The sequence below is a fragment of the Salmonella sp. NW177 genome, from assembly GCF_051811585.1.
Lineage (GTDB): Bacteria > Pseudomonadota > Gammaproteobacteria > Enterobacterales > Enterobacteriaceae > Salmonella > Salmonella enterica.
On the sequence record NZ_JAMMZV010000006.1, the window covers coordinates 173014 to 343572 of the forward strand.

The following is a 170559-nucleotide window of genomic DNA, read 5'->3' on the forward strand; positions in this document are numbered from 1 at the left end:
TTGGGGATTCGGCAATGTTGTCAATAACTATGCTAACCAGGGGTTAGTGGTTGTCTTCTCCTGGGTGTTTATTTTTGCGCTCTATTTTATTCCTTATGCCTTAATCGTGGGGCAACTGGGCTCAACCTTCAAAGAGGGAAAAGGGGGCGTCAGTACCTGGATTAAGCATACGATGGGGCCGGGGTTGGCTTACCTTGCGGCATGGACTTATTGGGTCGTGCATATTCCCTACCTGGCGCAAAAGCCGCAGGCAATACTCATTGCATTGGGATGGGCTTTAAAAGGCGACGGCTCGTTGATAAAAGAATATACCGTCGTTGCCTTGCAGGGGCTGACGCTGGCATTGTTTGTTTTCTTTATGTGGGTTGCTTCCCGGGGGATGAAATCGCTAAAGGTTGTTGGATCTGTGGCCGGAATTGCCATGTTTATCATGTCAATTTTATATGTTGTGATGGCAGTGACCGCGCCAGCAATTACAAACGTTGAAATTGCGACCACTAACATCACCTGGCAGTCATTTATTCCTCATATCGATTTTACCTATATCACCACCATCTCTATGTTGGTCTTTGCGGTTGGTGGGGCAGAGAAGATCTCGCCTTACGTTAACCAGACGCGGAATCCAGGAAAAGAATTTCCTAAGGGGATGCTCTTTTTAGCCGTCATGGTTGCGGTCTGCGCTATCCTCGGTTCGTTGGCGATGGGAATGATGTTTGATTCCCGGCATATACCTGACGATTTAATGACCAATGGGCAATATTATGCATTCCAGAAATTGGGTGAGTATTACCATATGGGTAATTCATTAATGGTGATTTATGCCATTGCCAATACTCTGGGGCAAATCGCCGCGCTGGTGTTTTCTATTGATGCGCCACTGAAAGTCTTACTGGGTGATGCAGACAGTAAATATATCCCGCAGCGCTTATGTCGTACTAACGCTTCAGGTACGCCTGTTAACGGTTATTTGCTGACATTAGTGTTGGTCGCTATCTTGATTATGTTGCCAACGCTTGGCATCGGCGATATGAACAACCTGTACAAATGGCTGCTTAATCTCAACTCAGTTGTTATGCCGCTGCGCTATCTGTGGGTATTTGTCGCCTTTATTGCTGTCATTCGACTGGCGCAAAAGTACAAACCCGAATATGTGTTTATTCGCAACCGGGCGTTGGCGTTAACTGTGGGAATATGGTGTTTTGCCTTCACCGCGTTTGCCTGCCTTACCGGTATTTTCCCCAAAATGGAGGCGTTCACACCGGAGTGGACATTCCAGCTGACGTTGAACATCGTGACGCCTTTTGTCCTGGTCGGGTTGGGATTAATTTTCCCACTGCTGGCGCGTAGAAACACATAACGACGCTCTTTTCCACGGCGCTCCTGCCAGGCGAGCGCCTTTTAAGGTTACAGGTGCCTGGGTTCCAGGCGAGACAACGGTATTAACAGGCGCCGGGGCAGCAATAGTTGTCAGACCTTCAACCCAGCAGCAGATAAGCGACTCTGTATTTAATACCTGGTAAGCGCAATATTGTTAACCAGGCCTGTCTGACGGCGGGGTCGGGTATTTTAGCGGTAAGAGCGTTATCCAGACAGCAAAACGGCTACCGTCATGGGCAGCCGTTTAAAAGCGGGTAAGATAGCAGGCGATTAATACATTACTTTATGACCATACTGCTCAAGAATACCCTTTACACGCTCCATAGTCTCTTTTTTAGGCGGCTTCACGCCATCCAGTTTATATTCTTCGCCCATTGCCACCCATTTATGTTTGCCCAGCTCATGATAGGGCAGCAGTTCGATTTTTTCGACATTACCCATATCGCGGGTAAACTCGCCCAGGCGATGCGCGGAATCATCGTCGTCAGACCAGCCGGGAACGACAACGTAACGGATCCAGACCTTCACATTTTTCTTTGATAAATACTGCGCGAATTCCAGCGTCCGGTGATTAGAGACACCGACCAGATTCTGGTGGATCTCATCATTCATCTGCTTGAGATCGAGCATCACCAGATCGGTAACGTCCAGCAGTTCATCAATCACCGGGTCATAACGGCGCACAAAGCCGTTGGTGTCGAGACAGGTGTGGATACCTTCTTTTTTACAGGCGCGAAACCAGTCGCGTACAAATTCTGCCTGCAAAATGGCCTCGCCGCCGGATGCCGTCACGCCGCCGCCAGAAGCATTCATAAAATGCCGATAGGTCACCACCTCTTTCATTAAGTCTTCAACGGTGATTTCTTTACCGCCATGCGTATCCCATGTGTCGCGGTTATGGCAATACAGGCAGCGCATCAGGCAGCCCTGGAAAAAGGTAATAAAGCGGATGCCTGGGCCATCAACGGTGCCACAGGACTCAAAGGAGTGAATGCGACCAATAACCGGCTTTTTATCAGCAGTTACTGCAACACTTTCATTTGTAATACAATCGGTTAAGTTACTCATATCGCTTCGGCTAGCTCTAAATAACATGGGGTTTATGGACACATTCCGGGCATGTTGAGCACCCTGGTAAGGGGGTTGCATCCTGTAAAAAAGCGGTACTGCGAGCGTAAATTTTGGACTACAGAATGTGTGGCTGTTCCAGAATGTGCTGCAATGGAGCTATTTTACCTCTATTCAGTATAAAATATACGGCAAATCTATGCTGCATAACTCGCACCGCCAGAAATTCTGGCTCATTCATCAGCCCGTAACGCCTCAACCGCAATACATACTGTAAGTGTATCATCCATAGCGTCCTGGTTTTGCTGTTTATGATCCGCCTCTTTTTTCGAATGGTTGGCGCCGTTTTGTTGTGGTCAGAACGAAAATAATTCTCAACATAATTCAGATGTGTCCAAAGAACGTTATGCGCTGTACAGCGCCTGGCGTCGCATTCAACGTGTTATCAGGTGTAAATCTGATGTCATTTCTAAACCCAGGCTGATTCAATCTCTTAAATAGAGTGTGGTTTTAATCAAAAAATGAGAGCAACGGATTAAATTTTGCTTTCGCGGTAAATAATCAAGGGAGTTATTATGCCAGTTACGTTAAGTTTTGGTAATCGTCATAACTATGAAGTTAATGCTTCACGGCTAGCCCGTTTGATGAGTCCTGATAAAGAAGAAGCGCTATACATGGGGTTATGGGATAGATTTAAGGACTACTTCAGAACACACAAAAAAAGAGAGGTGCTGGAGGTATTATACACACTCATCCATGGATGTGAACGTGAAAATCAAGCTGAACTTAATGTTGATACAATCGGCATGGAGAAGATATATGCCTTTGCACAATTAAAACAATATGCTAATCCATCTCAACAAGACCGCTTTGTTATGCGTTTTGATGTGAGTCAGACACAAGTTTTATTTGAGATTGATGACAGGGTTATTGATAAATGTAATTTGCATCGTCTCCTCAACGTTTCAGAAAACTGTATTTTTAAAGTGATGGAAGAAGATGAGGAAGAGTTGTTTTTTAAAGCATGTATTAAGTATGGAGAAAAAATTGCTTGCTATCCAGAATTATTAGAAAACTTTGCTTTTGACCTTAGGCAGAAAGTTAATGAGGATGATGAAATTAGGGATGAAGTTTATAAGCTTATGCGATCTGGAGAAAATCGAAAAATGGCATGTGTTGAATGGAATGGTACGCTTACTGAGGATGAGATGGATAAACTACGTTGTCTTCAAATGGGGTCTTTTGAGATTTCTACCCAATTTTGTAAAATAGGTTACTGGGAATTAGAGGGAGAAGTCCTGTTTGATATGGTTCATCCAACACTTATCTATCTGCTACATGGATATATACCGTCATTGTCATGTGATTTTACAGAAGCTAACACCATGCTGTTTTCTGATGCATTAAATAAGGATTATGAGGAGTATCAAAATAATAAAAGAGAAATTGATGCTATTCTGAGAAGAATATATAGATCACATAATAACACTTTATTTATAAGTAAAAATTCTGGTTGTCGAAATATGCTTTTATAAAAATTAAAAAGGCCCCACTGATATGGAGCCTTTTTTGTACGCTTTTTATGGCGTAATTTCAGTCAAACCCATTACATGGTCTGCGTGAAGGTACGAGTAATAACGTCCTGCTGCTGTTCTTTCGTCAGGGAGTTAAAACGTACTGCGTAACCAGATACACGGATGGTCAGCTGCGGATATTTTTCCGGATGTTCCATCGCGTCCAGCAACATTTCACGGTTCATGACGTTGACGTTCAGGTGCTGACCGCCTTCGATGGACGCTTCGTGGTGGAAGTAACCATCCATCAGACCTGCCAGGTTAGTCTTACGAACTTCGTCGTCTTTACCCAGTGCGTTCGGAACGATAGAGAAGGTATAAGAAATACCATCTTTCGCGTAAGCAAACGGCAGTTTAGCAACGGAGGTCAGAGAAGCGACAGCGCCTTTCTGGTCACGACCGTGCATCGGGTTAGCACCTGGTCCGAACGGCGCGCCAGCACGACGACCATCCGGGGTGTTACCAGTTTTCTTACCATACACAACGTTAGAAGTGATGGTCAGAACAGACTGCGTCGGGATAGCGCCACGGTAGGTGGTCAGTTTCTGAATTTTTTTCATGAAACGTTCTACCAGGTCAACCGCCATGTCATCTACACGAGCGTCGTTGTTACCAAACTGCGGGTATTCGCCTTCGATTTCGAAGTCGATAGCCAGACCATCTTCGTCACGAATCGGTTTAACTTTCGCATATTTGATGGCAGACAGGGAGTCAGCCGCAACGGACAGACCTGCGATACCACACGCCATGGTGCGGATAACGTCACGGTCGTGCAACGCCATCAGAGAGGCTTCGTAGCTGTACTTGTCGTGCATGTAGTGGATAACGTTCAGCGCGGTGACATACTGTTTAGCCAGCCAGTCCATGAAGTGATCCATGCGATCCATCACTTCGTCGAAGTTCAGAACATCGCCTTTGATCGGTTCGGATTTCGGACCAACCTGCATTTTCAGTTTTTCATCAACGCCGCCGTTGATAGCGTACAGCATGGTTTTCGCCAGGTTTGCACGCGCGCCGAAGAACTGCATTTGTTTACCAACGATCATCGGGCTTACGCAGCATGCGATAGCGTAGTCATCGTTGTTGAAGTCCGGACGCATCAGGTCATCGTTCTCGTACTGCAGAGAAGAGGTGTCGATGGAGACTTTAGCGGCGAATTTCTTGAAGTTCAGCGGCAGTTTTTCAGACCACAGAACGGTGATGTTCGGCTCCGGAGACGGCCCCATGGTGTACAGGGTGTTCAGGAAACGGAAGCTGTTTTTGGTGACCAGAGTACGGCCATCAACGCCCATACCGCCGATAGATTCGGTTGCCCAAATCGGGTCGCCGGAGAACAGTTCATCATATTCAGGAGTACGCAGGAAGCGAACCATACGCAGTTTCATGACCAGGTGGTCAATCATTTCCTGTGCGTCTTGCTCGGTGATTTTGCCTGCTTTCAGGTCACGTTCGATGTACGCATCCAGGAAGGTGGATACACGACCGAAGGACATTGCTGCGCCGTTCTGAGATTTAACCGCAGCCAGGTAACCGAAGTAAGTCCACTGGATTGCTTCCTGAGCGTTAGTCGCCGGACCAGAGATATCGCAGCCGTATTTAGCCGCCATTTCTTTGATCTGACCCAGAGCGCGGTGCTGTTCAGCGATTTCTTCACGCAGACGGATAGTCGCTTCCAGATTTACGCCGTTTTCCAGATCGGATTGCAGAGACGTAAACTGTGCGAATTTGTCTTTCATCAGGTAGTCGATACCGTACAGCGCTACGCGACGGTAGTCACCGATGATACGGCCACGGCCATACGCATCCGGCAGACCGGTCAGAACGCCGGATTTACGGCAACGCAGGATGTCCGGAGTATAAACGTCGAACACGCCCTGGTTGTGGGTCTTACGGTATTCGGTGAAGATTTTTTTGATCATTGGGTCCAGCTCGCGATTGTACGCTTTGCAGGAACCTTCAACCATTTTGATACCGCCGAACGGGATAATCGCACGCTTCAGCGGAGCTTCAGTCTGCAGACCAACAATTTTCTCAAGCGCTTTGTTGATGTAGCCAGCGTCGTGAGAAGTGATGGTGGAAGCAACGGAGGTGTCAAAGTCAACAGGCGCGTGAGTGCGGTTTTCCTGTTTAACGCCTTCCATTACGCTGTCCCACAGCTTGGTGGTCGCGTCAGTAGCGCCAGCCAGGAAGGACTCGTCACCCTCATACGGAGTGTAGTTTTTCTGAATGAAGTCACGGACGTTTACTTCATTCTGCCAGTCACCTTTGGTAAAACCTTCCCAGGCTGTGGCTAACTTTTCATTAAGCTCGGACATGTAACACCTACCTTCTTAAGTGGATTTTTTATTTACTGCGTGTAATGGGCATCAACAGATTAATGATGCTCGTTACCACGCAGGTAAATGACCCAGTATGTCAACCCGACCAACAAACCGCCGCCGATAATATTACCGATCGTGACCGGAATCAGGTTATCAGTGATGAAGCTCATCACGGTCAGGTGAGAAAAACTTTCCGGAGACGAACCAACCGCGGTCCAAAACTCCGGTGTAGCAAAATCGCGTATTACAATACCCATAGGAATCATAAACATGTTTGCGATACTGTGCTCAAAACCGCTGGCGACAAACATGGCGACGGGCAGTACCATGATGAACGCTTTGTCCATCAGGCTACGACCTGAGTAGCTCATCCACACGGCCAGACAAACCATCAGGTTCGCCAGAATACCGAGGCAGACAGCTTCAATAAAAGTGTGGTGCATTTTGTGGTCGGCGGTTTGCAGGACGTTAAGTCCCCATTGACCGTTGGCAGTCATATACTCGCCGGAAAGCCACATCAGTAACACGAAAAGCAGAGCGCCAATCAGGTTACCAAAATAGACGTTTAACCAGTTTTTAGCCAGTTGCCCCCAGGTGATGCGACCGCTAGCTTTAGCTACAACGATCAGAACAGTAGAGGTGAAAAGATCAGCGCCGCAAATAACACAGAGAATCAGTCCCAAAGAGAAACAGATACCCCCGATAAGTTTCGCCATGCCATAAGGCATCGCGCCAGTACCGGTTGTCGCAGTAATATAAAAAACAAAGGCAATTGAAATGAATACGCCGGCGGTAATCGCCAGATAGAAAGTCTTAAGCGGATGTTTCGTTGCTTTATAGACGCCTGCTTCTTCAGCCACTTTGGCCATTGCTGCAGGGAGTAAAAGGTCAAAAGGGTTGTCAGCTTTCACACTAACTCTCTCTTTATTAAGTCGGCGACGAGATACTAACAAAGCATTATAGATGAGAATTTGATATAGATCATATCTCGCCTGGCTTATAGGCCCGTAAGTCGCATGGCTTTTATGCAATTACGGTGTAACTTTTTGATTATCCTAATAAAAATAAATTTTAAAAATTATAAATAGAGTTGAATTTTTTCCTGGCTCCTCCTGCTGCACGGTTAATTAATATGGAGTAATCAACAAATAAAGTAACATCACTATGTCAATTAATTTAATGTCAACAACCAATATTTAACCTTGTTATTACATTTTTCGCCGTTTAGCGAAAATAAATAAAACGGGGCCGCAAAGGCGCCCCGTAATATAACGCAGCCGAGAGGGTAAACCTACCCTAAGTCACTCATATGGCCTTATTTTGACCAGTATGCCGCTTTCGCGCGCTGTAATTTATCATACGCTTTTAACAAGGACTGATGCGCCGGGAACGCTTGTAGATCGTGGTCGACAGCCGGTAGTCCATAAAAAGCCGCTTCACCGCTAAGCGCGGCGCTGGCGGCTTCTACAGCCTCTGCGCCATACATTTTTATAAAAGCATTGAGATATTGCAGTGGCTGACGCGCATCTTCTTGCGACAGGAGCAGCAGCGTTTGCAGGCAACGGTAATAGTTTGCGCGTGCCGGACTAAAGACCGACGAATTGAACTCCATCGTCCATTCTGTCCAGATTAGCGCCTGCTCCAAATCGCCGCCCGCTAACGCTAGCATTGCTTTTAATTCGCCGACGCGCAGTGTATACCAACCATTGTCCGCTCCGGTCGCCAGACCCAACAGTTCACGCACGCGGGTGAAATCGTCAAAACCTTCTTCATCCAATTGTTCAATCAGATTGAGATAGTCTTCTTTATTCCAGGCGCTACCGGGCAGCGAAAGCAGAATCTCACGAAGATGGCTACCCATATTGTTGTTGGCCAGCCACAGATCTTCGGCAGGATAAATATCAGACATTCCCGGTACGATAATACGACAGGCGTATACGCCGAGATGCTCGTAATCGGCAATGTAAACTTCTTTATCTTCAGCAGCAAAGATGGCCATCAGCGTGGCGAATTCTTCTTCGGTAGTGCCGGAAAAACTCCAGTCCGTGAACGGGTAATCGGCGTCCTGTTTGAACAGATCCCAGGAAATCAGGCCGCTGGAGTCGATGAAGTGGGTCTCCAGATTAGTGTGCTCCGCGACTTCTTCATCATCGAACGTTGGTGGCGTGAAGACATCAAGATCTTTCAGTCCGCGTCCCTGGAGTAGCTCGGTCACTGTACGTTCCAGCGCAACGCCAAAGTCAGGATGGGCGCCAAAAGAAGCAAAGCAGGTACCGTTAGCCGGGTTGAACAGCACGACGCAGATAACCGGATACTTACCGCCCAGCGAGCCGTCATAGGCGAAAATCGGGAAACCCTCGGCTTCCAGCGTGGCGATTGACTCCATTACCGCCGGATAACGCGCCATCACCTCTGCGGGAATCTCCGGCAGACTGATACTTTCCGCAATAATGCGATTTTTCACATAACGCTCGAAGACTTCCGACAGTCCCTGAACGCGGGCTTCATTACGCGTATTGCCGGCGGACATTCCGTTAGAGACGTACAGGTTGCCGATGATATTCATCGGAATATACACGGTCTGGTTATCGGACTGACGGGTAAATGGCAGGCCGCAGACGCCGCGTTCTTCATTGCCGGACTGAAGATCAATTAACTGGCTTCCGGTGAGTTCATTTTCCGGATCGTAAAACGCGCGCAGACGGGCATCAAGCAAGCCTGCCGGTACGTCGTCATTTTCAGTCAGCGGGAACCACTTTTCATTCGGATAATGCACGAATGGCCCGTTGGCAACTGTTTCGCCAAGCCAGAAATCAGCAAAAAAGTAGTTGGTTGACAGACGCTCGAAGTATTCGCCCAGCGCCGAGGCCAGCGCCGCTTTTTTGGTCGCGCCTTTTCCGTTGGTAAAGCATAACGCGCATTCTTTATCGCGAATATGCACTGACCAGACGTTTGGCACCGGGTTCAGCCAGGAGGCCTCTTCGATGTGAAAGCCGAGGTCGAGTAACTTTTGCTGGAAGCGGGCGATGGAGTCTTCCAGCGCGGCGTCTTTGCCGGGAATAAATGTTTGCGTCATGAAAATCACTTTTGTCGTACGGAAAGCGCGCAATGATACGGGTTTTATGTGACGGGCGCTATCTCGCCGGGACGTCGGCGGAAATAAAAGTATTGGCTATGCTTTTACACTGGAATTCACAGGAAGAGCATAAAAAATGAAAGCATTTGATTTGCAACGAATGGCGCTGGATAACGTGCCGGTAGCGTTTTTGGGGGAAGTGGCGCTACGTAGCTTTTACACCTTTGTTCTGGTGTTTCTTTTCTTAAAGGTGACAGGACGACGCGGCGTACGGCAAATGTCGCTTTTTGAAGTGCTGATCATTTTGACATTGGGGTCGGCGGCAGGCGACGTCGCGTTTTATGATGACGTTCCGATGCTCCCTGTTCTGGTGGTATTCATCACCCTGGCGCTGCTCTATCGCCTGGTCATGTGGCTGATGGCGCATAGTGAAAAGTTGGAAGATCTGCTGGAAGGCAAGTCGGTGGTCATTGTTGAAGACGGCGAACTGGCGTGGGAAAAACTGCAGCGCTCGAACATGACGGAGTTTGAGTTTTTTATGGAGCTTCGCTTGAATGGCGTTGAGCAACTGGGGCAGGTCAGACTGGCCATTCTGGAGACAAACGGACAAATCAGCGTCTATTTCTTTGAAAATAAAGACGTTAAGCCGGGGTTAAGCATTCTTCCTGAGCACTGTACGCCACGCTTTATCGTGGCGCCGGAGGCTGGCGACTATGCCTGCGTACGTTGCAGTGAAGTGATACGCATGAACGTCGGGGAAAAGCAATTATGTCCGCGCTGCGCAAATCCAGAATGGACGAAGGCAAGCCGGGCTAAACGCGTTGTTTAACAGCGAAAATATCGGATTTATACGGTTAATCCGGAAGATTCTGTTGTGTGACGCATGCCGCATTTTCTCCTCGCATTGTTTTACCCATTGCGGCGCGTGTCACTGAATGATAAAACCGATATTCACATGAATAACGTTTGCCTGATGTCTGTCAGGCAGGAAACAATGCAGCGTGGTGAGGGGAAATGGCTCAGGTCTTTAATTTTAGTTCAGGTCCGGCGATGCTACCGGCGGAAGTACTTAAACTGGCGCAACAGGAACTGCGTGACTGGCACGGTCTTGGTACGTCGGTAATGGAAATTAGCCATCGAGGCAAAGAGTTTATCCAGGTCGCTGAAGAGGCGGAGCAGGATTTTCGCGATCTCCTTAATATCCCCTCCAACTATAAAGTTTTATTTTGTCACGGCGGCGGTCGCGGGCAGTTTGCTGGCGTGCCGCTCAATCTGCTGGGCGATAAAACCACGGCGGATTATGTCGATGCCGGTTACTGGGCGGCGAGCGCCATCAAAGAAGCCAAAAAATACTGTGCGCCGCAGATTATCGACGCCAAAATCACCGTTGACGGCAAACGTGCCGTAAAACCGATGCGCGAGTGGCAGCTTTCCGATAACGCCGCTTATTTACACTATTGCCCGAATGAGACCATTGACGGCATCGCCATCGATGAAACGCCGGATTTTGGCCCGGAAGTGGTCGTCACGGCGGACTTTTCTTCTACCATCCTGTCTGCGCCGCTGGACGTCTCTCGCTATGGCGTAATTTATGCTGGCGCGCAGAAGAATATCGGTCCGGCAGGACTGACGCTGGTTATCGTCCGGGAGGATCTGTTAGGCAAGGCGCATGAGAGCTGCCCGTCCATCCTCGACTACACCGTCCTGAATGATAACGACTCGATGTTTAATACGCCGCCGACTTTCGCCTGGTATCTTTCCGGCCTGGTGTTCAAATGGTTGAAAGCGCAGGGCGGCGTGGCGGCGATGCACAAAATCAATCAGCAAAAAGCGGAGTTGCTGTACGGTGTGATTGATAACAGCGATTTCTACCGTAACGATGTCGCACAGGCCAACCGTTCGCGGATGAACGTTCCGTTCCAGTTAGCGGACAATGCGCTGGACAAGGTCTTTCTGGAAGAGTCTTTCGCCGCCGGTCTGCACGCCTTAAAAGGGCACCGTGTTGTTGGCGGTATGCGCGCCTCTATCTATAACGCCATGCCGATTGAAGGGGTGAAAGCGCTGACCGATTTCATGATCGATTTTGAGCGTCGCCACGGCTAATACGTTTCTTTTTTCATCCCCACGGCCAGTCTGTGGGGTTTTTATTTCTGTTTTTTGAGAGTTGAGTTTCATGGAATCCCTGACGTTACAACCCATCGCACGGGTCGATGGCGCCATTAATTTACCTGGCTCCAAAAGTGTTTCAAACCGTGCTTTGCTCCTGGCGGCTTTAGCTTGTGGTAAAACCGTTCTGACGAATCTGCTGGATAGCGATGACGTCCGCCATATGCTCAATGCTCTGAGCGCGTTGGGGATCAATTACACCCTTTCTGCCGATCGCACCTGCTGTGATATCACGGGTAATGGCGGCGCATTACGTGCGCCAGGCGCTCTGGAACTGTTTCTCGGTAATGCCGGAACCGCGATGCGTCCGTTAGCGGCAGCGCTATGTCTGGGGCAAAATGAGATAGTGTTAACCGGCGAACCGCGTATGAAAGAGCGTCCGATAGGCCATCTGGTCGATTCGCTGCGTCAGGGCGGGGCGAATATTGATTACCTGGAGCAGGAAAACTATCCGCCCCTGCGTCTGCGCGGCGGTTTTACCGGCGGCGACATTGAGGTTGATGGTAGCGTTTCCAGCCAGTTCCTGACCGCTCTGCTGATGACGGCGCCGCTGGCGCCTGAAGACACAATTATTCGCGTTAAAGGCGAACTGGTATCAAAACCTTACATCGATATCACGCTAAATTTAATGAAAACCTTTGGCGTGGAGATAACGAACCATCACTACCAACAATTTGTCGTGAAGGGCGGTCAACAGTATCACTCTCCGGGTCGCTATCTGGTCGAGGGCGATGCCTCGTCAGCGTCCTATTTTCTCGCCGCCGGGGCGATAAAAGGCGGCACGGTAAAAGTGACCGGAATTGGCCGCAAAAGTATGCAGGGCGATATTCGTTTTGCCGATGTGCTGGAGAAAATGGGCGCGACCATTACCTGGGGCGATGATTTTATTGCCTGCACGCGCGGCGAATTGCACGCCATAGATATGGATATGAACCATATTCCGGATGCGGCGATGACAATTGCCACTACGGCGCTGTTTGCGAAAGGAACCACGACGTTGCGCAATATTTATAACTGGCGAGTGAAAGAAACCGATCGCCTGTTCGCGATGGCGACCGAGCTACGTAAAGTGGGCGCTGAAGTCGAAGAAGGGCACGACTATATTCGTATCACGCCGCCGGCGAAGCTCCAACACGCGGATATTGGCACGTACAACGACCACCGTATGGCGATGTGTTTCTCACTGGTCGCACTGTCCGATACGCCAGTCACGATCCTGGACCCTAAATGTACCGCAAAAACGTTCCCTGATTATTTCGAACAACTGGCGCGAATGAGTACGCCTGCCTAAGTCTTCTGTTGCGCCAGTCGACGGGCTGGCGCGCCGAGTCCGTATTCGCACTATTTTTATAATTATGACTAATGCTAATTTGTTGATGATTTAACACATTGATTTATGTGTTTTTTATAATAGTTATCAACGGAAGATTAGTATGAAAAATAAATCATTATTACTGGCGGTGGCGATTTCCGCTACGCTACTGGCAGGATGTAAAAATGGCGTGAATGGCAATTTAATCGCCAGCTCCGGCATGTCAGCCTACAAAGCCGCCACACTGTCCGATGCGGATGTTAAGGCATTATCTAATAATGCCTGTAAACAAATGCACAGCGAGAATCAACTGGCAGGTTCGAAAAGCAAATACACCAAACGTCTGAGCAAAATCGCTAAAGCGCTGGGTAACAACATTGACGGTACGCCGGTTAGCTATAAAGTCTATATGACCAGCGATATCAACGCATGGGCGATGGCGAACGGTTGCGTTCGCGTATACTCCGGCCTGATGGATCTGATGACCGATAATGAAATTGAAGGCGTACTGGGCCATGAACTGGGCCATGTCTCTTTAGGGCACTCCCGCAAGGCAATGCAGACCGCCTATGCTACGCTGGCGGCTCGCGATGCGATTTCCGCCACCAGCGGCGTCGCAGCGCAGCTTTCCCAGTCTCAATTGGGCGATCTGGCGGAAGGCGTCATCAATTCGGCGTTTTCTCGCAGTCAGGAGTCGGATGCGGATGACTTCTCTTACGATCTGCTGAAAAAACGCGGGATTAACACCCAGGGCTTAGTCACGGCATTCGATAAATTCGCCACAATGGACGCAGGTCATGCAAAATCATTGATGGACTCCCACCCGGCCTCAGCCGATCGCGCGCAGCATATGCGCGACAGAATTGCCGAAGATAAAAAGTAAATCATTGTCATCTTTCGGGCTGGTTTCTCGCCGGCCCGCTATAATTGCGCAATTATTCCGCATCTGATTACAGACAAAACTGGTTTTTGCACGCAACGTTAACGGTCGCGAGCGTTGGCGCGTATAATGCGCGGCGTTTACGTTAACGGTACGCCTGTTTAAGGAGATAAAGATGACGGCAATTGCCCCGGTAATAACCATTGATGGCCCAAGCGGTGCAGGTAAAGGCACCTTGTGCAAAGCAATGGCGGAAGCATTGCAATGGCATCTGCTGGATTCCGGCGCGATATACCGCGTACTGGCGCTGGCGGCATTGCATCACCATGTCGATCTCGCCTCTGAAGATGCGCTGGTGCCGCTGGCGTCCCATCTGGACGTGCGTTTCGTCTCAACGGACGGCAACCTGGAAGTTATCCTGGAAGGCGAGGACGTTAGCGGCGAAATTCGTACGCAGGAAGTCGCGAACGCGGCATCCCAGGTGGCGGCATTCCCACGCGTGCGTGAAGCGCTTCTTCGCCGCCAACGCGCATTCCGCGAAGCGCCTGGTTTAATCGCCGATGGACGCGATATGGGGACCGTGGTCTTCCCGGATGCGCCGGTAAAAATTTTCCTTGACGCCTCCTCGGAGGAACGTGCGCATCGACGTATGCTACAGTTGCAGGAGAATGGCTTTAGTGTTAACTTTGAACGCCTTTTGGCCGAGATCAAGGAACGCGACGATCGCGATCGTAATCGCGCTGTAGCGCCGTTAGTTCCTGCTGCTGATGCATTAGTTTTGGATTCTACCCGATTAAGCATTGAGCAAGTGATTGAAAAAGCGTTACAATATGCGCGCCAAAAATTGGCTCTCGCTTAAATGCGACCGAATTTGTAGTACCCCCGTTGCAAAGGATTGACAGCGGGTATGTTAAACAACCCCATCCGGCACGGAGCCAGGTGGACGTTAAATATGAAACCTGAAGATTAAACATGACTGAATCTTTTGCTCAACTCTTTGAAGAATCCTTAAAAGAAATCGAAACCCGCCCGGGTTCCATCGTTCGTGGTGTTGTTGTTGCTATCGACAAAGACGTAGTACTGGTTGACGCCGGTCTGAAATCTGAGTCTGCCATTCCGGCTGAGCAGTTCAAAAACGCCCAGGGCGAACTGGAAATCCAGGTTGGTGACGAAGTTGACGTTGCTCTGGATGCAGTAGAAGACGGCTTCGGTGAAACTCTGCTCTCTCGTGAGAAAGCTAAACGTCACGAAGCATGGATCACGCTGGAAAAAGCTTACGAAGATGCTGAAACTGTTACCGGTGTTATCAACGGCAAAGTTAAGGGTGGCTTCACTGTTGAGCTGAACGGTATTCGCGCGTTCCTGCCGGGTTCTCTGGTAGACGTTCGTCCGGTGCGTGACACTCTGCACCTGGAAGGCAAAGAGCTTGAATTCAAAGTAATCAAGCTGGACCAGAAACGTAACAACGTTGTGGTTTCTCGTCGTGCCGTTATCGAATCCGAAAACAGCGCAGAACGCGATCAGCTGCTGGAAAACCTGCAGGAAGGCATGGAAGTTAAAGGTATCGTTAAGAACCTCACTGACTACGGTGCATTCGTTGATCTGGGCGGCGTTGACGGCCTGCTGCACATCACTGATATGGCCTGGAAACGCGTTAAGCATCCGAGCGAAATCGTGAACGTTGGCGACGAAATCAACGTGAAAGTGCTGAAATTCGACCGCGAGCGTACCCGTGTATCTCTGGGCCTGAAACAGCTGGGCGAAGATCCGTGGGTTGCTATCGCTAAACGTTATCCGGAAGGTACCAAACTGACCGGTCGCGTGACCAACCTGACCGACTACGGCTGCTTCGTTGAAATCGAAGAAGGCGTTGAAGGCCTGGTTCACGTTTCCGAAATGGACTGGACCAACAAAAACATCCACCCGTCCAAAGTGGTTAACGTTGGCGACGTAGTGGAAGTGATGGTTCTGGATATCGACGAAGAACGTCGTCGTATCTCCTTAGGGTTGAAGCAGTGCAAATCTAACCCGTGGCAGCAGTTCGCAGAAACCCACAACAAGGGCGACCGCGTTGAAGGTAAAATCAAGTCTATCACTGACTTCGGTATCTTCATCGGCCTGGACGGCGGCATCGACGGCCTGGTTCACCTGTCTGACATCTCCTGGAACGTTGCAGGCGAAGAAGCAGTTCGTGAATACAAAAAAGGCGACGAAATCGCTGCAGTTGTTCTGCAGGTTGACGCAGAACGTGAACGTATCTCCCTGGGCGTTAAACAGCTCGCCGAAGATCCGTTCAACAACTGGGTTGCTCTGAACAAGAAAGGCGCTATCGTAACCGGTAAAGTCACTGCAGTTGACGCGAAAGGCGCAACCGTAGAACTGGCTGACGGCGTTGAAGGTTACCTGCGTGCTTCTGAAGCATCCCGTGACCGCGTTGAAGATGCGACTCTGGTTCTGAGCGTTGGCGACGACGTTGAAGCTAAATTCACAGGCGTTGATCGTAAAAACCGCGCAATCAGCCTGTCTGTTCGTGCGAAAGACGAAGCTGACGAGAAAGATGCCATCGCAACTGTTAACAAACAGGAAGATGCAAACTTCTCTAACAACGCAATGGCTGAAGCATTCAAAGCAGCTAAAGGCGAGTAATCCTCTGAAACTTCGGGTCTTTTAGTCCGAAGTATAACGAGATTACTTGACAGATTGCAGGTTTCGGCCTGTAATCAAGCACTAAGGGCGGCTACGGCCGCCCTTAATCAATCTCACGGCTGCAGCCAATTTGCCTTTAAGGAACCGGAGGAATTATGACCAAGTCAGAATTGATTGAAAGACTTGCAACCCAGCAATCTCACATTCCCGCTAAGGCGGTTGAAGACGCGGTAAAAGAGATGCTGGAGCATATGGCCTCGACTCTTGCGCAGGGCGAGCGTATTGAAATCCGCGGTTTCGGCAGTTTTTCTTTGCATTACCGCGCGCCTCGTACCGGACGTAACCCCAAGACCGGCGATAAAGTGGAACTGGAAGGAAAATACGTTCCTCACTTTAAACCGGGTAAAGAACTGCGCGATCGCGCCAATATTTACGGTTAAGTTTTAACGCAAAACTTGAACCCGAAAAAAGCACCGTCAGGGTGCTTTTTTCATTTATACGCCGTCAGGCGCAAACGCTATTCGACCGAAAACTGGAAAACGTTTCGCATTTTTTGCTGCGTCTTACATTTATCAGTTAAAAAACCTGGAATCCGCGCCGTATAGCACAAAATCCCCTCCAGACAATGGCGTCCTGAACCTGCACACTTTCCCGCACAGGGAGGTGTCTATGAAGATAACGACAGTCAGCGTATGCGTAGTATGCGGCATACTTCCGCTCATGATATTGCCAGTATTACCTGATACGTGGATTCTCGCGGTGCTGTTTTGTCTGGCATGTTTGCTTTGCCTCATACCCTATCACTATGCGCGCTACGCGGCATTAACCTTGCTCTTTTTCATGTGGGGGATATTTGCCGCCAGGCAGGCCATTTGGGCGGGAAACGTCCTGCCCGCCGCGACGCAGGAGGCGACAGTCGTCATTACTGCCACCGATCATATGACCACTCATTATGGGCGAATCACCCATTTGCGTGGAAAGCCGCTCTTTCCTGCTGTAGGGATTGTCCTGCATGGCCAGTACTTACCCACGGAAGTGTGTGCCGGGCAACAGTGGGCGATGACGCTGAAGGTCAGAGCGGTACACGGACAGCTTAACGAAGGCGGTTTTGATAGCCAACGTTACGCGCTGGCGCAGCACCAACCGTTGACCGGGCGTTTTCTACAGGCTAAAGCGATTAACCCTGAGTGTAGCTTGCGTGGGCGCTATCTTGCTTCGCTTCGCGCTACGCTTGCGCCTTATCCGTGGCAGCAGGTTATTCTGGCGTTGGGAATGGGGGAGCGGGGAGCGGTGTCGCAGGAGGTGAAGGCCGTTATGCGCGATACGGGGACTGCCCATTTGATGGCGATTTCCGGCCTGCATATCGCTTTTGCTGCGTTATTGGCTGCCGGATTAATCCGTGGCGGACAATTCTTTTTGCCGGTCAGATGGATTCGTTGGCAGACGCCATTGCTGGGCGGCATTCTTTGCGCGATATGTTATGCCTGGCTTACCGGCTTACAACCGCCTGCGCTGCGCACGGTGGCGGCACTGAGCGTCTGGGGAGGATTAAAATTAAGCGGACGACAGTGGAGCGGCTGGCAAGTCTGGTGCTGCTGTCTGGCCGCGATTATTTTCGCCGATCCTGTGGCGGTTATATCACAAAGTCTTTGGCTGTCAGCATTTGCGGTTGCCGGCCTGTTATTCTGGTATCAGTGGTTTCCTGCGCCAAACGGAAATTTTCCACGAGGCTTACGCTGGTTGCTTAACCTGCTTCACCTACAGGCAGGCATTACACTTCTGCTTTTGCCTCTCCAGGTGGCGCTTTTTCATGGCATAAGCGTTACCGCAATGCTGGCGAATCTTTTTGCCGTACCCTGGGTCACATTTGTGACGGTTCCGCTCATCCTGGCGGGAATGATTCTGCATTTAACCGGGCCGTTTTTTCTTGAAGAGTGGGTATGGTACCTGACCGATCGCGCGTTAGCCGCGCTATTTTACCTGTTGAATACTTTACCGCAGGGCTGGGTGAATATTGATAACCGTTGGCAGTGGCTGACGTTTTTGCCCTGGCTAATGCTTATCGCGTGGCGATTAAACGTCTGGCGTACCTGGCCGGCGGTCTGTTTATGCGGGTTATTGTTGATGAGCTGGCCACTCTGGCGGCCGATAAACGCCAGTGGATGGCAGGTGCATATGCTGGATGTTGGTCAGGGGCTGGCGATAGCGATCGTCAGGGGCGATAAAGTAATACTCTACGATACCGGTCGGGCATGGCCGGAGGGCGACAGCGGGCAACAGGTTATTATTCCCTGGTTGCGCTGGCATAATCTGACGCCGGAGGGCGTTATTTTGAGTCATGAGCATCTGGATCATCGGGGCGGGCTGCGTTCGCTACAGCAGGTCTGGCCGTCAATGTGGATTCGCAGCCCGTTAGGCTGGCAGGGACATTTGCCCTGTTTTCGCGGCGAGCAGTGGCAATGGCAGGGGCTAACGTTTCAGGCGCACTGGCCGTTACGCGAAAGTGCCGATCGAGGAAATAACCGCTCCTGTGTGGTCAAAGTAGATGATGGCGTACATAGCATCCTGCTCACGGGCGATATCGAAGCGGGCGCTGAACAAAAAATGCTAAGTCGTTACTGGCGACATCTTACGGCGACGTTTATCCAGGTGCCGCATCATGGTAGTAATACGTCGTCGTCGTTACCATTTATTCAGCGCGTACATGGTGAAGCGGCGCTGGCGTCCGCATCGCGCTATAACGCATGGCGGCTGCCGTCCCGCAAGGTAAAACAGCGCTACCGACAGCAGGCGTATCAGTGGTTTGATACACCCCACCAGGGGCAAATTTCGCTGCTGTTTTCTCCGCAGGGCTGGCGCATACAAGGCTTACGGGATCAAATTTTACCTCGCTGGTATCATCAGTGGTTTGGCGTGTCCGAGGATAACGGGTAGAATATGCGGCTATTTCAACAAATGCTGGTTTTTTGAATGCATAACGATAAAGATCTCTCTACGTGGCAGACCTTCCGCCGACTGTGGCCAACCATAGCGCCTTTTAAAGCAGGTCTGATCGTGGCGGGCATAGCGTTAATTCTCAACGCAGCCAGCGATACCTTCATGCTATCGCTCCTCAAGCCATTACTGGATGATGGTTTCGGTAAAACGGATCGCTCAGTGTTGCTGTGGATGCCGCTGGTGGTTATTGGGCTGATGATATTACGAGGCATCACTAGCTATATCTCCAGCTACTGTATTTCATGGGTGTCAGGCAAGGTGGTAATGACCATGCGCCGTCGCCTGTTTGGCCATATGATGGGAATGCCCGTCGCCTTCTTTGATAAACAGTCTACCGGTACGCTGCTGTCGCGTATTACTTACGATTCAGAACAGGTTGCCTCTTCTTCATCTGGCGCGCTGATTACCGTGGTGCGTGAAGGGGCATCGATCATCGGATTGTTTATCATGATGTTCTATTACAGCTGGCAGCTGTCAATCATCCTGGTTGTTTTAGCGCCGATTGTGTCGATTGCGATTCGCGTTGTCTCAAAGCGGTTCCGCAGCATCAGTAAAAATATGCAGAACACGATGGGACAAGTGACTACCAGCGCTGAACAAATGCTGAAAGGACACAAAGAGGTACTGATTTTTGGCGGTCAGGAAGTCGAAACTAAACGCTTTGATAAAGTCAGCAATAAGATGCGACTGCAAGGCATGAAAATGGTCTCTGCCTCGTCAATTTCCGATCCTATCATTCAGCTCATTGCCTCGCTGGCGCTGGCGTTTGTCCTCTATGCTGCGAGCTTCCCAAGCGTAATGGATAGCCTGACGGCAGGGACCATCACCGTGGTGTTCTCCTCCATGATCGCGCTGATGCGTCCATTAAAATCGCTGACAAACGTTAACGCGCAGTTCCAGCGTGGGATGGCGGCTTGTCAGACGTTGTTTGCGATTCTGGACAGCGAACAGGAGAAAGATGAAGGTAAACGTGTCATTGACCGCGCGACCGGCGATCTCGAATTCCGCAATGTGACGTTTACTTACCCGGGCCGTGAAGTGCCGGCATTGCGTAACATCAATTTGAAAATTCCTGCCGGGAAAACCGTGGCGCTGGTGGGGCGTTCCGGATCGGGTAAATCAACTATCGCCAGTCTGATCACCCGTTTCTACGATATTGATGAAGGACACATCCTGATGGATGGTCACGATCTACGCGAATACACTCTGGCCTCTCTACGTAATCAGGTGGCGCTCGTTTCGCAAAACGTGCATCTGTTTAACGACACGGTCGCCAATAACATTGCTTATGCCCGGACGGAAGAATATAGCCGCGAGCAGATTGAAGAGGCGGCGCGCATGGCCTATGCCATGGACTTTATCAACAAGATGGATAATGGCCTGGATACCATCATCGGCGAAAACGGCGTACTGCTTTCCGGCGGTCAACGCCAGCGTATCGCAATTGCCCGCGCCTTACTGCGCGACAGCCCGATTCTGATCCTTGATGAAGCTACGTCCGCGCTGGATACCGAATCTGAACGTGCGATTCAGGCAGCGTTGGATGAGCTGCAGAAAAACCGTACCTCTCTGGTGATTGCGCACCGTCTCTCCACCATCGAACAGGCGGATGAGATCGTTGTAGTCGAAGACGGTATTATCGTTGAGCGCGGCACTCATAGCGAGCTGCTGGCGCAACACGGCGTTTACGCCCAGCTACATAAGATGCAATTTGGCCAATGATTGCGCGTATCTGGTCGGGTGAATCCCCGCTATGGCGGTTACTGCTGCCGCTCTCCTGGCTGTATGGCCTGGTGAGCGGGGCGATTCGTCTGAGCTATAAGCTTGGTTTGAAACGCGCCTGGCGAGCGCCGGTACCGGTGGTTGTGGTAGGGAATCTTACGGCTGGCGGTAACGGTAAAACCCCCGTAGTCATTTGGCTGGTGGAAAAGCTGCAACAGCGTGGCGTGCGCGTGGGGGTCGTTTCCCGCGGCTACGGCGGGAAAGCTGCCGCTTATCCGCTACTTCTGACGCCGGAGACGACAACCGCAGAAGCGGGAGATGAACCGGTATTGATTTATCAACGGACCGGCGCGCCTGTCGCGGTAGCGCCTGAACGCGCCGCGGCGGTGAAAGCGATTCTGGCGGCGCATAATGTGCAGATTATTATCACCGACGATGGGTTGCAGCATTACCGACTCGCGCGAGATATTGAAATTGTGGTGATTGACGGGGTGCGCCGTTTTGGCAACGGCTGGTGGCTTCCTGCCGGTCCTATGCGCGAGCGCGCCAGTCGCCTGAAAACCGTAGACGCCGCTATCGTGAATGGCGGCGTCGCCCGGGCGGGCGAAATCCCCATGCAGCTAGCGCCTGGACTGGCGGTGAACTTACGTACGGGAGCGCGTTGCGATGTGGCGCAACTGAGCAATATTGTGGCGATGGCGGGCATCGGTCATCCGCCGCGCTTTTTCGCCACGCTGGAAGCCTGTGGCGCGCATCCGCAAAAGTGCGTCCCGCTGGCCGATCATCAAACGCTCGCCCCTGCTGACGTTCAGGCGTTGGTCGGTGAAGGGCAGACCCTGGTAATGACGGAAAAAGACGCGGTGAAATGCCGTGCTTTTGCCGAAGATAACTGGTGGTTCTTACCGGTTGATGCGCGTTTGTCCGGTGAGCAGCCTGATAAGTTGCTTCAACATATCACCTCGCTGGTTCGCTAGCGTCCCCCAATGCAGCGGCAGTGATGAATTTATGGAGTCATGAATGTCATTGCCGTACCTTTCTCTTTCCCAGGCCCGTTGTCTTCACCTTGCTGCGCAGGGGCTATTGAAAAAGCCGCGCCGTAACGCGCTGCCTGGCGATGTTCTTGCCGCCATCTCACGCATGGCGTTGCTGCAAATTGATACCATCAATGTTGTCGCACGTAGCCCCTATCTGGTGCTGTTTAGCCGTCTCGGTTCGTACCCGCAGGCCTGGCTGGATGAGGCGCTGCGACGCGGCGAGTTAATGGAATACTGGGCGCATGAGGCCTGTTTCTTGCCACGCCGCGACTTTAAACTTATCCGCCATCGTATGCTGTCGCCGGAAAAGATGGGCTGGAAATATCGCGCGGCATGGATGCATGAGCACGCGGAAGAAATAGAACAGCTAGTGCGGCATATTCAGGAGCACGGTCCGGTGCGTTCTGCCGATTTTGAACATGCGCGGAAAGGCGTCAGCGGCTGGTGGGAATGGAAACCACATAAACGCCACCTTGAGGGTTTATTTACCGCCGGAAAAGTCATGGTTGTTGAGCGGCGTAATTTTCAACGTGTATATGATTTAACGCCCCGTGTGATGCCGCACTGGGATGATGAACGCGATGGACTGTCACAGCCGCAGGCGGAAAGTCTGATGCTGGATAATAGCGCGCGCAGTCTGGGGATTTTCCGTGAACAGTGGCTGGCGGATTACTACCGCCTGAAACGTCCTGACCTGAAGGGATGGCGGGAGAGCCGGGCGGAACAGCAGCAGATTATTCCGGTCGAGGTGGAAACGTTGGGGCGGATGTGGCTTCATGCCGATCTTCTTTCGCAGCTGGAACCGGCGCTGAATAACGCCTTAAAGGCGACCCATAGCGCAGTACTGTCGCCTTTCGATCCTGTGGTATGGGATCGCAAGCGGGCAGCGCAGCTTTTCGGATTTAACTATCGGCTGGAATGTTATACGCCTGCGGCGAAGCGCCAGTACGGTTATTTTGTGCTGCCGCTATTATACCAGGGCCGTTTAGTCGGGCGAATGGATGCCAAAATGCATCGTAAAACGGGGGTGCTTGAGGTTATCTCGCTGTATCTGGAGGACGATATTCGTCCTGGCGTTAATCTGCAAAAAGGAATCTGGCAGGCTATTAGCGCGTTTGCTGCCTGGCAACGGGCATCGCGCGTGACGCTGGGACAATGTCCGCCAGGCCTGTTTAGCGCCATGCGTCATGGCTGGGAAATAGACCCTGCACCCTAACCGATTATGTTAATATTGAAGGATTCACAATCCGGTCCATCTGGAGGAACTATGGATCATCGTCTGCTTGAAATCATCGCCTGCCCGGTATGTAACGGCAAACTCTGGTATAACCAGGAACAGCAAGAATTAATTTGCAAACTGGACAATCTCGCTTTCCCGTTACGCGACGGCATTCCTGTATTGCTGGAAAATGAAGCTCGCGCCCTGACATCTGATGAGAGTAAATCATGAGTTTCGTCGTCATCATTCCGGCCCGTTTTTCATCTACCCGACTGCCAGGCAAACCATTAGTGGATATTAATGGTAAGCCCATGATTGTTCATGTCCTGGAGCGGGCGCGCGAATCTGGCGCGGAACGCATTATTGTCGCGACCGATCATGAAGACGTGGCTCGTGCGGTAGAAGCGGCTGGCGGCGAAGTGTGCATGACGCGCGCCGATCACCAGTCCGGCACCGAACGGTTGGCGGAAGTGGTAGAGAAGTGCGGATTCAGCGACGATACCGTTATTGTGAACGTTCAGGGCGATGAGCCGATGATCCCGGCGGTTATTATTCGCCAGGTCGCGGAAAATCTGGCGCAGCGCCAGGTTGGCATGGCGACGCTGGCGGTGCCGATTCACAGCGCCGAAGAAGCGTTTAACCCGAATGCGGTAAAAGTCGTGCTGGATGCTGAAGGCTATGCGCTTTACTTTTCCCGGGCGACGATTCCCTGGGATCGCGATCGCTTTGCAAAAAGTCTGGAAACGGTAGGGGATACTTGCCTTCGTCACCTGGGCATTTATGGCTATCGCGCGGGGTTTATCCGCCGTTACGTGAGCTGGCAACCCAGCCCGCTTGAACATATTGAAATGCTGGAGCAACTCCGTGTGCTGTGGTACGGCGAAAAAATTCATGTCGCCGTCGCCAAAGCGGTGCCCGGTACGGGCGTAGACACCGCCGACGACCTGGAGCGCGTACGCGCTGAAATGCGTTAACATGATCCTGTTCATGATCGTCTTAGACGGTCATGAACAGCGCGGTATGGTAGCGCAAAGATGAATACTCACGTCTGCTCACTAGTGGCAGCTTTCTCGTACCGTTACGATTTTCCTCATTTTTCTTTTCTTCCCTTGATCTGATACGGGTGACATCTGTCCATACGACGCTCATTATTAAAGCAGTAGCACTAATGGGGGTAATCTGGAATGGAACAGTTGCGGGCCGAACTCAGTCATTTGTTGGGTGAAAAACTTAGCCGTATAGAGTGCGTGAATGAGAAAGCGGATTCCGCATTGTGGTCATTATATGACAGCCAGGGCATTCCGATGCCGCTGATGGCGCGAAGTTTTACCACTCCCGGCGTTGCGCAGCAACTGGCCTGGAAAACCTCAATGCTGGCGCGTAGCGGTACGGTGAGGATGCCGGTAATCTATGGCGTATTGACGCATGAAGAGCATCCTGGTCCGGATGTGCTGCTACTGGAACGACTGCGCGGTGTGCCGGTCGAGGCGCCGGCGCGCACTCCGGAACGCTGGGAACAGCTAAAAGAGCAGATTGTCGAAGGGCTGTTAGCCTGGCATCGGCAGGATAGCCGCGGTTGCGTTGGCGCCGTAGACCATACTCAGGAGAATATCTGGCCTTCCTGGTATCGTCAGCGGGTGGAGGTGCTGTGGACGACGCTAAATCAGTTCAGCAATACCGGTCTGACGATGCAGGACAGACGCATTCTGTTTCGTACCAGAGAATGTCTTCCTTCGTTATTTGAAGGGTTTAACGACAACTGCGTACTGGTGCATGGCAACTTCTGCCTGCGCAGTATGCTTAAAGACGCCCGTAGCGATCAGCTTCTGGCGATGGTCGGCCCCGGGCTGATGCTGTGGGCGCCGAGAGAGTTCGAACTGTTTCGCCTGATGGATAATCCATTGGCGGAGGGATTGCTTTGGCATTATCTGCAACGCGCGCCAGTGGCGGAGTCCTTCATCTGGCGGCGTTGGCTCTATGTGCTGTGGGACGAGGTTGCGCAATTGGTCAATACCGGACGTTTTAACCGTACCAATTTTGATCTGGCGGCGAAATCATTACTCCCCTGGCTTGCCTGATATGCCTTTCAGCCATTGCCAAAGTCGCCCTAATGTTTCATACCCAGCGCGATCGCTGTGCATCAGCCAGACCGGGGACGGAATTGCCCGCTCCCAGGGATTGAGCGGCGAATCGATCGCTAACTGATTCGCCGGCGCGGGAAGCGGATTCAGCCCGGCATGCTGAAAGAAAATCATCGCACGCGGCAAATGCGAGGCGGAGGTTACCAACAGGAAAGGGGCGTCGCCGATGGCCTGCTTAACGGCGGCGGCTTCTTCTTCCGTATCTTTTGGCTTATCCAGCGTAATAATATCGCTACGCGGTACGCCCAGCGACTGCGCCACCCGCGCACCGACTTCCGCCGTGCTTACCGTATTGGTTTTTGCTACGCCGCCGGTAAAAATCAGCCTGGCTCCCGGATTCGCGCGCCACAGCCGAATGCCTTCCGCCAGCCGCGGTAAGCTGTTGTTAATTAAATTAGAGCTCGGCGCCCACTGCGGGTTCCAGGTATAGCCGCCGCCGAGAACCACAATATATTCCACCTTTTGCGGACCCTGCCAGGTAGGGTAGCGGTTTTCTATCGGACGCAGCAAATGGTCAGAGACGGGTTGCAGGCTTAATAGCAATAGCGCCAGCCAACCTACGCTGATAAATACTTTTCCGGTTTTCTGAAAGCGGCTAAACCAGAGCAGCGCCAGGCCGACGCCAATCATCAGCAACATCAGCGGAAGCGGCAATAACATACCGCCAATCACTTTCTTTAGCGTAAAAAGCATCCTTTTTGGTTCCTTTTTTAACCATATAGCGGAGGATTAACGCTGATATTACACCAGACAGGTTCATTCTCGCCGCGGCTGTGACAAAATAGCGGTTTTATCAGATAACGCCTGAGCCAGCCTGTGGAGAGTCCGATGCAGGATCGCAATTTTGATGACATTGCTGAAAAGTTTTCCCGTAACATTTACGGCACGACCAAAGGACAACTGCGGCAAGCCATTCTGTGGCAAGACCTGGATCGCGTGCTGGAGGAGATTGGCGGGCGAAAACTGCGGGTACTGGATGCCGGCGGCGGCGAAGGGCAAACGGCGATTAAGATGGCGGAACGCGGCCATCAGGTGACGTTATGCGATCTGTCTGGCGAAATGATCGCCCGCGCGCGGCAGGCGGCCGAGGCAAAAGGTGTGAGCAAAGACATGCATTTTATACAATGCCCGGCTCAGGACGTCGCTTCGCATTTGGAAAGCCCGGTTGATCTGATATTGTTTCATGCTGTGCTGGAGTGGGTAGCCGATCCTGTCGGCGTATTAGAAACGCTCTGGTCAGTATTGCGCCCTGGCGGCGCGCTGTCGTTGATGTTCTATAACGCTAACGGTTTGCTGATGCACAATATGGTGGCGGGTAATTTTGACTACGTGCAGGCGGGGATGCCTAAACGCAAGAAGCGCACGCTGTCGCCTGACTACCCGCGCGACCCCGCGCAGGTGTACCAGTGGCTGGAGGCGATTGGCTGGCAGATTACCGGTAAAACCGGCGTGCGTGTGTTTCATGATTATCTGCGTGAAAAACACCAGCAGCGTGACTGTTATGAGACCCTGGTCGAACTGGAAACGCGTTATTGCCGCCAGGAGCCGTATATTAGCCTTGGGCGCTACATTCATGTCACCGCGATTAAAAGCCCGGCGCTAGCCGCAGATGCAAGGATAACCTATGAGTGAATTTTCCCAGACAGTCCCCGAACTGGTTGCCTGGGCCAGAAAAAACGACTTTTCCATCTCGCTGCCGGTAGACAGACTTTCCTTTCTGCTGGCGGTCGCCACGTTGAACGGCGAACGCCTTGACGGCGAGATGAGTGAAGGCGAGCTGGTGGATGCATTCCGCCATGTGAGTGATGCGTTTGAGCAAACCAGCGAAACCATCGGCGTGCGCGCTAATAACGCGATTAACGATATGGTGCGTCAACGTCTGCTGAACCGCTTTACCAGCGAGCAGGCGGAAGGCAATGCGATTTACCGATTAACCCCGCTCGGGATTGGCATCACCGATTACTACATTCGTCAACGTGAATTCTCTACGCTGCGTCTTTCTATGCAGTTGTCGATTGTGGCCGGCGAATTGAAGCGCGCGGCGGATGCGGCAGCGGAGGGTGGCGATGAGTTCCACTGGCATCGCAATGTTTACGCGCCATTGAAATATTCGGTGGCGGAGATTTTCGACAGTATCGATCTCACCCAGCGCATCATGGATGAACAGCAGCAGCAGGTGAAAGACGATATCGCACAACTGCTGAATAAAGACTGGCGGGCGGCGATTTCCAGCTGTGAACTGCTGCTTTCCGAAACGTCCGGTACGCTGCGCGAGTTGCAGGATACGCTGGAGGCGGCGGGCGATAAGCTACAGGCTAACCTGCTGCGCATTCAGGATGCCACGATGACGCACGACGATCTGCATTTTGTCGACAGGCTGGTGTTTGACTTACAAAGTAAACTCGACCGCATTATCAGTTGGGGTCAGCAGTCTATTGATTTATGGATCGGTTACGATCGTCACGTGCATAAATTTATCCGTACCGCGATCGATATGGATAAAAACCGTGTCTTCGCCCAGCGGTTGCGCCAGTCCGTACAGACTTATTTTGACGATCCGTGGGCGCTAACCTACGCGAATGCCGATCGTCTGCTGGATATGCGCGATGAAGAGATGGCGTTGCGTGACGATGAAGTCACCGGGGAGTTGCCGCCGGATCTGGAATATGAAGAGTTTAACGAGATCCGTGAGCAGTTAGCGGCCATCATTGAAGAACAGCTGGCTATCTACAAAACCAGACAAACGCCACTGGATCTTGGGCTGGTGGTGCGCGAGTATCTGGCGCAATACCCGCGCGCGCGTCATTTCGACGTGGCGCGTATTGTTATCGATCAAGCGGTACGTCTTGGCGTAGCGCAAGCAGATTTCACCGGACTGCCAGCCAAATGGCAGCCGATTAATGATTACGGAGCCAAGGTACAGGCGCATGTCATTGACAAATATTGAACAAGTGATGCCGGTTAAGCTGGCGCAGGCGCTGGCGAATCCGTTATTTCCGGCGCTGGATAGCGCATTACGTTCGGGCCGCCACATCGGGCTGGACGAACTGGATAATCATGCCTTTCTGATGGATTTTCAGGAATACCTGGAAGAGTTTTACGCGCGTTATAACGTGGAACTGATTCGCGCGCCGGAGGGGTTCTTCTACCTGCGTCCGCGTTCTACCACGCTTATCCCGCGCTCGGTGTTATCCGAACTGGATATGATGGTCGGTAAAATTCTCTGCTACCTCTATCTTAGCCCGGAGCGTCTGGCCAACGAAGGGATCTTTACTCAGCAGGAGTTGTACGACGAGCTGCTTACCCTTGCGGACGAAGCCAAACTGCTAAAGCTGGTGAATAACCGCTCGACGGGATCTGACGTTGATCGTCAGAAACTGCAGGAAAAGGTGCGTTCTTCTTTAAACCGCCTGCGTCGTTTAGGCATGGTATGGTTTATGGGCCACGACAGCAGCAAATTCCGCATTACCGAATCGGTCTTCCGCTTTGGCGCGGATGTCCGCGCCGGCGACGATCCTCGCGAGGCGCAACGTCGTCTCATCCGCGACGGGGAAGCGATGCCCATTGAAAACCATCTGCAACTTAATGATGAGACCGAAGAGAGTCAGCCGGACAGTGGAGAGGAAGAATAATGATTGAACGCGGTAAATTTCGCTCGCTAACGCTGATTAACTGGAACGGTTTTTTTGCCCGCACTTTTGACCTGGATGAACTGGTCACGACGTTATCCGGGGGCAACGGCGCCGGGAAATCCACGACGATGGCGGCGTTCGTCACGGCGCTGATCCCGGATCTCACATTACTGCACTTTCGTAACACCACGGAAGCCGGCGCCACCAGCGGTTCGCGCGATAAAGGTCTGCACGGTAAGCTGAAGGCGGGCGTCTGTTACTCCATGCTCGACACCATTAATTCCCGCCATCAGCGGGTGGTGGTCGGCGTGCGTCTGCAGCAGGTCGCTGGGCGCGATCGCAAAGTGGACATCAAACCGTTCGCTATCCAGGGGCTGCCGATGTCGGTACAGCCGACACAACTGGTGACGGAGACATTAAACGAACGTCAGGCGCGCGTACTGTCGCTTGCTGAGCTGAAAGACAAGCTTGACGAGATGGAAGGCGTGCAGTTTAAGCAGTTTAACTCCATCACCGATTATCATTCGCTGATGTTTGACTTAGGGATTATCGCCCGTCGTCTGCGCTCCGCTTCCGATCGTAGTAAATTCTATCGTTTGATAGAGGCCTCGCTGTACGGCGGGATCTCCAGCGCCATTACCCGGTCGCTACGCGATTATTTATTGCCGGAAAACAGCGGCGTGCGCAAGGCGTTCCAGGATATGGAAGCGGCGCTGCGCGAGAACCGACTCACGCTGGAAGCGATTCGTGTTACCCAATCCGATCGCGATCTGTTTAAGCATTTGATCAGCGAAGCCACCGATTATGTGGCGGCGGATTATATGCGCCACGCCAATGAGCGTCGGGTTCACCTTGATCAGGCGTTGGCGTTTCGACGCGAACTGTACACATCGCGCAAACAACTGGCGGCGGAGCAGTACAAGCACGTCGATATGGCCCGTGAGTTGGGCGAACATAACGGCGCCGAAGGTTCTCTTGAAGCGGATTACCAGGCGGCGAGCGATCACCTGAATCTGGTACAAACCGCGCTGCGCCAGCAGGAAAAAATTGAACGCTACGAAGCGGATCTTGAAGAGCTGCAGATTCGACTCGAAGAGCAAAACGAAGTGGTGGCGGAAGCCGCCGAAATGCAGGACGAAAATGAAGCGCGTGCCGAAGCCGCCGAGCTGGAAGTCGATGAACTCAAAAGCCAGCTTGCGGATTACCAGCAGGCGCTGGATGTACAGCAAACGCGCGCGATTCAGTATAATCAGGCGATATCAGCGCTTTCCCGCGCTAAAGAACTTTGCCATCTGCCTGATCTAACGCCGGAAAGCGCCGCCGAATGGCTGGATACTTTCCAGGCAAAAGAACAGGAAGCTACGGAAAAACTGCTGTCGTTGGAACAAAAAATGAGCGTGGCGCAAACCGCGCACAGTCAGTTTGAGCAGGCTTATCAGCTGGTAGCGGCGATCAACGGCCCGCTGGCGCGTAGCGAAGCCTGGGACGTGGCGCGCGAGCTGTTACGGGACGGCGTGAACCAGCGTCATCTGGCGGAACAGGTACAGCCGCTGCGGATGCGCCTGAGCGAACTGGAACAGCGGCTGCGCGAGCAGCAAGAGGCGGAACGTCTGCTGGCGGAGTTCTGTAAGCGACAGGGCAAAAATTTTGATATTGACGAACTGGAAGCGCTGCATCAGGAGCTGGAAGCCCGCATCGCGTCCTTGTCTGAGAGCGTGTCGTCAGCCAGCGAACAGCGTATGGCCTTGCGTCAGGAGCAGGAGCAGCTTCAGTCGCGTATTCAACATCTGATGCGGCGCGCGCCCGTCTGGCTGGCGGCGCAAAACAGCCTTAACCAGCTTAGCGAACAGTGCGGCGAGGAGTTTACGTCCAGCCAGGAAGTGACCGAATACCTGCAACAGCTACTGGAGCGTGAGCGCGAAGCCATTGTCGAACGCGACGAAGTGGGCGCGCGTAAAAATGCGGTTGATGAAGAGATCGAACGTTTAAGCCAGCCGGGCGGCGCGGAAGATCAGCGTTTGAATGCGCTGGCGGAGCGTTTTGGCGGGGTACTGCTGTCGGAAATCTACGACGATGTCAGTCTTGAAGATGCGCCGTACTTCTCCGCACTGTATGGCCCGTCGCGCCATGCGATCGTCGTACCGGATTTATCGCAAATAGCCGAACAGCTTGAAGGTCTGACCGACTGCCCGGAAGATCTGTACCTGATCGAAGGCGATCCGCAGTCTTTTGATGACAGCGTATTCAGCGTTGACGAGCTGGAAAAAGCGGTGGTCGTGAAAATTGCCGACCGCCAATGGCGTTATTCGCGTTTCCCGTCGCTGCCTATTTTTGGCCGCGCGGCGCGCGAGAACCGTATTGAAAGTCTCCATGCGGAACGGGAAGTGCTTTCCGAGCGCTTTGCCACGCTCTCGTTTGACGTGCAGAAAACCCAGCGTTTGCACCAGGCGTTCAGCCGTTTTATCGGTAGCCACCTTTCCGTTGCCTTTGAGGACGATCCGGAAGCGGAAATTCGCCGACTGAACGGGCGTCGCGTCGAGCTGGAGCGCGCGCTGGCGACGCATGAAAACGACAACCAGCAGCAGCGCCTTCAGTTTGAGCAGGCGAAAGAGGGCGTTTCCGCGCTTAACCGTTTGCTGCCGCGGCTGAATTTATTGGCCGATGAAACGCTGGCCGATCGGGTCGATGAAATTCAGGAACGGTTGGATGAGGCGCAGGAAGCGGCGCGATTTGTGCAGCAATATGGCAACCAGTTAGCCAAACTGGAGCCGGTGGTTTCCGTTCTGCAAAGCGATCCGGAACAGTTTGAGCAGTTAAAAGAAGACTATGCATGGTCGCAGCAAATGCAGCGCGACGCGCGCCAGCAGGCTTTTGCTCTGGCTGAAGTTGTCGAACGTCGGGCGCATTTCAGCTATTCCGACTCGGCGGAAATGCTGAGCGGCAACAGCGATCTCAACGAAAAGCTGCGCCAGCGGCTGGAGCAGGCGGAAGCCGAGCGTACCCGCGCCCGCGAAGCGCTGCGCAGCCATGCCGCGCAGTTAAGTCAGTACAGCCAGGTCCTGGCCTCGCTAAAAAGCTCTTACGACACGAAAAAAGAGCTGCTTAACGATTTGCAGCGCGAATTACAGGATATTGGCGTTCGCGCCGACAGCGGGGCGGAAGAGCGTGCCCGCCAGCGTCGCGATGAACTGCACGCCCAGTTGAGCAATAACCGTTCGCGTCGCAATCAGCTTGAGAAAGCGCTCACCTTCTGCGAAGCGGAGATGGAGAACCTGACCCGTAAGCTGCGCAAGCTGGAGCGCGATTATCATGAAATGCGCGAGCAGGTTGTGACCGCGAAAGCCGGCTGGTGCGCAGTCATGCGGATGGTGAAAGACAATGGCGTGGAACGCCGTCTGCACCGTCGTGAGCTGGCTTATCTGTCGGCGGATGAACTGCGCTCCATGTCGGATAAGGCGTTGGGCGCGCTGCGCCTGGCCGTCGCGGATAACGAACATCTGCGCGACGTATTGCGTCTGTCGGAAGATCCGAAACGCCCGGAACGTAAAATCCAGTTCTTTGTGGCCGTTTACCAGCATCTGCGCGAACGTATTCGTCAGGATATTATTCGTACCGACGATCCGGTTGAAGCCATTGAACAAATGGAGATTGAGCTGAGCCGTCTGACGGAAGAGCTGACATCGCGTGAGCAAAAGCTGGCGATCAGTTCCCGCAGCGTGGCAAACATTATCCGCAAGACTATCCAGCGTGAGCAGAACCGTATCCGTATGCTGAACCAGGGGTTGCAAAGCGTCTCGTTTGGCCAGGTGAATAGCGTGCGGTTAAACGTCAACGTGCGTGAAACGCATGCTACCTTGCTGGATGTGCTTTCAGAACAGCAGGAGCAGCACCAGGATCTGTTTAACAGCAATCGTCTGACCTTCTCTGAAGCGTTGGCGAAACTGTACCAGCGCCTGAATCCGCAGATCGATATGGGGCAACGCACGCCGCAGACCATCGGCGAGGAGTTGCTGGACTACCGTAACTATCTGGAAATGGAAGTTGAAGTTAACCGTGGGTCCGACGGCTGGCTGCGTGCGGAATCCGGCGCGCTATCAACGGGGGAAGCTATCGGGACCGGGATGTCAATTCTGGTGATGGTGGTGCAAAGCTGGGAAGACGAAGCGCGCAGACTGCGCGGGAAAGATATTTCGCCATGTCGCCTGCTGTTCCTCGATGAAGCGGCGCGTCTGGATGCGCGCTCTATCGCCACGCTGTTTGAACTATGTGAACGTTTGCAGATGCAGCTCATCATCGCTGCGCCGGAAAACATCAGTCCGGAGAAGGGCACGACGTATAAACTGGTGCGTAAAGTGTTTCAGAATACTGAGCATGTTCATGTTGTCGGGCTGCGTGGCTTTGCGCCGCAGCTTCCGGAAACGCTTCCCGGTACGCAGACGGAAGATACGCCTTCAGAAGCGAGTTAAACACGGCAGAAACGATGAAGTGCCCGATGGCGCCTCGCTTATCAGGCAAGGCCGGATAAGTCGGTTACGCCGCCATCCGGCACAACAAGTTCTGTTTTATCATTAGCCTGGGGCGGCGAAAGCCGCCTTTTTCTTTATCTGAAAAATCTCTCCGGGTAGTGCATTTTCTTTAAACTTCTTTACATTAGGTTAGGCAAAAACGTAACGAACTTTATATACTGGAGTTAAGCCTGACGAGTGAGCAGGCTGACTCGTCATACTAAACAAAAGCATTGGTTGCGGTTGACCCGCGCTGCGGGCAGCGCAGTCATGCGGAGTATGATAACGAAAACAGGGGGCAAGGGATGTTGCTTAATAAGATGTGTGGTCGTTGTCTGTCGGCAATCAGTTTATGCCTGGCCGTAACATTCGCTCCACTGTTCAATGCGCAGGCCGATGAGCCTGAAATGATACCTGGCGATAGCGCCGTTGCCGCGACGGATCAGGCTGGGCCGCAGAAGCAATCCGCCGCGACGGCGATTATGGCCGGGATTCAGCCGCTGCCGGAGGGCGTTTCAGCCGAGAAAGTCCGGGCTGATTTACAGTCGCAGCTTCCTTCCGGCTATACGCCGGTCTATATGAGCCAGCTGACATTGCTGTATGCCGCGCGCGACATGAAGCCCATGTGGGATAATCGCGATGCGGTGAAAGCCTTCCAGCAACAGTTGGCGGAGGTGGCGATCGCCGGATTCCAGCCGCAGTTTACCGCCTGGGTGGCATTGTTGACCGATCCCGCCGTAAACGGTATGGCGCGCGATGTTGTGTTGTCAGACGCCATGATGGGCTATCTCCATTTCATTGCGAATATCCCCGTCAAAGGCCAGCGCTGGTTATATAGCAACAAACCTTACGCATTGGCGACGCCGCCAGTCTCGGTGATTAACCAGTGGCAAATCGCGCTGGAAGAGGGGCAGTTGCCGATGTTTGTCGCCAGCCTGGCGCCGCAGCATCCACAGTATGCGCCCATGCATGACGCGTTGCTGAAGCTGGTGGCGGACTCTCGCCCGTGGCCGCAGTTGGCCAATACCGCGACGCTGCGCCCGGGGCAATGGAGTAACGATGTGCCTGCGCTGCGCGAAATATTACAGCGTACGGGGATGCTGGATGGCGGTCCAAAGATAGCCTTACCCGGCGATAACACTGCTGATAGTGCCGTCGTCAGCCCCTCCGCCGCGGTAGTCGAAACATCGGTGGCGCAGCCGGTCGACGAACCAACGGCCCGCCGTAGTAAGTCGGCTCCGGCGGCACGCGCCTACGATCGTGAGCTGGTCGAGGCGGTAAAGCGTTTTCAGGCATGGCAAGGGCTGGGGGCGGATGGCGTTATTGGCCCGGCGACGCGTAACTGGCTTAATATGACCCCCGCGCAACGCGCAGGCGTACTGGCACTGAATATCCAACGTTTACGCCTGCTGCCGGCGGAACTCTCTACCGGTATTATGGTAAACATTCCCGCTTATTCGCTGGTCTACTATCAGAATGGCAACCAGGTGCTGGCTTCAAGGGTGATCGTCGGGCGTCCCGATCGTAAAACGCCGATGATGAGCAGCGCGCTGAATAATGTGGTGGTGAACCCGCCGTGGAACGTTCCGCCCACGCTTGCGCGTAAAGACATTTTACCGAAGGTGTGGAATGACCCAGGCTATCTGGAGCGCCATGGCTACACCGTGATGCGCGGCTGGAACAGCAAAGAAGCGATCGATCCGTGGCAGGTTGACTGGGCCACCATTACGCCATCGAATCTTCCGTTCCGTTTCCAGCAGGCGCCAGGCGCGCACAATTCGCTGGGGCGTTATAAATTTAATATGCCGAGTTCAGATGCTATCTATCTGCACGATACGCCTAACCATACTCTCTTTCAGCGTGACGCCAGGGCGTTAAGTTCCGGCTGCGTGCGGGTCAATAAGGCCTCTGAACTGGCGAATATGCTCTTGCAGGATGCTGGCTGGAACGATGCGCGGATCTCAGGCGCCCTGAAGCAAGGCGACACGCGGTATGTCAATATCCGGCAGAACATTCCAGTAAATCTTTACTATCTGACCGCGTTTGTCGGCGCAGATGGACGTATGCAATATCGTACAGATATTTACAATTACGATCTCACAGCGCGATCCAGCGCACAAATTGTGCCAAAGGTTGAACAATTAATCAGGTAAATGAAGAAGTTCTGGTAAATATGTTGTCCTAATGTTTGGCTTCAACGGGGCGTTTCGCTGTAGACCCCCGTTGTGGCTGGGGGAGGGCCATCTTGACGCGGGCTTTATCGGCAGTTAAGGTGCCTTTCGTGCGCCAGAAGTGCATATACAATAACCTTTAAGTCGACCGGGCCGTTCAGAAGTCTGTGCCAGCCGGTATCATGTCTGCTTAAAGGTAGAAGTGTATTAACGATAACATTGACCTGTAGACCTGATTATCATGGACAAATTTGACGCTAATCGCCGCAAGCTGCTGGCGCTTGGTGGTGTCGCTCTCGGCGCCGCCATCCTGCCCGCGCCAGCGTTTGCCACACTCTCGACCCCACGCCCGCGCATTTTGACGTTAAACAATCTCCATACCGGAGAGTCAATCAAGGCGGAGTTTTTCGATGGAAGAGCCTACATTCAGGATGAATTAGCAAAGTTAAACCATTTTTTCCGTGACTATCGCGCGAATAAAGTCCGATCAATCGATCCCCGCCTGTTTGACCAACTTTACCGACTTCAGGGGCTGTTAGGGACGCGTAAACCTGTGCAGCTCATCTCAGGCTACCGTTCTCTTGATACCAATAATGAATTACGCGCCCGTAGCAGCGGCGTAGCGAAAAAAAGCTACCATACAAAAGGGCAGGCGATGGATTTTCATATTGAAGGCGTGGCGCTGAGCAATATTCGCAAAGCGGCGTTATCTATGCGCGCAGGTGGTGTAGGATATTACCCACGTAGTAACTTTGTGCATATTGATACCGGGCCGGCGCGGCACTGGTAATCAGCGAGGCTTAATCAAAGGAGCAGTATGAACTATCGTATTATTCCGGTCACCGCCTTCTCCCAGAACTGTTCATTAATCTGGTGCGAACAAACCCGGCTGGCGGCGCTGGTCGATCCGGGCGGCGACGCGGAAAAAATTAAACAGGAAGTGGACGCCAGCGGCGTGACGTTGATGCAAATTTTACTCACGCATGGGCATCTCGATCATGTCGGCGCGGCGAGTGAACTGGCGCAGCATTACGGCGTTCCTGTTATCGGTCCGGAAAAAGAAGATGAGTTCTGGCTGCAAGGACTGCCGGCGCAAAGTCGCATGTTTGGTCTGGATGAGTGTCAGCCGCTGACGCCTGATCGCTGGTTGAACGACGGCGATCGCGTCAGCGTGGGGAATGTGACGTTACAGGTGTTACATTGTCCGGGACACACGCCGGGACACGTGGTTTTCTTTGATGAACAGTCGCAACTGCTGATCTCCGGCGATGTGATTTTCAAAGGTGGCGTCGGGCGCAGCGATTTTCCTCGCGGCGATCACACCCAGTTGATTGACGCTATTAAGCGTAAATTATTGCCGCTTGGCGATGATGTGACCTTTATTCCTGGCCACGGCCCGCTCTCTACGCTCGGGTACGAGCGTCTGCATAATCCCTTCCTGCAAGATGAGATGCCGGTCTGGTAAGCAGAATGAAAAAGCCTGCAATGTGCAGGCTTTTTTATCGGTCACGCCAGTCGACAGTTTTTTACAGTACCGCAACAATGGCTTCGCATAGCGGCGCCATATTATCCGGGGTCATGCCCGCCACGTTCACGCGACCAGAAGCCACGGCATAAACGCCGAACTCTTCACGCAGACGCAGCACCTGATCTTTGGTCAGACCGCTGAATGAGAACATCCCGTTCTGCTTGATAATAAAGCTGAAGTCACGGTTCGCGCCTTTTTCCTGCAAGGTATTCACGAACAGTTGACGCATACGCTGAATACGCTGGCGCATGTCCGTCAGTTCCTGTTCCCAGATAGCGCGCAGGGCGTCATTACTCAGGATAGTCGCGACGATGGACGCGCCGTGCGCTGGTGGGTTAGAGTAGTTAGCGCGAATGGCGGATTTCATCTGGCTAAAAGCGCGATCCACGGTTTCCGCATCGGCGGCAACGAGGGTGCAGGCGCCGACGCGCTCATTATATAAGCCGAAGTTTTTGGAGTAGGAGCTGGCGACAATGAGCTCTTTATGCAGCGCGGCAAAGGCGCGCAGACCTTCCGCATCTTCTTCCAGGCCGCGGGCAAAGCCCTGGTAGGCGAAATCGAATAGCGGCAGCCACCCTTTTTCAACGGAAAGCTCAGCCAGAACCTGCCACTGTTCCAGAGTAGGGTCAATGCCGGTTGGGTTATGACAGCAACCGTGGAACAGAACCACATCGCCGGCCTGTGCTTCGCTCAGGCTGGCTTGTAGCGCTTCAAAATCCAGCGTGTGATTTTCCGCATCGTAGTAAGCGTACTCCCGAACTTCCAGGCCGGCAGCGTTAAACACGCTTTTATGGTTCGGCCAGCTGGGGTTGCTCACCCACACCCGTTTTACCGGAGTATTTTTTGCCAAAAAGTCGGCGGCAATGCGTAACGCGCCGGTACCGCCCGGCGTTTGCGCCGTGCGTGCGCGCTTATCGTTAATCAGCGCGCTGCCTTTGCCGAACAGCAGTTCCTGAGTGCAGCGAGCAAATTCTGGAATCCCGTCAATGCCGAGATAGTTTTTCGTCGTTTCATTTTCCAGTAAATACTGCTCGGCTTTTTTAACGCTGGTGAGCACCGGTGTTTTGCCGGTTTCATCTTTATATACGCCAATGCCAAGGTTAATTTTCCCTGGACGGTCATCGGCGCGAAACAGATCGGTCAGGCCCAAAATCGGGTCGGCAGGAGCGGCGGTTATGTTCTCAAACATGACGAGGTTCCATTATAGTTACAGAAGGGAAATCCGCTATCAGGTTAACGGCAGATTTACAAAATGCCAACCGTTAGCGCTAAAAAGCCCGCCTGTTTTTGAAAGACGCACATTTTCTCTAAGAGAGATAAAAAAACAGGACCGAAGTCCTGTTTTTGAGGCATAAAACAAAGGGGTCTGCTGATCAGAACTGGTAAGTAATACCGACAGCCGCCTGATCGTCGGTGCCAACGTAGCTGGAGCTGTAGTCGTTTTCGTCCAGCAGGTTGAAACGGTAGTCAACCCATACGTTCATGTTTTTGTTGAAGTAGTAAGTCGCGCCCGCCTGAATATATTTCGCCAGATCGGCCGAGCCGTCGGCGCCGTTCAACTGCTTACCTTTACTCTGCACATACGAGATTGCCGGACGCAGGCCGAAGTCAAACTGGTACTGAGCGACCACTTCCAGGTTCTGCGTTTTGTTTGCCATTTCCACGGTATCGGTAACCGTATTTTCAACAATGCTCATATTGCGGGTTTCAGCATATACGGCAGCCAGGTAGACGTTGTTTGCATCATATTTCGCGCCAACGGCCCATGACTCTGCGCGATCGCCATTACCATCGCGATCCTGCTGATCGTTAGTACGCTTGCTGTTGCTGTATGCTGCGGTGACGCCAAAGCCGTCGAACTCATATGCCATGGTGTAACCTACGCCATCGCCATTCTGAGAGTTAATGCTGTGGTTGTCCTGATTTTTACCCTGATACTGAATACCGAAAGAGAGACCGTCCACCAGACCAAAGAAGTCAGAGTTACGGTAGGTCAACAAACCGCCAGCACGGCTGGTCATGTAGTTATCGGTATAGGCGCCGCCCCAGGTTTCGCCGGAGAAGTAGGGGGCCATATCGGTATAGGATTCAACATCGTAAACGATACCGTAGTTACGACCATAATCGATTGAACCCACTTCCGCGTATTTCAAACCCGCGAAAGCCAGACGGACCAGATTCGAGTTCTGCTGTTCGCCTTCAGCGCGGTCTGCTTTAGTACGGTATTCCCACTGACCGAAACCGGTCAGATCGGTGTTAATCTGCGTTTCCCCTTTAAAACCAATCTGGGCATAAGTCTGGTCGGCATTTTTGCTATCGCCGGTCGTTGTCCATACGTGACGACCCACGGCTTTACCGTACAGATCCAGCTTATTACCATCTTTATTATAAATTTCTGCTGCGTTTGCGGTTGCAGCAGCCAGCAGGGCAGGGATCACCGCTGCCAGGATTTTGCGCTTCATCATTATTTATTACCCTCATTGGTTTTTTTATATGACACCTGCCACTGCCGTCAATAAATTCCGTCAATAAAACTTTACAGAAATATTGATGAGAGTTTGGTGTCTTTATGTGTCTGACAGGCATCTTTCCATTCAAACTAACGTTTCGCTACCGTGAAAGTGCTACAAATATAAAGATTTAGTTTCAAAAGGAAAAAATATGTAAACAAATGTTATTTTCACGGAACTTTGTGAACAACGTCAAACTTCCCCTGAGTTCTCGCTTTGATTTGATCGTTTTTATTTTATCACTATGATTTTATTGTAATTATTGGCTTGTAGAACCGTTGTGCCTGAAAAAGCAGCAGACGAGCTATTTCATAAAAATAGCCATTTAGAAGTCTTGATGTCCGAAATTGTGGTGAAAAATTGTGCTATTAGAGCAGAAAAATCTAATCCGCAATAAAATTAAGGATTAATTTTTATGTGTAAATATTTTCGTGAAATATACAGTAACAAGATGTGGTAATTCAGAGGGTTGTAATTAAATTTATTTACTTATTGATAATAAAACTGACATTCAGGCGAAAAAAAAAGGCCAGCATAGCTGGCCTTGAGTGTGACGTAAAAATCAGAAGCTGGCGTTGCGTGGGGTCCGTGGGAACGGAATAACATCGCGCACGTTTTGCACACCCGTGACGTAAGCGATAAGGCGTTCAAAGCCCAGGCCAAAGCCGGAATGCGGTACAGTACCGTAGCGACGCAAGTCGCGATACCACCAGTAATCCTCTTTATTCAGCCCCATTTCGGCCATACGGGCATCCAGCACATCCAGACGCTCTTCACGCTGGGAACCACCGATGATTTCGCCGATTCCCGGCGCCAGCACATCCATAGCCGCCACGGTTTTGCCATCTTCGTTAAGGCGCATGTAAAACGCTTTAATTTCTTTCGGATAGTTTTTCACCACTACCGGTGCTTTGAAATGCTCTTCCGCCAGATAACGTTCGTGTTCGGAAGAAAGGTCGACGCCCCAGAACACCGGGTTTTCAAATGTCTTACCACAGCGTTCCAGAATGGCGACCGCATCGGTGTAATCCACCTGAGCGAAGTCGGTGGAGACAAAACGCTCCAGACGAGCGATTGCGTCTTTATCCACGCGTTCGGCAAAGAACTTCATGTCATCCGCACGCTCTTCCAGAACCGCCTTGAAGACATATTTCAGCATGGCTTCCGCCAGACGGGCGTTGTCTTCCAGATCGGCGAACGCCACTTCCGGCTCCAGCATCCAGAACTCCGCCAGGTGGCGGCTGGTGTTGGAATTTTCCGCGCGGAAGGTCGGCCCAAAAGTATAGATTTTGGACAGCGCGCAGGCATAGGTTTCACCGTTGAGCTGGCCGGAGACGGTCAGGAATGATTCTTTGCCAAAAAAGTCTTTGTCAAAATCTACTCTGCCCTGGTCGTTACGCGGCAGGTTTTCCAGATCCAGCGTTGAAACGCGGAACATTTCGCCAGCGCCTTCGGTATCGGAAGCGGTAATCAGCGGGGTAGAGACCCAAAAGAAACCCTGCTCATCGAAGAAGCGATGCAGCGCCTGCGCCAGAGTATGGCGGACGCGCGCTACCGCGCCAATCAGGTTGGTGCGCGGGCGCAGATGCGCGACTTCACGCAGATACTCAATGCTATGGCGTTTTGCCGCCATCGGGTAGGTATCCGGATCTTCCACCCAGCCTGCGACCTCTACTTTCGTGGCCTGGATTTCGAAACTTTGCCCCTGTCCCGGCGACGCGACAACCTTACCTGTTACTACCACGGAGCAGCCTGTCGTCAGGTGTAATACTTCTTCATTATAATTGGGCAGAGAATTATTAATGACAGCCTGTACAGGATCAAAGCAGGAGCCGTCATAAACGGCGAGGAAGGAGATGCCAGCTTTTGAATCTCGGCGGGTACGCACCCATCCGCGCACGGTGACTTCTTGGTCAACGGCTACACGGCCCTGGAGTACGTCGGCTACAGGCACAACGCTCATAATATTCTCTCTAGTTAATAGTCGGAAAAAATAAACACTTGTCCACCCGAAATGGGGGTATTCCTATGTTACCTGGCATCTGCAATCAGACAAGCAGAAATCGCATCTGGAAGCAGGTTTTCAGAAAGAAACCTGTAAAAAGTTCGCATCTGCTCGCGAACCATTGAGAATTTAGGCTGGTTTTACAAGCTTTGCGCACGTTACTCGATCAGGACGCGCATCTCTTGCTTGGCGTTTTGCATCACGACAATCGTTTTAAAAGACTTAATATTGCCTGAGGAAAAGAAAAGCTCACGGGTAAGCGCTTCATATTCCGCCATGTCACGAACATTGAGCACCAGTAAAAAGTCGAAATCGCCCGTTACGTAGTAGACCTGCTGCACCTGCGGGCAACTGACAAACCGTTGACGAGCCTCTTCCAGTAAATTGAATCGCTCGTTTTCGATCACCACCTGCACCACAATCGTGACCGGGCGTCCCACTTTGCCAGCATCAATAAGGCTGACATTGCCTTTAATTATGCCCGCCTCCTCCAGTGCCGCGATACGACGATTCACTGCCGAAGGTGAAAGATTGACCTGTTCGGCGATTTCCCGCTGAGAAAGACGATTATCGCGCTGCAATAATGTCAGAATGTTTTTATCCCAGGCGTCAAGCTTCATATCGCAAATAACCTCTTTAATGTGATGACTATCACTGTGCGCAATTTTGCCGCGTCCAGGTCGTTAAAAAAAGGTGAAAATTGCACGACGATGGGCATTTTCGCGCCATTTAACAGCAATAAGCATAGTACTATCATAATCAGTGGAATAAAGAAAAGGACGTAATAGATATTGTGCGACTCTTTTATCAGTACGGTTTATTAAAGTGAGGATAACCACTACTACAGCCACAAAACGCGAGTTCTTTACTTGTTTCTACTCAATAATTGCCAAAAACATATTATTTCAATAAATAAACTTTAACAAAAGGTATCATTATGCATGAACTTATTAAATACCAGTTTAATACACGTCGGAAAAAATATGGTACAGGAGCGGCCTTAAGTTTGCTTAACGGAAATGTTGGGCGTGAGGTGTTAGCATTTCATAAAAAATTACCCAATTATGCCGTCACGCCGTTACATAATCTGGCGCATCTAAGCCGGCGGCTTGGACTAGGGTCCATCCATATTAAAGATGAGTCCTGGCGTTTTGGTCTGAATGCTTTTAAAGGTCTGGGCGGCTCTTATGCTGTAGGAAAATATCTCGCTGATAAATTGCAATGTGATATTAACTCGTTAAGTTTTGCTGCCCTTAACACTCCTGAGATTAAAGAAAAAATTAAAGATTGTGTTTTTGTTACCGCGACGGATGGCAATCATGGCCGTGGTGTAGCGTGGGCGGCGGAGCAATTAGGTCTAAAAGCCGTCGTTTATATGCCTAAGGGATCATCGTTAATCCGGGCAGAGAATATTCGCCATCATGGAGCTGAATGCACCATCACCGATCTGAACTACGATGATGCAGTGCGACTGGCCCATAGAATGGCGCAAACAAAAGGCTGGGTGCTTTTGCAGGATACAGCCTGGACAGGGTATGAAGAGATCCCAACGTGGATTATGCAAGGCTATATGACACTAGCGGTTGAAGCTTATGAGCAGCTCGCAGAAACAAACAGTCCGTTGCCAACCCACCTTATTTTACAAGCGGGGGTGGGATCATTTGCTGGCAGTGTTATGGGTTATTTTGTTGAAAAAATGCAGGAAAATATCCCTGATATTATTGTGGTTGAGCCGCATCAGGCCAACTGTCTTTATCAATCCGCAGTTATGGATGATGGTCAACCTCACTGCGTCACTGGCGATATGGCGACGATAATGGCCGGGCTTGCGTGTGGGGAGCCGAATATTATCAGTTGGCCTATTATTCGGGACAACACCAGTTGTTTTATTTCCGCTGATGATTGTCTGGCGGCTAAGGGTATGCGCATTTCTGCCGCGCCGCGTCCAGGTACGGATACGCCTTTTATTTCCGGCGAGTCCGGAGCTATTGGCGTAGGGTTACTTTATGAGTTGATGAACAATATGCATTATCAGGATCTTGCTAATCGCTTACAGCTTGATGCCAATGCTCATGTTCTGCTTATTAGCACCGAAGGCGATACGTCCCCAGATATTTATGAAGATATAGTCTGGAACGGACGCAGTGCTTAAACATTACGACTAAAAAATTAGATAACAAAGGCAGCATGTAAAAAACGCGTTTTTTATACGCATAATAAACCTAATGCAGGAAGCAAAACTTCATAACAATATACCATTAAAACGGCATTTAGTGAGTAAGGGATGCTCCTACCCGCTGACTTTCCAGTTTAGTGTTGTTGGCAAAATTCGGGATTACGCTGAACTGGAAAGATTATTTCTGAGACTGAACGAATTAATTTAAATCCGAGGTCATTATGTTAGAGCAACTTTCACAACTCTTTGAATTTCTATGGGGTGGCCCATTATTTTTGTGTGTCATCGGCATTGGCTTTTATTTTACAGTACGCCTCAAATTTTTCCAGATTATCAATTTAAAAGAAATTTACCGTAATACAATTGGTACACTTGCCGGAAAAAATAAACAAAACACTACTGGCGAGGCAGCGTCTAAAAAATCCTTAAAATCAATAGAGGTGGCTGCCACTGTGCTATCCGGCTCATTAGGCGCGGGAACGATCGCAGGTGTTGCTGCGGCTATTGCGGTTGGCGGACCTGGGGCAATTTTCTGGATGTGGATCATTGCGGTCGTGGGTATGATGACCAAAATGGTTGAAGTGACGCTGGCGGTGAAATACCGAAGTAAAGGTGAGAATGGCGAATATTATGGCGGCCCAATGCATTATATTAAGAAAGGGCTCAATAAAAAATGGCATCCCCTGGCAGGATTATATGCGTTTGCATTAATGATTCTGGTTATTACGGATGCCTGTTTTGTGCAAACTAATACGATGGCGGCGGTCATTCACTATACGTTTGACATCCCAACAAGCGTCATTGGGGGATTTATTGTCATCGTAGGCGCATTGGTTATTTTAAAAGGACTCGCCAGTCTTGGTAAATTCTGTACGATTGCACTTCCACCGATCACCATTGCCTATTTCATTGGTGCCGCTGGTGTAGTGGTATTGAATATCGAGGCTATCCCACAGGTTATAAAAAGTATTTTCTATTATGCCTTTGCCCCTGCGCCAGCAGCCGGTGGCTTTGTCGGGTCAACCATCATGATGGCCATCAGTAAAGGAGCCAGTCGCGGAATATTCACTAACGAAGCCGGCATGGGTACCTCGGCCACAGTACATGCTACTGCCAACGTGGATTACGCTTTCCGTCAGGGAATGTGGGGGGCAGTGGAAGTATTTTTTGTCTCAATGATTACCTGTAACTTTACCGCATTTGCTGTACTTGCTTCTGGTATGTGGACAGACGCCAGTTATCAAGGTATTCAGATTATCTTTGCCGCCTTAAAAGAAACATGGCATCCGATTATTGTTCAGGTTCTCTGTCTCGGTGTGGCGTTGATTCTGTTTACTTCTTATCTTGGTTCATATATTAAATTTCGCACTTCGATAAACTATATTTTTGGCGATAAGCTAGAACGCATTATTAAATGGCTATATTTTTTGCCGCCACTGATTGCCGTTAATATGGAAATCCCGGTAATCTGGTTAATGGCTGATATTGCTGTCGGTTTTCTGGTTATCCCCAACGTAATTGCTCTGTTCTTGCTGCGTAAAGAATTTATTAGCGAATTCAATATATTCAGAACGCGTACACAGCGGGATACTAATTCTGTAAAAACAACGCAAATCACGCACGTAAATATGTCGAAGAGTGAAAGGAAAGAAGAGTAACCATCGCGGCCAGAACAGGTAAGATGGTCAGAAGAGTAACAAAGCGCCCACTTTCCGGGCGCTTCGCACAGGTATGGTTAACTTGCTTTACGCACCTGCGGGAGATCGAACGCTTTACGCAGCGCGCGCACAAACGCTTTATCATGACAGATCGTTTTACCGGGGCTATCGGAAAGTTTAGCCACCGGCTTTCCGTTACATTCCACGAGCTTAATCACGATATTGAGCGGTTTTACCTGAGGGATATCGCAGGTCAGGCGGGTACCGATGCCGAAGCTTAACTGCACGCGAGAGGCGAAATGGCGATAGAGCTCGACCGCCTTTTGCAGATCAAGGTTATCTGAAAAGACCAGCGTTTTTGTCAGCGGATCAATCCCCAGCTTTTCATAATGGGCAATCGCCTTTTCGCCCCATGCGACAGGGTCTCCTGAGTCGTGGCGTAACCCCTGATAACGGCTGGCGAATTCAATGCCGAAATCGCGTAAAAACGCATCCATTGTAATGCAATCTGTCAATGCGATACCAAGCTGGTCCGGATATTCGTTAAGCCAGGCGGCCAACGCGGCACGCTGACTGGTCGCCAGGTCCGGACTGATTTGTTGATGCGCCTGGAACCATTCGTGCGCCTGAGTGCCCATCGGCGTCAGCGCCAGGCGACGCGCGAGATCATAGTTGCTGGTGCCGACGAACCATGACTCCTGCTGGAGACGTTTAACTATCGCCTGCTGCACTTCACGAGAGAAACGGCGGCGGGTGCCGAAGTCCATCAGGTGGAAGCGGGACATATCGAGATTGGCGGTTAACGCAGTGAAATCAACCAGCTTACTTTCCAGCGCGTCGAGCGCCTGATCAACGCCCGCGTTTGGCGAGCGGTAGTGATGAACCAGCTCACTGATCACGGCCAGCAGCGGCACTTCCCACATAATGACTTCACGCCACGGGCCGGTTAAGCGAATATTCAGCTTGCCGTTATCGTTGGTGACACAGACTTGAGCTGGGTTATAGCGAAACTCGCGTAACCAGTTCAGATAATCCGGTTTAAAAAAGGGCAGGCCGGAGAGCCACTGGAACTCGTCCTCCTGGAGGCGCAGGTGCTGCATCGCGTCCACCTGCTCGCGAATAGCATCGGCATAAATACCCAGCAGGTCGTCGCCACGGCAACGAAACTCAGCCGCTACCTGCACATCATAGTAGTGGTGAAAAACGGCTTGCTGCATATGCAACTTATAAGCATCTGTATCCAGCAACGAGTGCAGAACAGGAGAAGCGAATTGTGTCATAGGTGCGCTGTTGCGTCCTCTCACGGGAGCGTTTAGTACAATAAACAACTAAGAAAACCGCTGGAGTATACCTTGTTTAGCGATTTATTGAACCCCGATCACACCATAAGCTGTCTTTAGGGTCGAGCGCATTTCGTGCCCCATGTTATAAAAATGTAGCAAAGAGGCCGTTTGTGCCTGAAAAGATGAACATTCTGCGTAGCGCGATTTGCGCAACAGGAATAGACTGGAGTCGACACTCTACACAAAGATGCGAAAGGTTTTTTATGACACAACAGCCACAAGCCAAATACCGCCATGACTATCGCGCGCCGGATTACCAGATTACTGATATTGACTTGACCTTTGACCTCGATGCCGAAAAAACCGTGGTCACCGCAATAAGCCAGGCTGTTCGTCATGGCGCGCCTGATGCGCCTCTTCGCCTTGATGGGGAAGATTTAACGCTGGTATCTATCCACGTCAACGATGCGCCGTGGACAGCATATAAGGAAGAAGAGGGCGCGCTTATCATCAGCGACCTGCCAGAGCGTTTTACGTTACGCATTGTCAACGAGATAAGTCCGGCGGCGAATACGGCGCTGGAAGGATTGTACCAGTCCGGCGATGCGCTCTGTACCCAGTGTGAAGCGGAGGGCTTCCGCCATATTACCTGGTATCTTGACCGCCCGGACGTACTGGCGCGATTTACCACCAAAATTATTGCGGATAAAAGCAAATATCCGTTCCTGCTTTCCAATGGCAACCGTGTTGCGCAGGGTGAACTGGAGAATGGCCGTCACTGGGTTCAGTGGCAAGATCCGTTCCCGAAACCGTGTTATCTGTTTGCGCTGGTGGCCGGTGATTTTGACGTGCTGCGCGATACCTTTACCACCCGCTCCGGGCGTGAAGTCGCATTAGAACTGTACGTTGACCGTGGCAATCTGGATCGCGCGCCGTGGGCAATGACCTCGCTGAAAAATTCCATGAAATGGGATGAAACGCGTTTTGGGCTCGAATATGACCTCGACATCTATATGATTGTCGCGGTGGATTTCTTTAATATGGGCGCGATGGAGAATAAAGGTCTCAATATCTTTAACTCCAAATACGTGCTGGCGCGAACCGATACCGCGACGGATAAAGATTATCTCGATATTGAGCGCGTGATAGGCCATGAGTATTTCCACAACTGGACCGGCAACCGCGTCACCTGCCGCGACTGGTTCCAGTTGAGCCTGAAAGAGGGGCTAACCGTGTTCCGCGATCAGGAGTTTAGCTCTGATTTGGGGTCACGCGCGGTGAACCGCATCAGTAACGTGCGTACCATGCGCGGTTTACAATTCGCGGAAGACGCCAGCCCGATGGCGCATCCTATCCGCCCGGATAAAGTAATCGAAATGAATAACTTCTACACCCTCACCGTTTATGAAAAGGGTGCGGAAGTCATTCGCATGATCCACACGTTGCTGGGTGAGGAAAATTTCCAGAAGGGGATGCAGCTTTATTTTGAGCGCCATGACGGCAGCGCCGCGACGTGTGATGACTTCGTACAGGCGATGGAAGATGCTTCTAATGTCGATTTGTCCCATTTCCGCCGCTGGTACAGTCAGTCCGGCACGCCGATTGTAACGGTAAAAGATGATTATAATCCGGAAACCGAGCAGTACACGTTGACCATCAGCCAGCGCACTCCGGCGACGGCGGATCAGGCGGAGAAGCAGCCGCTGCATATTCCATTCGCCATCGAACTGTACGATAACGAAGGCAACGTCATTCCGTTGCAAAAAGGTGGTCATCCGGTCAATGCCGTGCTGAACGTCACGCAGGCGGAGCAGACATTTACCTTCGATAATGTCTACTTCCAGCCTGTTCCGGCCTTGCTGTGCGAGTTTTCAGCGCCGGTGAAACTGGAATATAAATGGAGCGATCAGCAGTTGACGTTCCTGATGCGCCATGCGCGCAATGATTTCTCCCGTTGGGATGCGGCGCAAAGTCTGCTGGCCACATACATTAAACTGAATGTGGCGCGTCATCAGCAGGGGCAACCGCTATCGCTTCCGGTGCATGTCGCTGATGCGTTCCGCGCAGTACTGTTGGATGAGAAAATCGATCCGGCGTTGGCCGCAGAAATTTTAACGCTGCCTTCGGCCAATGAAATTGCGGAGCTGTTTGAGGTCATTGACCCGATCGCCATTGCGCAAGTTCGTGAAGCGCTAACGCGTACGCTGGCGGCAGAACTGGCGGATGAGTTCCTGGCTATCTATAACGCCAATCATCTGGATGAGTATCGTGTTGATCACGGCGATATCGGTAAGCGCACGCTGCGCAATGCTTGCCTGCGCTTCCTGGCGTTCGGCGAGACGGAGCTGGCTAATACGCTGGTCAGCAAACAGTATCGCGACGCCAATAATATGACCGATGCGCTGGCGGCCCTGTCTGCTGCGGTGGCGGCGCAGTTGCCGTGCCGCGATATGCTGATGCAGGAGTATGACGATAAGTGGCATCAGGACGGCCTGGTAATGGATAAATGGTTTATCCTGCAATCCACAAGCCCGGCGGAAAATGTACTGGAAACCGTACGCGGCCTGCTCAAACACCGTTCTTTCAGTATGAGCAACCCGAACCGCATCCGTTCATTAATTGGCGCGTTTGCTGGCAGCAACCCGGCGGCGTTCCATGCGCAAGACGGTAGCGGATACCAGTTCCTGGTCGAGATGCTGACCGATCTGAATAGCCGTAACCCGCAGGTAGCATCTCGCCTCATTGAACCGCTGATTCGTCTGAAACGTTATGATGATAAGCGTCAGGAGAAAATGCGCGCGGCGCTGGAGCAGTTAAAAGGACTGGAGAATCTTTCCGGCGATCTGTACGAGAAGATAACTAAAGCGTTAGACTGACAGTATCCGTTATAAAGAGGTAAGACATGCCCGGTAAGCGTTAGCGCTGCCGGGTATTTTTTTGCCGGACGATGACGCTCGCTGGCGAAACGTGAAGTGAGAATGAAGGAAAACGATTGCTATTTATTGCCGTAGGTCAATTCCCTTTTGCCTTGTTATCGCCCATAATACGCCCCCGGTTTGCACACCGGGAATCCAGGAGAGTTCATGTACTATCCCTTCGTTCGTAAAGCCCTTTTCCAGCTCGATCCAGAGCGCGCTCATGAATTTACATTTCAACAATTACGCCGCATTACAGGTACGCCGCTGGAAGCGCTGGTGCGCCAGAAAGTACCGACAAAGCCGGTTACCTGCATGGGACTTACCTTTAAAAATCCACTGGGGTTGGCTGCCGGTCTGGATAAAGACGGGGAGTGCATCGACGCGTTAGGCGCGATGGGGTTTGGCTCCCTGGAAATCGGCACCGTGACGCCGCGCCCACAGCCGGGTAACGATAAGCCGCGTCTTTTTCGTCTGGTGGATGCTGAAGGTCTCATCAATCGGATGGGCTTTAATAATCTGGGCGTCGATAACCTGGTCGAGAATGTTAAAAAAGCCCATTTTGATGGTATTCTGGGAATTAACATCGGTAAAAATAAAGATACACCTGTCGAAAATGGCAAAGATGACTACCTGATTTGTATGGAAAAAGTCTATGCTTATGCGGGTTATATCGCCATTAATATTTCTTCGCCGAATACGCCAGGGCTACGTACGCTCCAGTATGGCGATGCGCTGGACGATCTGTTAACTGCCATTAAAAATAAGCAAAACGATCTTCAGGCGATCCACCATAAATATGTGCCGGTGGCAGTAAAGATCGCGCCGGATCTTTGTGAAGAAGAATTGATCCAGGTTGCCGATAGCCTGCTTCGTCATAATATTGATGGGGTGATTGCGACAAATACCACCCTCGATCGTTCTCTGGTACAAGGAATGAAAAATTGCCAGCAAACGGGGGGATTAAGTGGCCGGCCATTACAATTAAAAAGCACAGAAATTATTCGCCGTTTATCCCAGGAGTTAAAGGGACAATTGCCTATTATCGGCGTCGGCGGCATTGACTCAGTTATCGCCGCGCGCGAGAAGATAGCGGCAGGAGCTACGCTGGTACAAATTTATTCCGGCTTTATTTTTAAAGGCCCGCCATTGATTAAAGAAATCGTAACGCACATCTAAACTTTAGCCTTTATCAGACAACCAGGGCTTTATTTCCGGCGCTGGTTGTTTTATATTTCTCCACTGTTGCTTATTTAGACATTTTAGGCTTTTATTATTGGGGTAATAAACGAAGCGGCAAAAGGACAATGCTGTTACGAGTTGCTTAAAAGCGGGAGAGAGGTAATGCGAATTAAACCTGACGATAACTGGCGCTGGTATTATGATGAAGAGCACGATCGTATGATGCTCGATCTCGCCAATGGTATGCTTTTTCGCTCGCGCTTCTCTCGTAAAATGCTTACGCCGGACGCGTTTTGCCCGACCGGTTTTTGTGTGGATGATGCCGCGCTCTATTTTTCCTTTGAAGAAAAATGCCGGGATTTCGAATTAACCAAAGAGCAACGCGCGGAGTTGGTGTTGAATGCGCTGGTGGCGATTCGCTATCTCAAACCGCAGATGCCAAAAAGCTGGCATTTTGTAGCGCATGGCGAAATGTGGACCCCGGGAACGGGCGATGCCGCAAGCGTCTGGTTAAGCGATACGGCGGAACAGGTTAATTTGCTGGTCGTTGAGCCGGGAGAAAATGCCGCGTTGTGTCTGCTGGCCCAGCCGGGCGTGGTGATAGCAGGCCGAACCATGCAGCTTGGCGATGCGATTAAAATTATGAACGACAGGCTGAAACCGCAGGTTCACTGTCACAGTTTCAGCCTTGAACAAGCGGTTTAATTTTCCAGTCGTAACGCGGTCTTAGGCACGCAGCTACAGCTCAGAATCGTACCATCGTCACCCATAGCCGATTTTTTCAGCGGACTTACTTCGCCTTCCAGCAAACGTATCCGGCAGCAACCACAGATACCAGCCCGGCAAGAATACGGAATACGAATCCCCTGATTCTCCAACTGTTCCAGTAGTACCTGTTGATTATTCCCGCAGAAGGTTTGCCCCTGCCAGTCGATGGTTACACTCGCGTCCGGGTGTTTATCTGGCGTAACGCTGTTGTCGACCGTTGTGGCGCCATAAGCTTTTGCCGGGGCTGTCGCCAGAATCTCCACCTCATCGCCGACGCGAATGACGCCGCTATTGCGGGCAATCAGATTCTGACCGAAATCCACATCGCCATTGTCCTGGGCGGTACGAAAAGCTTGCAGTGTCGCCAGCGGTTCGCCGGAAGGATGTTTTTGCCCCTTTTCAGGGCTGACGGTTGTAAAAATACAGCGGCTACAGGGCTTCACGACGTCAAAAATCACATCGCCAATGCGAAGCACTTTCCAGCTATCTTCCTCCCAGGCCGCTACGCCGGAAACCACTAAGTTTGGGCGAAATTGTTCCATTTGTACGCCTGCCGGACAACGCTGTTGCAGATCGCGCAGCGAGGCTTCGTTGGTCAATAAATACGGGTAGCCATCGGCAAATCCCAGCGGCACCGCGTTATGTCGTTTGACCCGGCGCGTCAACTGCGGCCCAACCCAGCGCAACTGGACATCGCGGGAGAAAAAGCCGCTCAACCATTGATTAATCGCCGTCGGGGCGACGCGAGCGGTAAAATGGTTTCCCCAGACCTCGGTCGGCGCATCCTGCGGGGTGAAATCCGTAAAGCGAACCAGCGCGCTACTGCCGTCTGGCGCGGTCAAATGGAGGCCGTCGTGTAAGGGAGAGGGGGTAAAACGTACCATTTGTGGAAACTGGCGGGCGGTAATAAATGTGCCGTCAGGCTCGGTCACCATGAAGATGCGATCAAAAGCCAGGCCGCTGATATCTGCCAGCGCATGAGTCAGGCCAATGCCGCGCATGGATTTGACCGGATGAATAAAGAGCCGTGATAACGTCGCCACCGTACAGTCCCTCAAATGAAAATAAGCCTTCAACTTTATGACATGGGCGTGAGATTAGCTATAATGCGCAACAATTTTCTTAGCGTAAAAGTGACAATATGAATTCTCTGTTTGCCAGTACGGCCCGCGGGCTGGAAGAGCTGTTAAAAACTGAACTGGAAAAACTGGGCGCCGTAGGGTGTCAGGTTGTTCAGGGTGGGGTCCATTTTCAGGGCGACACGCGGCTTATTTACCAGAGCCTGATGTGGAGCCGCCTGGCCTCGCGTATTATCCTGCCGATGGGTGAGTGCAAGGTCTACAGCGATCTCGATCTTTACCTCGGCGTTCAGGCGATAAACTGGACAGAGATTTTTAATCCTGGCGCGACGTTTGCGGTGCATTTCAGCGGCCTGAACGACACCATCCGTAATAGTCAGTATGGCGCGATGAAAGTTAAAGACGCGATTGTCGATGCGTTTACGCGGAAAAATCTTCCGCGTCCAAATGTGGACCGCGAATCGCCGGACCTCCGTATTAACGTCTGGCTGAATAAAGAAACTGCCAGCATTGCGCTGGATCTCAGTGGTGATGGCCTGCACCTGCGCGGTTATCGCGATCGCACCGGGCTGGCGCCAATTAAAGAGACGCTGGCGGCAGCGATTGTTATGCGTTCCGGCTGGCAACCCGGTACGCCGCTGCTCGACCCTATGTGTGGTTCGGGGACACTGTTGATTGAAGCCGCGATGTGGGCGACCGATCGCGCGCCGGGCCTGCACCGTGGTCACTGGGGATTTAGCGGCTGGGCGCAGCATGACGAGGCTATCTGGCAGGAAGTGAAAGCCGAAGCGCAGACCCGGGCGCGTAAGGGACTGGCGGAGTATTCCTCTCATTTCTACGGTTCCGACAGCGATGCGCGCGTCATTGAGCGGGCGCGCAGCAACGCCCGTCGCGCCGGTATCGGGGAGCTTATCACCTTTGAAGTGAAAGATGTGGCGCAACTGAGTAATCCATTGCCGAAAGGCCCGTATGGTACGGTGATCAGTAACCCGCCTTACGGCGAACGTCTGGACAGCGAACCGGCGCTGATTGCGTTGCACAGCCTGCTGGGCCGTACCATGAAAAATCTGTTTGGCGGCTGGAACCTGTCGCTGTTCAGCGCTTCGCCCGATTTGCTGGGCAGCCTGCAATTACGTGCCGACAAACAGTTTAAAGCCAAGAATGGCCCGCTGGACTGCGTGCAGAAAAACTATCATATTGCGGAAACCACGGCGGACAGTAAGCCGGCGACGGTGGCGGAAGATTACGCTAATCGCCTGCGTAAAAATCTTAAAAAGCTGGAGAAATGGGCGCGCCAGGAAGGGATTGAATGCTATCGCTTGTATGATGCCGACCTGCCGGAATATAACGTGGCGGTAGACCGTTACGGCGACTGGGCGGTGATTCAGGAATATGCGCCGCCGAAAACGGTGGATGCGCAAAAAGCGCGGCAACGTCTGTTCGATATTATTGCGGCAACCTTGTCAGTGCTCGGTATTCCGCCGAATAAACTGGTGTTAAAAACCCGTGAACGGCAAAAAGGAAAAAACCAGTATCAGAAAATGAGCGAGAAGGGCGAGTTCCTTGAGGTCAGCGAATATAATGCGCGCTTATGGGTAAATCTGACGGATTATCTCGACACCGGTCTGTTCCTCGATCACCGTATTGCCCGCAGAATGCTGGGAGAAATGAGCAAAGGCAAAGATTTCCTGAATCTCTTTTCTTATACCGGCAGCGCCAGCGTACATGCGGGTCTGGGCGGCGCGCGCAGCACCACAACGGTGGATATGTCCCGCACCTATCTGGAGTGGGCCGAACGTAATTTGCGTCTGAACGGACTGAGCGGCCGCGCGCATCGCCTGATTCAGGCCGACTGCCTGGGCTGGCTGCGCGAGGCGAATGAACAGTTCGATTTGATCTTTATCGATCCGCCGACGTTCTCTAACTCAAAACGTATGGAAGAGTCGTTTGATGTTCAGCGCGATCATGTCGCGTTAATGAAAGATTTAAAACGCCTGCTGCGTAAAGGCGGCACCATCATGTTCTCAAATAATAAGCGCGGATTCCGTATGGATCTGGAAGGGCTGGCGGAACTGGGGCTTACCGCACAAGAAATTACGCAAAAAACGCTCTCCCCGGATTTTGCCCGTAACCGTCAGATTCATAACTGCTGGCTGATCCGCGCCGCCTGAAAGGAAAAGTAAATGTCATTAATCAGTATGCATGGCGCATGGCTGTCGTTCAGCGACGCGCCGCTTCTCGATAACGCAGAGTTGCATATCGAAGATAACGAACGCGTCTGTCTGGTGGGGCGTAACGGCGCCGGGAAATCCACTTTGATGAAGATCCTCAACCGCGAACAGGGTCTGGACGATGGGCGTATTATTTATGAGCAGGATCTGATCGTCGCGCGTCTGCAACAGGATCCGCCCCGTAATATTGCGGGCAGCGTCTATGACTTTGTCGCCGAAGGTATCGAAGAACAAGCGGAATACCTCAAGCGCTATCATGAGATTTCCCGTCTGGTGATGACCGATCCCAGCGAGAAAAACCTCAATGAAATGGCGCGCGTACAGGAACAGCTCGATCATCATAATCTGTGGCAGCTGGAAAACCGTATTAATGAAGTGCTGGAGCAGCTTGGACTCGATCCTAACGCCGCGCTGTCGTCGCTCTCCGGCGGCTGGCTGCGTAAAGCCGCGCTGGGTCGGGCGCTGGTCAGCAATCCGCGCGTATTGTTACTGGATGAACCGACTAACCATCTGGATATCGAAACCATCGACTGGCTGGAAGGGTTTCTGAAAACCTTTAACGGAACGATTATTTTTATCTCTCACGATCGTTCGTTTATTCGCAATATGGCAACCCGCATTGTCGATCTCGATCGTGGCAAACTGGTCACCTATCCGGGAAATTACGATCAATACCTGCTGGAGAAAGAAGAAGCGCTGCGCGTAGAAGAATTACAAAACGCGGAATTTGATCGCAAACTGGCGCAGGAAGAAGTCTGGATTCGCCAGGGTATCAAGGCGCGCCGCACCCGTAATGAAGGGCGCGTGCGGGCGTTAAAAGCGATGCGTCGTGAACGCAGCGAGCGCCGGGAAGTGATGGGCACGGCGAAGATGCAGGTCGAAGAGGCGACGCGCTCCGGTAAAATCGTTTTTGAGATGGAAAACGTCGATTACCAGGTAGAAGGAAAACAACTGGTAAAAGATTTCTCCGCTCAGGTACAGCGCGGCGACAAGATTGCGTTAATTGGCCCGAACGGCTGCGGTAAAACCACGCTACTGAAACTGATGCTGGGACAGCTTCAGGCTGACAGCGGGCGCATCCACGTAGGAACGAAGCTGGAAGTCGCCTACTTCGATCAGCATCGCGCCGAACTGGATCCGGAAAAAACCGTGATGGATAACCTTGCGGAAGGCAAGCAAGAGGTGATGGTAAACGGTAAGCCGCGCCATGTACTGGGCTATTTGCAGGACTTCCTGTTTCACCCCAAACGGGCGATGACACCCGTCCGCGCGCTTTCCGGCGGCGAACGTAACCGTCTGCTGCTGGCACGACTGTTCCTCAAGCCGAGCAATCTTTTAATTCTCGATGAACCAACGAACGATCTTGACGTCGAAACGCTGGAACTATTAGAAGAATTAATTGATGGCTATCAGGGCACGGTACTACTGGTCAGCCACGATCGGCAATTTGTCGATAATACCGTGACGGAATGCTGGATTTTCGAGGGCGGCGGCAAAATCGGACGTTATATCGGCGGCTACCATGATGCGCGTGCGCAGCAAGAGCAGCATCTGGCGACGAAACAGCCGATGGCGAAAAAAAATGAGGAAGTTATTGCCCCTAAAGCAGAAATTGTAAAACGTGGCAGTAGCAAACTAAGCTATAAACTGCAGCGCGAGCTGGAGCAGTTACCCGGTCAGCTTGAAGACCTGGAAGCGAAGCTGGAAGCGCTACAGGCGCAGGTTGCGGATGCGGCCTTTTTTAGCCAACCCCATGAGCAAACGCAAAAAGTTCTGGCCGATTTAAGTCAGGCGGAGCAAGAACTTGAGCAAGCATTCGAACGTTGGGAGTATCTTGAAGGCCTGAAAAACGGGGCATAACGAAAGGAGCGCCTATGTGTGAACATCACCATGCTGCGAAGCACATATTGTGCCCGCAATGCGACATGCTGGTGGCTTTACCCCGCCTCTCGCATGGGCAAAAAGCAGCATGTCCACGATGCGGCGCAACGTTAACGACCGAGTGGGACGCGCCCCGGCAGCGTCCTACCGCCTATGCGTTAGCGGCACTATTTATGTTGCTGCTTTCTAACCTTTTTCCCTTCGTGAATATGAATGTCGCGGGCGTCACCAGCGAAGTCACGCTTCTGGAAATCCCCGGCGTCATGTTTTCTGAAGATTACGCCAGCCTCGGCACGTTCTTTTTATTATTTGTCCAACTGGTGCCGGCATTTTGCCTGGTGACCATTCTATTACTTGTCAACCGCGCCAGTCTGCCGTTGTCGGTAAAAAAAACGCTGGCAAGGATCTTTTTCCTCCTCAAATCGTGGGGAATGGCGGAAATATTTCTCGCCGGAGTGTTGGTCAGTTTTGTTAAGCTGATGGCCTACGGCGATATCGGCATCGGCAGCAGTTTTATTCCCTGGTGCTTATTTTGTCTCGTTCAACTGCGGGCGTTCCAGTGTGTCGATCGCCGCTGGTTGTGGGATGATATCGCCCCGCAGCCTGCACTGGCGCAGCCGTTAACGCCGGGGATTACCGGTATCCGGCAGTCTTTGCGTTCTTGCGCCTGCTGTACGGCGATCCTGCCTGCGGAGAGTCTCGTCTGTCCGCGTTGCCATACGAAAGGCTATGTCCGGCGTAAAAACAGTTTGCAGTGGACGCTGGCGTTATTATTTACCTCGATCATGCTTTATCTGCCCGCCAATATTTTGCCGATTATGATTACTGACTTACTGGGCTCGAAAATGCCGTCGACCATTCTGGCTGGCGTGATTTTGCTGTGGAGCGAGGGGTCTTATCCGGTGGCGGCGGTTATCTTTCTCGCCAGTATTATGGTGCCGACGCTAAAAATGATCGCCATTGCCTGGCTTTGTTGGGATGCGAAAGGCCACGGTAAGCGCGACAGTGAACGGATGCATTTTATTTATGAAGTAGTGGAGTTTGTGGGGCGCTGGTCAATGATTGATGTCTTTGTCATTGCCGTACTCTCTGCGCTGGTGCGTATGGGAGGGTTAATGAATATTTATCCTGCGATGGGTGCGTTGATGTTTGCTTTAGTCGTCATAATGACAATGTTTTCTGCGATGACCTTTGATCCGCGTCTGTCGTGGGATCGTGAATACGAACCAGGCCATGAGGAGTCCTGATAGCATGGAACCTAAAAAAGGGGAAGCCAAAGTACAAAAGGTGAAAAATTGGTCGCCTGTCTGGATATTCCCGATTGTTACTGCGCTTATCGGAGCCTGGATTCTGTTTTATCACTACAGCCATCAGGGACCGGAAGTTACCTTAATTACCACCAATGCGGAAGGCATTGAAGGCGGAAAAACGACGATCAAAAGTCGCAGCGTGGATGTCGGCGTGGTTGAAAGCGCGACGCTGACTGACGATCTGACCCATGTACAAATCAAAGCGCGGCTTCATTCCGGTATGGAGAAGTTGCTGCATAAAGACTCGGTATTTTGGGTCGTAAAACCGCAGGTGGGGCGTGAAGGCATCAGCGGGCTTGGGACGCTACTATCAGGCGCGTATATTGAACTACAACCAGGAAGTAAGGGCAGTCAGCCGGAAAGCTATCAGCTTCTTGACTCACCGCCGTTGGCGCCGCCCGATGCCAAAGGTATTCGTGTGATTCTGGACAGCAAAAAGGCCGGTCAGCTCAGTCCTGGCGATCCCGTTCTGTTCCGGGGCTATCGGGTAGGATCCGTTGAAACTAGCTCTTTCGATCCGCAAAAACGGACAATGAGTTATCAGTTGTTCATTAAGGCGCCAAACGATCGATTGGTCACCAGTAATGTCCGATTCTGGAAAGATAGCGGTATCGCTGTGGATCTGACATCGGCGGGAATGCGCGTGGAAATGGGATCGTTGACGACGCTGTTTGGCGGCGGCGTGAGTTTTGATGTGCCGGAAGGACTTGAGCAGGGGCAACCCGTCGCCGAAAAAACGGCGTTTAATCTCTACGACGATCAAAAAAGTATTCAGGATTCGCTGTACACCGATCATATCGATTACCTGATGTTCTTTAAAGATTCGGTGCGCGGATTACAACCCGGCGCGCCGCTGGAGTTCCGCGGTATTCGTCTGGGGACGGTAAGCAAAGTGCCTTTCTTTGCGTCTAAAATGCGCCAGGTATTTAACGACGATTACCGTATTCCTGTGCTGGTGCGCATTGAACCGGAGCGTCTGAAAGCGCAATTGGGAGAAAATGCGGATGTTGGCGCGCATTTGACGGAACTGCTTAAGCGCGGTTTACGCGCTTCGCTTAAAACCGGTAACCTGGTGACCGGGGCGCTGTATGTCGATCTGGACTTTTATCCTAAGGAGCCGCCGATCACCGGGCTACGCGAATTTGATGGTTATGAAATTATTCCCACCGTCAGCAGCGGCCTGGCGCAAATTCAACAGCGACTGGTGGAAACGTTGGATAAGATCAACAACCTGCCGCTGAATCCGATGATTGAACAAGCGACCAATACGCTGTCTGAAAGCCAGCGTACTATGCGTCGGCTGCAAACCACGCTGGATAATATGAACAAGATTACCTCCAGTCAGTCGATGCAGCAGCTTCCGGCGGATATGCAAACGACGTTACGCGAACTTAACCGCAGTATGCAAGGCTTCCAGCCTGGATCGGCGGCGTATAACAAAATGGTGGCGGATATGCAGCGTCTCGATCAGGTGCTTCGTGAGTTACAACCGGTGTTGAAAACTCTGAACGAGAAGAGCAACGCGCTGGTATTTGAAGCGAAGGATAAAAAAGATCCTGAGCCTAAGAGGGCGAAACAATGAAAAAATGGCTAGTCGTGATAATGGCGTTCTGGCTGGCGTCATGTAGCTCCGGCGGAGAGAATAAAAGCTATTATCAGCTCCCGATAGCGCAAAGCGGTGTGCAAAGCACCACAAGCCAGGGCAACCGTCTCTTATGGGTAGAGCAGGTTTCCGTACCTGACTATCTGGCAGGTAACGGCGTGGTGTATCAAACCAGTGATGTCCAGTATGTGATTGCCAATAACAATCTGTGGGCCAGCCCGCTGGACCAGCAATTACGTAACACGCTGGTGGCGAATCTTGGCGCCCGGCTTCCTGGCTGGGTCGTCGCTTCCCAGCCGTTGGGAACCACCCAGGATACGTTAAACGTTACCGTAACCGGATTCCATGGACGTTACGATGGTAAGGTTATCGTCAGCGGGGAGTGGTTATTAAACCACAACGGACAACTGATTAAGCGGCCTTTCCATATCGAAGCCAGCCAGCAGAAAGATGGCTATGATGAGATGGTCAAAGTACTGGCAAGCGCATGGAGTCAGGAAGCAGCCGCTATCGCAGATGAGATAAAGCGCCTTCCCTGAGATAAAAGTAATGTAAATTTAACCGCTTCAGGTCGTGCGCCTGAGGCGGTTTTTTTATTTTTGACGCCGGAAAAATAGTTGTTATGGCTCACATTTTTTGTACAAATGATTTACCATATAGCTCACAAATATGACATTGGTGTGAATTTTGCGCATTGACGGGCGATCCATTTAGAGGTATTCGTGTAGTGTGATTGCACATTTTGTAATCACTGTTTTCTTTTCCACCAGATACAAATATGAGGGAAACGAGGCATGAAGAGACAAAAACGAGATCGCCTGGAACGGGCACATCAACGTGGATATCAGGCCGGCATCGCCGGACGATCAAAAGAAATGTGTCCCTATCAGACGCTGAATCAACGGTCATACTGGTTGGGAGGTTGGCGACAAGCCATGGAGGACAGGGCGGTAATGGCCTGATTCTGTCTCTTTAGAAAAAGAAACCTCCGCAGTGCGGAGGTTTCGCCTTTATTGGCTTTGCAAGCATGATACCGATAGCGCGGAATATCAATTCAACACTTAGAACGCGGAAGTATCCTGGAACAAACCGACTTTCAAATCGTGAGCGGTATAGATCAGACGACCATCCACCAGAACCTCACCGTCCGCCAGACCCATGATCAGGCGACGGTTTACGATACGTTTGAAATGAATGCGATAGGTGACTTTCCTGGCTGTCGGCAGAACCTGGCCGGTAAATTTCACTTCGCCCACGCCCAGAGCGCGGCCTTTGCCTTCGCCGCCCAACCAGCCCAGGTAGAATCCCACCAATTGCCACATAGCATCCAGACCCAGACAACCGGGCATCACCGGATCGCCGATAAAGTGGCATCCGAAGAACCATAGATCCGGATTGATATCCAGCTCGGCTTCGACATAGCCTTTGTCGAAATTGCCGCCCGTTTCGGTCATCTTAACGACGCGGTCCATCATCAGCATGTTCGGCGCAGGGAGTTGCGGCCCTTTAGCGCCAAACAGTTCACCACGACCAGAGGCAAGAAGGTCTTCTTTTGTATAGGATTCGCGTTTATCTACCATGTTTTATGTAAACCTTATTTTATTGAAGCACGCAGGATAGCTAACACGTGTACGCTGAACAAGTCCGATCAGTTCGGAATAAAAGCGTTCAGCCAACGTAATGGCCACGGGAAACGATGACGGCCTTCCTGTTGCGTCGCCTGCGCGATACGCTCCTGGATAGTCTGCATCAACGTCGTTTGACCTTCGCCATCCCACACCAGATTTAACAGTAGCGGTAAGGCGTCGGTCACGTCGTCTACCGCCCAGATAGTGAACTTCTCTTCTTTAACCGCTTGCAGCAGTTCAGATTTAAGACTGAGATGGCGGACGTTGGCGGCAGGGATAATTACGCCCTGTTTACCGTTTAATTCCCGCTGCTCGCAGATGGCGAAGAAACCTTCAATTTTTTCGTTTAGCCCGCCCACCGGTTGCGCGCGACCAAACTGATCGACCGAGCCGGTAATCGCAATATTTTGATTCACTGGCACATTGGCCAGCGCGCTGATGAGCGCACATAATTCCGCCATTGAGGCGCTATCGCCATCCACTTCGCTGTAGGACTGCTCAAAGGTTAACGAGGCAGAGAAGGGAATTTGTTGCTCCAGCTGCAACTCCGACATCAGGAAGGCCTGCATAATCATCATTCCCTTAGCGTGGATATTCCCGCCAAGTTCGGCCTTGCGCTCAATATCGTTAAATTCGCCATCGCCGATATGCACAACACAGCTAATTCGCGACGGTTCGCCAAAGGCGCGCGGATGCCCGGGAAATTCAATGACGGAAAGCGCATTGATTTGTCCAACGCGTTCGCCTTCGGTTTCAATCAGGATCTGCTCTTGCAGAATCTCATCCTGCATCCGTTCCGCCAGAAAGCCTTCTCGCCATTCGCGTCGGGCAAGCATCAGGCTGAGCGCTTCTGCGCCGCAGGTATCGCCTTCGCATAAAGGCGATGCCTCCTTAAACTGGCGGGCTATCCACAGTGGGCAAAGAGGCAGCGTATCCTGTTCGCCGGTATAGCGCACAGCCTCGCGTATCAGAACGGGCCAGGCATCCGGTGCCGGGGGCGGCAAATTATCGCGTAAAGCGATACGCGTCACCCATTGACACCACAGGGTCATAGCTTCTGCGTCCGCTATCTGTAAATTGTCTTCAAATTCACTGTAGATAGCCTGTTCCGCGAGCTCCGGTTCCATCTCCTGAAAATCAGCCAGTGATTCACGTTCGCCAACCAGAATCACCTTCAGTTTGAGCGGCATTGATGGCACGGAGACCGGTAATGGACGCGACTCGTCAAAGGCCACCCAGTCAAAACGCTCGCGGCTAACGATGGCTTTCAGACGCATCCACAGTAACGGCTGCGCCAGAAGGGTTCGTAAGGAAATAATCAGCACGCCGCCGTTCGCCTGATGAACCAGTCCCGGCTGCAGGATTATGTCGCCGTTATACTGCCGCAGGCAACCAAAGAGCTGTTCGGCTTCGACCCAGTCCGCGCTGACGACTTGTGTGACGGTGGCAAAGTTGTCTTGCGCATTCTGCGCGGCGCGGTAATGAACAGTATGCCCGGAAACGTCATAATGTCCGCCGGTTAATTGTCCGGCATCGGTTTGCAGAGCGCGGACGGCATCTGAAAGTAAAGTGAGATACTCTTGCTCTTCAGGCGCTTTAGTCAGCATAAAAGAGGATGATGCCCACGGCTGTATAAGTTGCTCAAGCGCAAATTGCAGTCGTGGCTGAGTATCACTGAGTAAGGTGTCGTTTTCGTCAGTCGCGTGTGGCTGTGCAAATATCTCCTGATAGCTTTCGCTATCCGGAACCAGATCACGCCATGCAAGTTTCGTAATGGTCAAAGTTGAGGTTTTTTAGTCTGTTGTAAAAGGGGGGATTATAGCCTAACCCGTCACGCTGCACACGCGGAAAGCGAATGCAAAGTAATATGAAGACGTGTAACCATTCACAGGTTCGAGATTCTTTTCTTCAGATGGCTAAAAAACTGATATTCTGATAACAGTTACACGGTAACATTGGGATCGCAATGAAATATCAACAACTTGAAAATCTTGAAAGCGGTTGGAAATGGAAATATCTGGTGAAAAAGCATCGCGAAGGGGAGTTGATCACCCGCTACGTGGAAGCCAGTGCTGCCCAGGAAGCCGTCAATTTGTTGTTGGCCCTCGAAAATGAACCGGTGCGGGTAAACGTCTGGATAGACAGGCATATGAATCCTGCCTTGCTTAATCGGATGAAACAAACCATTCGGGCAAGACGCAAACGACACTTCAATGCGGAACATCAGCATACGCGCAAAAAATCTATCGATTTAGAGTTTATGGTCTGGCAGCGTCTGGCGGGCCTTGCGCAGCGACGCGGTAAAACATTATCCGAAACGATAGTGCAACTGATAGAAGACGCGGAGCATAAAGAGAAATATGCCACGCAAATGACCACGTTAAAGCAGGATTTACAGGCGTTATTAGGCAAGAAGTAACGCTGAAAGGCGTTGTCACCCAGACCAGAGCAAAAAACCCCGCGACGCGGGGTTTTTTATCAGACGGAAACTTAAGCCTGCGGCTGAGTTACCACGTCTTTAACGCCTTTAACTTCGATCTCTACGCGACGATCCGGAGCCAGGCAATCGATCAGGGCAGCGCGAGGTTTCACGTTGTCACAGGTGTTGCCGGTAACCGGGTTAGATTCGCCCATACCACGTGCGGAGATTTTGTCAGACGGAATACCTTTGGAGATCAGGTAATCAACAACAGACTGAGCACGTTTCTCGGACAGACCCTGGTTGTAAGCGTCAGAACCGATACGGTCAGTGAAGCCCAGAACGACAACGGAACCGTCTTTCGGATCCAGGTTGCTCAGCTGGCTGTACAGCTGATCCAGAGCCTGCTGGCCTTCCGGCTTCAGGGTAGATTTGTTGAAGTTGAACAGTACGTCAGACTTCAGAGTGAAGTGCTTGGTCTGTACTTCCGGAGCCGGAGCCGGTGCCGGAGCGACTACCGGAGCAGCTTCTTGCTGGCCGAAACGGTAGGAAACACCTACGCTCAGCAGGCCGTTGTCCGGACGGGTGCCGATGGTGTTGGCATCACCGATGTTGTTAGTCCACTGGTATTCCAGACGGGTTGCGATTTCAGGGGTGATGGCATACTCGATACCGCCCGCGAATACCGGGGAAACGCCGGTGTCGTGGTCTTTAGTAGATGCGCCGCCAGGGACGTTAGACTTGGTGTCTGCACGCCATACCATACCACCCAGACGGGTATAAACGTCCAGATCGTCAGTGATTGGATAACCCAGTTTAGCGGTCAACTGAACGCCCTGAGCTTTATAAGCGCCATTGATGTTGTCGCCTTTGTACGGCATACGGCCTAACCAGTCGTAGCCCATTTCAAAGCCAACGTACGGGTTAACCTGGTAACCACCAAAAGCACCTGCGCCCAGTTGGTTTTCATGAGTCGGGCCATCATTGTTAATGAAGCCGGTGTCATGGTACTGAGACCAGCCCAGTTTAGCACCAGCGTACCAGGTGTTATCTTTCGGAGCGGCCTGCGCTACGGTAGCGAAACCAGCCAGTGCCACTGCAATCGCGATAGCTGTCTTTTTCATTTTTTGCGCCTCGTTATCATCCAAAATACGCCATGAATATCTCCAACGAGATAACACGGTTAAATCCTTCACCGGGGGATCTGCTCAATAGTTACTCTACCGATATCTACGGCTTATGCTGAGCACCCCTGGCGATGTAAAGTCTACAACGTAGTTGGAAACTTACAAGTGTGAACTCCGTCAGACATGTGAAAAAAACATGACTGATATACACATCATTTAACAGTTTCAGATGATAAATCGTACAGCAAAAATTGCGGAAACCGCTTCTGACAAGCGTTCTCGCAAAAAAAACGTTAGCACTCAAAGGAGATACGTTCGCGTAAAAAAAAGTCCAGGATAAATCCTAATTTTACTTAATGATACAAATTAGAGTGAATTTTTAGCCCAGAATGCTGTCTCCTGGGTAAAGCGTGCGCACGTACAGGGCGCATGATAAACCCTACCGCATTACCTACCTTCGCTGCTTCAACCAGGCTGGCATGTTCTTCTTCTGTCAGTTCTTCAGTCATCCAACCAATTACCACGCTGTAATTTCCTGTACGCAAAGCGCGGATCATCGACTCCAGCGTATGACGAGGCGCAAGCTGGCTAATTTGCATCACTTTCGTTAATGGCAAACCTGAAGACTGTACCCATTCACGGCTGAGCTTTTGCTGCGGCGTGAGCCAGAGCTGCCATCGTGATTGTTGGCCTAACTGACGGAGTAAAGGCAAAAGCAGGAGTTGCGCCATCATGGGCTGGTCTTCGTGGTAGACAACTTCACTGACCAGTCCTGCCGCGGCATTTTCCGTAGCGGTGCGCGCAGCGTTGTGGGTAGTGGTAGGAAATGACGAAGAACGATTTGCATAACCTGAAGTGTACATAATCAATCCAGCCCTGTGAGTTACTGTATATTCATACAGTACCCCTGTGGCGATGAAAGATCAACTCTATTTTCGGAAACTGTCTCGCAATTTTTATTCTTAGTGGCGTCAAAAATAAAAATCATCTTGCTCGCGGAGTATAAGTTGCCTATTTTCGTCATTAACGGATCCGTTACTGCAAATCATTCTTTTACTTTATGATTTAAAAGGAATTTTATGAGAGCACTCTCTTATGACAGGATCTATAAATCGCAAGAATATTTGGCCTCTTTGGGGACGATCCAATATCGATCTTTATTCGGTAGCTATAGTCTGACCGTGGAGGATACCGTCTTTGCGATGGTGGCTAATGGCGAGCTTTATCTCCGCGCCTGTGAAGAAAGCGTACCCTACTGTGTGAAGCATCCTCCCGCCTGGCTCATGTTTATGAAATGTGGACGTCCCGTTATGCTCAACTATTACCGGGTGGATGAAAGCCTGTGGCGCGATCAGCAGCAGCTGGTGCGTTTATCGAAGTATTCTCTTGACGCGGCAATGAAGGAAAAACACAGCCGTATTTTACAGCACAGACTCAAAGATCTCCCCAATATGACCTTCCATCTGGAAACATTGCTCAATGAGTCAGGGATAAAGGACGAAAATATGTTACGCATACTGGGCGCGAAAATGTGCTGGCTAAGGTTGCGACAAAGCAATCCCTTGCTGACGGTGAAAGTTTTGTATGCCCTGGAAGGCGCAATTGTCGGCGTACATGAAGCGGCGCTCCCGGCGAGTCGTCGCCAGGAGCTTGCCGACTGGGCTCATTCGCTTACGGCTGGGTAATTAATGTAGAAGTCGGCGGTGAAATTTGCCGTTGCAAGCGTCCAATCTCGGGCAGTAAGGCAATGAGCAAACCAATTTGTTGAACAACCAGAGGTTCTTTGCTGTCCGGACGTGTTTCCAGCGACTGAACTCGCTGCTTTAAACCCTCCAGCGCCTGGTGTACGCGCTGTTCGTCTTCAGGTTGATGATGAAGCGCATCATCAACGTAGCAGACCGCGTCATCCAGAAGCCCCAACACGTCCGGATTACTGAGCTTTTCGCGGTGCGCGCCGAGGGCGGAGATATAGCTGGTAAAAGTGTGATTGAGGCAAAGCAGCCTGAACGCCGCCTCCCGGGTTTCAGCCGTGACGTCGGGTTCGCTCGACATATTAGAAACCACGGATGCCAGTTCTGCATCGCGGTTGTGCGCGTCGCGTCTGGCAATGCGATAGGCCAGGCGGTTATCCCGTCCCTGGTGATATTGCTCAAGGATCGCATCAAGGTAGCGGCAATTAGCATCGGTGGCGCGCTGGAGTACCCGGGGAAGGTTGCGAAAGCGCCAGTCCGGCCAAATAAAGCTGACCGCAGCCCAGGCGATAGCGCAGCCAATTAACGTGTCGACGACGCGCGGTAACGCTACCTCGAAGCCTTCGCCCAGGAGGTTAAAGCAGAGTAATACCAGCAGGGTGATGAACATCGTCGCATGGGCATACTGCACATTACGGAATGCGAAGAAAAGCACGCCGGTAATCACCAGCAGAACTAACTGTCCTTCAAGCGAAGGGACAAACCATAAAATCGGCAGGCCGATCGCAACGCCTACCAATGTACCGATAATCCTGAGCGCAAGGCGATGGCGGGTCGCGTTATAGTTAGGCTGACAAACGAACAGGCTGGTGAGCAATATCCAGTACCCGTGGCGCATCCCGGTAATTTGGATGAGAGCATAACCGATGCACAATACCAGCGACATGCGTACCGCATGGCGAAAGAGAGCGGACTCCGGGGTAAAATTACGGCTCAGACGCAGCCAGATGTCGCTAAACCCGTGCAGGCTATCATCAGCCAACTGGTTTTCTGACTCATTGCGCGGCATTGCCTGGGCCTGCTCCGACTCGATCGTCGCCAGTTGCGCATCAATAGCGCGTAGGTTGGTTAATAAGAACCCAAGCGTATTTAACAGCTCTAAAGAAGCGCCGCTGGCGCGCATACGTTCAAGCGCGGCGTCAATGTGGGTAAAGACGCGTTCAAAACGCGGATCATGCTGGTACGGCGTACGCAGTAAGATACAGCGCGCCAGCTGCGTACAGGCCTGCGCCTGCATCGACATCAGACGCTGAAAGCGGAACATGACGTCGCTATGGCGAAAATAATCGCGCAGCGTCTGGTATTGAATATGCGAAGAACTGGCGCGTTCATGAATATCCTGCGCCACAAAATAGTAATGGAGAGTGCGGCGCGTACCGCGTTGACCGCGATCGCCGCGCAGGCGACTCAATAACGACACTTTCGTTTGGTTCAGCGTCGCCATTAACTGCCCGTTCGCTAACGCTAAATCATAGAGCGGCGCCTGGCTTTCATCTTCAATATCAGGATCAAACAGGCGTGATTTCAGTTCCAGATAGTGCGCTAACTGTTCGTAACTGCGTGCCAGATTATCCTGCAACGGACGGATCGGAAATAGCAGATGCCCGGTTAGCGTCAGTAGGTTATACCATACTGCGCCTGCCAGCAGGAGTAGAGGTTGCTGATACCAGTGCGCATATAAAGAGGTACCCAGCATCGTATAGATGGCAATGAGTAACGCGCCGAACGCGATGGTGGCATAGCGTTGCCCTAGTCCTCCCAACAGAATAAACCCGCTGGTGGATAACGTTAAGCCCAACGCAAATAGCCACGGCCAGGGAAAGAGCAGCTCCACAGAAGCCGACGCGATAAAAAAGCAAATTAAGGTAATGATTAAATTACGCAAACGTCCGGCAAGGCGATCGTCGAGATCGGTTAGCGCCGCGGCAACCATACCGAGCGTGAGCGGGATGGTCAGTTTGACGTCGCCCAGCCACCAGGGCAGGGCGGTGGTGCCGCACAGAGCGATAAAAATGCGGATGTAATACAGCCAGGTACTGTTCCAGGTATAACGGCGAATCAACGGACTTAACATAAAGGCTATTTGTCCCGATCATTCAAAACGGCGGCGCGCGTTAGCTTCTCGCGCGGCGCGAGCGGTTTCTACAGAGACGACGCGGCGACCGACAGGCCAAAGCGCAATCGCGGCAATTTTAAAGTTCGCAATACCGACAGGTATCCCGATGATAGTGACACACTGCGCGATACCGGAGGCAATGTGCATCAGGCATAGCCACCAGCCGAAAAAAAGTAACCAGAAAATATTCAGCAAGGTACCGCCAGTATTCATTAATACGCTTTTCGCCGCCGGATTAAGTTCGTCAACGTGAATGGCTTCATTACCGTAAGGGAACAGGGACAGTTTGGTTATCTCCCAGCAGGAGCGGGTCAACGGCAGGGTAAAAATAAGCACAATACTGACCAGCGTCGCCAGCAGCCAGGCCAGCGTAGTGGCAAAGCCGCCCAGTACAAAGTTTAAAATATTCAGAACGGTACGCATAAACCCTCAGTTCATTCCGGTTTTCTATCACTGCGGGCAATTGTAACGTTTTTTTAGACTGGAGCACGTTTTCTCTGGCGGTTACACTGATAGGCACATCTTTACGTCTGGATTCGCTGAGTCATGGAACTGAAAGCAACTTCTCTTGGAAAACGTCTGGCGCAACACCCGTATGATCGTGCCGTGATCCTCAACGCTGGGGTGAAAGTGTCTGGCGACAGGCATGAATATCTTATTCCATTCAATCAGTTATTGGCGATTCACTGTAAGCGTGGGCTGGTATGGGGCGAGCTGGAGTTTGTCCTGCCGGAGGATAAAGTCGTGCGTTTGCACGGTACCGAGTGGTCGGAAACCCAGCAATTCCATCGCTATCTGGACGCGCACTGGCGTCGCTGGAGCCAGGAGATGAGTGATGTCGCCGCGCAGGCATTACAAGAGCAATGGGCGCGTATTAGTGAGCGAACGGGCGAAAACCAATGGCTTACCCGTGAACGCGTTCGGGGGCTGGAACACGAAATTCGCCAGACGTTTGCCGCCTTGCCTCTGCCGGTCTCACGTCTGGAGGAGTTTGCTCACTGTCGCGAGATATGGCGTAAGTGTCTGGCCTGGTTACAGGATAGCGAGGGAAGTCGGCAGCAGCATAATCAGGCGTATGCTGATGCCATGCTGGAAGCGCATGCCGACTTTTTTACGCAGATAGAATCTTCTCCGCTTAATCCTTCCCAGGCCAGGGCGGTGGTTAACGGCGAATCATCGTTACTGGTACTGGCGGGCGCGGGAAGCGGTAAGACCTCGGTGCTGGTGGCGCGCGCGGGTTGGCTGTTGGCGCGCGGACAAGCAGATGCGGGGCAAATTCTTTTACTGGCGTTTGGTCGCAAGGCGGCAGAGGAGATGGATGAGCGTATCCGCGAGCGCTTACATACGGAAGAGATTACTGCCCGTACGTTCCATTCGCTGGCGCTGTATATTATTCAGCAAGGCAGTAAAAAAGCGCCGGTTATCAGTAAGCTGGAAAGTGACGCCACCGCGCGGCATCAGCTATTTCTGCGCACCTGGCGTCAGCAGTGTAGCGAGAAAAAAGCGCAGGCCAAAGGCTGGCGTCAGTGGCTGGAAGAGGAGATGCAGTGGGTAGTGCCGGAAGGTAATTTCTGGGACGATGAGACATTGCAGCGGCGTCTGGCCCCTCGCCTGGATCGTTGGGTCAGTTTGATGCGTATGCACGGCGGCGCGCAGGCAGAAATGATCGCTGGCGCGCCAGAGGAGTGCCGCGAGCTGTTTGGCAAACGCATTAAGCTGATGGCGCCGCTGCTAAAGGCCTGGAAAAGCGCGTTGAAAGCGGAAAATGCCGTTGATTTCTCCGGGCTGATCCATCAGGCAATGGTGATCCTCGAAAAAGGGCGTTTTATCAGCCCGTGGAAGCATATTCTGGTCGATGAATTTCAGGATATTTCCCCGCAACGGGCGGCGCTGTTAGAGGCGCTGCGCAAGCAGAATAGCCAGACTACGCTGTTTGCCGTTGGAGATGACTGGCAGGCGATTTACCGTTTTAGCGGGGCGCAGCTCTCCTTAACGACGGCGTTTCATCAGACGTTCGGCGAGGGCGAGCATTGCCACCTGGACACCACGTACCGCTTTAACAGTCGGATTGGCGATATTGCCAATCGCTTTGTACAGCAGAATCCGTACCAGCTTAAAAAACCGTTAAATAGTCTGACCCCAGGCGATAAAAAAGCGGTGACGTTATTGGATGAAAGCCAGTTGGACGCGTTACTGGATAAATTATCCGGCTATGCGAAGGAAGATGAACGTATCCTGGTGCTGGCGCGCTATCATCATCTGAAACCCGCGAGTCTACAAAAAGCGGCGACTCGCTGGCCGAAGTTACAGATAGACTTCATGACTATCCATGCCAGCAAAGGCCAACAGGCCGATTACGTGATTCTTGTCGGATTGCAGGAGGGTAACGACGGTTTCCCCGCCCCGGCGCGAGAATCCATTATGGAAAGTGCGCTTCTTCCTCAGGTTGAGGATTTTCCGGACGCTGAAGAGCGGCGTTTGTTATATGTGGCGTTGACGCGCGCGCGCGCGCGGGTCTGGCTGCTTTTCAATAAAGATAATCCCTCGCGCTTTGTGGAGGCGCTTAAACAGCTGGATGTGCCGGTGGCGAGGAAGCCCTAAAGCGCGGGCGGTACAGCATCCCGCCCGCGTAGCGGTTATTTCAGGCGCTCGGCCAGATAACGCGCATAATCCGGAATAAGAATATCTACAGCGTCATTAAAATGCGGGGACTGGATGATAAAGTCCGCCGTTGAGACGTTAGTGGCGACAGGGATATTCCATACGGTGGCCAGACGCAGTAGCGCTTTGACATCGGGGTCGTGCGGTACCGCGTTAAGCGGGTCCCAGAAGAAAATCAACACGTCGATTTTCCCTTCTGAAATGAGTGCGCCAACCTGCTGGTCGCCGCCCATCGGGCCGCTCAGCATCGCATTAACGTCCATACCGGTTGCGCGCTGGATCAGATTCCCCGTGGTGCCGGTTGCATAAAGAACGTGTTCTTCCAGCAACGGCTGATGGCGTTCCACCCAGTTCATTAACATCTGTTTGCAGTGGTCGTGAGCAACCAACGCGATATGTTTGCGCGTCGGCAAGGTGCGAGTCGTCAGTTCCATAATTCGATTCCGTAGTTAACCTGTCTACAGATTACTGGAAGCGCTTGATGCTGCAAGAGAAAGACAAAAAAATTGCGCGCTGGGACAACTCATATCAAGAGGGCGGCTGTTTTTCCGCCCATTGCAGAAAATGATTGCGTGTCTGCGGGTCGGCCAGTCGGAACCAATATTTCAGCCGCTGTTCTGTCAGAGTTTGTGATTGCGGCGGTACGGTATCAAGCTCTGAGACGTCGGAAAGTAATGTGCTGTCGTCTGCCATCATCGTGGCGAACTGAGGAAGCGAGGCGCGTTTCGCCGATTTATTATAACGCTCGGTCTCTATTTCATAATCGACCACTTTAGCCGTAGAAGTAATGGCCAGAATATCGAGTTTTACCGGAATGGGCATGGCGTCGCCATCCAAAAGCGCCAGACGCGGCGCCGCGTTAAAATGCGAGGCTTCGCGCTCGTTTTCCAGCCGCGGGAGCTGGAAATTGACCTGACTTATCAGTTGGGTATCGAAACTTATCACCAGCGGCGGAGAAATATAAAGCCGCTCTTCATTACCGGGCAGGCGGATGGTTTTTTCCACCCGGAAAACGAGTTGATGCGGCCCGTTTTCCAGTTCAATGCTCTCTGCGCCGCGTAATAAAGAGCTGGACACCTTTTTGCCGTCCAGCACCAGCAGATCAACCTCATTCGACAAACGGAGCGTTGTGGCAAAAACAGTCACCGGCAAACAGAGAGCAAGGAAGGTGGTTAGCGCGCCGGTTTTCATAAGGTTCTCCTGTCCAAAGGCCGTCTGGCTAATAATGTATCGAAATTTTTCTTAGATCATGTTTACTAACATATAGACATATTTTGGCGTTTTGCTCTCATACATCGGTATGGGATGAATGGTTGCTATGTCAGGTTTGTCGTACACTTTGCAAAACAGCCAGGAGAAAGATGATGAAAGAGACCGATATTGCTGATGTTTTGACGTCCACTCGCACTATCGCGTTGGTAGGTGCGAGCGATAAACCCGATCGTCCAAGTTATCGGGTAATGAAATACCTGCTTGAACAGGGCTACCATGTGATTCCGGTTGCGCCAAAAGTCGCGGGTAAGACATTGCTGGGGCAACAGGGGTATGCCACGCTGGCGGACATTCCCGAAAAAGTCGATATGGTGGATGTTTTTCGCAACTCTGAAGCTGCATGGGGCGTCGCGCAGGAAGCTATCGCCATCGGCGCAAAAACGCTGTGGCTACAGCTTGGCGTGATCAACGAACAGGCGGCGGTACTGGCGCGGGATGCAGGCATGACCGTGGTGATGGATCGCTGCCCGGCGATTGAGATCCCTCGCCTGGGGCTGGCGAAATAAAAGTTTAAATGGCCGGATATCGCTCTCCGGCCTTTTAAATACAATCAGTTACGTAGTCGCGGCGCCTGAAGCTGCTTGCGAATGGTACGCGCCAGTTCATCCATCGATGGCTGTTCTGGATGCTCGTCCCGCATTTCGCTTCGCAACTGGGCCTCGGCCAGATAAGTATGCACTGGCTGACCATCATCATCTTCCATTACCACGTGGTACCACGGAGCGGCGCGAAGTTCGTCGTTAACCGCCAGTTCATCAGGCGACGGCTCATCAAGCGAATATTCCGGGTCGATATCGACGACCACTCCGAGGTAACCTAACAGGGAATGGCGGACCTGTTGGCCGATACCGAATTTGCTGGCTATCATAGTCACCTCCCGGGAAATAGATACCCTTTATATGAGGATACTATTCCACTTTTCAAGTTACATGACGCGACAGGCAAACCCTTTCAGATACAGCCCTTCCGGGTAGGTGGCGATCACCGGGTGATCGGCGGCCTGACGGAACTGCTCTATAAATTGTACATCACGACCGGCATCTATTGCGGCATCGGCAATGATTTTCTGAAATAAATCGCTGGTCATCAGTCCGGAGCAAGAGAATGTCAGCAGTATGCCGCCCGGATTGAGCAGTTGAATCGCTAACATGTTAATGTCTTTATAGCCCCGGCAGGCACCCATTAACTGGCTTTTATTTTCGACGAATTTGGGCGGGTCCATGATGATGACGTCGAATTTTTCGCCGTGTTCACGGTAAGCGCGCAGCAACTTAAACACGTCATCGCGCACGAATTCGGCTTTGCTCAAGTCCAGTTGGTTCAGTTCAACGTTTTGCCTGGCGATATCCAGCGCATCCTGTGAGGTATCCACGCTGACAACCTGGCGACAACCGCCCATTAACGCCGACACGGCAAAACCGCCGGTATAAGAGAAGCAGTTCAGTACCCGCTGATTTTCCACGTAGCGGCGCGTCGCCAGACGACTGTCGCGCTGATCAAGATAATAACCGGTTTTGTGGCCGCCCTGGATATCGACCAGCAATTTCATACCGTGTTCTTCAATTGGCAGAAGCGCAGGCGGCAGTTCGCCAGTGACCGGGCCTTGCGTCAGCGCCATCCCTTCTTTTTTCCGCACGGCGACGTCGCTGCGATCGTAAATAGCGCAATCCGGATAGCATGTTTGCAGCGCGCTAATTAATGCGGCGCGTTGATATTCGGCCCCGGCGCTGAGCAGTTGCAGCACCAAAAAATGGCCAAAACGATCGATAGTGACGCCAGGCAGGCCATCGGATTCACCGGCGATCAGACGATAGCTATCCAGGCCGTCTTTTTTCGCCAGCCAGTCGCGCCACTGCTGCGCCTGGCGCAGGCGGCGGGTGAAAAACGCAATATCAATGGATTCTGCTTTATCAAATGTCCAGACGCGCGCGCGGATCTGGGATGCTGGCGACCAGGCGCCGCGTGCTAACCACTTTCCCTGATGGTCGACGATATCGATAGTTTCACCGAGGTTGGCTTTGCCTTCCAGGCGGGAGACAGCGCCGGAAAAGACCCATGGGTGGCGGCGGAGTAAAGATTTTTCTCGCCCTTTGCTGAGGACTAAACGGGGATATTGCGGAAATGTAGATTCAGTCATGCGGAGTAACCTCTCACAAACAGTGACGCGAGCCGGATGATAGCTCCAGCCAGGGACCGTGAAAACGAAATGGCGCGTAGGGTAGCACAGATGAGAGAGGCAATCACCAGCGTATGGCGGTGAGCGTTTCTGCACAAAATAGAATCGTAAAGGCACAGTTTCTTCAGCGGGCGCTTTTTATAGTGTTATTTCTTTATATGAAGAAGGAAATACAATGAAAACAGTCTTCTCTTTGACCGCAGCCGCAATGATGGCATTGAGTGGCGGCGTATCTGCCGCGTCGGCGTTTAGCCTCAGTAGCGCGGATATTCCGGCGGATTTTCGTTTAACGCAACAGCATGTCTTTAAAGGATTTGGTTGTAGCGGAGAAAATATTTCGCCGCAGCTGAGCTGGCGCAATCCGCCTGCCGGAACCAAAAGCTACGCTATTACCGTCTTCGATCCTGATGCGCCCACCGGAAGCGGCTGGTGGCACTGGACGATGGTGAATATTCCTGCGCAGATTCACGACCTGCCGACGGGGGCTGATAAAAAAACGTTACCCGCTGGAGTGGTGCAGGGACGGAATGATTTCGGTTATGCTGGCTTTGGCGGCGCCTGTCCGCCGCCGGGCGATAAGCCTCATCGCTATCAGTTTACTGTGTGGGCGCTGAATACGGCAACACTGCCGCTCGACAGTGAGTCGAGTGGCGCGTTGGTAGGGTTTATGCTTAACGCGCATGTGATTGCGAAAGCACAATTCACGGCCACATACGGAAGATAAAATAGAGGACGGCACGGTGCAGGAGATGCATATTCGACATCAGGATCTTACGACGGCAGAGGTGCGTTCCAGTCATCTGCACCGTTTGCATCGTGTTACGCTTTTTTCCGCCGCTATCTGCCATATTACGCAGGGCAGTAAAGTCATCATTCAGGATGATAGCCGCCTTGTCGCCGGGTCGGGCGAGTTGATTATTATTCCGGCGAACACGCCGCTGGAGATTATTAATCAGCCTGCGCAGAACGGTTTTCGCTCCGACCTGTTGTTACTTTCACCGGAGATTATTGCTCGCTTTAAAACGATGTACGTTCAGGATTATCCACCGGCAAACCTGACATCGCTGTGTACGCCGATGAGCCGTAGCCTGACATTTATGTGGGAGAACGTGTTGGATGCTGTGCGCCAGGGGTTGCCCGTTGGGCTACAGGAACATCAGGCGATGGGGTTACTGTTAGCGCTTTTGCATGATGGCGCGGCAGGACCGCTGCTTATTGAACGGCGTTACACCCTCACGGAGCAGGTGCGGCAACTGATTATGCTCTCGCCTGCTAAGCTATGGACAGCCCAGGAGATAGCCCGCCGTCTTGCTATGGGAACATCGACGCTGCGTCGGCGTTTGCAGCGCGAATCGCAGAGTTATCGACAAATTGTTGAAGAGGTGCGCATGTCCTGCGCGCTTTCTCAACTGCAATCGACGACGCTGCCGATCGGCGAAATAGCGCTACGGTGCGGCTACCTGTCGGGGTCGCGGTTTACGGCCAGATTCCGCCAACATTATGGGTGTCTGCCCAGTCAGGTACGTTAAGTATGTCCTGTATGAGCCTCCACCACTGATTATGAAAGGAGAACCATCATGTCGAACGTCTGCATTATCGCCTGGGTTTATGGTCGCGTTCAGGGAGTCGGGTTTCGCTATACCACGCAGCATGAGGCGCAGCGGCTGGGGTTAACCGGCTATGCGAAGAATATGGATGACGGAAGCGTAGAAGTGGTGGCCTGTGGCGACGCGGCGCAGGTGGAAAAACTCATCAAGTGGCTGAAAGAGGGCGGGCCGCGCTCTGCTCGTGTGGACAAAATCCTCACTGAACCGCACAGCCCTCGCGAGACGCTAACAGGCTTTAGTATTCGGTATTAAATACACTTTACCGGTTTGGGCAGACCGGCGATTTTGGTCGCTTGCTTTGCCGGGCCTTTCGGGAACAGACGATACAGATAGCGGCTGTTGCCTTTTTCTTCGCCGAACTTATTCGCCATCGCCTTTACCAGCATTCGGATGGCGGGAGAGGTATTAAACTCCAGGTAAAATTCGCGCACGAAGCGCACGACTTCCCAGTGTTCCGCAGAGAGCTCAATGCCTTCATTGGCGGCGATAGCGACTGCCAGCGCTTCACTCCACTGCGTCGTCTCTTTCAGATAGCCTTCGCTATCAGTACTGATTTCTTTACCTTCAAAGATCAACATAACGTTTCACTGCGTAATCAACACGGACGGCAGTGTAGCAAAAAATAAAGCCCTGCATAAGCAGGGCTGGAAGAGGGGAATGTCGATTAGTCGCGGCTGGCGAAGCCCAGAATGCTGAGCAGGCTGACAAAGATGTTGTACAGCGAAACGTACAGGCTGACGGTCGCACGAATATAGTTGGTTTCACCGCCGTGAATGATGTTACTGGTTTCATACAGGATAGCGCCCGAGGAAATCAGGATAAACACCGCGCTAATCGCCAGGTGCAATGCAGGCAGTTGCAGGAAAATATTCGCCACCATACCAATCAGCACGACGACGATCCCGGCCATTAACATACCGCCCAGGAAAGACATATCCTTACGGGTGGTTAGAACGTAAGCGGAGCAGCAGAAAAATACTAACGCGGTACCACCCAGCGCCAGGCCAATGACATCGCCCATGCCTGCTGACAGATAGGCGTTAAGAATCGGGCCCAGGATATAGCCGAGGAAGCCGGTAAACGCAAAAGCAGACAGGATACCGACCGGCTTATTGGCGGTTTTATAGGTCAGGAACATCAGCCCATACATACCGACCAGGGTCAGAATCAGGCCGGGGGAGGGCAGCATCAGTACCGTACTGGCTGTCGCGGTAATTGCGGAGAAAGCCAGCGTCAGGCTCAACAGAAAATAGGTGTTGCGCAGTACTTTGTGCGTACTCAGTAGCGAGCTACGATCACGCGATGATGTAATGATACGATCCATTAGTCACTCTCTTATGACAGATGTAATTAATAAAGGAGAATAATAAAAACAGTCACTGTCACCCAGTGGTTTTACCCATCTTTACGCATTCGTTTACGTTTAGTTTCCTTAAGAGATTTCAGGTGATTACCGTCGTTAAAACGGTCTTCTCATGCCTGGCGCTACGCCATAAAACAGGCGGCAGCGCCAACCACGCGTTACCGATAAAAAATTGATAATCACAGCGGTAAAACAGTGGGGACGAACAACACGTATTAAGCCCTTTTTTGTGTTGAAGAAATGGTCAATGTGCCGCTATTTCAGGCAATTAACGAAATTTTGCCTGTTTTTCACGCAAACGAACACATTCGGTCTTTACATGACGCACCGGGATGTTTATAGTGCGCCTCATTCCGGAAGTGTGGCCGAGCGGTTGAAGGCACCGGTCTTGAAAACCGGCGACCCGAAAGGGTTCCAGAGTTCGAATCTCTGCGCTTCCGCCAGATTAAACAAGGGGTTAGCAATAAGCTAGCCCCTTCGTTTTTGAGGCGAAGAATAAAAAAAGAATATTCTCAGAGAATATCGTATTTTTCCATTTGAATAAAAATTCACTTTTCCCCAATAACCGGACGATCCAGTGTCGGGCTGATTTGTACCTTCCTGTCGTAGATAAGCACCTGGCTTTCTGTTTTGTGGCCGCTGAAAATCTGCTTATCCCTGCTACTACCCTCAAAATCTGAAATAGCTTTTGCCTTGATATCGTGGAATGTGTAATCCAGTTGTCGGCCCAGTTCACTTTGTGCGGCGCGTACAGCTTTTAACCAGCGATTATTGAACGTCTTGCGGATGAACTGACCACGATCGTTGTTGTAGAGAACCAGCGCGTCAGGTGACAGTTTTGGACATTCTGTCTGTGCTGTTTTCAGCGCTTGCTGAAGGCGGGGAGTCCAGACCTTAATCTGTTTTTTTCCGGTCTTTCCTTGCTGGATAAAAATCCCCTTATCAGAAATTTGCATCCAGCGCAGAGCGAGTACGTCAGCTTGCCTGGCGGCGCACAGGTAAGAAATTTCCATTGCAGCCCTGACAACGTGATCAGCATGCTTATAAATAGCCAGGTAGTCTTCGTCAGTGATGTATTGCTCGCGAGCCTTGAGAGAGAATTTACTGACGCCGGCACACGGATTTCCCTTAACGTAACCGCGTTCATACCCCCAGCGGTAAACACGTGACATGCTGCTCATTTCCTGGTTGGCCTGGTTTTTACTTTGCAGTCCACGACGATCCATAAACTGACGCACATCTTCTGGCTTTATTACATCAGCTTTAACTTTACCAAACACGGCAAGCAATTTTTTCTGATGTTGCAAATAATCCCGCTGGGTTCGTATTGCAAGCTCGGTGTAGTAGGCGCTTTTAAGAAACATCTTCCAGAGCTTTTCGAACGTCATTACATCTGAGTAATTGCGCCGTTCTTCCTCGTACCGTTTCCATAATGCCGACATAGTGAGAGTGATTGGCCCCAGTGTCACAGTTTCCCGCGACGTGGGTTTGTAGTAGTAACGGGTTCTGGTTTTTGATACGCGTGGGGGGAGCTTGACATCGCCCAGATCTTTTCTTCTGCGCCCCATTTAAATTGCTCCGAAATCGGGTTTTGTTTCTGTAGCTTGCTGCACGGTGATCTGTCCGTTCAGTACAGCGTTGATATGAGTCCAGGTTACCATGGGGCGCCCCTCCCGATCGGGAATGTAAGAAACGCCGCCACGGTCCAGTATTTCCCGTTGTTTGGATGGTTTCTGATAACCGGTAAATTCAATAAGTTCAGCGTCTGTTAGCAGATCGTTTTCTCTGGTCATGTTGGTCTTTCCTCATCATCCGGTACACAGCGTCGTCAGCATCACTGCAGGCGCGTTCGATGTCTGACTGGGTTAGTGTCTTCTTTCGTACGCTTGCCGATAACCGGCCAATCTTTATATCGAAATCTGTGAGTAAGGTAGCTCCGGGTTGCCATCGCAGCATTGCGGTCTCCTGTAAATAGTGAGACCACAATGCTAGCGGTGGTGGCGGTTTATTTCTGATTACGCTTAATCAGGTTTTCGGGGAGGAATGCGCCTTTCTCGCGCGTAACCTTTACGTTTTTTGGCAGGTGCATACCCAGTTCACAACGGCTGCGTGCTTCAATAATTCCGTTACTACCGTCCGCGAATACGACGTGGACGGCATCGCCGCGTTTAAGTGATAGTTTCAGCATTGTTAGCGTACCTGTAGTGAGCGTTCGCCGATCACAAGATGGGCGCCCGGTACCGGATTTAACAGTTCGGCAGGTACTTCTCCACCGTCAGCAGTGATTTGCGCTGCGGCAGCTTCCGCAGCTTCGATCGCTTCTTTGATGGCTTTTTTGTCCGGGGCGATAATCGTCTGAACAGTAACCAGTTCGTCTGGCAGTAGCTTCTCGTTATCGATGACAACACTGATGCTACCTTTTCTGGCGGAAAAGGTATTTTTAGACGTCTTGAGCTTATCCAGATTAGCGGCCATCAGGCACGACAGAATATATTTACGTAATGTTTTATCTTTATTTTCGAAATGCTTTTTACGTTCCGCCAGACGCTTTATTTCTTCATCGCAGGTTTTGGCATGACCGAGATTATTGCGGGCAATTACCATGATAGCATCCAGCTTATCAGCGAGTTCACCTTCAATGCTTTCCAGCGTATCGGCGATCATTTCTGGAGTAAGCTCATCAGAGCTTTCCAGCAATTGCAACAGACTGGTATAGTCAGCAGCTAACGCGATTGCAGTAGTCATTCTGCTTTCTCCAGTGCTTTGTTCAGTTCGGCGATACGTTCATCTTTAATGGTTGTCAGCCGCCGCAGACGCCCACCTAAGTAACGCGCGTGCTGTGTATCACCTTTCGCTTCTGCATCCTTGCGATGCACTTCCGCTTCGCGGGCAATCGATGAATAGACTTTGTTGATCTCGTTTTCTGATACAGCAGATGCAATGGTGTTAGCGACTCGGGTTAGTTTGTCGTCCAGTTCCTGGCGGACGCGGGCTGCATCCTCAGCGTTTTCACTGGCATTTTTCAGCGCGAATTCAGCTTTATTTTTCTGTCGATACTCCGGGTTGTCGTACAGGCCCATGAAAATATCAGCGCAGAAACCAAGCGCAGACAGTGCTTTTTTGGTTGCGTCAGTCAGTGATTTTTTTGTTGCTTCACCATCACAAATAGGGCCATATTTGCTGCCGTAAATATATGGGGTACACCCGAAAGAAATCTCCTCACCGCGTACACTATTGCGGATGTACCAAAGTCTGATTTTGATAACGTGATGTTTTTCTGTCAGGACGCCGCCGACACCGTCGGGGATAAGTTCCCACGTGTTGTTACCGTCAGTGCCTTTGACTGTGCGAGTAATTGGCGCGCCATTGTCAAAGCGCTCTTCCAGAATATCGACACCCCAGCCGATACCTTTTGGACCAAATTCGCGTGTAGCGATCATGGTCATGTAGGTACCATTGATTGAGGTTCCGCCTCCGTTCACAGAGAACGCAGTAGTAAAACGCTCATCTGTTTTGAACACGTTTTTCCACAATTCCAGGTTATCGCGTTCAGCAGACTGCATTTCGTTGATGCTCTGAACCAGTTCAGAGGCCTGCGGGAACTGCTCTTCACGTTTAATGCGCTCGACAAGTTGATCCACATCCTGAACGATATTTTTTACTTTATCGCTCAGCTTTTCTTCCTGCTGGATAGCTTCGTCCCGGTTCGTTGCATAAACACCATAACCCATGCTATTCAGCGTTTCACGGGCTTGTGTTGCCTGATCATCTGTAACAGTTCCTTGTTCGGTTACTTCCTGTTTTTTACATTCATTTGAGGCGGCTTCAGACATCAGATTATCAACAGAGAACATTCCATTGCCGAGGTTTGATACCTGTGGTTGGGTATCGGTTTTAACCCATTTCGGATCGTTAGGGTCACTGATGCCTTCGACATATTCGCCACGCGCTGCCGCAAGCAATTTGCCAGTCCTCTCCGCATCGGGTTCAGGACATTCGAACTGACCATGCTCAGTCAGCCATGAATCAATATGGCGCCGCAGAGACTCTGGGAAATGGTAAGTATCTTTAGCTGGCGTGTTCTGTATAACGCCAAAAATACTCGGTCGGTCATATTTGAGGATCTTCTCAGTGGTACGCAGGGCCATTGACCAGCGTTTAAAATCCTCCCGGTCTTCTGCAATGATTTTTTCTGCATCGCGAAGATTTCCTGAAAGCACCGGTGCGTCAGGAGATATAGGCAGCAGGGCGACGGCGATCTCCTGGTCCAGTGTTGCGTAAGTGTGTTTATAACCACGTAGGGGGGCCACTTTAGGACTCTCTATATTATCGCTGGTGTTAAGGGAAGATGTCTTACTTGGTACCATTTCTTCACGCTTACCCGGATTCTCCAGCCAGCGTTTGATAAATTGAGAAATAGCAGCCTTGCCCGGTGTCTGGTCTTCAAATTTAGCTAAGATGGCCTGAATAAGATTGTTTAACCCTTCAACATGCATATGACGAACGGGCTCGTTATTGTGCAGTGCATGAAGGATATTTGAATTAATCCGATCGTCATCATCAAAGGGTTCAGTGTTATTTTCCAGATTATCGAGATAGTCCAGAACCTGAGAATAAAGCACGCCATCTATGGGAGAATTGCTGAACATGAGGACGGCAGCGAACCGTTCCCGGGCTGGCAGCTTCATCAGATCGATGATTTCATCACTGCTTGGTAAACCTGGAACGCTGGTGTCTGGTTTGTTGGCGATCCATTTTTCCCCGTCAAAAGTGTTCGCCTGAGCAAATTGTTCATCAAATTTTCCAACTTCCGGACGAGGCTGATCCTCCGAGTCTTCCCAGATTTTGGGCTTAAAATAGTTGTCGCCGTTTGCCGGGTAGTGTTCCCAGAGTTTGCCAATGACGATACTTTCAGCGACTTTTTTATTTGGTGCTTCGATGCTGATTGCCAGCGCAACAGCACCATCTTTAATAGCCGATTTCTTCGGCTCGAACAGACAGTTGTAAATTGTCATGGTCTTTCCTCTTTGGTTACTGGCGCTGGTCAGGCGCCTGATTTTGCAAGTCGGATAGCTACTTTGATTCCTGCTTTCTTCTGCTTAAAAATCGGGTACTTACCTTTTACGGCGTTAGCGTACACAGTTCCGGTTGTTGGATAGAATTCAACGCGGCGAACACCACCGACAATTGTTAGATGCATAACGCCATTTCCGAAATCGCCGTTGTTCTCATGTTCGAGTACAGACAAGCCAGCACTCATTACCTTGTCGATGATAATTTCAGTCTGCATGGTTACCTCAGAACGGAATATCGCTTTCCTGGACAGGAGAGTGATCAATACACAGCAGTTGCTGTATTTTGTCGTCAACCTGGGCTATCTGATGTTTTGCCAGCGTTGCTATCTTCTCTTTCTGACCACGCAACTGGTCGACCTGAAGAGCAATAATGTCGAAAGGTTCTGGCTGGTTTACATCGATGGATATATCGCGAGTCTCCAGCAGGACGTATTGATCTGGAAAGGTGCGTGACATGTCACAGGTAGATACAATGACTTTTTCCTGAGCAAACGTGTTGGCGTTGTAATGGATGTACAGCTTTACTGGGATGGCAAGCGCTTCCATAGCGGCTCCTTACTAGTGTATAATCCGAGCCGATCAGCGGCTCATGTCGTTGGTCTTTCCTCGGTGCAGGGTTGGTCCCCTGTACCACCTCCGGAGTGGTTTGGTCACCGTTCCGGGTAAAGAAACCCACTTCGGTGGGTTTTTTTACATCTGTTGCCCGTCTTTCCGGGCTGTCAGGGCTGGTCATACCCGCCTGGTCTTTCCTCGGTACTGGTTGCTGTGTAAAAAATTGCCCCTCATTGAGACGAGGCAAAGACTACACACAGCAATGGATATTTGATGATCCGTAACGTGGACATACGACCTGTTTTTAAGCCTCACGGGGCGTTCTTTACGCGGGCGGACGGCTCAACCGCGTTCACTGCCGTGACAGGGGGCTTGTGTGGTGTTACGCACCCATTGCTCTTACCTTCCACCACTGCAACGAATCGAATCCAGTTGCGGTCTTTCCCGCATGTCATCGTACTGGCGGCGACCCGCGAATTTGTGCCTGTCTTTCCAGACTGTCAGAACGTTTTTCTGAACAACTGCCGCGTGGTTAGTGCGTCGTTGATATGATGATATTAGTTTCACGTATATTTGTGGTCAAGCTAAAAATATATGTGTTACGAATATATTTTATATGCTATTGATTTAAATGAATAAAAAAATCCCGACTATGCGGGATTCTTTGAAGAGGTGGGATTACTGTTTTCTGGTCGCTAGAAGTTCTTCAAAAAGTCGGTCAAATTCACTAACTTTTTCTTTTAATTCAGTTAGATGCCTTTCTTTCTCACTTTGTGGAAGCCTGTCGTAAAGTTCAATCAACTCTGCATCCTCTGGTTTCAAAAGGCGCCAGCCAGCCGCTGAATAGTCCTGAACGTGTGTATCGGTTTTTCTGACGTAATTCATTAGTTCCGCTAAGTCAGGTCGGATTTCTTCAGGTTTTACCCCTAGTAGCGCAGAGAATTTTAACGTGGCGTCCGTGTTTAATGGGATGCTGCCGTTCAAATATTGACTCACTGTAGCTTGCGTATTGAAGCCGAGAGCATCTGCCGCCTTTTCCTGGGTAAGACGTAAAGTAACTTTTTTATCGTTCCAAATGTCTCGAAGCCGTTTGGCTGCGTCAGCTTCTGCTGCATCAAGGGTTTTCTTTCTCATACCGAACATAATATTCGCAAAATTAATTTACTCCCAATCGTGTAACTATTGACACATCAATATTCGTGATACTAATATTGATGTGTCGAATACATATAGGAGGACAAATGGATCTCAAAAACTACCTAAAGACATCTGGCGTTCGTCAGCAGGAGTTCGCTGTATTGGTCGGGGAGACTCAGGGTTATGTTAGCCGTGTAGCTTCCGGTAAATGCCTGCTTGGCGCTGCAACGGCGCTTAAATGGGCTGCCGCTACTACATTTCAGGTAACACCTCATGACTTTCGTCCTGATCTTTATCCAAATCCAACCGATGGTGTTCCAGATAGGAACGCAGCTTAACAAGAGGCGTATTCGAAATCTGATTAAGCGTAATCAGATTTTCAGCGACAGGAGACGCGACAAAGTGGAAAACCTCGACGAACTGAAAAGAGAAATCTTCAAGTGGGCTGCGGAACGCGGGCAGGAACATGTTGCCATCGAGATCTCCCGTATGTGGTTTCGGATGGGGGGCAATACCCGTTCTGTAAAACTTCACCAGATGGAGGATTCGAAAGGCAATGCCGACTGGCGGGCCATCAACAATAACCGGCAGCAGATTTTTCGCTGGTTACGTGGTGAGACGAAAGCGGCGAGAACCAAAACTAAAGCGCTGGCCAAAGCTATGGAAGCGGCGCTCCCCGCGGAACGATATGCGCAGTTGGGAATGACAGCTCAGCACTTAATTTGCATTGCGATCCGCGATTTCGCCGCCGCAATAATAGCATTGCTGCTTGATGCTAGGGATCGACCACAGCGGATAGCACAGGCACTACAAGCCATACAGGAAACACAGCGCCTGACCAGCGTTTAACTTGTATCGAGGAAAGACCAATATGCAGACATCAACAGACCGCATCACCTGGCGGAACGGCTGGCGTTTAAATGGCGAACCATCCTGTGCGCATGATGTACGGGGAATATTTGAAGAACGCCTCGCCGCGAAAAAATGGGAAATATACGAACAGCGTAAAGCTGAGATGATCGAGACGTGCGTTTTCCTCACACCGAAAGACTACGAATTAGCCTGTCGTGAACTGGCTGAGTTGCTGGGGATCTGACTATGAGCATGACCCTAATGGCCCGGGCGATGGCAATAAAAACCGGAAACCCAATTCGTAAACTGGTGCTGATTAAACTTGCTGATAACGCCAATGATAATGGCGAATGCTGGCCATCTTATCAGCATATTGCTGATCATTGTGAATGCAGCAGGAGTGCTGTTCGTACGCACATTGACGCGCTTATTGGCATGGGCGTTTTAACAAAAGAAAACCGCATGGGTATAAACAATGGTAAGGGAAATACGTCGAATGTGTATTACCTGAATCTTGATAACCCTGTGCCACCAAAAAGCACAGCCCCTGTGCCGTCAAAAATCACAGGTATGCCGTTAGAAAACACACCCCCTATGCCATGTGGTGGCACCAGAACCAGTCACTCTTTTGAACCAGTCAATGAACCTAATGATCCCCCTAACCCCCAGAAGGGGAAGGGCGACGAATGGATCCTTGCTGACGCTAAAAAAGCCCTGGAATTCTACAACGAACAAACCGGAACCCGTTGCCGTGATATTAAGCCGTTCGTACTAATGCTGACGCCGACACAAACACGCGAAGCATACACACTTGCTGAGCTGCAATTGGTTATTCGTTGGGTACTGGCTACTTGGCGCCGCCGTGGTTCTGGTTTGCCAAAACCGGCCAATATTTGCCGCGTAAATCGCTTTGACGGTTATCTCGCGGATGCAGAAGCATGGGCTACTACGGAGGCTGATGTCGATCCGGATGCTGTCATGAAAGGCTACAACGAGATATTCGCTGACACATTGCCTGCTGCTGAACTGGATGCCGATCGCCGGGGGATGATTATTCGCCTGGCTGCTCACATGAAAAATAAAACTACGGGGGCATTTCTTGGCTATTTCGAAAAATTCCGCGCCGATGCACCCGATTTTTATTTCGGTGCCAGTGGCTGGCGCGCCAGCTTTGATTATCTGATGAAACCTGAAACGTTGCGTAAAACAAGGGAGGAAGCACTGTGAGTCCTCAGGAACTGGAAGCATGTGTACTGGCTGGCCTGTTGAATGGGGGAGCTTCACCTGATGCCTTCGATGTGATCGCCTCCACCCCAGAAGAATCATTCAGCATAGGATTTTATCGCCGTACATTCAGCGAAATAAAAAAACAGGCGCTGACTAGTGGCATGATCGACATGTTATTTATTAGCGAAGCACTGGGTGGGGCGAGTCTGGCTAACTTGTCGGAAATATCCCGTATCCCTGCAACAGTACCAAACCTCAAAGGCTACGCGAGGAAGATGGTTAAGGCATGGCGAAGTCGTGCGCTGGCGAAGCTCCTGCAGGATGGGGCCGATGGCATTCGTAACGCAGTAAACCAGGAGCAACGCGATCAGATAGTCGAAAACGCCGTAGCACAACTGCTGGATATGACTGCCGATAGTGGTGACGTCCAACCAGTACATATCAACGAGCTATTGCCCGCTTACATGGACACAGTACAGAAACGTATGAATGGTGATGAGTCCACGCGCAATTTGCTGACTGGTATTGTGGATCTTGATAACGCGACAGGTGGCATTAACCCGCAGGATCTTATTGTTGTGGCTGGTCGTCCTGGTATGGGTAAAACAGAATTCGCTCTTACGGTTGTGGAAGGCGTAACGTCAAAAGGGGGCGGAGCGCTCATTTTCAGCATGGAGATGGCTGCGGCTCAGATTGTCGAGCGTTCGCTGGCCGGCGCCGGAAACCTGTCTGTTTCACGTCTGCGTAATCCTCAGGATATGTACGATGAAGACTGGGCACGATTGACTGCCGCCATTGGTGAACTTACGGACCGGGATATCTGGATTGTCGATGCGACCGACCTTACAGTTGAACAGATTCGCGCGATTGCAGAAACGCACAAACGACGCCATCCGCATCTGGCAATGATTATGGTCGATTATCTCGGTCTGATTAAAAAACCGAAAGCAGAGCGTAACGACCTGGCCGTAGCGCACATTTCTCGCAATCTCAAAACGATGGCTATGCGGCTACATACACCGACCTTTGCGCTCAGCCAGCTTTCCCGCGCAGTTGATGCGCGTCCGGCGGCGCAGCGTCGCCCCGTAATGTCAGACCTGCGTGATTCTGGTTCCATCGAGCAGGATGCTGACAGCATTCTGTTTCTGTACCGCGATGATGTTTATAACCCTGAAAGCCCGGCGGCTGGTGTGGCTGAAGTCATTCTAGGCAAATGCCGGTTCGCTGCTGCTGGTACCGTAATTTACCAGGAATTTAAAAACGGCCACTTTCTGCCGATCGATCAGCACGTCGGCAAGGAGAAGACCCGCATTCAACTGGAGGCAGCAAAACCCAGAAAACCGCACCGCAAATATTCAGAGAAGTACAACACCGATGCATTTTAAGCGCCTGACCCGCGCTAAATTTAGAGAGGAAAGACCAATGACCGATTTAATTTATCCAAAAGTAGAGACCATTGATGATGCTTGTGACTGGACGAATGTAATCATCTGGCGGATGAATGCCGGAGCCAGAGCGCGCAGCCGTTCAATGTATGTTCCGTGTCCCCGTCCTGTTCCGATACCGGGATTAACCGTACGTGTACCTTCGACGGTGAAAAAGGTGAAACAGTCAGGGCCAGCACCTCGACGTCACACGAAAACGCATACTGGCACAGTGATCTATTCCGGTGGTGAGAAGACAGTTAAACTTCGCGAAACCGCAACGGTCTGGACTTCCGGCAGCAAAGAAAATTACGACAAAAAGACAGGCTACAGGGTAGGGGTAACCAGCCGTTGTCGCCTACTGCTGGATTCAATTAAACCTATAGCAGCATCTACAGAACCTGTCGTTCAGTCCAAATCCAGCGAATTACCAGCGGTACAACTGGTAGCTATCATGAAGGGAAAAACGCTGTCATACCAAGGGATTATGTCTGCCATTAAAAAATATCACCCGGACATCAAAATTACCCTGGAACAACTCCAGAAACGAGTCTTTGCGCTGTGTATGTCTAATTTCGTCGGCATTGAGCGGCATGACGATATGCCCGTTACACACTTCACGCTGAAAAGCGTTGATCCCCGTTTTTACGTTCACTCAGAGAAAAACATGAGGGCTTAAGGTATGGCCGGGCAATCGGACTACCTCCCGCCCGGCTTACCGCTCAATCGTGCCAAATGGCCGCAAGAGTGCCAACTCAAAGAGCATTATGACATGCGCGCCGCCGCGCTCATTCGCCAGCTCTATGAGCGCAAAGTCACTCGCCAGATGGTTATACAGCACATTGACGCGACGCCGGAGAGCTACCGGGATTTTTTCAGAGGGCGTTTGAATTACTGGCGCCAGATGCGCGAAGGGGGAAATAGTGAATAAAAAATACACATTAATTTATGCAGATCCGCCCTGGGCATACCGGGACAAAGCTGCAGATGGTGACCGTGGAGCCGGGTTCAAATATCCCGTGATGAATGTTCTCGACATCTGCCGCCTGCCTGTGTGGGATCTTGCAGCGCAAAGTTGCCTGTTGGCTATGTGGTGGGTTCCAACGCAGCCGATTGAAGCACTGAAGGTTGTCGAGGCGTGGGGTTTCCGTCTGATGACAATGAAAGGCTTTACCTGGAATAAATGTGGGAGCCGCCAGACGGATAAGCTGGTGATGGGAATGGGGCATATGACACGTGCAAATAGTGAAGATTGTCTTTTTGCGATTAAAGGAAATCTTCCTGAACGCATTGACGCCGGGATCGTCCAGTCATTTACCGCGCCGCGCCTGGAGCATTCGCAAAAACCTGACTTTGTGCGTGAAAAATTGGTGCAATTGCTTGGTGATGTTCCACGTATTGAACTGTTTGCTCGCCAGTCCTCTCATGGGTTTGACGTATGGGGAAATGAGTGTGATTCACCTGATGTAATGCTGCTGCCAGGAATAGCTGAATTTATCAAGGAACATGGGGAGTGTGCGGCATGACTAATGCAGCAACAATTCTTGATATGTGCTGCGGTTCTCGAATGTTCTGGTTCGATAAGCAGGACGAAAGAGCAGTTTTCACTGATAATGCTGTTCCCCCACCTTTCGCAGAGGCGCTGGTGAGGGCTAATTTACCTGAATTATGTGTAAGCAGGGAGGCAGCATAATGGCAAAATCAGCATCAGAACGTAAAGCAGCGCAACGCGCCCGTCAGTCTGCCGCTGGTGAGCGCAAGATTGAACTGGTGCTTGATTCTCAGGAGCTGGACATGTTGGAGCGGAACTGCGCCGCCCGCCGCCCGGGTCGTGCGCCGTATGAAATGGGCGAATATATTGCGATGCTAATTCGTCAGGATGATGCGCGAGTTCGTGGACGTATCAAATCAATCAGCGCAAATCAATGTGGAAAATGCGGCGACGCGCTGCCGATTACATCATGCCCATGTGCAGGTGATTCTCAGTGCTGGGTTACGTCTGGATGGCATGCGGTGAAACTAACAATGTGACATGTCACGCCAGTCTGCAACATGTAAATAAACCGCCATAAAGGCGGTTTTTCTTTATTTAACATAGTGTTAAATAATAAATCTATTTCATTTTTTAACGTTTTGTGCCTTTAAAAGTTTGCACTTCCAATTACTAAGGAGTATATATACTGGATATCTATACAGTTATCGCAGGGAGGGCGCGTGTTTAAAAAGACGGAGATAGGGGAACATCTCCCCGATAATGGTCGCGTTCTCATTACCTGTAAAAATGGCAAGGTGATGTCTTTAAGAAACGTGTACGACGATGAACATGTCGCATCCCTTAAATCATTGTTAGAACTGGCAGAACAAGCAGGCTGTATTGTTGTTCAAAAAGGTAAACAAAGGGTATAATCACGGTACCGGACTGAACACCCGGCAAACTGTATTTCTGAGCAATTGCTGCGCTAAAGGGGAAACCAATGGCGCAGTATTCATTTGTAAAATCAGCGGGCGGTGTACTTATTCCAGCAACCCCGGATGCTCGCGAATTTATCGACAAAAAATTTCGTCTGGGCGCTGTTTTGTATGCCGACTTTAAACAGGCACGTAATGCAGAGTTTCACAGAAAATTTTTCGCACTCCTCAATCTTGGGTTCGATTACTGGCAACCGTCGGGCGGTGCAATATCCCCGGCAGATAAAAAACTGGTTCGGGGATATGTACAACTGGTTGCTCACTACGCGGGTCACGAAGAAACACTCCAGGAACTGGCCGATCAATATCTGCATGAAGAAGCTGAGAAACGCGCCAGCAATATCAGCTCCGTCAAATCCTTTGAAGCGTTCCGCGCATGGGTGACAATCGAATCAGGTTTTTATACTGAATACCAGATGCCGGATGGCACCAGCCGCAAAGAACCAAAATCTATATCGTTCGCAAAAATGGACGATATTGAATTCTCCCAGCTTTATAAATCCGTTCTTGATGTGCTCTGGAATTATATCTTATACCGCACATTCCCGACTCAGCAGGCAGCGGAGAACGCCGCCGCCCAACTATTCAGTTATGCCGCATGAAAAAAATCGACCTGACAAAGCAGGCCCGCGATCGCATGTGTACTGTACGAATTCCGGGGATCTGTAATTTCAATCCTGAAACCAGTGTGCTGGCCCATTATCGCATGAGTGATACCTGTGGAACGGGCATTAAACCACATGACATGCAAGGTGCCATTGCATGCAACTCTTGTCATGACGTAATCGATGGTCGTGTGAAAACCGATATTGATTAAGACACCCTGAGGCTATATCACGCTGAAGGTGTTTTCCGTACTCAACAGATATGGAGAGAGGAAGGCTTTATATGATTTATCCTTCAACTTCAGGAAAACCCGATGAGACATTCCGGCTTCGCACGCTCGAATCCGTGTGGATTCAGGGTAAATTACGTATGTGGGGCCGCTGGTCACACATAGGCGGAGGGACTGGTGGTGATATGTTTAATGCGCTTCTCGCTTCGAAAAAAGTGAGTAAAACCGCCATACAGCAGGTATTACGGCATCTCAAAGCATCAGGTTTAAGTAAGGATGAGTTGCGGGAATATTTTGAGGATCTACTTGCCGGGAAAAATAAAAGTCACCTGGCTTTTTGCACAGATGCGGAAGGGCTTATGATGGATGCTGTGATCGGTGAAATCCTTGTTCGTGCTGGCCATAAGAAGCTGTTTGGTCTTATCTGCCAGCGATATAAGCGTCGAATGAGCAAAAAGGCAATGGCGAGAGAACTAAACGAAATGCATCCGGAGTGGTGTCTGAGAACCTGCGAAAGCAGAATTGATGTCTGGTTACAAATGGCAGAAGCAATGTTGTATCAGCCAATGTGTGAAGTATTCGAAAAAAAACCTGACAGATTTCGTTTGCATAATTGCGCGGGTGTTGCTTGAATTCAGATAAGCTCGCGAAGCTTTATCCGCAGCGACAGATTCAAAGAAGAACCCGCCACGGCGGGTTTTTTCGTTTGCAGGTCTCGGTAATCATCGGGGCTTTTTCACATTCAGGGCTCACTGGCGGACGGCTCATAACCCAATCCGACAGACGCTTGCGTAGAGCCCGTCCACTATATCAGGCTCCGGGAACCACCATCGATATTACCTACGTAGCAAACGCAGCCCGTGAAGCCTGACCCTTTGATCACACACTGCGCCATCTGAGCTATCGGTGGTGGGGCTATGACTGGAAAGAGCAGCCTGTACAACAGGATTTGAGTTGTGGTTTCTTGCACCGCGGCATTTTCTGCTTCGCCCTATACTATTTGCTTAGTCTTGCGGAGGTGTGAATGAAAGAAGGGTATTACTGGATTCAGCATAACGGTGTTGTTCAGGTGGCATACTATACGAATGACACAGTTGACGATCTGGAATCTGGACAGCTTATTGTCGGTGTCTGGCATCTGCCAAGGGGCGATGATATCTGCCATAACGGTGAAGCAGAAGTACTGTCGGGGCCGTTACAACCACCAGCTTAGATATAGAACGCGCTGGCGGCGCTTGGAAGACGGCTTGAAATATTAGCTGCGTAAATCATACCCCTGATTTTCTGTATACCACTGCCACGTAGCGGGGATTGGCTCCCGCACCCATCACAAGGCTGCGCTATTGCGCGGCCTTTCTTTTTCCACTTACCCGACATCCGGGTAGTCCATTTCCCGGACAGGGGAAGTTATGACAATGGATAAACATACGACATGGCTGGCCTACATCTGGGCATTAATCAGCGGCATATGCGCCCAGTGGACGTTAAACGACTATGGCGCGCTGATAGGTATTGTTCTGGGTATTGGTACGTTTCTGGTTAATAAGCATTACAAAAAGAAATCAGAGCAGGCTCAGGCAAGACAGGCTGCCGCGATGGAAGAGCGTAACAGGCTAATCGCCCGGATTCTGGAAAAAAACGACCATGACAGCACGTTAAAAATGTTGGCGGTATCTGAAATGCCGGAGGGCAATAATGGCGCTCAGGACAAAAGTTAAGGCCCTTCTGGCTGGTGGCGCGAGTGCAATGGTGATAGCGGCGGCGATGATTGGCGGTAATGGCGGTAATGGCGGTCTGGAAGGCAGGCGCCACGAACCCTATCGAGATGTGGCTGGCGTACTTACCGTATGTGATGGACATACGGGAAAAGACATTGTACCTGGCAAGCACTATACCGATGCGGAGTGTGATGCTCTGCTGAATAAAGACCTTGCACTGGTCGCAGCCCGCATTGATCCACTGATTAAGGCCAGTATCCCGAACAGCGAAAGAGCTGCGCTCTACTCCTTTGCGTACAACGTTGGTACTGGCGCGTTTGCCAGGTCAACCCTGCTGAAAAAACTCAACGCTGGTGATCTGGCCGGAGCCTGCAACGAGCTTAAACGCTGGACGTATGCAGGCGGTAAGCAGTGGAAAGGGCTGGTAACGCGTCGCGAGATCGAGCACGAGGTGTGTACATGGGGGCAGAAATGAACCATACCATCTACCACGGCGACTGCCTTGACGTCATGCCGACACTTGAACACGGCAGCGTTGACCTTATCGTGTGCGATCCACCCTATGGCACGATGAAGGGGGCTAACCTGGACACATGGAGCGCTGCAACCACGCAGTGGGATGACGCTATCGATCCCGTAGCACTGTTTGCCGTGTGCGAACGTGTACTCAGGGTTAACGGCGCACTGGTATTGTTTGCCCAGGAACCCTACACAAGCCGCCTGATAACGCAGGCGCACAGCAACCTGCCGTTCAGTTACCGCCTTGCGTGGGAGAAAGAACACTTCGGCAACCCACTGCAAGCCAAAAACGCCCCCGTATCATATTTTGAGGACGTGCTGGTGTTTTTCAAAAAGTACGAACCGAACCTTAATCATCCGATGCGTGAATACTCCCGCAGGGTAAAGGCATTTACCAGGGCGACGGCGGTACAGGTAGAGCGCAAGCTTGGACACCGGGGAGCCGATCACTTTTTGGGCTGTGACGCTGTCCAGTTCTCGCTACCCACACGCAGCACCTACGAGCAACTGACTACCGCCTACAACCTGACCGCTATGCCGGGTTTTCTGGCGTACGACGAAATGAAGTTGCCGCAACGCGTTTTCAATCTGCCACCAGGCAAACGGCATAAACCCAACATTCTGAAATATGCCCGCGACCGGGAAAAATATCATCCCACCCAGAAGCCGGTAGCGTTACTGGAAGATCTGATCCAGACATACAGCAACCCCGGCGATACAGTGCTGGATTTCACGATGGGAAGCGGTTCAACGGGCGTCGCCTGCGTGAATACCGGACGGCGCTTTATTGGCATCGAAAAAGAGCAGAAGTATTTCGATATTGCTGCAGCCAGAATAGAAAAATCAGGGCAGGTAGCCGCATGAACCGCATAACTACTGGCGTAATAGTCTCGTTGCTGATTGTCGCTGCTGCGCTGGCGTGGACAACGGACCACTACCACGGTAACGCCGTGAAGTACAAAGACCAGCGCGACACAGTTACTCATAAGCTGGCGCTGGCGAACGCGACAATTACCGACATGCAGACGCGCCAGCGTGACGTTGCCGCCCTCGATGCAAAATACACAAAGGAACTCGCCGATGCGAAAGCTGAGAATGATGCTTTGCAGCGCCGCCTTGCTGCTGGTGGCCGGGTGCGCGTCAAAGGACACTGTACAGTGCCCGCCAGTACCACATCCGCCAGCGCCAGCCGCATGGGCAATGCTGCCACCGTCGAACTCTCTGACGTTACTGGACGAAACGTTCTCAGTATCCGATCCGGAATTATCAGCGACCAGGCAAAACTGAAGTACCTGCAAGAGTACGTCAGGACACAATGTTTGAAGTGAGGTCTGAAATGGAAGAAGCCAGAATTCTGGTAATCATTATGTTCCTTTGTGGTCTGGCGTTAGGGTTCGTGTTTGGGATGATGTGCAACCGGGATAATCAGATATAAAAAATCCCCGCAGGAGGAGCAGCCGTAGCCTGCGGGGAAAATGGATAAAGTATATATGTTAACCCTGAAGAACTCAGGGGATTCATACTGTACGGAGTATCGCTTTTTGTACATATACCAGAACGTAACCAGACGCTAAAAACTGGTACACCTCATGAAAATAACCCAGTGGCTGAAAAGCCTCATCCATACGGAGCAAAGAGAAATGTCGGATATGAAAGATATCGTCACCGACGACATGGTGAAAAATGCCCTGCGTTCAGACACGGTAACCACCGCGGTGAAAACGCAGATTAAATCCACACTGGATCAACAGATTGACGCCGCTGTCGATACCGCGTTGACCGATATCCTCGGTAGTGATGCTGATAATACGGTTACGCACCCGGTGTAATCGGCATTACAGCAGCCCTTCAGTGAGGGGCTGCGATAATGGTTAATCACAGGGAACATAATCATGGCAAAACCGGACTGGGAGGCCATCGAGACGGCATACCGGGCCGGAGTTATGAGCCTTCGCGACATAGGGGCGTTGTACGGCGTAACGGAAGGGGCGATAAGAAAGAAAGCCAAGAAGCTGGAGTGGGTACGCAAAGACGGTACGCAGGTACGCAAAAATGGTACGCAAAAAAACACGGTGCGTACCACGAGGAAGCCTGCCAGCTCCGGTGCTGCGCAAAAGCATTCGCAGCCAGAAGCCGAACCTCCCGCAGATACGAAACCCGAAACAGTACGCAAAAAGGTTGTCACTAATCATCCCCCTTTTCAGCCCGGTAATCAGCATGCGCTGAAACATGGCGGTTACGCCCGGCGCCTTCTCCTGAAAGATGAAGTCGTTGAGGATGCCAGAGCGCTGACGCTTGAAGATGAGCTCTTCCGGTTGCGGGCGAATAACCTGATGGCTGCCGAGAACATTGGTCGCTGGCTCACCCTGCTGGAGGATGCGGAGGAAGAGCAGCAGCGCAAAATTCTGATGGATAACATCAGCGCTGCCGAAAAGGCGATGATGCGTAACACCGTGCGCATTGAATCCATCGTGGGAACGCTGGCCACCGTTGGCAAAATACACGCTGACACTGATTATCGTGTGGCGGCTACTGATAAGGTATCTCTCGAGGCTGACAGGCTGCGACGTGATGCCGGTATTGATGATGGTAACGGAGAACGTGACCTGAATGACTTTTACACCGATATCCAGACCGACGCTTAATCCGGCCCTGAGAAACTTCTGGACCACGCAGGCGCGAAATAAGGTGCTCTATGGCGGGAGGTCATCGTCAAAATCATGGGATGCAGCCGGATTTGCAATATTCCTGGCAAATAAATACAGCCTGCGTTTTTGCTGCGCTCGCCAGATCCAGAACAAAATTGAAGAATCGGTTTACACGCTTCTCAAAATTCAGATAGACCGGTTTGGCCTGCGGCATCGTTTCCGCATTCTGAACAACAAAATCATTAACCGGGTTACCGGCTCGGAATTTGTTTTTTATGGGTTATGGCGCAACATCGAAGAAATTAAGTCACTGGAGGGGATCGATGTGTTGTGGCTGGAAGAAGCCCATGCACTGACGGAATATCAATGGAAAATACTGGAGCCGACAATCCGTAAAGAGGGTTCAGAGTGCTGGTTTATTTTTAACCCTGGACTGGTCACCGATTTCGTGTGGCGTAACTTTGTGGTCGATCCGCCAGAAGATACGCTGATTCGCAAAATCAACTACGACGAGAATCCATTCCTTTCAGACACCATGCTGAAGGTTATCGATGCAGCCAGGCGTCGTGACCCGGAAGGGTTTGTGCATGTTTATGAGGGCGTACCAGAGTCTGATGATGATGCGGCAATTATTAAGCTTTCGTGGATTGAGGCGGCTGTTGACGCGCATAAGGTTCTGGGCTTTGAGCCTGAAGGACGTAAGCGCATCGGTTTCGATGTCGCCGACAGTGGTGCGGATAAGTGTGCCAACGTCTATCGACATGGTTCTGTGGTGTACTGGGCCGACGAGTGGAAAGCGAAAGAAGACGAGTTGCTGAAAAGTTGTCTGCGCACCTATCAGGCGGCAATAGAGCGCGGTGCTGACATTATTTATGACTCCATCGGGGTTGGGGCATCTGCTGGCTCGAAATTCTCCGAAATCAACGAAGACCGGAGGAGCGAGAATCTGGATGCGGCCCGGCTCAACTACCAGCGTTTTAATGCCGGTGCTGGCGTTAACGATCCTGATGACGAATACAACGGCATTCCCAATAAAGACTTTTTCGCCAACCTTAAAGCGCAGGCATGGTGGCTGGTGGCAGACCGTTTCCGTAACACCTTCAATGCGGTAAAGGCTGCGAAAGAGGGCGTGAAGGGTGAACGGTTCCGGGTCGATGAGTTAATCAGCATTGATTCCTCATGCCTGTTGCTGCAAAAGCTCAAGCTGGAGTTAACCACGCCGCACCGCGATTTTGACCGTAATGGTCGTGTAATGGTGGAAACCAAAAAGGATCTGGCGAAACGAGATATCCCGTCACCTAACGTCGCCGATGCGTTCATTATGGCCTTTGCGCCTACGGACTCTGCACTGGATAACTGGGCGGCGCTGGGCTGCAAGTAAATAACAGACGTCGAATACTCTATTTCCCCGTGAGGATATATGTCCCGAAAGAAACGCCAGAACGGCGCACAACAGCCCGTTAGGACAGCTGACGGGTACAATAATTTCACGGCCAAACTTGGCAGCGATACCAGAAACATCCAGACGGGCGGAATGTACATGCCCGGCTACATCAGCCGAAACAGGGTGATGCTGGAGTTTGCGTATCGTTCATCGTTCCTCGTGGGCGCCGGGGTGGATGCTATGGCTGATGATATGACCCGCAAGGGCATTAACATCAGTTCTAAACTCAGGCCCGGACAAAAGGGCGCGATTGAGACGTTCTGGGACGAGATCGCTATCTGGGACGGGCTTAACGATAATCTCAAATGGTCACGGTTGTACGGTGGTTCTTTGCTGGTAGTTCTGATTGAAGGTCAGGACATGTCAACTCCCTTAAAACTGGATCGCATCAAAGAGGGGCAGTTTAAAGGGGTGATAGCCCTTGACCGATGGATGGTTAACCCCAGTTATTACGATCCCGTCACTGATTACGGCCCGAATTTCGGTAAGCCAAAATTTTATAAAGTCATAACCAATCAGCAGGGAATCCCGCCCTGGAAAATCCACCACTCGCGCCTGATTCGTATGGATGGCGATACGTTGCCCTTCCGGCAGGCGCAGACCGAAAACGGCTGGGGAATGTCTGTGGTGGAGCGAATTTTCGAGCGTATTGAAGCTTTTGATACCGCGACGGCGGGCACCACACAATTGATTCACAAAGCACACCTGAGAACATACAGCATTGAAGGGCTCCGTCAGATACTCGCCACCGGAGGCGATCTGGAAAAAGGCCTGATGCGCCACATGGACATGATTCGCGAATTCCAGACCATCGAGGGCATGACCATAATGGATGCGAAAGATACTTTCGCCACACACAGCTACTCATTCGCCGGTATAGCCGATGTTCTGCTGCGATTCGCTGAACAGGTATCTGGTGCCACAGGTATTCCCCTGGTTCGTTTATTCGGGCAGTCCCCGGCGGGTTTCAATACCGGTGATGGTGATCTGGAAAACTACTACAGCCGGGTTAACTCACTGCAGGAGCGACGCTTACGCCGCCATATTCGCTGGTTGCTTGATATTTCCTGGCGTTCTCTGTTCGGTGAACCACTGCCTGACGATTTTACTTTCGAGTTTAACAAGCTCTGGGAGATGTCAGACGTGGACCGCGCAACGATGGCGAACAATGTGGTTACTGCACTTGGTACCGCCGTTCGCGACCTCGGGATGCCTCCGGCAGCAGCGCTTAACGACCTCAGGAACATTTCTGATGTGATTGGCATCGGTGGTTCTGTCACTGACAAGGATATAGAAGATGCGAAGACCCAGTGGCAGGAGGATGAATCTGAAACCATCCCTCCGCCGTCGTTCGGAGATCCAGTATCGAAAAAGCCTGTTGGCGATAGCAAACCAGATAGGGCAGATCGTCGATGGTACCTACGATGGTTCACAGGCCAGTGCTGACAGCATTTCGAAAACGCTGGTGGACTATTCCGAGGTAATCAGCGACTGGGCAGAGCAGGTCGGGCGAAGGATGTTTGCCCAGGTCGAGCAGGAGGAATGGAATCTGTGGAAATCAGTATCTGAGGAAATCGGCGCCGGCCTGCGCGATGTGGTGGGTAATACCCCCGTCGGGCAGGTGGCGCAGGATATCGTGTACCGCCAGATTCAGCTGATGAAGTCCCTGCCGCTGGAAGCAGCCGATCGCGTGATGGACATACAACAGCGCGCAATGCAGGCGGTTATCACTGGTGAACGTCCGGACGAGCTCTACGAGATGATCATGGCCTCCGGTGACGTGGCCGCCAGCAGGGCGCAGCTGATTGCCCGTACAGAGACTGGACGAGCTACCGGCGCGCTGACGCAGGCCAGAGCCCTTTCGGTTGGCTCAGAGGGATACTGGTGGCGTATCGAAGGGGCCGGAACGCGCGATTCTCACCGCAGGATGAAAGATAAATTTGTGCGCTGGGATAACCCGCCTACGCTGGACGGTATGACCGGACATGCCGGATGTTTGCCGAACTGCAAATGCTGGCCTGAGGTTCAGATCCCACCTCCAAGGAAATAGCAGGTCGCCACTGAGCGGCTTTTTTATTGCCCGCAATTTAGCAGGTAACCCATGAAATATTTCTTCACTACCCGCCTGGGCGAGACTCGCTACCTGCAGGCGGATGGCTCTCTGCTGTGTAAAGATGTTCCGATCGCACGAACGGGAACGCAGGTCTACTTACCCGAAGAAATCGACCTCGAGCCTGACGCCAGCGGCACAGTGACGGTCTGGCGAACGGAGGATGAAGTGTTTTCCCCTGAGACGATGGCGAGCTTTGAGGGCGTCGCCGTCACGCTGGGGCATCCGGAGGACGAAGAAGGCAATATCGTTTTCGTCAATCCTTCCAACTTCGCAGAGCTGGCCCACGGACATATTCAGAATGTCCGGCGCGGTGCTGGTGATAAATCGGATCTGCTCATTGCTGACGTGCTGATTAAGCGGCAGGAGGCAATCGACGCAGTGAATTCAGGCCTGACCGATGTCAGTTGTGGCTACGACGCTAAGTACAGGCAACTGGCACCCGGCAAGGGCAAGCAATACCAAATCACAGGTAACCACCTCGCTGTCGGCATTGGTCGTGGGCGGGCTGGTGGCCGCTGTGCAATCGGGGATTCCATCCCATCATCCAAAGGAAAAAACATGAAACCTACGTTATTACAGAGGCTGGTAGCGGCTATCCGCACGCGAGATGACGATGCGCTGGCCCGCCTGGCTGATGAGGCCGCCGCAGCAGATTTACCCTCTGATGCGATGGGATCTATCCCCGGGCCAACAATCAATATCAATGTGCCGTCACAGGCTACGGCTCTTCCGACTGAGAACCGGACCACAACGGACGAAACGCCGGAAGATGAGAAGAACAAAGACAAAACAACCGATGAAGGCGTGCCGGAATGGGCTGTGGCTATTCTGGCGCGTCTGGACGCACTGGAAGGTAAAACGGCGGACGATGCTCCGGATGATATCACCACAGCCGATGAAGATGCGGAGGAAGACAGCAAAGTGACGGGGGATGCGGCATTTAAGCGCAACCTGATCGCAGATGCGGAAATCATCTGTCCGGGCTTTCAGCCAGCGGGTGATAAAAGTCTGAAACGCCAGGTTCTGAACCATGCGCTGCGTACTGGCGACAGCCTGAAAGCGTTCGGTGTAAGTGATTTTTCCAAAGCACCGAAATCTACGGTGGATGCCGTGTTTAAGGCTGCCGTCGAAATTAATAAAGCCAAAAACCATCTTCTGCCGCTGAATAACGGTGTCCGCACCACCGACGGCAGCACCAGCACCAAACACATGTCTCCGGCTGAACTGAACAAGATCAATGCCGACTTCTGGAAAAATCGTAAATAAGGTAATTCAACATGGCTGGAAATGCATATTTAACCCGCATGCCCCTTGGGTTTGTCGGTGCCGTAACGCGTCCCCGTGATCTGACCATTGAGCCGGTAATGCTGGATCATAACAAATTGTTTTCAACCTACGGCCTGCCTGGTAAGTACGTTGATAATCAGTTCGTTCCGCTGGTGGATGGCGACACTATCGACAAGGTAAAGGGCATTTTCGTCCGTCCTTTCCCGATCACTTCAGCACCTGATCTGGCCTGGCTCGGTGTCACTGCGAATCAGGTCGGTGACAACCTCAAACGCGGTTACATCTGCGTTAAAGCGACAGCAGGTAACGCGACGACTGCAAAGAAAGGTGACCCGGTTTACGTTCGCGTGGCGGGTGGTACCAGTCAAAGTCCGGTTGGCTCTTTCGTGTTGTCTCCTGACACCACCGCATCAAATACCCCTCAGTTAACAAATGCTGAGGTAATGGGGCCGGGTGAAGCTGACGGTCGTATCGAAATCGCCTATAACATCTGAGGGACTGATTAATGTTTACAATTGACAGAGCGACTATCGACTCCACTGGCGCGTTTCTCGTCGGAGAACTGGAGCGTATGGACCAGTCGCTGAATATGCCGCTGGTGTCCGTTAAGTGGACCCGTGACATGCCATTGCGCAGCGATATCTCTATCGCGGATGAAGTGTCGTCCTTCACCAACACCGATTTTTCCAGTGTCGGCGGCCCAAATCCGACTGGTAAAAACTGGATGGGCAAGAAAGGTACTGCCACTCCGGGGCCTGAGCTGGATATTGTTCCTACCCGTAATAACCTGACTCCGTGGGCAACGGAAGTCTCCTGGACGGTTCTTGAGCTGGCATCTGCTCAACAGCTGGGACGCCCGATTGACACCCAGAAGTATGAAGCCATGAAGTTGAAGTGGAACATGGATACCGATGAGCAGGTTTATATCGGTGATGCAGTTCTGGGCGTGGCTGGCCTGCTAAATTTGCCGGATATCACACCACTGGCCGCCGCCGCCGCATGGACAGCTACAACCGATCCGGACGTCATCCTGCAGGATATTAACCTGTTGTTGACCGACGTCTGGATGCGTTCTGGTTATGCGGTCTGCCCCGCTAAAATCGGCCTTGCTCCGGAGCTGTTCGGCCTGTTGACCACTAAAAAGGTTTCCTCGGCGGGTAACATTTCCGTACTTGAGTACGTGAAAATTAACTGCATCGCGTATCAGGAAAACGGCGAGCCGCTGGAAATTGTCTCCATCAAGTGGGCGTCTAAACGTGGGGCTGGTGGCGCCCACCGTATTGTGGCCTACACCCAGGACGAAAAATACATTCGCTTCCCGATGGTTCCGTTGCTGAATACCCCGCTGGAATATCGTGGTATGCAGCAGTTGACTGTCTACTACGGGAAACTGGGGCAGGTTGAAGTGCCGTATTCCAATACGATCTCTTACCTGGACGTTCCGGCATCCTGATGACCACTGCAGGCGGGGGAAACCTCGCCTTATTTGATGGAGTGACGATATGAAGTATCTCGTAAATACTGGCGTGACGTTGAGTCTTGCAGATGGTTCCAGGTATGAAATCACCAAAGGTATCCACAGTGGTGCTGATTTCCCGGATAACGTGAGGTCTCACTGGGCCTTCGATGCTTATGCGAAACAGATTGACGATGCGGAAGCGGATAAACTGGAAGCGGTTAATGCAGACCTGAAGGCATATGTTGTTTCTCTGGAAAGCGCTAACGCTGAATTACTGGCACAAATCGCCGAAAAGGATAAGGAAATTGCCGGGCTGAAGTCTGCTGTAACAAAGCCGGATGATAAATCTGTTGAAAGTGAAGACAAACAGGAGACTGGCAATGCCAAAAAACAGTCTTCTGCCAACAAGTGAACAGTTCCGCTCCGATTTCCCTGAGTTCGCCGATAAAACCCGATACCCTGACCCCTCAGTAAATTTCTATCTGGGGCAGGCAGACACAATCCTGAATCAGGACGTACAGGGCGATCAGTTCGTCTACCTGGCCGAACTATTCACCGCTCACTATACGGAGCTGCGCGGCCGTACGCTGGCAGCCGCTGCCGCAGGTGGTGTGAACAGCAACAGCGCGGCAGGTGTCGTGTCCTCTAAATCAGTGGATAAGGTTTCAGTGAGCTATGACGTGTCCGGGGTAATCAATCCGGATGCCGGTTTCTGGAACAGTACCGCCTACGGGCGAGAGTTCTACTGGTGGTGGTCCATGTTCGGCGCCGGGGGCAGGCAACTGCTATGAAAAAAAGCGGGTTAACGGTTCGCGCCGACAACGCCGTATCTGTTCTGGAATCCCTCAGACAGTTATCCGGAATGGATGTGCTGGTGGGAATCCCTGAAGACAAGGCAGGACGTGAGGATGGCTCACCGATTAATAACGCGGAACTGGGCTACCTCCACTCAACGGGCGCAACGGTGGAAATCGACGGTACGACAGTCACGCTTCCCCCGCGTCCTTTTCTGGAGATGGGGATCGAGGACTCAAAACCCCGAACAACTTCGCAACTCAAAGCAGCGGCAACCGCCGCGCTGGAGGGAAAGACTGAAGCCGCAATGCGTGAGCTGGATAGCGCCGGACAGATTGCCCGTGATGCTGCAAAAGCTGTTATCGGTGCTGGCGACCGACTGCACCCCCTTTCTGAGAAAACCCTCGAACGCAGACGGGCTGAGGGCATTCCCGGTGACAAGCCGCTGTATGCCCACGGTTACCTGCTGCGCTCAATTAACTACGTCGTGAGGAAAAAATAATGCCTCTTCTCGATGTGAGTGATGTTCTTCTCGATCCCGACTTCATGGACACCAGTCTGGTGTGTCACCGGCAGGTTCAGACGGTGGATGAGGATAATTTCACGAAAAACACAGCTCAGGATATTCCATTCTCTGGCGTGGTGACGGTTGACCGTTCGCTGGAAGCCCGACGAATGGAGGCAGGCCAGAACATCAGCGGCGCGATCCTCATCGTGACGCAGTTCAGATTAACCCAGGGCCAGCCCGGTACAGACATCTCCCCGCGACTTGATGCCGATATCGTGAGCTATAACGGACGCGACTATCGCGTGACGTTCGTCGACCCGTACACCCGTTACGGTGCCGGATTCGTCCAGGCACATTGTGAGCTGGTGGACTTTAACGGAGGGACGCCAGTTGAGTAATGACAGCACCGCGCGCGGTTATCTGACGCCTGTCGGCGATGGCCCCCGGTATGATGAGGCGCTGGAGCGTGAAATCAGTCGGTGGATTCGTGGTGTTTCTGGCTTGCCGGCCACGCTTGTTTTCCCCCGATGGACTGACCCGCAGCCACAGATCCCCAACAACGGGGTGACGTGGTGCGGCTTCGGTATCACTACCGTTCCCCAGCCGTTGAGCCAGTCCGATGTTCAGGTTTCGGAAGAACAGTCCGAGCAATGGACATGGGAACAGGTCACCGTGATTTGCTGCTTCTATGGCCCTCTGGGGGCCAGCACGGCATCAACTTTCCGTGCGGGGATATTCGTCGAGCAAAACAACGCCGAACTGAACCGCTCGGGGCTTTCGCTGGTGGAGGCCGGGACTATCTATAACCTGCCAGAACTCATTAACAACCAGTGGGTGAGGCGTTATGACCTCACCATCACGCTGTCCCGCAAAAACATCCGTACCTACAACGTCCGGACGCTGAAAGATGCGCCCGTCTCATTTTTCGGAGACTAAATTATGCCGCAGGGATTACCTGTATCAAACGTCGTTAATGTCGACGTGATCATTGGGCCGCGCGCGGCTACTGGTCGAAATTTTGGTTCACTGCTTATTCTCGGGACATCCACGGTAATTCCGGTGAAAGAGCGTCTTCGCCTCTACTCCTCAAAGGAGGACATCGGATCTGATTTCGGCGTGGACAGCCCCGAATATGAAGCAGCAACAGTCTATTTCTCGCAATCACCACGCCCTAAAGAAGTCTATGTAGGTCGCTGGGCTAAGACACTGGCAACGGGTGAGGCGGGTGCTGCTGAAAAGCTGATGGATGCGGTTAACGCCGTAATGGGCTACACCAACTGGTATGGTCTCGGTATTGCAGACAAAGAGGATATTGCAGATGACGACTGGCTGAAGGTTGCTGCAGCCGTAGAAGCTTCGGGCGTCAGCCGCATTCTGGCAATTACCACCAGCGATCCCGCCACCGTTGACGCCACTTCAACCGGGGATCTGGCCTACAAGCTGAAGGCGGCAAAATACGGGCGCACGTTCGTACAGTATTCTTCCAGCAACAAGTACGCTGCGCTGTCCGCGTTTGGCCGCGCGTTTACGGTCAATTTCAACGGCAGCAACACCACCATTACTTTGAAATTCAAACAGGAGCCGGGGATCACTTACGAAACCCTGACGACTGATCAGGCGGCGGCGCTGGATGCCAAGAAGTGCAACGTGTTTGTGTACTACCAGAACGATACGGCAATCCTGCAGCAGGGCGTCATGTCCAGCGGAGATTTCTTCGACGAACGCCACGGGCTCGACTGGTTGCAGAACTACGTACAGACCAACCTGTATAACCTGCTGTACACCAGTACAACCAAAGTACCGCAGACCGATGCGGGTGTGACGCGTCTTCTGTCCAATGTTGAGCAGTCTATGGATCAGTCCGTGACGAACGGGCTGGTGGCTGCTGGCGTATGGAACGGTGGCCCGATTGGGCAGCTGGATTCCGGAGACACGTTGACAAAAGGGTATTACGTCTACGCGCAGCCGATTTCCGAACAGGCGCAGGCCGACCGCGAAGCGCGTAAGGCACCGGTTATTCAGGTGGCCTGTAAGCTGGCGGGGGCGGTTCATTTCGCTGATGTGCAGATCAACGTCGTTCGCTAAGGGGAAAATGAATGGCTACTTATTCTTTTACGGACGTCACAGCGTCCATTTCTGGTCCGACTGGTGTAATTGATCTGGGTTACGGCTCCGCCAGCTCCGAGGAAGGGATCACTGTTGCTATGGCCGGTCCTAAAAACACCATGACAATCGGCGCTGACGGCGAAGTGATGAACAGCCTTCACGCAGACAAGAGCGGTACGGTAACCGTCAACCTGCTTAAGACCTCGCCGACAAACAAAAAGCTGTCGCTGGCGTACAACGCGCAGAGTCAGTCCTCAGGAACCTGGGGAAACAACGTCATTGTGATCCGAAACAAGGTGAGCGGAGACATCATCACGGCGCGCAGCGTGGCATTCCAGAAACAGCCGGATAACGCCAATGCTAAAGCCGGTAATACGATGCCCTGGGTGTTTGACTGCGGCAAAATCGACCAGGTACTCGGAGAGTTTTAACAGATGGAATGTTCAGTCAAAGGCCACGATTACCGCGTGGCAAAACTCAGCGTTTTTGACCAGCTGAAAGTGACCCGTAAGCTGCTGCCGGTACTGGCGGGCATGATGTCAGATTTCGGGAGCATTCGTTCCCTTCTGCCTGCGGATGGCAAAATCGACACCGTGAAATTTGATCAACTGAAACCGGTGTTTGAAACCCTGCTGCCGCGTATCGCTGAGGAACTGTCTTCCCTGACCGAAGAAGACACCAACGCGATTATTCATCCGTGTCTGTCTGTGGTTTCACGTAAGCATATGGACGGATGGACGCCAGTATTTAGCAGCGGGCAGTTGATGTTTGACGATATCGACCTGCTGACCATGCTCCAGCTGGTGGCGCGGGTGGTCGCCGATTCGCTGGGAAATTTTTTGCCCGTGAGCCCTACCAGCGCGACGCCGGGCCATCCTCAGGGCTAACCCTCAACAGCCTGCCTGACGGGCTGTCTTATCTCCTTGACCCGGTTGATGCCGGGTTAATCCCTTATTACGCGCTGAAGGATGGGTCTGTCGATCTGTGCGATATCGCGCTGATGAATGACCATCTGGCCGTTAAGGCTGACAACCAGCGCCGTATTGAGAAATGGAGAGAGGATAATGAACGCTGAGACTATTAAAGATTTTCTCGTCTCCCTTGGCTTTGGTATTGATGAAGCCGGATACGAGAAATTTGAATCTGTTCTTGCTGGCGTCACCGCAAATGCCATAAAAACAGGGCTGGCGGTGGAAGGTGCGGCGCTGTCCGTTGTTGCGTTTACGGCGAAAATTGCCTCCGGTCTGGATAACCTTTACTGGGCATCTCAACGCACCGGCGCGACGGTTCTGGGGATTCAGTCGATTGGCTACGCAGTTTCGCAGGTGGGTGGCAGCGTGGACGCGGCGCGGAGCTCGCTGGAAAGCCTCTCACGATTTGTACGTAACAACCCCGGCGCGGAGGGATTTCTTAACCGCCTGGGTGTACAGACTCGTGACGCCAGCGGGAACATGCGCGACATGGCTGCTATTTTTACGGGCGTCGGCCAGAAGCTCAGCAGCATGCCGTATTACCGCGCTAACCAGTATGCGCAGATGCTGGGCATTGACGAAAATACCCTTATGGCGATGCGTCGGGGTATGGGGGGATTCTCCGGGCAGTACAGCGCGATGGCGAAGGCCATCGGTTACGACTCTCAACAGGCCGCTGTTTCCTCCAACAAATTCATGACCTCCCTGCGCGAGTTCGGCGCGATGGCAGGCATGGCCCGTGACAAAATCGGCTCGAATCTTGCTGGTGGTCTGGCGGGTTCGCTGGACACGCTGCGCCGCCACATCCTGGATAACTTTCCGCGCATCGAGCAGACCCTGACGAAAGCCATAAAAGGCATTCTGGCGCTCGGGGACATCATCGGGCGGCTGTTCTTCCGGCTTATTGAGGGGACGTCAGACCTTATTACCTGGTGGAAATCACTCGACAAGCAAACGCGGGATCTGATCTCGCTGTTTGGCGCGCTGACGATTGCGCTGCGCATTCTGAACAGTACGTTCTGGATGTCGCCGATTGGCCTGATTACCGCGCTGACCGCCGGTATCGCGTTACTCTGGGAGGATTACAGGACCTGGAAGGAAGGCGGTAAGAGCCTGATTGACTGGGGCAAATGGAAACCAGAAGTCGACGCCGCGCTGAAGATGGTCCATGACCTGCAGGGGGCCATTAATGACCTGGCGAAAGCGCTGGCGAAGCTGCTCAACATTGACCCCAAGTCATGGTCCCTGAAGTGGGATTTCAGCAACTTCATTGATCAGATGGGCGAGTTCAGCAAGATGCTGAATATGATCGCCGACCTGCTCAACGCCATTAAAGACGGTCGCTGGGCCGATGCCGCCAGCATCGGAAAACGGATGCTGAATCAGGGCGGTGAAAACCCGTCAGCAATGCCGATGGTGACCGACAGCGCCAACAGTTCCGCTGACTGGATTAAAGAGCACTGGGGATTCGATCCCCGCAGCGTAGGCCGAACGGTTCGCGGCTGGTTTGGGGGTGATGACCCTGAACAACACGGACAGTCAGTTAAGCGGCCACAACCAACAAAAGCTGGCGCTGAGCTGCTGGGATGGATGCAGCCGATGCTAACCAATCTGGAACACCTATACCGGCTTCCGGAAGGTTTGCTGCGCAGCGTGGCCATCACTGAATCAGGCGGGAATCAGTTTGCAGTTTCCGGCGCCGGCGCTAAAGGCCTGTTTCAGTTTATGGACGGCACTGCACGAGATATGGGGCTGCGCGGGAATGATGTTTTCGATCCGGAGAAGGCTGCGCAGGCTGCAGCAAAATATCTTTCACAGTTGCTGCGGGCGAATGGCGGTGACCTGAGCAAGGCGCTGGCGTCATATAACTGGGGGATCGGGAATGTACAGAAACACGGGATGGCCCTTATGCCTCAGGAAACCCGCAACTACATTCCGAAGGTATTAAGCAACATGCCCGCACCCGGAGCTCAGGTCCAGCAACAGAACACCTATCACATTTACGGTGGTGGTGATCCGCACTCCGTGGGGAATCAGGTAGAACGTCGGCAGCAGTCTGCAAATGCCCAGCTCATGCGCGGCAATCAAACGAAGGTGGGTTAATGGATATTCTCTCTACTCTCTTTCATCAGCAGTCCAGGAGAATTGGGGTGCTTATCCCCAGTGTGGTTGTTTCAGAGAAGCACACCGACACGCTAGAGATAACAGAGCACCCTGTCGAGGTCGGTGCCGCCATCGCTGACCATGCCTACAAAAAACCGTCTGAAGTGGTGATGGAGGTCGGTTTCGCTGGTGGCGGATCGTTGCTGGATTTTGCCAGTAACCTGACGGCCACCAGCTTACTGGGCCTGAGTCCTCAGCAGACGTATCAGGAGATACTCGACTTGCAGGAAAGCCGTATTCCCTTCGATGTGGTGACCGGCAAACGGCTGTACAGCAACATGCTGATCCGCACACTGGAGGTGACGACCGACAGGACGACCGAAAATGTCTTGTCCGCCGTCCTCACCCTGAGGGAGGTTCTCATCTCGCAGACGCAGCAGGTAACCGTCGCGGATAAAACCGACATGAAGGACGGGGCCAGCACGTCGCCAGTCCTCAATACCGGAACCAAAACAACTAAACCGCCCAGCACTTCTTTATTGCAGAGTGGTGCGGCTTTTCTGGGGCTGGGTTAATGACTATTCAGGAAATTCCGCTGACCGCGGATAACCAGCAGTTCAGCATCATCCTGGCGGGTATCACGTGGCGGATTCGCATCATCTGGCGTGACCTGTACTGGATCATGGACCTGCAGAACGACAGGGGGGAGCCGGAAATCTCCGGCATTCCTTTGGTCACTGGCGCCGACCTGCTGGCACAGTACGCATACATGGGACTGGGTTTTAAGCTGGTGGTGATGTGTGACGACAGTACACAGGATTATCCGACGAAAACCGACCTGGGCGGTCGCAGTCATTTACTGGTATTAACGGAGTAAGCATGTCACAGAACTGGATGAGGCATTTCGAGCTGCAGCTCGTGGGCGAAAACGGACAGGGTATTCAACTCAGCGATTTTAAAGTGACCTTTACGATCGACTGGTTCAACATCAGCAGCGCGTCCCGGGTGGGAACGTTCAAAATCTACAACCTGTCAGCTGATACGGTGAACCGCATCACCGGCCAGGAGTTTTCGAAAGTGCGGCTGATTGCCGGTTACGACGGTATCGCGCCGGAGGTGGCAGCCAGCGATGTCGGCATTGCGCGGGAAGTCGACGCCGACACGGTGGGCCAGAGCGACGGGCGCAACTACGGACTGATTTTTAGTGGGGAAATTCGCTACTCGGTCACAGGAAAAGACAGTCCCATTGACTCCTACGTCCTGATTCAGGCCGCCGATACGGATCTGGCATTTGCCACCAGCATTACCAATCAGACGCTGGCAGCGGGTTACACGACAGAAGATATGTTCAGGCTGTTGATGAAAGACTTCGAAGCCAAAGGCGCGACCGTTGGTCGCACTCCGGTATTCCCCCCGACTGTTTTCCCGCGCGGACGTGCGCTGTTTGGCATGACACGGCATCTTATGGATAACGTTGCTGCTCAGTGCGGCGCCACCTGGCAGTTCGTGGATGGTCAGCTTAATATGCTGCCCGAAGGTGAATACATGCACGACGCGATTGTGCTCAACAGCGCCACCGGGCTGATCGGCATGCCTCAGCAGACCATCGGTAATGGCGTTAACGTCCGCGCGCTGATTAACCCGAACATCCGGGTTAACGGGCTAATTCAACTGGATCAGGCTTCGGTGTATCGTACTGCATTGTCGAACAACGATATTGCTATGACTGGTGGCCGTATCACCGACCAGAACACTGACGGCAATATCACACTCAGCGGCACCACGGCGCAGCCTGCCAGCATCGCAACGGATGGCGTTTATGTTGTGAAAGGCATTATGTATACTGGTGATACAAGGGGCCAGGCGTGGTACATGGACATGATGTGCGAAGCGCGTGGCGCGGCGGATCTTGTTTCCTCATCAGCGAGGGAAAGAGGGCTTCAATGAAACGGTTCTGTTTGGCGTTAGCAATGATGGTTACTGCACCGGCGATGGCTGCAATTCAGTGCGGCAATTACACAATGACCGGTGACGGAATGACTGTTATTAACGGTGAGACTGTCACATCTCAGAAAATCAAATTTCTGGGAAAAGATGGTGATTACTCAAACATGAAAATGGACATGGGCCTGATGCCTTCCCGTGATGGCAACAATTACGGCTTTGAGTTTGTGAAGCGTAACGGAAAAGCTTTCCTTAACGTCCAACTGCTGCAGAACAGCATGGACGCGCCGAGGATCATTGGATCATTTCCGTGTAAGAAAGTGCCTGATTGAAGGCAGGCACTTAAGCAGGATGATTCTTTCTTACACTCAAACTTATGAGGGTTTGCAAATGACAGATGAAGAGGTCCGGGATTTTATTCTTTTGTCACCAGTGATAACGCTTGCGGATTTTGTTCGAAATAAGCAAGGTTTTCAGCAGATAGCGCACCGTGTAAGAGAGCTCTCCAGCGCTCAACAACCTGAGCATATTGCCGCTTTTTCAGAGGCATGCTTAGCAGCGGATATTGAGAGAAATCAGCGTTCTTATTAGATAATGCTTTCAACGACTCCTCAGCTCGTTCCAGTTTTAACATTACACTTGATAACCTACGCTCCAGTATGGCTATGGTGCAAATAACAGCGCCAAAGCCAGCGTATCCTGTTCGGCTTAAATATTTCTCAACGATTGGTTCGAAATCGTCTAAATCCTCCGGCGGGTTTTCACCGCAACACATGAGAATAATGAAGAGGTATTCATCTATTCTTAGGTTTTGCGGAATGCTTTTCAAAAAATCAATTAAAGCTGTTCGTGGATCTTCATGATTAAGCATGGTTTTTCCTTATTGAAAATACCGTTGCAATATATCCATTAAATACGCATTAAACACCCTGATATTTGTTCAGTAACCTGCCATTCGGCGGGTTTTGTGCTTTCTGGAGCTCTACCAAATGGCAGTATCTGACCAGACCCGCAGTGGCGACCTTGCCGAAACATTCAAATCTGAGCGGGAAACCACAAAGAACCAGATCCGCGTCGCTTTGCCCGGAATTATTCAGTCATTCGATCCCGGCGCGGTTACGGCGGTTGTGCAGCCTGCTATTCGTTCGGTTGAAACGGATAACGACGGGAACCGCATTACCAAAAATTACCCGCTGCTGGTGGATGTGCCGGTGGTGTTTCCGCGCGGCGGCGGCTGCACGCTAACGTTCCCGGTGAAAGCCGGTGATGAATGCCTGGTGATTTTCGCCGATCGCTGCATCGATTTCTGGTGGCAGAACGGCGGGGTGCAAGAGCCTGTCGATGACCGGGTGCATGATTTATCGGATGCTTTCTGTATCGTCGGCCCGCAGTCGCAGGCGCAGAAAATTAGCGGTATCAGCACCAGCGCCGCGCAGCTCCGTAGCGACGACGGAAGTACGTTCTTTGAGCTCAATCCCTCTACGCAAAAAATTAAAATCGTAGCGCCTGGCGGTCTGGATGTAGTTACCCCGCTGGCCGACTTCTCGGCGAAAGTTACCATTCATGGGCTGCTGTCCTGGCTGGGCGGCATGGTAGGGTCCGTTGTTTCTGGCGTTGCATCAAAAATCACCGGTGCTGTTGAGTTTATCGGTAGTGTGAAAGCGAACGGCAAGGTGATTGACAATACCCATACGCATGGCGGCGTTCAACACGGTGGAAGCAATACAGATGAGGTGAACTAATGCGGTACAGACGTGAAGACGGCGAAGATGATTACACTTTTGGTAGTGGCGATGATACCTGGCTGATTAACTCGCCAGAAGCTGTCGCGCAGGCGGTAAAAACACGATTCGCATTGTGGTACGGGCAGTGGTTCCTCGATAAGACAGAGGGAACACCATGGATTCAGTCTGTGCTCGGTAAGCAAAAGCCGGAAACCTATAATCTGGCGATCCGCAAGCGTATCCTCGAAACGCGGGGCGTTAAATCCATTCTCTCTTTCAATACGACAGTGAACATCTCGACGCGCCGCGTCCAGTTCTTCGCTGAAATCGACACTATCTACGGAACAACGACAGTAACCAGCGAGGCATAAATGGCCCTCAATTTGGACACACTCGGCTTATCGGCAACGGTAACCGCTGAGGGGATCAGTGCGCCTGATTACCAGACGATACTCGATACCCTGACGAGCTATTTCCAGCAGATTTATGGCAGTGACGCTTATCTGGAGCCGGACAGCAAAGACGGCCAGATGGTGGCGCTGGTGGCGCTTGCTATTCACGATGCCAATAACACAGCCATTGCCGTCTATAACTGCTTCTCACCTGCTACGGGTTACGGCGCAGCGCTGACCAGTAACGTGAAAATTAACGGTATCGCGCGCAAAGGTGCAACGAACTCTACCGTGGATTTACTGTTCACTGGCACCGCAGGAACAATCATTACGAACGGCACCGTGAAAGACACCAATAACGTGATCTGGCGTCTTCCGGATTCAGTGGTGATTGGTGTTGATGGCACCGTGACGGCAACTGCAATCTGTTCCAAAGGCGGAGCGGTTGCAGCTCCTGCCGGGACGATTACCACTATCAATACACCGACCCGTGGCTGGACGTCGGTAACCAACCCGGCAGCGGCCACCGTTGGCGCACCTGCAGAAACGGACGCAGAACTGCGCATCAGGCAGGGGCAGAGTGTCGCGATACCATCCATCACACCATTTGAAGGTGTGGACGGGGCGATCGCTAATATTGCTGGTGTGACGCGCCACAAGCTCTATGAAAATGATACAGGAAAGACTGACGGTAACGGGCTCCCTCCGCATTCCATCTCGGCCATTGTTGATGGTGGCGATGTGACCGAAATAGCCAGGACCATCCGGGGAAATAAAGGGCAGGGGGTCCGGACTTGGGGAAAAACATCCGTAACCGTACCGGATAAATATGGCAATCCTCACATAATCAGTTTTTCGCGACCAACTGATGTCCCTGTTTACGGAAAAATCACCTTATCAGTTTTTGCCGGGTACACCTCTCAGATAGGTGTGCAGATTCAGCAGGCTGTTGCGGATTACATTAACAGACTGATGATTGGTGACCAGGTACTGCTGAGCCGGATTTATTCTCCTGCTAACCTTGGGGTCGTCAGTGGTGGAAATGCACGCTATTACGATATTCAGGAGCTGCTGATCGGCAAATCTCCTGAAACCGTTGCCGCGGCGAATATTAATATTGCTTACGACGAATCAGCCTCCTGTAAGCCGGAAAATATCATTATTACGGTGGCGGCATGAGCAAATATACGGACTTAATCACCAACTATCATGCGACAAAACCTAAATTCGTTGAACACATCGATTTAGTGACCAGGCCGTTAGCTGAAACCTCAGCCGCAATGAAGGGACTCATAAACGCTTTTGATATTGATCATGCGGCAGGAGTACAACTCGATATTCTCGGCCAGTGGATAGGGTTAAGCCGGGTTGTAAGCCAGCCAATAAGCGGTGTCTATTTCAGCTGGGACACTGACGGACTCGGATATGACCAGGGCGTCTGGCAGGGGCCATATGATCCGGATTCGGGTTATACCTCGTTGAGCGATGAAACCTATCGCATCGTTCTAAAAACGAAGACAGCAATTAACAACTGGGACGGAAGAAACGACTCGCTGGCTCCCATTCTTGACGCCGCTCTGGACGGTTCCGGCCTGAAGATGCAGATCGTCGATAACCAGGATATGACCATCGGTATCTGGGTTTTCCCTGAAACAGATATTTCAGCGGTCTCTCTCGAACTTATTGCTGCGATACGACAAGGGTATCTGACGGTAAAGGCCGCTGGTGTATGGGGCGGAAGTATTGAAATTCCTTCGGTGGAAACGCCTTCTGAAGGAAACAGGTTTTTTGGGTTTGATATGGATAACGAATATATCAGCGGGTTTGATGCCGGTTCATGGGGGACATTACTCTGATGGCTAAAAATGATTTTAAACCGTTTGCGACGGGCAAGGGTGCTAATGTTACATCGCAGCCTGACTGGGAGGCGCTGCCGGCTCTCCTGTCTGGTTTTACTGCGGGCAAGGCATCAAGTGCACAGGTAAATAAAGCGCTGCGTCAGGCGAGCTTCATCGCTGCAGCGCTGGCACAGTACACAGCCAGCAAGAGCGGGCAGGATGTACTCGATGATGGTGACCTGAGCGGCTTTATCGCCAAAATGTCCGCTGCGTTCGGTAAGGATTTTCAGACTCTTGATGCCACGCTGACGGCGCTCGCTGGTCTGGCTACCGGTGCAGATAAACTCCCGTATTTCACGGGAAATGATACCGCCGGACAGACTGATCTTACTTCTGTTGGGCGCGACATCATCGGAAAAACCAGCGTTGCGGATATTCTCACATACCTCGGTTTAGGAGAAACGATAAATCTGGCAAAAAATGCCGTTCCGGCGACGCGCAGGGTTAACAACAAACCGCTGTCCGGTGATATCAACCTGTGGGCGTCAGATGTGAAGGCTATTTCCGCCGATGCTGTTGGAGAAATTACCGATAACGGCACGATGGCATCAGCTAATATACCTGGATGGTGGCGGGTGGCTGTGTCGAATTCTGATACGGTCACTGATTTTCCCACCTATCCGGATGGCAGCAAGCTGTACAGCTATGGATATATGTTTGTTGAGAAAATCGGGGAAGTCTGGTTTCAGCACTATTACGCGCATATGGGCGCGAACGCAAAGCGCCAGGACTGGGGAACGGTACCGAATACCAGCCGCCCGTGGGTTATTGACTACAACACCGCAAATAAACCTTCAGCCGGTGATGTGGGTGCATTGCCGATTACCGGGGGACGGCTTAACGGTTCGTTAGGTATTGGTACTGATAATGCGCTGGGCGGTAATTCTATTGTGCTCGGTGATAACGATACCGGGATTAAGTGGCACAGTGACGGCGTTTTAGGCCTTTATGCCAATAATGCCCTGGTCGGTTATATCGACAACTCCGGGCTGCACATGTCAGTTGATGTTCTCACTAATGGTATCTTACGTGCCGGCAACGGAAAAACACTGACGTTATCGAGTGGTAACAACTCCGCGATGAACGCCGGTTTCAGTCTGTGGGGAAATGGCACAGACCGCCCAACGGTCATTGAACTGAGTGACGATCAGGGCTGGCATTTCTACAGCCAGAGACGACAAGACGGCGGTATCGAACTGAGTGTAAACGGCAATATTTACCCTGCTAATTACAGCAATTTTGACGCCCGTTATTTAACATCAGGAAACGTATATACAAAAGGCGAATCAGATAATCGTTATGTCCAGAATATCCAGCGCGGTGCTCCTGTATGGCCTGGCAAAGTAGATGAATATGGACCAGCAGAAGCGCCTGCTGGTTGCTTTTTAACACAGGCCAGACATGACCCAACAACAGCATACGGTGTGACATTTGCGTATAGACCGCTACAAATGTGGGTGGGTAATGGCTGGCGTACAATTAATGGATAATTTAGGTGAATATAATGGAATTAAAAAACGTAACCAGATACATTCCTGACGACCAGGACTACGATAATAACTTTCTGTATTTTCGTAGTGAAGATGGTCAGGACTTTTACGAATCACTGAGTAAATTCACCAAAAAATATAAGCTGTGCATTGACTCCGAAAATATAATACGTTCTGTAGCCGAAGATGTATCGCGCCTTTATCCGGCAGGTTTTTCGGTTGTTGAGGTCAATAAACTACCAGCCGGATTTAATATCTATGGCGACTGGAAATATTCGAACGGCACTGTTCTGGCTGTTCCCGTTGACTATCAGGCTAAGGCCGAAACCACCCGGCAGAAACTACTGGATGGAGCTAACAGCATCATTGCCGACTGGCGAACGGAACTGGCGCTGGGTGAAATCAGTGACGACGATAAGGCCACCCTGACTAAATGGATGTCGTATATCAAGGGACTTAAATCACTGGATTTAACAGGAATTTCAGACGAGGCCACCTTTAATAAAATACAGTGGCCTGCATTACCACAGTAATGACTACTACTGACTTGCTAGTTTTTAGGTGTTAATTCGGCTCAGGTATCTGTACGAAGTCACTAAGATATAAGTAAATTTTCTTTAGAAAAGAAAATTTATTGTACTTATTATTTACTTTTAAAGTAAATATATACTTAACAATCAAGAGATATTCAAGGAAAACTTTCTTTTCTGCTTTATCCTGATAAAAGGATTGCGGTAAAAGTTAAGGATGAAGCATAGCTATCAATTATGTGGGTGATCTTATGAATAAACTTAACAGTGTATTGTTAGCGCTGGTTTTTGCTATATCGGCCATAGCATTTTCTTCATCTGCAATGGCCACTGAAAGCGGTAATAAAGGATTTCCTGGCCTTTCGTTTCCGTGGTGTAAAATCTGGCCGGCAGATATAGAAATCCCAGAACTACCATGGGGTAAAATATGCTGGTAAACGAAATAACTTTTATTAACCAAAGGGATTAATTGCCGCGTAAACAAGTAATTTTGTGGTATATGGATAATTCAAGTAACGACTACTGGCTGGTTTATCCGGCCAGTCATATTGCTGTATTTGACGCTGAAACCCAGACGTGGAGCCTGTTCGAAGACCACCGTGGAAAAACGGTATACGATACGACAACCGGCAACCCGATTTATATTTCAGAACCCGGCCCGCTACCGGAAAACACCACCACACAGGCCCCTGCATCACCGATAGATAAATTCGAAAACGGTCAGTGGGTGGCAGATTTGAATACCGCGCTTATTCAGAAACATGCCGAAATTAACGACTGGCGTAATATTCAGGAGAATATGAATTATGTATTCCGGTTTAACAATCATAACTGGGACTACGGCAAAGCGATGCAGGAGAGATTAAGCCTCTCCGTTCAGATGGCGAAACAGAATAAATTACCGGACGGTTTTATCTGGACGGACGCCGATAATAACGACGTGCCGATGACAGCGGGCGAGCTGCTGAACCTCAGCGACGCCATTGACCAGGCCATGTTCACCAAAGGTCTGCAGATTCATATGCGACAGCGGCAGATGAAAGAGGAAGTGGACAAATTAACGGACTATAAGGCGATTAAGGATTACGCCGTGGGCTGGCCCGAATAAAAAAAGAGGCTGCTTCTGCGAGAAAGCAGCCAACGAGGTTTCAAGCAGTGAATATAAAGTCATTGGACTAACCGAGTACATTTTTTTCACTTTCTGCCGGATCCTGTCAATGAGTAAATTTACCACCCCCGCGATTCTGGAGATGCTGGAGCACTACAGATGGCGGGTATACGAACCGTTTGAGTTTTACCTGAGCGATGACAACAGCGATGTTATTGAGGGGCCGGCTGGTTTCGTCACCGACCTCGCCACCATCCCGCGTATCTTCTGGACAATTCTCCCGCCAGACGGCAAATACGCCAAGGCGGCCATTATTCACGACTGGATGTATGACAACGCGCTACGAACAAAAAAAGAAGCCGACAAAATCTTCCTCGACGGGATGACGGTGCTGGGCGTGCCGAAGTGGAAACGCATAATCATGTACTACGCGGTAAGGTTATTCGGACGGGGGATGTACGGGAAAGAGCAAAATACTGTCATTAATGGTAATGGAGGATGAGAAAGCGCACCTCGACGAGTGGAAAAAATACAGGGTGCTGGTAAACCGGGTGGATACGTCAAATCCTGACTGGCCGGAGATGTCAGCAAACTAGGAATAATTTGTTTTGGAAATTAAGGCTACCATAACGTCATACGGTAGCCTTAAATGAAAACTCGCTCAAGAAGAAATGACAGTCATCGTAACCAAATATACAATCAATTAAAACCACAAACTTGGTAAAAATATGGAGGTTTAAGTATATCTTCTGGCCAGTTATCGCACCATTTGGGGCGTTGAGCGAATGGGTTTGGTATTTTTGAGATGTCAAAGTCTCCTCCCGGCGTAGATTTTGTGTTGCCTGGAGGTGTTTTTGAATCGCTGGCGGCCATGACAGATGTCGAGAAGGCTGCAGCCGACAATGCAAAGGACAGGACTAAAAATATGTTCTTAACGTATTTCATAATATCACCTGTTAAGTAGTGACCCACTATCCTTACTGTTACAACATCCTTTATTACATATATTAAACGTAATTTATTACAATCTGGTAAATAAATAAAAAACATTTAGAATATATTTACTTTATATAAAAATAATAAGCAGTATTATATTATATCTTCTATGGAAAATAATTCATATGAGAGTGAGTTCATATGCTCTTCAAATTCTTACTGCCCCCCACCACACACTGGGGGCGCAGGCCGGGTGCCTGATTGGGGCAGGAGTTCCGCGACAGCAGGTAGCGATTATTTATGATGTGGGACTGTCGACGCTGTACAGAAAATTTCCTGCAGGAGAAAATGAAACCGCAGACATACCGTATGCAACGTGCTGCGGCTAGCTGATAAGCTTGTAAAAATCTTGATCAGGGAGTGGAACCTTTCTATGAAGCTAATTTGTTTAATTTCATTTGTAGTGACTTTACTTCTTGGTCAATAATGTTAAATCCCTTATTGACTGCATCTCTAAGTTCTGCATCAATATTTTTTATCCCTTGAGCATAATCTACCATTACATCTATTTTTGCATCATGTAATCTCTTATACATGGTTTTATCATTGTTATTGTCAGCCATACCAATAAGGATTTTTTCATAATCCTCAATGAGCTTGTTGTTTCCTTTAAATGATTGTATTAATGAACGTGAATATGTGTAAATATTAATTATTGAGTCTCTTGCAGAATCATTTAGTTTTGCAATAACATTCGCATTTTGCTCATAGAATGTGAAATTATCATCCCCTACAGGGAACGTGAGAATTAACATCTGTCCGGGTTTGATATTATCAACGTGTGTTTTCATCCTTTTGTTATATAAATTGATTAGGGTGAAAACTTCTCCCTTAACTCCTTTTAATACCGAAAGCTGCAATTCAAGGGATTCTCTTTCTGTCTCTACTTTAGAAAGCTTAGCTTGTTGGGTAACTCCTTTTAGGGTAAACCATCCGCCAATAAGAGTGCCAACTAGGGCCGTGAGGGAGGAGGATAACCATCCAGGGATGCTATTTAAAAGATTACTAAATTCACCCATTATAAATACTCACTAATATTGAACGATATATATCAAATTATTATAAAACGCGTCAGCTACTGGAGAAGACTACCTGAACTTCGATCTATTCCTGCATCCATATAGTTGATGGCCTTCTGGAGTTCTTCGATTAGGGCAACAGCTTTTGCTCGAGAGATGCATATTAGTTGATCCGGAAATTCTTGTAAGGGCCAGTTTGGTATACAGTCCATGTTATCTGTAAATGAGGTGGATAGATAGACCTCGTTCGTGAGAAGTGAATAGCTCACTTCAAAATCTGTCAGTTCAGGAACGCTGCTGACGTTGGAATCTTTACTGGTCATATAGTTATCCGATACTGTTTTTTTGTACAGTTTATTATTCGATGGTTGTGTAAGTGTAGTCAAGTGGATATGCCTAACTGGAAAGAATATTGTTTGTTTGATAGGAGCTAACTTTTTGTTTTTGCTGAATGTTGAAATAAAGTAGTATTCTTTCTATTTACTATAACTACATGATAATAAATGAATTTTTTCCGGTCTTGAAAACCGGCGACCCGAAAGGGTTCCAGAGTTCGAATCTCTGCGCTTCCGCCAGATTAAACAAGGGGTTACCGAAAGGTAGCCCCTTTGTTTTTTTGGTGCTTAGAATATAGTTAGAAAATACTGTTAGAATATTTCCCGAAAAAACGGACTACGCGAGTCTTTAGTTTCTTTTCGTTTCCCGATGTGTCTATTTATTGAAGATGTAGACCATTCTGGGAGGTGAAGGATGCCCCATCTCTTTCAGAATAATGTTGGTATATTCGACAACAGGGCCTCTTGGATGATTTTCTTCTTTATCCTGAAGATGGGTCAGTGCATGTACAACTTCATGAATAAATGAACGTTTTGTGTCAAAAAGTTGTGGTCCTTCGTTACTTTCATAATGTTCGGTATATGAATCATCAGAATCGTCCAGATTGAGACAAATAACTTTCCTGCCTTCTGAAAGTTTGAAGTGTTCCTGAGCCACGGTAGTTTCAAAGGCTTCGCCTGCCCCCAGTAGCCAGCGCTGCTCCACATCATGTAGTTCTTTTTCATATGCGTAATTCATCAGTCTGCGGAATGTTTCGCTTTGGGTATACGCATTTTGAAGTACGGAGGATAGTTCATCGTAGCATTCGTCATAAGTGTCGTCATCAATTTCTGTATCAGGGTCTATTCCACCCGCGCCTGAGATAAGGTACTCCACCACACACTCTGGCTCCAGACGGAATTCACTGTTTATGGCAAGGCTGTCATGAGCAAGGCGTAGCCGTGAGGGGTTTGGTGCATGTTCGGGAATATCGGGGAAAACAGGTGTATCTGCGGTATTTAATCCATATGTGGATACTCCGCTTTGAGGTATTAATCTGTAGGTGACCGGAAGCATAACTTCTTATTTCCTGACTACAATTATGAATTATTTAAATTAAACAATAATAGTGTTTTTAGTTAATGTGCCACATACAGATAACGCTATGATTCAGACAAAGCCAACAAGTAATACGCTGAAAATGTTACTTATAATGAAACTTAGGGGCGGGGTTTATTTAATAAAACAAGGGGGGCTTCTGTTTGAATACTTCTTGTTTATAAAATCCCTTTATCTCGACTAAAATATCGGATGGGGGAAAAGAGTTTCATCATTGTAATCCGGGAGTGGAGTAGGGGTATGTTGACTACCTGTCAGATCGGCTCCTGTTAATGCTTTCGCTAAAGTTAGAGCTATCTTATCTAATTTTGCACCATTTAATTTGGTGTCAGTTAAGTCTGAGCCGAATAGAATTGCAGCGGTTAAGTTTACACCGGACATGTTAGCGCAAGTCAGGTCTGCGTGAGTCAGGTTTGCTTTAGTCATGTTTGAACCCATTAGATTTACAGCGTGTAGATTTGCACAACACAAAATTGCACCAACTAAATTTACATTAGAAAGATTTGTTTCACGGAAATCTGCATCAGAAGCATCTATTTCTGACAAATCTTCCCCCTGGAAATCTTTATAAGCCAGGTTTACTCCGCGCAGGTTCAGAAAACCATCCTCGGTTATAAGTGAATCAGGCTGTTGTATATTATGTTTACTCATCAGCTTTAACATTCGACATACATTCCAAAATCTCTCACTATCAACGTTATCCATTACAGTTTTTCCATTTTTGTTCACTTCAATAATGACCATGGGATCCGTATTTTCGGATGCTGCTCCACATGACAGACATATAGTACACCCGTTGACATCCTCCAGAAATATTTTATTACCATCGAAGAACGCATCTTTATTTACATATAATAATGATGTGGTCAGTTTTCCAATTACCTCCCGAAAGCATCTTTCATTGCTTCTTCTTACTCCACCACAGGTAAAAAAATTGACAAGCCATTCAAGTACACCGCGTGGTGAAGTTGCACTTTTCATTGCTTCTTTCGTACCGGTACCGGCCGCATGCAAATATCTTAATATATTTTCTGGGGACGCGTTAGTTATTGGCATTTTGATTCCTTCTTATGGAAGTGAGTCGATTCCTTATAGGTGTGAGTCAAGTCACATTTATACAAGGAATAATAAAAAAAGATATAAGGTGATTTTTGTATTTAGAGCTTTGGTTGAGTATGAGTAGGTGTCTGGCATCTGACAAGAGGCGATGATTTCTGCCATAACGGTGAAGCAGAAGTACTGTCGGGGTCGTTACAATCACCAGCTTAGATATAGAACGCACTAGCTGCGCCTGTAAGTCAGTAATATGATGTTGTAAAAAATCAGGCTGACGTTAATAAAACACGCCAGCCTGAAGTCATATTCAGTTCATCAGGAACTGATGAAACATAATGATCAGAAATACTCTCAGTTCTGATATGGTTGTTATAGCTTTCTGTAAAAAATTAACAACCACATACTTGACACCAAAAATCTGGTTTCTCTATATCTGATGGCCAGTTGTCACACCAGGGTGGGCGAATCAATGCTTCGGGGTCTGGTGGCCAGCCACGGGAGGCGTGTTTTGTATTATCTGGTGGTGGAGGGGAATCACTGGCAGCCATCGCCGATGCCGAAAAGGCTGTAGCCGACAACACCAGAAGCAATGGTAAAAATATACGATGTCTCATAATATCACCCGTGAATAATCAGATTATCCTTGCTATTGGCTTCCTTCATTTCCAGCATAACTCACGCTTCATCATTATTGAACAAACAATTGAGTTTGTTGAACGAAAATTTACTTAAAGAAAAAATAATAAGCACTAATATTTTTTGCAGTATTTCAACTTATAGCAGAATAAATGCGCGTAGATGGCGTAAAAACCTGATGAGCAGGAATACTTACACACTAAAAATGCTCCCGCAAACAGAGCAAAATGAGAGAGAGGAACGTTTGCCCCTTACATTTCCACCAAAGATTCTGGCCTTGTCTCTTGTAAAGGGCATACGTATTGCGTTTTATCTCATTAAAAAAGCATGTGACGTGTTAATTATGCATAACGCTCTTTTAATTGCTTCACGTTTGAAATGAATAATTCAAAACCAGTGAGCGCCTCTTCTTCGGTACTGGTTTGCGGCAAGCGATAAAGCGCCACTAAAGCAGTATTGTCTGCGTCAGCGCCGATAGTGACGGTGCGGGCGTAGTTAAGACGTAAAAAATGCTGCAAAGTTAGAGTGTCGTCAGGCAATGGCATAAAGGGACAGCACATTTCCAGTGTATGATCGGATTCATTAAAATAAACCTGTATTCCATCATCAATGATGAGCAGTGGCTCATCTTCTGGCGCATCCAGGCCTAACGCGGCATATAAACGATTTAATAGACTTTCCATATAGTTACCTCAAGACTCAAGATGTGATTAATGAAGAAATGCCTTTTACTGACTGCCAAATATTTTCATCCCCAATTCGTTTTTGATAGGAAAGATTGAGCACCTCTGGCGATAAATTTTTCAGTACTTTGTTTCCCGCCCCGCCCGTATTTTGTTTCTGAATCTCCAGGTTGCCACTATTCAGTAATACTTTTTGGAAAATTTTCTGTCCACCGCTATCCGGAAGACTGCCAGGCGCATTTAACATATGGGTCTGATGTAAGGAAATGATCTCTCGCTTGATTTCTGAATCCATCATCCCTGTACGATCTTTGCCGCTTTTACAATTCCAGGCGGGCACCGCGTCAATTTCATGGGCTAACATGGCAAGGCGTTGTGCGAGTTTATAGGGTTCGCCGCCATCTTTATGATGTTGGTTATTTTTCCAGATATCCTTAATCTGGCGTGCTAATGTATTGACGACCTCATAATTATCCGGGTATTGCGCCAGCCATTCGCCAACCCAGCCACCTGGTCTGGCTTCAGGGCGTAAATCATTGCCTAATAACTGATGTAGCGCTTCGGCATTATATCTATCAGATGCCTTAAGGCCAAAGCCGAGCTTGAGCGTCAGCTCATTAACACCCATATTAAATGCGGCGACGTCCGGTTTTATTTTTACCGTCTGTAGATCGCCATCTTTATTGCGGATTTTTAAATGAATCATTTTTCCCGGCTGGGTCAACGATTGCCATGCGCGCATTTGATCCTCGACCATCGTTCCCTCTTTGCCGAAAATATTCGACGCGGTGAGTAACCCGACGGATACCAGTTTCAGGCTTACCGCTTCGCCCGCTAAGGCTCTGTTAAGCAACTCAGGTTTACTAAAAAGTGCCGCAGTTAATACTTCTTTGGCTTTGTTTTCAGCGCCGACCTGACGCAGAAGCGGATCTTTTTCATGATAGGGGGAAAGCACGCCATGACGTATCCCGCAAAAAAGCGTTTTATCTTTACCGTCCTCATGCACACTCACCGTGGACATCCACAAATTATTGGCGTGATGAATATTTTTGGTATCCCAACTGCATACGCCCTTTCCCTGATAAGCACTGGGAAAGATATCTTTTGCGCCGATTTTCATCTCTGCGGCAGGGAGCTGCGTGTTGGTATAGTGATGCCCGTTATGCGTGAGTGTATGTTTTATGGTTTGCCAGGGCTGGTTATTAAGCTGCTTGACCTGAGCATCTCTAAACGCTACTGCCGCAAAGCGATGAGCTTCTTTTGCAGGTAAGCCATTTTGCTGCTGAGTGCGTGCTGCAATAAGTTCGATAAGATTTTTCTTCAATGCTTTTGCCGCGGCTTCTTCTTGTTTTGTTGCTGGCCGGTCCGCTTTAACTTTGGCTAACTCCATTTGGTTTGCCATTGACGTTAGAACCGGGTCTTGTTTACCCAGAACGGTTGCCGCGACGGTAAGAAGATCGCGCTGTAAGTTATAGAGGTTATGCAGCGAGTGGTTAGACGTCTTCTGATGCTGTAGATAATTCCCCCATGTCGCGCCGGGTTCTCGCAGGACAATAATTTCCGGGCGAACGTCGGGCGCTTTAGCCGGCGCTTTGCCCTGGCCTGAGAGAATCTGCATTCCGTTGTATAAGGTTTTTTGTAGGCTTTTAAAAGCCTCCTGGGTTTTTAGTGAAGCTGAGTGATAGAAGCTCTGTATTTGCATAGCGTTTTTAATATTCCTGAATAGGGGAGTGGGAACATTCAACAGGGTTAACAACCCTTTAAAAGGATGTGACTTTTATGCACCAGGAACTTTAAAAAAATGTCCTTTTTAATGAGGAAACGCTTCTGATCAGGCGGGGAGGCATCCTGACGTCCATACGTAGTGGCGATCATGGGGGGAGATCGGTACATCAAATGTTCATAAAATCTACAAACCTCACAATTTATGGCACAACTTTTATTGAAAACCCACCTTCTTGACTCAGATCAAATTCACCGATTTACTCCTGCGTAAAGTAACGGCGTTACATCAAATGTTATACAGGTGTGTGTATGCCAGCAAAGCCCCGGACAAGTAAGACCGTGACGAAGAATATTCGTTTTTCCTATTCCATGCTTGAACAGATAGAATTCGCGTTGAAATCTGAAAAGACGCGGAATTTTTCAGCATGGGTAAAAGAGGCCTGTCGGGAAAAGTTATGTAACACGGGACATAAGCTGTAGTTGTCGTTTTATGTGAGAGGAGGCGGCCATTTTGAAAAGAACAACGTGCTTATATACCTCCTGGGTTTTTGCCGCTTTTGTCTCTCTGCTGATATTTGCCTGGAGTGTCATAAACTATCCTCTCTATGAATCCATAATAATTATTGTCTTTTATATCTGGCTAATTTTGGTGCCGCTTTATCTTATTGTGTATGAGTGGCTAATAGATTGTCATTGAATTTATGGTTGCGTACTTGAAAAGTGATATTTCATATCTGTGCGGTAAGTCATTGTCGTAATAATATTATTGGTCAGGCGACGGGCGAGCGTTTGCGCATTTTGCATCGTTTTATCTTCAAAATTTTGCAGTAAGCGTTGCGCTTCTTTCGGATGCGACGCATATAATCTCAGATAGCTCTGCTCCATCTTATACTGCTGCTTAGCTGTTTGCTGTTCAAATGTTTTCCAGGCGTGTTGCACATCTGGCGCAAACGCATTGTAGTCCTGCATAACCAGCGTTTGCAGCGTGCGGAATGTCCAGTAGGTAGAGTCGTTGCTCGCCCGATCGGTTCCTTTATCATCTCCGGGTTGATAATGACGCATTCCCTGATAATAGGGGAGATAGACGCTAAGAGATGGCATTCCATAGGCGATGTATTCTACGTTACCGATAGCCTGCGGTAATTTCGGTCTGACCTGTAAAATATGTGACTCCTGGGTACGAAAAACGGATATGGGTCGCCATGGTTCTTGTGGGTTATGACTGGCATAAGGGTCGTGCGACGTTCCCTGATAGTGATTGCGTAACGCGTTTTTTACTGCCGCTACGCTAATTTTCGTTATTGGCGTTAAAAAAACAGGAAATGTTTCCCCTTCGCTAACGACCGTATCCAGATGCGGATTAAACTGATGTTGTAGCGTCCAGACGCGCGGATAATTATAGGTGGTATCGTTTTTGTTATCCTGCGAATAGGCTTGATGAAAGTCGAATTCGCCGCGGGCCGGATCATATAATCCCTGCTTTTTCGCAAAGCTTACTAACGTTGGTGACGCCATATAATTCGCGTTATCATTCGGATCGTAATGGCGTAAACGTCCCTGATTGGCGGAAACGAAATAGCTATCTGCCGGAAGTCGTACTGCCAGCCATTGATGACCGCTTCCCGTCTCCAGATACCATATCTCTTTGCTATCAATAAACGCGACGCCGAAACCTTCGCCCGCGCCTTTTTGTTCAATAATGTCTCCCAGTAATTTGGCGCCCTGACGCGCCGATTGCGCCACTGGCAGGATCACGGACTCAATGGCGTCTTCCGTGATTCCCGTTTTTGTCACGTAAGGATCGGCAGCCAGCGCCGCTCTGCCGTTATAAATGGTTTCCGTTGCGCTCATTCCGACGCCCGCCGAATTGAAACCGGCTTCACCCATGGCGTTATCGTTAGTATCAAAGTCATGAATTGCCGTATAGCGCATCGCTGTCTCCGGAAGCGGCCAGCTAAAATTGTTCCGATGTGCTTTATACTCGCCTTGTTGATGAAACGCGACGGGATGAATAACCTTATGCTTGGCGTTATTTGCCGAGCCATCTTCGTTGCGCGCGATAATGAAGGAGCCGTCAGCCGAAGCCTGATTGCCTACCAAAAGGGTAGTACAGGCGATGACTTTACCCATACCCAGCAGCGTAACGGCGAATGCAAGATACTTTTTCATAAAGGTTCCCACTGAATAACGCGTTATGGGATGAATTGACCCTGGATTGGAAACCGAGAAAGTGATCGAGCCAGCAATATTCTTTGCCGGCATCCTTTATTTTCTTTTTATTGAGGTTGTATTGATAACCACAGACCTGTGGCAGGGAAGGGAAACAGAACCTGTCCTGACCTTAGCTATCACCGCTATCAGGCAGACGAACCGAAAAGATATTATGTTCATCGGCATAGCGGTAAGATGCCGAGCCACCGTGTAATAGAGCAATCGCGTTAACCAACGATAGCCCCAGGCCGAAACCGGCAGTGTGGCGGGCATTATCTCCTCGCCAAAAACGCCGGAAAAGCTTATCCGCATCGGCGGGGTGGCTGCCCGGATTAGCGACCCGAATTTCTGCAACGTTATCATCATAAGCGCTTTCAATACGTATCACGGCGTTTTCATCAGAATAACGGATGGCATTCGTCAGCAGGTTTGAGAGCACTCTTTGTAATAATATTTCGTCAGCCCATACCGTTCCCTGACATTGATTTATAAAACAGATGCGCTTCTCCTCGGCAAGGGGGCTAAGATAATCCAGCATATTTTCGACCAGCGCATTGAGCGAAACAGGCTGTTTTTTTACCGCTATATTCTGGTGCTCCGCGCGTGCCAGAAAGAGAATATTTTCTGTCAGTCGCGACAGTCCCTCCAGCTCTTCAATATTATCGACAAGGGCTTGTTGATACTCTTCGGCGCTGCGTTCCTGACTCAGCATCACCTGATTCTTCCCCAGTAAAATATTAACCGGCGTGCGCAGCTCATGCGCCAGATCGTCGGCAAATTGGTTCAGGCGTTCAAAATCGTCGGAAAGCTTCTGGCGCATAGTATTTAGCGCTTGTCCAAGCGGCCTGAGCTCGACGGGTAACGCCTGTTCCGCCAACGGCTGGCGAAGTGTGCCGCTATCTGTCGCCGCGGTGAGTCGGCTGAGCGACGTAATGGCCCGCAGCCCGTTTCTGATGACTAATGGACTGAGCGCCGAACAGACGAGGATCGCGATAAGGCTCATCAGCAAACTGTTGCGGCGATATTGCGCCAGCATTTGCCGCCTTTCCGTCGCCAGCCTGGCAATAGTAAGGGTCAGCGGGTCATCGCCGCTTCTGGCGTTTACTCGTACCGCGGTCAGTTCCGTGCCTTGTACCGCCTGGCGAAATAAGGTTTCGCGGGTGATGTTTTTAGCCAGCGGAATCTCGTTAAAGCGTTGGTCGGGGATGCCGCTATGATTAATCGCAACATTGTGGCCTGTTGCTGAATGGATCAATAAGATGTCCTGCTTCGTATCCACCATCCGATTGAAATAGAGCGGCAGATTTTCCGGCCTGGCGCCATCCAGTAACAGTTGCTGCATTTGCGCCGCCCGATTTATTAGCGTCATATCATCCCGATACGTTAATTCTTTGCTCAGCGCGTTATAGAGCGTCCAGCTAATGCCGGTACAGGCGAGGATAAGGATGGCGATAAAAGAAATTGTCAGGCGCAGCGTCATTGATAACTTAACCATTCTGCGACGTTTCCGCCTGTAATCGATAACCCATCCCCCGGACGGTCATAATGAGCTTCTTTTCAAATGGATCGTCTACTTTGGCGCGCAGCCGACGAATCGCGACATCAACGGTGTTGGTTTCACTATCAAAGTTAATTCCCCAAACTTCGCTGGCGATCGCGGTTCGGGGCACGATTTCTCCTGCCCGGGACGCCAGTAACCAGAGGAGCAGGAATTCTTTGCGGGTCAGGGAAATCGGTTTGCCATTTCGTGACACCGATTGCTTTGTGGCATCCATGTCCAGACCATTGATCGTCAGTCGGGTAAAGACCGGGACGTGCTGTCTGAGTTGAGCTCTCACCCGGGCCAGCAGTTCGGCGAAGGAAAAAGGCTTAACAAGGTAATCATTAGCGCCCGCCTCAAGACCTTTGACGCGATCCTCAACCGAGTCGCGCGCCGTCAGGCAAATAACAGGGGACTGATGCGCAGTGCGTAACGCGCGTAAAACCTGCCATCCATCAAGCCCCGGCAGCATAATATCAAGAATAATCAATGAATAATGTTCCTGAAGGGCCAGGTGTAATCCGTCTCGTCCATCACAGGCATAATCAACCACATAGCCTGCTTCCGTGAGTCCCTGACGTACCCACTCAATGGTTTTCTGGTTATCTTCAATCAATAAAATCTTCATCAACGCAGTATGCCATAGGCTTGGTAGCGAATCCGTAAATCTCCAACAAGATGACATAATTGTCATGTCCGTGTAAGGTTAATCCTGGACGCGCCAGATATATTTTCCTGCATCAATACCGTAAAGGAGTGAAGCATGAAACGATATATACTGGCTACCGCGATAGCATCTCTTGTTGCAGCCCCGGCAATGGCGCTGGCCGCTGGCAACAATATTCTCAGCGTACATATTCTTGATCAGCAAACAGGCAAACCGGCGCCCGGCGTGGAGGTGGTACTGGAGCAGAAAAAGGATAACGGATGGACGCAATTAAACACCGGGCATACCGACCAGGATGGACGTATTAAAGCACTGTGGCCCGAAAAAGCTGCCGCGCCGGGGGATTATCGCGTTATTTTTAAAACCGGCCAGTATTTTGAAAGTAAAAAACTGGATACGTTTTTCCCGGAGATTCCCGTCGAGTTTCATATCAGCAAAACGAATGAGCACTATCATGTGCCGCTGTTATTAAGTCAGTATGGTTATTCAACCTATCGCGGGAGCTAATTTAGAGCCTATCCCATTAGGGTTATTTTACTTGCCATTTTGGTCCTGGGCAGTGCTCGCCAAAACGCGTTAGCGTTTTGAACGCCGCTAGCGGCGGCCCGAAGGGCGAGCGTAGCGAGTCAAACCTCACGTACTACGTGTACGCTCCGGTTTTTGCGCGCTGTCCGTGTCCAAACTGGCTGCGCCAATAACGCCTGGTGGGACAGGCTCTTAGATTGTATTAATCGCCGCGATTTATGGCGAGCAAACATCGCGGCGGGAATAAAAATCTTCAGCGTATCGACTCTTCTCCCACAAGCGGTGGTTATCCCGCTTGTGGGCATGAGTGACGGTTAAACAGGCGCTTCCATCTCAAGTCTGACCGGATGAAAACGGCGTTTGAAATAAATCAGGCCATGCCCATCCTGGCTAAGAATAATATTTTTGATCGCCACCAGATACACCAGATGCGTGCCAATGGTTTGTACCTCGCTGATCTCGCCTTCGAGACCGGCCAGCGCGCCGTTAAGTACCGGCTGGCCCAGCGGCCCGTTTTGCCAACATGGCTGGTGAAAACGCTCCTCCATCGCCATCCCCGTCATACCGGCAAAGTGGCGCGCCATCAGCTCCTGCTCATGGTTAAGTACATTAATGCACAGCCTGCCGTTGCCCTGAAAAACGGGGTTCATGGCGCTATTGGCATTAATACATACCATCACGGAGGGCGGCGTATCGGTGACGGAGCAGACCGCTGTTGCGGTGATACCGCAGCGTCCGGCGTGACCCGCCGTGGTTACGATGTTGACCGCTGCCGCCAGACTTGCCATCGCATCGCGAAAACGCAGACGTTGTTCATCTACTTGCATGAGAACCTCCTGCCGCGTTATTTCAGCAGCTTATCCAGTTGATTGATGTCGTCGTTATTGTGCAAATGCGAAACCGTCCAGCCATTCTGATCGTATTCGGAGAGGCAGCGATCGACCATTGCCATCATCTTATCCATATTGCCGGAGCTCTGGGCCTGACGCAGGCACTGCAGACGAATTTCATCCTGGCTGCCCGAGTAGTTAATCTCGTACAGCTCATGGCGACCGCCAAACTCGCTGCCGATGGCATCCCACATCAATTTAAGAATTTTGATACGTTCAACATGGTCCATTCCGTTAGAGCCGCGTACGTATTTCGCCAGGTACTGGTCGATTTGCGGATTATTCAGATCGCGGGCGCTGGAAGGCAGGTAAATCAGGCCGCTGGTAACGTTACGTTCAATAATATTTTTAATTTTCGCGTAGGCCATTGGGGCCATGACACGATAGGTTTGCAGCGCGGCGTGGTCCGGTAGCCAGGCGCCGTTTACCCACGGGGTTGCTTCAGAACACATAGAATCGCTCAATGCCCAGAACATATTGCGCCAGGCCACGACTTCGCCGAGATCGGCCTGCACGCCCCGGAACTCTACGGTACCCGTACATTCGAGCGATTTTTTCAGCAGCGCGGTAATGAAATCAAGTTTAACCGCCAGACGAACACAGGCTTGCAGTGGATACATACGGGCAAAGCCGCCTTCCATCGTCCAGCGACGGCAACGATCGAAATCACGGTAAATCAACACGTTTTCCCACGGGATCAACACCTTGTCCATCACCAGAATGGCATCGTTTTCATCAAAGCGGCTGGAGAGTGGATAATCAAACGGCGAGCCCGTCGCGCCCGCGACCATTTCATACGAGGCGCGTGAAATAAGTTTTACGCCTTCGGCATCCATTGGCGCGACAAACATCAGAGCAAAATCCGGGTTTTCGCCCATCACCTGGGCTGAGCCGAAACCAATCATGTTGTAGTGAGTCAGGGCGGAGTTAGTGGCGACGACTTTCGCCCCGCTGACAATAATCCCGGCGTCCGTCTCTTTCTCCAGCTTGATATAGACGTCTTTCACTTCGTCGGCAGGTTTGTGGCGGTCAATGGGCGGGTTGACGATTGCATGGTTAAAGTACAGGCCGGTCTCCTGAATACGGGTGTACCAGTTGCGGGCGTTCTGCTCAAACTGGCCGTAGAAGGCTGGGTTAGCGCCCAGAGCGCAACCAAAGGCGGCTTTGTAATCCGGTGTGCGTCCCATCCAGCCGTAACTCAGGCGTGACCACTCGGCGATAGCATCACGCTGTTGGCGCAGATCGTCTGCGCTTTTCGCCACGCGGAAAAATTTATGCGTATAACCGCCGCTGCCGGTATCGGTATTCCAGCACAGGGTATCTTGCATCGACGGTTTATGTAATGCGTCATACAGTTGTGCGACAGAGGCTGCGGCATTGCGGAATGCCGGATGTGTCGTAACATCTTTAACGCGTTCGCCGTAAATATAAATTTCCCGCCCGTCCTGCAGGCTTTTTAAATACTCTTCGCCCGTTAACGGACGCTTGTTATCAGTACGAAAATCTTCAGGTTTCATTGCGGCCTCTTCCTCGTTAATCGGAATGTTTTGTTAATAATATGTTTCTTATTTGTTGTTTAATTGAATAGGCAGAAGCGTAAACTGTGAAGAGACTTTCAGGACAACGGCGGGTACTTTTCAGATGAACGTCGAAGAAGAAGAGTAAAATGCGATCGCCGTCAACGTTGTAAGCGGGAGGGGATTCCCGTGTCGGCGGCGTGGGAAGGAAAGAATACTATGCTTCCGCTTCGCTATCAGGATGCTGGCGCCCCAGGGCAATAAGATCATCCAGCAGCAGCATCAATTGCTGTGTTTTTTCGGGCGTGAAATCGGCCTCAATTTTTCGATAAGCCTCTTCTACCTCGCTCCGGGCACGGGCGTACAACGTTTGTCCCTGCTCCGTCAACATGACATATAACTTACGCTGATCGTTAACCGGCTTGAGTCGCAACACCAGTCCGTCTCGCTCCATGCGCGTCAATATTCCGGTCAGACTTGGACGCAAAATACAGGTACGAAAGGCCAGCTCGTGAAAATCCATAGAGGGGCTATCGGCCAGGATTCGCACAATGCGCCATTGCTGGTCGGTCAGATTGTGGCTTTTAACGATGGGGCGGAAATAGGTCATTGCCGCTTCGCGCGCCTGAAGCAGGGCGATGGTTAATGAATCATGCATAAGCGTTTCTCTTTTGCAGAATTATTAATACCTGAATAATCGTGTTTACCGATGTGAGCTATGACATCTGTTTTATGTCCAAAGTTTAACAGAAACAAGGGGTTTTATTTAACTATTTGATATGTATGTATTTAATAATAATTTTGTGAAAATATTGTTAATCACATCACAAATACTTTACTTCAGCTTGCTAAATGTACAGCGAAAGCATAAATCTAATCATTAATATATTAATGAAATCACAGCCCGTTAAATCGGCCTGAGGAGTTTATGTATGAAGGGTACTGTTTTCGCCGTTGCGTTAAACCATCGCAGCCAGCTTGATGCCTGGCAAGAGGCTTTCTCTCAGCCTCCCTATAATGCGCCGCCTAAAACCGCAGTGTGGTTCATCAAGCCGCGTAATACGGTGATTCGTCACGGCGCCCCCATTCCTTATCCGCAGGGAGAAAAGGTACTGAGCGGCGCGACAGTGGCGCTCATTGTGGGGAAAACCGCCAGCCGGATACGCCCTGAAGCGGCGGCGGACTATATCGCCGGGTATGCGCTGGCTAACGAGGTCAGCCTGCCGGAAGAGAGCTTTTATCGCCCGGCGATTAAAGCGAAATGTCGTGATGGCTTTTGCCCGCTGGGTGAAATGGCGCCGCTGAGTGATGTGGATAACCTCACCATTATCACGGAAATCAACGGACGAGAAGCGGACCACTGGAATACTGCTGATTTACAGCGTAGCGCCGCACAACTGCTTAGCGCGTTAAGTGAGTTCGCTACGCTTAACCCTGGCGATGCGATCTTACTCGGTACGCCGCAGAATCGCGTTGCGCTGCGTCCCGGCGATCGGGTGCGTATTCTGGCGAAAGGTTTACCCGCTCTGGAAAATCCGGTTGTCGCAGAAGATGAATTCGCCCGCCACCAGACTTTTACGTGGCCGCTGTCAGCGACGGGTACGTTATTTGCGTTGGGGTTGAACTACGCCGATCACGCCAGCGAGCTGGCATTTACGCCGCCGAAAGAGCCGCTGGTATTTATCAAAGCGCCAAACACCTTTACCGAACATCACCAAACGTCGGTGCGCCCGAACAACGTCGAATATATGCACTACGAAGCCGAACTGGTCGTGGTGATTGGCAAAACGGCGCGTAAGGTGAGCGAAGCCGAAGCCATGGAGTATGTGGCCGGTTACACCGTCTGTAACGACTACGCGATCCGCGACTATCTGGAAAACTACTACCGTCCGAATCTGCGGGTAAAAAGCCGCGACGGCCTGACGCCGATAGGCCCGTGGATTGTGGATAAAGAGGCGGTTTCTGATCCGCACAACCTGACGTTACGCACCTTTGTCAACGGTGAGCTGCGGCAGGAAGGGACGACCGCCGATCTGATCTTCAGCATCCCGTTCCTGATTTCTTATCTGAGCGAATTTATGACGTTGCAACCGGGCGACATGATTGCCACCGGTACGCCGAAAGGGCTGTCCGATGTGGTGCCGGGGGATGAAGTTATCGTTGAAGTAGAAGGCGTGGGTCGCCTGGTTAACCGAATCGTCAGTGAGGAGAGCGCAAAATGAAGAAAATAAATCATTGGATTAACGGCAAAAACGTTGCAGGTAACGACTACTTCCAGACCACTAACCCGGCGACCGGTGATGTGCTGGCGGAAGTAGCCTCCGGCGGTGAAGCAGAAGTGAACCAGGCTGTCGCGGCGGCAAAAGAGGCGTTCCCGAAATGGGCCAACCTGCCGATGAAAGAGCGCGCGCGCCTGATGCGCCGCCTTGGGGACCTGATTGACCAGCATGTGCCGGAAATCGCGGCGATGGAAACCGCCGACACCGGCCTGCCTATTCACCAGACTAAAAACGTGCTGATCCCGCGCGCCTCGCATAACTTCGAATTCTTCGCCGAAGTGTGCCAGCAGATGAACGGCAAGACCTACCCGGTTGACGATAAAATGCTCAATTATACGCTGGTGCAGCCCGTCGGCGTCTGCGCGCTGGTGTCGCCGTGGAACGTGCCGTTTATGACCGCGACCTGGAAAGTTGCGCCGTGCCTGGCGCTGGGTAACACCGCGGTGCTCAAAATGTCCGAGCTGTCGCCGCTGACTGCTGACAGGCTGGGCGAGCTGGCGCTGGAGGCAGGAATTCCGGCAGGGGTGCTGAACGTGGTGCAGGGCTATGGCGCGACGGCGGGCGATGCGCTGGTACGCCACCATGACGTGCGTGCGGTGTCGTTTACCGGCGGTACTGCCACCGGTCGCAATATCATGAAAAATGCCGGCCTGAAAAAATACTCGATGGAGCTGGGCGGTAAATCGCCGGTGCTGATTTTTGAAGATGCCGACATTGAGCGCGCGCTGGACGCCGCGCTGTTCACCATCTTCTCGATCAACGGCGAACGCTGCACCGCCGGGTCGCGCATCTTTATCCAGCAGAGCATTTACCCTGAGTTCGTGAAGCGCTTTGCCGAACGCGCGAATCGCCTGCGTGTCGGCGATCCGACCGACCCGAACACCCAGGTCGGCGCGCTGATTAGCCAACAGCACTGGGAAAAAGTCTCCGGTTATATCCGCCTCGGCATTGAAGAGGGCGCAACGCTGCTGGCGGGCGGTGCGGAAAAACCCACTGACCTGCCTGCGCATCTGAAAGGCGGTAACTTCCTGCGCCCAACCGTGCTGGCCGATGTCGACAACCGTATGCGCGTCGCGCAGGAAGAGATCTTTGGGCCAGTCGCCTGTCTGCTGCCATTCAAAGACGAAGCGGAAGGGTTACGTTTGGCGAACGACGTGGAATACGGTCTGGCCTCTTATATCTGGACCCAGGACGTGAGCAAAGTGTTGCGCCTGGCGCGTGGGATTGAAGCCGGCATGGTCTTCGTCAACACCCAGAACGTCCGCGACCTGCGCCAGCCGTTCGGCGGCGTGAAAGCCTCCGGTACCGGGCGCGAAGGCGGCGAATATAGCTTCGAAGTGTTTGCGGAAATGAAAAACGTCTGCATCTCAATGGGCGACCATCCTATCCCAAAATGGGGAGTTTGATATGGGCAAGTTAGCGTTAGCAGCAAAAATTACCCACGTGCCGTCGATGTATCTTTCTGAACTGCCGGGAAAAAATCACGGTTGTCGTCAGGCAGCCATTGATGGGCATATTGAAATTGGCAAGCGTTGCCGCGAAATGGGCGTTGACACCATTATCGTATTCGACACCCACTGGCTGGTGAATAGCGCTTACCACATTAATTGTGCCGACCATTTCCAGGGCGTCTATACCAGCAACGAATTGCCGCACTTTATTCGCGACATGACCTATGACTATGACGGTAATCCGGAGCTCGGTCACCTGATCGCCGACGAGGCGGTCAAACTGGGCGTGCGCGCTAAAGCGCATAACATCCCGAGCCTGAAGCTGGAGTATGGCACGCTGGTGCCGATGCGCTACATGAACAGCGACAAGCACTTCAAAGTGGTCTCCATCTCGGCGTTCTGCACTGTGCATGATTTTGCCGACAGCCGCAGACTGGGCGAAGCCATTCTCAAGGCGATTGAGAAATATGACGGTACCGTAGCGGTATTCGCCAGTGGTTCTCTGTCGCACCGTTTTATTGACGACCAACGGGCGGAAGAGGGGATGAACAGCTACACCCGCGAGTTCGATCATCAAATGGACGAGCGCGTGGTCAAGCTGTGGCGCGAAGGCAAATTCAAGGAGTTTTGCACCATGTTGCCGGAGTACGCCGACTACTGCTACGGCGAAGGCAACATGCACGACACGGTCATGCTGCTGGGAATGCTGGGTTGGGACAAATACGACGGCAAGGTGGAGTTCATCACCGATCTGTTCGCCAGCTCCGGTACCGGCCAGGTGAACGCTGTTTTCCCGCTGCCTGCGTAAGGGGGGTTATGCCGCACTTTATTGCTGAATGTACTGAAAATATTCGCGAGCAGGCTGATTTACCCGGCCTGTTCAGCAAGGTAAACGAGGCGCTGGCCGCCACCGGAATTTTCCCCATCGGCGGTATCCGCAGTCGCGCCCACTGGCTGGATACCTGGCAGATGGCTGACGGTAAGCATGATTACGCGTTTGTGCATATGACGCTGAAAATCGGCGCCGGGCGCAGCCTGGAGAGCCGTCAGGAAGTCGGCGAAATGCTGTTTGGGCTGATTAAAGCCCACTTCGCCGACCTGATGGAGAACCGCTATCTGGCGCTGTCGTTTGAGATTGCCGAGCTACATCCGACGCTCAATTACAAACAAAACAACGTACACGCGTTATTTAAATAGCACACTCTTTCGCCCGGTGGCGCTGCGCTGACCGGGTCTACAAAAAAACGATGCACGAAGCAATACCGAACCGTAGGCCGGGTAAGACGCACCCGCGTCGCTACCCGGCGCAGCAGCACCGAATGACGTAACAGGAAGCAACTATGCTCGATAAACAGACCCATACCCTGATCGCCCAGCGACTTAATCAGGCTGAAAAACAGCGTGAACAGATTCGCGCAGTGTCGCTGGATTATCCCAACATCACTATTGAAGATGCCTATGCCGTACAGCGCGAATGGGTCAATATCAAAATTGCCGAAGGGCGCACGCTCAAAGGCCACAAAATCGGCCTGACCTCAAAAGCGATGCAGGCCAGTTCGCAAATCAGCGAACCGGATTACGGCGCGCTGCTTGACGATATGTTCTTCCATGACGGCGGCGATATCCCCACCGACCGTTTTATCGTCCCGCGTATTGAAGTGGAGCTGGCGTTCGTGCTGGCGAAACCGCTGCGCGGCCCTCACTGCACGCTGTTCGACGTCTACAACGCCACGGATTATGTGATTCCGGCGCTGGAACTGATTGACGCCCGCAGCCACAACATCGACCCGGAAACCCAGCGCCCGCGCAAAGTGTTCGACACCATTTCCGACAACGCCGCCAACGCCGGGGTGATCCTCGGTGGTCGTCCCATCAAACCAGACGAGCTGGATCTGCGCTGGATCTCCGCGCTGCTCTATCGCAACGGCGTGATCGAAGAAACCGGCGTCGCCGCAGGCGTGCTGAATCATCCGGCCAACGGCGTGGCGTGGCTGGCGAACAAGCTTGCCCCCTACGATGTCCAGCTTGAAGCCGGGCAGATCATCCTCGGCGGCTCGTTCACCCGCCCGGTGCCGGCGCGCAAGGGCGACACTTTCCATGTCGACTACGGCAACATGGGCGCGATCAGTTGCCGGTTTGTGTAAGGAAAAAACGATGAAAAATGCTTTCAAAGACGCGTTAAAAGCGGGGCGTCCGCAAATCGGTTTGTGGCTGGGGCTTGCCAACAGTTACAGCGCTGAACTGTTAGCGGGCGCCGGCTTCGACTGGCTACTGATTGACGGTGAACACGCGCCAAACAACGTGCAGACGGTGTTGACCCAGTTGCAGGCGATTGCGCCTTATCCCAGCCAGCCGGTGGTGCGTCCGTCATGGAACGATCCGGTACAGATTAAGCAACTGCTCGACGTCGGCGCGCAAACGCTGCTGATACCGATGGTGCAGAATGCCGATGAAGCGCGAAACGCCGTGGCGGCTACGCGTTATCCGCCTGCCGGTATTCGCGGCGTGGGCAGCGCGCTGGCGCGGGCATCGCGCTGGAACCGCATTCCGGAGTATCTCCACCTGGCCAACGACGCCATGTGCGTACTGGTGCAGATTGAAACGCGTGAGGCGATGAGCAATCTGGCGTCAATTCTCGACGTGGATGGCATTGACGGCGTGTTTATTGGTCCGGCGGACCTCAGCGCCGATATGGGCTTTGCCGGCAATCCGCAGCACCCGGAAGTGCAGGCGGCGATTGAGAACGCCATCGTGCAGATACGCGCGGCGGGGAAAGCGCCGGGGATTCTGATGGCCAATGAAGCACTGGCGAAACGTTATCTGGAACTGGGGGCGCTATTTGTCGCCGTCGGCGTTGACACCACGCTGCTGGCGCGCGGCGCGGAGGCGCTGGCGGCGCGCTTTGGCGCAGAAAAAAAACTGTCCGGTGCGTCCGGCGTCTATTAAGCCTGGCCCGGTAAGCGTAGCGCTACCGGGCAACCGTAGTACCCTACAAAATTCCCATCAGAGGAAAAAAAATGAGCGACACATCATCTGCACTTCCGGAAAGCCCCGAGTCTGTCAGTTCGCGCAACGCGCTCAGCACGGGTCAACAAACCGTCATAAATAAACTGTTCCGCCGACTGATCGTATTTTTATTCGTGTTGTTTATCTTCTCGTTTTTAGACCGTATCAACATCGGTTTTGCCGGGTTGACGATGGGGCAGGATCTGGGGTTAAGCGCCACCATGTTTGGCCTTGCCACGACGCTGTTTTACGCCACCTACGTCATTTTCGGCATTCCCAGCAACGTGATGTTGAGCATCGTCGGTGCCCGCCGCTGGATTGCGACCATTATGGTGCTATGGGGCATTGCATCTACCGCCACGATGTTCGCGGTGGGACCGAAAAGCCTGTATGTGCTGCGAATGCTGGTGGGCATTACCGAAGCGGGCTTTTTGCCAGGAATATTGCTCTATTTAACCTACTGGTTCCCGGCATTTTTCCGCGCCCGCGCCAACGCATTATTTATGATTGCCATGCCGGCCACTACCGCGTTGGGGTCGATTGTCTCCGGCTATATTTTATCGCTGGACGGCATATTTAATCTGCATGGATGGCAGTGGTTATTCCTGCTGGAGGGATTTCCGTCAGTTTTGTTAGGCATTATGGTCTGGTTTTACCTGGATGATACCCCGGCAAAAGCCAAATGGCTGACGGCAGAGGATAAAAAATGTTTGCAGGAGATGATGGATAATGACCGCCTGACGCTGGTTCAGCCGGAGGGGGCCATCAGCCATAACGCCATGCAGCAGCGTAGTCTGTGGCGCGAAGTATTCACGCCAATTGTACTGATGTATACGCTGGCCTATTTTTGCCTTACCAATACGCTTAGCGCCATTAGTATCTGGACGCCGCAAATCCTGAAAAGTTTTAATGAAGGCAGCAGCAATATCACCATCGGCCTGCTGGCGGCGATCCCGCAGATTTGTACTATTCTGGGCATGATTTACTGGAGCCGCCATTCGGACAAGCATCAGGAGCGTAAACATCACACGGCGTTGCCGTTCCTGTTTGCCGCCGCGGGCTGGCTGCTGGCGTCGGCGACCGACCATAACCTGATCCAGCTCCTGGGGATCGTGATGGCATCCACGGGTTCCTTTAGCGCGATGGCGATCTTCTGGACCACGCCGGATCAGTCGATCAGTTTACGCGCCAGGGCGATAGGCATTGCGGTCATCAATGCCACCGGCAATATTGGCTCCGCACTTAGCCCGTTTATGATTGGCTGGCTAAAAGATATCACCGGTAGCTTCAATAGCGGACTCTGGTTTGTCGCTTCTCTGTTAGTCGTCGGCGCCGCCATTATCTGGCTCATTCCCATGAAAGCATCGCGTCCGCGCGCCACCCCTTGAGGAGAAACTATGTGCCAACGTGCGATCGCCAATATTGATATCAGCAAAGAGTATGACGAAAGCATGGGCAGTAACGATGTGCATTATCAGTCGTTTGCTCGTATGGCGGATTTCTTTGGTCGTGATATGCAGGCGCATCGCCACGACCAGTTTTTTCAAATGCACTTTCTTGATACCGGGCAGATTGAGCTACAGCTCGACGATCATCGCTATTCGGTGCAGGCGCCGCTATTTGTGCTTACGCCGCCCTCGGTGCCGCATGCTTTTATTACCGAATCGGATAGCGATGGTCATGTTCTGACGGTACGCGAAGAGCTGGTTTGGCCGCTGCTGGAAGTGCTTTATCCCGGCACCAGAGAGGCCTTCGGCCTGCCGGGAATCTGTCTGTCGCTGGCGGATAAACCCAACGAGCTGGCGGCGCTCAAACATTACTGGCAGCTAATTGAGCGGGAGTCCACGGAACAACTGGCTGGCTGCGAACATACCCTGGTGCTACTGGCGCAGGCGGTATTTACCTTGCTGTTGCGTAATGCGAAGCTGGACGATCACGCCGCAACCGGGATGCGCGGTGAACTGAAACTTTTTCAGCGCTTTACCCTGTTAATTGACAACCACTTCCATCAGCACTGGACGGTGCCCGATTATGCCTGCGAGCTGCATATTACCGAATCTCGTTTGACCGATATTTGCCGACGTTTTGCTAATCGCCCGCCTAAACGCCTGATTTTTGATCGGCAATTACGCGAGGCGAAACGACTGCTGCTTTTTTCCGACAATGCTGTCAACGAGATCGCCTGGCAATTAGGTTTTAAAGATCCGGCTTATTTCGCCCGTTTCTTTAATCGCCTTGCTGGCTGTTCTCCTTCGCAGTTTCGCCAACGTGAAGTTCCCTCTTTTCTCAACTAAGAAGAGTAAAAACATGATGAAAAAAAGCGTCGCTATGCTGGCGGTTTGTATGCTGGCGCAAAGCCACCTTGCCATTGCTGCCGGTACTCCTGCGCCTCAAGAGATCAACATTGTTTTACTGGGCACCAAAGGCGGGCCTTCTTTGCTCAATACAGCCAGACTACCGCAAGCGACGGCGCTCACTATCGGCGATAAAATATGGCTGATAGATGCCGGCTACGGCGCCAGTCTGCAACTGGTGAAAAACGGCATTCCACTGCGCAACATCAATACTATTTTGCTCACCCATCTGCACAGCGACCACATACTGGATTATCCTTCCTTGCTGATGAATGCCTGGGCAAGTGGTCTGAAAGACCATACCATACAGGTGTATGGCCCGCCGGGAACCCAGGCGATGACGAAGGCTAGCTGGAAGGTCTTTGACAGGGATATCACGTTACGCATGGAAGAAGAGGGGAAACCCGATCCGCGCAACCTGGTTAAGGCGACCGATATTGGCCAGGGCGTCATCTATAAAGATGAACTGGTCACAATAAGCGCGCTGAAAGTGCCTCATTCCCCTTTCCCGGACGGTGAAGCGTTTGCTTACCGTTTTGATACCCAGGGTAAGCGAATCGTCTTCTCTGGCGATACGTCCTGGTTTCCGCCGCTTGCAACGTTTGCCCAGGGGGCGGATATCCTGGTACATGAGGCGGTACATGTCCCTTCGGTAGCAAAACTGGCTAATAGTATTGGCAACGGAAAAACGCTGGCTGAAGCGATTGCGTCGCATCACACCACGATTGAAGATGTCGGTAAGATTGCTCGCGAGGCCCACGTGAAAAAACTGGTGTTAAGTCATCTGGTGCCTGCGACGGTTGCGGATGACGTCTGGCAACAGGAAGCCATGAAAAATTACCCGGGCCCTGTCATTGTCGGTCATGACAATATGACGATAAGCGTACCGTAAGTATCAGGGCTGGGGTAAACCCACGGGCTGACATGATGTCAGCCTGTTATGCTTTTGGCGATCAGCATGACGCGCAGAGCTTTTGTCTAAAACATTATTTTTTCTAAACACTACTTGCTGATTTTTATGCACAATAAAGGTAAGATGATTGCTCTGGTGAAATATCACTAAATAAGAATGTCACGGATGGAATTTATACAGTGTTAAAAGCAATGCGTTTCTTTGTCTGCCGGCCATCAGTAATATCCTCTGTACCGGCTCCTCATTGCCAAAGTGAAGGTTAGATTAAACGAATCAAAAAATATCCGAACTGTACAATTTTTATATCAAACATATTTAACTGCAAAATACTGCAAACGTGCGCGAATACACTTAATCAGTAGTATGGCTAATGCATACTTTATTTCCTAAACTTTCTTATTATCTATTTGAATATTTCTGGTTAAACCAAATGGACAAACGGATACCAGACACTCGAAAGGATAACTGCAGGCTTCTGGTTTAGGATTGCAGTTACCAGGACAGTGGCTATTTTCTTTAAGCGATTTCCATAGAACAGGATTAAACCTGGTAACGTTGTAAACAGTAACGGGATAAAGTTTATCGTTTATTAAGACCCCCTTATTAAAGGGGATGATAATGCTACCTGGAGGCATGTAAACATCTGCCTGATACCATAAGGTCAATCTAAGATTTTTTAGGCTATGTATGCATGAGAACGACACTCCGGTAGAGGGACTTATAACTGTATCAACGACCTTCCATTCCATTACAGAAACCTTTTAAGTGAAATAGTCAATGGTGTAAATTACATTTTCCGCAAGCCTATTCAGGATAGATGAAAATCTGAGAAACATAACTCGTTGAAAACGATCGTTTTTTATTGACCACTCTATTTATATTGATTTTTTAATAAGTTATTTATTTTATGCTCTTATTTTGTTTACATTCTATTACATTTTTGTATTTTAGGCGTGGTGTAAATATTGGGCGGTAGTGGATGTTATAACGCTCAATTATTAAACTGTAAGTGACTGTTGTATTTCTTATTTATAAATACCGCAACCTGTAAGCGCAGCGGTACATTTTACCCGGCATTGACAGGGAGAAGGTACGTATCAACCAGAGAGTACAAAACAGTGAAAGAATATATTCTTCAGGCAATAAATGATCGCTAACGTGTAAAAATAACCGACGTATCTAAAAAATGTGAACGTGTGGCTGGTCTTTATTTAAACGATGATCTTCGCAATGGCGCATTAATGGCTGACATTGGCGGTTCGTTGATCGGGTTGTGCGCGGTGAAAGGCTATATTTCTTCCGTTGGGGGAAGTATGTCAGAGGCATTCTGGTATTATACCGGGTGCATGTAAATCCGGGGTGGGCAGAAAGCCCACCCTCGGTTTATTGCCTTTATCGTGGATTAGGGATGCGAGATAAAGCGAGAAAGGCGTTGCAGCAGTAACCGGTTTTCTTCGCGCAGCCGTGAATTCTCTTCCAGCAGCGTTAACGCGACCGCGATCCCAGGCCAGTCGAGCGCCAGCTCCTCGCGTAAGCGTAGCGCGCGTTGTACCACGCTCGCTGCGCGATCGTCGAATTGCCAGTCGGCGTTATCGTCTTCGTAAGGCTCAATTACGCCAAGTCCGACGATTTCGTTTAGCTCCTCTTCCGTCACGCCGGTGTGCAAACAAAATTCGGTGATGGTAAAGGTGACAGTGATGTTAGCCATTATGCTTTCCCCCATTGCTGGCGTGGGTCAAAGGACGACTGCGCGTCCGCCAGTTGTTGCCACAGGGCAGCTGTTTTCTCGTCAGGTTTCGGCGGCATAACGATTTTGATGATGGCATAGAGATCGCCAGTGTGCTTTTTACTGGCTAATCCTTTTCCTTTGATACGCAGCCGCTGACCTGCCTGGCTGCCGGGGGGAATGGTCAGCAAAATACGCTCTTTAAGCGTTGGCACAGACACCTTAGCGCCGAGCGCCGCCTCCCATGGGGCAAGCGGAAGGACGACTTCCAGATCCTGATTGACGATATCAAAGAGCGGATGCGGGGCAATATGGATAACGAGCCATAAATCGCCATTAGGTCCGCCGTTTTCCCCCGGCGTGCCCTGGCCTTTCAGTCTGATTCGTTGCCCGTTGCTGACGCCAGCCGGGATTTTCACATTCAATGTTTTGGGAATTTCCCGCTCCACCAGGCCGAACGCGTTATAAACGGGGACGGAATAGCTAATCGTACGCTGGTGCTCTTCCAGCGTTTCTTCCAGGAATACCGCCACTTCAATTTCGATATCATGACCGCGTGCGGCGTGGCGGTGGTGCGAATGGCGACCGTGCTGACCAAAAATAGACGAGAAAATATCATCAAAATCTTCGGCGTTATACGGCTGGCCTTCGTGTTGCTGGAACTGGCGATTAAATTGTGGATCGTTACGGTGTTGCCATAACTGGTCATACTCGGCGCGCCGTTGCTCATCACTCAGCACTTCCCATGCTTCAGCAACCTCTTTGAAACGGGCTTCGGCATCGGGCTCTTTGCTGACATCTGGATGGTACTTGCGGGCCAGTCGGCGATAGGCGGTCTTAATCGTCTTGAGATCGTCCGTCGGTTTCACGCCCATAATGGCGTAATAATCCTTAAGTTCCATAGCATCATCTCGCTAAATCAATACATACAGAAGGGACCCCAAAAAGGTTTCTCCACTAAGTGTAGGGTAAACCTGAAAAGTGCGTATGAAAACACCAGTTATATCATTAGTAAGAATAAATTACGTTGTTCGACTATCAGAAGGTTGCGCAGCGCGCCGACATAACTTTACAGGGGAAAGGTTGCCAAAACCGCGCCAGTGGCTAAGATAACTCGCGTTAAACAGTGAGGGCGCAATGGCGAAACAACAACGGATGGGCTGGTGGTTTCTTTGCCTTGCATGTGTCGTGGTAATGGTTTGTACCGCGCAACGCATGGCGGGCCTGCACGCCTTGCAGATGCAGGCGACGGCCTCTGCTGCGGTGGTCAGCGCTCCCTCCTCGACAGATGACGGCTCGCCGGTCACTCCCTGTGAATTAAGCGCCAAGTCGCTGCTGGCGGCGCCTCCGGTACTCTTTGAAGGCGCTATCCTTGCGCTTTGTCTACTGCTTTCCTTACTGGCGCCTGTCCGGGTCATGCGCCTGCCGTTTTCGCCTCCACGGGCTATTTCGCCGCCCACATTACGGGTACATCTACGATTTTGTGTCTTCCGTGAATGACAGACCGGTTATTGCTAACGGTTAATTACTCATTCACGGAGAAAAAATATGATGATTTTGTTCAGGCGGATACTGTTCTGCCTGTTATGGCTTTGGCTGCCCGTCTCCTGGGCGGCGGAAAGCGGCTGGCTGCGTTCGCCCGATAACGACCATGCCAGCATACGGCTACGTGCCGATACGTCCGCTAACGGTGAGACCCGGCTGTTGCTGGATGTCAAACTGGAAAACGGCTGGAAAACCTACTGGCGCGCGCCGGGGGAAGGGGGCGTGGCACCCTCTATCGCCTGGAAAGGCGACATGCCTGAGGTAAGCTGGTTCTGGCCAACCCCCTCGCGCTTTGATGTGGCGAATATCACCACCCAGGGATATCACGACGAGGTGACCTTTCCGATGATCGTGCGCGGTACGCCGCCCGCGACCTTGAGCGGTGTGTTGACGTTATCAACCTGCAGCAATGTTTGTCTGTTGACCGATTACCCCTTTTCCGTGACGCCCACTGTGCAGAATGCCGATTTTGCCCATGACTATGCGCGGGCGATGGGTAAAGTTCCGCTCCGCAGTGGGCTAACGGACTCGCTTGAGGTCGGCTATCGCCCGGGAGAACTGGTGGTCACTGCTACGCGAGCGGCGGGCTGGTCATCGCCCGGGCTCTATCTTGACACCGTAGATGACGTCGATTTTGCGAAGCCTCGCCTGCGCGTAGAGGGCGACAGGTTACAGGCGACGGTGCCGGTGACGGACAGTTGGGGCGAAAAGGCGCCCGATTTGCGCAACAAATCGCTGACCCTCGTGTTAGCCGATGGCGCTATCGCCCAGGAGAGCACGCAAACCATTGGCGCTGCGCCAGCGCAAACGCCGGACAATGCGGCGCTACCTTTCTGGCAAGTTGTAATGATGGCGCTGATCGGCGGACTGATTCTTAATTTAATGCCCTGCGTACTGCCGGTTCTGGGCATGAAACTTGGCTCTATTTTATTGGTAGAGGAAAAAAGCCGCTCTCACATCAGGCGACAATTTTTGGCTTCGGTCGCCGGTATCATTGCGTCATTTATGGCGCTGGCGGCGTTTATGACCCTCCTTCGCCTGTCAAACCATGCGCTGGCCTGGGGAGTCCAGTTCCAGAATGCATGGTTTATTGGTTTTATGGCGCTGGTTATGTTGTTGTTTAGCGCCAGCCTGTTCGGGCTTTTTGAGTTCAGGCTTCCCTCATCTATGACCACGAAACTGGCCACTTACGGCGGTAACGGTATGTCGGGACATTTCTGGCAGGGGGCATTCGCCACGCTGCTGGCGACGCCTTGTAGCGCGCCGTTTCTGGGCACGGCGGTCGCGGTGGCGCTCACGGCGTCGCTGCCGACGCTGTGGGGGCTGTTCCTTGCGCTTGGCCTGGGAATGAGCGCGCCGTGGCTACTGGTCGCGATACGACCAGGGCTTGCGCTACGTTTACCGCGCCCCGGGCGCTGGATGAATGTCCTGCGCAGGATCCTCGGTCTGATGATGCTGGGGTCGGCTATCTGGCTGGCGACGTTACTCCTGCCGCATTTCGGCTTCACTGCGTCAAAGAGCGCGCAAGACACGGTTCAGTGGCAACCGTTGAGTGAACAGGCAATCCAGTCGGCGCTGGCGCAGCATAAGCGGGTATTTGTCGATGTCACTGCGGACTGGTGTATTACCTGTAAAGTGAATAAATACAACGTCCTGCAAAAAGAGGATGTGCAGGCCGCCTTGCAACAGCCGGATGTTGTGGCGCTGCGGGGAGACTGGACGCTGCCGTCCGATGCTATTACAGATTTTCTGAAAACGCGTGGCCAGGTCGCCGTGCCGTTTAATCAGGTATATGGCCCCGGCTTGCCGGAAGGGGAGGCATTGCCCACTTTGCTGACCCGCGATGCGGTATTACAAACGTTGAAAAAAGCGAAAGGAATAACCCAATGAAATACATGATTGTTTTACTGCTGGCGCTGTTTTCAACGCTGAGCATCGCGCAAGAAACCGCCCCTTTTACGCCGGATCAGGAAAAGCAGATTGAAAATCTGATCCATGCGGCGTTGTTTAACGATCCTGCCAGCCCGCGGATAGGCGCTAAACACCCTAAGCTGACGCTGGTGAACTTTACGGATTACAACTGCCCGTACTGCAAACAGCTCGATCCGATGCTGGAAAAGATTGTGCAGAAATATCCTGACGTTGCGGTCATTATTAAACCGCTGCCATTCAAAGGAGAGAGTTCCATACTGGCGGCGCGTATTGCGCTGACCACCTGGCGCGATCATCCGCAACAGTTCCTCGCGCTACATGAAAAACTTATGCAAAAGCGCGGTTACCATACGGATGACAGTATTAAACAGGCCCAGCAGAAAGCAGGGGCGACGCCAGTGACTCTGGATGAAAAAAGCATGGAAACGATACGCACTAATTTGCAGTTGGCAAGGCTGGTCGGCGTGCAAGGAACGCCAGCGACGATCATTGGCGACGAGCTGATTCCGGGCGCGGTGCCCTGGGATACGCTGGAAGCGGTGGTGAAAGAAAAACTGGCGGCTGCCAATGGCGGGTAAACTGCGGCGTTGGCTGCGTGAAGCCGCGGTTTTTCTGGCGCTCCTCATCACGATAATGGTGGTCATGGACGTCTGGCGCGCGCCGCAGGCGCCTCCGGCGTTTGCCACGACACCATTACATACGCTGACGGGAGAGTCGACAACTCTGGCGACATTGAGCGAAGAACGCCCCGTACTGCTCTATTTTTGGGCCAGCTGGTGCGGGGTATGCCGCTTTACTACGCCTGCGGTCGCTCGCCTGGCGGCGGAAGGGGAAAACGTCATGACCGTTGCGCTCCGCTCCGGCGATGACGCTGAGGTTGCCCGCTGGCTGGCGCGCAAGGGCGTTGACTTCCCGGTCATCAATGATGCTAACGGCGCCTTATCCGCTGGATGGGAAATCAGCGTGACGCCAACGCTGGTGGTGGTTTCACAAGGTCGGGTTGTGTTCACCACCAGCGGCTGGACCAGCTATTGGGGCATGAAGCTTCGGCTGTGGTGGGCAAAAACGTTCTGAATATGCGCCGGGGTTTCCCGGCGCTAACGCGTTTACTGTAAGAAAAACCCCCGTTTTGCGAAATCGTTCCCGGAAAAATGATCCATTTCTGTCACACTCAGAACGATTTGATAACAACAAGAGGTCATAGGGATGAAAAAATCATTACTCGCTGTTGCTGTGGCAGGGGCTGTTTTGTTGTCATCCGCCGTACAGGCGCAGACAACGCCGGAGGGTTATCAATTACAACAGGTGCTGATGATGAGCCGCCATAATCTGCGGGCGCCGCTGGCGAATAATGGCAGCGTACTGGCGCAGTCGACGCCGAACGCCTGGCCGGCGTGGGACGTTCCCGGCGGGCAACTGACGACGAAAGGCGGCGTGCTGGAAGTCTATATGGGACACTACACACGTGAATGGCTGGTCGCGCAGGGGCTGATACCGTCGGGAGAATGTCCGGCGCCCGACACGGTATATGCCTATGCGAATAGTTTGCAGCGCACCGTCGCCACCGCGCAATTTTTCATTACCGGCGCTTTCCCCGGCTGTGATATTCCTGTTCATCATCAGGAAAAAATGGGCACTATGGACCCTACCTTCAATCCGGTAATTACCGATGATTCCGCCGCGTTCCGGCAACAGGCCGTACAGGCGATGGAAAAGGCGCGTAGTCAGCTACATCTTGATGAGAGTTATAAACTGCTTGAGCAGATAACGCATTATCAGGACTCGCCGTCCTGCAAAGAGAAGCATCAGTGTTCGCTAATCGACGCGAAAGATACCTTCAGCGCGAACTATCAGCAAGAGCCTGGCGTGCAGGGGCCGCTTAAAGTAGGGAACTCGCTGGTGGATGCGTTTACCCTGCAATATTACGAAGGGTTTCCGATGGTTCAGGTCGCCTGGGGCGGGATCCACACCGATCGGCAGTGGAAGGTGCTGTCAAAACTGAAAAACGGCTATCAGGACAGCCTGTTTACCTCACCCACGGTGGCGCGCAATGTCGCTGCGCCGCTGGTGAAATATATCGATAAGGTGCTGGTTGCCGATCGCGTTAGCGCGCCAAAGGTTACCGTGCTGGTGGGGCATGACTCCAATATCGCGTCGCTGCTGACGGCGCTGGATTTTAAACCCTATCAGCTCCATGACCAGTATGAGAGAACGCCGATTGGCGGCCAGCTTGTCTTCCAACGCTGGCATGACGGCAACGTTAACCGGGATTTGATGAAAATCGAGTATGTCTACCAGAGCGCCCGGCAGTTACGTAACGCGGAAGCGTTAACGCTCAAATCGCCCGCACAAAGGGTAACCCTAGAACTGAAAGGATGTCCGGTGGATGCGAACGGCTTCTGTCCGCTGGATAAGTTCGATAACGTCATGAACACTGCTGCAAAATAGCCATATGCCCCCGCGCAGGCGGGGGCGTTTGTGTTATACGTTTTTACGTTCGATGATTTGTTCGCCCCAGAAGAGCGAGTCTTTGTCCGTTTTCTCAAAGGCTTTGATCAGCACCTCATCGCTACCTTCTTCCCATATTTTTTCTGCCAGTTTCTCGTCATAGTGAGCGACTTCAAAAATGGCTTCGGCAATTTCCGGCGACGTATTACGCAGGCTTGCCCATTCGCCGACGCGGTGCGCTTTTGCTTCTTGAGTTGGCATTCGAATCCTCCTGTTGAAGATTAGCCGTTGAGTTTGACTGCCAGACCGGCGACGTATTCCCCCTGATAGCGAGCGATAGAGAGTTCCTCCTGGCTTGGTTGACGTGAACCGTCGCCTCCGGCGATAGTCGTTGCGCCGTAAGGCGTGCCGCCGCGAACCTGGGAGACGTCAAACAGTTCCTGTGCGGCATAGCCTATCGGGACAATCACCATCCCATGATGGGCAAGCGTAGTCCAGGTCGAGGTGATGGTCTGCTCCTGGCCGCCGCCCGTTCCGGTAGAACTGAACACGCTGCCGAGCTTGCCGTATAGCGCGCCGGATGCCCACAGTCCGCCGGTTTGATCCAGGAAGGTACGCATCTGGCCTGACATATTGCCAAACCGGGTTGGCGTACCAAAAATAATGGCATCGTAATCCGCCAGCTCCTGTGGGGTGGCAACCGGTGCGTTTTGTGTTTTACCGCCAGCTTTTGCGAAGATTTCAGGCGGCATTGTTTCTGGCACACGCTTTATAATGACCTCTGCGCCGTCGACTTTCTTTGCCCCTTCCGCCACCGCATGCGCCATGGTTTCAATGTGTCCGTACATGGAATAATAGAGCACCAGAATCTTTGCCATTTGTACTACTCCTCAGATTAATCAGGTGTGTAGCGATTCGCTACGTCTATTTAAAGATATGCTCTCCTGTGAAGAGTGCAAATTTCAGCGCCATTTCTTTGATTTATAACAATAATTAATTTGGCGACCTTTGTTGCAAAATGATACATTTTTAAGCGCTTTGATTTTCCCAAATATAAGAATAACTTATTTATTTCTTATGGTTATTATTCTGCGTATTCGGCTTCCAATGTTGCAGAATATTTCGGTAAGCGGCCTACCACGACGTTTTTCACTATGCTTAATGTTACGCGGCGTTACTGATGATATCGTTCATACGCTGCGCGAGGAGATACTCCTCATTACCTATGCAATATGATGTCTAATCTATGACGGAGGTCAGTAATGGCAAACCATCGTGGCGGTTCCGGTAATTTTGCGGAAGACCGCGAAAGAGCATCAGAAGCAGGTCGTAAAGGTGGTCAGCACAGCGGGGGCAATTTTAAGAATGACCCGCAGCGTGCATCCGAAGCAGGCAAAAAAGGGGGCAAAAGCAGTAACCGTAATAGCTAGCCTGCGTCACAACAGCAAGACGCTGAGCGTTTCACGCTAAAAAGCGTCATGCGCCACCGCCGCCGGATTTCCGGCGGTTTTTTTGTTTATAAGCCGGATTTGGTATGCTTGCGTCCTGACAAAAAGGAGAGGGCGCATGTCGCAACGCACAGAGAAAAAAATCGGGAAACGCTCGCAGGCCACCGGTGCAAAACGGCAGCTTATCTTAACCGCCGCGCTTGCTGTTTTTTCCCAGTATGGTATCCATGGCGCGCGTCTTGAGCAGGTCGCCGAGCGGGCAGGCGTCTCCAAAACCAATCTGCTTTATTATTATCCTTCGAAAGAGGCGCTGTATGTCGCGGTAATGCGACAGATCCTGGATGTCTGGCTGGCGCCGCTCAAGGCGTTTCGCGCAGAATTTTCCCCTCTGGAGGCCATCAAAGAGTATATCCGTCTCAAGCTGGAGGTTTCGCGTGATTATCCGCAGGCGTCGCGGCTCTTCTGCATGGAGATGCTGACGGGTGCGCCGCTCTTAATGGAGGAACTGACCGGCGATCTAAAAGCGTTGATAGATGAAAAATCCGCGCTGATTGCCGGATGGGTGCACAGCGGGAAACTGGCGCCCATTTCTCCGCACCATTTGATCTTCATGATTTGGGCCGCCACGCAACATTACGCCGATTTTGCCCCTCAGGTTGAGGCGGTAACCGGCGCGACGCTTCGCGATGAAGCCTTTTTTAACCAAACGGTCGAAAGCGTTCAGCGCATTATTATTGAAGGGATTCGCGTGCGTTAACCGGCTGGCGGCAGTGGGCAGCTCAAATCCCCCTCTTCACATTGCAGCAGCGAGGCTAAAAACGCTTCGCGTTCGTTCGTTTTATCGGTCAGGCACTGGCTGGCGATCATGGGTTGCACGCTGCCGCCCTCCGTACCTGAGCGAATCAGAGCGCAATCGGCGTCCCGCAGGGCAATCCAGGCCACCTGTGCTTTTTGCAACAGCTCACGCTGCGGCGGTTGCGCACGCTTAATCGCGCTTTGATAGGTTTCGTTCAGCTTTTTATCTGCCGCCTGGTATTGCGCGGCGGCGCAGCGATTCATTTCCAGCTGCGTACTGGCGCTGGCACACTCATCGGCCAACGCCTGACTGCTGAACAACAACGCCGCGCAGGTAAGGAAAATTCGTTTCATACGCTCCTCTGACGCGAGTAAAAAGGCTCCATTGACGGAGCCTTAATTAACCACAGTATTAGCCAATTGTCATCAGGCTGGCATTACCGCCAGCGGCGGCAGTGTTTACGCTCAGCGAACGTTCAATATAGAGCCGTTCCAGCAGTATATTGCTTTCGCCGCGGGCGAACCCCTGTACCGACACTATCGCGCCTTCGCGGGCGGCGACGGCTTCGCACACGGTTCGCAGCTTGTCGGAGTCGCCGTGGAAAATCACCGCGTCAAACGGCTGCGCCATCAGCGTTTCCGCTTTCGCAAACTGGACACGCGCCGCAACGGCGGCGGGGAGACGTTTCGCCAGATCGCGGTGGAAGGCGTCGTCTGACCATAGCGCCTGACTGCCGACGGCGAGAACGGCGGCAAGCTGCGTCAACGCATCCTGTTCATCATCAGCCAGGCATAATACCCGTTCACGCGGCAACAGCGTCCAGGTATTGCGCTCGCCGGTCGGCCCCGGTAGCAGGCGCTGCGTGCCGGCCTGCGCCAGATCGGCGAATTGTCGGCAGAGCGTCTGTAGCGCCGGACGATCCGCCGCCCATTGCGTCAGGGCGGTCAACGGCGCGAGTAGCGTGGTTTTAAGCTGCGCATCCACCGGGTAACGCGCATCCTGACGAGTCAGCGTCGTATTGAGCGCATTGGGCGGGCGGTGTGCCAGCAGGCGGTAGAGATAGAGCGGTCCTCCCGCTTTTGGCCCGGTGCCGGACAGTCCTTCGCCGCCAAACGGCTGGACGCCGACGACCGCGCCCACCATATTACGGTTAACGTACAGGTTGCCGACATGGGCGGAACCGGTGACTTGCGCAATGGTTTCATCAATACGGGTATGTACGCCCAGCGTTAGCCCGTAGCCGGAAGCGTTAATCTGTTCGATAAGCTCCGCCAGTTGGTTACGGTTATAACGCACGACGTGCAGCACGGGCCCGAAGACCTCTTTTTCCAGTTCTGCGAAGTTTTCCAGCTCAATAAGCGTGGGCATAACAAACGTACCGGTCTGCCATTCCTGCGCGTCATCGCTGTTTTCACGCGCGGCCTGGAAAACCGGGCGGCCTTTGGCGCGCATCGTCTGGATATGACGCTCAATGTTGGCTTTGGCCTCGCTATCGATCACCGGCCCGATATCGGTCGTCAGACGGCCTGGATTCCCCATCCGACACTCCGCCATCGCGCCGCGTAACATTTTCAGCGTATGTTCGGCGATATCGTCCTGCAAACACAGCACGCGGAGCGCGGAACAGCGTTGTCCGGCGCTGTCGAAAGCGGAAGCCAGCACATCCACGACCACCTGCTCGGTGAGCGCGGAAGAGTCGACAATCATAGCGTTCATACCGCCGGTTTCCGCAATCAAAGGAATAGGGCGGCCCTGGGCGTCAAGACGCGTGGCGATGTTGCGCTGCAACAACGTCGCGACCTCCGTGGAACCGGTAAACATCACGCCGCGTACACGCGCATCGGCGGTAAGCTGGGCGCCGACGGTTTCTCCCCGTCCCGGCAACAGTTGCACGACGCCCGGCGGTACGCCCGCTTCCAGCAAAATGGCAATGCCCTGGGCGGCAATCAGCGATGTCTGCTCTGCCGGTTTCGCCAGAACGCTGTTACCTGCCGCCAGCGCGGCGGCGATTTGGCCGGTGAAAATGGCCAGCGGGAAGTTCCACGGACTGATACAGACCACCGGCCCTAACGGGCGATGCGTTTCGTTATCGAAATCGTCACGCACTTGACCGGCATAATAATGGAGGAAGTCTACCGCTTCGCGCACTTCGGCAATGGCGTTGCTGAACGTTTTCCCCGCTTCACGCACCAACAGGCCAATCAACTGCTGCATTTGGTCTTCCATCAATACCGCCGCCCGCTGCAAAATGGCGGCGCGTTCTTGCGGCGGCGTCGCAAACCAAACCGGCGCCTGATTGACCGCGTTTTGCAATGCCTGTTCAACCTCGCTTTCTGTCGCTTCGCGTCCCCAGCCGACAATATCTTTCGGTTCCGCCGGGTTGATAACCGGCGTCATCTCACCGTCGGCCACCGGTTGTTCCAGCACAGGTTTGGCCTGCCATTTCTGCATGGCGTTGCTTAACAGGGCAGAAGAAAGCGAGGCGAGGCGATGTTCATTCGCTAAATCAAGTCCGGCGGAGTTTATCCGACCTTCGCCGTACAGATCGCGCGGCAGCGGAATTTTCGGATGCGGTATGCCAGCCTGACCTTCCTGCTGCGCCAGTTTTTCCACGGCCTCGACCGGGTCGGCCACCAGTTCATCGAGCGGTAGGGTGGCATCGGCGATGCGGTTGACAAAAGAGGTGTTGGCGCCGTTTTCCAGCAGGCGTCGTACCAGATAGGCCAGCAGGGTTTCGTGTGTTCCCACCGGCGCGTAAATACGGCAGGGACGGTTAAGTTTTCCGTCCGCTACTTTACCGGTGACCTGTTCATACAGCGGTTCGCCCATGCCGTGCAGGCACTGGAATTCGTACTGACCCGGATAGTAATTTTGCCCGGCCAGATGATAAATCGCCGCCAGTGTGTGAGCGTTATGGGTCGCGAACTGCGGGTAGATCAGATTAGGTACGGCGAGCAGTTTTTTCGCGCAGGCCAGATAAGAGACATCGGTATACACTTTGCGGGTATAAACCGGATAGCCTTCCAGCCCTTCCATTTGCGCGCGTTTGATCTCGCTATCCCAGTAGGCGCCTTTCACCAGACGAATCATCAGCCGACGGCGGGTACGGGAGGCCAGATCGACTAAATAATCAATGACCAGCGGGCAGCGTTTCTGGTAAGCCTGGATCACAAAGCCAATGCCGTTCCAGCCCGCCAGTTCGGGTTCGAAGCAGAGTTTTTCCAGCAGATCGAGCGAGATCTCCAGACGATCCGCCTCTTCGGCGTCGATATTGAGACCGATATCATACTGGCGCGCCAGCAGCGTCAGGGATTTCAGGCGCGGATAAAGCTCCTCCATTACCCGATCGTATTGCGCGCGACTATAGCGTGGATGCAGGGCGGACAGCTTAATCGAGATGCCTGGCCCTTCGTAAATACCGCGACCGTTAGACGCTTTGCCGATGGCATGAATCGCTTGCTGGTAAGAGACCATATAGGCCTGCGCATCGGCGGCGGTTAACGCGGCTTCGCCCAGCATATCGTAAGAATAGCGGAACCCTTTCTCTTCCAGTTTTCGGGCATTCGCCAGCGCCTGAGCAATGGTTTCGCCAGTCACGAACTGCTCGCCCATTAAACGCATCGCCATGTCGACGCCTTTGCGGATTAACGGTTCGCCGCTCTTGCCGATAATGCGGTTCAGCGAGCGCGAAAGATTGGCTTCGTTATGCGTTGAGACCAGTCGGCCGGTAAAGAGCAGCCCCCAGGTGGCGGCGTTTACAAACAGCGACGGGCTACGGCCAATATGCGACTGCCAGTTGCCATTACTGATTTTGTCGCGAATTAACGCATCGCGCGTAGCTTTGTCGGGAATACGCAGCAGCGCTTCCGCCAGACACATCAGCGCAACGCCTTCTTGCGAAGAGAGGGAAAACTCCTGCAACAGGCCTTGCACCATACCCGCGCGACCGCTGGCGGATTTTTGATTGCGCAATTTCTCCGCCAGTTGATACGCCAGTTTATGCGCCTGCTCAGCGACAGGCGGCGACAGGCGCGCCTGTTCCATTAGCATTGACACCACATCGGTTTCCGGGCGGCGCCAGGCGGCGGTGATGGCGGCGCGAGAGACGGATTGGGGAAGAATCTGTTCGGCAAACTCCAGAAAGGGCTGATGCGGCTCATCCTGCGGCGCGACCGGCTCCTCGCTTTCATTTGCCGCGCCGGCAAACAGCGCAGGTAGCTCCGGTAGCGTATCGCTATTTTCCAGCTTGTCCAGATAGCTAAAGATTGCCTGTTTTATTAACCAGTGCGGCGTGCGATCGATACGCGACGCGGCCATTTTGATCCGTTCGCGCGTGGCGTCGTCCAGCTTAACCCCCATCGTGGTGGTTCCCATACCCTCTACTCCTGTTATTCGCTCTGTCTGCTAACCAATAGTTAGCGGAAAATATCCACTATGTTGCAACTTTGTGCAACCGCGTTAAATGTGACCTGCGTTGCAAGCTTAAAAATGAATAAATTGTTAAAAAAAGAAAGAGGGAGTCTGACGGGGAAAACCATCTGGATTTATTTTCTCTGCGGTAGTTAACACTTTTAAAAGGTGCAACCGCAAAAAATGTGAGAGAGTGCAACCTGGAGAAAAATAGTATCCCTCTGCAATCAAATTTGATGTAAATGGTGTGTTAAATCGATTGTGAATAACCACCGCTTCCGGCAGGATACGGTCGCCCTGGTAAACATAACACCCTTGCCACGTTCCGGCAGGGTACAAAACGGCACGCTACGGTAGTGCCAATAAATAAATTTGGAGAACCTTGATGGCTATTAGCACACCGATGTTGGTGACATTCTGTGTCTATATTTTTGGCATGATATTGATTGGGTTTATCGCCTGGCGCTCAACCAAAAACTTTGATGACTATATTCTTGGCGGTCGCAGCCTGGGGCCGTTTGTTACGGCTTTATCAGCCGGCGCGTCGGATATGAGCGGCTGGCTGTTAATGGGGCTGCCTGGCGCTATTTTTCTGTCGGGGATCTCTGAAAGCTGGATCGCCATTGGCCTGACGTTAGGCGCATGGATTAACTGGAAGCTGGTGGCCGGGCGCCTGCGCGTGCATACCGAATTTAACAATAACGCGCTCACGCTACCGGACTATTTTACCGGTCGGTTTGAAGATAAGAGCCGAGTCCTGCGTATTATTTCCGCGCTGGTCATTCTGCTGTTTTTCACTATCTATTGCGCATCAGGTATTGTCGCTGGGGCACGACTGTTCGAAAGCACCTTCGGTATGAGCTATGAAACCGCACTGTGGGCGGGGGCCGCGGCAACCATTATTTATACCTTTATCGGCGGGTTTCTTGCCGTTAGCTGGACGGATACCGTTCAGGCCAGCCTGATGATTTTTGCGTTAATCCTGACGCCGGTGATGGTTATTGTCGGCGTAGGCGGTTTTAGCGAGTCGCTGGAGGTGATCAAGCAAAAGAGCATCGAGAATGTCGACATGCTCAAGGGGCTGAATTTTGTCGCTATTATTTCTCTGATGGGCTGGGGACTGGGTTACTTCGGTCAGCCGCATATCCTGGCGCGCTTTATGGCGGCGGATTCCCATCACAGTATTGTTCATGCGCGTCGTATCAGTATGACCTGGATGATTCTGTGTCTGGCGGGCGCGGTGGCGGTGGGCTTCTTTGGCATTGCGTACTTTAACAATAACCCCGCGCTGGCCGGGGCGGTGAACCAAAACTCAGAGCGCGTATTTATTGAACTGGCGCAGATCCTGTTTAACCCGTGGATTGCCGGTGTTCTGCTGTCTGCTATCCTGGCGGCGGTGATGTCGACGTTGAGCTGTCAGTTGCTGGTATGCTCCAGCGCGATTACGGAAGATTTATATAAGGCTTTTCTGCGTAAAAGCGCCAGCCAGCAAGAGCTGGTATGGGTAGGGCGAGTGATGGTGCTGGTGGTAGCGCTGATCGCCATTGCGCTGGCGGCGAACCCCGATAACCGTGTGCTGGGGCTGGTGAGCTACGCCTGGGCTGGATTCGGCGCGGCATTTGGACCTGTTGTCCTGTTTTCTGTGATGTGGTCGCGTATGACACGTAACGGCGCGCTGGCGGGAATGATTATTGGCGCGGTGACGGTTATCGTCTGGAAACAATATGGCTGGCTGGATCTGTATGAGATCATCCCTGGCTTCATTTTCGGCAGCCTGGGGATCGTAATCTTTAGCCTGCTTGGCAAAGCGCCGACAGCAGCGATGCAGGAACGCTTTGCAAAAGCGGACGCGCATTATCATTCCGCGCCGCCGTCGAAGCTACAGGCGGAATAACCGACATGTCCGATAGCATTATTGCCATCGGACATATTTTACCAGGCGGCGTTATACGCCCGCCTGGTTCTCTGATAAGTCCCGGACCGATTGACTGAAGATGTTCAGGTAAATGAGGACGCACTCTCAAACTATTTTTAGCCCTTGAGCGCCGTTAACGCGGGCGTAATACGTCTCTAGTAATCACTAACTGGCCATATATGAAATCGCCTGTTAATGGTACCAATAGCCTTGACGCAATAGGGTAATGGCAAAAATTAAAACGAGTCAGCGTTACTCGCGTAAGTATGCCGCACAAAATTTTGCATAAATAATGCCGTTTTAGTGATGGGAGAGAGGATACGTTAATTACTCCATTTTAACCTTTTATATGTTGAATATTCAATGGCTTATGGGTAGTTTCACCATTAATACTCGCAGTAGCTAATGATTATCTTTTTTAGTCTCCTGCCGATGAAATAATCGTGTAATCTTTCTGTAAGAGACTGACAATGACGCAATAATGTTTGGTTAATACTTGGTGAATATATTGTTGCATTATTGATGTTTTGTGTTGTACTTAGTAGTAATAGCGGTAGTTCCCCGGCAGTGATGGTCACTCACTATGGAGATCGCGAATGGTAATGTCCGCACCAGGACACATTGTTTACAGTAGTTACAACACCCTGTACGGACATTCTCTCTCCGGTGGTGGTCTTGTCACCTTAAAAGCTCTCATCATTTCTCTTACTGTCCATACCCATGACGTCATATGTGGTGCGCGTAGCCGTGTGTGGCGTCGTTTCAAAAAGCAAGCTAAGGCTTACAAGGAAGCCAACCCTCAGATGTGTGTGCGCATAATCGCGTTCAAGAGAACGCGGGTGATGTATACCTACAACTCAAGGTGCTATCCATGGGAAGACAAAAAGCAGTGATCAAAGCTCGTCGTGAAGCAAAGCGTGTGTTGAGACGAGATTCGCGTAGTCATAAGCAACGTGAAGAAGAATCGGTCACGTCACTGGTACAGATGGGCGGAGTAGAAGCCATTGGCATGGCGCGCGATAGTCGCGATACCTCTCCTGTTAAGGCGCGAAATGAAGCACAGGCGCATTATCTGAACGCTATCGACAGTAAACAGCTTATTTTTGCGACCGGCGAAGCCGGCTGTGGAAAAACATGGATCAGTGCGGCAAAGGCGGCAGAAGCATTGATTCATAAGGACGTCGAGAGGATCATTGTGACGCGTCCGGTATTGCAGGCTGATGAAGATCTTGGTTTTTTGCCCGGTGATATCGCTGAAAAATTCGCGCCTTATTTTCGGCCCGTCTACGATGTCCTGCTTAAACGGTTGGGCGCGTCCTTTATGCAATATTGTTTGCGCCCGGAAATCGGTAAGGTAGAAATTGCCCCGTTCGCCTATATGCGTGGGCGTACTTTTGAAAATGCGGTCGTGATCCTCGACGAGGCGCAAAATGTGACTGCGGCGCAAATGAAAATGTTTTTGACGCGACTAGGCGAAAATGTCACGGTCATTGTCAATGGCGATATTACGCAATGCGACCTGCCGCGCGGCGTGCGTTCCGGGTTGAGCGATGCGTTGGAACGCTTTGAAGAAGATGAAATGGTAGGGATTGTGCATTTCAACAAAGACGACTGCGTGCGCTCGGCGCTTTGTCAGCGAACGCTTCACGCATACAGCTAATATGGCATTGACTTTCAGAGCCCGGGAGACCGGGCTTTGTTGTCTATAAAGCGTCCAGCAGACTCATGGACAAAAAAGGAAAATAACGCCTGTACGTGAAGGGAATTATTTTGTCATGTCCAGGGCATTCATTGTCCGTAATTTGCTTTCTCGGGCCTGTTCCGGCGAGGACTGTACAAGAAGGGTATAGAGCAGGTCAAAGACGAAAAGCTGCGCGGCTTTCGTACCGATCGAGTCACCCTGCAACATTCCTTGCCGATTACCATTGATCAGGCAAAAATCGGCCTCTTCACATAATGGAGAACCCAGATTATGGGTAATGGCGACTGTGGTGGCGCCAGCCTGTCGGGCCAATCGGAGTGAATGCACTGTTTCTGGCGATGTGCCCGAGTGACTGACACCCATCGCGACATCGCCTGCTTTTAATAGCGTAGCCTGCATGTACATAAAATGGTTATTGCTTACCGCATCGCCCCGTAAACCAATACGCATTAGCTTGTGTTTCATATCCAGCGCCGTGATCCCCGATGAGCCCACACCAAAGATATAAACTGAGTGACAGTGACGTATTGCGTCCACGACACCGAGAACCTGTTGCATATCAAGCAGATTTAGCGTTTCAGATAATACATTACTAATGGTGTTCTGCAATTTTAAACCAATGGCGTGGGCATCGTCGGATTCGCTAACTTCGGCATCCAGTAGAGGACTACTGTCATCAGACTCGGTAGTGGCAAGTTCAATGGCCAGGTCCATTTTAAAATCCTGAAAACCTTTATAGCCCAGGGTGCGACAAAAGCGAATAACCGTGGCTTCTCCGGCCTGTGTGTCGCGCGACAAATCGGCAATAGATGACTGTGTCACCTGTCTGGGGAAGGCTAAAATATATTGCGCAATACGCTGGGAGGCACGTGTCAGGCTTTTTTGCATAGCACCCAGAGTGTCAAGGATTTTTCCGGGTTTAAGACGTGGGGGTTGAGGCTCCATATAGTTCCTGCTCTTGAGGGCTGATTGCGGCACAAAGCCTGCAATATCGAACAGAGCAGAGCCTATCAAGTCTGCGGCATGAAAAAAAGCGCGATGTAAGTAAAGGAGGGGGAATATTTACATCGCGTTGCCAACTTATGACAGAACATCACTGGAGAGTAATCTGTTTGCTCTTACGGTGTTTATAGCGCGCCATCTGACGGATGGTTTATATCTGGCCCGGTATTGTCGCCCCGCGCGTTGGCGTCACCGTGTGCTGTGTCGGTATAGCGTGGTATCATGAAATCATAATGTCACCTTTGGCTCAGGTTTTTCATCCAGCGTCAATGGCGGTGCCGAGGCAAATAACGGGGCGAAAATAACGCCGCTGATCACCACGCTTAGCGAGCCAATGACCCCATAAAAGAAGAAGTTAAGGTCAGTGGCATAGCGTGCGCCCAGCACGGTAATGACGCTGATAATAATTCCTAAAACCGCACTCCCGGCATTTGCTCGTTTAAAGAAAATGCCCAGCATGAACAGACCGGTCATTGGCCCTCCCATCAGACCTATCAGACTATTAAATGCATCCCAGATTTCTGATTCATCGGCCATGACCAGCCATACCGAGGCCGCGCTACTTATCAGGCCCGCGACCAGAATAACTAACTTAGCTATTTTCATACGGTTTTCTGGCGTTCTTTTTTTATGACTCAAACGCTGATAGATATCGGAATTAAAACAACTAGAAATGCTGTTTAAGCTGCTGGAGATGCTGGACTGCGCGGCAGCGAAAATAGCGGCGATTATCAACCCTGCAATGCCGACTGGCATTTCGGTGACCACGAATAAGGGCAAAATGCCGCCAGTGTTGAATCCCGTCGGTAATAATTGTGGATGTTGCTGATAGTAGACAAATAATGCCGAGCCGATAGCAAAAAAGAAAACAGGGATCACAGCAACCAGTTTGGCATTTGTAAGTAATGTTTTCTTCGTTTCCTCTATGGAGTCAGTCACGATATAGCGTTGGACCACATCCTGACTGGCAGTAAATTGCTGAATATTGGCAAACAGAAAACCAATCATCAATACAGGTACTGTGCTTTCCGTCCAGCTCCAGTGGAACTGCGTAGCCGGAAAGAATTTATCCGCCTGCTGCGTCACCGTAAAAATTTCACCAATGCCGCCCTGGACTTTGAGACATATCACTATAAAAATCAGTATCGCGCTGCCAGAAAGTAAGAGGCCTTGAATAACATCAGTCCATATTACTCCTTCAATTCCACCCATCCAGGTATAAATGATACACATCACGCTAATCAACAGTACCAAAATCACCGGGTCTATAGCGATGAAGGGGCGCAAGGCCAGCACGGTGAGGAAAGTGATAATGGCGATACGTCCGATATGAAACAACATAAATGACATGCTGGCGAATAGACGGCAGCGCACATCGAACCGTGCTTCGAGATATTCATAGGCTGATGTGACTTTCAATTTCCGAAAAAACGGAATATAGAAATAAAAAACCAGCGGTAAAATTGCGATAGCCAGATACTGACCAATGATAAACGTCCAGTCGGAAGTAAACGCTTTGGCAGGAATTGACATAAATGTAATTGAGCTTAACGTAGTAGCAAATACACTGACCCCAGCCGCCCAACCAGGAACCCGGCCACCACCGCGAAAATAATCGTCTGCTGTTTTTTGCCGTCTGGAAAAATAGACACCGACTAACATCATGGCCAGGAGGTAGCCAAATAATACAAGATAATTAACGATGCCGAAAGAATGTGTAATCATAGTTCTTTCCTGCTTATGGTTTTGAGTAGAGTTGCGGTCATCGTCTGTGTATTTTTATCTTCCCATCATTCAGACGATACGATATTCAGATCAAGTAATAGTTTTTGTTAATCTCAATGACGCTAATCATGAGATGTAAAAGGCAGAGCATTTATGCTCCTGATGCCAAGACGTATGTCCTGCCGGATACCTGAAATAGCAGCTATCCGATATTGTGTTCAAACAGGCTTCAGGCCTGGGGATCGTATTTGCCGATAGCATTATTAACGTCGGATTATTCTCTGAGACATAAATATCAATAGTAAGCGTGTTCATTTTCTTTTCCTGTTCAGCGTTTTACTGCGTGACTGAACCACTGACAGATATGCTCGATACGGGTGATAGCGGAACCAACGGTAACTGCCCAGGCACCATGCTCAATAGCATTGGCCGCCAGTGCAGGCGTGTTATAGCGCCCCTCGGCAATAACACGACAACCTGCATGGCTCAGTTGTGTCACCATTGCCAAATCTGGCTCAACCGGCGTGATGGGGCCGGTATAGCCAGACAGTGTTGTACCAATGAATTCGATTCCTTTCTGATGGCAACTTATGCCTTCATTCACGGTTGAACAGTCTGCCATCGCCAGTAATCCATGCAGGCGAATACGTGTCAGTAAACTATCAATATCAACCGGGCGAGAGCGGAATGAGGCATCAAAAGCGATAATATCGGCACCTGCCTGCGCCAGGGCGTCAACATCCTGTAAATAGGGAGTGATACGGACTGGCGACCCTGTAAGGTCACGTTTAATTATCCCAATAATAGGAACAGAAAGATGGGGACGAACAGTCCGCAGATTCTCAATGCCTTCAATGCGCACAGCGACCGCACCCGCCGAAGCCGCTGCCTGTGCCATTGCAGCCACAATTTCAGGTTTATCCATAGGGCTGCCTGGTACCGGTTGGCATGAGACAATCAGCCCACCGTTTTCGTGTACACTTTGTTCCAGCCTGGCTAATAGTGGCATCCAGTTCCGCCTTATATATTTTGAAGTTTTGCTCCGTTTTATGTTATGTTGTGGAGTGTTGCTGCATCAAGCAAAAAGATAGAAAAATGTGAACACAGTCATAAGGTATGTTTGTTATTCAATTACTGCGCCAGCGGATTTGAGGCTATAACCTGAAGCTACAAGACAAATACAATTCACTCTGACGGCAGCATGCTGTATTTTATTAACTGCTTCCGGCATAAAGATAAAATGCTCAGAAGGAGCTTATACGCCACGGGATAGCCAGTATGAAATGCATCACATAATTCTTGTTGTATTTATTTAGAATGCTATCACTAATGAGTTTGCCCATAACAGGTCACCCATAATCACTTCTAACATCACCATGGTGTGCTTTTACCTGGCACATGATAACCCCATGTAATTATTTTTAGCGCTTGGTCACATTTTGTCATTATCATTGTTGAAATTGTGCACCATAAGATCACTAATGATGAAGCTTTACTCCAATTGTATTTCTTCGCATGGGGATGCAGATGAAAAATTTTAAGAAAATGATGACGCTAATGGCGCTATGTTTATCAGTCGCTATCACCACATCAGGATATGCAACGACGCTTCCTGATATACCAGAACCACTGAAAAATGGTACTGGCGCTATTGATAATAATGGCGTGATTTATGTCGGCTTAGGTACCGCAGGGACATCCTGGTATAAAATTGATCTTAAAAAGCAACATAAAGACTGGGAGCGTATAAAGTCGTTTCCTGGTGGAGGTCGTGAGCAATCCGTGTCGGTATTTTTAAATGATGAGCTTTATGTTTTTGGTGGCGTAGGGAAAAAAAACAGTGAATCACCGTTGCAGGTTTATAGCGATGTGTACAAATACTCACCGGTGAAAAATACATGGCAAAAAGTTGACACTATATCTCCAGTTGGATTAACAGGGCATACGGGAGTAAAATTAAACGAAACGATGGTACTTATTACCGGAGGGGTTAATGAGCATATCTTTGATAAGTATTTTATTGATATAGCGGCTGCGGTTGCGGATGAAAGTGAAAAAAATAAAGTCATCTATAATTATTTTAATAAACCTGCCAAAGATTATTTTTTTAATAAAATCGTATTTATCTACAATGCTAAAGAGAACACATGGAAGAATGCCGGTGAGCTGCCAGGCGCGGGGACGGCAGGATCGTCATCGGTAATGGAAAATAATTTCCTGATGCTGATTAATGGTGAGCTCAAACCGGGTTTACGTACCGATGTGATTTACCGCGCCATGTGGGATAACGACAAGCTAACATGGTTGAAGAACAGCCAGTTACCGCCATCGCCTGGAGAACAACAGCAAGAAGGGTTGGCCGGAGCATTTTCGGGCTATAGTCACGGTGTCCTGCTTGTCGGTGGTGGCGCGAATTTTCCGGGAGCAAAACAAAATTATACCAATGGAAAGTTTTATTCCCACGAAGGAATAAATAAAAAATGGCGAGATGAAGTCTATGGTTTGGTTAATGGTCATTGGCAATATATGGGTAAAATGAAACAACCTCTCGGCTATGGTGTATCAGTAAGTTATGGTGATGAAGTTTTCCTTATTGGTGGTGAAAATGCTAAAGGGAAACCTGTTTCGTCTGTAACCTCCTTTACCATGCGTGATGGTAATTTATTAATAAAATAATTTTTTAAATACAAAAATAAAGTTAATTGATGAGTGGAGTATTTTATGAAAATCAACAAATATCTTCTGGGTATGGTTTCGTTTATAGCATTTTCATCATATCTACAAGCGGCAACCCTTGATTATCGGCATGAATATGCTGATAGAACCAGAATTAATAAAGACCGTATTGCTATAATTGAAAAGCTTCCTAACGGCATTGGTTTTTATGTCGATGCCAGCGTTAAATCGGGAGGAGTAGATGGTGAGCAGGATAAGCATTTAAGCGATCTCGTCGCAAACGCTATAGAACTGGGCGTAAGTTATAATTATAAAGTTACGGACAATTTTGTTTTGCAGCCTGGATTTATATTTGAAAGCGGTCCAGATACTTCAATTTATAAGCCTTATTTAAGGGGGCAATATAATTTTGATTCTGGTGTTTATATGGCTGGTCGTTACCGTTATGACTATGCAAGGAAGACAGCTAACTATAGTGATGATGAGAAAACGAATAGATTTGATACTTATATAGGTTATGTTTTTGATGAGTTGAAATTAGAATATAACTTTACCTGGATGGATAGCGATCAAATTAAATTTGATAACAAAAAAACAAACTATGAACATAATGTGGCTTTAGCCTGGAAACTGAATAAGTCATTTACACCATACGTTGAGGTCGGAAATGTAGCGGTGAGAAATAATACCGATGAGAGACAGACCCGTTATCGCGTTGGATTACAATACCACTTTTGAGAAAGGTTAAAGAGTTACTGTACTAATCTTTGCTTAGTATTCATATCGATAATCTTATAGCCCGTGGCTACGTTACAGAACGTTAGACTTTGTCTTGAGTATTCACGTCCTTAACGTAGCTACGAATAAGGATGATAAACAATGAATATACGTCTTACATAGCTACGATCTCAGGCGGTTGTCGGAAAGTGCCGGTTGATTGTGTCTTATTCGGCAATTGATATGACTTAAAAATTAATTCCGTAAGCATTTCAGACGGTAACAGCAAATAAGGGTTTTATTGTGATAGCAAAATTCTTCCCGTGGTATAGCGAGATAACTCGTCCACAAAAAAATGCTTTATTTTCAGCATGGCTGGGTTACGTTTTTGATGGCTTCGACTTTATGCTGATTTTCTACATTATGTATCTGATCAAGGCTGACTTAGGATTGACAGATATGGAGGGCGCATTCCTTGCCACAGCGGCCTTTATTGGGCGACCATTTGGCGGGGCGCTATTTGGTCTGCTGGCAGACAAATTTGGCCGTAAGCCGTTAATGATGTGGTCGATAGTTGCCTATTCTGTAGGTACAGGGTTAAGTGGCCTGGCTTCCGGTGTAATTATGCTGACGCTTAGTCGCTTCATTGTCGGTATGGGGATGGCGGGGGAGTATGCTTGCGCTTCTACTTATGCCGTGGAAAGTTGGCCAAAGCATTTAAAATCTAAAGCGAGCGCATTTCTGGTTTCAGGTTTCGGTATTGGTAACATCATAGCAGCCTACTTTATGCCTTCATTTGCCGAAGCGTATGGTTGGCGTGCTGCTTTTTTTGTCGGTTTGCTACCCGTTCTTTTAGTAATCTACATCCGGGCCAGGGCTCCTGAATCTAAAGAGTGGGAAGAAGCCAAACTCAGTGGTCCCGGAAAGCACTCACAAAGTGCCTGGTCAGTTTTCTCTTTGTCAATGAAAGGGCTATTTAATCGAGCTCAATTTCCACTGACATTATGTGTATTTATTGTTCTGTTCTCTATTTTTGGCGCAAACTGGCCAATCTTTGGTCTACTGCCTACATATTTAGCGGGCGAGGGCTTTGATACGGGCGTGGTCTCTAATTTAATGACGGCGGCAGCATTCGGCACTGTATTGGGAAATATCGTTTGGGGTCTGTGCGCAGATAGAATTGGTTTGAAGAAAACGTTCAGCATTGGTCTTCTCATGTCCTTTTTATTCATTTTCCCGTTATTCAGAATTCCGCAAGATAATTATTTACTGCTGGGCGCATGTTTATTCGGTTTAATGGCGACTAACGTAGGTGTTGGCGGGTTGGTTCCCAAATTTCTCTACGACTACTTTCCTCTAGAGGTTCGTGGTTTGGGTACCGGGCTGATTTATAATCTTGCTGCGACATCAGGCACATTCAATTCAATGGCGGCGACCTGGCTTGGAATAACAATGGGGCTAGGCGCTGCGCTAACGTTCATTGTTGCTTTCTGGACTGCAACAATTCTACTCATTATTGGCCTATCCATTCCGGATAGACTAAAAGCACGTCGTGAAAGTTTTCAATCAACAAAAGAATTTTAATAGAGGATAAATGATGACGAAATACGGTGTTGTAGGTACAGGTTATTTTGGCGCTGAACTGGCGCGATTTATGTCTAAGGTTGAAGGGGCGAAAATCACTGCGATTTACGATCCGGTAAATGCGGCTCCGATAGCGAAAGAGTTGAACTGTGTCGCCACTGCAACGATGGAGGCGCTTTGTACCCATCCTGATGTGGATTGCGTAATTATTGCTTCACCAAATTACTTACATAAAGAGCCAGTCATTGCGGCGGCTAAAGCGGGTAAACACGTGTTTTGTGAAAAACCTATCGCCTTAAATTACCAGGATTGTAAGGATATGGTTGATGCCTGCAAAGAAGCTGGTGTTACCTTTATGGCGGGTCACGTTATGAACTTTTTTCACGGGGTTCGCCACGCTAAAGCGCTCATCAAAACCGGTGAAATCGGTGAAGTTACACAAGTTCACACTAAACGTAATGGTTTTGAAGACGTGCAGGATGAGATCTCATGGAAGAAGATTCGCGCAAAGTCAGGTGGGCATCTGTACCATCACATTCACGAGCTAGATTGTACACTGTTCATCATGGATGAAACCCCATCCCTGGTTTCAATGGCGGCGGGGAATGTTGCGCACAAAGGTGAAAAATTTGGTGATGAAGATGATGTTGTCCTAATCACCCTTGAGTTTGAAAGCGGTCGTTTCGCGACACTTCAGTGGGGATCATCGTTCCACTACCCTGAGCACTATGTATTAATTGAGGGCACGACAGGTGCAATTCTCATTGATATGCAAAACACGGCGGGTTATCTAATAAAAGCGGGCAAAAAAACACACTTTCTTGTGCATGAAAGCCAGGCGGAGGATGATGATCGTCGCAACGGTAACATATCCAGCGAGATGGATGGCGCAATCGCTTATGGTAAACCCGGTAAACGTACGCCGATGTGGCTCTCATCAATTATGAAACTGGAGATGCAGTACTTGCATGATGTGATAAACGGTCTGGAGCCAGGCGAGGAGTTTGCTAAATTGCTAACGGGAGAAGCGGCGACAAATGCCATTGCTACCGCTGATGCTGCGACGCTTTCCTCAAACGAGGGGCGCAAAGTAAAACTCACTGAAATTCTTGGCTAAAATTGAAAGCCGGATGGTGGTGTTATTACCCGGTGGCGCTGCGCTTATGTAGACTGGATAAGGCGCCTGTGAACTGTGCCGCCATCCGGCAATGGACGGGTCACATATAAGCAAAAAGCCCGTACTTTCGTACGAGCTCTTTCTTAAATATGGCGGTGAGGGGGGGATTGACTCGCTGCGCTCGCCCTTCGGGCAGTCTCCTCGCAAGCTCGTCGTCTGTCCAACTGGCTGCGCCGCTACTCAGCCCATCCCTGGGCCTCGCCCCTTCGGGGCCAGAGCAAGCTCTGTTCAAAAACGCTCCCGGCGTTTTTGTGTCGAACCCCGGTCGGTGGTTCTCATCCCCCCTTGGTTTGGGGGATACCATATAAGCAAAAAGCCCGTACTTCTGTACAGGCTCTCAACTTAAATATGGCGGTGAGGGGGGGGATTGACTCGCTGCGCTCGCCCTTCGGGCAGTCTCCTCGCAAGCTCGTCGTCTGTCCAACTGGCTGCGCCA

General features: G+C 51.0%; 171 protein-coding genes, 1 tRNA gene and 4 pseudogenes (1 of these 176 only partly in view). 118 read left to right on the forward strand and 58 right to left on the reverse strand.

Annotation, left to right across the window (positions count from 1 at the left end; genetic code table 11):
• Positions 1-1357, forward strand: the 3' portion of a protein-coding gene (locus tag NA986_RS17445; RefSeq protein WP_001134264.1) for an APC family permease. 65 nt of this gene lie to the left of the window's left edge; the window shows 1357 of its 1422 coding nt (coding positions 66-1422); its start codon lies off the left edge, out of view; it ends in the stop codon at positions 1355-1357.
• Between the two features lie 290 nt (positions 1358-1647).
• On the opposite strand, the gene pflA is transcribed toward NA986_RS17445, so the two are convergent.
• Together pflA and NA986_RS17455 are read right to left on the reverse strand one after the other, a co-directional pair.
• A complete protein-coding gene (gene pflA, locus NA986_RS17450; RefSeq protein ID WP_000067928.1) occupies positions 1648-2445 on the reverse strand; it encodes a pyruvate formate lyase 1-activating protein in 798 nt (265 codons plus the stop codon).
• Between the two features lie 118 nt (positions 2446-2563).
• Positions 2564-2833, reverse strand: coding sequence for a cytoplasmic protein (locus NA986_RS17455; RefSeq protein WP_077957232.1), 270 nt, complete (start codon positions 2831-2833; stop codon positions 2564-2566).
• Positions 2834-3020: 187 nt separating this feature from the next.
• Here NA986_RS17455 and sopD2 point away from each other — a divergent pair, with 187 nt between their 5' ends.
• Positions 3021-3980, forward strand: coding sequence for a type III secretion system effector SopD2 (sopD2, locus tag NA986_RS17460; protein WP_031624605.1), 960 nt, complete (start codon positions 3021-3023; stop codon positions 3978-3980).
• A 71-nt stretch (positions 3981-4051) separates the two neighbouring features.
• On the opposite strand, the gene pflB is transcribed toward sopD2, so the two are convergent.
• The 3 genes from pflB to ycaO all read right to left on the reverse strand — a co-directional run bounded on the left by pflB (position 4052) and on the right by ycaO (position 9416).
• The gene (pflB, locus tag NA986_RS17465) at positions 4052-6334 is read right to left on the reverse strand and encodes a formate C-acetyltransferase (RefSeq protein ID WP_001292799.1); all 2283 of its coding nucleotides are present in this window, start codon (positions 6332-6334) and stop codon (positions 4052-4054) included.
• Positions 6335-6393: 59 nt separating this feature from the next.
• Positions 6394-7251 carry a formate transporter FocA gene (focA, locus tag NA986_RS17470; protein ID WP_000642539.1) on the reverse strand — a complete coding sequence of 286 codons (858 nt, stop codon included), beginning with the start codon at positions 7249-7251 and terminating at the stop codon, positions 6394-6396.
• A 404-nt stretch (positions 7252-7655) separates the two neighbouring features.
• Positions 7656-9416 carry a 30S ribosomal protein S12 methylthiotransferase accessory factor YcaO gene (ycaO, locus tag NA986_RS17475; RefSeq protein ID WP_023216582.1) on the reverse strand — a complete coding sequence of 587 codons (1761 nt, stop codon included), beginning with the start codon at positions 9414-9416 and terminating at the stop codon, positions 7656-7658.
• A gap of 136 nt (positions 9417-9552) precedes the next feature.
• Here ycaO and NA986_RS17480 point away from each other — a divergent pair, with 136 nt between their 5' ends.
• The 14 genes from NA986_RS17480 to NA986_RS17545 all read left to right on the forward strand — a co-directional run bounded on the left by NA986_RS17480 (position 9553) and on the right by NA986_RS17545 (position 25470).
• Positions 9553-10245 carry a DUF421 domain-containing protein gene (locus NA986_RS17480; protein ID WP_000642868.1) on the forward strand — a complete coding sequence of 231 codons (693 nt, stop codon included), beginning with the start codon at positions 9553-9555 and terminating at the stop codon, positions 10243-10245.
• 185 nt (positions 10246-10430) lie between these two features.
• Complete coding sequence (serC, locus tag NA986_RS17485; RefSeq protein ID WP_000079590.1) at positions 10431-11519, forward strand: 3-phosphoserine/phosphohydroxythreonine transaminase; 1089 nt, start codon at positions 10431-10433, stop codon at positions 11517-11519.
• 70 nt (positions 11520-11589) lie between these two features.
• Positions 11590-12873 carry a 3-phosphoshikimate 1-carboxyvinyltransferase gene (gene aroA / locus NA986_RS17490; protein WP_023216581.1) on the forward strand — a complete coding sequence of 428 codons (1284 nt, stop codon included), beginning with the start codon at positions 11590-11592 and terminating at the stop codon, positions 12871-12873.
• 142 nt (positions 12874-13015) lie between these two features.
• Complete coding sequence (locus tag NA986_RS17495; protein WP_198889105.1) at positions 13016-13777, forward strand: M48 family metallopeptidase; 762 nt, start codon at positions 13016-13018, stop codon at positions 13775-13777.
• 172 nt (positions 13778-13949) lie between these two features.
• Positions 13950-14633: a (d)CMP kinase gene (gene cmk, locus NA986_RS17500; RefSeq protein WP_000125007.1), complete on the forward strand. Its 684-nt coding sequence runs from the start codon at positions 13950-13952 to the stop codon at positions 14631-14633.
• 113 nt (positions 14634-14746) lie between these two features.
• Positions 14747-16420 (forward strand): 30S ribosomal protein S1, encoded by a 1674-nt coding sequence (rpsA, locus tag NA986_RS17505; protein ID WP_000140324.1) that lies wholly within the window; start codon positions 14747-14749, stop codon positions 16418-16420.
• Between the two features lie 155 nt (positions 16421-16575).
• A complete protein-coding gene (gene ihfB / locus NA986_RS17510) occupies positions 16576-16860 on the forward strand; it encodes an integration host factor subunit beta (protein ID WP_000167332.1) in 285 nt (94 codons plus the stop codon).
• A gap of 229 nt (positions 16861-17089) precedes the next feature.
• Complete coding sequence (locus tag NA986_RS17515; protein ID WP_024147203.1) at positions 17090-19354, forward strand: ComEC family protein; 2265 nt, start codon at positions 17090-17092, stop codon at positions 19352-19354.
• A 36-nt stretch (positions 19355-19390) separates the two neighbouring features.
• Positions 19391-21139 carry a lipid A ABC transporter ATP-binding protein/permease MsbA gene (gene msbA / locus NA986_RS17520; protein ID WP_000551246.1) on the forward strand — a complete coding sequence of 583 codons (1749 nt, stop codon included), beginning with the start codon at positions 19391-19393 and terminating at the stop codon, positions 21137-21139.
• Positions 21136-22113: a tetraacyldisaccharide 4'-kinase gene (gene lpxK, locus NA986_RS17525; protein ID WP_000561699.1), complete on the forward strand. Its 978-nt coding sequence runs from the start codon at positions 21136-21138 to the stop codon at positions 22111-22113. The genes msbA and lpxK overlap by 4 nt, the downstream gene beginning before the upstream one ends.
• Positions 22114-22156: 43 nt before the next feature.
• Positions 22157-23389, forward strand: coding sequence for a winged helix-turn-helix domain-containing protein (locus tag NA986_RS17530; protein ID WP_023216578.1), 1233 nt, complete (start codon positions 22157-22159; stop codon positions 23387-23389).
• Between the two features lie 51 nt (positions 23390-23440).
• On the forward strand, positions 23441-23623 hold the full coding sequence (ycaR, locus tag NA986_RS17535) for a protein YcaR (protein ID WP_000350061.1): 183 nt from the start codon (positions 23441-23443) through the stop codon (positions 23621-23623).
• On the forward strand, positions 23620-24366 hold the full coding sequence (gene kdsB, locus NA986_RS17540; RefSeq protein ID WP_000011576.1) for a 3-deoxy-manno-octulosonate cytidylyltransferase: 747 nt from the start codon (positions 23620-23622) through the stop codon (positions 24364-24366). Before ycaR ends, kdsB begins: the two co-directional genes overlap by 4 nt.
• A gap of 210 nt (positions 24367-24576) precedes the next feature.
• On the forward strand, positions 24577-25470 hold the full coding sequence (locus NA986_RS17545; protein WP_023216577.1) for a YcbJ family phosphotransferase: 894 nt from the start codon (positions 24577-24579) through the stop codon (positions 25468-25470).
• Here the strand turns inward: NA986_RS17545 and elyC are convergent.
• Positions 25450-26226: an envelope biogenesis factor ElyC gene (gene elyC / locus NA986_RS17550; protein ID WP_000899563.1), complete on the reverse strand. Its 777-nt coding sequence runs from the start codon at positions 26224-26226 to the stop codon at positions 25450-25452. The two genes, NA986_RS17545 and elyC, sit on opposite strands and share 21 nt — an antisense overlap.
• A gap of 135 nt (positions 26227-26361) precedes the next feature.
• Here elyC and cmoM point away from each other — a divergent pair, with 135 nt between their 5' ends.
• The 7 genes from cmoM to NA986_RS17585 all read left to right on the forward strand — a co-directional run bounded on the left by cmoM (position 26362) and on the right by NA986_RS17585 (position 37306).
• Positions 26362-27165, forward strand: coding sequence for a tRNA uridine 5-oxyacetic acid(34) methyltransferase CmoM (gene cmoM / locus NA986_RS17555; RefSeq protein WP_001154025.1), 804 nt, complete (start codon positions 26362-26364; stop codon positions 27163-27165).
• Positions 27158-28480: a chromosome partition protein MukF gene (mukF, locus tag NA986_RS17560; RefSeq protein WP_001288828.1), complete on the forward strand. Its 1323-nt coding sequence runs from the start codon at positions 27158-27160 to the stop codon at positions 28478-28480. Before cmoM ends, mukF begins: the two co-directional genes overlap by 8 nt.
• The gene (gene mukE / locus NA986_RS17565) at positions 28461-29165 is read left to right on the forward strand and encodes a chromosome partition protein MukE (RefSeq protein ID WP_000060025.1); all 705 of its coding nucleotides are present in this window, start codon (positions 28461-28463) and stop codon (positions 29163-29165) included. Before mukF ends, mukE begins: the two co-directional genes overlap by 20 nt.
• Positions 29165-33631 carry a chromosome partition protein MukB gene (mukB, locus tag NA986_RS17570; RefSeq protein WP_079950928.1) on the forward strand — a complete coding sequence of 1489 codons (4467 nt, stop codon included), beginning with the start codon at positions 29165-29167 and terminating at the stop codon, positions 33629-33631. Before mukE ends, mukB begins: the two co-directional genes overlap by 1 nt.
• A 344-nt stretch (positions 33632-33975) precedes the next feature.
• Positions 33976-35823: a L,D-transpeptidase gene (ldtD, locus tag NA986_RS17575; protein ID WP_000925875.1), complete on the forward strand. Its 1848-nt coding sequence runs from the start codon at positions 33976-33978 to the stop codon at positions 35821-35823.
• A 259-nt stretch (positions 35824-36082) separates the two neighbouring features.
• Entirely contained in the window at positions 36083-36631 is a 549-nt protein-coding gene (locus NA986_RS17580; protein ID WP_000357052.1) for a YcbK family protein, read from the forward strand.
• Between the two features lie 27 nt (positions 36632-36658).
• A complete protein-coding gene (locus tag NA986_RS17585; protein WP_001109471.1) occupies positions 36659-37306 on the forward strand; it encodes an MBL fold metallo-hydrolase in 648 nt (215 codons plus the stop codon).
• Between the two features lie 61 nt (positions 37307-37367).
• Here NA986_RS17585 and aspC read toward each other — a convergent pair whose 3' ends face one another.
• The 4 genes from aspC to NA986_RS17605 form a co-directional block, all read right to left on the reverse strand.
• Complete coding sequence (gene aspC / locus NA986_RS17590) at positions 37368-38558, reverse strand: aspartate transaminase (protein WP_000462706.1); 1191 nt, start codon at positions 38556-38558, stop codon at positions 37368-37370.
• 184 nt (positions 38559-38742) lie between these two features.
• A complete protein-coding gene (gene ompF, locus NA986_RS17595) occupies positions 38743-39834 on the reverse strand; it encodes a porin OmpF (protein WP_000977709.1) in 1092 nt (363 codons plus the stop codon).
• Between the two features lie 607 nt (positions 39835-40441).
• The gene (asnS, locus tag NA986_RS17600) at positions 40442-41842 is read right to left on the reverse strand and encodes an asparagine--tRNA ligase (RefSeq protein ID WP_000117867.1); all 1401 of its coding nucleotides are present in this window, start codon (positions 41840-41842) and stop codon (positions 40442-40444) included.
• 200 nt (positions 41843-42042) lie between these two features.
• Complete coding sequence (locus tag NA986_RS17605; RefSeq protein WP_000762342.1) at positions 42043-42504, reverse strand: Lrp/AsnC family transcriptional regulator; 462 nt, start codon at positions 42502-42504, stop codon at positions 42043-42045.
• A 317-nt stretch (positions 42505-42821) separates the two neighbouring features.
• On the opposite strand from NA986_RS17605, the gene dpaL reads away from it, so the two are divergent.
• On the forward strand, positions 42822-44036 hold the full coding sequence (gene dpaL, locus NA986_RS17610; protein WP_023215937.1) for a diaminopropionate ammonia-lyase: 1215 nt from the start codon (positions 42822-42824) through the stop codon (positions 44034-44036).
• Between the two features lie 245 nt (positions 44037-44281).
• Positions 44282-45718 carry an alanine/glycine:cation symporter family protein gene (locus NA986_RS17615; protein WP_023217031.1) on the forward strand — a complete coding sequence of 479 codons (1437 nt, stop codon included), beginning with the start codon at positions 44282-44284 and terminating at the stop codon, positions 45716-45718.
• Between the two features lie 77 nt (positions 45719-45795).
• Here the strand turns inward: NA986_RS17615 and pncB are convergent, their stop codons facing one another.
• Positions 45796-46998: a nicotinate phosphoribosyltransferase gene (pncB, locus tag NA986_RS17620; RefSeq protein WP_000191406.1), complete on the reverse strand. Its 1203-nt coding sequence runs from the start codon at positions 46996-46998 to the stop codon at positions 45796-45798.
• A gap of 266 nt (positions 46999-47264) precedes the next feature.
• Here pncB and pepN point away from each other — a divergent pair, with 266 nt between their 5' ends.
• From pepN to zapC, 3 genes are all read left to right on the forward strand, one after another.
• Entirely contained in the window at positions 47265-49877 is a 2613-nt protein-coding gene (pepN, locus tag NA986_RS17625) for an aminopeptidase N (protein WP_023217033.1), read from the forward strand.
• A 207-nt stretch (positions 49878-50084) separates the two neighbouring features.
• Positions 50085-51095, forward strand: coding sequence for a quinone-dependent dihydroorotate dehydrogenase (gene pyrD, locus NA986_RS17630; RefSeq protein WP_000291723.1), 1011 nt, complete (start codon positions 50085-50087; stop codon positions 51093-51095).
• A 165-nt stretch (positions 51096-51260) separates the two neighbouring features.
• Positions 51261-51803, forward strand: coding sequence for a cell division protein ZapC (zapC, locus tag NA986_RS17635; protein WP_001220671.1), 543 nt, complete (start codon positions 51261-51263; stop codon positions 51801-51803).
• On the opposite strand, the gene NA986_RS17640 is transcribed toward zapC, so the two are convergent.
• Positions 51800-52909: a YcbX family protein gene (locus NA986_RS17640; protein ID WP_000224076.1), complete on the reverse strand. Its 1110-nt coding sequence runs from the start codon at positions 52907-52909 to the stop codon at positions 51800-51802. The genes zapC and NA986_RS17640 overlap by 4 nt on opposite strands.
• A 98-nt stretch (positions 52910-53007) precedes the next feature.
• Here NA986_RS17640 and rlmKL point away from each other — a divergent pair, with 98 nt between their 5' ends.
• The 6 genes from rlmKL (at position 53008) to rmf (ending at position 60932) form a co-directional block, all read left to right on the forward strand.
• The gene (rlmKL, locus tag NA986_RS17645) at positions 53008-55116 is read left to right on the forward strand and encodes a bifunctional 23S rRNA (guanine(2069)-N(7))-methyltransferase RlmK/23S rRNA (guanine(2445)-N(2))-methyltransferase RlmL (protein ID WP_070793871.1); all 2109 of its coding nucleotides are present in this window, start codon (positions 53008-53010) and stop codon (positions 55114-55116) included.
• Positions 55117-55128: 12 nt separating this feature from the next.
• The gene (locus NA986_RS17650) at positions 55129-57036 is read left to right on the forward strand and encodes an ABC transporter ATP-binding protein (protein WP_000053051.1); all 1908 of its coding nucleotides are present in this window, start codon (positions 55129-55131) and stop codon (positions 57034-57036) included.
• A gap of 14 nt (positions 57037-57050) precedes the next feature.
• Positions 57051-58304: a membrane integrity-associated transporter subunit PqiA gene (gene pqiA, locus NA986_RS17655; protein WP_000333152.1), complete on the forward strand. Its 1254-nt coding sequence runs from the start codon at positions 57051-57053 to the stop codon at positions 58302-58304.
• A gap of 4 nt (positions 58305-58308) precedes the next feature.
• A complete protein-coding gene (pqiB, locus tag NA986_RS17660; protein ID WP_000433414.1) occupies positions 58309-59949 on the forward strand; it encodes an intermembrane transport protein PqiB in 1641 nt (546 codons plus the stop codon).
• Positions 59946-60509 carry a membrane integrity-associated transporter subunit PqiC gene (pqiC, locus tag NA986_RS17665; protein WP_023181914.1) on the forward strand — a complete coding sequence of 188 codons (564 nt, stop codon included), beginning with the start codon at positions 59946-59948 and terminating at the stop codon, positions 60507-60509. Before pqiB ends, pqiC begins: the two co-directional genes overlap by 4 nt.
• A 255-nt stretch (positions 60510-60764) precedes the next feature.
• Entirely contained in the window at positions 60765-60932 is a 168-nt protein-coding gene (rmf, locus tag NA986_RS17670) for a ribosome modulation factor (RefSeq protein ID WP_001537784.1), read from the forward strand.
• 99 nt (positions 60933-61031) lie between these two features.
• Here rmf and fabA read toward each other — a convergent pair whose 3' ends face one another.
• Both fabA and NA986_RS17680 read right to left on the reverse strand, forming a co-directional pair.
• A complete protein-coding gene (fabA, locus tag NA986_RS17675; protein ID WP_000227928.1) occupies positions 61032-61550 on the reverse strand; it encodes a bifunctional 3-hydroxydecanoyl-ACP dehydratase/trans-2-decenoyl-ACP isomerase in 519 nt (172 codons plus the stop codon).
• A gap of 68 nt (positions 61551-61618) precedes the next feature.
• On the reverse strand, positions 61619-63379 hold the full coding sequence (locus NA986_RS17680; protein WP_000156448.1) for an AAA family ATPase: 1761 nt from the start codon (positions 63377-63379) through the stop codon (positions 61619-61621).
• Between the two features lie 185 nt (positions 63380-63564).
• On the opposite strand from NA986_RS17680, the gene matP reads away from it, so the two are divergent.
• The gene (gene matP / locus NA986_RS17685; RefSeq protein ID WP_000877172.1) at positions 63565-64017 is read left to right on the forward strand and encodes a macrodomain Ter protein MatP; all 453 of its coding nucleotides are present in this window, start codon (positions 63565-63567) and stop codon (positions 64015-64017) included.
• Between the two features lie 71 nt (positions 64018-64088).
• On the opposite strand, the gene ompA is transcribed toward matP, so the two are convergent.
• Entirely contained in the window at positions 64089-65141 is a 1053-nt protein-coding gene (ompA, locus tag NA986_RS17690) for a porin OmpA (RefSeq protein WP_023193195.1), read from the reverse strand.
• 356 nt (positions 65142-65497) lie between these two features.
• Positions 65498-66007 (reverse strand): SOS-induced cell division inhibitor SulA, encoded by a 510-nt coding sequence (sulA, locus tag NA986_RS17695; RefSeq protein ID WP_000288732.1) that lies wholly within the window; start codon positions 66005-66007, stop codon positions 65498-65500.
• Between the two features lie 216 nt (positions 66008-66223).
• On the opposite strand from sulA, the gene NA986_RS17700 reads away from it, so the two are divergent.
• Positions 66224-66829: a TfoX/Sxy family DNA transformation protein gene (locus NA986_RS17700; protein WP_001202375.1), complete on the forward strand. Its 606-nt coding sequence runs from the start codon at positions 66224-66226 to the stop codon at positions 66827-66829.
• Here NA986_RS17700 and yccS read toward each other — a convergent pair.
• A complete protein-coding gene (gene yccS / locus NA986_RS17705; RefSeq protein ID WP_020898645.1) occupies positions 66816-68969 on the reverse strand; it encodes a YccS family putative transporter in 2154 nt (717 codons plus the stop codon). The two genes, NA986_RS17700 and yccS, sit on opposite strands and share 14 nt — an antisense overlap.
• Before the next feature lie 18 nt (positions 68970-68987).
• Complete coding sequence (locus NA986_RS17710; RefSeq protein WP_001261222.1) at positions 68988-69434, reverse strand: YccF domain-containing protein; 447 nt, start codon at positions 69432-69434, stop codon at positions 68988-68990.
• A 123-nt stretch (positions 69435-69557) separates the two neighbouring features.
• On the opposite strand from NA986_RS17710, the gene helD reads away from it, so the two are divergent.
• Complete coding sequence (gene helD, locus NA986_RS17715) at positions 69558-71612, forward strand: DNA helicase IV (protein ID WP_070793870.1); 2055 nt, start codon at positions 69558-69560, stop codon at positions 71610-71612.
• A 35-nt stretch (positions 71613-71647) separates the two neighbouring features.
• Here the strand turns inward: helD and mgsA are convergent, their stop codons facing one another.
• Positions 71648-72106: a methylglyoxal synthase gene (gene mgsA / locus NA986_RS17720; RefSeq protein ID WP_070793869.1), complete on the reverse strand. Its 459-nt coding sequence runs from the start codon at positions 72104-72106 to the stop codon at positions 71648-71650.
• A 94-nt stretch (positions 72107-72200) separates the two neighbouring features.
• Complete coding sequence (locus NA986_RS17725) at positions 72201-72863, reverse strand: DUF2057 family protein (protein WP_000847733.1); 663 nt, start codon at positions 72861-72863, stop codon at positions 72201-72203.
• A 173-nt stretch (positions 72864-73036) separates the two neighbouring features.
• Between NA986_RS17725 and NA986_RS17730 the strand changes: the two genes are divergently transcribed.
• Complete coding sequence (locus NA986_RS17730) at positions 73037-73450, forward strand: CoA-binding protein (protein WP_001537782.1); 414 nt, start codon at positions 73037-73039, stop codon at positions 73448-73450.
• 44 nt (positions 73451-73494) lie between these two features.
• On the opposite strand, the gene hspQ is transcribed toward NA986_RS17730, so the two are convergent.
• Both hspQ and rlmI read right to left on the reverse strand, forming a co-directional pair.
• On the reverse strand, positions 73495-73812 hold the full coding sequence (gene hspQ, locus NA986_RS17735; RefSeq protein WP_000561983.1) for a heat shock protein HspQ: 318 nt from the start codon (positions 73810-73812) through the stop codon (positions 73495-73497).
• 57 nt (positions 73813-73869) lie between these two features.
• Positions 73870-75081, reverse strand: a complete 1212-nt coding sequence (gene rlmI, locus NA986_RS17740) for a 23S rRNA (cytosine(1962)-C(5))-methyltransferase RlmI (protein WP_000140480.1) — start codon at positions 75079-75081, stop codon at positions 73870-73872.
• A 214-nt stretch (positions 75082-75295) separates the two neighbouring features.
• Between rlmI and NA986_RS17745 the strand changes: the two genes are divergently transcribed.
• The 3 genes from NA986_RS17745 to yccX are packed head-to-tail and all read left to right on the forward strand — an operon-like array spanning position 75296 to position 76979.
• The gene (locus tag NA986_RS17745; protein ID WP_000859417.1) at positions 75296-75844 is read left to right on the forward strand and encodes a YbhB/YbcL family Raf kinase inhibitor-like protein; all 549 of its coding nucleotides are present in this window, start codon (positions 75296-75298) and stop codon (positions 75842-75844) included.
• 25 nt (positions 75845-75869) lie between these two features.
• Positions 75870-76649 carry an AraC family transcriptional regulator gene (locus NA986_RS17750; protein WP_023215819.1) on the forward strand — a complete coding sequence of 260 codons (780 nt, stop codon included), beginning with the start codon at positions 75870-75872 and terminating at the stop codon, positions 76647-76649.
• Positions 76650-76697: 48 nt separating this feature from the next.
• On the forward strand, positions 76698-76979 hold the full coding sequence (gene yccX / locus NA986_RS17755) for an acylphosphatase (RefSeq protein WP_000072884.1): 282 nt from the start codon (positions 76698-76700) through the stop codon (positions 76977-76979).
• Here yccX and tusE read toward each other — a convergent pair.
• Together tusE and yccA are read right to left on the reverse strand one after the other, a co-directional pair.
• Positions 76976-77305, reverse strand: coding sequence for a sulfurtransferase TusE (gene tusE / locus NA986_RS17760; RefSeq protein WP_000904446.1), 330 nt, complete (start codon positions 77303-77305; stop codon positions 76976-76978). The two genes, yccX and tusE, sit on opposite strands and share 4 nt — an antisense overlap.
• 86 nt (positions 77306-77391) lie before the next feature.
• Positions 77392-78051, reverse strand: coding sequence for an FtsH protease modulator YccA (gene yccA / locus NA986_RS17765; protein ID WP_000374046.1), 660 nt, complete (start codon positions 78049-78051; stop codon positions 77392-77394).
• 394 nt (positions 78052-78445) lie between these two features.
• Between yccA and NA986_RS17770 the strand changes: the two genes are divergently transcribed.
• Positions 78446-78533 (forward strand) — tRNA-Ser (locus NA986_RS17770).
• Between the two features lie 105 nt (positions 78534-78638).
• Here NA986_RS17770 and NA986_RS17775 read toward each other — a convergent pair.
• The 8 genes from NA986_RS17775 to NA986_RS17810 all read right to left on the reverse strand — a co-directional run bounded on the left by NA986_RS17775 (position 78639) and on the right by NA986_RS17810 (position 84851).
• Complete coding sequence (locus NA986_RS17775; RefSeq protein WP_000533596.1) at positions 78639-79658, reverse strand: tyrosine-type recombinase/integrase; 1020 nt, start codon at positions 79656-79658, stop codon at positions 78639-78641.
• A complete protein-coding gene (locus NA986_RS17780; protein ID WP_000196402.1) occupies positions 79659-79883 on the reverse strand; it encodes a DUF4224 domain-containing protein in 225 nt (74 codons plus the stop codon).
• Between the two features lie 212 nt (positions 79884-80095).
• Complete coding sequence (locus NA986_RS17785; RefSeq protein WP_000916251.1) at positions 80096-80278, reverse strand: hypothetical protein; 183 nt, start codon at positions 80276-80278, stop codon at positions 80096-80098.
• 2 nt (positions 80279-80280) lie between these two features.
• Positions 80281-80835, reverse strand: coding sequence for a siphovirus Gp157 family protein (locus NA986_RS17790; RefSeq protein WP_000205292.1), 555 nt, complete (start codon positions 80833-80835; stop codon positions 80281-80283).
• Positions 80832-83105, reverse strand: coding sequence for a hypothetical protein (locus tag NA986_RS17795; protein WP_060646990.1), 2274 nt, complete (start codon positions 83103-83105; stop codon positions 80832-80834). The genes NA986_RS17790 and NA986_RS17795 overlap by 4 nt, the downstream gene beginning before the upstream one ends.
• A 29-nt stretch (positions 83106-83134) precedes the next feature.
• Entirely contained in the window at positions 83135-83380 is a 246-nt protein-coding gene (locus tag NA986_RS17800) for a hypothetical protein (protein WP_001192832.1), read from the reverse strand.
• Between the two features lie 7 nt (positions 83381-83387).
• A complete protein-coding gene (locus tag NA986_RS17805) occupies positions 83388-83711 on the reverse strand; it encodes a hypothetical protein (protein ID WP_000387662.1) in 324 nt (107 codons plus the stop codon).
• A 684-nt stretch (positions 83712-84395) separates the two neighbouring features.
• Positions 84396-84851 carry a helix-turn-helix domain-containing protein gene (locus NA986_RS17810; RefSeq protein ID WP_023972394.1) on the reverse strand — a complete coding sequence of 152 codons (456 nt, stop codon included), beginning with the start codon at positions 84849-84851 and terminating at the stop codon, positions 84396-84398.
• 405 nt (positions 84852-85256) lie between these two features.
• Between NA986_RS17810 and NA986_RS17815 the strand changes: the two genes are divergently transcribed.
• The 40 genes and pseudogenes from NA986_RS17815 (at position 85257) to NA986_RS18010 (ending at position 111608) form a co-directional block, all read left to right on the forward strand.
• Positions 85257-85703 (forward strand): toxin YdaT family protein, encoded by a 447-nt coding sequence (locus tag NA986_RS17815; RefSeq protein ID WP_001643782.1) that lies wholly within the window; start codon positions 85257-85259, stop codon positions 85701-85703.
• A 22-nt stretch (positions 85704-85725) separates the two neighbouring features.
• Positions 85726-85950, forward strand: coding sequence for a hypothetical protein (locus tag NA986_RS17820; protein ID WP_001195066.1), 225 nt, complete (start codon positions 85726-85728; stop codon positions 85948-85950).
• Between the two features lie 2 nt (positions 85951-85952).
• Positions 85953-86933, forward strand: coding sequence for a helix-turn-helix domain-containing protein (locus NA986_RS17825; protein WP_000063056.1), 981 nt, complete (start codon positions 85953-85955; stop codon positions 86931-86933).
• On the forward strand, positions 86930-88318 hold the full coding sequence (locus NA986_RS17830; protein WP_000074839.1) for a replicative DNA helicase: 1389 nt from the start codon (positions 86930-86932) through the stop codon (positions 88316-88318). The genes NA986_RS17825 and NA986_RS17830 overlap by 4 nt, the downstream gene beginning before the upstream one ends.
• 37 nt (positions 88319-88355) lie before the next feature.
• Positions 88356-89036 carry a hypothetical protein gene (locus tag NA986_RS17835; protein ID WP_000130738.1) on the forward strand — a complete coding sequence of 227 codons (681 nt, stop codon included), beginning with the start codon at positions 88356-88358 and terminating at the stop codon, positions 89034-89036.
• Between the two features lie 3 nt (positions 89037-89039).
• Positions 89040-89288, forward strand: coding sequence for a hypothetical protein (locus NA986_RS17840; protein WP_000918617.1), 249 nt, complete (start codon positions 89040-89042; stop codon positions 89286-89288).
• The gene (locus NA986_RS17845) at positions 89281-89883 is read left to right on the forward strand and encodes an MT-A70 family methyltransferase (protein WP_001037052.1); all 603 of its coding nucleotides are present in this window, start codon (positions 89281-89283) and stop codon (positions 89881-89883) included. The genes NA986_RS17840 and NA986_RS17845 overlap by 8 nt, the downstream gene beginning before the upstream one ends.
• Positions 89880-89969 (forward strand): annotated as a pseudogene (locus NA986_RS17850) (methyltransferase); the annotation flags it as partial. The gene NA986_RS17845 and the pseudogene NA986_RS17850, both read left to right, overlap by 4 nt.
• A gap of 80 nt (positions 89970-90049) precedes the next feature.
• A complete protein-coding gene (locus tag NA986_RS17855) occupies positions 90050-90388 on the forward strand; it encodes a hypothetical protein (RefSeq protein WP_001129735.1) in 339 nt (112 codons plus the stop codon).
• Between the two features lie 183 nt (positions 90389-90571).
• Positions 90572-90763, forward strand: coding sequence for a hypothetical protein (locus NA986_RS17860; RefSeq protein WP_000474096.1), 192 nt, complete (start codon positions 90572-90574; stop codon positions 90761-90763).
• Positions 90764-90831: 68 nt separating this feature from the next.
• Positions 90832-91428: a DUF1367 family protein gene (locus tag NA986_RS17865; protein WP_060646992.1), complete on the forward strand. Its 597-nt coding sequence runs from the start codon at positions 90832-90834 to the stop codon at positions 91426-91428.
• Positions 91425-91718: pseudogene (locus NA986_RS17870) on the forward strand (DUF1364 domain-containing protein). The gene NA986_RS17865 and the pseudogene NA986_RS17870 overlap by 4 nt, the downstream one beginning before the upstream one ends.
• Positions 91715-92293 (forward strand): DUF1133 family protein, encoded by a 579-nt coding sequence (locus tag NA986_RS17875; RefSeq protein ID WP_060646994.1) that lies wholly within the window; start codon positions 91715-91717, stop codon positions 92291-92293. Before NA986_RS17870 ends, NA986_RS17875 begins: the two are co-directional and overlap by 4 nt.
• A 392-nt stretch (positions 92294-92685) precedes the next feature.
• Positions 92686-92874, forward strand: coding sequence for a hypothetical protein (locus tag NA986_RS17880; protein WP_000658037.1), 189 nt, complete (start codon positions 92686-92688; stop codon positions 92872-92874).
• Positions 92875-93076: 202 nt separating this feature from the next.
• A complete protein-coding gene (locus tag NA986_RS17885) occupies positions 93077-93379 on the forward strand; it encodes an HP1 family phage holin (protein WP_001526513.1) in 303 nt (100 codons plus the stop codon).
• On the forward strand, positions 93357-93854 hold the full coding sequence (locus NA986_RS17890; RefSeq protein WP_060646996.1) for a lysozyme: 498 nt from the start codon (positions 93357-93359) through the stop codon (positions 93852-93854). Before NA986_RS17885 ends, NA986_RS17890 begins: the two co-directional genes overlap by 23 nt.
• Positions 93851-94762, forward strand: coding sequence for a DNA-methyltransferase (locus tag NA986_RS17895; RefSeq protein WP_023972361.1), 912 nt, complete (start codon positions 93851-93853; stop codon positions 94760-94762). The genes NA986_RS17890 and NA986_RS17895 overlap by 4 nt, the downstream gene beginning before the upstream one ends.
• Positions 94759-95226, forward strand: a complete 468-nt coding sequence (locus tag NA986_RS17900) for a lysis protein (protein WP_023972360.1) — start codon at positions 94759-94761, stop codon at positions 95224-95226. The genes NA986_RS17895 and NA986_RS17900 overlap by 4 nt, the downstream gene beginning before the upstream one ends.
• Positions 95227-95487: 261 nt before the next feature.
• A complete protein-coding gene (locus tag NA986_RS17905) occupies positions 95488-95727 on the forward strand; it encodes a DUF826 domain-containing protein (protein WP_023972358.1) in 240 nt (79 codons plus the stop codon).
• Between the two features lie 63 nt (positions 95728-95790).
• Positions 95791-96543 carry a hypothetical protein gene (locus NA986_RS17910; RefSeq protein ID WP_023972357.1) on the forward strand — a complete coding sequence of 251 codons (753 nt, stop codon included), beginning with the start codon at positions 95791-95793 and terminating at the stop codon, positions 96541-96543.
• Positions 96509-97927: a PBSX family phage terminase large subunit gene (locus tag NA986_RS17915; RefSeq protein WP_024156460.1), complete on the forward strand. Its 1419-nt coding sequence runs from the start codon at positions 96509-96511 to the stop codon at positions 97925-97927. Before NA986_RS17910 ends, NA986_RS17915 begins: the two co-directional genes overlap by 35 nt.
• A 39-nt stretch (positions 97928-97966) precedes the next feature.
• Positions 97967-99436: a DUF1073 domain-containing protein gene (locus NA986_RS17920; protein ID WP_023972355.1), complete on the forward strand. Its 1470-nt coding sequence runs from the start codon at positions 97967-97969 to the stop codon at positions 99434-99436.
• A 70-nt stretch (positions 99437-99506) separates the two neighbouring features.
• Positions 99507-100040, forward strand: a complete 534-nt coding sequence (locus NA986_RS17925) for a phage head morphogenesis protein (RefSeq protein WP_001526527.1) — start codon at positions 99507-99509, stop codon at positions 100038-100040.
• A 51-nt stretch (positions 100041-100091) separates the two neighbouring features.
• Complete coding sequence (locus NA986_RS17930) at positions 100092-101369, forward strand: DUF2213 domain-containing protein (protein ID WP_023972354.1); 1278 nt, start codon at positions 100092-100094, stop codon at positions 101367-101369.
• 11 nt (positions 101370-101380) lie between these two features.
• On the forward strand, positions 101381-101884 hold the full coding sequence (locus NA986_RS17935; protein WP_023972353.1) for a structural cement protein Gp24: 504 nt from the start codon (positions 101381-101383) through the stop codon (positions 101882-101884).
• Between the two features lie 11 nt (positions 101885-101895).
• A complete protein-coding gene (locus NA986_RS17940; RefSeq protein ID WP_060647000.1) occupies positions 101896-102843 on the forward strand; it encodes a DUF2184 domain-containing protein in 948 nt (315 codons plus the stop codon).
• 49 nt (positions 102844-102892) lie between these two features.
• Positions 102893-103261: a hypothetical protein gene (locus NA986_RS17945; protein WP_023972351.1), complete on the forward strand. Its 369-nt coding sequence runs from the start codon at positions 102893-102895 to the stop codon at positions 103259-103261.
• Positions 103230-103640 carry a DUF4054 domain-containing protein gene (locus NA986_RS17950; protein WP_023972350.1) on the forward strand — a complete coding sequence of 137 codons (411 nt, stop codon included), beginning with the start codon at positions 103230-103232 and terminating at the stop codon, positions 103638-103640. The genes NA986_RS17945 and NA986_RS17950 overlap by 32 nt, the downstream gene beginning before the upstream one ends.
• Complete coding sequence (locus tag NA986_RS17955) at positions 103637-104146, forward strand: hypothetical protein (RefSeq protein WP_023972349.1); 510 nt, start codon at positions 103637-103639, stop codon at positions 104144-104146. Before NA986_RS17950 ends, NA986_RS17955 begins: the two co-directional genes overlap by 4 nt.
• Positions 104146-104550: a hypothetical protein gene (locus tag NA986_RS17960; protein WP_001526520.1), complete on the forward strand. Its 405-nt coding sequence runs from the start codon at positions 104146-104148 to the stop codon at positions 104548-104550. Before NA986_RS17955 ends, NA986_RS17960 begins: the two co-directional genes overlap by 1 nt.
• Positions 104543-105088, forward strand: coding sequence for a phage neck terminator protein (locus tag NA986_RS17965; RefSeq protein ID WP_060647002.1), 546 nt, complete (start codon positions 104543-104545; stop codon positions 105086-105088). The genes NA986_RS17960 and NA986_RS17965 overlap by 8 nt, the downstream gene beginning before the upstream one ends.
• 3 nt (positions 105089-105091) lie before the next feature.
• On the forward strand, positions 105092-106237 hold the full coding sequence (locus tag NA986_RS17970) for a DUF3383 domain-containing protein (RefSeq protein ID WP_023972347.1): 1146 nt from the start codon (positions 105092-105094) through the stop codon (positions 106235-106237).
• An 11-nt stretch (positions 106238-106248) separates the two neighbouring features.
• Positions 106249-106689, forward strand: a complete 441-nt coding sequence (locus tag NA986_RS17975) for a phage structural protein (protein ID WP_000257262.1) — start codon at positions 106249-106251, stop codon at positions 106687-106689.
• A 3-nt stretch (positions 106690-106692) separates the two neighbouring features.
• Positions 106693-107145, forward strand: coding sequence for a phage tail assembly chaperone (locus NA986_RS17980; RefSeq protein WP_000389049.1), 453 nt, complete (start codon positions 106693-106695; stop codon positions 107143-107145).
• 23 nt (positions 107146-107168) lie between these two features.
• Positions 107169-107333: a DUF6889 family protein gene (locus NA986_RS17985; protein ID WP_023229521.1), complete on the forward strand. Its 165-nt coding sequence runs from the start codon at positions 107169-107171 to the stop codon at positions 107331-107333.
• Entirely contained in the window at positions 107323-109332 is a 2010-nt protein-coding gene (locus NA986_RS17990; RefSeq protein ID WP_000990866.1) for a transglycosylase SLT domain-containing protein, read from the forward strand. Before NA986_RS17985 ends, NA986_RS17990 begins: the two co-directional genes overlap by 11 nt.
• Positions 109332-109907: a phage baseplate protein gene (locus tag NA986_RS17995; protein ID WP_060647005.1), complete on the forward strand. Its 576-nt coding sequence runs from the start codon at positions 109332-109334 to the stop codon at positions 109905-109907. The genes NA986_RS17990 and NA986_RS17995 overlap by 1 nt, the downstream gene beginning before the upstream one ends.
• Positions 109907-110209, forward strand: a complete 303-nt coding sequence (locus NA986_RS18000) for a phage baseplate plug family protein (protein WP_060647006.1) — start codon at positions 109907-109909, stop codon at positions 110207-110209. Before NA986_RS17995 ends, NA986_RS18000 begins: the two co-directional genes overlap by 1 nt.
• A gap of 2 nt (positions 110210-110211) precedes the next feature.
• On the forward strand, positions 110212-111279 hold the full coding sequence (locus tag NA986_RS18005; RefSeq protein WP_000081749.1) for a hypothetical protein: 1068 nt from the start codon (positions 110212-110214) through the stop codon (positions 111277-111279).
• Positions 111276-111608 (forward strand): hypothetical protein, encoded by a 333-nt coding sequence (locus NA986_RS18010; protein WP_000819157.1) that lies wholly within the window; start codon positions 111276-111278, stop codon positions 111606-111608. The genes NA986_RS18005 and NA986_RS18010 overlap by 4 nt, the downstream gene beginning before the upstream one ends.
• Positions 111609-111691: 83 nt before the next feature.
• Here NA986_RS18010 and NA986_RS18015 read toward each other — a convergent pair whose 3' ends face one another.
• Positions 111692-112147 (reverse strand): hypothetical protein, encoded by a 456-nt coding sequence (locus tag NA986_RS18015; protein ID WP_000931859.1) that lies wholly within the window; start codon positions 112145-112147, stop codon positions 111692-111694.
• 118 nt (positions 112148-112265) lie between these two features.
• Here NA986_RS18015 and NA986_RS18020 point away from each other — a divergent pair, with 118 nt between their 5' ends.
• The 10 genes and pseudogenes from NA986_RS18020 to NA986_RS18065 all read left to right on the forward strand — a co-directional run.
• On the forward strand, positions 112266-113018 hold the full coding sequence (locus NA986_RS18020) for a Gp138 family membrane-puncturing spike protein (RefSeq protein WP_000301078.1): 753 nt from the start codon (positions 112266-112268) through the stop codon (positions 113016-113018).
• A complete protein-coding gene (locus tag NA986_RS18025; protein WP_060647008.1) occupies positions 113018-113371 on the forward strand; it encodes a hypothetical protein in 354 nt (117 codons plus the stop codon). Before NA986_RS18020 ends, NA986_RS18025 begins: the two co-directional genes overlap by 1 nt.
• The gene (locus tag NA986_RS18030; protein WP_001197089.1) at positions 113372-114571 is read left to right on the forward strand and encodes a baseplate J/gp47 family protein; all 1200 of its coding nucleotides are present in this window, start codon (positions 113372-113374) and stop codon (positions 114569-114571) included. It begins immediately after the preceding gene.
• Positions 114568-115248: a DUF2612 domain-containing protein gene (locus NA986_RS18035; RefSeq protein WP_000049939.1), complete on the forward strand. Its 681-nt coding sequence runs from the start codon at positions 114568-114570 to the stop codon at positions 115246-115248. Before NA986_RS18030 ends, NA986_RS18035 begins: the two co-directional genes overlap by 4 nt.
• Complete coding sequence (locus NA986_RS18040) at positions 115248-116780, forward strand: hypothetical protein (RefSeq protein WP_060647010.1); 1533 nt, start codon at positions 115248-115250, stop codon at positions 116778-116780. Before NA986_RS18035 ends, NA986_RS18040 begins: the two co-directional genes overlap by 1 nt.
• Before the next feature lie 14 nt (positions 116781-116794).
• Positions 116795-117313, forward strand: a complete 519-nt coding sequence (locus tag NA986_RS18045) for a tail fiber assembly protein (protein WP_000421108.1) — start codon at positions 116795-116797, stop codon at positions 117311-117313.
• Between the two features lie 248 nt (positions 117314-117561).
• The gene (locus tag NA986_RS18050; RefSeq protein ID WP_071786695.1) at positions 117562-117747 is read left to right on the forward strand and encodes a PagK family vesicle-borne virulence factor; all 186 of its coding nucleotides are present in this window, start codon (positions 117562-117564) and stop codon (positions 117745-117747) included.
• Between the two features lie 62 nt (positions 117748-117809).
• Entirely contained in the window at positions 117810-118418 is a 609-nt protein-coding gene (locus NA986_RS18055; protein WP_000370530.1) for a DUF4376 domain-containing protein, read from the forward strand.
• Between the two features lie 109 nt (positions 118419-118527).
• Positions 118528-118920 (forward strand): DUF1353 domain-containing protein, encoded by a 393-nt coding sequence (locus tag NA986_RS18060; protein ID WP_000033280.1) that lies wholly within the window; start codon positions 118528-118530, stop codon positions 118918-118920.
• A pseudogene (locus NA986_RS18065) lies at positions 118913-119014 on the forward strand (tail fiber assembly protein); the annotation flags it as partial. The gene NA986_RS18060 and the pseudogene NA986_RS18065, both read left to right, overlap by 8 nt.
• A gap of 103 nt (positions 119015-119117) precedes the next feature.
• Here NA986_RS18065 and NA986_RS18070 read toward each other — a convergent pair.
• Positions 119118-119363, reverse strand: coding sequence for a PagK family vesicle-borne virulence factor (locus tag NA986_RS18070; RefSeq protein WP_127913510.1), 246 nt, complete (start codon positions 119361-119363; stop codon positions 119118-119120).
• Between the two features lie 233 nt (positions 119364-119596).
• Between NA986_RS18070 and NA986_RS18075 the strand changes: the two are divergent.
• Positions 119597-119743, forward strand: a pseudogene (locus NA986_RS18075) (helix-turn-helix domain-containing protein); the annotation flags it as partial.
• A 42-nt stretch (positions 119744-119785) separates the two neighbouring features.
• Here the strand turns inward: NA986_RS18075 and NA986_RS18080 are convergent.
• The 5 genes from NA986_RS18080 to NA986_RS18100 all read right to left on the reverse strand — a co-directional run bounded on the left by NA986_RS18080 (position 119786) and on the right by NA986_RS18100 (position 123537).
• The gene (locus tag NA986_RS18080) at positions 119786-120433 is read right to left on the reverse strand and encodes a hypothetical protein (RefSeq protein ID WP_000503667.1); all 648 of its coding nucleotides are present in this window, start codon (positions 120431-120433) and stop codon (positions 119786-119788) included.
• A gap of 56 nt (positions 120434-120489) precedes the next feature.
• Positions 120490-120756: a hypothetical protein gene (locus NA986_RS18085; RefSeq protein WP_001670820.1), complete on the reverse strand. Its 267-nt coding sequence runs from the start codon at positions 120754-120756 to the stop codon at positions 120490-120492.
• A gap of 388 nt (positions 120757-121144) precedes the next feature.
• Positions 121145-121825, reverse strand: a complete 681-nt coding sequence (gene pipA, locus NA986_RS18090; protein ID WP_000938180.1) for a type III secretion system effector protease PipA — start codon at positions 121823-121825, stop codon at positions 121145-121147.
• A 222-nt stretch (positions 121826-122047) separates the two neighbouring features.
• The gene (gene pipB / locus NA986_RS18095) at positions 122048-122923 is read right to left on the reverse strand and encodes an SPI-2 type III secretion system effector PipB (protein WP_023216400.1); all 876 of its coding nucleotides are present in this window, start codon (positions 122921-122923) and stop codon (positions 122048-122050) included.
• Positions 122924-123312: 389 nt separating this feature from the next.
• Complete coding sequence (locus NA986_RS18100) at positions 123313-123537, reverse strand: PagK family vesicle-borne virulence factor (RefSeq protein ID WP_109138299.1); 225 nt, start codon at positions 123535-123537, stop codon at positions 123313-123315.
• Between the two features lie 35 nt (positions 123538-123572).
• On the opposite strand from NA986_RS18100, the gene NA986_RS18105 reads away from it, so the two are divergent.
• A complete protein-coding gene (locus NA986_RS18105; RefSeq protein WP_077957233.1) occupies positions 123573-123941 on the forward strand; it encodes a hypothetical protein in 369 nt (122 codons plus the stop codon).
• On the opposite strand, the gene sigE is transcribed toward NA986_RS18105, so the two are convergent.
• Together sigE and sopB are read right to left on the reverse strand one after the other, a co-directional pair.
• On the reverse strand, positions 123901-124242 hold the full coding sequence (sigE, locus tag NA986_RS18110) for a type III secretion system chaperone SigE (protein WP_023216401.1): 342 nt from the start codon (positions 124240-124242) through the stop codon (positions 123901-123903). The two genes, NA986_RS18105 and sigE, sit on opposite strands and share 41 nt — an antisense overlap.
• 16 nt (positions 124243-124258) lie before the next feature.
• Positions 124259-125944, reverse strand: a complete 1686-nt coding sequence (sopB, locus tag NA986_RS18115) for an SPI-1 type III secretion system effector inositol phosphate phosphatase SopB (RefSeq protein WP_023216402.1) — start codon at positions 125942-125944, stop codon at positions 124259-124261.
• Between the two features lie 332 nt (positions 125945-126276).
• Here sopB and NA986_RS18120 point away from each other — a divergent pair, with 332 nt between their 5' ends.
• Positions 126277-126447, forward strand: coding sequence for a YlcI/YnfO family protein (locus NA986_RS18120; RefSeq protein WP_001111006.1), 171 nt, complete (start codon positions 126277-126279; stop codon positions 126445-126447).
• On the opposite strand, the gene NA986_RS18125 is transcribed toward NA986_RS18120, so the two are convergent.
• The 4 genes from NA986_RS18125 to hprR form a co-directional block, all read right to left on the reverse strand.
• Positions 126421-126558, reverse strand: a complete 138-nt coding sequence (locus NA986_RS18125; RefSeq protein ID WP_023181920.1) for a hypothetical protein — start codon at positions 126556-126558, stop codon at positions 126421-126423. The genes NA986_RS18120 and NA986_RS18125 overlap by 27 nt on opposite strands.
• 108 nt (positions 126559-126666) lie before the next feature.
• Positions 126667-128136 carry a C69 family dipeptidase gene (locus NA986_RS18130; RefSeq protein WP_000760235.1) on the reverse strand — a complete coding sequence of 490 codons (1470 nt, stop codon included), beginning with the start codon at positions 128134-128136 and terminating at the stop codon, positions 126667-126669.
• A 172-nt stretch (positions 128137-128308) separates the two neighbouring features.
• On the reverse strand, positions 128309-129673 hold the full coding sequence (locus NA986_RS18135; RefSeq protein WP_023216403.1) for a heavy metal sensor histidine kinase: 1365 nt from the start codon (positions 129671-129673) through the stop codon (positions 128309-128311).
• Positions 129666-130346, reverse strand: coding sequence for a response regulator transcription factor HprR (hprR, locus tag NA986_RS18140; protein ID WP_000698207.1), 681 nt, complete (start codon positions 130344-130346; stop codon positions 129666-129668). The genes NA986_RS18135 and hprR overlap by 8 nt, the downstream gene beginning before the upstream one ends.
• 135 nt (positions 130347-130481) lie before the next feature.
• Here hprR and hiuH point away from each other — a divergent pair, with 135 nt between their 5' ends.
• Positions 130482-130892 carry a hydroxyisourate hydrolase gene (hiuH, locus tag NA986_RS18145; RefSeq protein WP_000833182.1) on the forward strand — a complete coding sequence of 137 codons (411 nt, stop codon included), beginning with the start codon at positions 130482-130484 and terminating at the stop codon, positions 130890-130892.
• 332 nt (positions 130893-131224) lie between these two features.
• Here hiuH and NA986_RS18150 read toward each other — a convergent pair whose 3' ends face one another.
• The 3 genes from NA986_RS18150 to hpaR form a co-directional block, all read right to left on the reverse strand.
• On the reverse strand, positions 131225-131737 hold the full coding sequence (locus tag NA986_RS18150) for a 4-hydroxyphenylacetate 3-monooxygenase reductase subunit (RefSeq protein WP_001195556.1): 513 nt from the start codon (positions 131735-131737) through the stop codon (positions 131225-131227).
• Between the two features lie 17 nt (positions 131738-131754).
• Entirely contained in the window at positions 131755-133317 is a 1563-nt protein-coding gene (gene hpaB, locus NA986_RS18155; protein WP_000801496.1) for a 4-hydroxyphenylacetate 3-monooxygenase, oxygenase component, read from the reverse strand.
• Between the two features lie 217 nt (positions 133318-133534).
• Positions 133535-133975 (reverse strand): homoprotocatechuate degradation operon regulator HpaR, encoded by a 441-nt coding sequence (gene hpaR, locus NA986_RS18160; RefSeq protein ID WP_000543921.1) that lies wholly within the window; start codon positions 133973-133975, stop codon positions 133535-133537.
• A gap of 274 nt (positions 133976-134249) precedes the next feature.
• Here hpaR and hpaG point away from each other — a divergent pair, with 274 nt between their 5' ends.
• The 9 genes from hpaG (at position 134250) to NA986_RS18205 (ending at position 143299) form a co-directional block, all read left to right on the forward strand.
• Positions 134250-135539, forward strand: a complete 1290-nt coding sequence (gene hpaG / locus NA986_RS18165) for a 4-hydroxyphenylacetate degradation bifunctional isomerase/decarboxylase (RefSeq protein WP_023216404.1) — start codon at positions 134250-134252, stop codon at positions 135537-135539.
• Positions 135536-137002 (forward strand): 5-carboxymethyl-2-hydroxymuconate semialdehyde dehydrogenase, encoded by a 1467-nt coding sequence (gene hpaE / locus NA986_RS18170; protein WP_000723524.1) that lies wholly within the window; start codon positions 135536-135538, stop codon positions 137000-137002. Before hpaG ends, hpaE begins: the two co-directional genes overlap by 4 nt.
• Before the next feature lies 1 nt (position 137003).
• The gene (gene hpaD / locus NA986_RS18175; protein ID WP_000516978.1) at positions 137004-137855 is read left to right on the forward strand and encodes a 3,4-dihydroxyphenylacetate 2,3-dioxygenase; all 852 of its coding nucleotides are present in this window, start codon (positions 137004-137006) and stop codon (positions 137853-137855) included.
• Positions 137856-137863: 8 nt separating this feature from the next.
• The gene (locus NA986_RS18180; RefSeq protein ID WP_001119852.1) at positions 137864-138244 is read left to right on the forward strand and encodes a 5-carboxymethyl-2-hydroxymuconate Delta-isomerase; all 381 of its coding nucleotides are present in this window, start codon (positions 137864-137866) and stop codon (positions 138242-138244) included.
• 143 nt (positions 138245-138387) lie between these two features.
• Positions 138388-139191 (forward strand): 2-oxo-hept-4-ene-1,7-dioate hydratase, encoded by an 804-nt coding sequence (gene hpaH / locus NA986_RS18185; protein ID WP_000884795.1) that lies wholly within the window; start codon positions 138388-138390, stop codon positions 139189-139191.
• 10 nt (positions 139192-139201) lie between these two features.
• Positions 139202-139993, forward strand: coding sequence for a 4-hydroxy-2-oxoheptanedioate aldolase (gene hpaI, locus NA986_RS18190; RefSeq protein WP_023216405.1), 792 nt, complete (start codon positions 139202-139204; stop codon positions 139991-139993).
• A 71-nt stretch (positions 139994-140064) separates the two neighbouring features.
• Positions 140065-141441 (forward strand): 4-hydroxyphenylacetate permease, encoded by a 1377-nt coding sequence (gene hpaX / locus NA986_RS18195; protein WP_001285806.1) that lies wholly within the window; start codon positions 140065-140067, stop codon positions 141439-141441.
• Between the two features lie 9 nt (positions 141442-141450).
• A complete protein-coding gene (gene hpaA, locus NA986_RS18200) occupies positions 141451-142347 on the forward strand; it encodes a 4-hydroxyphenylacetate catabolism regulatory protein HpaA (protein WP_000336602.1) in 897 nt (298 codons plus the stop codon).
• 13 nt (positions 142348-142360) lie between these two features.
• A complete protein-coding gene (locus NA986_RS18205) occupies positions 142361-143299 on the forward strand; it encodes an MBL fold metallo-hydrolase (RefSeq protein ID WP_000976561.1) in 939 nt (312 codons plus the stop codon).
• Positions 143300-143706: 407 nt separating this feature from the next.
• On the opposite strand, the gene NA986_RS18210 is transcribed toward NA986_RS18205, so the two are convergent.
• The 3 genes from NA986_RS18210 to cbpA all read right to left on the reverse strand — a co-directional run bounded on the left by NA986_RS18210 (position 143707) and on the right by cbpA (position 145948).
• Positions 143707-144069, reverse strand: coding sequence for an anti-adapter protein IraM (locus NA986_RS18210; RefSeq protein ID WP_001537781.1), 363 nt, complete (start codon positions 144067-144069; stop codon positions 143707-143709).
• Positions 144070-144722: 653 nt separating this feature from the next.
• Complete coding sequence (cbpM, locus tag NA986_RS18215; protein WP_001284251.1) at positions 144723-145028, reverse strand: chaperone modulator CbpM; 306 nt, start codon at positions 145026-145028, stop codon at positions 144723-144725.
• Entirely contained in the window at positions 145028-145948 is a 921-nt protein-coding gene (cbpA, locus tag NA986_RS18220; RefSeq protein ID WP_000420603.1) for a curved DNA-binding protein, read from the reverse strand. The genes cbpM and cbpA overlap by 1 nt, the downstream gene beginning before the upstream one ends.
• Positions 145949-146183: 235 nt before the next feature.
• Between cbpA and NA986_RS18225 the strand changes: the two genes are divergently transcribed.
• From NA986_RS18225 to agp, 5 genes are all read left to right on the forward strand, one after another.
• Positions 146184-146546: a copper resistance protein gene (locus NA986_RS18225; RefSeq protein WP_001118902.1), complete on the forward strand. Its 363-nt coding sequence runs from the start codon at positions 146184-146186 to the stop codon at positions 146544-146546.
• 48 nt (positions 146547-146594) lie between these two features.
• Positions 146595-148481, forward strand: coding sequence for a protein-disulfide reductase DsbD family protein (locus NA986_RS18230; protein WP_023216406.1), 1887 nt, complete (start codon positions 146595-146597; stop codon positions 148479-148481).
• A complete protein-coding gene (locus NA986_RS18235) occupies positions 148478-149101 on the forward strand; it encodes a DsbA family protein (RefSeq protein ID WP_000876681.1) in 624 nt (207 codons plus the stop codon). The genes NA986_RS18230 and NA986_RS18235 overlap by 4 nt, the downstream gene beginning before the upstream one ends.
• Complete coding sequence (locus NA986_RS18240) at positions 149091-149597, forward strand: protein disulfide oxidoreductase (RefSeq protein WP_023216407.1); 507 nt, start codon at positions 149091-149093, stop codon at positions 149595-149597. Before NA986_RS18235 ends, NA986_RS18240 begins: the two co-directional genes overlap by 11 nt.
• A 132-nt stretch (positions 149598-149729) precedes the next feature.
• Complete coding sequence (agp, locus tag NA986_RS18245) at positions 149730-150971, forward strand: bifunctional glucose-1-phosphatase/inositol phosphatase (RefSeq protein WP_023216408.1); 1242 nt, start codon at positions 149730-149732, stop codon at positions 150969-150971.
• Between the two features lie 33 nt (positions 150972-151004).
• On the opposite strand, the gene NA986_RS18250 is transcribed toward agp, so the two are convergent.
• Both NA986_RS18250 and wrbA read right to left on the reverse strand, forming a co-directional pair.
• Positions 151005-151232 carry a YccJ family protein gene (locus NA986_RS18250; protein WP_001143125.1) on the reverse strand — a complete coding sequence of 76 codons (228 nt, stop codon included), beginning with the start codon at positions 151230-151232 and terminating at the stop codon, positions 151005-151007.
• A 20-nt stretch (positions 151233-151252) separates the two neighbouring features.
• Positions 151253-151849 carry an NAD(P)H:quinone oxidoreductase gene (wrbA, locus tag NA986_RS18255; RefSeq protein WP_001062898.1) on the reverse strand — a complete coding sequence of 199 codons (597 nt, stop codon included), beginning with the start codon at positions 151847-151849 and terminating at the stop codon, positions 151253-151255.
• Positions 151850-152233: 384 nt separating this feature from the next.
• Between wrbA and NA986_RS18260 the strand changes: the two genes are divergently transcribed.
• Together NA986_RS18260 and rutR are read left to right on the forward strand one after the other, a co-directional pair.
• Positions 152234-152401 carry a general stress protein gene (locus NA986_RS18260; RefSeq protein ID WP_001273663.1) on the forward strand — a complete coding sequence of 56 codons (168 nt, stop codon included), beginning with the start codon at positions 152234-152236 and terminating at the stop codon, positions 152399-152401.
• A gap of 136 nt (positions 152402-152537) precedes the next feature.
• Positions 152538-153176 (forward strand): HTH-type transcriptional regulator RutR, encoded by a 639-nt coding sequence (rutR, locus tag NA986_RS18265; RefSeq protein ID WP_023216409.1) that lies wholly within the window; start codon positions 152538-152540, stop codon positions 153174-153176.
• Here rutR and NA986_RS18270 read toward each other — a convergent pair.
• Together NA986_RS18270 and putA are read right to left on the reverse strand one after the other, a co-directional pair.
• Positions 153173-153568: a lysozyme inhibitor LprI family protein gene (locus NA986_RS18270; protein ID WP_000821059.1), complete on the reverse strand. Its 396-nt coding sequence runs from the start codon at positions 153566-153568 to the stop codon at positions 153173-153175. The genes rutR and NA986_RS18270 overlap by 4 nt on opposite strands.
• A 58-nt stretch (positions 153569-153626) precedes the next feature.
• A complete protein-coding gene (putA, locus tag NA986_RS18275; protein WP_023216410.1) occupies positions 153627-157589 on the reverse strand; it encodes a trifunctional transcriptional regulator/proline dehydrogenase/L-glutamate gamma-semialdehyde dehydrogenase in 3963 nt (1320 codons plus the stop codon).
• A gap of 421 nt (positions 157590-158010) precedes the next feature.
• Here putA and putP point away from each other — a divergent pair, with 421 nt between their 5' ends.
• Entirely contained in the window at positions 158011-159519 is a 1509-nt protein-coding gene (putP, locus tag NA986_RS18280; protein WP_001018467.1) for a sodium/proline symporter PutP, read from the forward strand.
• Between the two features lie 892 nt (positions 159520-160411).
• Complete coding sequence (gene phoH, locus NA986_RS18285; RefSeq protein ID WP_000533527.1) at positions 160412-161200, forward strand: phosphate starvation-inducible protein PhoH; 789 nt, start codon at positions 160412-160414, stop codon at positions 161198-161200.
• A 105-nt stretch (positions 161201-161305) separates the two neighbouring features.
• Here the strand turns inward: phoH and NA986_RS18290 are convergent, their stop codons facing one another.
• From NA986_RS18290 to NA986_RS18300, 3 genes are all read right to left on the reverse strand, one after another.
• Positions 161306-162187 (reverse strand): MurR/RpiR family transcriptional regulator, encoded by an 882-nt coding sequence (locus NA986_RS18290; protein ID WP_023216411.1) that lies wholly within the window; start codon positions 162185-162187, stop codon positions 161306-161308.
• A 285-nt stretch (positions 162188-162472) separates the two neighbouring features.
• Complete coding sequence (locus tag NA986_RS18295) at positions 162473-163969, reverse strand: sodium:solute symporter (protein WP_023216412.1); 1497 nt, start codon at positions 163967-163969, stop codon at positions 162473-162475.
• A 328-nt stretch (positions 163970-164297) separates the two neighbouring features.
• Complete coding sequence (locus NA986_RS18300) at positions 164298-164978, reverse strand: N-acetylmannosamine-6-phosphate 2-epimerase (RefSeq protein ID WP_023216413.1); 681 nt, start codon at positions 164976-164978, stop codon at positions 164298-164300.
• 506 nt (positions 164979-165484) lie between these two features.
• Between NA986_RS18300 and NA986_RS18305 the strand changes: the two genes are divergently transcribed.
• From NA986_RS18305 to NA986_RS18320, 4 genes are all read left to right on the forward strand, one after another.
• On the forward strand, positions 165485-166645 hold the full coding sequence (locus NA986_RS18305; RefSeq protein ID WP_070793866.1) for an N-acetylneuraminate epimerase: 1161 nt from the start codon (positions 165485-165487) through the stop codon (positions 166643-166645).
• A 45-nt stretch (positions 166646-166690) separates the two neighbouring features.
• On the forward strand, positions 166691-167383 hold the full coding sequence (locus tag NA986_RS18310; protein WP_000700610.1) for an oligogalacturonate-specific porin KdgM family protein: 693 nt from the start codon (positions 166691-166693) through the stop codon (positions 167381-167383).
• Positions 167384-167665: 282 nt separating this feature from the next.
• Positions 167666-168946 (forward strand): MFS transporter, encoded by a 1281-nt coding sequence (locus NA986_RS18315; protein WP_000560758.1) that lies wholly within the window; start codon positions 167666-167668, stop codon positions 168944-168946.
• 10 nt (positions 168947-168956) lie between these two features.
• On the forward strand, positions 168957-170063 hold the full coding sequence (locus NA986_RS18320; protein ID WP_077950712.1) for a Gfo/Idh/MocA family protein: 1107 nt from the start codon (positions 168957-168959) through the stop codon (positions 170061-170063).
• Positions 170064-170559 lie beyond the last annotated feature (496 nt).

Excerpts from the sequence above, each read along its gene's own strand:
- pflA (WP_000067928.1), bottom strand. The coding sequence starts at position 2,445 with ATGAGTAACTTAACCGATTGTATTACAAATGAAAGTGTTGCAGTAACT.
- sopD2 (WP_031624605.1), top strand. The coding sequence starts at position 3,021 with ATGCCAGTTACGTTAAGTTTTGGTAATCGTCATAACTATGAAGTTAAT.
- pflB (WP_001292799.1), bottom strand. The coding sequence starts at position 6,334 with ATGTCCGAGCTTAATGAAAAGTTAGCCACAGCCTGGGAAGGTTTTACC.
- ycaO (WP_023216582.1), bottom strand. The coding sequence starts at position 9,416 with ATGACGCAAACATTTATTCCCGGCAAAGACGCCGCGCTGGAAGACTCC.
- NA986_RS17480 (WP_000642868.1), top strand. The coding sequence starts at position 9,553 with ATGAAAGCATTTGATTTGCAACGAATGGCGCTGGATAACGTGCCGGTA.
- serC (WP_000079590.1), top strand. The coding sequence starts at position 10,431 with ATGGCTCAGGTCTTTAATTTTAGTTCAGGTCCGGCGATGCTACCGGCG.
- aroA (WP_023216581.1), top strand. The coding sequence starts at position 11,590 with ATGGAATCCCTGACGTTACAACCCATCGCACGGGTCGATGGCGCCATT.
- NA986_RS17495 (WP_198889105.1), top strand. The coding sequence starts at position 13,016 with ATGAAAAATAAATCATTATTACTGGCGGTGGCGATTTCCGCTACGCTA.
- cmk (WP_000125007.1), top strand. The coding sequence starts at position 13,950 with ATGACGGCAATTGCCCCGGTAATAACCATTGATGGCCCAAGCGGTGCA.
- rpsA (WP_000140324.1), top strand. The coding sequence starts at position 14,747 with ATGACTGAATCTTTTGCTCAACTCTTTGAAGAATCCTTAAAAGAAATC.
- ihfB (WP_000167332.1), top strand. The coding sequence starts at position 16,576 with ATGACCAAGTCAGAATTGATTGAAAGACTTGCAACCCAGCAATCTCAC.
- NA986_RS17515 (WP_024147203.1), top strand. The coding sequence starts at position 17,090 with ATGAAGATAACGACAGTCAGCGTATGCGTAGTATGCGGCATACTTCCG.
- msbA (WP_000551246.1), top strand. The coding sequence starts at position 19,391 with ATGCATAACGATAAAGATCTCTCTACGTGGCAGACCTTCCGCCGACTG.
- lpxK (WP_000561699.1), top strand. The coding sequence starts at position 21,136 with ATGATTGCGCGTATCTGGTCGGGTGAATCCCCGCTATGGCGGTTACTG.
- NA986_RS17530 (WP_023216578.1), top strand. The coding sequence starts at position 22,157 with ATGTCATTGCCGTACCTTTCTCTTTCCCAGGCCCGTTGTCTTCACCTT.
- ycaR (WP_000350061.1), top strand. The coding sequence starts at position 23,441 with ATGGATCATCGTCTGCTTGAAATCATCGCCTGCCCGGTATGTAACGGC.
- kdsB (WP_000011576.1), top strand. The coding sequence starts at position 23,620 with ATGAGTTTCGTCGTCATCATTCCGGCCCGTTTTTCATCTACCCGACTG.
- NA986_RS17545 (WP_023216577.1), top strand. The coding sequence starts at position 24,577 with ATGGAACAGTTGCGGGCCGAACTCAGTCATTTGTTGGGTGAAAAACTT.
- elyC (WP_000899563.1), bottom strand. The coding sequence starts at position 26,226 with ATGCTTTTTACGCTAAAGAAAGTGATTGGCGGTATGTTATTGCCGCTT.
- cmoM (WP_001154025.1), top strand. The coding sequence starts at position 26,362 with ATGCAGGATCGCAATTTTGATGACATTGCTGAAAAGTTTTCCCGTAAC.
- mukF (WP_001288828.1), top strand. The coding sequence starts at position 27,158 with ATGAGTGAATTTTCCCAGACAGTCCCCGAACTGGTTGCCTGGGCCAGA.
- mukE (WP_000060025.1), top strand. The coding sequence starts at position 28,461 with ATGTCATTGACAAATATTGAACAAGTGATGCCGGTTAAGCTGGCGCAG.
- mukB (WP_079950928.1), top strand. The coding sequence starts at position 29,165 with ATGATTGAACGCGGTAAATTTCGCTCGCTAACGCTGATTAACTGGAAC.
- ldtD (WP_000925875.1), top strand. The coding sequence starts at position 33,976 with ATGTTGCTTAATAAGATGTGTGGTCGTTGTCTGTCGGCAATCAGTTTA.
- NA986_RS17580 (WP_000357052.1), top strand. The coding sequence starts at position 36,083 with ATGGACAAATTTGACGCTAATCGCCGCAAGCTGCTGGCGCTTGGTGGT.
- NA986_RS17585 (WP_001109471.1), top strand. The coding sequence starts at position 36,659 with ATGAACTATCGTATTATTCCGGTCACCGCCTTCTCCCAGAACTGTTCA.
- aspC (WP_000462706.1), bottom strand. The coding sequence starts at position 38,558 with ATGTTTGAGAACATAACCGCCGCTCCTGCCGACCCGATTTTGGGCCTG.
- ompF (WP_000977709.1), bottom strand. The coding sequence starts at position 39,834 with ATGATGAAGCGCAAAATCCTGGCAGCGGTGATCCCTGCCCTGCTGGCT.
- asnS (WP_000117867.1), bottom strand. The coding sequence starts at position 41,842 with ATGAGCGTTGTGCCTGTAGCCGACGTACTCCAGGGCCGTGTAGCCGTT.
- NA986_RS17605 (WP_000762342.1), bottom strand. The coding sequence starts at position 42,504 with ATGAAGCTTGACGCCTGGGATAAAAACATTCTGACATTATTGCAGCGC.
- dpaL (WP_023215937.1), top strand. The coding sequence starts at position 42,822 with ATGCATGAACTTATTAAATACCAGTTTAATACACGTCGGAAAAAATAT.
- NA986_RS17615 (WP_023217031.1), top strand. The coding sequence starts at position 44,282 with ATGTTAGAGCAACTTTCACAACTCTTTGAATTTCTATGGGGTGGCCCA.
- pncB (WP_000191406.1), bottom strand. The coding sequence starts at position 46,998 with ATGACACAATTCGCTTCTCCTGTTCTGCACTCGTTGCTGGATACAGAT.
- pepN (WP_023217033.1), top strand. The coding sequence starts at position 47,265 with ATGACACAACAGCCACAAGCCAAATACCGCCATGACTATCGCGCGCCG.
- pyrD (WP_000291723.1), top strand. The coding sequence starts at position 50,085 with ATGTACTATCCCTTCGTTCGTAAAGCCCTTTTCCAGCTCGATCCAGAG.
- zapC (WP_001220671.1), top strand. The coding sequence starts at position 51,261 with ATGCGAATTAAACCTGACGATAACTGGCGCTGGTATTATGATGAAGAG.
- rlmKL (WP_070793871.1), top strand. The coding sequence starts at position 53,008 with ATGAATTCTCTGTTTGCCAGTACGGCCCGCGGGCTGGAAGAGCTGTTA.
- NA986_RS17650 (WP_000053051.1), top strand. The coding sequence starts at position 55,129 with ATGTCATTAATCAGTATGCATGGCGCATGGCTGTCGTTCAGCGACGCG.
- pqiA (WP_000333152.1), top strand. The coding sequence starts at position 57,051 with ATGTGTGAACATCACCATGCTGCGAAGCACATATTGTGCCCGCAATGC.
- pqiB (WP_000433414.1), top strand. The coding sequence starts at position 58,309 with ATGGAACCTAAAAAAGGGGAAGCCAAAGTACAAAAGGTGAAAAATTGG.
- pqiC (WP_023181914.1), top strand. The coding sequence starts at position 59,946 with ATGAAAAAATGGCTAGTCGTGATAATGGCGTTCTGGCTGGCGTCATGT.
- rmf (WP_001537784.1), top strand. The coding sequence starts at position 60,765 with ATGAAGAGACAAAAACGAGATCGCCTGGAACGGGCACATCAACGTGGA.
- fabA (WP_000227928.1), bottom strand. The coding sequence starts at position 61,550 with ATGGTAGATAAACGCGAATCCTATACAAAAGAAGACCTTCTTGCCTCT.
- matP (WP_000877172.1), top strand. The coding sequence starts at position 63,565 with ATGAAATATCAACAACTTGAAAATCTTGAAAGCGGTTGGAAATGGAAA.
- ompA (WP_023193195.1), bottom strand. The coding sequence starts at position 65,141 with ATGAAAAAGACAGCTATCGCGATTGCAGTGGCACTGGCTGGTTTCGCT.
- sulA (WP_000288732.1), bottom strand. The coding sequence starts at position 66,007 with ATGTACACTTCAGGTTATGCAAATCGTTCTTCGTCATTTCCTACCACT.
- NA986_RS17700 (WP_001202375.1), top strand. The coding sequence starts at position 66,224 with ATGAGAGCACTCTCTTATGACAGGATCTATAAATCGCAAGAATATTTG.
- yccS (WP_020898645.1), bottom strand. The coding sequence starts at position 68,969 with ATGTTAAGTCCGTTGATTCGCCGTTATACCTGGAACAGTACCTGGCTG.
- NA986_RS17710 (WP_001261222.1), bottom strand. The coding sequence starts at position 69,434 with ATGCGTACCGTTCTGAATATTTTAAACTTTGTACTGGGCGGCTTTGCC.
- helD (WP_070793870.1), top strand. The coding sequence starts at position 69,558 with ATGGAACTGAAAGCAACTTCTCTTGGAAAACGTCTGGCGCAACACCCG.
- mgsA (WP_070793869.1), bottom strand. The coding sequence starts at position 72,106 with ATGGAACTGACGACTCGCACCTTGCCGACGCGCAAACATATCGCGTTG.
- NA986_RS17725 (WP_000847733.1), bottom strand. The coding sequence starts at position 72,863 with ATGAAAACCGGCGCGCTAACCACCTTCCTTGCTCTCTGTTTGCCGGTG.
- NA986_RS17730 (WP_001537782.1), top strand. The coding sequence starts at position 73,037 with ATGAAAGAGACCGATATTGCTGATGTTTTGACGTCCACTCGCACTATC.
- hspQ (WP_000561983.1), bottom strand. The coding sequence starts at position 73,812 with ATGATAGCCAGCAAATTCGGTATCGGCCAACAGGTCCGCCATTCCCTG.
- rlmI (WP_000140480.1), bottom strand. The coding sequence starts at position 75,081 with ATGACTGAATCTACATTTCCGCAATATCCCCGTTTAGTCCTCAGCAAA.
- NA986_RS17745 (WP_000859417.1), top strand. The coding sequence starts at position 75,296 with ATGAAAACAGTCTTCTCTTTGACCGCAGCCGCAATGATGGCATTGAGT.
- NA986_RS17750 (WP_023215819.1), top strand. The coding sequence starts at position 75,870 with ATGCATATTCGACATCAGGATCTTACGACGGCAGAGGTGCGTTCCAGT.
- yccX (WP_000072884.1), top strand. The coding sequence starts at position 76,698 with ATGTCGAACGTCTGCATTATCGCCTGGGTTTATGGTCGCGTTCAGGGA.
- tusE (WP_000904446.1), bottom strand. The coding sequence starts at position 77,305 with ATGTTGATCTTTGAAGGTAAAGAAATCAGTACTGATAGCGAAGGCTAT.
- yccA (WP_000374046.1), bottom strand. The coding sequence starts at position 78,051 with ATGGATCGTATCATTACATCATCGCGTGATCGTAGCTCGCTACTGAGT.
- NA986_RS17775 (WP_000533596.1), bottom strand. The coding sequence starts at position 79,658 with ATGGGGCGCAGAAGAAAAGATCTGGGCGATGTCAAGCTCCCCCCACGC.
- NA986_RS17780 (WP_000196402.1), bottom strand. The coding sequence starts at position 79,883 with ATGACCAGAGAAAACGATCTGCTAACAGACGCTGAACTTATTGAATTT.
- NA986_RS17785 (WP_000916251.1), bottom strand. The coding sequence starts at position 80,278 with ATGCTGAAACTATCACTTAAACGCGGCGATGCCGTCCACGTCGTATTC.
- NA986_RS17790 (WP_000205292.1), bottom strand. The coding sequence starts at position 80,835 with ATGACTACTGCAATCGCGTTAGCTGCTGACTATACCAGTCTGTTGCAA.
- NA986_RS17795 (WP_060646990.1), bottom strand. The coding sequence starts at position 83,105 with ATGACAATTTACAACTGTCTGTTCGAGCCGAAGAAATCGGCTATTAAA.
- NA986_RS17800 (WP_001192832.1), bottom strand. The coding sequence starts at position 83,380 with ATGCAGACTGAAATTATCATCGACAAGGTAATGAGTGCTGGCTTGTCT.
- NA986_RS17805 (WP_000387662.1), bottom strand. The coding sequence starts at position 83,711 with ATGGAAGCGCTTGCCATCCCAGTAAAGCTGTACATCCATTACAACGCC.
- NA986_RS17810 (WP_023972394.1), bottom strand. The coding sequence starts at position 84,851 with ATGAGAAAGAAAACCCTTGATGCAGCAGAAGCTGACGCAGCCAAACGG.
- NA986_RS17820 (WP_001195066.1), top strand. The coding sequence starts at position 85,726 with ATGCAGACATCAACAGACCGCATCACCTGGCGGAACGGCTGGCGTTTA.
- NA986_RS17825 (WP_000063056.1), top strand. The coding sequence starts at position 85,953 with ATGAGCATGACCCTAATGGCCCGGGCGATGGCAATAAAAACCGGAAAC.
- NA986_RS17835 (WP_000130738.1), top strand. The coding sequence starts at position 88,356 with ATGACCGATTTAATTTATCCAAAAGTAGAGACCATTGATGATGCTTGT.
- NA986_RS17840 (WP_000918617.1), top strand. The coding sequence starts at position 89,040 with ATGGCCGGGCAATCGGACTACCTCCCGCCCGGCTTACCGCTCAATCGT.
- NA986_RS17855 (WP_001129735.1), top strand. The coding sequence starts at position 90,050 with ATGGCAAAATCAGCATCAGAACGTAAAGCAGCGCAACGCGCCCGTCAG.
- NA986_RS17865 (WP_060646992.1), top strand. The coding sequence starts at position 90,832 with ATGGCGCAGTATTCATTTGTAAAATCAGCGGGCGGTGTACTTATTCCA.
- NA986_RS17875 (WP_060646994.1), top strand. The coding sequence starts at position 91,715 with ATGATTTATCCTTCAACTTCAGGAAAACCCGATGAGACATTCCGGCTT.
- NA986_RS17880 (WP_000658037.1), top strand. The coding sequence starts at position 92,686 with ATGAAAGAAGGGTATTACTGGATTCAGCATAACGGTGTTGTTCAGGTG.
- NA986_RS17885 (WP_001526513.1), top strand. The coding sequence starts at position 93,077 with ATGGATAAACATACGACATGGCTGGCCTACATCTGGGCATTAATCAGC.
- NA986_RS17890 (WP_060646996.1), top strand. The coding sequence starts at position 93,357 with ATGGCGCTCAGGACAAAAGTTAAGGCCCTTCTGGCTGGTGGCGCGAGT.
- NA986_RS17895 (WP_023972361.1), top strand. The coding sequence starts at position 93,851 with ATGAACCATACCATCTACCACGGCGACTGCCTTGACGTCATGCCGACA.
- NA986_RS17900 (WP_023972360.1), top strand. The coding sequence starts at position 94,759 with ATGAACCGCATAACTACTGGCGTAATAGTCTCGTTGCTGATTGTCGCT.
- NA986_RS17905 (WP_023972358.1), top strand. The coding sequence starts at position 95,488 with ATGAAAATAACCCAGTGGCTGAAAAGCCTCATCCATACGGAGCAAAGA.
- NA986_RS17910 (WP_023972357.1), top strand. The coding sequence starts at position 95,791 with ATGGCAAAACCGGACTGGGAGGCCATCGAGACGGCATACCGGGCCGGA.
- NA986_RS17915 (WP_024156460.1), top strand. The coding sequence starts at position 96,509 with ATGACTTTTACACCGATATCCAGACCGACGCTTAATCCGGCCCTGAGA.
- NA986_RS17920 (WP_023972355.1), top strand. The coding sequence starts at position 97,967 with ATGTCCCGAAAGAAACGCCAGAACGGCGCACAACAGCCCGTTAGGACA.
- NA986_RS17925 (WP_001526527.1), top strand. The coding sequence starts at position 99,507 with ATGTTTGCCCAGGTCGAGCAGGAGGAATGGAATCTGTGGAAATCAGTA.
- NA986_RS17930 (WP_023972354.1), top strand. The coding sequence starts at position 100,092 with ATGAAATATTTCTTCACTACCCGCCTGGGCGAGACTCGCTACCTGCAG.
- NA986_RS17935 (WP_023972353.1), top strand. The coding sequence starts at position 101,381 with ATGGCTGGAAATGCATATTTAACCCGCATGCCCCTTGGGTTTGTCGGT.
- NA986_RS17940 (WP_060647000.1), top strand. The coding sequence starts at position 101,896 with ATGTTTACAATTGACAGAGCGACTATCGACTCCACTGGCGCGTTTCTC.
- NA986_RS17945 (WP_023972351.1), top strand. The coding sequence starts at position 102,893 with ATGAAGTATCTCGTAAATACTGGCGTGACGTTGAGTCTTGCAGATGGT.
- NA986_RS17950 (WP_023972350.1), top strand. The coding sequence starts at position 103,230 with ATGCCAAAAAACAGTCTTCTGCCAACAAGTGAACAGTTCCGCTCCGAT.
- NA986_RS17955 (WP_023972349.1), top strand. The coding sequence starts at position 103,637 with ATGAAAAAAAGCGGGTTAACGGTTCGCGCCGACAACGCCGTATCTGTT.
- NA986_RS17960 (WP_001526520.1), top strand. The coding sequence starts at position 104,146 with ATGCCTCTTCTCGATGTGAGTGATGTTCTTCTCGATCCCGACTTCATG.
- NA986_RS17970 (WP_023972347.1), top strand. The coding sequence starts at position 105,092 with ATGCCGCAGGGATTACCTGTATCAAACGTCGTTAATGTCGACGTGATC.
- NA986_RS17975 (WP_000257262.1), top strand. The coding sequence starts at position 106,249 with ATGGCTACTTATTCTTTTACGGACGTCACAGCGTCCATTTCTGGTCCG.
- NA986_RS17980 (WP_000389049.1), top strand. The coding sequence starts at position 106,693 with ATGGAATGTTCAGTCAAAGGCCACGATTACCGCGTGGCAAAACTCAGC.
- NA986_RS17990 (WP_000990866.1), top strand. The coding sequence starts at position 107,323 with ATGAACGCTGAGACTATTAAAGATTTTCTCGTCTCCCTTGGCTTTGGT.
- NA986_RS17995 (WP_060647005.1), top strand. The coding sequence starts at position 109,332 with ATGGATATTCTCTCTACTCTCTTTCATCAGCAGTCCAGGAGAATTGGG.
- NA986_RS18000 (WP_060647006.1), top strand. The coding sequence starts at position 109,907 with ATGACTATTCAGGAAATTCCGCTGACCGCGGATAACCAGCAGTTCAGC.
- NA986_RS18005 (WP_000081749.1), top strand. The coding sequence starts at position 110,212 with ATGTCACAGAACTGGATGAGGCATTTCGAGCTGCAGCTCGTGGGCGAA.
- NA986_RS18010 (WP_000819157.1), top strand. The coding sequence starts at position 111,276 with ATGAAACGGTTCTGTTTGGCGTTAGCAATGATGGTTACTGCACCGGCG.
- NA986_RS18015 (WP_000931859.1), bottom strand. The coding sequence starts at position 112,147 with ATGCTTAATCATGAAGATCCACGAACAGCTTTAATTGATTTTTTGAAA.
- NA986_RS18020 (WP_000301078.1), top strand. The coding sequence starts at position 112,266 with ATGGCAGTATCTGACCAGACCCGCAGTGGCGACCTTGCCGAAACATTC.
- NA986_RS18025 (WP_060647008.1), top strand. The coding sequence starts at position 113,018 with ATGCGGTACAGACGTGAAGACGGCGAAGATGATTACACTTTTGGTAGT.
- NA986_RS18030 (WP_001197089.1), top strand. The coding sequence starts at position 113,372 with ATGGCCCTCAATTTGGACACACTCGGCTTATCGGCAACGGTAACCGCT.
- NA986_RS18035 (WP_000049939.1), top strand. The coding sequence starts at position 114,568 with ATGAGCAAATATACGGACTTAATCACCAACTATCATGCGACAAAACCT.
- NA986_RS18040 (WP_060647010.1), top strand. The coding sequence starts at position 115,248 with ATGGCTAAAAATGATTTTAAACCGTTTGCGACGGGCAAGGGTGCTAAT.
- NA986_RS18045 (WP_000421108.1), top strand. The coding sequence starts at position 116,795 with ATGGAATTAAAAAACGTAACCAGATACATTCCTGACGACCAGGACTAC.
- NA986_RS18050 (WP_071786695.1), top strand. The coding sequence starts at position 117,562 with ATGAATAAACTTAACAGTGTATTGTTAGCGCTGGTTTTTGCTATATCG.
- NA986_RS18055 (WP_000370530.1), top strand. The coding sequence starts at position 117,810 with ATGGATAATTCAAGTAACGACTACTGGCTGGTTTATCCGGCCAGTCAT.
- NA986_RS18060 (WP_000033280.1), top strand. The coding sequence starts at position 118,528 with ATGAGTAAATTTACCACCCCCGCGATTCTGGAGATGCTGGAGCACTAC.
- NA986_RS18070 (WP_127913510.1), bottom strand. The coding sequence starts at position 119,363 with ATGAAATACGTTAAGAACATATTTTTAGTCCTGTCCTTTGCATTGTCG.
- NA986_RS18080 (WP_000503667.1), bottom strand. The coding sequence starts at position 120,433 with ATGGGTGAATTTAGTAATCTTTTAAATAGCATCCCTGGATGGTTATCC.
- NA986_RS18085 (WP_001670820.1), bottom strand. The coding sequence starts at position 120,756 with ATGACCAGTAAAGATTCCAACGTCAGCAGCGTTCCTGAACTGACAGAT.
- pipA (WP_000938180.1), bottom strand. The coding sequence starts at position 121,825 with ATGCTTCCGGTCACCTACAGATTAATACCTCAAAGCGGAGTATCCACA.
- pipB (WP_023216400.1), bottom strand. The coding sequence starts at position 122,923 with ATGCCAATAACTAACGCGTCCCCAGAAAATATATTAAGATATTTGCAT.
- NA986_RS18100 (WP_109138299.1), bottom strand. The coding sequence starts at position 123,537 with ATGAGACATCGTATATTTTTACCATTGCTTCTGGTGTTGTCGGCTACA.
- sigE (WP_023216401.1), bottom strand. The coding sequence starts at position 124,242 with ATGGAAAGTCTATTAAATCGTTTATATGCCGCGTTAGGCCTGGATGCG.
- sopB (WP_023216402.1), bottom strand. The coding sequence starts at position 125,944 with ATGCAAATACAGAGCTTCTATCACTCAGCTTCACTAAAAACCCAGGAG.
- NA986_RS18120 (WP_001111006.1), top strand. The coding sequence starts at position 126,277 with ATGCCAGCAAAGCCCCGGACAAGTAAGACCGTGACGAAGAATATTCGT.
- NA986_RS18125 (WP_023181920.1), bottom strand. The coding sequence starts at position 126,558 with ATGACACTCCAGGCAAATATCAGCAGAGAGACAAAAGCGGCAAAAACC.
- NA986_RS18130 (WP_000760235.1), bottom strand. The coding sequence starts at position 128,136 with ATGAAAAAGTATCTTGCATTCGCCGTTACGCTGCTGGGTATGGGTAAA.
- NA986_RS18135 (WP_023216403.1), bottom strand. The coding sequence starts at position 129,673 with ATGGTTAAGTTATCAATGACGCTGCGCCTGACAATTTCTTTTATCGCC.
- hprR (WP_000698207.1), bottom strand. The coding sequence starts at position 130,346 with ATGAAGATTTTATTGATTGAAGATAACCAGAAAACCATTGAGTGGGTA.
- hiuH (WP_000833182.1), top strand. The coding sequence starts at position 130,482 with ATGAAACGATATATACTGGCTACCGCGATAGCATCTCTTGTTGCAGCC.
- NA986_RS18150 (WP_001195556.1), bottom strand. The coding sequence starts at position 131,737 with ATGCAAGTAGATGAACAACGTCTGCGTTTTCGCGATGCGATGGCAAGT.
- hpaB (WP_000801496.1), bottom strand. The coding sequence starts at position 133,317 with ATGAAACCTGAAGATTTTCGTACTGATAACAAGCGTCCGTTAACGGGC.
- hpaR (WP_000543921.1), bottom strand. The coding sequence starts at position 133,975 with ATGCATGATTCATTAACCATCGCCCTGCTTCAGGCGCGCGAAGCGGCA.
- hpaG (WP_023216404.1), top strand. The coding sequence starts at position 134,250 with ATGAAGGGTACTGTTTTCGCCGTTGCGTTAAACCATCGCAGCCAGCTT.
- hpaE (WP_000723524.1), top strand. The coding sequence starts at position 135,536 with ATGAAGAAAATAAATCATTGGATTAACGGCAAAAACGTTGCAGGTAAC.
- hpaD (WP_000516978.1), top strand. The coding sequence starts at position 137,004 with ATGGGCAAGTTAGCGTTAGCAGCAAAAATTACCCACGTGCCGTCGATG.
- NA986_RS18180 (WP_001119852.1), top strand. The coding sequence starts at position 137,864 with ATGCCGCACTTTATTGCTGAATGTACTGAAAATATTCGCGAGCAGGCT.
- hpaH (WP_000884795.1), top strand. The coding sequence starts at position 138,388 with ATGCTCGATAAACAGACCCATACCCTGATCGCCCAGCGACTTAATCAG.
- hpaI (WP_023216405.1), top strand. The coding sequence starts at position 139,202 with ATGAAAAATGCTTTCAAAGACGCGTTAAAAGCGGGGCGTCCGCAAATC.
- hpaX (WP_001285806.1), top strand. The coding sequence starts at position 140,065 with ATGAGCGACACATCATCTGCACTTCCGGAAAGCCCCGAGTCTGTCAGT.
- hpaA (WP_000336602.1), top strand. The coding sequence starts at position 141,451 with ATGTGCCAACGTGCGATCGCCAATATTGATATCAGCAAAGAGTATGAC.
- NA986_RS18205 (WP_000976561.1), top strand. The coding sequence starts at position 142,361 with ATGATGAAAAAAAGCGTCGCTATGCTGGCGGTTTGTATGCTGGCGCAA.
- NA986_RS18210 (WP_001537781.1), bottom strand. The coding sequence starts at position 144,069 with ATGGAATGGAAGGTCGTTGATACAGTTATAAGTCCCTCTACCGGAGTG.
- cbpM (WP_001284251.1), bottom strand. The coding sequence starts at position 145,028 with ATGGCTAACATCACTGTCACCTTTACCATCACCGAATTTTGTTTGCAC.
- cbpA (WP_000420603.1), bottom strand. The coding sequence starts at position 145,948 with ATGGAACTTAAGGATTATTACGCCATTATGGGCGTGAAACCGACGGAC.
- NA986_RS18225 (WP_001118902.1), top strand. The coding sequence starts at position 146,184 with ATGGCGAAACAACAACGGATGGGCTGGTGGTTTCTTTGCCTTGCATGT.
- NA986_RS18230 (WP_023216406.1), top strand. The coding sequence starts at position 146,595 with ATGATGATTTTGTTCAGGCGGATACTGTTCTGCCTGTTATGGCTTTGG.
- NA986_RS18235 (WP_000876681.1), top strand. The coding sequence starts at position 148,478 with ATGAAATACATGATTGTTTTACTGCTGGCGCTGTTTTCAACGCTGAGC.
- NA986_RS18240 (WP_023216407.1), top strand. The coding sequence starts at position 149,091 with ATGGCGGGTAAACTGCGGCGTTGGCTGCGTGAAGCCGCGGTTTTTCTG.
- agp (WP_023216408.1), top strand. The coding sequence starts at position 149,730 with ATGAAAAAATCATTACTCGCTGTTGCTGTGGCAGGGGCTGTTTTGTTG.
- NA986_RS18250 (WP_001143125.1), bottom strand. The coding sequence starts at position 151,232 with ATGCCAACTCAAGAAGCAAAAGCGCACCGCGTCGGCGAATGGGCAAGC.
- wrbA (WP_001062898.1), bottom strand. The coding sequence starts at position 151,849 with ATGGCAAAGATTCTGGTGCTCTATTATTCCATGTACGGACACATTGAA.
- NA986_RS18260 (WP_001273663.1), top strand. The coding sequence starts at position 152,234 with ATGGCAAACCATCGTGGCGGTTCCGGTAATTTTGCGGAAGACCGCGAA.
- rutR (WP_023216409.1), top strand. The coding sequence starts at position 152,538 with ATGTCGCAACGCACAGAGAAAAAAATCGGGAAACGCTCGCAGGCCACC.
- NA986_RS18270 (WP_000821059.1), bottom strand. The coding sequence starts at position 153,568 with ATGAAACGAATTTTCCTTACCTGCGCGGCGTTGTTGTTCAGCAGTCAG.
- putA (WP_023216410.1), bottom strand. The coding sequence starts at position 157,589 with ATGGGAACCACCACGATGGGGGTTAAGCTGGACGACGCCACGCGCGAA.
- putP (WP_001018467.1), top strand. The coding sequence starts at position 158,011 with ATGGCTATTAGCACACCGATGTTGGTGACATTCTGTGTCTATATTTTT.
- phoH (WP_000533527.1), top strand. The coding sequence starts at position 160,412 with ATGGGAAGACAAAAAGCAGTGATCAAAGCTCGTCGTGAAGCAAAGCGT.
- NA986_RS18290 (WP_023216411.1), bottom strand. The coding sequence starts at position 162,187 with ATGGAGCCTCAACCCCCACGTCTTAAACCCGGAAAAATCCTTGACACT.
- NA986_RS18295 (WP_023216412.1), bottom strand. The coding sequence starts at position 163,969 with ATGATTACACATTCTTTCGGCATCGTTAATTATCTTGTATTATTTGGC.
- NA986_RS18300 (WP_023216413.1), bottom strand. The coding sequence starts at position 164,978 with ATGCCACTATTAGCCAGGCTGGAACAAAGTGTACACGAAAACGGTGGG.
- NA986_RS18305 (WP_070793866.1), top strand. The coding sequence starts at position 165,485 with ATGGGGATGCAGATGAAAAATTTTAAGAAAATGATGACGCTAATGGCG.
- NA986_RS18310 (WP_000700610.1), top strand. The coding sequence starts at position 166,691 with ATGAAAATCAACAAATATCTTCTGGGTATGGTTTCGTTTATAGCATTT.
- NA986_RS18320 (WP_077950712.1), top strand. The coding sequence starts at position 168,957 with ATGATGACGAAATACGGTGTTGTAGGTACAGGTTATTTTGGCGCTGAA.